Source organism: Sphingomonas sp. IC-56, assembly GCF_021043375.1.
Classification (GTDB): Bacteria; Pseudomonadota; Alphaproteobacteria; order Sphingomonadales; family Sphingomonadaceae; genus Sphingomonas.
The window spans coordinates 1-227,985 of record NZ_JAJNDV010000005.1 but is presented as its reverse complement, the minus strand read 5'-3'; the positions used below and the strand labels follow the sequence as shown (position 1 = coordinate 227,985).

210 protein-coding genes, 2 tRNA genes and 2 pseudogenes (1 of these 214 only partly in view) are annotated in these 227,985 nt (G+C 66.1%); 112 read left to right on the top strand and 102 right to left on the bottom strand.

Annotation, left to right across the window (positions count from 1 at the left end; genetic code table 11):
- On the top strand, positions 1-417 hold the 3' portion of the coding sequence (locus LQ953_RS09250; RefSeq protein WP_231030441.1) for an SDR family NAD(P)-dependent oxidoreductase. 375 nt of this gene lie to the left of the window's left edge; 417 of the gene's 792 nt are visible here — the last part of the coding sequence; the start codon falls outside the window, past its left edge; it ends in the stop codon at positions 415-417.
- Positions 417-1,307, top strand: coding sequence for an SMP-30/gluconolactonase/LRE family protein (locus tag LQ953_RS09245; protein ID WP_231030440.1), 891 nt, complete (start codon positions 417-419; stop codon positions 1,305-1,307). Before LQ953_RS09250 ends, LQ953_RS09245 begins: the two co-directional genes overlap by 1 nt.
- A gap of 335 nt (positions 1,308-1,642) precedes the next feature.
- Here the strand turns inward: LQ953_RS09245 and LQ953_RS09240 are convergent, their stop codons facing one another.
- The 3 genes from LQ953_RS09240 to LQ953_RS09230 all read right to left on the bottom strand — a co-directional run bounded on the left by LQ953_RS09240 (position 1,643) and on the right by LQ953_RS09230 (position 8,332).
- Positions 1,643-5,185: an autotransporter domain-containing protein gene (locus LQ953_RS09240; RefSeq protein ID WP_231030439.1), complete on the bottom strand. Its 3,543-nt coding sequence runs from the start codon at positions 5,183-5,185 to the stop codon at positions 1,643-1,645.
- Positions 5,186-5,765: 580 nt separating this feature from the next.
- Positions 5,766-7,172 (bottom strand): sugar porter family MFS transporter, encoded by a 1,407-nt coding sequence (locus LQ953_RS09235; RefSeq protein ID WP_231030438.1) that lies wholly within the window; start codon positions 7,170-7,172, stop codon positions 5,766-5,768.
- 89 nt (positions 7,173-7,261) lie between these two features.
- Entirely contained in the window at positions 7,262-8,332 is a 1,071-nt protein-coding gene (locus LQ953_RS09230) for a LacI family DNA-binding transcriptional regulator (protein WP_231030437.1), read from the bottom strand.
- A gap of 156 nt (positions 8,333-8,488) precedes the next feature.
- Between LQ953_RS09230 and LQ953_RS09225 the strand changes: the two genes are divergently transcribed.
- On the top strand, positions 8,489-9,499 hold the full coding sequence (locus tag LQ953_RS09225; protein WP_231030436.1) for an AAA family ATPase: 1,011 nt from the start codon (positions 8,489-8,491) through the stop codon (positions 9,497-9,499).
- A gap of 6 nt (positions 9,500-9,505) precedes the next feature.
- On the opposite strand, the gene LQ953_RS09220 is transcribed toward LQ953_RS09225, so the two are convergent.
- Complete coding sequence (locus LQ953_RS09220; RefSeq protein ID WP_231030435.1) at positions 9,506-9,820, bottom strand: ArsR/SmtB family transcription factor; 315 nt, start codon at positions 9,818-9,820, stop codon at positions 9,506-9,508.
- 160 nt (positions 9,821-9,980) lie between these two features.
- Here LQ953_RS09220 and LQ953_RS09215 point away from each other — a divergent pair, with 160 nt between their 5' ends.
- From LQ953_RS09215 to LQ953_RS09130, 18 genes are all read left to right on the top strand, one after another.
- Positions 9,981-10,568: an alpha-ketoglutarate-dependent dioxygenase AlkB gene (locus LQ953_RS09215; protein WP_231030434.1), complete on the top strand. Its 588-nt coding sequence runs from the start codon at positions 9,981-9,983 to the stop codon at positions 10,566-10,568.
- Positions 10,569-10,659: 91 nt separating this feature from the next.
- Entirely contained in the window at positions 10,660-14,427 is a 3,768-nt protein-coding gene (locus tag LQ953_RS09210; protein ID WP_231030433.1) for a GAF domain-containing protein, read from the top strand.
- Positions 14,428-14,501: 74 nt separating this feature from the next.
- The gene (locus LQ953_RS09205; protein WP_231030432.1) at positions 14,502-14,669 is read left to right on the top strand and encodes a hypothetical protein; all 168 of its coding nucleotides are present in this window, start codon (positions 14,502-14,504) and stop codon (positions 14,667-14,669) included.
- Positions 14,670-14,889: 220 nt separating this feature from the next.
- Positions 14,890-15,483, top strand: coding sequence for a Pvc16 family protein (locus tag LQ953_RS09200; protein ID WP_231030431.1), 594 nt, complete (start codon positions 14,890-14,892; stop codon positions 15,481-15,483).
- A gap of 2 nt (positions 15,484-15,485) precedes the next feature.
- Complete coding sequence (locus LQ953_RS09195) at positions 15,486-16,649, top strand: hypothetical protein (protein WP_231030430.1); 1,164 nt, start codon at positions 15,486-15,488, stop codon at positions 16,647-16,649.
- A gap of 23 nt (positions 16,650-16,672) precedes the next feature.
- Positions 16,673-18,454, top strand: coding sequence for a phage tail sheath family protein (locus tag LQ953_RS09190; RefSeq protein WP_231030429.1), 1,782 nt, complete (start codon positions 16,673-16,675; stop codon positions 18,452-18,454).
- Between the two features lie 46 nt (positions 18,455-18,500).
- A complete protein-coding gene (locus LQ953_RS09185) occupies positions 18,501-18,956 on the top strand; it encodes a phage tail protein (RefSeq protein WP_231030428.1) in 456 nt (151 codons plus the stop codon).
- Complete coding sequence (locus tag LQ953_RS09180; RefSeq protein ID WP_231030427.1) at positions 18,956-19,432, top strand: phage tail protein; 477 nt, start codon at positions 18,956-18,958, stop codon at positions 19,430-19,432. The genes LQ953_RS09185 and LQ953_RS09180 overlap by 1 nt, the downstream gene beginning before the upstream one ends.
- Positions 19,432-19,629 (top strand): DUF5908 family protein, encoded by a 198-nt coding sequence (locus tag LQ953_RS09175; protein ID WP_231030426.1) that lies wholly within the window; start codon positions 19,432-19,434, stop codon positions 19,627-19,629. The genes LQ953_RS09180 and LQ953_RS09175 overlap by 1 nt, the downstream gene beginning before the upstream one ends.
- Position 19,630: 1 nt before the next feature.
- A complete protein-coding gene (locus LQ953_RS09170; protein ID WP_231030425.1) occupies positions 19,631-20,332 on the top strand; it encodes a CIS tube protein in 702 nt (233 codons plus the stop codon).
- On the top strand, positions 20,329-22,134 hold the full coding sequence (locus tag LQ953_RS09165) for a phage baseplate assembly protein V (RefSeq protein WP_231030424.1): 1,806 nt from the start codon (positions 20,329-20,331) through the stop codon (positions 22,132-22,134). Before LQ953_RS09170 ends, LQ953_RS09165 begins: the two co-directional genes overlap by 4 nt.
- Positions 22,134-22,433 carry a PAAR domain-containing protein gene (locus LQ953_RS09160; protein ID WP_231030423.1) on the top strand — a complete coding sequence of 100 codons (300 nt, stop codon included), beginning with the start codon at positions 22,134-22,136 and terminating at the stop codon, positions 22,431-22,433. The genes LQ953_RS09165 and LQ953_RS09160 overlap by 1 nt, the downstream gene beginning before the upstream one ends.
- Positions 22,430-22,852 carry a GPW/gp25 family protein gene (locus tag LQ953_RS09155; RefSeq protein ID WP_231030422.1) on the top strand — a complete coding sequence of 141 codons (423 nt, stop codon included), beginning with the start codon at positions 22,430-22,432 and terminating at the stop codon, positions 22,850-22,852. Before LQ953_RS09160 ends, LQ953_RS09155 begins: the two co-directional genes overlap by 4 nt.
- Positions 22,849-24,771, top strand: coding sequence for a hypothetical protein (locus tag LQ953_RS09150; RefSeq protein WP_231030421.1), 1,923 nt, complete (start codon positions 22,849-22,851; stop codon positions 24,769-24,771). Before LQ953_RS09155 ends, LQ953_RS09150 begins: the two co-directional genes overlap by 4 nt.
- A 315-nt stretch (positions 24,772-25,086) precedes the next feature.
- Positions 25,087-26,016 (top strand): baseplate J/gp47 family protein, encoded by a 930-nt coding sequence (locus LQ953_RS09145; protein ID WP_231030420.1) that lies wholly within the window; start codon positions 25,087-25,089, stop codon positions 26,014-26,016.
- A gap of 11 nt (positions 26,017-26,027) precedes the next feature.
- On the top strand, positions 26,028-27,785 hold the full coding sequence (locus LQ953_RS09140) for a hypothetical protein (protein WP_231030419.1): 1,758 nt from the start codon (positions 26,028-26,030) through the stop codon (positions 27,783-27,785).
- Positions 27,782-29,101, top strand: coding sequence for an ATP-binding protein (locus LQ953_RS16340; RefSeq protein WP_231030418.1), 1,320 nt, complete (start codon positions 27,782-27,784; stop codon positions 29,099-29,101). Before LQ953_RS09140 ends, LQ953_RS16340 begins: the two co-directional genes overlap by 4 nt.
- Positions 29,091-32,072 carry a contractile injection system tape measure protein gene (locus LQ953_RS09130; protein WP_231030417.1) on the top strand — a complete coding sequence of 994 codons (2,982 nt, stop codon included), beginning with the start codon at positions 29,091-29,093 and terminating at the stop codon, positions 32,070-32,072. The genes LQ953_RS16340 and LQ953_RS09130 overlap by 11 nt, the downstream gene beginning before the upstream one ends.
- A gap of 3 nt (positions 32,073-32,075) precedes the next feature.
- Here the strand turns inward: LQ953_RS09130 and LQ953_RS09125 are convergent, their stop codons facing one another.
- The 5 genes from LQ953_RS09125 to LQ953_RS09105 all read right to left on the bottom strand — a co-directional run bounded on the left by LQ953_RS09125 (position 32,076) and on the right by LQ953_RS09105 (position 39,409).
- On the bottom strand, positions 32,076-33,908 hold the full coding sequence (locus LQ953_RS09125) for a response regulator (RefSeq protein ID WP_231030416.1): 1,833 nt from the start codon (positions 33,906-33,908) through the stop codon (positions 32,076-32,078).
- Positions 33,898-34,785, bottom strand: coding sequence for a CheR family methyltransferase (locus LQ953_RS09120; protein WP_231030415.1), 888 nt, complete (start codon positions 34,783-34,785; stop codon positions 33,898-33,900). The genes LQ953_RS09125 and LQ953_RS09120 overlap by 11 nt, the downstream gene beginning before the upstream one ends.
- Positions 34,770-37,886, bottom strand: coding sequence for a response regulator (locus LQ953_RS09115; RefSeq protein WP_231030414.1), 3,117 nt, complete (start codon positions 37,884-37,886; stop codon positions 34,770-34,772). Before LQ953_RS09115 ends, LQ953_RS09120 begins: the two co-directional genes overlap by 16 nt.
- Positions 37,887-38,040: 154 nt before the next feature.
- On the bottom strand, positions 38,041-38,340 hold the full coding sequence (locus LQ953_RS09110) for a DUF6496 domain-containing protein (RefSeq protein ID WP_231030413.1): 300 nt from the start codon (positions 38,338-38,340) through the stop codon (positions 38,041-38,043).
- Positions 38,341-38,350: 10 nt separating this feature from the next.
- Positions 38,351-39,409: an SMP-30/gluconolactonase/LRE family protein gene (locus tag LQ953_RS09105; RefSeq protein ID WP_231030412.1), complete on the bottom strand. Its 1,059-nt coding sequence runs from the start codon at positions 39,407-39,409 to the stop codon at positions 38,351-38,353.
- Positions 39,410-39,568: 159 nt separating this feature from the next.
- On the opposite strand from LQ953_RS09105, the gene LQ953_RS09100 reads away from it, so the two are divergent.
- Positions 39,569-41,404, top strand: a complete 1,836-nt coding sequence (locus LQ953_RS09100; RefSeq protein WP_231030411.1) for a glycoside hydrolase family 9 protein — start codon at positions 39,569-39,571, stop codon at positions 41,402-41,404.
- A 387-nt stretch (positions 41,405-41,791) separates the two neighbouring features.
- On the opposite strand, the gene LQ953_RS09095 is transcribed toward LQ953_RS09100, so the two are convergent.
- Positions 41,792-45,331 carry a TonB-dependent receptor gene (locus tag LQ953_RS09095; RefSeq protein ID WP_231030410.1) on the bottom strand — a complete coding sequence of 1,180 codons (3,540 nt, stop codon included), beginning with the start codon at positions 45,329-45,331 and terminating at the stop codon, positions 41,792-41,794.
- Between the two features lie 236 nt (positions 45,332-45,567).
- Here LQ953_RS09095 and LQ953_RS09090 point away from each other — a divergent pair, with 236 nt between their 5' ends.
- Genes LQ953_RS09090 through LQ953_RS09070 form a run of 5 tightly spaced genes read left to right on the top strand, consistent with a single transcriptional unit; the run spans position 45,568 to position 52,712 of the window.
- Positions 45,568-47,082: a tryptophan halogenase family protein gene (locus LQ953_RS09090; RefSeq protein WP_231030409.1), complete on the top strand. Its 1,515-nt coding sequence runs from the start codon at positions 45,568-45,570 to the stop codon at positions 47,080-47,082.
- Positions 47,058-48,575, top strand: a complete 1,518-nt coding sequence (locus tag LQ953_RS09085) for a tryptophan 7-halogenase (protein WP_231030408.1) — start codon at positions 47,058-47,060, stop codon at positions 48,573-48,575. The genes LQ953_RS09090 and LQ953_RS09085 overlap by 25 nt, the downstream gene beginning before the upstream one ends.
- On the top strand, positions 48,572-50,176 hold the full coding sequence (locus LQ953_RS09080; protein ID WP_231030407.1) for a tryptophan halogenase family protein: 1,605 nt from the start codon (positions 48,572-48,574) through the stop codon (positions 50,174-50,176). The genes LQ953_RS09085 and LQ953_RS09080 overlap by 4 nt, the downstream gene beginning before the upstream one ends.
- Positions 50,173-51,705, top strand: coding sequence for a tryptophan halogenase family protein (locus LQ953_RS09075; RefSeq protein ID WP_231030406.1), 1,533 nt, complete (start codon positions 50,173-50,175; stop codon positions 51,703-51,705). The genes LQ953_RS09080 and LQ953_RS09075 overlap by 4 nt, the downstream gene beginning before the upstream one ends.
- Positions 51,702-52,712, top strand: coding sequence for a cupin-like domain-containing protein (locus tag LQ953_RS09070; RefSeq protein ID WP_231030405.1), 1,011 nt, complete (start codon positions 51,702-51,704; stop codon positions 52,710-52,712). Before LQ953_RS09075 ends, LQ953_RS09070 begins: the two co-directional genes overlap by 4 nt.
- Before the next feature lie 15 nt (positions 52,713-52,727).
- Here the strand turns inward: LQ953_RS09070 and LQ953_RS09065 are convergent, their stop codons facing one another.
- Positions 52,728-53,759: a cupin-like domain-containing protein gene (locus LQ953_RS09065; RefSeq protein WP_231030404.1), complete on the bottom strand. Its 1,032-nt coding sequence runs from the start codon at positions 53,757-53,759 to the stop codon at positions 52,728-52,730.
- A 187-nt stretch (positions 53,760-53,946) separates the two neighbouring features.
- Entirely contained in the window at positions 53,947-54,672 is a 726-nt protein-coding gene (locus LQ953_RS09060; RefSeq protein ID WP_231030403.1) for an SDR family oxidoreductase, read from the bottom strand.
- Between the two features lie 150 nt (positions 54,673-54,822).
- Between LQ953_RS09060 and LQ953_RS09055 the strand changes: the two genes are divergently transcribed.
- Positions 54,823-55,719 (top strand): AraC family transcriptional regulator, encoded by an 897-nt coding sequence (locus tag LQ953_RS09055; protein ID WP_231030402.1) that lies wholly within the window; start codon positions 54,823-54,825, stop codon positions 55,717-55,719.
- 45 nt (positions 55,720-55,764) lie between these two features.
- On the opposite strand, the gene LQ953_RS09050 is transcribed toward LQ953_RS09055, so the two are convergent.
- The 13 genes and pseudogenes from LQ953_RS09050 to LQ953_RS08990 all read right to left on the bottom strand — a co-directional run bounded on the left by LQ953_RS09050 (position 55,765) and on the right by LQ953_RS08990 (position 69,087).
- A complete protein-coding gene (locus LQ953_RS09050; protein ID WP_231030401.1) occupies positions 55,765-57,153 on the bottom strand; it encodes an efflux transporter outer membrane subunit in 1,389 nt (462 codons plus the stop codon).
- An 11-nt stretch (positions 57,154-57,164) separates the two neighbouring features.
- Positions 57,165-60,356, bottom strand: coding sequence for an efflux RND transporter permease subunit (locus tag LQ953_RS09045; RefSeq protein ID WP_231030400.1), 3,192 nt, complete (start codon positions 60,354-60,356; stop codon positions 57,165-57,167).
- A 77-nt stretch (positions 60,357-60,433) separates the two neighbouring features.
- Positions 60,434-61,702: an efflux RND transporter periplasmic adaptor subunit gene (locus LQ953_RS09040; RefSeq protein ID WP_231030399.1), complete on the bottom strand. Its 1,269-nt coding sequence runs from the start codon at positions 61,700-61,702 to the stop codon at positions 60,434-60,436.
- Positions 61,699-62,091, bottom strand: a complete 393-nt coding sequence (locus tag LQ953_RS09035) for a hypothetical protein (protein ID WP_231030398.1) — start codon at positions 62,089-62,091, stop codon at positions 61,699-61,701. The genes LQ953_RS09040 and LQ953_RS09035 overlap by 4 nt, the downstream gene beginning before the upstream one ends.
- A 383-nt stretch (positions 62,092-62,474) precedes the next feature.
- Positions 62,475-62,852 carry a monovalent cation/H(+) antiporter subunit G gene (gene mnhG, locus LQ953_RS09030; RefSeq protein ID WP_231030397.1) on the bottom strand — a complete coding sequence of 126 codons (378 nt, stop codon included), beginning with the start codon at positions 62,850-62,852 and terminating at the stop codon, positions 62,475-62,477.
- Positions 62,849-63,130, bottom strand: coding sequence for a K+/H+ antiporter subunit F (locus LQ953_RS09025; RefSeq protein ID WP_231030396.1), 282 nt, complete (start codon positions 63,128-63,130; stop codon positions 62,849-62,851). The genes mnhG and LQ953_RS09025 overlap by 4 nt, the downstream gene beginning before the upstream one ends.
- On the bottom strand, positions 63,127-63,615 hold the full coding sequence (locus LQ953_RS09020) for a Na+/H+ antiporter subunit E (RefSeq protein WP_231030395.1): 489 nt from the start codon (positions 63,613-63,615) through the stop codon (positions 63,127-63,129). Before LQ953_RS09020 ends, LQ953_RS09025 begins: the two co-directional genes overlap by 4 nt.
- Positions 63,612-65,219, bottom strand: a complete 1,608-nt coding sequence (locus tag LQ953_RS09015; protein WP_231030394.1) for a monovalent cation/H+ antiporter subunit D — start codon at positions 65,217-65,219, stop codon at positions 63,612-63,614. Before LQ953_RS09015 ends, LQ953_RS09020 begins: the two co-directional genes overlap by 4 nt.
- On the bottom strand, positions 65,216-65,554 hold the full coding sequence (locus LQ953_RS09010; protein ID WP_231030393.1) for a Na+/H+ antiporter subunit C: 339 nt from the start codon (positions 65,552-65,554) through the stop codon (positions 65,216-65,218). Before LQ953_RS09010 ends, LQ953_RS09015 begins: the two co-directional genes overlap by 4 nt.
- Complete coding sequence (locus LQ953_RS16335) at positions 65,554-65,703, bottom strand: hypothetical protein (RefSeq protein ID WP_231030519.1); 150 nt, start codon at positions 65,701-65,703, stop codon at positions 65,554-65,556. Before LQ953_RS16335 ends, LQ953_RS09010 begins: the two co-directional genes overlap by 1 nt.
- Positions 65,704-68,405 (bottom strand): annotated as a pseudogene (locus LQ953_RS09000) (monovalent cation/H+ antiporter subunit A); the annotation flags it as partial.
- A 112-nt stretch (positions 68,406-68,517) separates the two neighbouring features.
- Positions 68,518-68,775 carry a universal stress protein gene (locus tag LQ953_RS08995; protein WP_231030515.1) on the bottom strand — a complete coding sequence of 86 codons (258 nt, stop codon included), beginning with the start codon at positions 68,773-68,775 and terminating at the stop codon, positions 68,518-68,520.
- A 78-nt stretch (positions 68,776-68,853) separates the two neighbouring features.
- Entirely contained in the window at positions 68,854-69,087 is a 234-nt protein-coding gene (locus LQ953_RS08990; protein ID WP_231030392.1) for a hypothetical protein, read from the bottom strand.
- A 200-nt stretch (positions 69,088-69,287) separates the two neighbouring features.
- Here LQ953_RS08990 and LQ953_RS08985 point away from each other — a divergent pair, with 200 nt between their 5' ends.
- Positions 69,288-70,733, top strand: coding sequence for a hypothetical protein (locus tag LQ953_RS08985; protein WP_231030391.1), 1,446 nt, complete (start codon positions 69,288-69,290; stop codon positions 70,731-70,733).
- A gap of 239 nt (positions 70,734-70,972) precedes the next feature.
- Here the strand turns inward: LQ953_RS08985 and LQ953_RS08980 are convergent, their stop codons facing one another.
- Entirely contained in the window at positions 70,973-71,950 is a 978-nt protein-coding gene (locus LQ953_RS08980; protein ID WP_231030390.1) for a hypothetical protein, read from the bottom strand.
- Complete coding sequence (locus LQ953_RS08975) at positions 71,947-74,124, bottom strand: DNA methyltransferase (protein WP_231030389.1); 2,178 nt, start codon at positions 74,122-74,124, stop codon at positions 71,947-71,949. Before LQ953_RS08975 ends, LQ953_RS08980 begins: the two co-directional genes overlap by 4 nt.
- Positions 74,125-74,724: 600 nt before the next feature.
- On the opposite strand from LQ953_RS08975, the gene LQ953_RS08970 reads away from it, so the two are divergent.
- Complete coding sequence (locus LQ953_RS08970) at positions 74,725-75,342, top strand: recombinase family protein (protein ID WP_231030388.1); 618 nt, start codon at positions 74,725-74,727, stop codon at positions 75,340-75,342.
- Between the two features lie 143 nt (positions 75,343-75,485).
- Here the strand turns inward: LQ953_RS08970 and LQ953_RS08965 are convergent, their stop codons facing one another.
- The 3 genes from LQ953_RS08965 to LQ953_RS08955 form a co-directional block, all read right to left on the bottom strand.
- Positions 75,486-77,546 carry an ATP-binding protein gene (locus LQ953_RS08965; RefSeq protein ID WP_231030387.1) on the bottom strand — a complete coding sequence of 687 codons (2,061 nt, stop codon included), beginning with the start codon at positions 77,544-77,546 and terminating at the stop codon, positions 75,486-75,488.
- 189 nt (positions 77,547-77,735) lie between these two features.
- Positions 77,736-77,810: transfer RNA gene (locus LQ953_RS08960), tRNA-Gln, on the bottom strand.
- Between the two features lie 23 nt (positions 77,811-77,833).
- Positions 77,834-78,931: a branched-chain amino acid aminotransferase gene (locus tag LQ953_RS08955; RefSeq protein WP_231030386.1), complete on the bottom strand. Its 1,098-nt coding sequence runs from the start codon at positions 78,929-78,931 to the stop codon at positions 77,834-77,836.
- A 65-nt stretch (positions 78,932-78,996) separates the two neighbouring features.
- Here LQ953_RS08955 and LQ953_RS08950 point away from each other — a divergent pair, with 65 nt between their 5' ends.
- Positions 78,997-79,482, top strand: coding sequence for a MarR family transcriptional regulator (locus tag LQ953_RS08950; protein ID WP_231030385.1), 486 nt, complete (start codon positions 78,997-78,999; stop codon positions 79,480-79,482).
- Positions 79,483-79,547: 65 nt separating this feature from the next.
- On the opposite strand, the gene LQ953_RS08945 is transcribed toward LQ953_RS08950, so the two are convergent.
- From LQ953_RS08945 to LQ953_RS08920, 6 genes are all read right to left on the bottom strand, one after another.
- On the bottom strand, positions 79,548-80,171 hold the full coding sequence (locus LQ953_RS08945) for a hemerythrin domain-containing protein (RefSeq protein ID WP_231030384.1): 624 nt from the start codon (positions 80,169-80,171) through the stop codon (positions 79,548-79,550).
- Positions 80,172-80,250: 79 nt separating this feature from the next.
- Positions 80,251-81,042 (bottom strand): pyrroline-5-carboxylate reductase family protein, encoded by a 792-nt coding sequence (locus tag LQ953_RS08940; protein WP_231030383.1) that lies wholly within the window; start codon positions 81,040-81,042, stop codon positions 80,251-80,253.
- The gene (locus LQ953_RS08935) at positions 81,039-81,545 is read right to left on the bottom strand and encodes a YbjN domain-containing protein (RefSeq protein WP_231030382.1); all 507 of its coding nucleotides are present in this window, start codon (positions 81,543-81,545) and stop codon (positions 81,039-81,041) included. The genes LQ953_RS08940 and LQ953_RS08935 overlap by 4 nt, the downstream gene beginning before the upstream one ends.
- A gap of 115 nt (positions 81,546-81,660) precedes the next feature.
- Positions 81,661-81,933, bottom strand: coding sequence for an accessory factor UbiK family protein (locus LQ953_RS08930; RefSeq protein ID WP_231030381.1), 273 nt, complete (start codon positions 81,931-81,933; stop codon positions 81,661-81,663).
- Between the two features lie 18 nt (positions 81,934-81,951).
- Positions 81,952-82,509, bottom strand: a complete 558-nt coding sequence (locus tag LQ953_RS08925) for a TspO/MBR family protein (RefSeq protein ID WP_231030380.1) — start codon at positions 82,507-82,509, stop codon at positions 81,952-81,954.
- A 74-nt stretch (positions 82,510-82,583) separates the two neighbouring features.
- The gene (locus LQ953_RS08920; RefSeq protein WP_231030379.1) at positions 82,584-83,321 is read right to left on the bottom strand and encodes a TlyA family RNA methyltransferase; all 738 of its coding nucleotides are present in this window, start codon (positions 83,319-83,321) and stop codon (positions 82,584-82,586) included.
- A 138-nt stretch (positions 83,322-83,459) separates the two neighbouring features.
- Here LQ953_RS08920 and LQ953_RS08915 point away from each other — a divergent pair, with 138 nt between their 5' ends.
- From LQ953_RS08915 to LQ953_RS08905, 3 genes are all read left to right on the top strand, one after another.
- Complete coding sequence (locus tag LQ953_RS08915; RefSeq protein WP_231030378.1) at positions 83,460-83,921, top strand: lysozyme; 462 nt, start codon at positions 83,460-83,462, stop codon at positions 83,919-83,921.
- 115 nt (positions 83,922-84,036) lie between these two features.
- Positions 84,037-84,714 (top strand): RBBP9/YdeN family alpha/beta hydrolase, encoded by a 678-nt coding sequence (locus LQ953_RS08910; RefSeq protein ID WP_231030377.1) that lies wholly within the window; start codon positions 84,037-84,039, stop codon positions 84,712-84,714.
- A gap of 251 nt (positions 84,715-84,965) precedes the next feature.
- Entirely contained in the window at positions 84,966-85,352 is a 387-nt protein-coding gene (locus LQ953_RS08905; protein ID WP_231030376.1) for a MerC domain-containing protein, read from the top strand.
- Positions 85,353-85,468: 116 nt separating this feature from the next.
- Here the strand turns inward: LQ953_RS08905 and LQ953_RS08900 are convergent, their stop codons facing one another.
- Positions 85,469-85,996, bottom strand: coding sequence for a hypothetical protein (locus LQ953_RS08900; RefSeq protein ID WP_231030375.1), 528 nt, complete (start codon positions 85,994-85,996; stop codon positions 85,469-85,471).
- Positions 85,997-86,174: 178 nt separating this feature from the next.
- Here LQ953_RS08900 and LQ953_RS08895 point away from each other — a divergent pair, with 178 nt between their 5' ends.
- Positions 86,175-87,233 carry a serine hydrolase domain-containing protein gene (locus LQ953_RS08895; protein WP_231030374.1) on the top strand — a complete coding sequence of 353 codons (1,059 nt, stop codon included), beginning with the start codon at positions 86,175-86,177 and terminating at the stop codon, positions 87,231-87,233.
- A 67-nt stretch (positions 87,234-87,300) separates the two neighbouring features.
- On the opposite strand, the gene LQ953_RS08890 is transcribed toward LQ953_RS08895, so the two are convergent.
- The 7 genes from LQ953_RS08890 to LQ953_RS08860 form a co-directional block, all read right to left on the bottom strand.
- On the bottom strand, positions 87,301-89,229 hold the full coding sequence (locus LQ953_RS08890) for a CocE/NonD family hydrolase (protein ID WP_231030373.1): 1,929 nt from the start codon (positions 89,227-89,229) through the stop codon (positions 87,301-87,303).
- Positions 89,230-89,332: 103 nt separating this feature from the next.
- Entirely contained in the window at positions 89,333-89,953 is a 621-nt protein-coding gene (locus tag LQ953_RS08885) for a glutathione S-transferase family protein (RefSeq protein WP_231030372.1), read from the bottom strand.
- A 68-nt stretch (positions 89,954-90,021) separates the two neighbouring features.
- Complete coding sequence (locus LQ953_RS08880) at positions 90,022-90,885, bottom strand: dienelactone hydrolase family protein (RefSeq protein ID WP_231030371.1); 864 nt, start codon at positions 90,883-90,885, stop codon at positions 90,022-90,024.
- Between the two features lie 126 nt (positions 90,886-91,011).
- A complete protein-coding gene (locus LQ953_RS08875; RefSeq protein WP_231030514.1) occupies positions 91,012-91,668 on the bottom strand; it encodes a DUF1013 domain-containing protein in 657 nt (218 codons plus the stop codon).
- A gap of 136 nt (positions 91,669-91,804) precedes the next feature.
- Complete coding sequence (locus tag LQ953_RS08870) at positions 91,805-92,827, bottom strand: glycosyltransferase family 4 protein (protein ID WP_231030513.1); 1,023 nt, start codon at positions 92,825-92,827, stop codon at positions 91,805-91,807.
- A 20-nt stretch (positions 92,828-92,847) separates the two neighbouring features.
- Positions 92,848-93,723, bottom strand: coding sequence for a UDP-2,3-diacylglucosamine diphosphatase (locus tag LQ953_RS08865; RefSeq protein ID WP_231030370.1), 876 nt, complete (start codon positions 93,721-93,723; stop codon positions 92,848-92,850).
- A gap of 149 nt (positions 93,724-93,872) precedes the next feature.
- Complete coding sequence (locus LQ953_RS08860; protein WP_231030369.1) at positions 93,873-94,868, bottom strand: NAD(P)H-quinone oxidoreductase; 996 nt, start codon at positions 94,866-94,868, stop codon at positions 93,873-93,875.
- Between the two features lie 76 nt (positions 94,869-94,944).
- Here LQ953_RS08860 and LQ953_RS08855 point away from each other — a divergent pair, with 76 nt between their 5' ends.
- Both LQ953_RS08855 and clpA read left to right on the top strand, forming a co-directional pair.
- Positions 94,945-95,142 (top strand): DUF1192 domain-containing protein, encoded by a 198-nt coding sequence (locus tag LQ953_RS08855; protein ID WP_231030368.1) that lies wholly within the window; start codon positions 94,945-94,947, stop codon positions 95,140-95,142.
- A gap of 138 nt (positions 95,143-95,280) precedes the next feature.
- Complete coding sequence (gene clpA, locus LQ953_RS08850) at positions 95,281-97,608, top strand: ATP-dependent Clp protease ATP-binding subunit ClpA (protein WP_231030367.1); 2,328 nt, start codon at positions 95,281-95,283, stop codon at positions 97,606-97,608.
- A gap of 60 nt (positions 97,609-97,668) precedes the next feature.
- Here clpA and LQ953_RS08845 read toward each other — a convergent pair whose 3' ends face one another.
- Complete coding sequence (locus LQ953_RS08845; RefSeq protein WP_231030366.1) at positions 97,669-98,097, bottom strand: UrcA family protein; 429 nt, start codon at positions 98,095-98,097, stop codon at positions 97,669-97,671.
- A gap of 58 nt (positions 98,098-98,155) precedes the next feature.
- Entirely contained in the window at positions 98,156-99,376 is a 1,221-nt protein-coding gene (locus LQ953_RS08840; protein WP_231030365.1) for a DUF418 domain-containing protein, read from the bottom strand.
- Positions 99,377-99,532: 156 nt separating this feature from the next.
- Here LQ953_RS08840 and LQ953_RS08835 point away from each other — a divergent pair, with 156 nt between their 5' ends.
- Both LQ953_RS08835 and LQ953_RS08830 read left to right on the top strand, forming a co-directional pair.
- Positions 99,533-99,739: a hypothetical protein gene (locus tag LQ953_RS08835; protein ID WP_231030364.1), complete on the top strand. Its 207-nt coding sequence runs from the start codon at positions 99,533-99,535 to the stop codon at positions 99,737-99,739.
- A gap of 33 nt (positions 99,740-99,772) precedes the next feature.
- On the top strand, positions 99,773-101,449 hold the full coding sequence (locus tag LQ953_RS08830; protein ID WP_231030363.1) for a long-chain-fatty-acid--CoA ligase: 1,677 nt from the start codon (positions 99,773-99,775) through the stop codon (positions 101,447-101,449).
- Positions 101,450-101,836: 387 nt separating this feature from the next.
- Here the strand turns inward: LQ953_RS08830 and LQ953_RS08825 are convergent, their stop codons facing one another.
- Positions 101,837-103,234 (bottom strand): NAD-dependent succinate-semialdehyde dehydrogenase, encoded by a 1,398-nt coding sequence (locus LQ953_RS08825; protein WP_231030362.1) that lies wholly within the window; start codon positions 103,232-103,234, stop codon positions 101,837-101,839.
- 84 nt (positions 103,235-103,318) lie between these two features.
- Between LQ953_RS08825 and LQ953_RS08820 the strand changes: the two genes are divergently transcribed.
- The 5 genes from LQ953_RS08820 to queA all read left to right on the top strand — a co-directional run bounded on the left by LQ953_RS08820 (position 103,319) and on the right by queA (position 106,779).
- Positions 103,319-103,564, top strand: a complete 246-nt coding sequence (locus LQ953_RS08820; RefSeq protein ID WP_231030361.1) for an exodeoxyribonuclease VII small subunit — start codon at positions 103,319-103,321, stop codon at positions 103,562-103,564.
- Position 103,565: 1 nt separating this feature from the next.
- Positions 103,566-104,471: a polyprenyl synthetase family protein gene (locus tag LQ953_RS08815; protein WP_231030360.1), complete on the top strand. Its 906-nt coding sequence runs from the start codon at positions 103,566-103,568 to the stop codon at positions 104,469-104,471.
- Positions 104,472-104,474: 3 nt separating this feature from the next.
- On the top strand, positions 104,475-104,981 hold the full coding sequence (gene coaD / locus LQ953_RS08810; RefSeq protein ID WP_231030359.1) for a pantetheine-phosphate adenylyltransferase: 507 nt from the start codon (positions 104,475-104,477) through the stop codon (positions 104,979-104,981).
- Positions 104,982-105,047: 66 nt separating this feature from the next.
- Positions 105,048-105,737, top strand: coding sequence for a peptidylprolyl isomerase (locus tag LQ953_RS08805; RefSeq protein ID WP_330999402.1), 690 nt, complete (start codon positions 105,048-105,050; stop codon positions 105,735-105,737).
- A gap of 16 nt (positions 105,738-105,753) precedes the next feature.
- Positions 105,754-106,779: a tRNA preQ1(34) S-adenosylmethionine ribosyltransferase-isomerase QueA gene (gene queA / locus LQ953_RS08800; protein WP_231030358.1), complete on the top strand. Its 1,026-nt coding sequence runs from the start codon at positions 105,754-105,756 to the stop codon at positions 106,777-106,779.
- Here the strand turns inward: queA and LQ953_RS08795 are convergent, their stop codons facing one another.
- Complete coding sequence (locus LQ953_RS08795) at positions 106,780-109,089, bottom strand: GGDEF domain-containing phosphodiesterase (RefSeq protein ID WP_231030357.1); 2,310 nt, start codon at positions 109,087-109,089, stop codon at positions 106,780-106,782. It abuts the gene before it with no gap.
- 67 nt (positions 109,090-109,156) lie between these two features.
- A complete protein-coding gene (locus tag LQ953_RS08790) occupies positions 109,157-111,007 on the bottom strand; it encodes a FecR family protein (protein WP_231030356.1) in 1,851 nt (616 codons plus the stop codon).
- A 125-nt stretch (positions 111,008-111,132) separates the two neighbouring features.
- On the opposite strand from LQ953_RS08790, the gene LQ953_RS08785 reads away from it, so the two are divergent.
- The gene (locus LQ953_RS08785; RefSeq protein ID WP_231030355.1) at positions 111,133-112,779 is read left to right on the top strand and encodes a ShlB/FhaC/HecB family hemolysin secretion/activation protein; all 1,647 of its coding nucleotides are present in this window, start codon (positions 111,133-111,135) and stop codon (positions 112,777-112,779) included.
- Between the two features lie 72 nt (positions 112,780-112,851).
- Positions 112,852-114,483 carry a methyl-accepting chemotaxis protein gene (locus LQ953_RS16330; RefSeq protein ID WP_231030354.1) on the top strand — a complete coding sequence of 544 codons (1,632 nt, stop codon included), beginning with the start codon at positions 112,852-112,854 and terminating at the stop codon, positions 114,481-114,483.
- Positions 114,484-114,499: 16 nt separating this feature from the next.
- Here LQ953_RS16330 and chrA read toward each other — a convergent pair whose 3' ends face one another.
- Positions 114,500-115,894, bottom strand: a complete 1,395-nt coding sequence (chrA, locus tag LQ953_RS08775; RefSeq protein WP_231030353.1) for a chromate efflux transporter — start codon at positions 115,892-115,894, stop codon at positions 114,500-114,502.
- Positions 115,891-116,715: a chromate resistance protein ChrB domain-containing protein gene (locus LQ953_RS08770; RefSeq protein ID WP_231030352.1), complete on the bottom strand. Its 825-nt coding sequence runs from the start codon at positions 116,713-116,715 to the stop codon at positions 115,891-115,893. Before LQ953_RS08770 ends, chrA begins: the two co-directional genes overlap by 4 nt.
- 192 nt (positions 116,716-116,907) lie before the next feature.
- Here LQ953_RS08770 and LQ953_RS08765 point away from each other — a divergent pair, with 192 nt between their 5' ends.
- From LQ953_RS08765 to LQ953_RS08755, 3 genes are all read left to right on the top strand, one after another.
- Complete coding sequence (locus LQ953_RS08765) at positions 116,908-117,426, top strand: EF-hand domain-containing protein (RefSeq protein WP_231030351.1); 519 nt, start codon at positions 116,908-116,910, stop codon at positions 117,424-117,426.
- Between the two features lie 97 nt (positions 117,427-117,523).
- On the top strand, positions 117,524-118,495 hold the full coding sequence (locus LQ953_RS08760; RefSeq protein WP_231030350.1) for a cation diffusion facilitator family transporter: 972 nt from the start codon (positions 117,524-117,526) through the stop codon (positions 118,493-118,495).
- On the top strand, positions 118,458-119,144 hold the full coding sequence (locus LQ953_RS08755) for an HAD-IA family hydrolase (protein WP_231030349.1): 687 nt from the start codon (positions 118,458-118,460) through the stop codon (positions 119,142-119,144). The genes LQ953_RS08760 and LQ953_RS08755 overlap by 38 nt, the downstream gene beginning before the upstream one ends.
- On the opposite strand, the gene LQ953_RS08750 is transcribed toward LQ953_RS08755, so the two are convergent.
- Entirely contained in the window at positions 119,119-119,274 is a 156-nt protein-coding gene (locus LQ953_RS08750; RefSeq protein ID WP_231030348.1) for a hypothetical protein, read from the bottom strand. The two genes, LQ953_RS08755 and LQ953_RS08750, sit on opposite strands and share 26 nt — an antisense overlap.
- A gap of 11 nt (positions 119,275-119,285) precedes the next feature.
- Positions 119,286-119,900: a cupin domain-containing protein gene (locus LQ953_RS08745; RefSeq protein WP_231030347.1), complete on the bottom strand. Its 615-nt coding sequence runs from the start codon at positions 119,898-119,900 to the stop codon at positions 119,286-119,288.
- Positions 119,901-119,943: 43 nt separating this feature from the next.
- On the opposite strand from LQ953_RS08745, the gene tgt reads away from it, so the two are divergent.
- Positions 119,944-121,083, top strand: coding sequence for a tRNA guanosine(34) transglycosylase Tgt (tgt, locus tag LQ953_RS08740; RefSeq protein ID WP_231030346.1), 1,140 nt, complete (start codon positions 119,944-119,946; stop codon positions 121,081-121,083).
- Between the two features lie 105 nt (positions 121,084-121,188).
- Here the strand turns inward: tgt and LQ953_RS08735 are convergent, their stop codons facing one another.
- The 5 genes from LQ953_RS08735 to LQ953_RS08715 all read right to left on the bottom strand — a co-directional run bounded on the left by LQ953_RS08735 (position 121,189) and on the right by LQ953_RS08715 (position 127,372).
- Positions 121,189-121,989 carry a class I SAM-dependent methyltransferase gene (locus LQ953_RS08735; protein WP_231030345.1) on the bottom strand — a complete coding sequence of 267 codons (801 nt, stop codon included), beginning with the start codon at positions 121,987-121,989 and terminating at the stop codon, positions 121,189-121,191.
- Positions 121,990-122,247: 258 nt separating this feature from the next.
- A complete protein-coding gene (locus LQ953_RS08730; protein ID WP_231030344.1) occupies positions 122,248-122,658 on the bottom strand; it encodes a hypothetical protein in 411 nt (136 codons plus the stop codon).
- A gap of 41 nt (positions 122,659-122,699) precedes the next feature.
- Positions 122,700-122,906: a ParD-like family protein gene (locus tag LQ953_RS08725; RefSeq protein WP_231030343.1), complete on the bottom strand. Its 207-nt coding sequence runs from the start codon at positions 122,904-122,906 to the stop codon at positions 122,700-122,702.
- A 546-nt stretch (positions 122,907-123,452) separates the two neighbouring features.
- Positions 123,453-124,913 (bottom strand): chemotaxis protein CheW, encoded by a 1,461-nt coding sequence (locus LQ953_RS08720; RefSeq protein WP_231030342.1) that lies wholly within the window; start codon positions 124,911-124,913, stop codon positions 123,453-123,455.
- Positions 124,910-127,372, bottom strand: a complete 2,463-nt coding sequence (locus LQ953_RS08715) for a methyl-accepting chemotaxis protein (RefSeq protein ID WP_231030341.1) — start codon at positions 127,370-127,372, stop codon at positions 124,910-124,912. Before LQ953_RS08715 ends, LQ953_RS08720 begins: the two co-directional genes overlap by 4 nt.
- A 472-nt stretch (positions 127,373-127,844) precedes the next feature.
- Here LQ953_RS08715 and LQ953_RS08710 point away from each other — a divergent pair, with 472 nt between their 5' ends.
- Positions 127,845-128,276 carry an NIPSNAP family protein gene (locus LQ953_RS08710; RefSeq protein ID WP_231030340.1) on the top strand — a complete coding sequence of 144 codons (432 nt, stop codon included), beginning with the start codon at positions 127,845-127,847 and terminating at the stop codon, positions 128,274-128,276.
- Positions 128,277-128,335: 59 nt separating this feature from the next.
- Here LQ953_RS08710 and LQ953_RS08705 read toward each other — a convergent pair whose 3' ends face one another.
- Positions 128,336-129,832 carry a methyl-accepting chemotaxis protein gene (locus LQ953_RS08705; protein WP_269141381.1) on the bottom strand — a complete coding sequence of 499 codons (1,497 nt, stop codon included), beginning with the start codon at positions 129,830-129,832 and terminating at the stop codon, positions 128,336-128,338.
- A gap of 264 nt (positions 129,833-130,096) precedes the next feature.
- Here LQ953_RS08705 and LQ953_RS08700 point away from each other — a divergent pair, with 264 nt between their 5' ends.
- Entirely contained in the window at positions 130,097-131,092 is a 996-nt protein-coding gene (locus LQ953_RS08700; protein WP_231030339.1) for a cell wall hydrolase, read from the top strand.
- 45 nt (positions 131,093-131,137) lie between these two features.
- Here the strand turns inward: LQ953_RS08700 and LQ953_RS08695 are convergent, their stop codons facing one another.
- A complete protein-coding gene (locus LQ953_RS08695) occupies positions 131,138-131,500 on the bottom strand; it encodes a hypothetical protein (protein ID WP_231030338.1) in 363 nt (120 codons plus the stop codon).
- A gap of 195 nt (positions 131,501-131,695) precedes the next feature.
- Between LQ953_RS08695 and LQ953_RS08690 the strand changes: the two genes are divergently transcribed.
- Positions 131,696-132,049, top strand: coding sequence for a hypothetical protein (locus tag LQ953_RS08690; RefSeq protein ID WP_231030337.1), 354 nt, complete (start codon positions 131,696-131,698; stop codon positions 132,047-132,049).
- Between the two features lie 3 nt (positions 132,050-132,052).
- Here LQ953_RS08690 and LQ953_RS08685 read toward each other — a convergent pair whose 3' ends face one another.
- On the bottom strand, positions 132,053-132,808 hold the full coding sequence (locus tag LQ953_RS08685) for a CPBP family intramembrane glutamic endopeptidase (protein ID WP_231030336.1): 756 nt from the start codon (positions 132,806-132,808) through the stop codon (positions 132,053-132,055).
- A gap of 113 nt (positions 132,809-132,921) precedes the next feature.
- Here LQ953_RS08685 and LQ953_RS08680 point away from each other — a divergent pair, with 113 nt between their 5' ends.
- Positions 132,922-133,368 carry a hypothetical protein gene (locus LQ953_RS08680; protein ID WP_231030335.1) on the top strand — a complete coding sequence of 149 codons (447 nt, stop codon included), beginning with the start codon at positions 132,922-132,924 and terminating at the stop codon, positions 133,366-133,368.
- Positions 133,368-133,664 carry a transcriptional regulator gene (locus LQ953_RS08675; RefSeq protein WP_231030334.1) on the top strand — a complete coding sequence of 99 codons (297 nt, stop codon included), beginning with the start codon at positions 133,368-133,370 and terminating at the stop codon, positions 133,662-133,664. Before LQ953_RS08680 ends, LQ953_RS08675 begins: the two co-directional genes overlap by 1 nt.
- Here LQ953_RS08675 and LQ953_RS08670 read toward each other — a convergent pair.
- On the bottom strand, positions 133,661-133,945 hold the full coding sequence (locus LQ953_RS08670) for a hypothetical protein (RefSeq protein WP_231030333.1): 285 nt from the start codon (positions 133,943-133,945) through the stop codon (positions 133,661-133,663). The two genes, LQ953_RS08675 and LQ953_RS08670, sit on opposite strands and share 4 nt — an antisense overlap.
- Positions 133,946-134,034: 89 nt before the next feature.
- Here LQ953_RS08670 and LQ953_RS08665 point away from each other — a divergent pair, with 89 nt between their 5' ends.
- Positions 134,035-134,484, top strand: a complete 450-nt coding sequence (locus LQ953_RS08665) for an NUDIX domain-containing protein (protein WP_231030332.1) — start codon at positions 134,035-134,037, stop codon at positions 134,482-134,484.
- A gap of 38 nt (positions 134,485-134,522) precedes the next feature.
- Here the strand turns inward: LQ953_RS08665 and recN are convergent, their stop codons facing one another.
- Positions 134,523-136,184 carry a DNA repair protein RecN gene (gene recN, locus LQ953_RS08660; protein WP_231030331.1) on the bottom strand — a complete coding sequence of 554 codons (1,662 nt, stop codon included), beginning with the start codon at positions 136,182-136,184 and terminating at the stop codon, positions 134,523-134,525.
- A 54-nt stretch (positions 136,185-136,238) separates the two neighbouring features.
- Positions 136,239-137,111 carry an outer membrane protein assembly factor BamD gene (locus tag LQ953_RS08655; protein ID WP_231030330.1) on the bottom strand — a complete coding sequence of 291 codons (873 nt, stop codon included), beginning with the start codon at positions 137,109-137,111 and terminating at the stop codon, positions 136,239-136,241.
- A gap of 201 nt (positions 137,112-137,312) precedes the next feature.
- On the opposite strand from LQ953_RS08655, the gene LQ953_RS08650 reads away from it, so the two are divergent.
- Together LQ953_RS08650 and LQ953_RS08645 are read left to right on the top strand one after the other, a co-directional pair.
- The gene (locus LQ953_RS08650; protein WP_231030329.1) at positions 137,313-138,137 is read left to right on the top strand and encodes a class I mannose-6-phosphate isomerase; all 825 of its coding nucleotides are present in this window, start codon (positions 137,313-137,315) and stop codon (positions 138,135-138,137) included.
- Between the two features lie 184 nt (positions 138,138-138,321).
- Positions 138,322-138,726, top strand: a complete 405-nt coding sequence (locus LQ953_RS08645) for a glycine zipper 2TM domain-containing protein (RefSeq protein WP_443026562.1) — start codon at positions 138,322-138,324, stop codon at positions 138,724-138,726.
- A gap of 64 nt (positions 138,727-138,790) precedes the next feature.
- Here the strand turns inward: LQ953_RS08645 and LQ953_RS08640 are convergent, their stop codons facing one another.
- The 4 genes from LQ953_RS08640 to LQ953_RS08625 all read right to left on the bottom strand — a co-directional run bounded on the left by LQ953_RS08640 (position 138,791) and on the right by LQ953_RS08625 (position 142,382).
- A complete protein-coding gene (locus tag LQ953_RS08640) occupies positions 138,791-139,018 on the bottom strand; it encodes a hypothetical protein (RefSeq protein ID WP_231030327.1) in 228 nt (75 codons plus the stop codon).
- A gap of 81 nt (positions 139,019-139,099) precedes the next feature.
- On the bottom strand, positions 139,100-139,915 hold the full coding sequence (locus tag LQ953_RS08635) for a hypothetical protein (RefSeq protein WP_231030326.1): 816 nt from the start codon (positions 139,913-139,915) through the stop codon (positions 139,100-139,102).
- A 141-nt stretch (positions 139,916-140,056) separates the two neighbouring features.
- Positions 140,057-140,620: an ankyrin repeat domain-containing protein gene (locus tag LQ953_RS08630; protein WP_231030325.1), complete on the bottom strand. Its 564-nt coding sequence runs from the start codon at positions 140,618-140,620 to the stop codon at positions 140,057-140,059.
- A 70-nt stretch (positions 140,621-140,690) separates the two neighbouring features.
- On the bottom strand, positions 140,691-142,382 hold the full coding sequence (locus LQ953_RS08625; protein ID WP_231030324.1) for a catalase: 1,692 nt from the start codon (positions 142,380-142,382) through the stop codon (positions 140,691-140,693).
- Positions 142,383-142,578: 196 nt separating this feature from the next.
- Here LQ953_RS08625 and LQ953_RS08620 point away from each other — a divergent pair, with 196 nt between their 5' ends.
- From LQ953_RS08620 to LQ953_RS08575, 10 genes are all read left to right on the top strand, one after another.
- The gene (locus LQ953_RS08620) at positions 142,579-143,994 is read left to right on the top strand and encodes a DUF4139 domain-containing protein (RefSeq protein WP_443026559.1); all 1,416 of its coding nucleotides are present in this window, start codon (positions 142,579-142,581) and stop codon (positions 143,992-143,994) included.
- 2 nt (positions 143,995-143,996) lie between these two features.
- Positions 143,997-145,505 (top strand): DUF4139 domain-containing protein, encoded by a 1,509-nt coding sequence (locus LQ953_RS08615; protein ID WP_231030323.1) that lies wholly within the window; start codon positions 143,997-143,999, stop codon positions 145,503-145,505.
- A 49-nt stretch (positions 145,506-145,554) separates the two neighbouring features.
- A complete protein-coding gene (locus LQ953_RS08610) occupies positions 145,555-147,420 on the top strand; it encodes an ABC-F family ATP-binding cassette domain-containing protein (RefSeq protein ID WP_231030322.1) in 1,866 nt (621 codons plus the stop codon).
- A gap of 66 nt (positions 147,421-147,486) precedes the next feature.
- A complete protein-coding gene (locus LQ953_RS08605) occupies positions 147,487-148,257 on the top strand; it encodes an EAL domain-containing protein (protein ID WP_231030321.1) in 771 nt (256 codons plus the stop codon).
- Between the two features lie 68 nt (positions 148,258-148,325).
- Complete coding sequence (locus LQ953_RS08600) at positions 148,326-149,054, top strand: hypothetical protein (protein WP_231030320.1); 729 nt, start codon at positions 148,326-148,328, stop codon at positions 149,052-149,054.
- Between the two features lie 340 nt (positions 149,055-149,394).
- The gene (gene crcB / locus LQ953_RS08595; protein WP_231030319.1) at positions 149,395-149,772 is read left to right on the top strand and encodes a fluoride efflux transporter CrcB; all 378 of its coding nucleotides are present in this window, start codon (positions 149,395-149,397) and stop codon (positions 149,770-149,772) included.
- Complete coding sequence (locus LQ953_RS08590) at positions 149,769-151,085, top strand: RluA family pseudouridine synthase (RefSeq protein ID WP_231030318.1); 1,317 nt, start codon at positions 149,769-149,771, stop codon at positions 151,083-151,085. Before crcB ends, LQ953_RS08590 begins: the two co-directional genes overlap by 4 nt.
- Positions 151,086-151,097: 12 nt before the next feature.
- A complete protein-coding gene (locus tag LQ953_RS08585; RefSeq protein ID WP_443026561.1) occupies positions 151,098-151,757 on the top strand; it encodes an HAD-IA family hydrolase in 660 nt (219 codons plus the stop codon).
- Positions 151,754-151,972, top strand: coding sequence for a hypothetical protein (locus LQ953_RS08580; protein WP_231030316.1), 219 nt, complete (start codon positions 151,754-151,756; stop codon positions 151,970-151,972). The genes LQ953_RS08585 and LQ953_RS08580 overlap by 4 nt, the downstream gene beginning before the upstream one ends.
- Entirely contained in the window at positions 151,969-152,646 is a 678-nt protein-coding gene (locus LQ953_RS08575; RefSeq protein ID WP_231030509.1) for an ATP12 family chaperone protein, read from the top strand. The genes LQ953_RS08580 and LQ953_RS08575 overlap by 4 nt, the downstream gene beginning before the upstream one ends.
- Before the next feature lie 26 nt (positions 152,647-152,672).
- Here the strand turns inward: LQ953_RS08575 and gmk are convergent, their stop codons facing one another.
- From gmk to fumC, 4 genes are all read right to left on the bottom strand, one after another.
- Positions 152,673-153,323 (bottom strand): guanylate kinase, encoded by a 651-nt coding sequence (gene gmk, locus LQ953_RS08570; protein ID WP_231030315.1) that lies wholly within the window; start codon positions 153,321-153,323, stop codon positions 152,673-152,675.
- A gap of 36 nt (positions 153,324-153,359) precedes the next feature.
- Complete coding sequence (locus tag LQ953_RS08565; protein WP_231030314.1) at positions 153,360-153,554, bottom strand: hypothetical protein; 195 nt, start codon at positions 153,552-153,554, stop codon at positions 153,360-153,362.
- On the bottom strand, positions 153,551-153,742 hold the full coding sequence (locus tag LQ953_RS08560) for a hypothetical protein (RefSeq protein ID WP_231030313.1): 192 nt from the start codon (positions 153,740-153,742) through the stop codon (positions 153,551-153,553). Before LQ953_RS08560 ends, LQ953_RS08565 begins: the two co-directional genes overlap by 4 nt.
- Before the next feature lie 189 nt (positions 153,743-153,931).
- Positions 153,932-155,320, bottom strand: a complete 1,389-nt coding sequence (fumC, locus tag LQ953_RS08555) for a class II fumarate hydratase (RefSeq protein ID WP_231030312.1) — start codon at positions 155,318-155,320, stop codon at positions 153,932-153,934.
- A 168-nt stretch (positions 155,321-155,488) separates the two neighbouring features.
- On the opposite strand from fumC, the gene LQ953_RS08550 reads away from it, so the two are divergent.
- Positions 155,489-156,175 (top strand): PilZ domain-containing protein, encoded by a 687-nt coding sequence (locus LQ953_RS08550; RefSeq protein WP_231030311.1) that lies wholly within the window; start codon positions 155,489-155,491, stop codon positions 156,173-156,175.
- A gap of 173 nt (positions 156,176-156,348) precedes the next feature.
- On the opposite strand, the gene LQ953_RS08545 is transcribed toward LQ953_RS08550, so the two are convergent.
- On the bottom strand, positions 156,349-156,840 hold the full coding sequence (locus LQ953_RS08545; RefSeq protein ID WP_231030310.1) for an SspB family protein: 492 nt from the start codon (positions 156,838-156,840) through the stop codon (positions 156,349-156,351).
- A 72-nt stretch (positions 156,841-156,912) separates the two neighbouring features.
- Between LQ953_RS08545 and hisB the strand changes: the two genes are divergently transcribed.
- The 8 genes from hisB (at position 156,913) to LQ953_RS08505 (ending at position 162,690) form a co-directional block, all read left to right on the top strand.
- A complete protein-coding gene (hisB, locus tag LQ953_RS08540; RefSeq protein WP_231030309.1) occupies positions 156,913-157,500 on the top strand; it encodes an imidazoleglycerol-phosphate dehydratase HisB in 588 nt (195 codons plus the stop codon).
- Complete coding sequence (locus LQ953_RS08535; protein WP_231030308.1) at positions 157,500-157,784, top strand: YciI family protein; 285 nt, start codon at positions 157,500-157,502, stop codon at positions 157,782-157,784. The genes hisB and LQ953_RS08535 overlap by 1 nt, the downstream gene beginning before the upstream one ends.
- On the top strand, positions 157,781-158,383 hold the full coding sequence (hisH, locus tag LQ953_RS08530) for an imidazole glycerol phosphate synthase subunit HisH (protein ID WP_231030307.1): 603 nt from the start codon (positions 157,781-157,783) through the stop codon (positions 158,381-158,383). Before LQ953_RS08535 ends, hisH begins: the two co-directional genes overlap by 4 nt.
- Positions 158,371-159,129, top strand: a complete 759-nt coding sequence (hisA, locus tag LQ953_RS08525) for a 1-(5-phosphoribosyl)-5-[(5-phosphoribosylamino)methylideneamino]imidazole-4-carboxamide isomerase (RefSeq protein WP_231030306.1) — start codon at positions 158,371-158,373, stop codon at positions 159,127-159,129. Before hisH ends, hisA begins: the two co-directional genes overlap by 13 nt.
- On the top strand, positions 159,126-159,887 hold the full coding sequence (hisF, locus tag LQ953_RS08520; RefSeq protein ID WP_231030305.1) for an imidazole glycerol phosphate synthase subunit HisF: 762 nt from the start codon (positions 159,126-159,128) through the stop codon (positions 159,885-159,887). Before hisA ends, hisF begins: the two co-directional genes overlap by 4 nt.
- Before the next feature lie 377 nt (positions 159,888-160,264).
- Positions 160,265-160,579, top strand: a complete 315-nt coding sequence (locus tag LQ953_RS08515) for a phosphoribosyl-ATP diphosphatase (protein ID WP_231030304.1) — start codon at positions 160,265-160,267, stop codon at positions 160,577-160,579.
- Positions 160,580-160,633: 54 nt separating this feature from the next.
- Complete coding sequence (locus LQ953_RS08510; protein WP_231030303.1) at positions 160,634-161,011, top strand: histidine triad nucleotide-binding protein; 378 nt, start codon at positions 160,634-160,636, stop codon at positions 161,009-161,011.
- A gap of 137 nt (positions 161,012-161,148) precedes the next feature.
- Entirely contained in the window at positions 161,149-162,690 is a 1,542-nt protein-coding gene (locus tag LQ953_RS08505; RefSeq protein ID WP_231030302.1) for an amino acid permease, read from the top strand.
- Between the two features lie 273 nt (positions 162,691-162,963).
- Here LQ953_RS08505 and LQ953_RS08500 read toward each other — a convergent pair whose 3' ends face one another.
- Positions 162,964-163,962, bottom strand: a complete 999-nt coding sequence (locus LQ953_RS08500; RefSeq protein ID WP_231030301.1) for an adenosine kinase — start codon at positions 163,960-163,962, stop codon at positions 162,964-162,966.
- A 56-nt stretch (positions 163,963-164,018) separates the two neighbouring features.
- Between LQ953_RS08500 and LQ953_RS08495 the strand changes: the two genes are divergently transcribed.
- Complete coding sequence (locus tag LQ953_RS08495) at positions 164,019-164,708, top strand: EI24 domain-containing protein (protein ID WP_231030300.1); 690 nt, start codon at positions 164,019-164,021, stop codon at positions 164,706-164,708.
- Positions 164,705-165,076 (top strand): hypothetical protein, encoded by a 372-nt coding sequence (locus tag LQ953_RS08490; protein WP_231030299.1) that lies wholly within the window; start codon positions 164,705-164,707, stop codon positions 165,074-165,076. The genes LQ953_RS08495 and LQ953_RS08490 overlap by 4 nt, the downstream gene beginning before the upstream one ends.
- 1 nt (position 165,077) lies before the next feature.
- Here LQ953_RS08490 and queG read toward each other — a convergent pair whose 3' ends face one another.
- A complete protein-coding gene (queG, locus tag LQ953_RS08485) occupies positions 165,078-166,226 on the bottom strand; it encodes a tRNA epoxyqueuosine(34) reductase QueG (protein WP_231030298.1) in 1,149 nt (382 codons plus the stop codon).
- A gap of 41 nt (positions 166,227-166,267) precedes the next feature.
- On the opposite strand from queG, the gene LQ953_RS08480 reads away from it, so the two are divergent.
- The 3 genes from LQ953_RS08480 (at position 166,268) to msrB (ending at position 169,251) form a co-directional block, all read left to right on the top strand.
- Complete coding sequence (locus LQ953_RS08480; protein WP_231030297.1) at positions 166,268-167,188, top strand: ABC transporter ATP-binding protein; 921 nt, start codon at positions 166,268-166,270, stop codon at positions 167,186-167,188.
- Positions 167,185-168,408 (top strand): ABC transporter permease, encoded by a 1,224-nt coding sequence (locus LQ953_RS08475; protein WP_231030296.1) that lies wholly within the window; start codon positions 167,185-167,187, stop codon positions 168,406-168,408. Before LQ953_RS08480 ends, LQ953_RS08475 begins: the two co-directional genes overlap by 4 nt.
- A gap of 363 nt (positions 168,409-168,771) precedes the next feature.
- Positions 168,772-169,251: a peptide-methionine (R)-S-oxide reductase MsrB gene (gene msrB / locus LQ953_RS08470; protein WP_231030295.1), complete on the top strand. Its 480-nt coding sequence runs from the start codon at positions 168,772-168,774 to the stop codon at positions 169,249-169,251.
- A gap of 6 nt (positions 169,252-169,257) precedes the next feature.
- Here the strand turns inward: msrB and LQ953_RS08465 are convergent, their stop codons facing one another.
- A complete protein-coding gene (locus LQ953_RS08465; RefSeq protein WP_231030294.1) occupies positions 169,258-169,830 on the bottom strand; it encodes a CHAP domain-containing protein in 573 nt (190 codons plus the stop codon).
- Positions 169,831-170,204: 374 nt separating this feature from the next.
- On the opposite strand from LQ953_RS08465, the gene LQ953_RS08460 reads away from it, so the two are divergent.
- The gene (locus LQ953_RS08460) at positions 170,205-170,756 is read left to right on the top strand and encodes a hypothetical protein (RefSeq protein ID WP_231030293.1); all 552 of its coding nucleotides are present in this window, start codon (positions 170,205-170,207) and stop codon (positions 170,754-170,756) included.
- Between the two features lie 9 nt (positions 170,757-170,765).
- Here LQ953_RS08460 and LQ953_RS08455 read toward each other — a convergent pair whose 3' ends face one another.
- From LQ953_RS08455 to LQ953_RS08430, 6 genes are all read right to left on the bottom strand, one after another.
- Positions 170,766-171,497, bottom strand: coding sequence for an extensin-like domain-containing protein (locus LQ953_RS08455; protein ID WP_231030292.1), 732 nt, complete (start codon positions 171,495-171,497; stop codon positions 170,766-170,768).
- Complete coding sequence (locus LQ953_RS08450; RefSeq protein ID WP_231030291.1) at positions 171,494-172,231, bottom strand: NUDIX hydrolase; 738 nt, start codon at positions 172,229-172,231, stop codon at positions 171,494-171,496. Before LQ953_RS08450 ends, LQ953_RS08455 begins: the two co-directional genes overlap by 4 nt.
- A gap of 62 nt (positions 172,232-172,293) precedes the next feature.
- Positions 172,294-173,304: an SMP-30/gluconolactonase/LRE family protein gene (locus LQ953_RS08445; RefSeq protein ID WP_231030290.1), complete on the bottom strand. Its 1,011-nt coding sequence runs from the start codon at positions 173,302-173,304 to the stop codon at positions 172,294-172,296.
- 45 nt (positions 173,305-173,349) lie between these two features.
- Positions 173,350-174,684 carry an ATP-binding protein gene (locus tag LQ953_RS08440; RefSeq protein WP_231030289.1) on the bottom strand — a complete coding sequence of 445 codons (1,335 nt, stop codon included), beginning with the start codon at positions 174,682-174,684 and terminating at the stop codon, positions 173,350-173,352.
- Positions 174,681-175,403, bottom strand: a complete 723-nt coding sequence (locus LQ953_RS08435) for a response regulator (RefSeq protein WP_231030288.1) — start codon at positions 175,401-175,403, stop codon at positions 174,681-174,683. The genes LQ953_RS08440 and LQ953_RS08435 overlap by 4 nt, the downstream gene beginning before the upstream one ends.
- Before the next feature lie 129 nt (positions 175,404-175,532).
- Positions 175,533-175,608, bottom strand: a tRNA-Ala gene (locus tag LQ953_RS08430).
- Between the two features lie 216 nt (positions 175,609-175,824).
- Here LQ953_RS08430 and LQ953_RS08425 point away from each other — a divergent pair.
- Positions 175,825-176,874, top strand: coding sequence for a DUF2171 domain-containing protein (locus LQ953_RS08425; RefSeq protein WP_231030287.1), 1,050 nt, complete (start codon positions 175,825-175,827; stop codon positions 176,872-176,874).
- A gap of 55 nt (positions 176,875-176,929) precedes the next feature.
- Here LQ953_RS08425 and LQ953_RS08420 read toward each other — a convergent pair whose 3' ends face one another.
- The 4 genes from LQ953_RS08420 to LQ953_RS08405 all read right to left on the bottom strand — a co-directional run bounded on the left by LQ953_RS08420 (position 176,930) and on the right by LQ953_RS08405 (position 179,991).
- Complete coding sequence (locus LQ953_RS08420; protein WP_231030286.1) at positions 176,930-177,877, bottom strand: alpha/beta fold hydrolase; 948 nt, start codon at positions 177,875-177,877, stop codon at positions 176,930-176,932.
- Positions 177,874-178,083: a helix-turn-helix transcriptional regulator gene (locus tag LQ953_RS08415; protein WP_231030285.1), complete on the bottom strand. Its 210-nt coding sequence runs from the start codon at positions 178,081-178,083 to the stop codon at positions 177,874-177,876. Before LQ953_RS08415 ends, LQ953_RS08420 begins: the two co-directional genes overlap by 4 nt.
- Positions 178,080-178,496, bottom strand: coding sequence for a hypothetical protein (locus LQ953_RS08410; protein WP_231030284.1), 417 nt, complete (start codon positions 178,494-178,496; stop codon positions 178,080-178,082). Before LQ953_RS08410 ends, LQ953_RS08415 begins: the two co-directional genes overlap by 4 nt.
- Before the next feature lie 91 nt (positions 178,497-178,587).
- A complete protein-coding gene (locus LQ953_RS08405) occupies positions 178,588-179,991 on the bottom strand; it encodes a UDP-N-acetylmuramate--L-alanine ligase (protein WP_231030283.1) in 1,404 nt (467 codons plus the stop codon).
- A 37-nt stretch (positions 179,992-180,028) separates the two neighbouring features.
- Between LQ953_RS08405 and LQ953_RS08400 the strand changes: the two genes are divergently transcribed.
- The 6 genes from LQ953_RS08400 (at position 180,029) to LQ953_RS08375 (ending at position 186,941) form a co-directional block, all read left to right on the top strand.
- Positions 180,029-180,847, top strand: coding sequence for an LD-carboxypeptidase (locus LQ953_RS08400; RefSeq protein ID WP_231030282.1), 819 nt, complete (start codon positions 180,029-180,031; stop codon positions 180,845-180,847).
- Between the two features lie 64 nt (positions 180,848-180,911).
- Positions 180,912-182,990, top strand: a complete 2,079-nt coding sequence (locus tag LQ953_RS08395) for a putative bifunctional diguanylate cyclase/phosphodiesterase (RefSeq protein WP_231030281.1) — start codon at positions 180,912-180,914, stop codon at positions 182,988-182,990.
- Positions 182,991-183,099: 109 nt separating this feature from the next.
- Positions 183,100-185,091, top strand: a complete 1,992-nt coding sequence (gene thrS / locus LQ953_RS08390) for a threonine--tRNA ligase (protein ID WP_231030508.1) — start codon at positions 183,100-183,102, stop codon at positions 185,089-185,091.
- Positions 185,091-185,414: a YnfA family protein gene (locus LQ953_RS08385; protein WP_231030280.1), complete on the top strand. Its 324-nt coding sequence runs from the start codon at positions 185,091-185,093 to the stop codon at positions 185,412-185,414. The genes thrS and LQ953_RS08385 overlap by 1 nt, the downstream gene beginning before the upstream one ends.
- Before the next feature lie 124 nt (positions 185,415-185,538).
- Entirely contained in the window at positions 185,539-186,075 is a 537-nt protein-coding gene (infC, locus tag LQ953_RS08380; protein WP_231030279.1) for a translation initiation factor IF-3, read from the top strand.
- The gene (locus tag LQ953_RS08375) at positions 186,072-186,941 is read left to right on the top strand and encodes a glycoside hydrolase family 16 protein (RefSeq protein ID WP_231030278.1); all 870 of its coding nucleotides are present in this window, start codon (positions 186,072-186,074) and stop codon (positions 186,939-186,941) included. Before infC ends, LQ953_RS08375 begins: the two co-directional genes overlap by 4 nt.
- Positions 186,942-186,979: 38 nt before the next feature.
- On the opposite strand, the gene LQ953_RS08370 is transcribed toward LQ953_RS08375, so the two are convergent.
- The 3 genes from LQ953_RS08370 to LQ953_RS08360 form a co-directional block, all read right to left on the bottom strand.
- Positions 186,980-187,504, bottom strand: a complete 525-nt coding sequence (locus LQ953_RS08370) for a DUF1697 domain-containing protein (protein ID WP_231030277.1) — start codon at positions 187,502-187,504, stop codon at positions 186,980-186,982.
- A 272-nt stretch (positions 187,505-187,776) separates the two neighbouring features.
- Positions 187,777-188,160 carry a VOC family protein gene (locus LQ953_RS08365; protein ID WP_231030276.1) on the bottom strand — a complete coding sequence of 128 codons (384 nt, stop codon included), beginning with the start codon at positions 188,158-188,160 and terminating at the stop codon, positions 187,777-187,779.
- 14 nt (positions 188,161-188,174) lie between these two features.
- Entirely contained in the window at positions 188,175-190,922 is a 2,748-nt protein-coding gene (locus tag LQ953_RS08360; protein ID WP_231030275.1) for a [protein-PII] uridylyltransferase, read from the bottom strand.
- Between the two features lie 187 nt (positions 190,923-191,109).
- Between LQ953_RS08360 and LQ953_RS08355 the strand changes: the two genes are divergently transcribed.
- The gene (locus LQ953_RS08355; protein ID WP_231030274.1) at positions 191,110-192,075 is read left to right on the top strand and encodes an asparaginase; all 966 of its coding nucleotides are present in this window, start codon (positions 191,110-191,112) and stop codon (positions 192,073-192,075) included.
- A 108-nt stretch (positions 192,076-192,183) separates the two neighbouring features.
- Positions 192,184-193,578, top strand: coding sequence for a M20/M25/M40 family metallo-hydrolase (locus LQ953_RS08350; protein WP_231030273.1), 1,395 nt, complete (start codon positions 192,184-192,186; stop codon positions 193,576-193,578).
- Positions 193,579-193,805: 227 nt separating this feature from the next.
- Here the strand turns inward: LQ953_RS08350 and LQ953_RS08345 are convergent, their stop codons facing one another.
- A complete protein-coding gene (locus tag LQ953_RS08345) occupies positions 193,806-194,561 on the bottom strand; it encodes a competence/damage-inducible protein A (protein ID WP_231030272.1) in 756 nt (251 codons plus the stop codon).
- 53 nt (positions 194,562-194,614) lie between these two features.
- Here LQ953_RS08345 and map point away from each other — a divergent pair, with 53 nt between their 5' ends.
- Positions 194,615-195,442 carry a type I methionyl aminopeptidase gene (gene map / locus LQ953_RS08340; RefSeq protein WP_231030271.1) on the top strand — a complete coding sequence of 276 codons (828 nt, stop codon included), beginning with the start codon at positions 194,615-194,617 and terminating at the stop codon, positions 195,440-195,442.
- Between the two features lie 140 nt (positions 195,443-195,582).
- Here map and LQ953_RS08335 read toward each other — a convergent pair whose 3' ends face one another.
- Complete coding sequence (locus LQ953_RS08335; protein WP_231030270.1) at positions 195,583-195,834, bottom strand: hypothetical protein; 252 nt, start codon at positions 195,832-195,834, stop codon at positions 195,583-195,585.
- Between the two features lie 207 nt (positions 195,835-196,041).
- Here LQ953_RS08335 and LQ953_RS08330 point away from each other — a divergent pair, with 207 nt between their 5' ends.
- Positions 196,042-196,380, top strand: a complete 339-nt coding sequence (locus LQ953_RS08330; RefSeq protein ID WP_184088388.1) for a P-II family nitrogen regulator — start codon at positions 196,042-196,044, stop codon at positions 196,378-196,380.
- A 92-nt stretch (positions 196,381-196,472) separates the two neighbouring features.
- A complete protein-coding gene (glnA, locus tag LQ953_RS08325) occupies positions 196,473-197,885 on the top strand; it encodes a type I glutamate--ammonia ligase (RefSeq protein WP_231030269.1) in 1,413 nt (470 codons plus the stop codon).
- Positions 197,886-197,975: 90 nt separating this feature from the next.
- Here the strand turns inward: glnA and LQ953_RS08320 are convergent, their stop codons facing one another.
- The gene (locus LQ953_RS08320) at positions 197,976-201,191 is read right to left on the bottom strand and encodes a PAS domain-containing protein (protein WP_231030268.1); all 3,216 of its coding nucleotides are present in this window, start codon (positions 201,189-201,191) and stop codon (positions 197,976-197,978) included.
- A gap of 195 nt (positions 201,192-201,386) precedes the next feature.
- Here LQ953_RS08320 and LQ953_RS08315 point away from each other — a divergent pair, with 195 nt between their 5' ends.
- A complete protein-coding gene (locus tag LQ953_RS08315) occupies positions 201,387-202,505 on the top strand; it encodes an NADH:flavin oxidoreductase (RefSeq protein WP_231030267.1) in 1,119 nt (372 codons plus the stop codon).
- A gap of 4 nt (positions 202,506-202,509) precedes the next feature.
- On the opposite strand, the gene LQ953_RS08310 is transcribed toward LQ953_RS08315, so the two are convergent.
- The 3 genes from LQ953_RS08310 to LQ953_RS08300 all read right to left on the bottom strand — a co-directional run bounded on the left by LQ953_RS08310 (position 202,510) and on the right by LQ953_RS08300 (position 205,577).
- The gene (locus tag LQ953_RS08310; RefSeq protein WP_231030266.1) at positions 202,510-203,481 is read right to left on the bottom strand and encodes a quinone oxidoreductase family protein; all 972 of its coding nucleotides are present in this window, start codon (positions 203,479-203,481) and stop codon (positions 202,510-202,512) included.
- A 16-nt stretch (positions 203,482-203,497) separates the two neighbouring features.
- Positions 203,498-205,267 (bottom strand): SLC13 family permease, encoded by a 1,770-nt coding sequence (locus LQ953_RS08305; protein WP_231030265.1) that lies wholly within the window; start codon positions 205,265-205,267, stop codon positions 203,498-203,500.
- A 97-nt stretch (positions 205,268-205,364) separates the two neighbouring features.
- A complete protein-coding gene (locus LQ953_RS08300; RefSeq protein WP_231030264.1) occupies positions 205,365-205,577 on the bottom strand; it encodes a hypothetical protein in 213 nt (70 codons plus the stop codon).
- 149 nt (positions 205,578-205,726) lie between these two features.
- On the opposite strand from LQ953_RS08300, the gene LQ953_RS08295 reads away from it, so the two are divergent.
- Positions 205,727-205,903 carry a hypothetical protein gene (locus LQ953_RS08295; RefSeq protein WP_231030263.1) on the top strand — a complete coding sequence of 59 codons (177 nt, stop codon included), beginning with the start codon at positions 205,727-205,729 and terminating at the stop codon, positions 205,901-205,903.
- Between the two features lie 166 nt (positions 205,904-206,069).
- On the opposite strand, the gene LQ953_RS08290 is transcribed toward LQ953_RS08295, so the two are convergent.
- Together LQ953_RS08290 and LQ953_RS08285 are read right to left on the bottom strand one after the other, a co-directional pair.
- A complete protein-coding gene (locus tag LQ953_RS08290; RefSeq protein ID WP_231030262.1) occupies positions 206,070-207,011 on the bottom strand; it encodes a hypothetical protein in 942 nt (313 codons plus the stop codon).
- A 98-nt stretch (positions 207,012-207,109) separates the two neighbouring features.
- Entirely contained in the window at positions 207,110-207,736 is a 627-nt protein-coding gene (locus LQ953_RS08285) for a S24 family peptidase (protein WP_231030261.1), read from the bottom strand.
- 92 nt (positions 207,737-207,828) lie between these two features.
- Between LQ953_RS08285 and LQ953_RS08280 the strand changes: the two genes are divergently transcribed.
- The 3 genes from LQ953_RS08280 to LQ953_RS08270 all read left to right on the top strand — a co-directional run bounded on the left by LQ953_RS08280 (position 207,829) and on the right by LQ953_RS08270 (position 208,701).
- Entirely contained in the window at positions 207,829-208,011 is a 183-nt protein-coding gene (locus tag LQ953_RS08280) for a hypothetical protein (protein ID WP_231030260.1), read from the top strand.
- A complete protein-coding gene (locus LQ953_RS08275) occupies positions 208,008-208,322 on the top strand; it encodes a hypothetical protein (RefSeq protein WP_231030259.1) in 315 nt (104 codons plus the stop codon). The genes LQ953_RS08280 and LQ953_RS08275 overlap by 4 nt, the downstream gene beginning before the upstream one ends.
- Positions 208,323-208,446: 124 nt before the next feature.
- On the top strand, positions 208,447-208,701 hold the full coding sequence (locus LQ953_RS08270) for a hypothetical protein (RefSeq protein WP_231030258.1): 255 nt from the start codon (positions 208,447-208,449) through the stop codon (positions 208,699-208,701).
- A 38-nt stretch (positions 208,702-208,739) separates the two neighbouring features.
- Here the strand turns inward: LQ953_RS08270 and LQ953_RS08265 are convergent, their stop codons facing one another.
- Both LQ953_RS08265 and LQ953_RS08260 read right to left on the bottom strand, forming a co-directional pair.
- Positions 208,740-209,693 (bottom strand): hypothetical protein, encoded by a 954-nt coding sequence (locus tag LQ953_RS08265; RefSeq protein WP_231030257.1) that lies wholly within the window; start codon positions 209,691-209,693, stop codon positions 208,740-208,742.
- Complete coding sequence (locus LQ953_RS08260) at positions 209,690-210,931, bottom strand: TIGR04063 family PEP-CTERM/XrtA system glycosyltransferase (RefSeq protein ID WP_231030256.1); 1,242 nt, start codon at positions 210,929-210,931, stop codon at positions 209,690-209,692. The genes LQ953_RS08265 and LQ953_RS08260 overlap by 4 nt, the downstream gene beginning before the upstream one ends.
- A gap of 84 nt (positions 210,932-211,015) precedes the next feature.
- Between LQ953_RS08260 and LQ953_RS08255 the strand changes: the two genes are divergently transcribed.
- Genes LQ953_RS08255 through LQ953_RS08235 form a run of 5 tightly spaced genes read left to right on the top strand, consistent with a single transcriptional unit; the run spans position 211,016 to position 215,853 of the window.
- Entirely contained in the window at positions 211,016-211,177 is a 162-nt protein-coding gene (locus tag LQ953_RS08255) for a hypothetical protein (RefSeq protein ID WP_231030255.1), read from the top strand.
- The gene (locus tag LQ953_RS08250; RefSeq protein WP_231030254.1) at positions 211,170-212,519 is read left to right on the top strand and encodes a putative O-glycosylation ligase, exosortase A system-associated; all 1,350 of its coding nucleotides are present in this window, start codon (positions 211,170-211,172) and stop codon (positions 212,517-212,519) included. The genes LQ953_RS08255 and LQ953_RS08250 overlap by 8 nt, the downstream gene beginning before the upstream one ends.
- Positions 212,516-213,589, top strand: coding sequence for an acyltransferase family protein (locus tag LQ953_RS08245; protein ID WP_330999401.1), 1,074 nt, complete (start codon positions 212,516-212,518; stop codon positions 213,587-213,589). The genes LQ953_RS08250 and LQ953_RS08245 overlap by 4 nt, the downstream gene beginning before the upstream one ends.
- Positions 213,590-213,649: 60 nt before the next feature.
- On the top strand, positions 213,650-214,672 hold the full coding sequence (locus LQ953_RS08240; protein ID WP_231030253.1) for a DNA topoisomerase IB: 1,023 nt from the start codon (positions 213,650-213,652) through the stop codon (positions 214,670-214,672).
- Positions 214,673-214,680: 8 nt separating this feature from the next.
- Positions 214,681-215,853 carry a mechanosensitive ion channel family protein gene (locus tag LQ953_RS08235; protein WP_231030252.1) on the top strand — a complete coding sequence of 391 codons (1,173 nt, stop codon included), beginning with the start codon at positions 214,681-214,683 and terminating at the stop codon, positions 215,851-215,853.
- A 31-nt stretch (positions 215,854-215,884) separates the two neighbouring features.
- On the opposite strand, the gene putA is transcribed toward LQ953_RS08235, so the two are convergent.
- Positions 215,885-218,887 (bottom strand): bifunctional proline dehydrogenase/L-glutamate gamma-semialdehyde dehydrogenase PutA, encoded by a 3,003-nt coding sequence (putA, locus tag LQ953_RS08230; protein ID WP_231030251.1) that lies wholly within the window; start codon positions 218,885-218,887, stop codon positions 215,885-215,887.
- A gap of 98 nt (positions 218,888-218,985) precedes the next feature.
- Here putA and LQ953_RS08225 point away from each other — a divergent pair, with 98 nt between their 5' ends.
- The 4 genes from LQ953_RS08225 (at position 218,986) to LQ953_RS08210 (ending at position 222,260) form a co-directional block, all read left to right on the top strand.
- Positions 218,986-219,441, top strand: a complete 456-nt coding sequence (locus LQ953_RS08225) for a MaoC family dehydratase (RefSeq protein WP_330999400.1) — start codon at positions 218,986-218,988, stop codon at positions 219,439-219,441.
- Positions 219,442-219,453: 12 nt separating this feature from the next.
- Positions 219,454-220,629 carry an acetyl-CoA C-acyltransferase gene (locus LQ953_RS08220; RefSeq protein WP_231030250.1) on the top strand — a complete coding sequence of 392 codons (1,176 nt, stop codon included), beginning with the start codon at positions 219,454-219,456 and terminating at the stop codon, positions 220,627-220,629.
- Positions 220,630-220,766: 137 nt separating this feature from the next.
- On the top strand, positions 220,767-221,717 hold the full coding sequence (locus LQ953_RS08215) for a glucokinase (protein ID WP_231030249.1): 951 nt from the start codon (positions 220,767-220,769) through the stop codon (positions 221,715-221,717).
- Positions 221,718-221,765: 48 nt separating this feature from the next.
- The gene (locus LQ953_RS08210; protein WP_231030248.1) at positions 221,766-222,260 is read left to right on the top strand and encodes a pyridoxamine 5'-phosphate oxidase family protein; all 495 of its coding nucleotides are present in this window, start codon (positions 221,766-221,768) and stop codon (positions 222,258-222,260) included.
- A gap of 124 nt (positions 222,261-222,384) precedes the next feature.
- On the opposite strand, the gene LQ953_RS08205 is transcribed toward LQ953_RS08210, so the two are convergent.
- Positions 222,385-223,614: a polyhydroxyalkanoate depolymerase gene (locus LQ953_RS08205; protein WP_231030247.1), complete on the bottom strand. Its 1,230-nt coding sequence runs from the start codon at positions 223,612-223,614 to the stop codon at positions 222,385-222,387.
- 231 nt (positions 223,615-223,845) lie between these two features.
- Between LQ953_RS08205 and LQ953_RS08200 the strand changes: the two genes are divergently transcribed.
- The 3 genes and pseudogenes from LQ953_RS08200 (at position 223,846) to LQ953_RS08190 (ending at position 227,367) form a co-directional block, all read left to right on the top strand.
- Positions 223,846-225,624, top strand: coding sequence for an ABC transporter transmembrane domain-containing protein (locus tag LQ953_RS08200; protein WP_231030246.1), 1,779 nt, complete (start codon positions 223,846-223,848; stop codon positions 225,622-225,624).
- A 157-nt stretch (positions 225,625-225,781) separates the two neighbouring features.
- Positions 225,782-226,024 (top strand): annotated as a pseudogene (locus LQ953_RS16200) (endonuclease domain-containing protein); the annotation flags it as partial.
- 173 nt (positions 226,025-226,197) lie between these two features.
- The gene (locus LQ953_RS08190; protein WP_231030245.1) at positions 226,198-227,367 is read left to right on the top strand and encodes a saccharopine dehydrogenase family protein; all 1,170 of its coding nucleotides are present in this window, start codon (positions 226,198-226,200) and stop codon (positions 227,365-227,367) included.
- A gap of 6 nt (positions 227,368-227,373) precedes the next feature.
- Here the strand turns inward: LQ953_RS08190 and LQ953_RS08185 are convergent, their stop codons facing one another.
- Positions 227,374-227,721, bottom strand: a complete 348-nt coding sequence (locus LQ953_RS08185; RefSeq protein ID WP_231030244.1) for a hypothetical protein — start codon at positions 227,719-227,721, stop codon at positions 227,374-227,376.
- Positions 227,722-227,985: the final 264 nt, after the last annotated feature.

Below are 227,985 nucleotides of genomic sequence, written 5' to 3'. Positions count from 1 at the left end.
CGCTTCGCGGTGAACCTGCGCCACCTGTTCTTCGCCGCCCAGTCGGTGATCCCGGGCATGAAGGCGCAGGGAGGCGGCGTGATCGTCAACCTCGGCTCGATCTCCTGGCACCTCGCCCTTGCCGAACTGCCGCTCTACCAGACCTGCAAGGCCGCGATCGAAGGCCTGACCCGCAGCCTCGCGCGCGATCTGGGTCCGGACAATATCCGTTCGGTCTGCATCGTCCCCGGCAACGTCAAGACGCCGCGCCAGGAGAAGTGGTACACGCCCGAAGGCGAGGCCGAGATCGTCGCCGCCCAGTGCCTCAAGGGTCGCCTGGTCCCCGACGACATTGCCGCCATGGCCTTGTTCCTTGCCTCGGACGATGCCCGGCTGGTAACCAACCACGAATATTTCGTGGATGCAGGTTGGCGCTAATGAACAAGGTGGTGTTGTCTGAACCGGCGAGCGTGTGGGATCTCCACGCGCCGCTTGGCGAGGGTCCGGTCTGGGTTGAGCGCGATCAGGCATTGTGGTTCGTCGACATCAAGAGCCACAAGATCCACCGCTATGATCCCGCGAGCGGGGACAAGAAGAGCTGGGACGCGCCTGCCCAGGTCAGCTTCGTGCTGCCGATCGAAAGCGGCGGCTTTGCCGTCGGCTTGAAGACTGGCGTCGCCCGTTTCGACGAGCGCGACGGCAGCTTCACGCCGCTCGCTACGCCCGAACCCGACAAGCCCAACAACCGCCTCAACGACGCCACCGTCGACTCTGAGGGCCGGCTCTGGTTCGGCAGCATGGACGATGGTGAGGAAGCGATCACCGGCGCCGTCTATCGCCTGGCAGAGGGAGGCGAATGCGTGCCTACCACGCCGCTGGTGGCGATCACCAACGGCCCGGCCGTCGCGCCGGACGGCAAGACGCTCTACCATGTCGACACGCTCGGCGGCGTGATCCACGCCTGCGACATCGACGCCGCCGGCATGCTCATCAACCCGCGCGAATTCATCCGCATCCCGTACGGCAAGGGTTTCCCGGACGGCTGCGTCGTCGACAGCGAAGGCTGTGTCTGGGTCGGCCTCTACACCGGCTGGGCCGTGCACCGCTATTCGCCGCAAGGCGAACTGCTCGAGGAAGTGAAATTCCCGGTCAGCGCGATCACCAAGATCGCCTTTGGCGGCCCGGACCTCAAGACCGTGTTCGCGACCACCGCCAACAAGCACGTCACCCCGGAAGACAAGGACAAGGAGCCGCTTGCCGGCAATCTGTTCCAGTTCCAGGTGAGCGTAGCCGGGCAAGCAGGTCACCTGATCCGCCAAGGCGTCTAGCCCAACAACTTCGCGGCGCCCGCAATCTTCCCCCCGCTTCAGCGGGGGAAGGTGGCATGGGAAGCATGACGCCGCGGGCACCCCCGCAAGCACGGCTACCAAATAGGCAAAACGAGTTCCCCGGCGAAGGCCGGGGCCCAGTCGCGGCGCAGTGCGGGGCGGCGGGATGCCCTTGCGCGAATGTATGGCGGCTGGGCCCCGGCCTTCGCCGGGGGACCACTAGTGACGCAAGCGACCGGCACCGCCTAGCCACTCTGGGCCAGACACCGCAGCACCCACACAAAAAGAAAAGGGCCGCCCCACCGGACGGCCCCTCCCTACCCGAGATCACTAGATCAGAACTTGATCCCAACCGATCCGCGGATGCTGCGGTTCTTCACTTCATCACGCCAGATGGTGGTTTCGCCAGCGATCGACAGGTTCACCCCTGCCGTCTGCACGGTGATCCCGCCGGCCACTTCGGCCCACTCGCGGTCGATACCGGCCAGCCCGAACAAGGCGCCGGGCGTCTGTGACCCGGCGAAGTTGGCCACGAACACCGCCGGCCGTTCGGCGAAGTCGTGGACATACGTGCCGGTCACGAACGGCTTCACCGTCATGTCGCCACGCCCCGCCAGCGTCAGGCTGCCGCGAAGCTGCTGGCTGCTGAGGTTCTGCCGTTCGTAACGCAGTGCCACCGCACCACCACGTTCCACCGTGTCGGAGAAGTCGATCACCGTGGCGCGGCCTGCGATACGCGGCGTCAGCGTGAACAGGCTGCTCAGATCCAGGCGATACCCCAGGCCCACTTCGCTGGTGAAGGCGAGCGCGCTGTCATCCGCAGTCAGGCGGAAGGTGCTTCCGGGAAACGCCACCGTGCGCCGCGTAGTCGTGTCGAACTTGCCCGCGCTCATCTGCACGTCGAGGGTCAGCCCGCTCGCCGGCTGGTATTTGCCGTAAAGCGTCCCCTGCACCAACTCGCCGTCCACGCTATGTGCTGCGGCGGCGCCGTCGCTGCTCAGGTCGCTGTACGAGATTGCGAAGCCGATCGCGCTCTGCTCGTCGACCATCTTCTCGATGCCCGCCGCGGCGTACCAGCCGTCGAACTCGTCGCGCCTGCCGCCGGTGAGTCCCACCGGCATTGCCTCGCTGTCGCCATCGACATAGCCGCCCGCGAAGAACGCGCTGACGTCCTCCGGCAACGCGCCCTCCTGCACCCGCATCTGCTGCCCGCCGTCGAACATCGGCTGCGGCGCCAGGTTCGCGCTCCGCGCCAGCCCCAGCGAAGCCACGCGCAGCGGCTGCCCGATATGGGCGATGGTGCCGCCACTGGTGATCGGGTCGAGCGCCTGCAAGCGGTCGCGGATCATGCCCGACATCGTGTCCACCGCCGCCAGACCGAGCGCACGCACGCTGGTCTCGGTGGTCGGCGCCAGCCCTTCCAGCGTCCCGCGGATCACGCTGGCGCTTTGCAGGTCGAGCGGGCCAAAGATGCCGTCGAATGCCGAAGCGTTGCCGCGGTTCTGGTCGAGCAGGCTGGCATAGCCCCGCTGCACTGCCGAGCCGCCGTCGATGACGCTGGCATATCTCGCCGCATCGATCGCCAGCTGCACGGCATTGGCGGTGTAGGTCAGCCGCGGCGTCAGGATCGCGCTGATCGCGCCCGGCGCATCGAACCGCCCGGTGACGCCCCCCTGCGCGGTTAGGATCGTCCAGCTCTGGTTGGCACGCAGCGCATTGGTGAAGCCCAGGCCCAGCCGCCCGCCGATATTGGCCTGGCCGTTGGTTGGCGTGGTGCCGTTGAACGTCGTCGCCTGCACGCGGATCAGGTCCGACGCGCCGCTGTTCGACAGGTCCACCAGATACGTCGAGGCCGAGGCCAGGATCACGTTGCCGCGGAAGGTCAGCGTGCCGATCGTGCCCGCCGTCCCCGGCGCGATGGTGCCCGCCATGTTGGAGAAGAACGGTACGTTCAGCGTACCCGTGCCGTTCAGTCCGCCCGACATCATCAGGTAATCGCTGGTGGTGTTCAGCACGCCGTTCACCTGCATCGTGCCGGTCGCCTGGACGATGTCCATCAGGCTGGTCAGCGATCCGCTGGCGGTGATGTCCAGCGCGGCGCCCCCGCCCGCCATGGTGAACCGGTCGACGACCGCGGCCGTGTTCAGCGTCGTGGTGCCCGCCGCCGACAGCGTCACATCGAAATAGCGTGGCGCCGTGTTGGTCAGGCGGTCCCCGTCGAAGTTGGTGGGCACGAAGTTGCTCGCCCCCGGCAGCCCGTTCGTCAGCGTAGCGGCCGGCAGCGCCTGTGCAACGGCCTGCGCAGTAGGCGAAACCCTGGTCACGCCCTGCCCGGCTCCGCCTTCCAGCGTTGCCGAAGAGGCAGTGGCCGCGTTGTTGGCCGCCGTACCGCTCAGGGTGCCGGTGCTCACCGTCGCCTTGTCATTGTCCGCCGAGCCGATCGGTCCGGCGCGAACCGTCTCCACGCCGGTCGCCACGTCATAGCAATCGCTGACGCCGCCCTGCTGGAAGCAGGCTTGGCCGAAACCGGGCTGATCGGTGTTCTGCGCGCCCGGCGTTGTCGGCGTACCGTTCACCAGCTGGCCGCTGGCGTTCAGCACGTAATAATTGGGATCCAGGTTCGTCACCCAATGCGCCGCGTCGTTCCAGTTGCCGTTCCCGGCCTTGGCCGACACATAGTGATACGGGTTGTTGGCCGCGATCCAGTCCCAATACAGGTACAGCGGCTGGTAGAAGCTGGCGGTGCCATAGCCGTTCGCGGGCGCGCCGTTGAAGAACTGCGTGTACCCGCCCGACAGCACGCCGATCACCAACTGGCGGGCAAACCCGCGATCCAGGATCAGCGGGCCGCCCGAGTCCCCCGCAGCAGTGATGCCTTCGTTGGGCGTCGGCTGGTCGCGCCAGGCGTTGAAGTCGCGCGGATCGGCGGCCGCGGTCCCGCGGCGCGGGTCATCGAAGTCGATCCAGTACAGGTTCTGCGGCAGCCCGCCGGACTGGCCGAACAAGAAACCCTCGAAATCGTCGATCGAGGCCAGCGCACCCAGCATGTTCTCGGCTAGGCGCCGGCGATAGTCGCTGCCGATCGAGCCGGTGGCGCCGGTGCCGTTGCGCCCATAGCCGTCCAGCACGACGTGATAGCCGGTGCCCGCGGCGCCAATTGCGCCGGGGTCCGGCAGCTGAGAGAACATCAACGCCCAGGTCGGTACATTCTCGGCAGGCGTGTCGAGCGAAGCGAGCGCGACGTCGCCATACAGGAAGCTCTGCGCCGCGGGCTCGGTCGACAACGGATTATAGGCCACATAGTTCGCGTCATACATGTTGCGCGACACCGTGGTCGCGTACCGAACGCCGCCGATGCCGTTCAACCAGCCCCCAAAGGCGCTGGCGCCCGGCGCATTGTTGTCGCGGCCAAAGCCAAACCCGATCGGCTGCCCACCGGAATTCTGGCCATAGGCATTTGCCGGGATGTCGTTCACGCAATGCGCGGCAAAGATCACGGTGCGCGGGTTGATCAGCGTGCCGGTGCAGGTGCCGATGAACCCATTCTGCTGGTCGACGATCATCTGGCCCACGCCGGTGACGTTGTTCGGGTCCTGTGCCGTGGTCGGGGTACCGGGCGCGCCAATCACGATCTGCGGCGTGGGTGCGGCAATGATGTCGGGCCCGCGCGGGGCATAGGCTTCGCGCAGGCTTTCGCTGCCGTCCAGCAGCGGCGACGCGTCGCCTTGTGCGACGCGCTGCGCTTCGTCGATCGCCGGACGGTCGATCGGGCCTGCCACATCCTGCGCCAGCGCAGCGGGGCTGAAGGCCAGACCGAAAGCCGCCGCCGACGTCAGCAGAGCAGCGCGAAAGGCGCGTGAATCCCGTACGCTCGTCATGTACTTCCCCTTTTGCCGCGGAGGTCCCCTGATGACCTTCCGCAAGATCAGCAGGCTATTACGAAAGCGTTCTACGTCAAGCCTCTAGTTTACAGGTCCGCGAGGGTGTGGCTGTGCGAGCACAGCTATTTGTAAAAACCTATTTCGTATTTGAGTAACGCACGCGTAACGACTTCGTCGAAGGCGAATACATGATGCTGATCCGAATGCGCCCACCCCTCTCGCAAGGGCGGAAGATCGACACCGCCTTTTTCACGGCTGCCGGGAGTGCATGCACGGCCGCCTGTAGAAGAATAGCGCCTGGTTCCTACAACGACTTGTTCGCTCCGAACATCACCCCCGGCAACGACATGCAGCCGCTCCCCCTTTTAAGGGCCAGAAGAACGCCCAGGACCTTCTGAGGCGGAGAATCGCGGCATGCCTCCCGCCGGATCGAATAGGGCGACGCAGACCGGATCTGCACAGCGACGAGCCAGCGGCATCCTCTGCCGGGCACCGCCCCCACAAACGCGAACGGGACGGCGCACCCCCGTGCACCGTCCCGTCAATATGAGCGCCAGGCGCCCGGATGATGGAAGGCTTAGCCCTCCATCGCCTCCAGTTCCTTGCCCTTGGTTTCCTTGATGAACTTCTGGACCAGGAAGAAGCTGATCGCCGCGCAGATCGCGTAGAAGCTGTAGCTGGTGGCCAGCCCAAGGCTGGCGAGCATCACCGGGAAGCTCTGCGCGACCAGATAGTTGGCGAACCACTGCGCGAAACCGCACACCGCCAGCGCCGAGCCGCGCATCTGGTTGGGGAACATCTCGCCCAGCATCACCCACATCACCGGGCCCCAGCTGATGTTGAAGAACGCGGAGTAAGCGAGTGCCGCGGCAACCGCGACCTGGCCCATGCTGCCCGGCAGCACCAGCGTCGCGCCTTCGATCGTGCCGGTGGAGAAGGCGTAGACCATGATGAACAGCGTCACCGTCATGCCAGCCGAACCGATCAGCAGCAGCGGCTTGCGCCCGATCTTGTCGACCAGGCCGATGGTGACGAAGCACGCCAGGATCGAGATGCCGCCCGAAATGATGTTGATGATCAGCGAGTCGTTTTCGGTGAAGCCGGCGGCCTGCCACAGCGTCGCGCCGTAATAGAAGATCACGTTGATGCCGACGAGCTGCTGGAACACCGCCAGCACCAGGCCCGCCCAAACGATCGGGCGAACGCCCAGGAAGCCCCCCGGTGTCAGCACATCGGCCAGGCGCGGCCGGTGATCGGACGAGAAGCTCGCCTGGATCTCGGCCAGCTTGAGGCCGCCCTCAGTCGCACCATACAGCCGCGTGAGGACGTGCAGCGCTTCTTCGTTGCGGCGCTTCGACACCAGATAGCGCGGGCTCTCCGGAATGAAGAACAGCGCGATCAGGAACACCGCTGCCGGGATCGCCTGCATCAGGTACATCCAGCGCCATGCCTCGATGTCCCCCCAGAAAATGCTGGTCGAGGAACCCGCAGCCGCGGCGAGATAGTAGTTCACGAAGAACGCGGCGGTCAGGCCGGTGATGATCATGATCTGCTGGACCGTGGTCATTCGCCCGCGAATGTTCGCCGGCGCCACTTCCGAGATATAGGCAGGCGACAGCACCGAGGCGGCACCTACCGCCATGCCGCCGATGATCCGGGCAATGACGAACAGGGTGTGGTCGTGTGCAAGACCCTGGACGATCGCCCCGCCCAGGAACAGGATCGCCGAGAGCCGCATCACGTTGCGACGGCCCAGGCGGTCCGCCAGCGTGCCGGCGAAAAACGCGCCGATGAAGCAGCCGATCAGCAGCGAGCCGACCGTAAAGCCGAGCCCGGCATCATCCAGCGCGAACGCGGCCTTCAGCCCAGGCTGCGTGCCGTTCACTGCGCCACTGTCATATCCGAACAACAATCCGCCGATCGTGGCCACCGCCACGATGGCGCCGATCAGGCCGAGATTGGCCCGCCCCGCTTGTGTATCCATCCCCTAATCCTCTGCCTTGACGCGCCTTTGCGCGCGATTGGTACCGCTAACGGTGCAGGGCTTCCCCAGCAAAAGCAAGCCGCTATGCATCAATGCGGCGGCCGCCCGGAAGACTGCCGCACTACCAGCGCATGCTCCAGCACCTGATCCTGCAAATCGGTGGCGCCGAACCCGCCGCCGTTGCCGGCTGCGCGGTCGGCCCGGATGCGGGCGAGCAGCAGGGCAAGCGCGGCCTCGGCCATGGGCGCGATCGGCTGGCGCACGGTGGTCAGCTCCGGCCAGACAGTGGTGGCCAGCGAGGTATCGTCGAAGCCGACGATGCTTACATCTTGCGGCACATGAAGCCCGCGGCGGTGCGCCACCCCCACGGCTGCCGCCGCCATGTCGTCGTTGCTGGCAAAGATCGCGGTCGGCACATGGTCGCTGTCCAACAGCCGCTCGGCCGCGTCGATGCCCGAGCGGAAGGTGAAGTCGCCTTGTTCCACCGGCATTGCGCTGGCTTCCATTCCCGCCTCTTCCAGTGCCGCCGCGAAGCCGCGGAAGCGTTCTTCACTGGAGGTCTGGTTGGGATTGCCGCGAATGAAGCCGATATGGCAGTGCCCCAGGTCCAGCAGGTGCCGCGTCATCGCCGCGGACGCCTCGAAGTCGTCGATCCGCACGTTGAGACAATCCTCAGGCGGCCGTCCCATCGCCACCGACACCCAGGGAATGCCCGCGGCTTCCAGCACGTCGCGCACCGGTCCGGATTCGGACAAGGGCGGCGGCAGGATCACGCCCCCGACACTGGTCGCCGCGAACTGCCGCGTCGCCTCCGCCTGTTCTTCAGGCGTCTCGCCTTCGCAAAGCTCCAGCACCAGATGGCAGCCCGCGCGCCGCGCCGCCGCCAACGCACCGATCAGGAATTGCGATAGATAGGCCGCCGACGGGTTGGAATAGAGCAGGCCGATCTGCAACTCGTCGCCCGCGGCCAAGCTGCGCGCGGCGCTGTTGGGTGAATAGTTCAGCTCGGCAATCGCCTGGAGAACCGCTTCGCGCGTGCTGTCGCGCACATTGGTACCGCCATTCACCACCCGCGACACGGTCATCGCCGAAACGCCGGCGGCGCGGGCGACGTCCTGAACCGTGGCGGTTCCCCGGTTTCTGCGATTGGCCCTGCTCATCCTGCTCCCTCGACCGGGCGGACGTACCCCGCCTGTCCGCCCTGCGCAACGGATCCGTAGTCGCACAAGATTACATCTGGACGCATCAGCCCTGGTTCAGAAATCGCGTGCCAGCTTCGCCCAAGCAGCGGTAGAACAAGGCCGAGGAGAAACACCATGGCGGCCAGAGCCGCAGCCGGTTCACCGCTTTTGGAGTCCTTGCTGGGCGAACCCGGCATCGACGTGCCGATCCTGCGGCGCATTGCCGACACCCTGGGCCGCCGGCATGCCGCCGTGCCGCCAGCGACTGCGCAACCCTTCCTTGGCCAGCTTCCCGCTCTCGCGCATCTGCCCGCCCAACGCAGCGAACTGCACCGTCAGTTCGACCATCTGGTGCGCCGCGGCCAGCAAGGCAGGGTCCGGCAACTGCCCGGCGGTGCAGCCGATGTCCTGTTCGACCTTGCCCGCCCCGGCGCGGAACTGCTCGGCCACGCGCTCGGATTGGAAGCCAGCGTGCTGGCGAACCGCTATCTGGATGTCACGCCGCAGGGCTCGACCGGGTGGGCGATGCTGCCGCTGTTCCTGTCGCTCCATGCCGCGGGATCGCTCGACACGCGGTTGGCCGAGACCATTCTCGAACCCGCGCCTGCCAGGCTGATCGCAGTGGGCGGGCTGTCGGGGACGGGCAAGTCCACCCTGGCGCAATGGCTCGCGCCCCGCGCGGGGCGGGCACCCGGCGCCCGCGTTCTGCGCTCCGACGTGTTCCGCAAGCGGCTGGCGGGCGTCGCCCCCGAAACGCGCCTGCCGCCTGGACACTATACCCCGCGCAGCGACCGCGACACTTATGAGGCGATGTTCCAGTCCGCTGACGATCATCTCGCCTGCGGGTCGTCGGTGATCCTGGACGCGGTCTTCATGAACCGCAGCGAGCGCGACGTCGCACTGGCGCTCGCGCTCAAGGCCCGGGTGCCGTTTACCGGCATCTGGCTGGAGGCGCCGGAGCGGGACCGCATCGCGCGCGTCACTGCGCGCGAGAACGACGCGTCCGACGCCACCGCAACCGTGGTGCGCGATCAGTCGCGCCGCTCGGTAGGCGAACTGGCAACCTGGCACCGCATCCGCGCGAACCGGCCGCTGGAACTGATCGTCGCCGCCGCCCGTGGCGCATTGGAGCGCCGCCCGGCGTAAAGGACCTTAGGCCGCGACCTCGATCGGCGGCTCGGCACAGAACAGCCCGTGCAGCGATTCCAGCATCTGGCGCGCCTCGGCGCTGGCCAGCGAATAGAAGATCATCTGGCCCGCACGGCGCGCGGTCACCATGCCTTCACGCCGCAACAGCGCGAGCTGCTGGGACACGGCGGTATCGCGCGCCCCGGTCAGCTTGGCGAGCTCGCCGACGGACTTCTCCCCCTCCCACAGGTGGCACAGAAGCAGCAGCCGGCTCCTGCCAGAAAGGGCCTTCAGAAACAGCGACGCGCGGTCGACTTGGGTGATCATTTCGTCCTTCACGGCGCCTCGCTATGCGCGGATCAAAAGGGGTGCAACCCCGTATAAATCCGAAATGCCGATTAACCCCAAGCAGAAGCGGCACAATTCGTCGCATCAATTCTGCCGGACATACTCCGGCAACATTGAACCCCCGTTCCACTCAACCTACGTTATGCCAAATATGTCTGATAATAATCTCGACCTGTTCGGACAGTCTGCAACGCCTCTGCTGCAATATCGCGAGAACTTCGTTACAGCGTCCGAAGCCACAAGCCTTATCGATGCCATGAACGGCCTCGAACTCGCACCCTTTCGCTTCCAGGGCTGGCTCGGCAAGCGCCTGACCGCAAGCTTTGGCTGGCACTATGATTTCGACACCGGGCGGATGGAGACGACCGCACCACTTCCCGAATGGCTCCTGCCGATCCGCGATCGCGCGGCGGCGTTCATCGGCCTGGACGCCGGCGAACTCGTCCAGGCGCTGCTCATCCGTTACGATCCCGGCGCCGGCATTGGCTGGCACAAGGATCGCCCCGCCTTCGAGCATGTCGTCGGCATCTCGCTCGGCAACGCCGCCACCATGCGCTTCCGGCGCCGCCGCGGCACAGGCTTCGAGCGCTTCTCCGCGCCCCTGGCACCGGGCTCGATCTACCATCTGTCCGGCCCGATCCGCCACGACTGGGAACACAGCATCGCGCCGATGGACGTGCCCCGCTGGTCGATCACCTTTCGCAGTCTAGCGGCGTCTTTCCGGGGCACCGCCCGCTAAGGCGTTCGCGCACGAATTCTACACTGGAAGCCGTCCGCAATGGCTGTATGGTCCCTGCCCGCCCGTGGGGCGTTGGTGGACACAGGGCGCGATGACCGGCTTGGGCGCGGATTTTCTGACTGGCGGCGGCGAGATGGGCGCCCATATGCGCGCGTTCGGCTGGGCCACGCACCCGTTCGGCCCGCCCGCTCAGTGGCCCGACGCGCTGCGCACAACCGTGCGGCTGATCCTGAACACCCAGCATCCTGCGCTGATCTTCTGGGGGCCCGAGCTCCGCTGCCTGTACAATGATGCGTTCGCCCAGTCGCTCGGCCCGGAAAAGCACCCCGCCCTGCTGGGGGCGCCGGGCCCCGCCGGGTTGGCCAATGCCTGGAAGGTCATCGGTGCCGACATCGAATCCGTGATGGCGGGCAACCGCTCGGTGTTCCGCGAGGATCAGCCGCTGCGCACCGCACGCCACGGCCGCGTCGAGGAAACGTTTTGGACCTATAGCTGCAGCCCGATCGACGGCGACGGCCCAATCGGCGGCGTGCTGGTGCTGTGCACCGAAACCACCGGCCGGATTCAGGAACATGCCCGCCGCGCCGCCGAGCGTGACCGCCAGCACCGCATGTTCGAACAAGCGCCCGGCTTCATCATGGTGACGCGCGGCCCCGAGCATCTGGTGGAGTTCGTCAACGACGCGCACTGCACCCTGTTCGGCAGCGAGGATTGGGTGGGCAAGACCCTGCGCCGCGCTTTCCCCAGTCTTGAGGCTCAGGAGTTTCTGGACCAGATCGACCTGGTCTACGAATCCGGCCAGGCCTTCGCCGCCGAAGGCGCCGCCGTGCATTACCGCCGCACCGAAGACGGTCCCGCGGAAACCCGCTACCTCACCTTCATCTTCGCGCCGCTGCACGATCATGCCGGCCGCGTCACCGGGGTGTTCTGCGAAGGCTTCGACGTCACCGAGACCCGTCAGGCCGAGCGCCGCCATGCCGTGCTCGCCGAACTGGGCGACCGGCTGCGCGAACTCGACGATCCGCAGGAGATCGCCTTCGCCGCCGCCGAAACCCTGGCGCGCGCGCTCGAGGTCAGCCGCGCCGGCTATGGCACCATCGACACGGTTGCCGAAACCATCACCATCGCACGCGATTGGAATGCCCCGGGCGTGCAGACGATCTCGGGCGTGCTGCACTTCCGCGACTATGGCAGCTATATCGAGGATCTGAAGGCCGGCCGCACCGTCGTGGTCCCCGACGCACGCCTGGATCCCCGCACCGCCGACACCGCAGCCAGCCTGGAAGCGATCACCGCCCGCGCCTTCGTCAACATGCCGGTCACCGAGCAGGGCGGCTTCGTCGCGCTGCTGTTCCTCAACCACGCCGATGTCCGGCCCTGGTCGCCCGAGGAGCTCCAGCTGATCCGCGACGTGGCCGAACGGACCCGCACCGCGGTCGAGCGGCGGCGCGCCGAACAGGCGCTGCGCCTGAACGAGGCGCGGCTGCGCTTCCTGGACAGGCTGGCCAGCGCCACCGCTGAGGCGCGCGATGCGGACAGCGTCATGGCGATCACCACACGGATGCTGGGCGAGCATCTGGCGATCTCCGATTGCGCCTATGCCGACATGGAAGCCGACGAGAACATGTTCAACATCCGCGGCGATTGGCATGCCGCGGACGTTCCGAGCATCGTCGGGCGCTACAGCCTGGAAAGCTTCGGCTCACTCACGGTTGCGAACCTCCACGCCGGCAAACCGCTGATCGTGAACGACAATGTCGCGGAACTGGGCGAGGATGGCGCACAAGCCTTTCTCGATATCGGCATCCGCGCGACGATCTGCATGCCCTTTCTCCGGGAAGGGCGCCTCACCGCGCTGATGGCGATCCACGATTCAAAGCCGCATGCATGGAGCGACGAGGAACTGAACTTGCTGCGCGAAGTGACCGACCGGTCCTGGGCGCATATCGAGCGGGTGCGGACCGAGGCGGCACTGCGCGAAAGCGAGACGCGGCTCCGCCTCGCGATGGAGGGCGCAAGGATCGGCACCTGGGACTGGAACCTCCAGACTCAGCAGGGCACCATGTCCGCCCGCGCGGCGGCAATGCTCGGCACGGATGTCGCAACGGAGGTCACGCCCGAGCTGCTGTTCCGCCTGCTTCACCCCGACGACCGCAACTGGGTGATCGCTGCCTATCGCCATTCGGTGGAAACGGGCGAGGCGTTCTTTGCCGAATACCGCGTCTGCCGCGACGATGGCTCGATCTGCTGGATCGCATCGCGCGGCGTGGTGCAGCGCGAAGGCGACGTGTCGCTTCGCTTCACCGGCACCGTACGCGACGTGACCGCCAGGCGTGAGGCACAGGAGTCGCTACGCGCGCTCAACGAGACGCTGGAACAGCAGGTTGCCGAGCGCACCGCGGAGCGGGACCGCATGTGGCGCCTCAGCAGCGACCTGTTCCTGGTGATCGGGCTGCGCTGGGACGTGCGCGCCGTGAACCCTGCCCTCACGCCCCTGCTCGGCTATCAGCCCGAAGAAGTGCTCGGCGACCGCTTCAGCCGCTATTTCCACCCGCACGACTTGCGCGCCGTGGCGCATGGCATCCGTGCCGCCGCGCGTGGCCCTGTGCGCGACGTGATCGGCCGCGTGCAGGCCAAGGACGGCAGTTGGCGCCATTTCGCCTGGAGCGCGGCGCCCAGCGAAGGCGAAGCCTATGTCATTGGCCGCGACGTGACGGAGGAACTGGAACAGCGTGCCGAGCTGGAGCGCGCACAGGACGCACTGCGCCAGTCGCAAAAGGTGGAGTCGCTTGGCCAGCTCACCGGCGGCGTCGCACACGACTTCAACAATCTTCTCACCCCTATCATCGGCGGGCTCGATCTGCTTCGCCGCAGCAGCACCGCCAGCCCGCGCGATCATCGGCTGATCGGCGGCGCGCTGGAGTCCGCGGAACGCGCCCGCGTTCTGGTTCAACGGCTGCTGGCCTTTGCCCGCCGCCAGCCGCTTCAACCCGGCCCCGTCGACATGGGCGCCCTGATCACCGGTCTCCAGGACCTGATCGCCAGCACCTGCGGCCCACAGGTCGAAGTGGCGGTAAGCGTGCAAGAAGGGCTGCCCCCTGCCCTTGCCGACCCCAACCAGCTTGAAATGGCGCTGCTCAATCTCAGCGTGAATTCGCGCGACGCCATGCCCGAGGGGGGGCGGCTGACGCTCGCGGCCCGGCATGCCAATGTCGGCCCCGGGCATGACAGTGGCCTGGCGCCCGGCGACTATGTCAGCCTGTCGGTTGCCGACACCGGATCGGGCATGGACGCAGAGACCATGGCGCGCGCGATCGAGCCTTTCTTCTCGACCAAGGGCATCGGCAAGGGGACGGGCCTGGGCCTCTCGATGGTCCATGGTCTGTCGCTTCAGCTGGGCGGATCGATGCAGCTGCGCAGCGCGCCGGGCAAAGGGACGGAGGTCGAACTGCTGCTGCCGATCGCCGATGGCTGCCCCGAAGCCCGCACCGACGCCACCGCCGAGCAATCCGGCGAAGCCAGCGGCCTGGTGCTGCTGGTCGACGACGAAGCGGGCGTACGCGAATCCACCGCCGCGCTGCTCGGCGACCTGGGCTACAGCGTGGTGGAAGTGGAAAGCGGCCACGAAGCCCTCGCCTTCCTCGCACGCGCGCATGCCGACTATGTTGTCACCGACCACCTCATGCCCGGCATGACCGGCAGCGAACTTGCCCAAATCGTGCGCGAGCGGCATCCCGGCACCCCGGTACTGATCGTGTCGGGCTATGCCGAACTGGACGGCATCGCCCCCGACCTGCCCCGCCTTCCCAAGCCGTTCCGCCAGGACGAACTCGCAGTCAGCATGGCCGCCCTGGGCTGATCCGGCACGCATTCGCTGCACGCGATTGATCCATGATGTCCGGTGCGGCGGCGCGCTTCGCTAAGCGAAGGCGGATGAAGGACGGCGCTCCACCACCCCTGTCGAAACGCTCTGCGATCTTTCGTGCCGCGTCCTTGACGCTGCTGGAGCGGTCCAACCTGGCCAGGGAACGCAGCCAAGAGTTGAGGCAGCGCAGCCGGATGCTGGCCGAACGGCGCAACGCGGCACGCGACTCCGGCTGATCTCCGGCTTGCTCCGGATCGGATCGAAGTTTCGGCATATCGGCATTCTGCACCGGCAAATAACCGCACCGAAATCGCTGCAACCTTGCCCGGTTCTGTCTTGCGCGTGGCAGTCAGCCCTATAGGCTCGCTTCAGTAACGCGTAGTCGAGTCTCCAAGAGCCGGCGTTCTTCGGTGCCTGATCGTCCTTACTCATGATTTTGAGGAATGGTCCTGACCCATGGTCATGGTCAATGAGATCCTTGCGTCCATTCGCGATAAGCTCGAATCCGCGCTTCAGGCCGGGCATGCGCGCGATGGCGATTGGCTGCGCCTGACCAACCTGGCCGGTGCCGATGGGCGCAGCGCCGGCGATCTGGACGGCAGCATCGTGATGTCGCTCGCCGCGTTCCAGGCCGATGCCAGCGTCGGCGCCTACCAGACGCCGCGCATCGGCGCGGGCGATGGCTTTGCGCTCGCCAGCGCGCCCTTGTTCCTCGACGCCTGTGTGCTGTTCGTGTCCTGCTTCGCCGACGCCGGCTATGCCACCGGCATCGCCGCACTCTCGCGCATCGTCCAGTATCTTCAGGAACATCCGGTGTTCGACGGCGCCAGCGCGCCCGACATTGGCTTGCGCATGGGCGCGCTGGCCGTCGAATATGTCAGCCTCGACTTTGCGCAGGCGAGCCACCTTTCCTCCATGGCCGGGTTAAAGGGCCAGCCTTTCCTGCTCTACCGGCTGCGCCGCCTGCCCTTTGCCGGCCCCGCGATCACCGATGTCGCGCCCGCCGTCCGCCAGGCCCCGCCTCCCGCGCTGCTGCCGGCGGCAAGCTGATCATGGCCGCGACACTCTTCGACGGCCTCGCCCAGCTTCGCCTTGGCGACCTGCTCCCCGACGAGCCTGCAGCCAGCGACGGCAGGCTGCGCGCTGTCGCGCCCTCTCCTCCTCCGCACGAACAGGCCGAACAGGGCAGCTACGTCCCCTTCGCCTCGGTCACCGTGCGCCACGGCTTCCACAACCATGCCGACGGCGGGTGCAACGACCTCGCCATAGAACCTACACCCGAGACGCGGCGCCGGTTGCGCCTGTTCGGCCTGCTCGCCCGCACGCGCATCGGCGGCATCGACTTGCTCTGGGACGCCGCCGTGCGCACGCAGGCGCAAACCCTCCTGGCAGAGGTCGCCACCCGCTACGGATCGGTACCCGCAGAGGTCCAGGCGCGCCTGTTCACGCCGCCGCTGCTGTTCACCTGCCGCCTGCTCGACCCGCGCTTCGCGAACTTCACCGACCTGCCCACGGGTCTGCGCATTGGCGACCCGCCGCTGCTGCTCTCCACCCGCCGCGCCGCCGGCAGCGCGCTTGCCCTCGACTGGCGTCGCACCGTCCGCCGCCAGAGCCTTTTGCTCCAAGGCGGCATGGAGCAGCGCGACTCGGTGGTCCACGAGCCCGATCCCGACGCGGAGGACGAGGCACTCCCCGCGCTCCACCCCGCCGACCGCGAGCGCCAGGCCCTTTATGCCCGCTCGCAGTGCTTCGCCCTGCTCGAGTTCCACCTGGTGCCCAAGCGCGCACTAGAGGGGTCCTCGGACCTGGTGTTCGACCCCGCCCCCGCCGACGGCCGCACCTTCTTCCGCGCCCTCTATTACACCCTCAACTTCGCACCCCGCCCCACGCGCTGGCGCTACCTGATCGCGGCCCGCAGCGGCACGCTCGCGCCCGAGACCCTGCGCATCGTCACCCGCGACGGCGAGGATGCCGGCTTCGTGCTGGACGACGCCCCCGCCACCCTGCCCGACGGCCGCCCCGCCGCCCGCCTGTGCGCCCGCGACCCGCGCCCCCTGCTCGCCCGCCCGCAAGCCGAGCTGCGCCTTGAGGGAAAGCCCCTCGCCGGCCGCGTCCGCACCCGCACCCTGGTCGAGCGCCTGCCCGGCCCGACCGCCGAGCGCATCCTGCCCGCCGGCCAGGCTCCGCCCTGGTCCGACATCTACGTGTTTCTGTGAACCGCTGAACAAGGGGAAGATCGATGGCCACCCAATACCGCACACCCGGCGTCTACATCCAGGAGCCCGACAGCTTCCCACCCTCCATCGTCGGCGTGGAGACCGCCGTCCCCTGCTTCATCGGCTATACCGAGTTTGCAGTGGACACCGACAAGCGCGACTTGCTGCTCACTCCCAAGCGCATCGAATCCATGGCCGAGTTCGTGCAATGCTTCGGCCGCGGCAGCTCGCAGCAATATTTCCTCGCCCCCACTGCCGACGCGGACAAGGACGGCCAGCCCGACGCCCCCGCCGACGACCCGCTTAACCGCAACTGGGGCTTCGTTTCGCTCGACGGCAGCACCAGCTACACGCTGGTCCAGAAGGGCCGCACCGCGCTCAATCTCTACAACAGCATGCGGCTGTTCTACGCCAATGGCGGCGGCCCCTGCTGGGTGATCTCGGTCGGCGGCTATGTCCGCGACGGCCAGCCGACCACCCCGGACCCGCAGGATTTCCTCAAGGGCCTGGCCGTCGGCGAGACCTTTGTCGGCCCCACCATGTTGGCGATCCCCGACGCGTTGCAACTGGCGACCCAGGCCGACTTCAACGCCGTCACTGCCCAGATGCTGCGCAGCTGCGCCAAGACCGGCGACCGCATGGCGCTGCTCGACGTGTGGGGCGCCAGCGCGCTCACCCCGCGCGACGACTGGACGTCTACGGTGGAGGCATTCCGCACCGGCGTGCGCCAGGTGCCGCAAGAGATGTGGCGCTTCGGCGCGGCCTACTTCCCTCCGCTCGCCACCTCGGTCGTCCCCACCAGTGAGATCGACATCTCCAATTTCGCAGTCGAAGGCGACAGCAACGCCGACAACCGCACCCTGCTGCAACAGGCGCTCTACGGCGTGCTGGCGCGCACCTACCCCGCGCCACCGCCCGGAGACGATGCGGGCAAGGGCAACGGTACCGAGACCAAGCCGACCGACACCGGCACCAGCAAACCTGCCGCTACCGGCGGCGCGGCAAACGACTCCACCCCGCTCAGCCCCACCCGGCTCAGCGCCAAGGGGGTCGCCGTGCTGGACAACTATGTGCAGGCGATCGGCACCTCGGTGGCCGTGCTCCCCGCCCCAGCGACGCAGGGTGCCGTCGCCCAAGGCATCACCCATAAACAGCTCACCGCCGCGCTGGTCGCCACCGTGCCGGGCTTCCAGAACCTGCTAACCGCCATCGCCGCCACCCAGGGCGTGCTGCCGACCAGCGGCGCGATGGCCGGCGTCTGGGCCAGCAACGATGCGACGCGCGGCGTGTGGAACGCCCCCGCCAATACCGGCATCGCCACCCTGGTCATGCCCAAGCTGCCCGTCGCGGGCGACCAGCAGGACGACCTCAACGTCCCCGTTCAGGGCCTGGCGGTGAACGCCATCCGCACGTTCCAGGGGCGCGGCAGCCTGATCTGGGGCGCCCGCACGCTCGACAGCCAGTCCAACGACTGGCGCTACATCCAGGTGCGCCGCACCATGATCTATGTCGAACAATCGGTGAAGCAGGCTTTGGACGCGACGGTGTTCCGCCCCAACACCGCCCAGACTTGGGTCACCGTCACCTCCATGATCGAAAGCTTCCTGCACGGCCTGTGGGCCGCGGGCGGCCTGATGGGGAACGCCCCGGCGCAGGCCTACAACGTCGCCTGCGGCCTGGGCAGCACCATGACCCCCGACGACGTGCTGAACGGCGTCATGCGGGTCCAGATCACGCTTCAGATGGTCCGCCCGGCCGAATTCATCCTGCTCACCTTCAAGCAGCAGATGCAGGGCGCCGGCTGAGACACGCTGAGCCCTCCCTTCTTCACGCATCGATTAGGAGCACATCATGGCAGACGGCAGCGCACAGGACGAAGTTTGGCCGCTTCCCAAATTCTACTTCAACATCGATCTGGGCGACGGAAAGCCCCAGGGCTTTCCGGAGATCAGCGGCCTCGAAAGCGAAGTGAAGTCGATCGAATACCGCCACGGCGACAGCGCGGTGTTCTCCCCGATCAAGATGCCGGGCCTGCGCAGCGTCGGCAACGTAACCCTCAAAAAGGGCGTGTTCAGCAAGGACTCGATCTTCTGGACCTGGTTCAACGAAACCCAGCTCAACATCATCAAGCGCCGCACGGTCATCATCAACCTGCTCAACGAGAAAGCGTCTCCGATGATGACCTGGACGCTGACCAACGCCTTCCCGGTCAAGATGCAGTCCACCGATCTCAAGTCAGACGCCAGCGAAGTCGCGATCGAGACGCTGGAGATCGCCTATGAAACGCTGGACGTGAAGGCTGCCTGATGCAGGTGCGGGACGACGGCATCTATGTGCCCCCGCCGGTGTTCGCCTTCCGCGTCGAGATCGACGGCGCGGAAGGCGAGACCGGCTTCCAGGAAGTCTCCGGCCTCCAGGTCGAGTTCCAGACCGAAGATGTGGCCGAGGGCGGACAGAACCGCTTCCTTCACAAACTGCCGACCAAGACCAAATATGCCAACCTAGTGCTGAAGCGCGGCGTCGTGACGCGCGACAGCGTCTTTGGCCGCTGGGTGTCGCGCGCGCTGTCCGGTGGGTTGGTCCGCCAGGGCGGCGCCAGAACGGTGCTGGTCAAGCTGCTCAACGAAAAGCGCCAGCCGCTGATGGTGTGGACGGTGTTCGGCGCCTACCCGCTGCGCTGGGAACACTCCACGCTCAATGCAATGGGCAATGACGTGCTGATCGAAACGGTGGAACTCACCTATCAGTTCTTCCATCGCAAGCTGGTGGCGCAGGCCGCCTGATGCCGCTCGAGATCCGCGAAATCGTGATCCAGATGCAGGTCGACGACGATCGCGTCGACGCGCCCGAGCTGCCGGGCTCGGCCATGGAGCTGCTGCAAGCCCGCGAGGACGCGGATGCAGGCGAGGGCCAGGAAGCGCTGGTCGAACAATGCGTCGCGGCGGTGCTCGCCGAACTCGACCGCCGGCGGGGGCACTGAGATGGGGGACACCAGGGGTGGCCTTGAAAAGCTGACGATCACGGCGTTTGCCGATCCCGGCTACGGCAAACGCGCCGATACGACGCCCAATCCGCTCAAGGTGATGATCAACCCCAGCCAATATTCGCAGGCGATGGGGATCAACTACACCCAGCAGCAGGGCGCAGGCGGCACCGGCAAGACCATCGCCTTCAACCGCGATCAGGGCGAGGCACTCGACCTCACCCTCGTGTTCGACGGCACCGGCACGGTGCCCGACGCGCCGACCAAGAGCGTGCCCGATCAGCTCGCCGACCTCAAACGCCTGATCTACGACGTGAACTGGGACATCCGCTCACCCAATTTCGTCCAGCTCAGCTGGGGCACCCTGCTGTTCAAGGGACGGCTCAAGACGCTCGGCATCGAATACACGCTGTTCGACGCGGACGGCACGCCGCTCCGTGCCAAGGTGAAGGCCGCGTTCCTTGGCTATCATGAGAATTCCGACGCCCGAAAAGGGCAGCACGGGGAATCCGCCGAACTGAGCCAGATCGTGGAAGTCGAGGCCGGCGACTCCCTGCCCAACCTTTGCAAGCAGGTGTATGGTGACGAGAAATACTATCTCGCGGTCGCCCGGCATAACGGCCTGGACGACTTCCGCGCCCTTACCCCGCCGCTGACGCTGCTCTTCCCGCCGCTCGCGCCGGTATCGGCAAAGTCATGAGCGCCCTCTCGCCCGCGCTGAAGACCGGGTTGCAGCTCAAGCTGGAATTGAGCGCGAACGGCAAGGTGATCCATACCGATCACATCGCCTCGGTGGAAACCTGGTGCGAGGCGAACCGCATTCCGCGCGCGCGCATCGTCCTGTACGACGGTGCGCCCGACAGCCTCAAATTCCCCTTCAGCGAAGGCGACAGCTTCGTTCCGGGGGCAAAGCTCACCGTCTCCGCCGGCTATGGCGAGGAGGCCGAGATTATCCATCAGGGCGTGGTGGTGCGCCAGGGCCTGCGCATTCAGCCGCACGCCTCTGCACAGCTGGTGGTGGAAACCGTCGATCCGCTGCTCAAGATGACGCTGGCGCGCCATAGCGCGGTCACCGAGCAGGCCACCGATAAGGCCGTGATCGAGGCGCTGGTCACGGCCAATGGCGGCACCATCGGCAAGAACGCGGCGGGCACGCTCGAAAGCGAGGCGATGGTCCAGGCCTATGCCTCGGACTGGGATCTGATGCTGATGCGCGCGGAGGCGAGTGGATGCATTGTGGTGCTCGACAATGGCAGCGTCGACATCCTCTCGCCCAACCAGGCCAGCGCGCCGGTTCTCGCCCTGGCCTATGGCGCTGGCAACGACATCATCAGCTTCGACGGACGGATCGACGCGGAAGCCCAGCTTGGCCAGTCGGTCGTAACCAGCCGCGCCTGGAGTTACGCCGATCAGGCGGTGAGCGAAGGCAGTGCGCAGGCCGCGAGCCTGCCGGTGCCCGGTAATCTTGACGCGGCGGAATTGGCCGCGGTGATGGACGTGCCCGCTTACGCGCAGCAGACGGCGGCGCTGCGCGCACGGGACGCATTGGCCGCCTGGTCGTCGGCGGCGATGATGCGGGCGCGGCTGGCGCACTTTACCGGCACGGTGAAGTTCCAGGGATCGGCCAAGGTGAAGCCGGGCAGCGTGGTCACGCTCGACGGGCTGGGCGAGCGGATGAGCGGCGACGCCTATGTCACCGGCGTGCGGCATGTGATCCGCGGCGGCGACTGGCACAGCATCGCCGATCTCGGCATGACCCCCGATCGCTTCTCGCGCCGGGGCGACGATGCGGCGGGAACGCGCGGTGCGGCCGGTCTGGCACCACCGCTCAAGGGGCTGCACATCGGCAAGGTCGTCCAGGTGGCCGAGGACCCGACCGGCGATTTCCGGGTGCAGGTCACGCTGCCGCTCACCGACGCGCTGAACCAGGTCTGGGCACGGCTCGGGCAACCTTATGCATCGCAGGGGTTCGGCTGGTCCTTCCTGCCCGAGGCCGATGATGAAGTCGTGCTCGCCTTCCTGAACGAGGATCCGGCTTCGGCCGTGATCCTGGGCAGCCTGTATTCGGGCGGACGGGCGCCGACCCACGCCCCCGAGAACCCCAACGACGTAAAGGCGCTGGTCACGCGCTCGAAGATGGAAGTGAACTTCAACGACAAGGACGTGGTGCTCAAGATCAGCACGCCGGGCGGCCGGTTCGTCGAGCTGGACGACAAGACCGGCACCCTGATCATCGCCGATCCCAACGACAACAAGCTGGTGATGAAGAGCGACACGGTCGACCTCCTCAGCGCGGCCAATCTGACGATCAAGTCGGGAGCCAACATGACTCTCGACTGCGGCGCGAACCTGGCGATCAAGGCCGCGGCCACGTGCGACATGGAGGCGGTGCAGCTGAACGCCACCGCCTCGGCCCAACTCGCATTGGCCAGCAACGGCCTGGCGTCGCTCAAGGCCGCTGCCGTGCTCGAAGTGAACGGCGCACTGGTGAAGATCAACTGATGCCCCCCGCCGCCCGCCTCACCGACATGCACGCCTGCCCGATGCAGACCCCGGGCCTGCCGCCGATCCCGCATGTCGGCGGGCCGATCAGCGGCCCCGGCGCGCCGACAGTGCTGATCGGCGGATTGCCCGCGGCCCGTGCAACCGATCTGGCCGTGTGCGTCGGCCCGCCCGACAGCATCGCGATGGGCTCGGCAACGGTGCTGATCGCCGGGCTTCCGGCGGCCCGGCTCGGCGACACCTGCGCGCATGGCGGCAGCATCGTGTTCGGCCTGCCCACCGTGATGATCGGCGGATGAAGACCGGCGGCGCTCCGTTTCTCGGTCGCGGCTGGAGCTTTCCGCCGCGCGTGACACCTCTCGGTGCCCGCACGGAGATGGTCGAGGGCCATGCCGATATCGAGCAGAGTTTGTTCATTCTGCTCTCAACCTGGCCTGGAGAGCGCGTAATGGTGCCTGGTTATGGCTGCGATTTGCAGCGTTTCGTGCTCGCCGATCTCACCCGCACCCTCCTGACGGAGCTCTGTGAGGCGGTGCGCGTAGCCATATTGCGCTGGGAACCCCGTATCGACTTGCTCGACGTGTCGGCCACGCCCGACCTGCTCGATTCAGCGCTGGTCCGTATCGGCATCGAATACCGGGTGCGGACTGCTAACACACGGAATAATCTGGTCTTTCCCTTCTACCGCAACGAAGGCACGCTGGTGCACCAGCCATGACCCAGGGCGGCCTCATCACCCGCTGGACCCGCCAGAGCGACCGGGATGTCCACCTGCAAACCGACGTTTTCCGCGTCGACAAGATGCTGGCCAACCTCGCCCACCACGCCGCCACCCTCTCCTTCGATGAGAGCGCGAATTGGGGTCAAATTCTCGGCGCAGAAAAAACCTTCGCCCTAGCGATCCTGGCAACTGCCGAAGCCGAAAACCGCGCCATCCCCCTCCAAAAAGCCATTGCGCAAGCTCGAGAGGCCGAGCCTGCCCAAGCCGGCGCGCGCATCACTGCACTGGTGGAAGCAATGCTCCACCTAGCCCGCGATCTCGACGAATGGCTCACCCCCGCGCAGATCGGTGGCGCGATGGAACACCGCTGGGCCCACGGTCTCGCCGAAGCAGCACTCGACCAAGTGCTCGCCCCGCAACTCCAGCGCCTGTTCGACCAGGTCGCCGAAGCCGAGGAAAGCCGTCTCACCGCCCAATGGGAAAGACACGGCTGGAGGAAGCCCGACGCGCAGCCGTGGCAGAACACCGTGCGTGAAGGCGAAATGCACGGCACCGCCCGCGCCGTGGAACGGGCCTGGGCCCAACGGCTGATCCGGCAACTCTGCGACGCGGCACAGCAGTTCTTTGAGTGTGTAATAGAGGCCAGCGAGCACGCGGCAGAGGCGCTGGAGGAGCGGCTGCAGACTGGCGCGCATGAAGGGCATGCCGCACTCATCATCGCGTTCGCACAGGTGTTCCGCCACGCACGCGTCGAGTTGGACGCGCTGCCGCAACGGGTGCTGGATTATTGGCTTACCAAGTTAGGTGCGGAACCGGCCCCCGCCCGAGGCGACCGAGTGCTGCTCGCCGTCCTGCCGCGCGCGGGTGCCAGGCCAGAAGTGCCGAAGGGGCTGCTGGTCCCTGCAGGCAAGGAAGCGACGTTCGTAGCCGATACCGGGCTGAGCGTTACCGCCGCCACATTGGCGGAAGTTCGTATGTGGGCACCGGATGGTCTGGCGGTGTGTCGAGCGGTGCCTGATACAGATGGTGTGATCGGTGAGGCGGTGGCCGAGGCCGCATTGCCGACGGCGCTGCTGACCTCACCCTTACTCGCGCTGCCTGGCGGTACACGGCGCGTGCGGGTGCGGCTGGTCTGCGAAACGCCGCCAGAGGTGCCGAGCCAGGTGATGGTGGAAGTCTCGACCTCGCCGGATTGGGCAGAGGTAGAGGCGCACTGGGCGGTCGAGGGGGACGCACTCCTGCTGTCGCTGCTGCTGCCGGACAGTTTTCCCGCGCTCGTCCCCTGCCCTGGGTTAGACGAACCCGCCCTGCGGCTCACCGCACTGGCGCCCATAAACCTCCAGCTGAAGGAAGCGGGGACTATAGAAGTCGCGGTTCGCGGCGCGCCCGGGCTGACAGTCAGCACACCCGGCGGACAGGCAAGCGCAACCGCGGCGGCGCCGTTTGGAACGCCGCCTTTCGTCGGTGGGTGGTTGCGCATCGATCATCCGGCACTGGCCGGACCGCCACTGGACCGAATGGTCCTGCGCTTCGACTGGGCAGGCGTTCCGGCAGGAGATGCAGGCTTTGCAGGACAGTATCGCGGCTATGTTGTCGACGAACAGGGAGCCCTTCTCGACCATAGCCCGTTCCACAATGGGGCGTTCACCGTCACGCTGAAAGCGCCGGTGCGAGGCGGAGACGCTAGGCAAGAAGTGCCACTGTTTGCGGCACTCGCGCCTTCCCCGGACGTGCTCAGTGACCGTTTCGAAGCAGCGCCTCCGCCTATGCCTGACGACGTGCCTTTGGCGCCGAGCAGCTGGCTTGCCGCCGGGGCCGCTTCGGAAGGTGCGGTAGACACCGACCATATCCTTGTCACCCTTGCTTCACCGCCGCAGGCGTTCGGTCACGCTCTGTACCCGGCCAATGTCCAGTAGGCGACAGAGGCCATAGCCCGCGCGGAGCTGCCGGCACGCCGTCCCGGGCTGATCCGGCGGGTGCTCAACGCATTGCTCCGGCTACCCGCGAAGATTGGGGCGACGCTGAGCGGGCGGCAATCCGTCAGGCCCGACCCCGTGGACATGGCACCTGTCGTCGTAATGCCGAACCCTCCCTTTCAACCGATGCTCTCCAACATCGCGCTGGATTATTCGGTGGCCCCCCTGCCTGTGTTCGCGTTCCGGCTTCCCCCTTTCGAACACGCAGAGCGGGTTGCGGTAGGACCTTTGTTCCCGGCACCGTCGGCAGGCCCTGTGATCGAGCTGGCGCTTGATAATGCCGACGCTGGATCGACGCTGACTCTCTTGTGGCAGCTGGAATCCAGCGGCGCGGCGCCGGACTGGTGGTATCGCAGCACCGAAGGATGGGCACGGCTGCCGGTGCTTGAGGACGGGACCGCAGGTCTGAGCGCATCCGGCATCCTGCGCGTGTTGGTGCCCGTGGACCGGGCGAAAGGCCAGTTCCGGATGCAGGCGCGGTTCACGGGTGCGATGCCCAAGGTCGCGGCGATACTGCCCCACGCCTTTTCAGCGACCCGGCGGGTCGAGCGCGACACTTTCGAGCCGATAGCGCCAGGCACGATCGCCAAGCTTGCCGGGCTTACCGGCGTCGCGGCAGTGAAGCAGCCGCTGCGCAGCACGGGCGGAACGGCACGGGAGACGCCTGAACGCGTCCGTGCGCGCACGATCGAGCGGGTTCGGCATGGCGGCCGGGTCCACACCCTGTGGGATTATGAGCGGCTGGTGCTGGGCAACTTCCCGCAAGTGGAGCGGGTTCGCGCGATCGCAGTGGGCGACGGATTGACGGTGCTGGTTGAAGGTCCGGCACCGCTTCGAGGGGCTGTGGCGGCGTGGCTTGAGGCGCGCGCTAGTCCTTTCGCTCGGATTGCAGTTGTTGCGCCGGAGCCGGTGACGGTCGACGTTTCTGCCGAGCTGATAAGCGATAGCGACATGGCCGCAATCGAGGCTGCAGTGCAGTGCCTCCTGAACGACGGACTCGCGCTTGAGGACGCGGCCGGCGCAGAAGCTATTCGAGCCCAGGTTTTGCGGGTGCTGATGGAGCGGCCCGAGGTGGCTTCGGTCGAGCGGCTGCGGGTCTCGATCAGCGAAGGCACGGCGGCATGGCGCGTGCCGGTGGCGGGCACGATCCACATCGCAGCGATCCAAGGCGCAACGCGGTGGTAGCGGGAAGTGCCGTGCTTCCTCGCAATCCGGTCCTGCCCCCGGCCCAGGATTACGACGCACTGAAGGCCGAGATGATCGCGGCGGTGCAACGGCTGTGCCCCGAATGGACCGACTTCAACGCCCATGATCCCGGCGTCACATTGATCGAATTGCTGTGCTTCGCGCTGACCGATCTGGGATATCGGGTGGGCCTCCCGATTGAGGCGCTGCTGGGCTCCAGCATGGAGGAACTCGCACGCCCTGCTCTTTTCTCGGCGCCGCCCGTGACGGTCGCGGATTTCCGCCGCTTGCTGCTCGATCGCGTGGAAGGCCTCGGCAATGTCTGGCTGCGTCCACGCGGCACGACCGGACTGCACGACATCCGATTGCAACCAGAGCTGCCACTGCCCGGCGTGCATCCGGAAACCCGGCCTTCTTATAAGCAGTTGATCGAGCGCACGCGGCGCGCATGGGAGCGGCACCGTCCGCTGTGCGAGGACATCGGCTCGATCCGGTTACTCGAACCCAAACGCACGGTGATCCAGGCGTGCGTGCGGATGGAGCGTGGCGCACATCCCGAAGCCGTGCTGGCGCAGGCGCTGTTCAGGATCGCCCTGACGCTTGCACCCGAACCCAGGCGGAGCGCCCTGGAAGGCGTGGCCCCAGCATCGGGGATTGAAGGACCGCTGATGCTAAACGGCATGATCGCGACCGGTCAGTTGGGCGAGAAGCCGGCGGAAATCGATACTGCCGCGCTGTGGGAGCGGATCGCGGACGTGCCGGGGGTGCTGGGTATCGACGATCTGCGGCTCTGGGTGGAGGGTGCCGGCCATTGCACCCGCTATGCGATCGGACCGGATGATTATTGCAGCCTGGACGGCGCGTTCGAAGCGACCGCACTGCCTATCGTGGTGGAGCGGGGTGGCCAGCGGTGCACCGTGGACCGTGGCGAAGTGCTTCGGCAGTTGATGCGGCTCTGGGCAGCGCATCGAAACCGTGGTCCGCTGAAAAGCGCGCATCAACAGCCATTCGGCAAGCCGAAGCCGGGTTCTCGCAATCTGCGCGCCTTTGCCCCGCTCGGGCCGCAATTGCCACGTGTCTATGGTCTGGCGAGCGGTAAGCCCGAAACTGCGGCAGCCCGACAATTGCACGGGCTGCTGAAGCTCTTTGAAGATGCGATGCTGTTATTCTGCGAGGAGCTTGGCCAGGTCCAGGGGGTTGGCACGGGTTCGGGGGAACAGATTGCCCCGCGCTGGCTCGACATGCTGCTTTCCATACATGGCATTGCGCCGCCGCCCGCCGCGTTGCCCGCTTCCCGCCGGACTGCTGCGAAGCGCGCGCTGCTGGCAGCGAGCGACGCCATGGGCCAGCGCCGCGGGCGCGGGTTCGATCCGGAGGCGCGAGCCGGTTCGCGGCGATTTGCGGGGCCCGAGCTGCGGATGCGGCTCATGCTCGGAACCGGCGTGCGGATAACACTTGTCGAGCACAATATGCTGCGCCCGCGCCGGGAGGAACATGGCACGCACGCGAGCACTGGGCAGCGCCATGGCATGACGGTGAGCGCAGTCGTTTCGGGCGGCGAAGCGGATCGGGCGCAGATCACCGCCATGCTGCGTGATGAAGTACCTGCGCACCTTAGGCTCCGCGTTCATTTTCTGGATGGGGCGCGCTGGCGGCACTTCCATCACGTCCACCGCTTGTGGCGCACCGCGCTGCGGCTCGACGAATTGCGGGCGACCGATGCGCTGGCAGCGCAATTGCGGGACATGCTGGAAAAGATGGACGCGTGAACAACGGCGCGTTCATCGAAGCGGAGATCGCCTGGTTTGGCCGTGTACTCCAGCGGCGGCTGGTTCTGCATGCGCGGGAAGTTTCAGGCAGCGTTCTGGACGGGCTTCCGCCACCCGACCTACCTCCGTCCCTGCCCTATGCCGATGGCGTCCGGGCAGCGGGTCTGTCGCCCGACGAACGGCTGGTGCTGATGCTGGCATTGGCGCCGCAGCTGCGGCCGCAGATGCTCGATATGCTGCTGAGCCAGAACGAGGCGACAGGGAGGCGGTTCACCGAGTTTGGCGGGACGCCAGCGAATGATCACGGCTTCCGCCCGACGCGCGAGACGGCGCTGTTCCTGCTTGCCGGCGAGGACATGAACCAGAGGCTGGAAGCGCTGCGCCTGTTCGCACCCAAGGCACGGTTGCAGGCGGCGCGGATGTTGGCGGTGCCGGAGGAGGATGGCGAGGTGGGCCTATCGACGGCGTTGACCATCGGTCGGAAATGGCTGGACCGCCTGACCGGTGCGGGCGCCGAGCTGCATTTCCCACCCGGCTTTCCCGCTCAGTTGATCGAGACACCCTATGGCGAAGCCGATCTGGTGCTGACCGGGACCGCCCGCGAGGAGGTGGATGGACTGCTCGCCTGGGCGCGGCACGAGCCGCTGGTGATGGAGGATTGGGGGCTGAAGCGGCACCTGAAGCCGGGATATCGCGCGCTGTTTCATGGGCCGCCGGGCACGGGCAAGACAATGACGGCGGCGGTTCTGGGCAAGATGCTGGACCTGCCGGTCTACCGCGTCGACCTGTCCCGCGTGGTGAGCAAATGGATCGGCGAAACCGAGAAGAATCTCGGCGCCCTGTTCGACAAGGCCGCCGAGCGCAGGATGCTGTTGTTCTTCGACGAGGCCGATGCGCTGTTCGGTAAGCGGGGCGACACACAGAGTGCCAATGACCGGCACGCCAATCAGCAGATCGCGTATCTGCTCCAGCGGATCGAAGACTGTCCGGGCTTGGTCATCCTGGCGAGCAATCTGAAGGGGAATATCGACGCGGCGTTCGCGCGGCGGTTTCAGGCGAGCGTGTATTTCGCCGTGCCGGAAGCGGCGGAACGGTTGATCCTTTGGCGCAAGTTGTTTGGCGCTTTGCCTGGCCTGACGTTGGGGGCGGACGCGATGCGGGCGCTTGCGCGCGATTATCCGCTGAGCGGGGGATCGCTGATCAACGTGCTGCGGGGGGTGGCGCTCAGGCTGGCCGAGGGTGAGCCGGTGGGGCTGGAGGCTGTTCGCGCCGAAGCGGAGCGCGAAGCGGTGAAGGCAGGGGTGCTTGCTGGCTGAGACAGACCTTCCCGCGGTGGCGCAGCTTGCGGAGAAGCTCACCTTGCAGGTGCGGACTTCCCGCGCTTTGATCGAAGCAGGGCTTGGGGACCGGATTGCCGAGCTCAACCGGCGTGAATGGGTGCCGGTGATTGGGCGCGCGCTCGACGCGTTCGGGGGGCCCGATGCCGTTCGGCTGGAGCGCCTGGTGATAAAGCTGGGGCGCCTTCGGCCTGGGGAACTGAACGATGTGCCTCAGAGGCTGGCGGCAGGTTTGCGAGATGCCCTGGCGGCGCGGCTGGCCCAGCCGCGGGGCGTGGTGCGGCGACCCGCCGGTGCCGCGATGCTCACGATGTTCGAGCATTATCTGGTGCATGGCGCCTGGCCCTATGGCAGCGGGATCGATGTTCGGACCACGCCCGGCGCGATGCTGCGCGTGCTGGTCGAGGCTGAGCCGCAGGCGCTTGTCGCCATGCTGCGGGCGCGTGGCGGGAGTGAGCCGTTGCTGCGCCGTTTGGTGCTGCAGATTCCCGAGCCGTTGTTGGGTGCGCTGCTGCACCGGCTCGAGCCTGTGCATGCCGCCTATGTGCTCGCCTATGTGGAGGAAGTACGCGCCAGTCACGCGGAGGAACCGGTGGTACCGGCGGGCGCCGACCAGCTTACCGAGATGCTGTGGACCATCGTGCTGCGCGATGCGCTCGGCCAGTCGGGGTTGCAGGCGAATCGGAAGGCCTTTTTGCGCCGCCTGCTTCGCGGGTTGGCGGAGGCCAGCGGGACGCCGCTTCCCGCCCTGCTGCGGCAGTTGCGGCGGGGCCTCCTCGCCCTGGGGAAGCAGCGCCGGGCTCCGGGATCGCTAGTGGAGATATTGGGCCAGTTGATGGCTGAGGAGCCCGCGATGTTGGTGGATGCCGCCGCGTGGAACCGGCTGTCTGAATATCTGTTCAAAGACCATGGGCGCTGGTCCGCTGGCGAAATAGCGGAGCTGAGGCGCGTCGCGCGTGCAGCGCGGAAAGTTCGGCCAATGGCCTTCGCATCGCTGGTCCGGCGATCGGTTCTTACCGGATCGGCGTCGGCGTTCATGCGGCTGGAAGCGCTGATGCCATCGCAACCAGTCGCTGCTGCTAATCATTATCAGCCCCCTTCAAGTGGAGCTTGGCTAGGCTTTTCCGACGCAGCCAAGCTTCCTTCGGCGGAATGGAGCCGCATCCTTGCCGCGTTCTTGCAGGCGGCGAAGTGCAGCGCGGAGGAGCGGGATGCGGTCCTGGCAGCTTTGACCTTCATGGATGAAGCGCAGCCGATCGGGACGGCGTTGCGAACCGCTCTCAATACCCTCGCGGCACGTCGTGGCATTTCGCGGACGGCGTTGCGTCGCTCGCTGCGGCGGTCACCAGATATGGTAGACGAGGTCATTCAGCTGAACTTGTCGTCCCGGCAGGTAGTGAGGCGGTTGGCCGAACGGCAGCAGGTGATTGGCCAGACTGCGACGCTGGGTGAGATGCGGTTGGGGTTGAGCGAGCCGAGCCGGTCTTTGGCGCTGGCCTCCCTCGGGGGCGAATCCCCGGCCACTCCTGGCGGGGGCTCAGTTACACGGTTCGAGGCAGGTGCGCGGCGCTACCGCGTGGCGGCGGGGCTGCGGGTCAGGCCTTTTGCGGTGCTGGAGCAACTTGGCAGGTCTCCCGCGATGATGGTGGGAGCTGCAATAGGGTTTGCCGGGCTGTCGGTGAATGCCCGCGAGCGGGTGTTGGCGCTGGGGAAGCGGCTTACGGGGCGCGCAGGGCGGCACGCGATCGACTCACACAAGGTTGCGCTGGCGCTGGAGCGGACGATTGCAGCGGCGGACTGGCGGGCGGGCAATGGGGATTTCGTCGGCGAATGGCTGCGGCAGTTGGCGAAGCTGGCGAGCCTTTCTGAGCAGGTGGCTGTGAAGCGCTTGGTCGAGGGTGCGATAGAGGCCGTCGATGTGCCGCAGGCCAAGGCGCAGAAGCTGCCGGCGGCGGCGGTGCGGACCCGGGCCGGCGGGTTGCTCGGAATTGTTGGACTTCCGCAACGATCTGCGGTTCGGCGCGCGTTTGGCAATTCGCGGCAGCGCATGCTGCTGGTCAAGGCGCTCACCGAAGGCGAACTGGCGGCATTGCTGGCGTGGGTGTGCCCGGGGCTGGCGTCCGGTCTGCTGCACGTAGCCGAGCGGATCGGATCGGTACGGCGATCGGCCGGGGCGCCGGTTGCGCGGACCGAGCAGTGGCTGGCGGTTCTGGCCGCCGCCACGTCTGACGGACATGCCGTGATGCGGCTGACGTCGATGATGCTGGATGGTGGTGCAGGCTGCCCTGCCCCGTCCCCTCTCGTCCGCCACAAAGTGGAGGCCGGGCTGGCGCGCTCGCTGGAGGGAATGCGCGATGCGCCGCTCCGCATTGCGCTGGATCTGCGCAAGCAAGCGCGCGCGAAGCAGAGTGAGCCGGTCAAGGGCACGGCTGAAGCGACGATCTGGGTCGGTAATGCGGGCCTGGTCCTGCTCTCCGCCTATCTGCCCAGGCTGTTCGAGGCGCTGGAGTGGATCGAGGCGGATGAAGTCGGGGGCTGGCGCTGGATGTCGCGGGAGGTACAGGATCGTGCGCCGCACCTGCTGCAATGGCTGGCGGACGAGCGCAGCGACGCGGCGGAACCGGAACTGGTGTTGCCCAAGCTGCTTTGCGGCCTCGCCCCCGCCGACGTTATCCCTCCGGCGATTCAGCTGGAAGCCGAAGAGCTTAGATTGGCCAAGATGCTGCTCGCCACCATGCGCGCCAATTGGTCGCCGCTGGCCGACAGCTCGGTGCAGGCGCTTCGCGAAACCTTTCTGCAGCGCGGCGGGCGGCTGACGAAGAAGCCGGAAGGCTGGGCGCTGGACGTGGAGACCAAGGTGCTCGACGTCCTGCTCGAGCAATTGCCATGGGGGTTCAGCACCATCGCACATGGCTGGATGCCCGAACCGCTCACCGTTCGCTGGCGGTGAAGGTCAGGCGACCAGCGCGGGTGCAGCCTCCAGCATCCCCACGACCCGCGCGACAAGCTGCTTCCCATCGAAAGGCTTGCCGATCACGGCGATGTGACGGAAGCCGTCGGGAAGATGGTCGCGGCCATAGCCGCTGACGAACAGGAACGGCAGTTCGAGGCTGGTCAGCGTCTCGGCAACCGCTTCGACGCTTGCGCCCTGGAGATTGCCATCGAGCAGCGCGGCGTCGGGACGCGTAGCGCGGATCGTCTCGATCGCGCCCTCGGCAGTGGCGGCGGGACCGATGATCTCTGCGCCAGCTTCCTCCAGGATCGAGACCAGTTCGAGAGCGACCAGCGGTTCGTCCTCGATCACCAGCACGCGGCGGCCGGCGAGTGCGCCCACGGAAGCGGCGATCTTGGGAAGCGGGGATGCGGGCGCGGCGGGCGCCGGCGCGGGCGATGGCGCCGCCGGGGGCAGGATCACACCGGGATTGGGGAGGGTGAAGCGCCATTGAAGGCCGTTGGGTAGATAGGCGGGCTCGGCCGTGCCGCCCTCGGCCTGGATGCTGCGCTGGATCAGAGCGGTGCCAAAGCCGCGGCGGCTGGGGGGCTCGACGGCGGGACCGCCCTGCTCCGCCCAAACGAGTGCCAAGCCGTCGGCGCTGGCCTGCCAGGTGAAGCTCAGCCGGCCCTCGGGCGTGGACAGCGCGCCGTACTTGTTCGCGTTGGTGGCGAGCTCGTGGATCACCAGCGCGAGGTGCAGCGCAGTTTCAGGCGGCAGATCGATGTCGGGGCCCTCAACGGTCAGCCGGCTTTCATCGATCGTCCCGAGTTGGAGTTGATCGTTCACGAGCTCGCGCAGGCTTGCCCCTTGCCACGTCGCGCTGCTGAGCAGCGAGTGTGCACGGGCGAGCGCGTGGATGCGGCCGATAAAGGTGGGCGCGAACGCCGCGGGCTCTGCGGCATGGCGCAGCGTCTGCGTGGCGATCGCCTGGACCGAGGCGAGCGTGTTCTTCACGCGGTGGTTGAGTTCGCCGATCAGCAGCTTCTGCGTCTCTTCGGCACGGCGGCGCTCCGACACATCGAGGATCTGGACGTTGATCGACACGAGCTTGCCCGCGGCGTCGCGCAGCGCCGAGCAGTACCATTCCGAATGCAGTGCCTCGCCATTCTGGCAGAAGACGCGCTGTGCCTGCATGTGCCGCGCCCGGTCGCCCGACACGAACTCTTCGAGCAACGCCGAGAGCGCGGTGGCATCCTCTTCGTTGATCCATTTGAGCGAAGGCAGGCAGACCCCCTCCACTTCCGCCGCGGTCCACCCGAACAGGCGCTCGGCCCCCTTGGACCAGGTGCGGATGCAGAAGTCGGCGTCGAATTCGACCACGGCGAGCGGCGAATTATCGCTATGCGCCTGAACACGCCCGAGCGCGGCGGAGAGCTGGTCGCGCTGCTCGGCGATCTCCTGACGCTGGCGGGCGAGTTCGACGAAGATATCGACCTTGTTGCGCAGCAGCTGGGTGTCGACCGGCTTGAGGAGGTAATCGACTGCGCCGGTTTCATAGCCGCGGAAGCGGCGGCGCTCGTCCCCCGCAGCCGCGGTGAGGAAGATGATCGGCACGCGCCGGGTGCGTTCGGTGCCGCGCATGAATTCGGCAAGTTCGAACCCGTTCATGCCGGGCATGTTGACGTCAAGCAGCGCGAGCGCGACGTCATGGACCAGCAGCAGCTCAAGTGCCTCGGGCCCCGAGCGCGCCTGGAGCAGTTCAAGCCCGTCGCTGCGCAGCAGTGCCTCGAGCGCGGTCAGGTTCTCCGGCACGTCGTCGACGGCGAGGATCTTCACCTTGTCAGCCGGCATGCTGGAGCTCCCGGACCGGGGTACGGGCGTCGGTGTTGCGGCGGTAGATCTTTTCACGCTCGTTGAAGTCCGCAAAGCAGTTCGCCTGCGTGGAGAAGCGCAGATTCTCCTTTGAGCCAAGGCCGAGGAAGCCGCCGCGGACCAGCGAATCCCCGAAAAGGCCGAGCGCCCGGTCCTGAAGCTCCCGGTCGAAATAGATCAGCACATTGCGGCTGGAGACGAGATGCGCTTCGGCAAACACCTGGTCGGTGGCGAGATTGTGCTCGGCGAAGACGGCGCGGGCGCGCAGGCTCTTGTCGAACACGGCGGCGCCATAGGCCGCGGTGTAATAGTCGGAGAGCTGGGTGGCCGCGCCCGAGCGGCGGTGGTTCTCGGTGAACAGCGGGATGCGATCTAGGTCGTAAATGCCGGCTCTCGCACGGTCGAGCGCGGCGGGGCTGATATCGGTGCAATAGAAGATCGTGCGATCCTCCAGCCCTTCCTCGCGGAACAGGATGGCGAGCGAATAGAACTCCTCGCCGTTCGCACAGCCGGCGATCCACACCTTGAGCGAGGGATAGGTGCGCAGATGCGGGATCACTTCCTCACGCAGCGCGCGGAAGTAATCGGGATCGCGGAACATCTCGCTCACCTGGATGGTGAGAAAGCCCATCAGCTGCGACAGCATCGCGGGATCGTGCAGCACCCTGTCCTGGATCTGCGAAAAGGTTTGGCAGCCCAGGCTTTGGCGCGCGCGGCACAGGCGGCGTTCGACCGAGCCACGCGCATAGCCGCGAAAGTCGTAATGGTAGCGCCGCCAGATCGCCTCCAGCAGCAAGTCGATCTCGATCTTCTCGACCGGGCTGAGCTGCGGGTCGGGGGTCATCGCGGCATCCATACGCGGGTGAGCGACAGGAGCTTGTCGACGTCCAGCGGCTTGGACAGATAATCATTGGCGCCAGCGTCGAGACAGTCCTGCTGGTCGCGTGCCATCGCCTTTGCAGTCAGCGCGATGATCGGCAGGTTCTTCCAGCGCGGATCGCGGCGGATTTCGCGGGTGGCGGTGAGGCCGTCCATTTCCGGCATCATCACGTCCATCAGGACCAAATCGACCGGATCGGCGCCGTCTGCCCCGCTATCGGCAAGCGCCTTCAGCCCCTCCAGCCCGTTGCGCGCAATGCGGACCTTGGCGCCATGCGGCTCGAAGATGCTGGTGAGCGCATAGACGTTGCGGATGTCGTCCTCGACCACCAGGATCTGGCGGCCCTCCAGCGCGGCGTCGCGGCCGAGCGACTTGGCGAGCAGCTTTTGCTGCGGTTCGGGCAGTTCGGATACGACCTGGTGGAGGAAGAGCGTAACCTCGTCGAGCAGGCGCTCGGGGGACTTGGCACCCTTTACGATGATCGACTTGGAATATTTGCGCAGGCGCAATTCCTCGTCCGACGACAAGTCGCGGCCGGTATAGACGATCACCGGCGGGAAGCCGAAGCTGTCATCGGCGCTGAGGCGGTCGAGCAGGTCGAGGCCCGATGCGTCGGGCAGGTTCAAGTCGAGCACCATGCAGTCAAAGGTCTGTTCGGCGAGCTTGGCGAGGCAGTCGGCGGCGGAGTGCGCCTCCACCGTTTCGACATCGCGAGAGGCGAGCAGCAGCTTGACGCTTTGTGCCTGCTGCGCGTCGTCCTCGACCACCAGCACGCGGCGCAGGCGCTGCGACAGCTTGGCCTCCAGCCCTTCGAGCATGTCGACCAGCTGGTCGCGCTTCACCGGCTTGAACAGATAGCCGACTGCGCCGCCCGCGAGCGCCGCCTGGGTGTCGTCGTCGACCGAGACGACATGGACCGGGATGTGGCGGGTGCGCACATCGCGCTTGATCCGGTCGAGCACCGACAGACCGGTGTGATCAGGCAGGTTCATGTCGAGGATGACGGCGTGGGGCAGATATTGGCGGGCCATCAGCGCGCCTTCGTCGGCAGTGCCGGCGACCAGGCACTGGAAGCCGAGTTCCTGCGCGAGATCGTAGAGGATACGGGCAAAGGCCGGATCGTCCTCCACCACCAGGATCACGCGGCTGTCGCCGGTCAGCCGCTCGCGGTCGTCCTCGACCGAAGGGCGCGCCGAACGGAAGCGCGCCGGCGTCGGCGCGGAGGTGGGGAGCCCGGCCGGCGCATCGGCGGCAAGCGGTGCGCGGTCGTCAAGAACCGCGGGCTGGACGCGCGCGACATCATAGCTTTCGGGCAGCAGAATCGAGAAGGCGCTCCCCTCTCCCGGCGTGCTTTCGACGCGCAGCTCGCCGCCCAGCAGCCGGGCGAGTTCGCGCGAGATCGAGAGGCCGAGGCCCGTGCCGCCGTACTTGCGGCTGATCGTGCCGTCGGCCTGACGGAACGCTTCGAAGATGATCTGCTGCTGGTCCTGGGGGATGCCGACGCCGGTGTCGCGAACGGTGAAGGCGACCCGGCCATCCCCGACCCGCGACACGGCCAGCGTGACGCTGCCGGTCTGGGTGAACTTGACTGCGTTGGACAGGAAGTTCTTGAGCACCTGTTCGAGGCGCTGGGGATCGGTTTCGATCTCTTCGCCGGCAGCCGGGTTGAGCTCGATCTGAAGGGCGAGGCCCTTGCCCGTCGCTGCCGGTTCGAACGCAGCCTTCATCTTGGAAAGCAGCGGCGCGATGCGGAAGCGGCGCGGCTGGATGTCGAGCTTGCCGGCCTCAATCTTGGAGATGTCGAGCACGTCGTTGATCAGCAGGAGCAAGTCGTTGCCCGAGGTTTCGATCGTCTCGGCGAACTTGACCTGTTCGGGCGTGAGCGTGCCGCCGCGATTATCGGCGAGGAGGCGGGCCATGATGAGCAGCGAGTTGAGCGGAGTGCGCAGCTCGTGGCTCATGTTGGCGAGGAACTCGGACTTGTAGCGGCTGGCCTGCTGGAGGTCGCTGGCCTGGCCGCGCAGCGAAGTCTCGGCGCGGGTGAGGTCGTCGCGCTGCGCCTCCAGCGTGTGGGCGAGTTCTTCCAGGCGGGCGTTGCTTTCTTCGAGTTCGGTCTGTTGCGCTTCGAGGCGGGCCTGCGACTCCTGGAGCGAGCGGCTCTGCGCCTCCAGTTCCTCGTTGGAGGAGCGCAGTTCCTCGCTTTGTGCCTGGAGTTCCTCAGCCTGTTGCTGGGTCTCCTCGAGCAGTTCGCGCAGACGCGCGCGATACTTGGCCGAGCGGGCGGCGACGCCGATCATCTCGGACACCGACTCCAGAAGCTCGGGCACTTCCTGGGAATAGTGGCGATTGAAGCCGAGTTCGGTGACGGCGATCACCGTGCCGTCGGCCTTTGCGGGCGTGATCAGCAGGCGCGTGGGACGCGCGCGGCCAAGGCTCGAGCCGAAGTAGAGGTAGTTTTCGGGAACGTCGTCGATGGCGATGCTGCGGCCCTCGGCCACCGCCTGGCCGAGCAGGCCGTCGCCCCGGTCGAACCGTTCGGGGATCGGTGCGTCGGCCGGGGCTCCATAGGTGGCGTGGCGGACAAAGCCCTGCCCGTTCTGGATGAACAGCGCGCCGGCCTGGGCCTGGGCATAGTCGACCAGGAAGCGCAGCGCGTTGGTGCCGAGCTGGTCCAGCGTCTGTTCGCCGGCCAGCGCCTTGGCAAGGCCGAGTTGCGCGCCCTGCAGCCATTCCTGCCGCTCCACGGCCTGGCGGTTGCGGATAAAGAAGACGCCGACCACCGCGACGATCCACATCGTCACGCCCCCGATCGTGCGATTGGTGCGCGACACGAACGGGTCGATGCCCGCCGGCGCCAGGTGGAAGCCGACGATCAGCAGGATCGTCACGCAGACCGCAACCACCACCGGCGCCTCCCGGCGCGGCGCGGCATAGGCCAGGATCACCGGCAGGATGTAGAGGACCCAGACCGCAGTGCCGAGCGGCAGCAGGAAGTCGGCGGCGAACGGGGCCACGGACAGAACCGCCAGCGCGGCATAGAGCGGCAGCGTGTAATTCCTACGGGCAGAAGACGTCATCAACCAGGGTTCTCGGCAGCGGCACGGGAGGTGGTTCTATTCCAGCGGCTGCGTGCGCATGCAACCTATGTGAAATCCGATCCTTTGCAGGATCACCGACGGATAGCCGCATCTTCCCATGCGGGTTTATCCGGAATGTTTCCGGCGGGCGGCGTCAGGAGACCGCTTTGGCAAGCTGCGCCTTGCTCATCTTCGAGCGGCCCGCGATGTCCTGCTTTTGCGCCCTTTCGTACAGTTCCGCCTTTGTTGGGGCATCGCCACTGCTCTGGCGGCGGCGCCTGGCGTTCTGCTGAGGCGTTTGCTGGTTGGAGGCACCCGACTCGCTAAGGCCGATCGCAACCGCCTGACGGCGGCTCTTCACCTTCTTGCCGGCGCCTGTCTCGAGTTCGCCTTCCTTGAACTCGTGCATGACGCGTTCCATCGTCGCCATTTGACCGCCCGTCTGTTTGGCCATGTCGTCCTCCTCAGGCCGGCTTGAACGAGAACAGCGCCGTGGGCAGCGCGGGCGGTGCGTCCGGCTTGAACCAGTAGGTGTCCTGAATATGGCTGGCGGTGACGTACAGCGTACCGTCCGGCCCTTCCGACATGGTGTCGGGCCAGCGCAGGCGGCCGTCGGTGACGACGTGCTCGGTGCCCGAGCCGGTCCAACGCGTGACCGAGTTGTCGGTCGGCGAGGTCACATAGAGCGTGTTGTTGCTGCTCATCCACAGCCCATCGGCGACGTGGGTGGTGCCAACCGTCTCCACCGCAGCCTCGACCACTTCCTTTGGCGTGTCGGCCGTCAGCCGCCCGGTATCGATCGCATAGAGCGTGCGGCCGGTCAGCGCCTGCCAGCAAAGCTTGCTGCCATCGTTCGCGATGGCGATGCCGTCTGCCGAAAAGGCCGGCTGGCGTCCATCGGGGCGGCGAAGCGGCGCGCCATCGACTTCGACTGTCACATCCTTCTCCATCTGCGTCGAGGGATGGCCGTCAAGCGCGCGAAACGCAGTGCCGGCTTCCAGATCCACGACGATGATGGCACCGCGGGTGCCGGAGTCTGTGATATAACCCGTCCGTCCGTCGGGGCTGAAACGGATGTCGTTGAGATAGGTGCCCTGAAGCGCCACGTCGCCCGAGAAGCCGATGACCTTGGTCACCTGGTTCGTGGCGAGATCGATCCGGACGAGCTTGGGACCACCTTCCAATATCTTCTCGTTGCCCGGGGCGGCGGGATCGAGGACCCACAGCGCGCCGTGACGATCGGCGACGACAGACTGAACGCAGACGAAATAGTCCTCGACCGGCATTTCGTTCTGTTTGGCGTTGCGCCAGCTGTTCCACTTCTCATCGGGATAGGGCCTGAGTTCGCCGCCGGGCAGCAATTCGGCAACCGAGATCGGCGAGTCTTCGGTCCAGCGCGGAAAGTTGACGAAGATGCGCCCGTCAGGACTGACGGTGACGCCAGTCACCTGGTGTTCAAACCTGGCAACCTCGGTAAGTGCGACCGGAACGCTGCCGCGTTGATCGAGCTGTTGTTCATCCATGATCCGCTCCCAAGTCCACGCGCATGCGAACGCAAACTTGCAGCGGGCCCTTCCGTTGCGTCCGATCACGCCTGCAGCGCAATTCGAACGGGTTGCGTTGCCAAGTTCGACGACAAGCTTATGGTACCGCTCACAAAATATAGAAGTGAGAGGGTGCCGATGTTGTTGCGCTGGAAGCTGTCCACTGCCCCCCTGCGCGCCGTGTTCCTGGCGGCCGCTGCTGCGCTTTCGATCGGCGCAGCCAGCCCCGCGCCTGCCATCCGGCTGAACCAAATCGGCTTCCTGCCTGATACCGCCAAGCGCGCAGTGGTTGCCGCCGCATCGACCAAGCCCCTCGCGTGGCGGGTAGTCAACGCGAGCGGCAGGATCGCCGCGCAAGGATCGACAACCGTGATCGGCGACGACGCGGCGTCGGGCGATCACGTCCATCTTGTCAGCTTTGACGGCGTGACGGCGCCTGGCACCTACCGCATCGAAGTCGCCGGGCAGACCAGTCGCGCCTTTGCGATACGCGCCGGGCTCTACGCCCCGCTGGCGTCGGCGGCGCTGAACTTCTTCTATCAGAACCGCGCCGGGATTCCGATCGAGGCGCGCTATGCCCGGGGCACGCAATGGGCACGGCCAGCCGGGCACCCCAAGGAAGTCGCGCCTTGCTTCGAGGGCGCGGACGAGCGCGGCACGGAGTGGCCAGGGTGCAGCTACACGCTCGACGTGACCGGCGGATGGTATGACGCCGGGGATCACGGCAAATATGTCGTGAATGGCGGCATTGCGCTGTGGACTCTGCAGAACCTGTACGAGCGCCAGGCCGCCGCTGGGCGGTTTGCCTTCGCCGATGGCCGCGCTCGCCTGCCCGAGGCGGGCAATGGTATCGATGACCTGCTCGACGAGGCGCGATACGAGATGCGGTTCCTGCTGGCGATGCAGGTGCCCGAGGGCACCCGTGCACAGGTGCCGGTGGGTCCGTTGCAGCCCGGCGCAAAGCTGACGTTCAGCACCATCAATGCAAGTGGCATGGCGCACCAGAAGGTCGCCGACCGCAACTGGACCTCGCTTCCCACCCGCCCGCACGAGGACAAGGAAGACCGGCTGCTCTATCCGCCGACGACCGGCGCGACGCTCAACCTGGCGGCGGTGGCCGCGCAGTGCGCTCGGATCTGGCGAAGCGTCGATCCAACGTTCGCGGCGACATGCCTGAGCGCAGCAAAGCGCGCCTATCAGGCGGCGCTGCGCAATCCGCAGGTTTATGCCACCAGCAGCTTCACTGGCAGCGGCGGCTATGGCGACAATGACCTGTCGGACGAACTATATTGGGCGACCGCCGAACTGTGGGCTGCCACTGGCGAGGCGACCTACGGGGACGCGTTGCGGGGCATGCCCGCGCATCGCGCGGCGGTGCGCGAGCCCAATTGGGGCAATGTCGCTGCGCTGGGCGCGATCACGCTGGCCAGTGCGCCGGGCGTTCCGCAAGCCGAGGCAAGCGGCGCCAAGGCAGCGCTGGTGGCGGCGGCCGACGGGTTCCTGGCCGAGGAAGCGCGTTCGGGGTATCGCATTTCCTATGCGACGCTTGCTTATCCCTGGGGCTCCAATTCCTCGATCCTGAACCGGGCGATGATCCTGGGTCTTGCGCACCGCTTCACCGGAGACGCGCGCTATCGTAACGGCGCGGTTGATGCGATGGACTATGTGCTGGGTCGCAACCCGCTCGACCAGAGCTATGTGTCGGGCTTTGGCGCGCGGCCGCTGATGAACCCGCACCACCGGTTCTGGGCGCACCAGCTTGATGCGTCGCTGCCAGGGCCGCCACCGGGCGTGCTTTCGGGCGGGCCGAATTCCACCTCGATGGGCGATCCCGTCGCAGCGCCGATGAAGGGCAAATGTGTGCCGCAGCGCTGCTGGAAGGACGACATCGCGGCGTACACGTTCAACGAAGTGGCGATCAACTGGAACGCGCCTCTGCTGTGGGTAGCGTCGTATCTGGACGGCAACGCATGATGATCTCACCAGCATAGGGCGGAGAATAGCGCCGCCTTATGCTGGTCGATCCGGTGCATCTCAATTTTTCCGGGCGCCAGGTCGTGCCCTCATGAGTAGGCGTGGTCAGGGACGGCTTTCCGCCCGCTTGTAAGTTCGTGTGAGACAGTTCGCGGGGGGTCGCTGAGCCGACACTACGGTCGCCCGTCCGCTTCTGCTTTGCTTGATCACCGGTTTGACCATTCGCAGGGATGGCGTCGCGCCTACTTCCGCGAGCCTGAAGGCCACTCAGCAATCCTGAAAGCCCTGACTGTTCGCGGGAGAGCGAATCCAGGCGACACGGATCACCTGGGCACAAAAAAGAGGCGGCGCTTTCGCACCGCCTCCCTTTTGTTGCCGTCACTGCGCTCAGTAGTTGGCGCGCAGGATGATCGAGTAACGCCGGTCGTTGGTGAAGTACGACCGCGGCGCCAGATCGTTCGATCCTGCCTTATAGGCCTGGAGCAGCTTGGTGGTCGTGTTCGTCAGGTTCACGCCCTGTACGCCCAGTTTGACGTACTTGTTGAGGTTGATGAACGCCGACGCGTCGAGCTGGCCGTTCGCGTCGTTGAAGATCGACGTGTACGGGAAGATCACGTCTGCTGCAGTGAGCAGGAAGCGCGACCGCCAGTTATACGCCGCACGCAGCGAGATCGGACCGCGCTCATAGAAGACCGTGGCGTTGACGTTGTGCTTGGACAGACCCTCCAGCGGCAGGTTGCCCTTGGCGACCGTCGACGTCGAGGACGGCGTGCCACCGTTCAGGAACGAGTTCGGAAGGCCAGAGCTGTCGATGTACGTGTAGTTGCCGTTGAAGCCCAACCCACCGAGCACGCCGGGCAGGAAGTCGAAGGTCTGCTGATAGGCAATCTCGAAGCCCTTGATCTTGCCCTTGCCCTCAAAGTTCTCCGGCCCGCGTGCCTGGATGCTCTGGGTAATACCATTGTTGGTGAGCGTCCGATTGACGAGCGACTGGTAGAAGAACCCATCTACCGTCTTGTAGAAAGCGTCGATCGACAGCTGGCCCACGCGGCCGAAATACCATTCAAGCGTGGCGTCGAACTGCCATGCCGTTGCAGGCTTCAGGTTCGGATTGCCGGCGTTGATGGTGACCGTGCCGGAGCCAGGCTCAAGCGCGTAGGTCACGTAAGGCCGAATGTTCGCGAAGTCCGGGCGCGTCAGCACCTTGGAGGCCGCGAGACGGAAGATCAGATCCCGCGAGAGGCCCAACTTCAGGTTCGCGCTGGGTAGCCAGTAGCTGTAGCTGTTCTTGAACGAAGCCGGCACGGCCGCATAGCCATCCACAGCGAAGTTCTGAAGCCGGGTATACTCCGCCTCACCCAGGTTGCAGACGCCGCTCGGCTGAACCGTCTGAGTCGTGCCATCCGGCAACTGCCGAACCGTCGCTACGCAGCGGGTCGAGAAAGGATCGACCACGCCGAGTTCGGTGCGGTTGGGGACCGCGGTCGAGGTACGCGAGTAAACGTCGGTATGGACGTAGCGGACACCGATATTGCCCGACACGCGAACGTTGCCAAAGACCGGATCGTTATTGCCGAACTGCACCATCGCATAAGCGGCGGAGTCTTCCTGGCGGACGTTCGAAACTTCGGACGGCAGGAAGGCAGTACCGGCAATGGCGCCTGCGCGCTGGCCTGCACCCAGGAAGCGGTTGCTTGCCGTCGCACCGTTGGTGCTGCGCCAGATGTCGTTCTGCGTCTGGAAGAAGCTGACCGCATCGTTGTAACCGTTGATCAGGTCGCCATTGTAGTAAAAGGCCTGCGGCGGAGCCGAGGTCTTGCCGCGGAAGAAGTTGTCGAAGCTGTACAGCGACGAACGGCTGGTATCGCCCTGGTTGAACGTGACCGGTGCGCCCGACCAGACTTCGCTGATCGCACCCCAGTTATAGGCGGTGTAGCGCACGTCCTGCTGACGCTCGGCATAGCGTGCGCCGAACTTCACGCGCTGAAAGAACTCGCCGTCGTCGAACTTGTACGCGAAGTCGCCCTTGATCTGGTATTCGTCGCCTTCGCTCTGCTCGATGTGATCCATCGCCGCGCGCCAGAACTGGAAGTCGCGGTTCTGGAAATATTCCGAGTCGCTGGCGGCCGCCATCGCAGGATTGGGCGATGCCCAGTTCGCGGCAAGCGTCAGCGGCTTGTGCGTGATGACGTTTGGCAGCTTGCCGGTCAGGTCGAGTTCCTGGTCGGCGAAGGTTGAGCCGAAGACGCTGAGGTCGACGACGTCGTGCCGTGCATAGGTATAGTCGACGTCCAGCGCGATCGACCAATGATCGTCCGGGTTCATCCGCAGGTTAAGGCCCGCGTCCTTGACAGTGTTTTCGTCGAGCACCTGACGGCGCGACAGCGACTGCTGCATGCCGCCGGTCGGAACCGTGGTGGTTGCAGAGCCGCTGGAAGCCGTGCGCCAGCCCGAGCCCGGCAGCGTGATGAAGCCGCTCTGGAACGTGCCATTGCTGTCATACACGAAGTTGGGGAAGGCGTTGCCCGTCGGGTTGTAGCCGTTGCCACGCTGATCCGTGCCGAACACGAACTGCCCGGAGCCGTTCAACTGGCACTCCGCACGCGTGGTGGCGTTGCCAGCACCGTTGACCGGGCCGTTGCCGTTCTGCTGACAGCCGGCAGGATAGGTGTTGTATTCCGAAAGATCCGGCGCAGTTTCGAACGTGTGCTCGCCCCAGGCGTTGCTGGAGTGCGTGCGCAGGAACTGCGCCGTGAGCGTCGTGCGCTCGTCGTTGCTCTGCCACTGCAGTGCCAGCGCCTGGCCGTCACGCTTACGGTTGTAGTCCTGGCTGCGGTACTGGCCGCCGATAGGCGCATAGGCAACGCTGAGCGGGTCGGCGAAGCCGTCAGCGCCCGCCGTGCCGGGCGCGCCGCAGACATTGAGCGGGTTCGGGAACGTCGCGCCGCCGACGCCGGTCACGTTACCTGGCTGCAGCGTGAAGCCGTCGGTGCCACCCGGAAGCTGGTTGCGGCAGGTCACGGTGGTGTTGGTGCCCGTGCCGGTAGCGGCCTGGACGCCGTCACGCGTCTGGAAATTGGTGACCTGGATACCGTCCGCGCGGCTCTTGAGCTGCGAATAGGATGCGTTGCCCAGGATACCGAAGGTACCGATGCCGGTTTCCCAGGTGTTGCTGATCAGCAGCGAGCCGGTCGGCGACCATTCCTTGGCGAAATCGCCGTAATTTGCCTCGATGCCGCCACCGATGTGGAAGCCCTTGTTGTCGAGCGGCTTGCGGGTATTAAGGTTGACCGTACCGGCCAGACCGCCTTCGATCAGGTCGGCAGTGGCATTCTTGTAGACCTCGACCGAGCCGAGCAGCTCGGACGGCACGTCGGCGAAGTTGATCGCCTGACCGCCGATGCCGGCAGAGAAGGTGTCACGCCCGTTGAATTCGGAGCGCACGAAGTTCAGGCCGCGCACATTGACGCCCGAGCCTTCGACCGAGAAGTGGTCGGGGTCGTTGTTGCCCGCAAAGCGGTTGATAGAGACGCCCGGAACGCGCTGCAGCGCTTCGGTGACCGAGCGGTCAGGCAGCGCGCCGATATCCTGGGCGGTGATCGCGTCGACAACGGTGTCGGAGTTACGCTTGATGTTCTGGGCGTTGGCCAGGCTCTGGCGAATACCGGTGATGACGACTTCGTCACCCGCCGCAGCCGCATCGGCCGGAGCATCCGTCGCATCCTGCGGCACCGTCTGTTCGGCACCGGGCGCATTGGTGGCAGTCGTCGCGCCGGCGGTGTTCTCTCCGCTGGCTGCGGCCGTCTGCGCATAGGCCGGCGTACCGAGTGCGAACACGCACATCGCCGTTGCCGACACACCCAAGCGCAATGTCTTCTTGCGGGACGCGTTTACGTCAGCCGCGTTCAAAATGGCATCGATGACCATTGAGGCCCCTCCCGTTGATGTCTCGGCATCTTAGTGCACGAATCTCGCGCAGTACCGTACCCGCTGCAAGTACGGCGCGCGTTTCCGGCTCGCAAGTCTTTATGTTCGCGCTAACAAAAAGTGCGGCGCTGTTGCTTATTAGCCACGCCGGGACGCTAGCCAAAGTCGGGACAGCTGATATGAACCGGCAAAAGCATCGCCGGCAATAAAGGCGGCAGTTTTTGGGGTGGGAACGCATGACGAGGCCGGACCGGCAGCGTGTCGTGGTAGTGGGGGGCGGCACATCGGGCTGGATGACCGCGGCCGCGCTCGTCAAGCTACTGCCAAATCGCTGCCACGTGCATCTCGTCGAATCGGAAGCAATCGGCATCATCGGCGTCGGCGAGGCGACTCTGCCGCACATCCGCGCCTTTAACGAACGCCTCGGCATCAACGAAGCCGAGTTCATGGCCACCACCCGCGCCACGTTCAAGTTGGGCATCGAGTTTCGCAACTGGGGCCGGATCGGCGACAGCTATATCCATCCGTTCGGCACCTTTGGGCGCGGCACGGGCGACGTTCAGTTCCACCATTATTATGCCCGGCTTCTGCATGCCGGGGTCCAGCTACCCCCGATCGAGGCGTTCTCGATGGCGTGCACGCTGGCCCGCGCCAACCGGTTCGCGCCGCCGTGGCCAGATCCCCGCCAGATCGCCTCTACCTTCGGCTATGCCTATCAATTCGATGCGGTGGCGTTCGCGCCCTATCTGCGGCGGTTTGCCGAGGCGCTGGGAGCGGAGCGCACCGAAGGCAGGATCGTCGACACTGAGCGCGAGGGCGAGAGCGGCAACATCAAGGCGATCGTGCTGGAAGACGGGCACCGGATCGAAGGCGACTTGTTCGTCGACTGTTCGGGCTTCGCGTCGCTGCTGATCGGCAAGACGCTGGGCGAGCCGTTCCAGGACTGGTCGCGCTGGCTTCCCGCGGATCGCGCCGTGGCCATGCCCTGCCGCACCGCGACCGACGTCACGCCGTATACCAGTGCCATCGCAATGCCGGCGGGCTGGCGCTGGCGCATTCCGCTTCAGCACCGCACGGGCAATGGTTACGTCTTCTCGAGCGACTTCGTGTCGGAAGAGCATGCCGCCGACGCACTCACCGCTGCCGTCGAAGGCGCACCGATGGCGAGCCCTCGCACATTGCGGTTCAAGGCCGGGCGCCGGGAGCGCAGCTGGGCGCATAATGTAGTCGCGATCGGCCTGTCGGGCGGGTTCCTGGAACCGCTGGAGTCGACCAGCATCTACCTGGTGCAGCAGGCGATTACCGCTCTCATCGAACTGTTCCCGGAGCAGCGGATCTCGCCGTTTGACCGCGACGAGTTCAACCGCATCGTCGACATGGAATATGACCGCGTCCGCGACTTCCTGATCCTCCATTATCACGCCACGCAGCGCGACGACTCCGAGTTTTGGAACTACGTCCGCACCATGCCGATCCCGGACAGCCTGGCCGAGAAGATGGAGCTGTTCCGCCGCCGCGGCCGCATCGTCAAATATCGCGAGGGCGCGTTCCTCGACGCGAGCTGGGTGTCGGTCTATCTTGGCCAGCGGGTGATTCCGGCCGGGTTCGATCCGCGCGCGACAGGTCCTTCGGTGGAAAGCTTGATCGCTGGCATGCACCAGATGCAGGCGGAGATCGGCGCCGCCGTCACGGCGATGCCAGAACACCTCGCCTATCTGGAACGCTATTGCCCGATGCCGGCCGCCGCATGACGATGCTGGACGATCCGGTGCGCAGCGTCGTGGTGGTCGGCGGCGGCATTGTCGGCTGGTCGGCGGCGGTCGCGCTCAAGCGGCGCGTGCCCGGGCTGCCGGTGACGATCGTCACCTCTCCGCCACCCGCGAACGCACTTGCCGACCGGATCGCGCAAACCCTGCCATCGACCGTGGGCTTCCACGACGATCTGGGCCTGCGCGAAGACGATGCGGTGCTGCGCGCGGGTGGCAGCTGGCGCCTGGGTACGCTGTTCGAGGGTTGGGCGCAGGACCATCCCGGCTATGTGCATGCCTATGGTCCATATGGGCAGCCATTTGGCACCGCATCGTTCCACCATCACTGGGTACGTGCCGCACATGCCGGGTCGGCAGCGCCCTTTGACGCGCACGCACCCGCCGCGATGCTCGCCCGCGCAGGGCGCATGGTGCCCTCCGAGCCTGAGCCAGGTCCACCATTTGCCGGCATCCAGGCGGGTCTGGTGCTCGACATCGACCGATATCGGGCGATGCTGGCCGCCTTCGCGCGCCACCTGGGCGTCATCATTCGCGAGGGCATTGTCGCGGACGTTCGGCTGCGCGGCGAGGATGGCTTTGTTGAGGATCTGGTGCTCGCCGACGCAAGCGTGGTTGAAGCTGACCTGTTCGTCGACGCCGCAGGACCTGCCGGCGTCGTGCGCGGAGCGATCGACGCGCAGTGGGAGGACTGGCAGGGTTGGCTCCGCGCGGACCGCTTGCTCCAGGCGCAGGCTGCGGCCTCCGCTCCATCTCCGCTCGATCACGTCGTCGCGTTTTCTGGCGGATGGCAGTGGAGGACTTCCGCGCCCGCTAAAACGCTACACGGCCTCTGCTATTCCAGCGCATTCCTGAGCGACGCAGACGCGCATCAGCGACTGGCCGAAGATGCGGGCGTTGAAGCCGGCGTCGCGCCGATAGCGTTTAAACAGGGTACTCGCCCCGAACCTTGGGCGCGCAACTGCGTGGCAGTGGGCGACGCGGCCACCGTCATCGAGCCGCTGGAATGGACCAACCTGCATCTGGCCCAGAGCGCAATCGATCGGATCGTTTCGATGATGCCGGGCCGCGCCTGCCACCCCCTGGAGACGGCCGACTACAACCGGCAGGCCAGCGCCGAGGTCATGCGCGTGCGCGACTTCGTGCTTTGCCATTATGCGACCGCCGGGCGTACCGAGCCGTTCTGGCGGCGCTCTGCCGACCTGCCCGCCAGCCTCGCGCACACGCTGAAGCTGTTCGGCGAGCGCGGCCGGCTCCCCTTCTTCGAGGAAGAGACCTTTGCACGCGACAGCTGGCTTGCCGTCCTGCTCGGCCAGGGGCTGATCCCCGGCCGTACGGACCCGCTGATCGAGGGCGCTCCGCCCGCTCAGTCGGACGCAGCAATGGCCGGCTACCGCGCGGCGATTTCGCGCGCCCTTCTCCAATTTCCCACCGCCGCGGAACATCATGCGGCGCAACTCAGACGGATCGCCCGATGAACGAACACACGATCCGCAACGTCGTCATCGTTGGCGGTGGCACCGCCGGGTGGATGGCGGCTGCGGCATTCTCACGCTTCCTCGACAATGGCGTGGCGCGCATCACGCTGGTGGAGTCGGAAGAGATCGGCACCGTCGGCGTGGGCGAAGCGACGATCCCGCCGCTGCTTACCTTCAATCGTATGCTCGGCATCAACGAGAACGACTTCATCCGCGAGACCGGCGGCACCTACAAGCTGGGCATCGAGTTCGACGGCTGGGGCGATATCGGCGAGCGCTATTTCCACCCCTTTGGCGCGCACGGCCATGATCTGGGCGGCGTCCATTTCCACCAGCTCTATCTGCGCGAACGCAAGCGCCGGGTGATGCAGGACATCTCCGCCTGGTCGATGAGCGCGGTCGCGGCGCAGGCCGGCAAGTTCGCCCGTCCGGCCGAAGGCGCGCAGTCCGCGGTGAAGGAACTGCTCTACGCCTTCCACTTCGACGCCGGGCTCTATGCCCGATTCCTGCGGCGCTATGCCGAGGCGGGCGGCGTCCAACGGATCGAGGGCAAGATCGTCGATGTCGCGCTGCGCCCCGATGACGGCCATGTCGCCGCGGTGAAGCTGGAGGACGGCCGCTCCGTCGAGGGCGAGCTGTTCATCGACTGCTCGGGTTTTCGTGGGCTGCTGATCGAGGAAGCGCTCGCCACCGGCTATGAGGACTGGCGGCATTGGCTTCCCTGCGACCGCGCGGTGGCGGTGCCCAGCCGCTATTCGGGCGATCCGGACCCCTTCACCCGCGCCACCGCGCGCGGCGCCGGCTGGCAGTGGCGCATTCCCTTGCAGCAGCGGATGGGCAACGGGCTGGTCTATTGCAGCGACTTCATGACTGCCGAAGCGGCCGAGCGCGAGCTTCTCGACAATCTGGAAGGCGAGCCGCTTGCCGAGCCGCGCCACCTCTCCTTCGTGACCGGTCGCCGCAAGCTGGGCTGGAACCGCAACGTCGTGGCGCTGGGGCTGTCCTCGGGTTTTGTCGAGCCGCTGGAATCGACCTCGATCCATCTGGTGCAGTCGGGCATCGCCAAGCTGATCGCGCTGTTCCCAGACCAGCGCTTCAACGCGATCGAGCGCGACGAATATAACCGCCAGATGCGCGACCTGTATGAGGATGTGCGCGACTTCGTCATCCTGCACTACAAGGCGACCCGCCGGTCCGACACGCCGTTCTGGGACCGATGCCGCAATATGGACGTGCCCGACACCCTGCAGCGCAAGATCGACTTGTTCCGCGCCAAGGGCCGGGTGTTCCGCGAAGCCGCGGAGCTGTTCGCCACCACCAGCTGGGTCGCGGTCTGCCTGGGCCAGCACATCGTGCCCGAAGAGCACGAGCCCGCCGCGGACGCCCTCGACGAGGAAAAGGTGGCCGGCGCGCTGGAGCAGATGCGGCAAGGCTATCTCCAGGTGGCGGCGCAGCTGCCGAGCCATGGCGACTTCCTGCGCCACACCGGCGCCTCGCTCGCGAACGCGCCCGCGGCTCTGGCGGCGGTGCCCGCGCAAGGGGAGCCCAGCTTCTCCTTCGCGTCCGAAACGCCCTTCAACTTCTCGGCCAATCCGCTGTGAGGGCAGACGCGATCCGCCGGGTGGTGATTGTCGGCGGCGGCACCGCCGGCTGGATGACGGCCGCCGCGATCACCCGCATCATGGGCGAAATGCCTGACTTCTGCGTCGAACTCGTCGAATCCGAAGAGATCGGCACGATCGGGGTGGGCGAAGCGACGATCCCGCAGATCGTCTTGTTCAACAAGATGCTCGGCATCGAGGAGGCCGACTTCGTCCGCGAAACCCGCGCGACCTACAAGCTGGGCATCGAGTTCGTTGATTGGGTGCGGCCCGGCCACCGCTACGTCCACCCGTTCGGCTTCTACGGCCTGGATATGAAGGGGATCGAGTTCCACCACTTCTGGCTGAAGGGCCGGGAATTGGGCGACCCTACCCCGCTCGACGCCTATTCGCTCAGCATCGTCGGGGGTCTTCAGGGCCGCTTCGCGCATCCCCGCCCCGACCAGCCTGCCTCGCCGCTGTCCAAGCTCGGCTATGCCTTCCAGTTCGACGCCGGGCTGTACGCCCGCTTCCTGCGCCGGCTGGCCGAGGGCAATGGCGCGGTCCGCACCGAGGGGCGCATCATCGACGTGGAGCGCGACGCGGAGACCGGCCATGTCGCCGCGGTGCTGCTCCAATCGGGCAAGCGCGTCGAAGGCGACCTGTTCCTCGATTGCTCGGGCTTTCGCGGGCTGCTGATCGAAGGCGCGATGGCGGCCGGGTTCGAGGACTGGACCCACTGGCTGCCGTGCGACCGCGCCGTGGCGGTGCCGTGCGAGAATGGCGGCGACCGCCAGCCGCTTACCCGCTCCACTGCGCGCGGCGCCGGCTGGCAGTGGCGCATCCCGCTCCAGCACCGCATCGGCAATGGCTATGTCTATTCCTCCGCCCATATCTCCGACGATGAAGCCGCGGCCACCCTGCTCGCCAATCTGGACGGCAAACCCCTCGCCGACCCTCGGCCGCTGCGCTTCACCGCCGGCCATCGCCGCCGTGCCTGGGTGGGCAACGTCGTCGCGCTCGGGCTCGCCGGCGGGTTTCTCGAGCCGTTGGAGTCGACCAGCATCCACCTCGTTCAGTCGGCGATCGCCCGGCTGCTCACCTATTGGCCGACCCGCAACTTCGACCAGCGGGAGATCGACCGCTTCAACGCCGCGCATGTCTCCGACTATCTCGAGATCCGCGACTTTCTTGTGCTGCACTATAAGGCCACGGAGCGCGCCGACACGCCCTTCTGGGACTATTGCCGCACCCTGGAGCCGCCGCCCGCCCTCGCCGACAAACTCGCCATCTTTGGTGCCAATGGCCGCATCTTCCGCGAAGGCAACGAACTGTTCACCGAAACCAGCTGGCTGTCGGTGATGGTCGGCCAGGGTGTCGAGGCCGGGGGCTATCACCCCGCCGCAGACCTGCTCTCGGACGCCGAAACCCTGTCGCGGCTTCAGCACATCCGCCAGGTCGTCGCCGACACTGCCTCGATCATGCCGCTCCAGGATGACTATCTCCGCCAGATCGGCTGCGATCCAGCCGCGCTTGCAGCCGCGTCATGACCTATCCGCCGCTACCCGAGATCGACGGCATCGACCGCCGCACCTTCGAGCAGGAAGTACGCCCGGCCGCGCGCCCGGTGGTGTTGCGCGGCTTGGGCCGCGACTGGCCTGCGGTGCAGGCGGCGCAAGAGTCCGCCGACAGCGGCATCGCCTATCTCACGCGATTCAGTCATCCCCAGCCGGTTCCCGCGATCCTCGGCGAACCCGAGATCGGCGGGCGCTTCTTCTACACGCCCGATCTGAAGGGGCTGAACTTCGTCCGGGGCCAGAGCCCGCTCGACCCGTTTCTCGACCGGCTGCTACGCGACCGCAATCATGCCCGGCCCTACGCGATGGCCGTCCAGTCGGTGCCGCTGCCGCAGCTCCTGCCCGGCTTCACGGACGAGAATGCGACCAGCCTGCTGCCGCCTTCGGTCGTGCCGCGGATGTGGCTGGGCAATGCGATCCGCGTTGCCACCCATTACGACCTGATGGAGAATATCGGCGTCGTGGTTATGGGCCGCCGGCGCTTCACGCTGTTCCCGCCCGACCAGATCGTCAACCTGTACATGGGGCCGCTGGAGCTGACGCCTGCGGGAACCCCGATCAGTCTGGTCGATCCCGACGCGCCCGACCTCGATCGCTTCCCGCGGTTCGCCGAAGCTGCGAAGTTGGGCCAATCCGCGACGCTGGAGCCGGGCGACGCGATCTACATCCCCTTTCACTGGTGGCACGCGGTTGAGTCCCTCGACCCCGTCAACGCGTTCGTCAATTACTGGTGGAACCCCGCGCCTGCCGGCATGGGCAACCCGTATGACGCGCTGCTCCACGCGCTGGTCACGATAGGATCGCTGCCCGACGATCAGCGGCAGGTCTATCGAACGCTGTTCGACCACCTCGTCTTTCGCCAGAACGGCGATCCCGCCGCGCATCTGCCGGACGATGTGAAGGGCATAATGGGTCCGCCGGACGCCATCACTGCCGCGCGGATGCGGGCGACGCTGCTGGAAAGCTTCTCGCGCGCTTAAATTGCGGGAGCATGCTCAGATTCGCCCGCCGAGCATTCTGATCAGGAAGCCGCGCAGCCGTTCGGTGCGCGCCGGGCTGCCCGCCGCCAGGATCCCGCGCGCCGGCTCGGGCAGATGGTCCGCGGCCTTGCCGGCTTCCGGCCCGAACACATAATGGTCGAACCAGGATCGCCACGCCGCCTTCTCGGGTGCCGGCAGATCGCGGATGCTCATCAGCGCATGGATCAGCGCACCGAAAGGCGAAGCGGTCGCCTCGGCATTCCACCAATAGTTCACCAACACGTTCAGCCGGTCGAGCGCGCGAACATGATGCCACCAGATCGCTGGGATAAAGATCGCATCCCCCGGCTCCAGCTCGGCGACTTGCGCATGCGCCATCGCCTGCTCGAAGCGGGGATAGCGCGCCAGGTCGGGCGCGTCGGGGTCGACCATGCTCGAGGGCGGTCCCGCTAGCGTCTGATCGAGCGGACCGATGTAGAGGTTGGCGATCTGCTCGGGCGGAAACAGGGTGAAGCGGCGCCGCCCATGTACGACGCAGGCGACGTTGTTCGACTGATCATAATGCGTCGCGACTTGTGTCGCATTGCCGATCCACAGGCGGGCCGGCGCGTCACCGGTCGGCAGGTTCAGCGCGTTGTCCGCGTCCCAGCCGGGCAGATGCTCGGGTGCAGTGGCGGCATTGGCATACAGCGCATGCGGCGCCGCCACCTCCTGTTCGGCAAAGCGCAGGAGTTCGCCCAGCAATTGGCCGAGCGGCACTTGCTGGCGGTTGAAATTGAACCCCGACAGATCGTCATTGTAGAAGAACCGACCAGCGATTTCCGGCGCGCCGATCATCACCTCCAGCGGCCGGCCGCCGCCGAAGCGGGCAAGATACTCGGCCATTGGCCGGTCGCCGCGCGCGCCGGCCTGGACCGCCGCCCAATGCCGCACCTGCCCGCGCAGGATCACCGGGCGGTACCCATGCACAACTTCGCGCGCGAACGTCTCGCCATCGACGGCGGGCCGCTCAGCGACGTTCAGGCAGACCTGTTGGGTAGGAGACATGGTGTGGCGCTATTGCATTTTCTTGTGCTTCGCCACTGGAAGCGCCGCCATGTCGATCATGCGGCGGTCCAGCGTGATCAGCCCGCCGCCATCGCCGTACCCTGACGCGTCGCCCTCCCCCTCAATGAAGCAGGAGCACCGTCCGAGCGGACGATACGTCTGCTCCGGACGGCGTTCTGTCGGGCGCCTACATGCCGGCTGCGGTCGGGCGGACGATGACTTCGTTGATGTCCACGTTCTCGGGCTGCTCCAGCGCGTACCGGATCGCCCGCGCAATCGCGTCGGGTGTAAGCGACTTCTGCCGCCAGCTGGTCAGCGCAGTGGCAATGTCCGGATCGGTGATGTCGTTGCCCAGCTCGGTTGCGACCACACCCGGGGAGATGATCGTGGTGCGGATATCATCATGCTCCTGGCGGAGCCCTTCGGTGATCGCCCAGACCGCATATTTGGTCGCGCAATAGACCGCCGCGCTTGGCATCACGAAATGCGCAGCGATCGACGCCACGTTGATCACGTGACCCGAGCGCTGCAAGACGAAGCGCGGCAGCACCGCAGCGATGCCGTTCAGCACGCCGTGTATGTTGACGTCGATCATCCGCGACCACTCGTCCTGCTTCAGAGCGGCAAGCGGCGAAAGTGGCATCACGCCGGCATTGTTGATGAGCACGTCGATGCGCCCGAACCGCGCTTCCGCCGCATCGGCGAAGGCCGCGAAGCTTGCTGCATCGGTCACGTCCAGCGCGTGCCACGCCACGCCTGCGCCGAGTTCCGCCGCCAGCGCTTCGAGGCGATCGGTTCGGCGCGCACCAATGAACAGGCGGGCGCCCCTGGCTGCGAGTTCCCGCACGGTCGCCTCGCCAATGCCGCTGGAGGCGCCGCTGATGAGCACGGTCTTGTCGATGATGTCGGTCATGATGGGATCCTTTCTGTCGCCATGTGGCTGAACACAGATGGCATCCGTTGCGCGCGGATCGTGAGAGCGATCGTCCGGAGATGTTGCACGATCCTCCGAAACGATGATGCCCAGCTTGCACGAGAGCCTGATTGGAGACACCAAAGATGCATGGATCAGATAAGGCAGCTCGCCACGTTGATTGCGCGCCATGTTCCCCGAACTGGGATGGTGAGCACACCGCTTCCCCGGCTGTCGCTCTTTCGTGCCGACAGACCGACCGTGCCACTGCCCGCGGTGTATGACGCCTCCCTTTGCCTGATCGCCCAAGGCACCAAGCAGGTCACACTGGGTGAGCAGAGCCTGATCTACGACGCCGCCCACTATCTGCTGGTCTCAGTCGACCTGCCGCTTGTCGGGCATGTCATACAGGCGGATCCAAACGCACCCTATCTCTGCTGCAAGATCGACATAGATCAGGCGGCGCTGGCAGACCTCATTATGGCGGAGGGCAGCCGCGCGCCAAAGGCCAACCTGCCGGCGCTGGCGGTGTACCGCAGCGACGACGATCTGATCGACGCCGCATGCCGGCTGATGCGGCTGTTGGATCGGCCCGACAGCATCCCTGCCCTCGCCCCGTTGATCGAGCGCGAGATTCTCTACCGCCTGCTCACCGGGCCGCATGGTCCGGCACTCCGCCATATGGCGGTTGCCGACAGCCACTTGAACCAGGTCAGCCGGGCGATCGCCACGATCCGCGCGGGCTTTGACCAGCCGCTCCGGATCGGCGACATTGCCGCGACTGCCGGCATGAGCCCGTCGTCGCTGCACGAACATTTCAAGGCGGTGACGAAGATGACGCCGTTGGAATATCAGAAGCAGCTTCGCCTGCAGGAAGCACGGCGCCTGATGCTCGCGGGCGGGAAAACCGCAGGCAGCGCAGGCTTCGCCGTCGGCTATGAAAGCCCTTCGCAGTTCAACCGTGAATATGCCCGGCTGTTCGGCGCTCCGCCCCGCCGTGACATCGAACGGCTACAGCTTAGCGGCAACCTGCTCACGCCAGTGTAGACCCACTCGCTATCCGGCTGGGGCCAGTAGCGCGGCAATGGACCTTCAAGCCTGCCACCCGCCGCCCAATGCGCGGAACAGGTCGATCTGCCGCTCGGCCACGAATGCGTCCACGGCTGCCAGGCTGGCCTGGGCGTCGGCAAAGGTGCGCTCGGCATCGAGCAGTGCGAGCGAGTCGATGTCGCCTTCGCGCTGCCGCGTGCGCGCGATGTTCACCGCGGCTTCCGCCTCGTTGCGCGCGGCCTGAAGCGCGGTGCGCCGTTCCAGCGCGTGTCCGTAGGCCGACAGCGCCGTCTCGGTTTCCTGAAGCGCCTGGAGCACCGCTCCATCGAAATTGGCCAGTGCTTCTTGGCTGTTTGCCTCGGCCGCCGCGACGCGGGCGCGGGCCGGGCCGGGATTGACCGCCCAGTTGATCAGCCCGCCGACCAGCCAGCGCAGCGGTCCCGCGCCGAAAACGTCACCCCAGTCGGTACCCGTCGACCCGCCGGACGCGCCCAGCGTGATGCGGGGATAGAGATCGGCGGTCGCCACGCCGATGCGTGCGGTGGCCGCGGCCAGCCGGCGCTCCGCCACTCGAATGTCGGGGCGACGCGCCAGCAGCGCCGCGCCGTCGCCCACCGGAATCGGCTGATCCAAGCGCAAGGTGCCCCGTGCTGCCGCCAGCGGCGGCAGTTCGGCGGGCGTGCGGCCCGTGAGCAGCGCCAGGCGGAACAGCGCGGCGTCGCGTACGGCGAGGAGCGCTGGCACCTGCGCCTGCCGTTCATTGCGGAGCGCGCCGATCCGCGCGGTGTCGAGCCGAGTCGCAGCCCCTACGGTGCGGCGGCGTTCGGTCAAATCTAGCGACTGGTCGAGCAATTGCACGATCCGCTGCGCAACGCTCAGCTGCTCGGCGGCAGAGGCGGCATCGGCATAGGCGCGCGTGGTCTCGGCGACGACGATCACGCGCACGGCGTCTGCGTCCGCGACGGCAGCCTCAAGGTCGCCGCGCGAAGCCTCGACCCCGCGCGAAAGGCGCCCGAACAGGTCGGTATCGTAGCTGACGTTCAGTCCGGCATCGATCTGCCAGTTTTCGCGGTCGGCGCCCGGAAAGCGCTGCACCTCCGGCAGGCGGCCGTAGTTCGCGCCGGCGGACAGGTTGGCCTGGGGCAACCGGTCGGCTCGCGATCCGCGCAGCAGCGCCCGCGCCCGCTCGATCCGAGCCGCCGCCGCCCGGACATCGGTGTTCGCCGCCAGCGCATCGGCCACCAGCTGGTCGAGTACCGGATCCTTATAGAGCCGCCACCAGTCGCCTTTCACCGGTTCCGCCGTGACCGCGGGATTGGCAGCGACGAAGTTCCCGCCCGCGCTCTGCGGCGGCGTGGGGGCGGCATAGTCCGGACCTGCGGCACAGGCGGCGAGCGCCATTGCCGAGGCGGTTGCAAACAGGATACGCATGCGTGCCCTCCTTATTCTGCGGGCTGGAGGTGAGCGCCGCCGCCACCCTTGCGGGCAGCGCGGGCGCGGCGGCTGCGGGCGATCCGCTCGCCAAGGCCACGGCAAACGACATAGAAGGTCGGGGTGAAGAGCAGGCCGAACGCGGTCACGCCCATCATCCCGAAGAACACCGCCGTACCCAGCGCCTGGCGAAGCTCCGCGCCCGCGCCGGTGGCGATTAACAGCGGCACCGCGCCCAGGATGAAGGCGAACGAGGTCATTAGGATCGGGCGAAGACGGTCGCGCGCGGCGCGTACCGCGGCCTCCACCGGCGACAGGCCGTCTTCTTCCTCGGCCTGCTTGGCGAACTCGACCACCAGGATCGCGTTCTTCGCCGCCAGCGCGATCAACACGACCAGACCGATCTGAGTCAGGACGTTGTTGTCCATGCCTCGCAGGATCACGCCGCCCATCGCCGCCAATAGGCACATTGGCACGATCAGGATGATCGCCAGCGGCATGGTCAGGCTTTCATACTGCGCCGCCAGCACCAGGAAGACGAACAGCACCGCCAGTGCGAAGACCAGCCCAGCCGTGCTTCCCGCCATCTTCTGCTGGAAGGCGATGCCGGTCCACTCTGCTTCGTAGCCGGGCGGCAGTTCGCTCGCGAGCTTCTCCATGGTGTCCAGCGAGCGTCCCGAACTGTATCCGGGCGCGGTGTCGCCATCGACCTCTACCGCAGGGAACAGGTTGTAGCGCGTGACGCGGTACGGCCCGGTCTTGTTCTCGAAGGTCGAGACCGATCCGATCGGCACCATCGCGCCCGAGTTCGACCGCGTCTTCAAATTGGCAATGTCCGCTTCGGTCGCCCGGAACGGCGCATCGGCCTGGGCGGTGACGCGATAAGTGCGCCCCAGCATGTTGAAGTCGTTCACGAAAGCCGAGCCGAGATAGACGTTCAGCGCCTCGAACACCCGCTCCGGCGGCACCCCGAGCAGGTCCGCCTTGCGCCGGTCGATATCGGCAAAGACGCGCGGCGTGGCCGTATTGAAGAACGTATAGATCTGCTGCAGCCCCTCGGTCTGGTTGGCCTTGCCAATCAGCCCGAACGCAGTCTTGCCCAGCGCCTCATAGCCGTGCTCGGCGCGGTCCTCGACCATCATCCGATACCCGCCGGCCGAGCCGATGCCCTGGATCAGCGGCGGCGGCACGACCAGCAGCATCGCTTCGTTGATGTCGGCGGTGCGCTTGCGCGCCTCGTCCATGATGCCGGCATAGGTGACGCCCAGCTTGCTGCGCTCCTCAAAGGATTGCAGCGGGACATAAGCCGCGGCGCTGTTCGGCGCGAGGGTCTGTGACGGACCGTCGAAGCCGGCCAGCATCACCGAACCCTTTACGCCCGGGATCGGCAGGATGCGGGCGACGACCTTGCGCATGACTTCGTCGGTGCGCTCCAGCGAAGAACCCGGCGGCAGCTGGATTACGGTCAGGAAATAGCCCTGGTCCTGCGCCGGGATGAAACCGACCGGCGTAACCCAGAACGTAGCAACCGTGGCTGCGATCAGGCCGACATAAGTCACCATCATCCGCTTGGGCCGAGTCACCAGCTTCTGCGTCAGCCGGGCATAGCCGTCGCTCATCCGCTCGAATCCGCGGTTGAATCGGTCGGCGGCGCCTTGGGTGAAGCGGCCGATCCGCCCCTTGGGCTCACCCTCATGGTGGCGCAGCAACAGCGCAGCCAACGCCGGCGACAGCGTCAGCGACACAAGCAGCGAGATCGCCGTCGCCGCCGAGATCGTGACGGCGAACTGCTTGTAGAAGGCGCCCGACAGACCGTTGAGGAACAAGGTCGGCAGGAAAACCGCAAGCAGCACCAGCACGATCGCGACGAGCGCGCCCGACACTTCGTCCATCGAGGTTTGCGCCGCCTGGAGCGGGGTCATGCCGCGCGCCAAGTTGCGCTCGACATTCTCCACCACCACGATCGCATCGTCGACGACAATGCCGATCGCCAGCACCAGACCGAACAGCGACAGGTTGTTGAGCGAGTAGCCGAGCGGCAGCAGCACCGCCATCGTGCCGATCAGCGACACGGGAATAGCCACGACCGGGATGATCGCTGCCCGCCATTTCTGAAGAAACACAATGACCACCAGCACGACCAGCAGGATCGCTTCGCCCAGCGTGTGATAGACCGCGTCGATCGACTGGGCGATGAATTCGGTCGGGTTGTAGATGACGCGATATTCCAAGCCCTTAGGGAAGTCCTTGGACATGGTCTGCAGCTCGTGCTCGATCGCCTGCGCGGCGGCAAGCGCGTTGGAGCCCGGGCGCTGGAACACGCCAAGGATCACCGTCGGCTGGTTCGACAGGTATGTGTTGGACGAATAATCCGCCGCGCCCAATTCTACGCGCGCCACGTCGCTCACCCGCACTTGCCGGCCATCGGGATCGGTGCGGACCACGACCTGGCCGAATTCGGCCGGATCCTTCAACCGCCCCTGCGTCTGGATGTTGAGCTGAAAGGCGTTGCCCGTCGGCGCGGAGCCCGGCTGGCCCAGCGTACCGGCAGCGACCTGGATGTTCTGCGCCCGGAGCGCCTGAACGATATCGCCCGCCGTCAGGTTGAGCGCAGCAGCGCGGCCCGGGTCGATCCACACGCGCATCGCATAATCGCGCGCGCCGAACATGCGCACGTCGCCCACGCCCTCGATACGGGCCAGACGGTCCTTCACCTGCGTCAGCGCGTAATTGGAAATGTAGCTGCGATCGATCGAATTGTCCGGGGAGATCAGGTTGACCACCATCAGGAAGTCCGGCGTAGTCTTGCGCGTCACCACGCCCAGCCGCTGCACTTCCTCGGGCAGGCGCGGCACGGCGACAGCAACGCGATTCTGCACCAGCACCTGCGCGGCATCCAGGTCGGTGCCCGACTTGAACGTGACGGTGATCGTGACTGCGCCGTCACCAGTCGATTGCGACGACTGGTAGAGCATGTCGTCGACGCCGTTGATCTCCTGCTCGATCGGCGCGGCCACCGTCTCGGCGACCGTTTCTGCCGATGCGCCGGGATAGGATGCGCTCACCGTAACCGTAGGCGGCACGATGTCGGGATATTGGGAAATCGGCAGCGCCAGATAGGCGATCGCGCCGATGATCGTGATGACGATCGAAATGACCGCCGCAAAGATCGGACGCGTGATGAAGAACCGCGAGAGGCGCATGGGGCCACTCCTCGTAAAGGGATCTGAAAAGGGGTGTCAGCCGCCGGGCACTTGGGGACCGCCCGGCGGCTGACGGGTCAACGGGCGAAGGTCGCCTCGCCTGTGACCGGTGCAGTAACGGCTTGGGTCTGCGCAGCCTGAACCGGCGCGATCCTGCCCGGCTTGGGGCTGACCTTCGCGCCTGGCATCGCCATCTGGGTGCCGGCGATCACCACGCGGTCCTGCGGCGTCAGCCCGCTGCGCACGATCCGGAGGCCGTCGATCACTGGGCCAAGTTCTACCGGCTTGGGCGCAACGCTGCCGTCGGCAGCGACGGTCAGCACCAGCTTGCGCGCCTGGTCGGTTTGGATCGCGGCGTCGGGCACCATCAGCGCGCGTTCGGTGCCACCGGAGGACAGGCGCATGTTGCCGAACATGCCGGGCGTCAGGAACATGCCAGGATTGCTCAGCACCGCCCGCCCGCGGATCGTGCCCGATCGTGCATCCAGGCGGTTGTCGGTGAAGTCCAGCCGCCCCTTCCAGCGATATTCCGTCTCGTCCTGCAACCGGATTTCGGCGGGCGAGGATTGCGCCCCAGCCTCGCGTGCGCGCTTGGTCTTGAGGAACAGCGCCTCGGAACCATCAAAGGTAAAGTAGATCGGGTCCAGCGCGTTGATGGTGGTCAGCAGCGATCCGCCCTGCCCCTCGCCGGCCGCCACCAGATTGCCGGCATCGACCCGACGGTCCGAGATGCGGCCCGCGATCGGCGCACGGACCTGCGTGAACTCGACCTCCAGCACGCGGCTGCGAACCCGCGCCTGTGCGGCGGCGACGGCGGCATTGCCGGCGCGAACCCGTGCCTGCAACCGTTCCAGATCGCTACGCGACACCGCATCCACCGCGACCAGCCGCTGCCCGCGGGCAAGGTCGGTGCGTGCCAGAGCCAAGTCGCTTTGCGCAGCGGCCAGTCCCGCACGCGCTTCGGCCAGCGCAGCAGTGAAGGGCCGCGGGTCAATGGTGAACAGCAACTGGCCTTTATGAACCACCGCACCGTCTGTGAAATGGACGCCGGTGACCGCGCCCGACACGCGCGGCCGCACTTCCACGGCACGGCTGGGCTCGAACCGGCCGACATATTCGTCCCATTCGTTGACTTCGCGCACCAGTGGCGTGGCGACGGTGACCACCGGGAGCGGTGGCGCTGCGGCAGCGGCCGGCGCATCCTTGTACGCGACGCCCACGCCCGCTGCGACCAGCGCCACCGGCAAAGCGATCAGGCCGGCGCGCTGCCACGCCTTCATCCGGCGCGGCTGGCCCGACGCCTCAGCACGACTTTCTGTATTCTCGATCGGGGAAATCATGTTCATCGAAATCGCTTTCCCTGGTTCAGGGCCGAGCGGCCGCGGCTGATGCTAGCCATCAGGGTTTCATATTGTTCGGCGGTGTAGCCCGTCGCGTGGAATGCATGGATTTCGTTGCGCGGGACGGCATAACCATGATGCCAGGCAAGCACGGCGATGCGGCGCAGCGCCTCCAAGCGCGGGTCTGCCAAGGTCGGATCGCCCTTGAAGCCGCCAAAGATGGCGCCAAGCGCCACGGACATGCGTCCCGGCTTGTTCAGGCTCCCCAGCCGATCCTTCTGCGCGATCGCCACCACCGACCATTCGAGCGCGGAGAACCCGCTCTTGGCGGTCGGCCTGGTAACCGCTGGCGCCGCAGTGCCGCCTTGCACTTCGCTGAAGTTGAGATACGCCATGATAACGCCTCCTCCTGGTTGATCGGCCGAGGGCGAGCGCCCCCGCGCTGTACGGAACCCTTCCGTCAGCGTCACCGATGCTTGTCTTCGAAAGACACGAAGCGACGCCGCACGAACCCATGCCCGCGCCACTCGCCTCGGCTCTCCATCCATTCTGCTGAAGTGTTGACCGCCCGGCCGTATCAATGCCGGCGCGGCTTCACCCTGATCGTTCTATACTGACCGGTATAGAAACGCTGCTGCTGCGGGTCAACTGCCTTTTTATACCGTGCAGTATTTTTGTCTATAGGCGGCCGCTCTCGCCCTGGTTTCGATCCAGGGTGCGTTCGTCGAGCAGCTGGGACAGGCGGTTGCCGACCCTGCCTGCTCGCAGGCGCGCCGCGCTACGCGTCTCGTGGAGGCTCGCCGGTGCCCTCGTTGGGCTCCTGGGCGATATGTGCCCGCTCTTCCGCACGGTCGCGGTAGAGCGCGGATCGGGCGAGGAGCATGAAGCCGACCGGGGCGGTCACGGTGAGGAAGAGCGGGATCAGCAGCTCGTGCAGCGAGGGGCGACCGCGCAGCACCGTCAAGCAGACGATCGAGGCGAGCACGATCAGCCACATGCCGAGCGTACTGCCCAGCGTGGGCGCGTGGACCCGCTCGTAAAAGGTCTTCAGCCGGAGCAGGCCCAGCGAGCCTATCAAGGTCGTCGCAGCGCCGGCGAGCACCAGCAGCGCGACGATCAGCGCCGCCCAGCCGGGGAGATCGGGTGCCTGGATCATTCGATCACCTCGCCGCGCATCAGGAACTTGGCGAGTGCCACCGTGCTGGTAAAGCCAAGCAGTGCAATGACCACCGCTGCTTCGAAATAGAGCGTTCGCCCCGTCTGGATCCCGAAGGTCAGCAGCAGCAGCATCGCATTGGTGTAGAAGGTGTCGAGCCCGAGCACGCGGTCCTGCGCGCGCGGCCCGCGCATCATGCGCCAGCTCGCGCAAAGCATCGCGATGCCGAGCATGACCTGCGCGGCGGTGATCGCCAGTGCGAGCATCAGCCCCGTCATCGCTCGAACGCCTCGATCAACAATGCCTCGTAGCGATCCTTGATCAGCGCCACCCACTGCGCTTCGTCAATCAAATCGAGGACATGAAGGAGCAGCAATCGCTTCCGCCGGTCATAATCGACCCACAGCGTTCCCGGCGTGGCACTGATGATCAGGGCGAGCAGCGCCAGCCCATTCCGGTCCGCAAGGTCGAGGGGGATGCGAACGAAGTCAGCCACGCGGTCGCGCCGGCGGAACAGGACGATCGCCGCCACGGCAAGATTGGAGCGTACCACGTCGATCATCACCAGCCCAGCGAGCCTGAGCATCGGCGCAATCCGGATGCGGCCCGGTGGTGGCGGCCGCAGAAGCGCCATTGCCCGGCCAGCGAACACCGCCACCGCTGCCCCGAGCAGGACCTGCCCAGCGGAGAAGGACTGAGTTAGCAGCAGCCACAGCAGGAGCAGCCCCGCGGTAACTGCCGGATAGGGAATCCAGCGCGTCATCGCTCCGCCCCTGCCTTAAGCACGGCCTCGATATAGCCGTGGCGGTCGCTGAGCGACTGGCCGGCGCGCTCCATGTAGCGCATGACCGGTGCCGCGAAGATCGTCAAAGCTAGGCAGATCCCGAGCAGCATGCCGACCGGCAGCAGCTCGGCGAGGCGCAGTGCCGGCTGAGGCTTGTCCGACGGCGCCCAGATCAGATCGATACCCGCGCGGGTGGTCGCGACCAATGTGGCCAGGCCCGACGCTACGATCAGCGCGATCAGCCACCACACCGGGGCACTGACGGTGTCGTCCAGGTTCAGCAGCCCGTCGACGATCGCGAACTTGGCGACGAAGCCCGAAAGCGGCGGGAGACCGGCAATCAGCAGCACGCAAAAGGCAAAGCCGCCGCCCAGGATCGCAACCGAGGCCGGGATCGTGACGCCGATCTCGGTCTCGCGCCCTGGCGCCGCCAGCCCAGTGTACTCGTCGTCGAAGACCGGCTCACCAGTCGCGGCAGGCCCCGCCTCCCGCCGCTCCACCAGCTCAATCAGCAGGTAGAAAGCGCTGACTCCAAGGGTCGAACTCGCCAGATAGAACAGCGCGCCGGCCAGCACCGCGCCTTCGCCGGCACCCACTGCCCCGAGCAGTGTTCCCGCCGAAACGATCAGCGAGTAACCGGCGATGCGCGTAAGCCGCCTCGCCGCGAGCACGCCGATCATGCCAAAGGCGATCGTCGCCATGCCGCCGAAGAACAGCCATTCCTCGCCAAAATTCACCGTCCAGCCCACCTCGCCGCTGAACAGCAGCAGATAGACGCGCAGCACTGCATAAACCCCCACCTTGCTCAGGATCGCGAACAAGGCAGCGACGGGCGGCGCCGCCGCTGCGTAGGTGCGCGGAAGCCAGAAGCCGAGAGGCCACATCCCCGCCTTGATGAGGAAGGCAATGCCAAGGATCGCCATGCCCGCCTGGAGCAGTGCTAGGTCGGCCTCGGCCACGGCGGGGATGCGTATCGCCAGATCCGCCATGTTCAGCGTGCCGGTCACACCGTAGATCAGCGCCGTCCCGATCAGGAAAAGCAGCGACGTCGCGACGTTGATCGCGACATAATGGAGCGCGGCCTTGACCCGTCCCTTGCCCGAGCCGTGGAGCAGCAGCCCGAACGAGGCAGCAAGCAGCACTTCGAAGAACACGAACAGGTTGAACAGGTCGCCGGTCAGGAATGCGCCATTGAGGCCCATCAACTGGAACAGGAACAGCCCATGGAATCGTGCTCCAGCCTGATCCCAGCGCGCGGTCGCGTAGAGCAAGGCGGCGAACCCAAGCACGCTGGTGAGCATCAGCATCAGTGCCGACAGCCAGTCGAGCACCAGCACGATCCCGAACGGCGCCGGCCAGCCTCCAATGGAATAGGCGGTTGACGCCAGTTTGCCGGCAAAGCCTAGCGTGGCGACATGCACGAGCAGCACGGCCGACAGCGCAACCAGCGCTCCAGCGGTCCCGAGCGCGATGACACGCTTTGCCGTCCGTCGGCGTTCGTTGAGTAGCAGCATCGCCGCGCCCGCTAGCAAGGGAAGCAGAACCGGCGCGACGATCAGCTGTTCGATCCAGCCGCCGCTCATTCGCCGTCATCCCCGTCGACATGGTCGGTGCCGGTGATGCCGCGGGAGGCGATCAGGACGACGAGCAGCAAGGCTGTCATCGCGAACGAGATCACGATCGCGGTGAGCACCAGCGCCTGCGGCACCGGATCGTCATAACCGCCCAGATTGCCGACGCCCGCGCCCACGATCGGCGGCGCGTCGATGTTGAGCCGCCCCATCGCATAGATGAACAGGTTCACTGCATAGGACAGAAGCGACAGGCCGAGGATCACCTGGAAGGTGCGCGGACGCAGGAGCAGCCACACCCCGGATGCGGTAAGCACGCCGATGCCGAGCGCAAGAACGATCTCCATCAGCCTTTCTCCGGCGCCGCGTCGTCTGGGGCGCGTGTTGACCGCACCGGCGTCCGGATCGACTGGTGAGCAATCGCGATCAGGATGAGGGCGGTCGCTCCCACCACCAACAGGAACACGCCAAGGTCGAACAGCAAGGCGGTTGCCACGGGAATTTTGCCGATAAGCGGCACCTCCAGATAGCGGAACCACGACGTCAGGAATGGGCGCCCGAAAAGGAGTGCCCCGACGCCGTGGCGGCGGCGATCAGCAAGCCCGTGCCCATCCAGCGGATCGGCCGGACACGCAGCCGCGATTCCACGCTTTGGGTACCCGACGCCATATATTGCAGGATGAGCGCGATCGACATGGTGACCCCCGCGGCGAACCCGCCGCCCGGCAGATCGTGCCCGCGAAGCAGCAGATACAGCGCCAGCACAATGACGACTGGGAACAGCCATTCGAGAATCACACGGGGCACGAACAGGTAATCGGTGATCGTGTCGCCCGGGCTACGGTCCTCGCGCGCCTCGTCGAACGCGTTCTGCCGGCGTTGCTGCACGGGGTCGAGGACGCTTTCGCGCGCAGGCCGGAAGCGACGAAGCAGCGAGAAGATCGTCAGTGCGACGATCGCCAGCACGGTGATTTCACCCAGCGTATCGAATGCGCGGAAATCGACCAGGATCACGTTCACGACGTTGCGTCCGCCGCCATCGGGATAGGAGCGATCAAGAAAGAAGCGCGAAATGGTATCTCGAACGGGCCGCGTCATCACGGCATAGGCCAGCAGCGCCATGCCGGTTCCGGCGATGACCGCGATCGCGAGATCGGTGGTGCGCCGCAGCCCGACGCTCGCCGGCGCACGATGCTCTGGCCAGACATCGGGAAGCCGCTGGGGCAACCAACGCAGCCCGAGCAGGAGCAGAACCGTGGTCACGGTCTCTACCAGCAGCTGTGTAAGCGCCAGGTCCGGCGCGGAGAGCCAGACGAAGCTGATGCAGCTGACCAGGCCCGCGCCCGATGCGAGCACGACCGCGGCAAGGCGGTGATATTTTGCCTGCCAGGCTGCGGCAATCGCACAGGCTCCGCCGATCAGCCAGATTATTGCAAAGCCGGGATCGACAAGCGTGCCGCCCGCATTGCCGAGGCCATAGCCATAGCGCAGGAACGGCAGCAGCCCAGCCACGCAGGCAATCACCACCAGCACGCGCAGCTGGGGCTGGAGCCGCCGGGTCCCGAAGCGCGCCTCAAGCCGGCGCGCCGCCAACACCAGCACCGAAAGCACGGCGTCGAACATCCGCCTTCCCTGCAGGCGACCGAGCAGCGGAACGGCTTCCATTGCATTCAGCCGCCGCGCGAACACGATATAGCCAGCCGTCCCGAGCACGAGAGCCAGCATGCTGAGCAGCAGCGGCTGGCTGAATCCATGCCAAATGGCCAGGCTGTATTCGGGCGCATCGCCGCCCAGTGCCGCGCGCGCGGCAACATCAAGGAAAGGCCCGATTGTGGCGGCGGGGAAGATGCCGATCACGACGCACGCGATCACAAGTATCTCGATCGGCACGCGCATCCAGCGCGGGGCCTCGTGCGGCTGTCGGTCCAGATCGCGCGGAGAAGGCCCGAAGAAGCTCTGGTGAATGAAGCGCACCGAATAGAGCACGCTGAAGATCAGCGCGACCGTGGCCAGCCAGGGCAATGCCTGATCGAGCCAGGTGTCGTTATAGTCTTCAAGCGCCTCGGCGAGCAGCATCTCTTTTGACAGGAAGCCGTTGAGCAGCGGCACCCCGGCCATGGCCGCCGCCGCCACCATCGCAAGCGTCGCCGTGATCGGCATGAACCGATACAGCCCGCTCAGCTTGCGCAGGTCGCGCGTGCCGGCCTCGTGGTCGATGATCCCCGCCGCCATGAACAGCGAGGCCTTGAAGGTAGCGTGGTTTAGCGTGTGGAAGATCGCCGCCACCGCCGCGAGCGGGCTGCCGATGCCGAGCAGCAGCGTGATGATGCCCAGATGGCTGATCGTCGAATACGCAAGCAGGCCCTTCAGATCCTGTTGGAAGATCGCCGCCCAGGCCCCGAGGATCAGGGTGATCAGGCCTGTGGTGGTGACGATGAAATACCAGGCATCCGTTCCCGCCAGCACCGGCCATAGCCGGATCAGCACGAACACCCCGGCCTTCACCATGGTCGCCGAATGGAGATAGGCCGAGACCGGGGTCGGCGCTGCCATCGCGTGCGGCAGCCAGAAGTGGAAAGGAAACTGCGCGCTTTTAGTGAAGGCGCCGATCAGGATCAGGATCAGTGCGGGGAGATAGTAGCTGCTGGCGCGGATCTGGTCGCCCGCGGCGAGCACGGCGTCGAGATCGTAGCTGCCGACGATCTTGCCGATCAGCAGCACACCGACCAGCAAGCACAGCCCACCCGCGGCCGTGACGATCAGCGCCATCCGCGCAGCGCTGCGCGCGCTTTCATTATGGTGCCAATAGCCGATCAGCAGGAAGGACGAGAGGCTGGTCAGCTCCCAGAAAAAGGCGAGCTGGACGAGGTTCCCCGACAGCACCAGCCCGAGCATGGAACCCATGAACGCGAGCAGGAACGAGAAGAAGCGCGGCACGGGATCTTCGGGCGCCATGTAATAGCGTGCATAGACTACCACGAGGAAGCCGATCGCGAGCACCAGCAGCGCGAATATCCACGAAAGACCATCGAGGCGCAGGACGAGATTCAGCCCCAGCGAGGGCAGCCATTCGATCCGGCTGCTCAGCGCCGCGCCCTGCGCGATAGCGGGATAAAGCGACGCCACCAGCACCGTGCCCGCGAGCGCCAGCCCGCCCGCCAGCAGCCCCGCAGCGTTTCGAGCGCGGGACGGCAGCATAGCGGACGCGATGCTGCCCACGAACGGGAGCGCCAGTACCAGCCACAAAATATTCACACTGGCCCCGATCCGATCTCTCCCTTTTGCCGCTTCCGCGTGGCCCGCCGGCTGCCTAGCCGGACTTGTCGAGCGGCACTACCAGCACATCCTGCGCTGCGTCGAGCAGGACTTCCTGGGCAACGCTCCCGATCGGGAAACGCTGCAGCCCGTGGCGCTGGTTCGTGCCCATGACGATAAGATCAGCCGAAACCTTCCCGGCACAAGCGCGGATCAAGGCCGCGGCGGGCGCTGGACTTGCGTGAGCATCTGTCGAGCGCCCTGCAGACCGATTTCCGCCAGATGCGAAGTCAGTGCGTTCGGGCGCGGCCATCTCACGCTTCATCATGCTCACCGTCGTGACGTCGAGTCGTCAACGAACTGCGATGATAAGTGCCCGCCTCGTTTGCCATCAGCACCGGTCGGGTCCCGCGGCGGATCGTCGCTCGGCTGTCGTGCCGACAAAAGTCTCGAGGAACTGACGGCGATGCAAGCGGACGACGATAATAGCAGGTTCAGCGGCATCCGAAGCGGCAAGTATCCCCGTGAACGGATCGCCGATGGTCACGACGATCTCGGCCGGGACGGTGTCAACCTCACCAATGGTCCGCGCGGCCTGCTCGAGCAACGCGGCATGGTCTCGCATGCGCCTTCCAGCAGGGTGCAGCGCCTACCGTTCGACCTCGCGCCTGCTCACCAGAAGGATTGATGGTTGGCTGGGGCGGCAGGAGGCGGAGCAGAGGGGTTCCCAACCCCCTGAACCTGCAAGAAATCCTTGTTTTCTTACCGGTTGCGGCCCACAGACCTGCCCCACAACCCTGCCCCACAGCTACATGAGGTTCCCCGTTGGCGTCCCTCCGTGCCCGTCACAATCGCTTCGAAGCGAAGGTCCGCATCCCGGCTACCCTCCGGTTCGCGTATGAAGGACGCGAATACCTCTACCGCACCCTTTCCTCGACCAGCCGCAAGGTGGCTCAGGTCGAGGCCGACGCTTGGGAGGCTGGGCTTCGGGTGGAATGGGCGGGACGTGAGGGTCTGACGCAGGATGCCCGCGCGAAGCTCCGCCGGGTTTATGAGGAGACCCTACAGGCGGCAGCGGCTGGGCGGTTCCAGGTCCACAGGCCGGGCGAGGACCCGGCGGAAGCTGGCATAGATTACGAAATTGAGCGGATCGCTGACGCCACGCCGCCGGATGAAGAACCCTCCCCAGAAGCGGAAGCGCGGCTGACGGCGCTTCACGATGCGCGCGGCGCCCTCTTGGGCCGGAAGCCCGCCGTGCGGCAAGAGTTCGAGCCGTCATTCACCGAGTTGGCCAACGACTACATGCGGCTGTGGAAGACGCAGACCGGATTGAAGGGCAGCAATACCGAGCAGCAGAAGCGCGCCACCTTTGCCCTGTTCGCCGGATATTGGCAGGACCGTCCCATTCGCGGGGTCGGTCGACCCAACGCCGCACGATTCATGGATGCCCTGCGGCACCTGGACGGCTCCTGGGCCCGATCCCCCGCAGCCCGCGCGATGACGTGGGATGACCTCCAACGGACCTATGGAGGTCGCGACAAGGGCCTGTCGGATGCTACCCGCAACCGCCACGCGGCGACCCTTCAAGCCCTCTGGGAATGGGCGAGCGAGCGCGGCTATGCGGAAGGACGCAACCCGTTCACCGGTCACCGCGCCCGCCTTCGCGCCGGGGTGAACGTCAAGGGCTATCGACCCTGGGAAGCCGACGAGCTGGTTCGCCTGTTTGCTCCTGGACCCAAGCGGGCTGACCTCCGCGAGGTCATGCTTGTGGCGTTGTTCAGCGGAATGCGTCTGGACGAGATTGCAGGGCTAACCTGGAGGCAATTGCGGGAGGTCGAGGGCATCCCTGTATTTGACATCCGGGATGCTAAGACTCCTGCCGGGGAACGCCTCGTTCCCGTTCACCCCTTTTTATTCTGGTTGCTCACCCGTGAGCGTGGCGGCGGGGACACGCGCATCTGGCCTGGGTTCAATCCGGAGGGCCCCGGGAAAAAGGCGGGGGCCGATGCGGGGCGGGAGTTCACGCGCTTCAAGCAGGCACTGGGTTTCACCGAGCGGGCCAAGGCGTTTCACTCGTTTCGCAAGAACGCTGTGGCGCAATGGGAGGCGGCGAGCGTACCAGAAACTGAGGTGGCGCAAATCGTCGGCCATGAGAAGAAGGGCATCACCTTCGGAGTCTATGGACGAGGTGTGTCGATCAAGCGGAAGGCGGAAATCGTGGCGCTTCTGGCCTACCCGAACCTAACCAAGGGACAGGCTCTCGGCGATTAAAGCTCACCCTCGGAGGTGGGATACATTGAAGGTGTTTTCACCTACTCGCCCATTATCACCCACCCTCGGAGGGTGAGACTACCTATAGGAGGTACCTAAGGGCGTCCCTAGCCATCCGACGCCCTTCCTCGACAGGTGGGTGCCGGGAACGTGGCGTGAGCAGGTGGCATGGTGTGCCGGGGTCAATTGCCCGCTGTACCCAACGCGCCCGCTCCCCCCAGCCTGCCGGCGGTTCCGACTTACTGCTGAAGAGCCTTAAGAAGAAGTTGAGCCCGATGCTCGTCGCTCACAGCTTCCCATGCAGTCGTTAGCATCGAGTATGCACGGGAGCTCACCACCACCCCAACTGCTAGATCCTCGCCTGTCGCCGCCGGCATATCCGGTGAAACCCCTTGCTCTATCAATGTCACGATTGCCGCACTGACACTTTCTTGCTCTAGGCTTCCGAGTTGCCGCCTCAGCGCGATAGCAGTACTGGCTGCCACCCACATTTGGACCAAGCCATCACCCACCGGTTCGCCCTGGACCCTGAAATAGTAAAGGTTGGGATCAGCCGGTGGGGGCACGTCGAAATATGGCTGGATCTTTATCCCCGCGCTTGTTGTGACTGAGTATCGCTTCTGATGAGTATCCCGGTCATAGACCCACAAACTTCGGCTAGGCTTTCGCGCCCCGCGTGCCGCAGTGACATTCCACTCGGCATAATACCGGGAAGGGTCGGGCGCGACCATTCGCTCTTCAAAATACAAGAACTCGGTGAGATTGTCCTCCCATAGAAGCCATCCTATCCGCATATCAGGCTCTCGCCCGCCGGCCTGTTGCCGCACTCGATCTGTCCGGAGCGCGATAAGCTCAGAGTACTGTTGAAAAACGTCCCTCATAACGTCATCGGCGTCCCCCTCCACATCGTCTATCCGAATAGAGCGCGTTGCGGACGGGTGCATCATCGTCGTACCGCAGGCGATTTTCAGCGAGCGAGCTCCTAGTTGGCTGCATCTAAGAGTCTTGTGCTCGACGCCTAAGCCTGCATAGTTGACGTCGATATGTAGGTTGCTCCAGCCAGCGTCCGGAATCCCCTTTGCTCGGCAGTAAACGGTGCTCCAATCCCCCTCCTCCAGCTTTCGGCCCATCATCGCTGCTACCTGAGTGGCGAGGTAGACCTTTGCACGAGCCTCCTCTTCCTTTGTGAAGGCAGGAAGAGCGTTGAATTTCGTCATTGCTGGTTCGTCCTGATCTTTTTGGCCGCGAGTTCTCGGAACGTAGCAAAATCCGCTGCCGATGCATCCGTTAGAAGCCCCTCCGAAAGAAACTGGCTGTATAGCATCCGGTAGTCGACTTCCTCGTCTCGTCGCACATGCAAGAACGGCATCTTTGGAAGAGTTCCGCCTCGGCGATCAATGAATTCATCGACCTGGCTTTCAAGGTCAAGGTGCGGAGCTGCAGTCGTAGAGCGTGCATCCGATTTACGGCAGTGAAGAATAAGATCACATCCTGCAGTATTATCGCTAACGTACTGCTTAAAGGTGCCATGCTGCTTATCGAAGATATCAATTTTTTCTATGTTGAACCCACCGTCATGTATAGCGCGTCGTAGGCAATCCCATATTGCCTGCGAGGAATTCATGAACACAAGCAGCATCCAATGTCCATCGCGCAAAACTCTATGGCATTCGGCGATGCTATCCCGCATCAACCTTTCATAGTCATCGATATTTTTATTCTGAGCTTTGTTCACAATTGCTTCTGAGCGATTGTCGGTGAATTCACCCAACCATGCTTCCCAGATGATATTCATTTCACTGTAGTTTATGTTGGCGCCAAACGGTGGATCAGTAAACACCAAGTCGATGCTCTCATCTGGCAGAAATGCCAAGTCGGTCGCACTGCCTGTTCGAATTACTGCTCTGCCCTGATAGCGGCACGCAGTGCTTTGAAGATGGTCTAGGATTGTACGCGACTTCCTTAGGAAGGACGTAAACACATTCGCTTCGTTGAATATGTAAGGCACATTGAAGTGAGCCGTATTACCGCTGCCGCCCCAAAATCGGAATTCGGACATACGGGTGACACGTCGATAAAGAGAAGTGAAAATGAACGCGAGAAACGCCGCAATTTCGTCGTCCTCTACCTTGTGGATCGCTTGCCATAACTGGCTCATAGCAGACAGATTTCTACTCGTGTAGAAACGGTCTATGGAGGTTAGGCCGTGCTTGCAGGGTTGAGAGAGATTGACGCCAGCTGGCAGCGGCGTTTCTGGGTAGAACCCTTCCACAAGGAATTCTCCCTGTTCGATAGACTTGATGCGCTTGAGATCTGCTTCGCTAAGGGGATGCTCAACCTGAACTCGCTTGCAGCATTTGTATCCGACTAGCACTGGGACAGCATCGGTGCGCGCCAAACGCGATTTCTTGATGACAGCTTGACACGAAGGGCAAGGAAATTCCTTCAGGATTTTATGATCCCGTACGGTACGACCGTAGCTGCGACAATGATCCCAGAGCACGAACTCGTCCGAACATGCAGGGCACGACACTCTGTAGGACCAAACCGTATATTCCAGTTCGGTCTCGCGTCCGCATTCTCGGCAATCAGTCACGTACAATTCGCGTCTGACATCAGACAATGTATCTATGACGGTGGCGACCGCGGTCGAGAATGCGGCGGGGTCCAGCTTACTCGTAAATCGATCAGCGATGAAGCTCGCAGCAGGCGACAATTCATTCAACACGACGTCGTATCCAACCGCGCGAGCGGCTACGCCGGTCATCCCGCTACCAGCGAAAGGATCCAAAACGAGCCCCCCGGCTGGCAGATACTGCCGCAAGACTTCCGCGATGCCCTGTGGTGGAACTTTAGTATGGTAAGTATGAGCGTCGTAGGTATAGGTATTCTTGCCTGCCGATATCCCACCGGCAGCAGCCTCCTTTAGGGTAGGAGATGCGGAGGCGTTATCAGCCAATACCTCGTCCAGGCTCGACGCGCCCCAAAAGGCGCCATGTTTGATCCTTGCTAGAATGGGGCTTCCCGGCTCGTCCGTCAGAGCAGTGCGGTGCTCAGGATCGAGTAGTGGCAAGGAGGTGCTCCGACGCACCCCCCGCGAGGCGAAGGCTGAGACCGGAGCCAAGCGACTGATTGGTTCGCCACGACGTAGGGACGCAGCTGCGGCTGTAAGAGTATTGGTGATTTCAGGCCCGGGAACGCTGTCGCCCCTCTCCCAGCGAACGAGAGAGAAGTGTGATGCTCCGAGAAGCGTGGCCAGTTCCAATGAGGAAAGACCAGTGTTCGCACGGATTTCTGAAATGATCGACGCACAGGACTGTTCTAGCGTGTCACGTTCACCATCGGTGGGCGCTTCTGCGGCGCTCTGGTCAGCTAGGGGGAGTGATGTCATCGGCCACGAATGCCGGCCTGGGCGTCGTATCACAACCCCATTGAGCAAATTCCGAACGGTCTCACATTTTCCGGATCGGGTGTTCTCTCGATCCGGGGTTCGGCGGAGTCCCCTCCGTCAGCTGGGTAGCTAAGGTTGTGAAAAAGTCCGTCTCGCCAATGACCTTACAGGGCACTACGTCATTCTTGCTTGGCTGTGTGGAGACAGGCCGGTCAGCGCGAGACCCAGCGGAGGTTCCGCGGCAGGAAGAGGCCGTGCGCACGGGGAGACGCGTGCCGAGACCTTGTCTGGCGGCGGCAACCGGGGCGCTTGTGGACCGGCTCCTTTGGCAGCAACGGCTCGTTAGTTTCGGCCAAAAAATCCGCGGCGGGATAACGCACATTTGAAAGTCCCACCTTCCCCCCCTGGTGGGGGCATAGGGTCATAGCAGCCTCAGGCACGGGAGGAGCTACCTAACTTCGTAGCTCTTGAGTTGCCTACAGGTGCATCGAAATCGAGCGGTTTCGGTACAAACCCGCGCACTGTAACGGAATGTAGCTTGACACCTGTTCCGATACACCTCAGTTACCGAGCCACGGTTTCGTTACAGGAGTTCAATCCATGGCTCGCACCTTCGCCTACTGCCGCGTCTCCACGGCTGACCAAACCACGGACAACCAAGTCCGGGAGATTGCCGCTGCTGGGTTCACCGTCGAGCCTAAGCGGGTGGTGGAGGAGACTGTCTCCGGCTCCGTTGCAGCCATGGAACGCCCGGGGTTTGCCCGCCTCGTTGATCGCGTGGAGGCTGGTGACGTCCTGATAGTCACTAAGCTGGACCGCCTAGGGCGCAACGCAATGGATGTGCGCGCCACGGTCGAGCGGCTGGCGGGTGACGGAGTGCGGGTTCACTGCCTCGCCCTGGGGGGCGTGGACCTGACCAGCGCAGCCGGGAAGATGACCATGGGCGTCCTGTCAGCCGTGGCAGAGTTTGAACGAGACTTGCTGATTGAGCGCACCCAAGCAGGCCTGACCCGCGCCAAGGCGGAGGGAAAGGCCCTAGGGCGTCCCTCGGCACTCTCCAGGGAGCAGCAGGAGACCGTGAGGGCACAAAGGGCCGCTGGAGCGTCTCTGGGGGTTCTGGCGAAGGAGTTCGGCGTCAGCCGCGCTGCGATTCAGCGGGCGGAGAAGCGCCTAGGCGGGCTCCGCGACAGCCCACGGTCAGAGGCGCTGGTCGATTAGGCCGCACTCTTGGGGGAGGGATACCTTTAGGTGTACCTCAAGGGATGGCAGGGCTGAAGGAGCTGTGAGGTTTACCCTCGGGCTCCTGAGGCCCTGCTTTTTTTTCAAAAGCGTTGGCGAAGCTCAGCTTAGCCGACCTTCGATCACTCTCGGTTCTCTTCAGCAGGCGCGCCTACGGCTAACCCGTAGGATTGTTGGGGGTGTCGCTCGCTCGAATATCGTTGAACAACTAAGCCTTTGGTCATCAGAGGGCGGATCGCGCGCTTTCGTATATCAGCCACGTCCCTGTGCAGAAGGTGAGACAGCTCCCCCAAGGTAAGCCAATGGACCTCCTTCAGGAGCCGCAGGACCGCGACTTCAAGCTGCTCGCCGGATAGTCTGCGGTTGCGATGAGGCCAAGCCGCCTCAATCAGGCTAGGTGCTGCCAGATGGTTCGCAGGTTGCAGCCACGCGCTTAGGTCTAATCCTAGGCGCGTCCGCCGCTCAGCGTCGGAGCTTGAACTTAGGTCGGAGCTTAGGTCCGGAGTTATGTCGGAGCTTAGGTCCGGAGTTATGTCGGAGCTTAGGTCGGAGCTTAGGTCGGAGCTTAGGTCGGAACTTAGGTCGGAACTTAGGTCTGGAGTTATGTCGGAGCTGAGGTTTGGGCTTAGGTCCGAAGTTTTGTCAGACCCTACGCGTAAGCCGTCACTCGTCGATCCGTCGTCCCCCGGCTCTAGCTCGTATCGGGTCCAACGACCTATTCCGGCGCGCTTCAAAAATCCGGTGCGCACCAACTGCTGCAACGTCTTCGTCAGGTCAGTGCGATGGATTGTCAAAACCTCCTGAAGGCGCGCGTTTGTCACTTCTCCCTCCTCAAGAGCCATGACCAAAATCTGCACGTCTTCGGGGCTTAGCTGCTCCACGCGAACCCCAAAGACCTCCTGCAAACGAGAGAGGGCTGACTCAGGTAAAACGCTGACCATCGGCAAGGTGAGCGACACCCGGTCCGGATGCTGCGCCTCCTTTAGCCGAGGAGCGCGGAAGCGGGCATCGTCCCAGCTTGCTCGTATCTTATCCAGCCCTGACCCGGCCTTGTCTCCAGCCCCCATCAGCTGAAACATCTGCTGCAACGACTTGTTACGGCACTCGCTTATGCCACCTTTGAGCATCTGCTCATGAGAGATTAGGAGCGTTCCCGGATTTGATAATTCGATACGATCACCAAACCGGTCGATGACGATGCCACCCTGACCGCCGTAATCCGCGTGAATGATGGCATTCACAACTGCTTCCCGCAACGCAACGGCCACTGACGTGTCGTCAAAGCGATATAGGCCTGCATCGATCTGGAATGGGTTTTTGAGGGTGGTCACCATTCTAGGAAGAACCCGGTTGTAAAACTGAAACAGGTTTCCTTCCCAAGTTCCATCAAGGGTCACTCGGTCCGACCAACGCTGGCCGGACTCCTCGGCTAGCCTCTCCCTATAATCCAGCTGGTACTGAGGCAGTGCCTCAGGAGCCCGGATGGCCGTCTCCAAACCGAACATGAGCAGCCCGGCGACCGTTAAACCTTCCCTTCCGGTTCCACGTTCCTTCCGCCACCCGCCTAGTTTTTGAAGTAGACCGCGATCATCCTCCAACAACCACGGGTGGTTCGGACTAGAGCTAGCAACCCGATTTCGATACTGTTGCACCGACGGTGGGTGGAGGTCCTCCATAGTGAAGTGCTCCAATATACGGCTATCCGCTGGATCAGACGACTGATCTGCGAACATCCTCCGGACTTCGTCAGGAGAGCATTTGTAATCGCCGGTGTGGTCGCGACGATAAGTAAATGACATCGGATCATTGTTGATGTAGACCGGGCGCTGGTTTCTGGATGCCCGAGGCACAGAAACCCTAATGACATCCTTGCCCTCTAATTGGATTACATCGACGTCGCCGCCGCGAAGTATATTCTGGCTTACCTTGCCCTTATTATTTAGACCGCTCCACAAGGCGTCGAGCATTTTTGATGGCGCATCAATTCCGTGCACATCTAAAAAGGCGCCTTTTTCTGCGATACCAAGGTAGATCGTGCCGCCGTTCGTATTAGCGAACGCACTGTAGGTTTCCCAAAGGGTGCTCGGTATACCGCCCTTTGCCGACTTTAGTTCAACGTCCGCACTCTCATAGAACGACGGGTCATCGAAAAGGGAAAGCTGGCGGGGGAAAAGATTGTCCATTGTGGCAGCACTCTAAAGCAGGTGCTCCGCTGATAGCTACATCCTGAACGGCTGCAAACTTACGAGTCGAACCCGCCAAGTCCCGCAGGCAATCCGGCGCGGCAGCCAAGCAAAGCTGCCCCACACACCTGCCCCACAATCGGGGAAAATTGAAGGCTAAGCTGTTGAGAATGCTAGCTTTCAGGAAGCTGGCTGGGGCGGCAGGATTCGAACCTGCGAATGCCGGTACCAAAAACCGGTGCCTTACCACTTGGCGACGCCCCAACGGGAAGCGGGCTTATACGGCCTTAGAACAAACGTTCAACCCAGCCGTGCGGGTCTGGGGCGGTACCGCGCTGGATGGCGGTGAGTTGCGCGCGCAGCTGCTCGGTCAGCATGCCCGGGCCGCCATTGCCGATGGTGAAGTCAAAGCCACGGCCGCGCACGCGGCCGATCGGCGTGACCACTGCCGCGGTGCCGCAGGCAAAGGCTTCGCGCAGGCGGCCGCTTTGCGCGTCCTTCTGCCAATCCTGCATGCTGTAGGGCGCCTCCCGCACGTTGATGCCGGCGTCGCGCGCCAGCGTCAGCAGTGAGTTGCGGGTGATGCCGGGCAGGATCGTGCCGCCAAGCGGGGGTGTCTGGATCGAACCGTCGTCAAACACGAAGAACACGTTCATGCCGCCCAGTTCCTCGACGAAGCGGTTCTCCACTGCATCGAGGAACACGACCTGGTCGCAGCCTTCGCGGATCGCCTCGGCCTGCGCCACCAGGCTGGCGGCATAGTTGCCGCCGCACTTGGCCGCACCCGTCCCGCCGCGGGCGGCACGAGTATAATGTTCTGAGGTCCACAGCGTAACCGACGGCGCACCGCCCTTGAAATAGGCGCCGGCGGGCGACGCGATTACCATGTACAAATATTCGCTGGCCGGCTTCACGCCCAGGAACGTCTCGCTCGCGAACATGAAAGGCCGCAGGTAGAGCGACGCGCCCTCGCCTTCCGGAATCCAGTCGCGGTCGACGCGGACCAGTTCGCGGATCGAGGACAGGAACAGCTCCTCCGGCAGCGGCGCCATCGCCATGCGCTCAGCGGATTCGCGGAAGCGCCGGGCGTTCTCGCCGGGCCGGAACAACGCGGCGCCGCCACCGGGCAGGCGATAGGCCTTCAATCCTTCAAAGATCTCCTGCGCGTAATGCAGCACGGCGCAGGCCGGATCGATCTGGATGGGACCGCGCGGTTGAACGCGCGCATCATGCCAGCCGCGATCGGCCGAGTAGCGGATCACCACCATGTGATCGGTAAAGATCTTGCCGAAGCCGGGGTTCTCCAGCAGCGTCGCGCGGTCGCTTTCAGCGACCGGCTGGGGATGGGCCTCGAACTCGTAATCCAGGATGGTCGTGTCTTGCATGGAGCGTCCATAGGCCGGTGGCATCGGGTTGCGAAGGCCTATAGGCGGTGGCAAAGATGGTCAACATGGCTGCCCCAATTCCCGCCTCCCCGCTCTTCCTTCGGGAACCCGAAATCCGGCGCGGGGTGGAGCTGCTGTACTTCGGCTATGCGCATCTGACGCGATCGATCGATACCGCGCTTGCCAAGCAGGGGCTGGGCCGTGCGCATCACCGGGCGCTCTACTTCATCGCGCGCAAGCCCGACGTGACCGTCAGCGAGTTGCTGGCGCTTCTCGCGATCACCAAGCAGTCGCTTGGCCGCGTGCTGGGGGAACTGACCGAGCGCGGGCTGGTGGAAACGCGCACCGGCGATCGCGACCGCCGCCAGCGGCTGCTGCGGCTGACGCCCGCGGGCGCCGAGCTGGAAGCGCAACTATTCGATTCACTGCGCAAGAAGCTGTCGGGCGCCTATACCAGCGCAGGCCCAGGTGCGGTTGGCGGCTTCTGGGCCGTGCTGGAGGGCTTGGTGCCGGAAAGCGAGCGCAGCCGCGTAGCGGCGCTGGGCCGCTAGGCGACGGATCGACTTCGCACAATGGCGTGCGGCACCTCCCCCGCTCTCGCGGAGGAGGCACGGTGTCAGGCGACCTTGAAGCCTTCCTTGTTCATCGTCGCGGTAAGCTGCTTGTTCTTTTCCTCGGACAGCTGCGCGCGGAGCATCGGGAAGAGATGGTCTTCCTCTTCCTTCATGTGATGCTCGATATCGGCGCGGAATTCGCGCACCTTGGCGATCCACTCGGGCGAGTTGTTCGGCATGTTCTCCAGCTCGTAGAGATACTGCTTCACATAGCCGTGCTCCTTGTTGAGCTCGTCCGCGCCTTCGCGCTGGCCGATCTCACGAAGAGCCGGATAGATCACATTTTCTTCCTCGACCGCATGCTTCATCAGCGCGTGCTTGAGGTGCGACAGGAGCATGCCGCGCTTCATGGTCGACTTTTCGTCGGTTGCCTCGATCGCGTCGAAGACCTTGAGCGTCGCTGCATGCTCGGCCTTCAGCGCATCGTCCCAGTTGCCCGCCAGCGCCGTCGGCGCCTGCACGGCCGCCTTGCGGCCCAGCATTGCAAGCAGGCCCAGTGCGGCGCCGCCAGCGACGGCGCCTGCCATCATGCCGAGATTGCCGCTGCCGCCCTTGTTGTCGTTCGACTTGGTGGACGCTGGCTTGAAGCGTCCGTTCTTGTCCCGCGTAGCCGTGGTCGTTGCCATGTCCGCCTCCGTTGAGAAAGGAATCGGAAGCAGAACAATCGGAGGGCAAGGGCGTTCCGTGCCCGTACGCGCCAGGCTCTCAGCGGCGCGCGTCAGCGGCCATTTGCGCATTGCGGCGGGTGGCGGCTGCCAAGGTTTCGCGCAACAGCGTCTTCAAGGCGCCACCATGGTCGAGGACGTTGAGCCCTTCCCGCGTCGAACCCCCGGGGCTGGCGACGCGGTCCGCCAGCAGCGTGGGCGGCTCGCTCGCCTGCGACGCCAGCAACCCCGCGCCTTCCACCGTAGCGACGGCGAGGCGCTGCGCCTGATCTGCGGGGAGGCCGAGTGCGGCGCCCGCGTCCGCAAGAGCGTCGATGAAGCGATAGACGAACCCAGGGCCGCTACCCGCCAAAGCGGTTACGGCGTCGAATAGCGCCTCGTCCTCAATCCATTCGGCGAGGCCGAGCGGCTGCATCAGCGCGTCGATCTCGGCCGATCGGACGCCGTGCAGCGCAATCACGCCCTTGCCCAGTGCCACGGGAAGGTTCGGCATCGCGCGGACGATTGCATAACTAGGGAAGCGGCGCTGCAAGGTGGCCGTGTCGACGCCGGCCAGGATGGAGATCAGCGTCGTCCCCGAAAATGCCGGGAGCACCGGAATGGCGTCCAACTGCTGGGGCTTCACGCCGATAAGCAGGTAAGGCGGAGGCGCCGCATCGGTGGGAAAGGCCCTGCCCTGCCGGACGCCGGGCGGCAAATCGCGATCCTGGCGATTGACGACGAGAATCGTTTCGAGCGCGAGCGCTTCAGTTTCGATCCACCGGCGGAGCATGGCCCCGGCCATGTTGCCGCACCCGACCAGCCACATGCCAGCCGGCTTGTCGCCGCTCATGCTTCGCCTTGCGTTTCAATCAGCGCGGACGCCAGCGCTTCGGCAGGCGTCTTGCCACCCCACAACACGAACTGGAACACGGGATAGAAGCGCTCGCACTCGTCGATCGCGCTTTCGATCAGCAGCTCAGCCTGATCGAGCGTCAGCGTGGGCTCCCCCGAACCGTCGATCATCGCGGCGTGGCGGAACAACAGGATGCCGCTGGCCGACCACAGTTCGAAATGGCCGATCCAGAGCTGTTCGTTAACCAGCCCGATTGCCTCATAGATCGCGGCGCGCCGTTCGTCGGCCACGCGGACATCCGGGAAGGCGAGGAACTGCAGGACGCCATCGTCCTCGCGCCAGATCGCGCGAAGCTCATATTCGGTCCAGCTGCCCTTGACCTTCGCGACGATCTCTTCGTCCTCGCGCTGGTGCGTCCAGCCATGCGCGGCAAAGTAATTCTCCAGCATGTCGATGGGCGCCGCATCGTCGCGGTCGAACTCCGCTTCGTCCAGCATCATGACCTCCACACGCCGGCATTGGCGAAACGGGGTCCTGCCAATGCCGTTTCCAGGGCACAAGCAGGCCGTTCACGCCCTTGTCGAAAAGCTGTGGAAAAGGCGTGGACGAATGCGATCAGGCGTCTCCCTGCGCAGCCCCGCCGGTGCCGACTTGCGCCTCGAGTGCGGCGATGCGGAGCTTGAGGGCGTCGGCTTCGTCGCGCGCGGCGACCGCCATTGCCTTGACCGCTTCGAACTCGTCGCGTGCGACGAAATCCAGACCGCCGACCCATTCGCGCGCACGCTCCCGTGCGGCGGACTCTGTCTCGCGCGCCATGCCCGCTACGGTGCCTGCCGCACCGTTCACGAACTTCACGAAATCGTCGAACAGGCGGTTGTCGGTCTGCATCGTCTCAAATCCCAAAAACTATCGGATCTCAATTTGGTCAATCGTGCGCGAAGGTACAAGGCTTTGCGCATCCGGATTGAGATCGTGGATCTGGTAGAGCAGCACGAAGGCAAAGCAAATCCACGCCAGATAGGGCAGCAGCAACAGGCCGGCGGTGCGGCGCACCTGCCAGAACAGCCAGATGGTGAGCGCGATCAAAACGACCAGTGCGGCGATGATGACGAGCGCGGGGACGACCTGGTGCATGCCGAAGAACACGGGCGTCCAGGCGAGGTTGAGCAGCAGCTGCGCAACGAACAGGATCAGCGCCGGGCGCCGCTTGCGCGAGCCCCGGGCGTTGAGCACCAGGGCGAGCGCCAGCCCCATGAGGATATAGAGGATGCTCCAGGCAACTGGAAAGGCCCAGCCAGGTGGCATGATGGGCGGCTTGTCGAGCGCCGCGAACCAGAGGTTCTCATCCCCGCTGGGTGCCATGCGGCCCGAGGCGAAGCCGAGCAGGAGAATAAGGGGGACCGTGACTATGGCCCACCGGAAATAAGCGAAACGCAACTGACCTTTGGACGCGAGTTCACGCAAAACCGTATCTCCCCTGTTCGGGTGCACCTTTGCGGGAGAGGGTTAGTATAGAGTTTCGCAGTTGTGAAAAGATGTCAGGCGGGGCGCACTGCGCCGATCAGGAACTCGACATTGCCTTCCGGGCCGGTAATCGGGCTTTGCGTGATGCCGAGCACGTCCCAGCCGATCGAAACGAGCCAGTCGGATACTTGCGCGCAGACGCGTTCGTGGACGGCGGGATCGCGGACCACGCCGCCCTTCCCCACTTCCTCGCGGCCAGCCTCGAACTGCGGTTTGATGAGTGCGGCGAGGCGCGCGCCGGGGCGGGTGAAGCCCAGGGGGACGGCGAGTACCTTGGCAAGGCCGATGAAGCTGGCGTCGCAGACCACCAGGTCGATGGGTTCGGGGATGTGGGCGTCGGTGAGGATGCGCGCGCTGGTCTGTTCGTGGACGACCACGCGCGGGTCCTGGCGCAGCTTCCAGGCGAGCTGGTTGGTGCCGCTGTCGACCGCGTAGACCCGTGCGGCGCCGCGGGTGAGCAGCACGTCGGTGAAGCCGCCGGTGGAGGAGCCCACGTCGATCGCGACGCAGTTTTCCACGTCCCACGCGAAATGGTCGAGGGCGTGGGCGAGCTTGATGCCGCCGCGCGAAACCCAGGGGTGATCGCGGCCGCGGACGTCCAATTCCACTATCTCGTCGACGCTGACACCGGGTTTTTCGACTTTGCGGTCACCGATATAAACGAGGCCGGCCATGACCAGCGCCTGGGCGCGGGTGCGGCTCTCCGCGAGGCCGCGGTCCACGAGCAATTGATCGACGCGCTGCTTGGCCATGGGGGCGTTTAGGCGTGGCCAAGCGACCCTTGCAACCACAACGGACACGATAGGCGGCGCGTGTCCGCAAAAGCGGTTGCAATGTAGGATTTCGGCCGCTCAATAGCTTGGTCGAGAACGCAGGGGGGAGTGTTTTCGATGTCTCCAAGTGCCGCATGCATCAAGCTGGTCCAGCGATTCGAGGGCTGTGCCAGGATTCTGCCCGACAAGCGGGTCAAGGCGTACCCGGACCCAGCGACGGGAGGCGATCCATGGACGATCGGCTGGGGCACCACCGGCGCCGACGTGAAGCCCGGCGTGATCTGGACGCAGCAGCAATGCGATGCGCGGCTGGCCGGCGACGTGGCGCGCTTTGCCGCCCAGATTTCCGCGGCGATCGGCAAGGCGCCGACCACGCAGGACCAGTTCGATGCGCTGGTGTGCTTCGCCTACAATGTCGGCATCGGCAATCTGAAGGCCAGCACGCTGCTGAAGCTGCACCAGGCGGGCGACCATGACGCCGCGCAGGCGCAGTTCGCGCGATGGAACAAGGCGGCGGGCAAGGTCATGGCAGGGCTCACCAAAAGGCGAGCGGCGGAGGCGGCGCTGTACGGCAGCTGAGGCGCCGGCAGACCGTCGCGCGGCGGCGGCGATCCGTCGCAAGGAGCATTGTCTACCTAGCTCGTAGGAATTAGAAAGAGGGTCCGGCCAAACTCCTCCCGCAGGAGCGGAAAACATGACCATCTTTAGTCCGTTTGACGAACAATCGCCGATCATCCTCACCGTTCCCGGGCTCGGTGGCTCGGGTCCATCCCACTGGCAGACGCTGTGGGAACAGTCCCGCCCGGACACGCACCGCGTAGAACTGGGCATGTGGGACACGCCCCACCGCAACAGCTGGGTGACCAAGCTGGACCAGGCGATCCGCAGCGCGCAGGCGCCGGTGGTACTCGCCGCGCACAGCCTGGGCTGCCTGGCGGTCGCGTGGTGGGCCGAGCTGTCGCCCCAGCCCTTTGGCTGGCCAGTAGCCGGCGCGCTGCTGGTGGCGCCTGCCGATGTGGACAGGCCCGACGTGCGACCCGAACTGGCGGATTTCCGCCCCGCCCCCGCAACGCCGCTCCCCTTCCCCTCGATCGTGGTGGCGAGCAGCGACGATCCCTGGATCGCGATCGATAAAGCGCAGTCACTGGCCAAGGGCTGGGGCAGCGTGTTTGTCGACGCGGGCCCGCAGGGGCATCTGAACGCCGCGAGCGGCATCGGCTGGTGGGAAGAAGGCCAGGCGCTGCTCGACCGGGTGCTGGACGCGGGATCTGGCGGTTCGAGCCGGCCGCGCTCCGTCGCCGACGCGCGTTCGCTGCTGGCGGTGAACGCCACCGACGCCGCACAGGCGCACTATCATGGCGCCGGGCGATGAGCCCAGTTCGGCCTGCCGTCCATGGCGCGCATATCGGCGCAGGCGCCTTGGAAAGATCGGCCGCAGAACCTAAATAGGTTAAGCGGGCGTGGCCGAGTGGCGTCCCCTAGAGCGTCACTCGGTCTACGGCCGCACGGATCCGCCGCGGCCGCTTCCCCCTCTCTTCGATCAGCGACTTTTTCACGGTGCGTCGGAACCGCGGGGCTGATGTTATATTGTACCGTGACCAGAAACGCTCTATATCGGTCGCCATGTCGCTAAGTCTCCCGCTTGCCCGTGTATGGGGCAGCATCGATGCACGCTTCGATCGCATTGCGATGGGGCTGAGCGGGCTGTGCCTGGTGCATTGCGTGGCGACGACGGTGTTGCTGACCGTGCTTTCTTCCGCCGGCGCGCTGCTGCACCCGGCCATTCACGAAATCGGCCTGATGCTGGCGATCGGCATGGGCGTGCTGACGCTGGGGCGCGGCATCGTCAGCCATGGCTATTTCATGCCCGCAGTGGTCGGCGCGTTCGGCCTGGGCATCATGGCAGGCGCGCTGGCGATCCCGCATGGAGGGTTCGAGACCTTTTGGACGCTGATGGGCGTCAGCCTTGTGGCTTTGGGCCACGACTTGAACCGGCGCGCGACCTACTAAGCGATATGCGGTCGCACGTTCCGGCAAGCGCACTGGCGGCCTTTAGCGGGGCGTGCCCGCAAGCGGCGGGGGACGCTAAATGGCCCCACCTGCAATCCAGCACCCGGTGATGCGGATCATGATGCTCTCAGGTCCGACATCACGACTGCGGTGCTCACCAGCGACAGCACCAGATAACTCAGCCCAAGCTCCCACCGGTCGGACCCACGCCGCCGCATCGCCAGGACGGCAAGGGCCACAAGCGCGATGCTCACCAGCGCGTGCAGCGCCCAGGGACCGACGCCCAGCGCAATGCCTACCCGCGCCTCGTCATTCGGGGCCGACAATCCGCTGATCCCCCAGGCGACCAGCCGCATGAACGCGGCCCAGAGCAGCAGCGCAAAGGCGAGGACGCTGCCATTTCGGCGGAATACCGCAAACGCGACTACCCCCTGGATCAGTGTGAAGATCGGTCCGGCGGCCGAGATCAGGGTGGCGTCGCGCAATGGTACCGGTCCAACCGGCCGCACGACATTCAGCCCGAAAAGCATTTCGTGCCCCAGCGCGACGCCGGTCAGCCAATGTGCCCCTTCGTGCATGAGGTAGGTCGCGAGCCCCGCCACGACCAACCATCCGCAATATTTCGCGCGATCCCGCACCGTCATGATGTACCCCCCAGGCGCGCAGATGCGGCTGCGACAAGATTACAGCCGGGGTGGACCTTGGCAATCGCCTCAAGAAAGGCCTTTTCCGCTACGATAAGAGCATCCGCCGAAACTCGCCTGTACGCACCAGGGCGTTCGGGTTAGCCTGATGTTTCTTGCTGTGCGTGGGGGACATCGGGTGATCGACAGGCGGACATTGATTGCGAGCGGCATTGCACTTGGTACGGCGCGTGCAGCGTGGGCGAGCCCGCGCGCAGACAGCAAGCGCCGTGCGATCGATGCGATCCAGTTGCCGCCTGGCTTCAACGGCGCCCTGGCATATGGCCGCGGCGGCAAGATCGAACATGTCCGCTATGTCGGCAAGGCCGATATCGAAGCGGGCACGATGGTGTCGCCAGCGACTCAGTTCAAATTGGGTTCGGCGTCCAAATGGCTCACCAGTGTCGCGGTCCTGCGGCTGGTCGACCAGAAGCGGATGGCGCTGGACGCGCCGATCACCACCTATCTGCCAGACTTCCGCCGCGACACCGGCGAACGCGTGCTCGTGAAGCACCTGTTGTCGAACACCAGCGGCATTCCCGATCTGCTGACCCGCCAGATCGCGACCGAACCCGAGTTGCGCACATCGACCGCGAGCGCGGCGGCGATCGTGCGCCGCTTTGCAGGCGGCGACCTGACCTTCGAGCCTGGGCAAGGATGGGACTATGCCGCGCTCAACTGGGCCATTCTGGCTGCGATCGTGGAGCGCGTGACGGGAGAGCCGCTGGCGCAATTGGTGGGCACACTGGTGCTGCGCCCGCTGCGCATGTCCGGCACTGGCTTTGCGCAATCGGACCAGCCGGCGATGCCGAGCCTGGCCGCCGCCTATGCCAGCGTAACGCCGCCGGTGCGCAAGATGGCGCCGGTGCCACCCTTCCTGGCTGCGAGCGGCAACGGCGCCAGCACGGTCCAGGATGCGATGCGTGCTGCACATGGCGTGTTTCACGGCCCCATCCTGAGCGCCGCTTCCCGGCAGGAACTTACCACCGTCCGCTGGGCCGATCAGGAATACGCCCTGGGCGGGCGCGTCCACCCGATCGATGGAGCGCTGTGGGCGTGGGAAACCGGCAAGGTGCAGGCATATCGCACCCACATCGCCCACCGGCTGGCGAACAGTGAAACGGTCGTGATCTTCAACACCACGGACATGCCGCAGTCGGAGATCACCAACTGGGTGGAAGCCATTGCCCTTGCCTGAGAGCGGCGGCTCCCAGGCAAGCGGGCGTGTGGGCTGATCCGGCAGGTTTTGGCCGGACCCGAGGCGATCAGCGGACGGTCTGCTGCACCGCGCCGGATGCGTCGGCGACGGGCAGCCAGACCGCGCTGGCAGCGCTGCCGCCGCGCTCGATGGTGACCGTTGCCTTCTGATAATCGGACTTCTTCGCCAGGAAGATGTTCGGCACGTATTTCTGCGGGTTGCGGTCGTAGAGCGGGAACAGCGACGACTGGATCTGGACCATGATCCGGTGCCCGGGCTGGAACACATGGTTCACCGTGGGCAGGCGGAAGCGGTAGCGCTGCGTCTTGCCGGCCGGGATGGGACTGGGCTTCTCGAAGCTGTCGCGGTAGCGGCCGCGGAAGATGTCGAGCGCGATCGCCAGCTGGTATCCGCCCATCTTGGGATCGGATGCGACTTCGTCCGCATAGACGTCGATCAGCTTGACCACGAAATCGCCATCGGTGCCCGTGGTCTTGCTGAACAGCTCGGCGATGGGCGCACCGGACAGGCGCACCGGCTGAGTCAGCACATCGGTCTGATAGGTCATGACGTCGGTGCGACCGTCCGCGTGACGCTGGTCGCTGACCAGCCAGTCGGCCCAGCGCCCGTCGCCGAAATTCACCGGCCGCGGCAGGTGCGGGACCGGCTTGGCGGGATCGGAGACATAGCTGTCGCCGCCGCTGGCCCCCTTGGCGAACGCCAGCGCGCCATTTGCCTGAAGGTAGAGCGGCTTCAGCCCGGTGGCGCATCCTTGCTCGCAGGCGAGCGGCCAATTGGCGAAGCGCTCCCAGCGATTTTCGCCGGTGTTGTAGATGGTGGCCGCGGGCAGATTCGCCGGGGCGCCGTCCTTCAGATACTGGTTGAACAGCGGCAGCACCATCTGCTCGCGGAACTGCGCGGCGGTGTCGCCGTCCCATTGCAGGGGGCCGAGCGAGCGCCCCTCGCGGTTGATCTGGCTATGGCGCCACGGCCCCATCACCAGGAAGTTGTTGCCGATCTTGCCCTTGGCCTTCAGCGCCTCCCAGGCGGTGATGGCGCCGTACATGTCCTCCTGGTCCCACAGCCCCTGTTCCCAGATGGTCGGCACGTTGGAGGGATTGGCGGCGAGCAGCTTGTCGAGCGCCTGGCCCTGCCAGAACGGGTCATAGGCCGGGTGCGCCACCATCTTTCGCCACGCGGGCAGTTGGTCGAAGCCGGACTGCTTGGCCCATTCATTGGCGCCGCCCAGCCTGCGGAACTCCTCGTAATTGTCGTAGATGCCGGTGGCGGGGTCCTTGCCCGACCCCTTGTAGCCGGTCTGCGATCCAATCCAGCCGATATTGGCGAGGCGGAAGGCGCCGTAATGGAACCAGTCATCGCCCATCCAGCCGTCGATCATCGGGCTTTCGGGCGCCGCGACCTTGAGCGCCGGGTGCGGATCGAGCAGCGCCATGACGACGGTGAAGCCTTCATAGGACGAGCCGATCATGCCGACGCGCCCGTTGGATTCAGGCAGGTTCGCCTTGTTCACCAGCCAGTCGATCGTATCATAGGCGTCGGTGACATGATCGACATCGGTGGGGTTCAGCGGGCCCTTGACCGGGCGGGTGATGACGTAATCGCCCTCCGAGCCATATTTGCCGCGAATGTCCTGATACACGCGGATATAACCGGCCTTCACGAACGCCTCGTCCGCCAGCGGCAGGGTGGACAGGATGTGCGGGCTGTCGGCGCGGTTGGCCCGGCCCGCCGCGTTATAGGGCGTGCGGGTGAGCACGATCGGGGCGTTCTGGATACCCTTGGGGTAGACGATCACCGTGTACAGGCGTTTGCCGTCGCGCATGGGGATCATCACCTCGCGCTTCACATAGTCGCGGGCGTCGATGGGCGGCGTGAAGTTGGCGGGGATGTCGCCGCCGGGCTGCGGCGCCTGTTGGGCGACACCCGGGCTGACGGCCAGTGCGAGGGACGCCAGCAAGGCCAACTTCATCTTCATCCCAGAGATCCTTGTTCAAGCGCGACAATGCGGTTGCCTGGGCAGGATAATGCCCATCCGCCGGCTTATGGCAAGGACGCGCAGGGCGTGCGGGCCGCGACCCTCAGGCCGGGGCGGGCACCAGCTTGTCGTCCGCTTCGCTGGCGCGCTGATAGGCGGGGCGCGATTGGAGGCGGGCGAAATAAGCGGCGAAGGCGTCGCGCTTGGGCAGCGTGCCGAACATGATGCCCCAGCCCACTTGCGAGCCGACATACACGTCCGCCGCGGTGAAGCGTTCGCCCGCGATATAGGGGTGCTTCGACACGGCCTGTTCGAGCACGTCGACCGCCAGGTCATAGCTGCCATAGCCGAACATCATGCGCTGCTCAGCGGACGGTTCGAACTTGGCCCAGTTGTTGGTGATCGCCTGCTCCATCGGCCCCGCCGCGAAGAACAGCCAGCGGTAATAGTCGGCCCGCTCCTCCGGCAAGGGCGAGAGCCCGGCATCGGGGAATGCTTCGGCGAGATAGGCACAGATCGCCGCGCATTCGGTGACCACCTTGCCGCCGTGCACGATCGCCGGGACCTTGCCCATCGGGTTGACCGACCGGTACGCGCCTTCCTTCATGGTCGGGCCATAGTTCACGACCTCGGCGCGGTAGGGCGCGCCCACTTCCTCCAGCATCCAGCGCGCGATGCGGCCGCGCGACTGGGGGTTGGTGTAGAGAACCAGTTCGTCCGTCATGCCGTTTGCTCCCTCTAGCTAACGGAACATATCATGAACGACGTTCCGGCCAAGTCAAGAAGCAGGCGCTATAGGGTGGCAAGGGTGACGAGCAGGCGCGACCATGCCCGTTCAGCCTGTTGCGGGTTGTAGGCGCGGCTGTCGGGCGGGCACCAGCCGTGCAGCGTGCCGGGATAGACTTCGATTTCGGCAGGGACGCTTGCCGCGGCGAAGGCGGCGCGCAGCTTGTCCTTGTCGGTGGGCGCGCGGGCGTCGTCATTCTCGGCGATGGCGAAGAGGTAGCGGCCCTTCATGTTCGGCACGAGCAGCAACGGACTGTCGGGGCCTTCCGCCGCGAGGCCACCGCCATGGAAGCTGGCCCCAGCGCGCACGCGCGCGGGATTGGCGGCGGCGGTGCGCATCATCATCGGGCCGCCCATGCAATAGCCGGTGACGCCGATCCCGCGCTTGCGGTCCACCCGTGGCTGGGTGTCGAGGAACTGCACGAACGCCGTCGCGTCGCTCGTGGTACCCTGGGTCGTCAGCGCCTTGCGGAAGGGTTCGATGCGCTGGCGGATTTCGGGCTGGTCGAACGATTCGCCGGGGTTGAGGAACGGTGCCTTGGTGGAGCGGTAGAACTGGTTCACGGTCAGCACCGCATAGCCAGATTGGGCGAGCCGGTCGGCCATCTGGCGGAAGGCGGGGCGCAGCCCCATGATGTCGGGCCATACCAGCACGGCAGGATGCCTGCCGGTGGCGGGCGCGACGAAATAGGCGTCGCATGTGCCGTCAGGCGTGCGGATCGCGACGTCCCTGCCCTTTACCGCCAGCGCGTCGGCCGGGCTGGGCAGCAGCACTGCGACGCTCGCCCCCGCGGCTGCTGCGGTGAAGCCGCGCCGGGTCAGGGTGCCCGCGTGGCGGTCGTTATCGGCTGCGGTCCATTCGTCGCACATGGCTGCTCTCCCTGGTGTTTCGCATCAGGCTAGAGCGGTTCGGGGCATCTGCGAAGCCGTGTTGAACGAAACGGGCCCCGGCATGGTGCCGGAGCCCGTTTCTTCCCCTCCGCCAGGCGGCAGGTATCAGTGCTTGAAGAGAGTCTCGGCGGTGTGTTCCACGCGGACCTCTTCGGTGCCCTCTTCGCCGACATGGCTGGCGGCTTCACGCTCGGCGCGGAGCTGCTCGAGCAGGGCTTCGCGGTCACCCTCGAGGCGGGTGTCGGTCGGCGCTTCGATGCCGGCGGCCTTGGCGGCCTTGACCACCAGCGCATCCAGCTCACGCTGCGAGCACAGGCCGAGCGTCACCGGATCCTTGGGAACGATGTTGGCGATGTTCCAATGGCTGCGGTCGCGGATCGCGGCGATGGTGGTGCGCGTGGTGCCGATCAGCTTGCCGATCGCGCCATCCGACACTTCCGGGTGGTTGCGCAGGATCCAGGCGATGCCGTCGGGCTTGTCCTGACGCTTCGAGACCGGGGTGTAGCGCGGCCCCTTGGTACGGCGGACCTGCTCGGGCCCCTTGAGCATCTTGAGCACGTAATTGGGGTCCGCCTGCCCCTTGTCGATCTCATCCTGCGTCAGCTCGTGCGCACGCACCGGATCGCGGCCGGTCAGCTTGGTCGCGGCGGTATCGTCGGCGATCGCCTGCACTTCCAGGATGTGGAGCCCGCAGAACTCGGCAATCTGCTCAAAGGAGAGCGAAGTGTTGTCGACCAGCCAGGAAGCGGTCGCATGCGGCATCAGCGGCTGGGCCACGATAGTCTCCAGAAACAATAAGGGCCGCCCTTCACGGGCGGCCGACATAGCGCAGACTTAGTGCGCGAAGGGAAGGAGGGCAAGGCATTACCGGACGGCGCGATCAACTCGCGCGCTGGACTTAGGCCGCTTCAGTCTCGCTGCGCATCGGATAGAGCGCCTGGAGGAACTGGCGGGCGCTCGCTTCCCAGGTGAAGGTGCGTCCATATTCGGCGCAGGCGGTCCGATCCCGCGTCAACGCCTCGGCAATCGCGCGACCGAGATCCTCGTCCATCGCACCGGTCTGCGGCGTCAGCACGTCGATCGGGCCAGTCACCGGATAGGCCGCCACCGGAACCCCGCAGGCCAGCGCCTCGATCATCACCAGCCCGAAGGTGTCGGTCTTACTTGGGAAGACGAACACGTCCGCAGCGACATAGGCAGAGGCAAGCTCCTGACCGAACATCGGCCCGAGGAAATGCACGTCCGGAAACTGCGCGGCCAGCCCGGCGCGCGCGGGGCCGTCGCCCACCACCACCTTGGTGCCGGGATGGTCGGTGCGCAGGAACGCTTCCAGGTTCTTCTCGACCGCGACCCGGCCGACATAAAGCTGCACCGGGCCGGGCAATCCCGCCATCGCCGCGTGCGGCTCCAGGTCTGGGCGGAAGTTCGACAGGTCCACCCCCCGCCCCCAATGCTTCACCTGGGCAAGCCCGTGATCGACCAGCGACTGGCGGATCGACGGAGTCGAGGCCAGGATCGCCTGGCTGGGCGCGTGGAACCAGCGGATGTAGCGCCAGATCCACTCCGCCGGCACGCCCGAACGCGCGGAGACATAGTCGGGGAACTGAGTGTGATAGGCGGTGGTGAAGGGCATTCCCTCACGCAGACACCAGCGCCGCGCGGCGATGCAGAGCGGCCCTTCGGTGGCGAGGTGGATGGCGGTCGGGTCGAACCTCTCCAGCAACGCGCCCACGCTGGCCGTTCGCGCCAGCGCCAAACGGATCTCAGGATAAGTCGGGCATGGCAGCGAGTGGAACAGGTCGGGCGAGATCACTTCGATCGGGTGCCCTTGTTCCTCCAGCACCTGCCGAACCGACTTAAGCGTGCGGACGACGCCGTTGACCTGGGGCTCCCAGGCATCGGTCACGATCGCGATGCGCACCGGTTCGGCCTCCGCCGCCGTCACGCCGCCGCCAGTCTGGCCTCGGGCTCGGGCGCTTCCCGCGCGGCGATTTCCTCGGCCCAGTGGAGAATTTCCATGGACCCGTCGTAATGCTCCACCAGCGCGGTGCAACCCTCCACCCAGTCGCCGTCGTTGTAATAGGTCACACCGGCGATCTCGCGCATTTCCGCCTTGTGGATATGCCCGGCGATCACGCCATCGACACGGCGCACGCTTGCCTCATGCGCGACGACCTCTTCGAACTTGGAGATGAAGGAGACCGCGTTCTTCACCTTCTGCTTGGCGTATTTGCTCAGCGACCAATAAGGGAGGTTCATCGCGCGCCGCGCCACGTTCACCCAGCGGTTCAGCGTCATCATCGATTCGTATGCGGCGTCGCCCAGATAGGCGAGCCAGCGGTGCGACATGGTGATCGCATCGAATTCATCGCCGTGCAGCACCAGCAGGCGGCGGCCATCGGCGGTCTCGTGCACGGCCTGGCGGCGGATCTGGACGCCGCCGAAGTTCAGTCCGGTGAACTGGCGGAACATCTCGTCGTGATTGCCCGGGATATAGACGATCTCGGTGCCGCGCTTGGCGCGTTTGAGGATGCGCCAGACGATGTCGTTGTGCGCGGCGGGCCAGTAGAAGCGCTTCTTGAGCGCCCAACCGTCGAAGATGTCGCCGACTAGGTACATCTTCTGGCTGTCCACATGGTCGAGGAAGTCGATCAGCATCGCCGCGTTGCAGCCGCGCGTGCCCAGATGCACGTCGGAGATCCACACGGTGCGGTATTGCCGGCGCCCGGCGATGGTCCGTTCAGGGATTGCCGGCCGGCTGGCCTGGAACTCGGAAAACTGTGCCGCGTCGAAAGGAAGCCTGGTGATCGTCGCCATGGCCGGTGTCCCCGCAGAGCCTCTGCCCGGGCGGAGTCATGGCGCAGCATTGTTACAGGATGAATTTGCGCCAGCGGGCGTCGCTTCCGGGCATCGCGAGCTTTGTCGGCGAGGCCGGAACTAAGCGGGCTCTGGTGCGCAGCCGGGACTTACATCGTCAGCACGATCTTTCCGACATGGTCGCCCGCTTCCATCCGCCGATGGGCGTCGGCGGCCTGGGCCAGCGGGAAGACCGTGTCGACCACCGGCTTCAGCCTGCCTTCCTCGACATGCGGCCAGACGGTGCGGGCGAGTTCGTCGGCGACCATCCCTTTGAAGGTCTTGTCGCGCGGGCGCAGCGTCGATCCGGTGAGGGTCAGCCGCTTGCGCATGACCGGCCATAGCGGGATCGCCGCCTCGGGACCGCGCTGCGCGGCGATCGAGACGTGCCGCCCCTCCTCGGCCAGGCACTGGATGTTGCGCGCGACATAATCGCCGCCGACCATGTCGAGCACGATGTCGACTCCGCGCCCCCCAGTGATCGCCTTCACCCGGGCGACGAAATCCTCATCGCGATAGTTGATCGCGTGATCCGCGCCGATGGCCAGCGCCGCGTTGCACTTGGCGTCCGAGCCGGCGGTGACGATGACGTGGAGTTCGAACAGCTTGGCCAAGGCGATTGCCATGGTGCCGATGCCGCTGGTGCCGCCATGCACCAGTATCCAGTCGCCCGCCGTCGCATAGGCGCGCTCGAACACGTTGGTCCACACGGTGAACAGTGTTTCGGGCATGGCTGCGGCTTCCACCATGCTCAGCGCCTCGGGCACGTGCAGGCACTGGGCATAGGGAGCGACGGCATATTGGGCATAGGCGCCGGCGGTGACCAGCGCGCAGACGGGCTGGCCGATCATCTCGGGCGGCACATCGTCGCCGACCGCGACGATCTCGCCCGACAATTCCATGCCCAGGATCGAGGAGGCGCCGGGGGGGGGCGGATACAGGCCCATGCGCTGCATCACCTCTGGCCGGTTGACCCCGGCGGCGGCGACGCGGATCAGCACTTCGTCGGCCTGGGGGACCGGCACGGGCCGTTCCACCGGCACCAGCACTTCGGGGCCGCCCGGCGCGTCGGGGTCGATCGCGAGCATCGTTTCAGGCACGATCATCCGTTCGTCGCTTTCGGCTTCCGTAGAATTCCCGGGCCTTATTGACATCGACCCTGCCCCGGTCAACGCTGGCCCGATGGAAGCCGACGAAAATCTTCCGCGCCGTAAAGACGATCTGCTCGACGCTCTGGTGAAACAGGATCTCGATCCGCTCTCTGTGGACGAGCTCCAGGCCCGGATCGCGACGCTGGAGGCGGAAATCGAGCGCAGCCGGAGCAAGATGCACCGCGCCGTTCACCACCGCGCAAGCGCCGACGCGCTATTCAGAAAATGAGCATGGCGGCACCGACGCCCGGGCAAAGCGCCCGATGCCAAAGGTGCCGGCCGGCCATGCTTGATGCGGGGCCCAACGATCCCGACATAGTGGCAAACGGGTCGCGTATCCCTTTCGGCCCACAGGAGTTTACCCTGAATGCCTAGTTTCGCCTCCGCCCTGGAATCGACCCTGCACAAGGCTCTGGAGGCCGCGTCCTCCCGCCGCCACGAATATGCGACGCTGGAGCATCTGCTGCTCGCGCTTGTCGATGACGAGCATGCGTCCAAGGTGATGAGCGCGTGCGGCGTCGATCTGGGCGAGATCAAGAACACGGTTGCGCATTATCTCGACACCGAGCTCGAAGCATTGAAGGTCGATACCGCTACCGACCCCTCGCCGACCAGCGGCTTCCAGCGCGTCGTCCAGCGCGCGATCCTGCACGTCCAGTCCTCGGGCCGCGACGAAGTGACCGGCGCGAACGTGCTCGTCGCCTTGTTCAGCGAGCGCGAGAGCTATGCGGTCTATTTCCTGCAACAGCAGGACATGAGCCGCCTCGACGCGGTCAGCTTCATCAGCCACGGCGTGGGCAAGGGCGCGGCGCCGGCCGAAGCCTCGACGCCCAAGGGTGCCGACGAGGAAAAGGCAAAGGCCGATGCCAAGGGCAACGGCAAGGCGGAATCCGCGCTCAAGCAGTTCACCGTCGACCTCAACGAGAAGGCGAAGAACGGCAAGGTCGATCCGCTGATCGGGCGCTCGGCCGAAGTCGACCGCACGGTGCAGATCCTGTGCCGGCGTTCCAAGAACAACCCGCTTTATGTGGGCGATCCGGGCGTCGGCAAGACTGCCATCGCCGAGGGTCTCGCGCGCAAGATCGTCGAGGGCCAGGTGCCCGAGGTGCTGCGTGAAGCCGTGATCTACTCGCTCGACATGGGCGCGCTGCTTGCCGGCACCCGCTATCGCGGCGACTTCGAAGAGCGGCTGAAGCAGGTCGTCAACGAACTTGAGAAGCTGCCCCACGCGGTGCTGTTCATCGACGAGATCCACACGGTGATCGGCGCGGGTGCAACCAGCGGCGGGGCGATGGATGCGTCCAACCTGCTTAAGCCGGCGCTGTCGGGCGGCTCGATACGCTGCATCGGCTCGACCACCTACAAGGAGTTCCGCAACCACTTCGAGAAGGACCGGGCGCTGCTCCGGCGCTTCCAGAAGATCGACGTGAACGAGCCTTCGGTCGAGGACACGATCAAGATCATCACCGGGCTGCGCACCGCGTTCGAGGGACACCACCACGTCAAATACACGCCGGACGCGATCAAGTCGGCGGTGGAGCTGTCCGCGCGCTACATCAACGACCGCAAGCTGCCCGATAAGGCGATCGACGTGATCGACGAAGTCGGCGCGATGCAGATGCTGGTGGCGCCCAACAAGCGCAAGAAGACGATCACCCCCAAGGAGATCGAGCAGGTCATCGCGACGATGGCGCGCATCCCGGCCAAGACCGTGTCGAGCGACGACACCCGCGTGCTCGCCAATATCGAAGGCGATCTGAAGCGCGTGGTGTTCGGGCAGGATGCCGCGATCGAAGTGCTGTCCTCGGCGATCAAGCTCAGCCGTGCGGGCCTGCGCGATCCCGACAAGCCGATCGGCAACTATCTGTTCTCCGGCCCCACGGGCGTCGGCAAGACCGAGGTTGCCAAGCAGCTTGCCGAATTGCTCGGCATTCCGCTTCAGCGCTTCGACATGTCCGAATATATGGAGCGCCACAGCGTCTCGCGGCTGATCGGTGCGCCTCCCGGCTATGTCGGCTATGATCAGGGCGGCCTGCTGACCGACGCGGTGGATCAGAACCCGCATTCCGTGCTGCTGCTCGACGAGATCGAGAAGGCGCATCCGGACCTGTTCAACATCCTTCTCCAGGTGATGGACAACGGAAAGCTGACCGATCACCACGGCAAGACGGTGGATTTCAGGAACACCATCCTGATCATGACCACCAATGCCGGCGCGAGCGACATGGCGAAGGAAAGCCTGGGCTTCGGCAATCTGGGCGGCCGCGAGGACGTGCAGGAAGAGGCGGTCAAGAACCTCTTCACGCCTGAGTTCCGCAACCGCCTGGATGCCATCGTGCCGTTCGGCTACCTGCCTCCGGAAGTGGTCGCGCGGGTGGTGGACAAGTTCATCCTTCAGCTGGAGCTTCAGCTGGCAGATCGCGGCGTTCACATCCAGCTGGACGACGAGTCCAAGAGCTGGCTGACCGAGCGCGGCTATGACAAGCTGTATGGCGCGCGTCCGATGGGTCGCCTGATCCAGGAGAAGATCAAGCAGCCGCTGGCCGAGGAGCTGTTGTTCGGCAAGCTGGTCCATGGCGGCGAAGTGCATGTGAAGATGAAGGACGGCGTGCTCGCCTTCGAGACGACGCCCGCGGCGCCGAAGAAGCCCAAAAAGGGCGGCGGCAAGAAGACCGAACCGGTCGAGGCCGAGTAAGCTTTCAGTCCAACAGCAAAGGGCCGGAACGCAAGTTCCGGCCCTTTTTGGTTGTTCGCCCTACCAGCGTGCCGCGTAGAAGGCTGGCGCCGGACAGACGATGGTGACCGTTACCCGGCCGGCGGGCGGCGGTGGCGGCGCGGGATAGGCGTACACCGGCTCGGGCCCACAGCCACTCCAGCCGCAGGCTGACAACTGCGCCGCACGCTCGCGCGCCAGCAGGCGCATCCAGCGGTCGCGGTCGATCGCCCAGGCGACCTGGCCCTCGGTGCTCGCCCAAGCCTCATCGCGGCAATAGCGGTCCGATCCGCAGATCCGATTCACCGCGCGGTTTATGCGCTGTGAGAGCAGGCTGATGCCCGCGTTGGTGGACAAGTCTAGCGCCGACGCGTCGACCCGGATCGACTGCACTTCATAGTCGGTCGCCGCTGCCGGGCATGCCAATGCGAGCATGCCTGCCACCAGACCCAATCCCAAGCCCCTGTTCATGCCGTGCCTCCTGTTCAGATGACGAGGGCATAACGCACATGCGCGATTTGGGTCCGTGTCAGGCGGCGCAGAGCTTGGCAGGCACCTCTTCTGTCCGGCGGAACGGCACGTCGCTGCGCCAATAGGTCAGCGCCCGCCAGACCCATTCGATCGGCCCATAGTGGAAGCGTGCGAACCAGAATTGCGCGCCCCAGACCTGCAAGGCGATGGCCCCGAGCGCCACGGCGAGCCGCGTCTCCTGGCTCCAATCGTCCCACAGCCCCAGCCCGAAATTGTAGAACAACGGCACGAAGACCGCAGACTGGAGGATGTAGAGCGTCAGCGTAGCGCGCCCGACCGGCGCCAGCTTGTCCAGGAGGCGCAGCGCGGGCGTGCGGCACAATTCCAGGATCACCAGCCCCCAGGCGAAGGTGCCGGCAAGCTCGAACCAGCTGGAAAGGATCGCGTCGAACATCCGGTTGGCGCCATCGCCATGGCCGAACCCGACGAACCAGCCGAACACGTTCCCGCGCCAGAGATGCGACGCCAGCATGATCCCGATGGCGCATGCCAGCGCGACCCGCCGAACCTTCGTGAACCGATCCAGCCGCTCGAAAAAGCCCACCCGGCCCAGCACCATGCCCAGCACGAACAGGCCCAGGATCTGCACGATGCGGCCATATTCGAACATGAACCACCATTTGGGCACCTGGCCCTGCCACAAATTGGCGTGCAGCGTTTCGGTAAAGGTGCCGCCGAGATACGCCGCCATCGCCGGATCGTGCGACGAACGCGAAGGCTGGTTCGCCCAATCAGCGCCAAGCGCCGCGGCGATCAGCTGGATCCAGAGGCTGGGCGCCAGCAGCAGGAAGCCGGCGATCGCGCCGAGCAGGCGATTGTCCTGCACCCGGTGCAGCACCAGCAGCGCCATGCCGATCACCGCCAGCACCTGGATGATGTCGCCGCGATAAATCACCCCGTGCAGCACGCCGATCGCACCCAGGATCAGCAGCCGCCAGGCGAAGCGGAGCGAGAAATCCTGCCCCCGCTGCGCCGCGCGGTCCATCAGGATGAAGAAGCTGAAGCCGAAGCACAGCGCCAGCAGCGAAAAGCTCTTCCCCATGAACAGCAGGAACACCGTGTCCGCGGGCCCCGGCTGCGGATTCGACCAATAGAGCTCGTAGCTTTCCATCATGTGGACCAGGAACAGCGCCATCAGCGCGAAGCCCCGGACGATATCCACCGCGGCAATGCGCTTGCCCGCCAGGCTGCTCCCGTTGCCGGGCAGCGGTACGACCATAGATTATCCTTTCGCCGCCGCTCTCTAGCGGCGATTGCCCGCAAGCAAAACCGGGCATTGCGCATCACCCGCCCTGCCGATCCACCACGGAGCGCGCTTCAACGTCATTGCGGCACGCCGCGCGGAAGGATAACATCTGCGCGAGGGAGAAGGTGGATGACCAAGCGTTTTCGTACGCTGATGCTCGCGGGACTTGCCGGCGTGGCGCTGATCGCCGTCGCCGCGCCGTCGCATCATGCCAATATCACGATCCTGACGCATCAGGAGAATGATCGGACGCCGCAGCGCGTGCGCGCAGCCGTCGACCTGGGACTGGTCGGTTTTTCCTTCCTGCTCACCTGGAGCAAGCAGCTGGCCCATTGACCGGTTTTCCCTCGGCTGCTTACATTGGTGTCAATGATAAACGCAGAGGAAGCCTGGCGCACCGCCTATCGTCATCCGGGAGTATGGGACGATCCCTTCCCCCCGGTTTCCATGATCGAACTGTTCGAGCAAAGCGCCAGGGAACATCCCCAGGCACCGTTGCTCGACTTCATGGGTCGAAAATACAGCTACAAGGAGGTGTCGAGCGCGGTTGATCGCGTCGCCTGCGGTCTTCGCGAGCTGGGATACGGACCGGGTGACCGGATCGGCCTCTTCCTCCCCAACGTGCCCCATTATGTCGCCGCCTATTACGGCATCCTGAAACTGGGCGGCACGGTGGTGAACTTCTCACCCCTCTACACCGTCGATGAACTGGCCGAACAGGTCGCCGACTCCGGCACCAAGCTTCTCTTCACCATCTCCGCCACGGCGTTGCTGCCCACCGCACTCAAAGTGCTGGAAAAGAGCGGCCTCGAACGCCTGGTCGTCGGATCAGTCGCCGGCGGCCTCCCCGCCGCCAAATCGCTGCTCTACCGCCTGTTCAAGGGCAAGGAAGTCACGCCGCGGCCAAGCGACCCGCGGGTTCTCGCCTTTTCCAAGCTGATCGCCAATGAAGGCGGCTGCGGGATGCCGGTGCTCGATCCTGAGCAGGACGTCGCGCTGATCCAATATACCGGCGGCACCACCGGCACGCCCAAGGGCGCGGTGCTGACGCACCAGAACCTGTCGGCCAATGCCCGCCAGGTGGCCCGGCTCGATCCGGAGATGGGCCGGACCACCGACCGCATCCTGGGCGTGCTGCCCTTCTTCCACGTCTTCGCCAACACCTGCGTGCTCAACCGTACGGTGGTGACCGGTGGCGAGATCGTGATGCTGCCGCGCTTCAACGCCAAACAGGCGCTGGCCGAGCTGCGCCGCACCCGCCCGCGCTCGCTGCCCGGCGTGCCGACCATGTACCAGGCGCTGCTCGACGCGCCCGGCATGAAGCCCAGCGACTTCAGCTCGCTCAAATTCTGCATTTCCGGCGGTGCGCCGCTGCCCCAGCAGCTGAAGGAGCATTTCGAGGAACTGACCGGCGCGCGCATCATCGAGGGCTATGGCCTGTCGGAAAGCTCGGGCGTGGTGTCGGCCAACCCCTATGTCGGCCTGAATAAGCCCGGCACGATCGGTCAGCCGATCGCCGGTACCCGCGTGCGGCTCGTCGACAAGGAAGACCCTACCCGTCCGCCCCCCGAGGGTGAGCCGGGCGAGATCGTCGTACAGGGCCCGCAGATCATGAAGGGCTATTGGAACCGCCCCGATGCCGATGCGAGCGTGTTCGTGGACGACCATTGGCTGCGCACCGGCGACGTCGGCCTGATCGACGAAGACGGCTATATCCGCATCGTCGACCGGCTGAAGGATATGATCGCCGTCGGTGGGTTCAAGGTGTTCCCGAGCCAGATCGAGGCGGTGCTGTACCGCAATCCGGCGGTGAAGGAGTGCCTGGTGATCGGATTGCCCGATCCGTACCATGGCGAGCTGCCCCACGCCTATGTCACCCTGAACGAGGATGCGACCGCCAGCGGCCCCGAGCTTTGCCTGTGGCTCAACGGGCACCTGGGCAAGCATGAGCGGGTGTCGCAGGTCGTGGTGCGCGAGAGCCTGCCCAAGACGATGATCGGCAAGCTTAGCCGCAAGGACCTCTACGCGGAGGTTGCGGCGGGTTGAGGCTGATACTCTGGTGGAGGAAGTTGCTCCACCAGCGCTCGCGCTAAGGCGGCTTGGCCTGCGCGCGCCATAGCTGTTCCCCGGCGAAGGCCGGGGCCCAGCTGCAACGAGGCTAGAGGTGCATACCGCCGTCGCCGATCCATCCGACTGTTCCCCGGCCTTCGCCGGGGAACAGTCGGATGACGCTTGCACGTGCGTCCGCCGCACTCGTCGAGCCCGGAAGGCGAAATCGCCAATACCCGTCATCCCGGCCTTGAGCCGGGATCCCGCTTCTTCTACGGACCAAAGAAGCGGGACCCCGGCTCAAGGCCGGGGTGACGGAGGGGACACAAAGGCCGATGGTCGCGGCCCCTCCGCGGACCTTCTGAAATCAGGCCGTCCCCAGCCTCAATCCCCTGCCTTCGGTCCCGTCCGTTCGCCCTTGCCGGCATACATCACCGCCTTCAGGTTCATGAACTCGTGCAATCCCCAAGGCCCGAGCTCACGGCCATGGCCTGAGAGCTTGACGCCGCCGAACGGCGCCTCGGGCGTGGACGCCAGCAGGGAGTTCACCGCCGTCATCCCCGACTCGATGTCGCGCGCGAACCGCTCGATCTCTTCGGGGTCCTGCGTCCACACGGCAGAACCGAGCCCGTAGGGCACGTCGTTCGCCAGCGCGATGGCATGGTCGATGTCGCGCGCCTTATAGACCGCGGCCACTGGGCCGAAGATCTCCTCCTTGGCCACGTCGCTTTCCGGATCGATGTCGACCAGTACGCCCGGCGTCATCCAGGCGCCGTCGCGCTCGATCTTTTCCGCACCGGCCAGCAGCCGCGCGCCCGATTGCTGCGCACGTTCGACCTGCTCCAGCACCGTGTCGCGCTGCTCGACGCTCGACAGCGGCCCCATTTCGATGCCCTCCTCCATCGGGTCGCCGATCTTCACGGCCTGCATGCCAAGCGTGAACCGTTCCAGGAACGCGTCATAGACGTCCTGGTGCACGACCATCCGCTTGGCGCAGATGCAGCTCTGCCCGGCATTCTGGACACGCGCGGTCACCGCGGTCTTAGCGGCGGTGTCGAGGTCGGCCGAAGGCATCACGATCAGCGGATCGGAGCCGCCCAGTTCGAGCACCACCTTCTTCAGCGCCTTGCCCGCGGCCTGCGCGACCTTCGCACCCGCCCCTTCGCTGCCGGTCAGCGTCACCGCGACCACGCGCTTGTCGGCGATCAGGTCCGACACCTTGTCCGACTTCACGGCCAAATTCTGGAACAGCCCGTCCGGCGCGCCCGCGGCGCTCACCAGCTGCTGCATCAACTGGCCGCAGCCCTGAACGCTAGAGGCATGCTTCAACAGGGCGACATTGCCCGCCATGATGGTGGGCGCCAGGAAGCGCACCGCCTGCCAATAGGGGAAATTCCACGGCATGATCGCCAGCACTGGCCCCAAGGGCAGCCAGCGCGCGGTGGCGTGGCCGGTGGCGGTCTCCACCTCCACCGGCTCCAGATAGCTGGGCCCATGCTCGGCATAGTGGCGGAAGCCGGCGATGCACTTTTCTACCTCGGCTACCGCCGACTTCAGCGTCTTGCCCATTTCGCGCACCGCGACTTCGGCGAGGTGCTGCTTGTCGGCTTCCCATTTGTCGGCAATCGCGGAGAGCAATTGCGTGCGCTGCTCCAGCGGCGTCGTACGCCAGGATCGATAGGCATTCTGCGCCCGCTGCAGTGCAAGCTCGATCTCCTCGGCGCCAAGCTCCTGAAAGCTCTCGCCTTTGGCACCGGTCGCCGGATTGATGCTGGTGAACATGGTGTTTCCTTTGCTGGTCGCCCCCTGAACTCATGGCCGTTCAGCCCGGTTGCAAGGCCAACGCCCCTGCCGCATAGCGTGCGCATGGCAGAAGAAGCGGATATCGCCGCCCTCTCGTTCGAGGACGCGTTGAAGGAACTTGAGCGGATCGTCGCGCGGCTGGAGAGCGGCGAGGCCCAGCTCCAGGAAGCGATCGACCTGTACGAACGCGGCGACCAGCTTCGCCGCCAATGTGCCGCCCGGCTGGATGCGGCACAGGCGCGGATCGAGGCGATCCGCACCGATGCCGAAGGCCGGCCAACCGGCGCCACTGCCTTCAACGCCGGCTGACATGGCGCTTCCCCACGCCAGCCTCGCCCTGGAATCGGCGCTCCGCCAGGTCGCGGCCGAGATCGACCGCCAGTTCGACCTCGCGCTTGCCGTGCCTGACGATCCGCGCCGCAGCCTGTACGAGGCCATGCGCTATGCCGCGATCGGCGGGGGCAAGCGGCTGCGCCCGCTGCTGGTTTCCGCGACCGCGCAGCTGTTCGGCGTCGACCGGACGTGCATGACGCGCGTTGGCACCGCAATCGAGTGCATCCATGTCTATTCGCTGGTGCATGACGACTTGCCGGCGATGGACGATGACGACCTGCGCCGCGGCAAGCCCACCGTGCACAAGGCGTTCGACGAAGCCACCGCGATCCTGGCGGGCGATTGCCTTCATGCCCTCGCCTTCGAGATCCTGGCGGACGAGGCGACGCACGCCGATCCGTTCGTCCGGGTCGAACTGCTCCAGACGCTTGCCCATGCCGCGGGGCCTTCGGGCATGGCCGGCGGGCAGATGATGGACCTGCAGGCCGAAAAGGCGAGCTTCGACTTACCTACGGTCACCCGGCTCCAGGCGATGAAGACGGGCGCGCTGATCAGCTGCTCGGTGGAATGCGGCGCGATTCTGGGCCGCGTGCCGGTGGAAGGGCGCAAGGGCCTGCGCGGCTATGCCCGCGACATGGGTCTCGCCTTCCAGATCGCCGACGACATCCTCGACGCGGAAGGCGACGAGGAACTGGCCGGCAAGAAGCTGCGCAAGGATGGCGACGCCGGCAAGGAGACCTTCCTCACCCTGCTCGGGCTCGACCGCGCGCGGGAACAGGCGCGCATCCTGGTTGATCAGGCGGTGGAGCATCTCAAGAGCTTCGGCCCCGAGGCCGACCTGCTGCGCGACATCGCCCGCTACACCCTCGAACGGGACCGCTAAGCCATGACCACCCGCACCGGCGTCTATCCCGGCACCTTCGACCCGATCACCCGCGGTCACATGGACATCATCCGCCGCGGGGCGAAGCTGGTCGATTGCCTGGTCATCGGCGTCACCACCAATCCATCCAAATCGCCGATGTTCTCGATCGAGGAACGCTTGGCGATGGTGAAGCGCGAAGTGGCGGATATCGAGGGGGACATCCAGGTCGTCAGCTTCGATTCGCTGCTGATGGACTTTGCCGAGCGCCAGGGCGCCAGCATGATCGTGCGCGGGCTGCGCGCTGTGGCCGATTTCGAATACGAATATCAGATGGCCGGCATGAACCAGCAGCTGAACCATCGCATCGAAACCGTCTTCCTGATGGCCGACGTTTCGCTCCAGCCGATCGCCAGCCGCTTGGTCAAGGAAATCGCCCTCTACGGCGGCGATGTACGCAAGTTCGTATCGCCCGCCGTCGAGGTCGAAGTGGTCGAGCGTGTCCAGAAGATCGGCCGCAAGGGCAGCTGAACTCGCCCTTTGTTCGCCACACAATGATGGTCTAGAACCGGCCGGTTCATACCCGTGGGGATGTTGATGCGTTTCGTTGCCACTTCGGCTGCTCTGGCAGCCCTGTTCTTCGCTCTGCCCGCCGCTGCGCAAAAGGGGCCGCCGCCCAAGCCCGACCCGCTCAAGGGCGTGCAGACCGACGCGGCGACTCACGTCCCCGTCAGCGTCGCAGCCGACCCTGAGAACACCTGGGTGCTCGACCTCTCCACCGGCGGCCGCGTCGCCATCCGCCTGCGCCCCGATGCCGCGCCTAAGATGGTCGAGCAGGTCAAGGCACTCACGCGCCAGCACTTCTACGACAACACGGTGTTCCACCGCGTGATCGACGGCGGCGAGAACATGGCACAGGGCGGCGATCCCACCGGAACCGGCCGTGGCGGCTCCGAGCGGCCGAACGTCCCGGCCGAATTCAGCAACCTGCCGCACGTTCGCGGCGCCGTTTCGGCCGCCCGCGCGCAGGACATCAACAGCGCGAACAGCCAGTTCTTCATCATGTTCGGCCCGCGCCTTGGCTTTGACCATGACTACACCGTGTTCGGCCGCGTGACCGAGGGCATGCAGTGGGTCGACAAGATCGAGCGCGGCGAACCGCCCGCACGCCCCACGCGCATCATCCGCGCCTATATCGCGTCGGACAATCCTCCGCCCTATCAGCCTGCCCCGGTGAACGCCCCCGCGCTTCCGGCCGGCGAGCAAAAGGCCACGCTGCCGCAATAAGCGCAGCCGCACGCCCGTGAACGTAGACCTGTTCGACTTCGACCTGCCGGCCGAGCGCATCGCGCTGCGTCCGGCCGAGCCGCGCGACACCGCCCGACTGCTCTTCCAGCATGGCGACACGCGCCAGGACCGTACGGTCCGCGACTTGCCCGCGCTGCTTCAGCCGGGCGACCTGCTGGTGTTCAACGACACCCGCGTCATTCCCGCGCAGCTGAACGGCACGCGCGGCGAGGCGCGGATCGGCGCCACGCTGCACAAGCGCGAAGGCCTGCGCGACTGGCGCGCGTTCATCCGCAACGCCAAACGGCTGCGCGAGGGCGATGTGATTGATTTCGGCCAGGGCGTTGCCGCCACCGCCACCGACCGCGGCGAGGATGGCAGCTTCCTGCTCCGCTTCGCCGGCGACGAACCGGTCGAGCTGCTGCTGGAGCGCTGCGGCGAGATGCCGCTGCCGCCCTATATCGCCTCCAAGCGCGCGCCCGACGAACGCGACGCGCAGGACTATCAGACGATGTTCGCCAACGAGGCCGGCGCCGTCGCCGCCCCCACCGCGGCGCTGCACTTCACCCCCGACCTGCTCGCGCGCCTGGGCGAAGCCGGCATCGGCCACGCCACGCTGACGCTCCATGTCGGCGCCGGCACCTTCCTGCCGGTCAAGGCGCAGGACACCGCCGAGCACAAGATGCACGCCGAGTGGGGCCGCATCGACCAGGCGACGGCGGACCGCCTCAACGCCGTGCGCGCCGCCGGCGGCCGCGTGATCGCCGTCGGCACCACCAGCCTGCGCCTGATCGAAAGCGCCGCGGGCGAAGACAACATCATCCGCCCGTTTGAAGGCGACACGGCGATCTTCATCACCCCCGGCTACCGCTTCCGCGGCATCGACGGGCTGATGACCAACTTCCACCTGCCGCGCTCGACCCTGTTCATGCTGGTATCGGCGCTGATGGGGCTGGAGCGGATGCAGGCGGCGTACGCGCATGCGATCGCGAACGAGTACCGGTTCTACTCCTACGGCGACGTATCGCTGCTGCTGCCGTAGCTACGCGGCGATCGCGTAGGTCCTGCTTAGCAACGGTTGCAGGTCCGCCGCCGGGATCGGCTTGCTGATCAGATAACCCTGCGCCAGGTCGCATCCGATCGAGCGTAGGAAGTCCAGACAGCCCTGATCCTCAACGCCCTCAGCCACGACCTTGAGGCCCAGTTCGTGCGCCAGATCGATCGTGGAGCGCACCAGCGCGCCATCGCCGCGGTTCTGGTGGGCGAATTGCACGAAGCTGCGATCGATCTTGAGTTCGTTGAGCGGCAGCTGCTTCAGGTAGCTCAAGGTGGACTGGCCGGTGCCGTAATCGTCCATCGAAATGCTGATGCCCAGATCGCGGAACGATTGCAGCGCGGCGGCCGCGGCCGCCGGGTCGCGCATCGTCGCGGACTCAGTCACTTCGAAGGTGAGCAAGGCGGGTGCGATGCCGCTATTCTGCACCAGCTCGCGCAGATCAGCGATGAAGAGCGCGGAATTGAGCAGCTTGGCCGAGATGTTCACCGCGCCGGTCAGTTGGTGGCCGCCCGATTGCCACGCCAGCAGGTCACGGATCGTCTGCGCCACGACATGCAGCGTCAGCCCGGCAATGCGGTCGTTGCGCTCGGCCAGTGGGATGAACAGGTCGGGCCGCAGGAAGCCGCGGGTGCCATGGTTCCAGCGCACCAGCGCCTCCACGCTGGCGATGCGCTGCGTCTTCAGGTCGAGCTTGGGCTGGTACAGCACCTGGATCTCGCCCTCGCCCAGCGCGTCGTCCAACTCGCCCAGCAGCGACAGTTCGCGGTCGACCGTGTCCTCTTCCTCCAGCTGGTGCACATGCCAGGCGCGGCCTTCCGCCAGCGCAGTGTCGGCGGCCAGCGCCGCCTGCGCCACTGCGCGCTCCGCGCCTTCGCCGGCCCGCTCGGCGGCGTAGCCGAATGCGAGCGACACATCGACGCGGCGCCCTGCCACTTCGATCGGGCTCAGCATCAGCGCGCGCAGGCCGTTGAGATGCGACTCAAGGTCATGGTCGTCGACGATCCGCCAGGCAAGCACACGGTCCTCGATGCGAAAGACGGCGCCCGCCTGCGAGGTCATGGCGATCCGGTCTCGCACGCGCTGGATCAGCTGGGCGGTGGCGGCCTCGCCAAGGCCCGCCGCCAGCTTGTCGAACTCGGCAATGCGCGCGGCCACGACGCCGGCCGCATGCTCCTGGTGCATCGCCTGGCGGAGCGCCACGCGATTGGGGAGGCCGGTCTGGCCGTCCAGCGCGCGCTTGCGCTGCACCGCGCCCAGCCACCGCATCGCGACGCTGGTGACGGTGACGAGCGTAAGGCAGCCAAGCGCCGGGCTCAATTCCAACAGCCACCGGGCGAGACTATCCGCTGCCACCGCCGCGGCGAACAGGCCGAGCAGCGCTGCCACGCTCGCGGCGACCAGACCGGCACGGCTGCGGGCGTGGAGGATCGGCCAGGCGAGCAGAAGCGCGAGCAGAAGCGGCACCACCCAGCCTCCATCCACCGGCATGCCTTGCGCGAGCGTCTCCGCGGCGATGGCTTGGATCACGACCCCAGGCACGACGCCATGGTTGGGGATGGCATAGCGGTCGCCCAGTTCGACGGCAGTGGCGCCGATCAGGACAGTCTTGCCGGCAAAAGTCGCCGGGTCGAATCTGCCCTCGCGGATGTCGAGGAAGCTGTGGCGTGGGATGGTTGCCGGATCGATCGCATAATCGATCTCGAAATCGCTGTCGGCGCTGCCTTGCACGCCGGCGAGCATGGCCGCCACGGACGGGCGCGGCACGCCGTCGGTCACGACGCCGACGGGCGAGCGCCGCACCTGTCCGTCCAGATCGGCGCGGATATTGACGGCCGCGAGATGCGCATGAGGACGCAACAGCGGGATGGGCAAGGACTCGGTCCGCCCTTCCTGGCCGCCCCCTGATGCCTGGCCGAAGGTTGGCAGGATGACCTTGCCCCCTGTCGCTTCCAGCGCGCGGGCGAACGCCGCATCCTCTCCGAGCGCGGAACGTGCGGAGAAATCCACGTCGAACGCGATGGATGCCGCGCCCGCCTTGTGCAGCCGCTCGACCACCTGCACATAGTTGCTGCGCGGCCAGGGCCAGCGATCGATCGCGGCGATGCTGCGCCCATCGATCTCGACAATGTGCAACTGGCCGCTTGCGGGATGCATCCGCAGCGCAAAGTCCAGCGCACGCAGGCTGCGGTCGACCCCCGCTCCGGCGCCCGAAAAGCCGATCGCCATCGCCAGAAGCGCGCCGATCAACAGGACGGCCAGCCGCCAATGTGCGCGATATGCGCGAAGAAGAGTCATCCAGCGCCTCCGAAGTGCGCCCGATCCTTAGCCGCGAGAGCCTAACAGGAGGTCACCGGCGGGCACGTCAGTCCTTGTCAGGCTTGCCGGGGCCCGGTCGGCCGTTGCCTGGCGCATCCTTGCCCGGATCATCCTTGCCAGGACCACCTCCCTTACCGGGATCGTCCTTACCAGGGCCGCCGTCGCCCTTGCCCGGATCATCCTTGCCGGGGCCACCTCCCTTGCCGGGATCGTCCTTGCCAGGGCCGCCGTCGCCCTTGCCCGGATCATCCTTGCCGGGACCACCTCCCTTGCCGGGATCGTCCTTGCCAGGGCCACCATCGCCCTTGCCCGGATCGTCCTTGCCAGGGCCACCATCGCCCTTGCCCGGATCATCCTTGCCGGGACCGCCTCCCTTGCCGGGATCGTCCTTACCAGGGCCCCCGTCGCCCTTGCCCGGATCGTCCTTGCCAGGGCCCCCGTCGCCCTTGCCAGGATCGTCCTTGCCGGGCCCGCCTCCCTTGCCGGGATCGTCCTTACCAGGGCCCCCGTCGCCCTTGCCAGGATCGTCCTTGCCGGGACCGCCTCCCTTGCCGGGATCGTCCTTACCAGGGCCCCCGTCGCCCTTGCCCGGATCATCCTTGCCGGGACCGCCTCCCTTGCCAGGATCGTCCTTGCCGCCCCCGTTGCCGTTCCCGTTGCCAGGTTCGTCCTTGCCGCCGCCATTGCCGTTCCCGTTGCCCGGATCGTCCTTGCCGCCGCCATTGCCGTTCCCGTTGCTAGGATCGTCCTTGCCGCCGCTGTTGCCATTGCCCGCGCCGTTGTCATTCCCTTTGCCAGGAGCGTCGTTGCCCGAGCTTCCGCCACTGCCATTGCCAGGAGTGGTGGTGCCTGCCCCGTTCCCATCGCCGGGGGTGCCTTTGTCAGCCCCGCCATTTCCGCTCCCGGGCGTGCCATTGCCGTTGCCACCTGCGGGCGTGCCGGGCGTGGCCGGCGTACCAGCCCCGGCTCCAGGCTTCACGTCGCTGCCCGACTTGGCCGGGTTCACGCCGACGGCTTCTTCCGTGGCGCCACTTCCGCGGCCAAGATCGGAGCGAACAACGGCGGCATTGGCGCTTGCGACCTGCACTGCACTGACGCCGCTCACCAGCCCGCCAGTCATCTTACCCAGGTCGACCGGCTTGGCCATGATCGGCTCGAAGATCATCTGGGCGGTGAACAGCTCCAGATTGGCAACGTTTTCCGCACCCGCATCCTGCGCCGCGGGGGGGTCGGCCGCGGGCGCAACAGGCGCCTCAGCCTCGTTGCCCGTGCCGGTCGATGCCGCAGGAACCTCGGGCGCTGCCGGCGGCGCACTCCGCTGGGGCGAGTCGATGGTGCGGGTATCCTGTCCCTGCACCGTCAGCCGGTAGCGATCGGCCGCGGTGATCGTCGCCAGAATGCCGGGGCGGATCAACTCGCGCGCGCCGCCATCGATGGTGGAGGTTTCCACCGCGCCTTCGAGCACCTGCAGCGACGCGCCTTCGTTGGATACCGTGATGGAGAAGGTCGTGCCCTTCACCACGGCGGCCAGGTACGGCGTCTGCACCCCGAAATGCGGGTTCGGCTTCTTTTCGATCTGGAAGATCGCGTTGCCCCATTCCTGGAGCACTTCGAACATGCCGCGCTTCTGCGCCGGCAGGGGAATGCGGATCCGGCTGTTCGCCGAGACGGTGACGAAGTCCTTGCCGCGCACCACTACCGCGCGGGCGCCTGGGCCCGTGGACAGCGTCGCACCTGCCGCAACGGACGCGCCCCGGCTCACCGCGTGATCGCCCGTGGCGTCGCGGACCGTGACCTTGCCCGCGACTTCGCTGACGGTCCAGTTCGCCTGCGCATGCGCAAGCGGCGAGAACACAAACAGCAAGGCGGCGGTGAGCAGCTTCAGAAGCCGTGACACTGGCAGAACCCCCAATTTTGGAGGCTGCACCCTAGTCGCGATGCATTTAAGCCCTGTTTGTACGCGTAGTTAACGTGCCGGCTATTTGACGAATTCGTAAGAGCTTAGCCTTAGGTCCATGCCGGATGCGGACCAGCAGCACAGTTGCGGCACTCTTTTTGGGCGGAGCCCTACTCCCCGGCGCGGCATTTGCGCAGACCGCGCTTGACCGCGTCGCGCCCGCGACGCAACGCCCCTCGGAGCAACCTGAGCCGACCGCCCCTCAACCCCGCGTCGCGATCGACGTGGACGCGCCAAGCGGCACCGCCGCCGGGGGCGCCACGATCCTTGCCGGCGCGATCGGCATCGCCGGCCTTCAGGCGCTCTCGCCCGCCGACTTCGCGGACATCATCGCGAACCATGTCGGCAAGACACTGGCGCCCGATCAGCTCGCCTCCCTGGCCACCGCCATCGCCGAACGCGCGCGGTCGCGCGGCTATGTGTTTGCCTCGGCATGGATCGAGCCGCAGCGGCTTTCCAACGGCGTCCTCACCGTGTGCATCGACGAGGGGCGCGTCGACGAGATCCGCTTCGGCGGCCCCGAACAGCCGGCGGTACGCCGCGCGCTTGCACCCCTGATCAACGGCAAGCCTGCCCGGCTGGAAGAGGTCGAGCGCAGGCTGCTGATCGCCGGCGACGTTGACGGCGTGCGCATGGGCAAGACGCGGTTCCTGCGCGAGAGCGGCAAGGGCGTGCTGCTGGTCAACGCCACGCAAGACAGGCTCGCCGCGCGCGTCGCCCTGTCGAATGAGGGCAGCAAGCCGATCGGCCCCGAGCAGCTGCGCATCGACGTCGACGTCAACGCGCTGTTCTCGTCCGACGATGCCTTCACCGTGACCTATTCGACCACCCCAGGTGAGCCGAGTGAACTCCAATATGGCCGCCTGCGCTACGCTAACCGCGTGAGCGCCAGCGGCACGGAAGTCGCGCTGGTAGCTTCGGGCTCGACCGCCAAACCCGGCGCGTATCTTGAGCCCTTCGACCTGGAGAGCCGCAGCTGGTTCCTCGGCGCCGAGCTGCTCCACCCGCTATGGCGCCGCCGCGACGCCAGCCTCTGGCTCCAGGCCGAGCTGGGCGTCCGCGACCTGCAGCAATGGCGCAGGTCCGTGCGCGTCCGCCACGACCGCATCGCCACCGCACGCGTGTCGCTCTACGGCTATAGCGACGTCGCGGGCGGCCGCCTCCGGATCAGCACGACGCTGTCCCAGGGACTCGGTGTCCTCGGCGCGACCGGCCGCAACGATCCGCTCGCCTCGCGCTACGACGCCGATGCGACCTTCACCGCGCTCAGCGCCTGGAGCGAATGGACCACCGATCTTGGCGGCCAGTTCAGCCTGCGCCTGGCGATGCAGAGCCAGCTCGCCTCCCAGCCGCTGCTGATCAGCGAGGAAACGGGCTTGGGCGGCACGGGCTTCCTGCGCGGCTATGACTGGAGCGAGCGCAGCGGCGATCAGGGTGTGATGGGCATGGCCGAACTGCGCTACCTCTGGAATCGCCCCTTCGGGCTGGTCCGCCGGGCCCAGCTCTATGCGTTCGTCGATGGCGGCCATGTCAGCAACCTGGACAATGGCTTTGGCAGCGGTTCGCTGGCGTCGACCGGCGGTGGCCTGCGCACCGACATCACTGCCGACACCGGCGCCAACTTGGAATTCGCAGTGCCGCTTTCGGGCGCGCGCTACGATACCGACGACCAAACGCCAAAGATCAATTTCCGGCTGATCCGCTCGTTCTAAGGCCTTGCAGACAATAGCGTTAACCATTGCCGCTTAAGCCTGCGAACCACAGGCAAGCAGGCGAACGTTCAAGTGGCGCAATCCAACCCTTCCCTTCCCGCGCTGCGGGCCCAGATCGCCCGCTACGCCAGCGCGCTGCGGCGCACACCGGACGAAGACTCGATCGCCCGGTTCGTCTTCGCCCGCCAGCTCGACGCCACCACCAGCGCCTGGCGCGCGCTCGTGCCGCTCGCGATCGTCATTGTCGCGGCGGCGATCGCTGCACTCTGGGGATCGATCAACCGGCCTGGGGCGCTGGCGAGCGCGCTGCTCATCGTTGGCGCGGCGATCTGGGGATGGCGCGTCATCCCCACCCGCACAGGCGAGCATGACCTGCACGAAGTCGCGCGCTGCCACCGCATCGTCGCCGCGCTGATCGGCACCGGCTGGGCAGTGCTGTGCCTGGCCATGAGTGCCCATGCCGGGCGCGACCTCATCTTTCTGGTGGCGCTGCTCCAGATGGCGTTGATGGCGGTCGGCCTGATCATGTACGTCAATCATCCCGCCGGTTTCGTCGGCTTCACCACGCCGGTCGCGCTGTCGCTGGCGGTGACGTCGATGCCCGTGACGATCGGCGGCCCGGCCGTCAGCCTGCCCCTGCTCCTTGTCTATTACGGCATCCTCGCCAAGGCCGCGGTGGATCAGTCCACCGTGTTTGCAGAGGCGCAGACCTCCGCCAGCCGCCTCGCCGAAAGCGAAGCCGCCAGGCTCCAGCTCGCCCGCGAGTCCGCCGAAGCTCAGGCCCGCCAGGCCGCCGAGACTCGCGCCAACGAAGCCGAACAAAGCATCGCCGCCGCGCGCAAGGCCGAGCAGCTCAAGCGCGACTCGCTCCTGCAATTGGGCGAGCAGTTCGAGCAGGACGTAGCCGCCGCCGTCAATCTACTGTCCGAGGCGGTAGCCGAGCTGGACCGCTCCGCTGCGCAGCTCGTTGCGATCGGCGAAGGCAGCGCCGGCGCCGCCGCCGATGTGGCGCAGCGTGCTACCGCCGCCTCATCCTCGGCCCTGTTCGTGGCGACCGCCGCGGAGGAACTGGCCCAGAGCGTCGGCGAGATCGCCACCCATGTCGACGGCCACGCCGCGCTGAGCGATGCCGCGCGCATGCTCGCCAGCACCAGTTCGCAGCGGATCGATGCCATCCGCGAGGACGCTGCCAAGATCGACAGCGTCATTGAACTGGTCGATGGCGTCGCCAGGCAAACCAAGCTGCTGGCACTCAACGCCACCATCGAAGCGGCGCGCGCCGGCGATGTCGGCCGGGGCTTCGCGGTGGTCGCGGGCGAGGTAAAGGCGCTGGCCAGCCGCACCTCCACTGCCACCGCCGATGTGCGCGAACAGACCGGCTCCATTGTCGGCCAGATCGCCACGGCCTCCGCGCGCATGACCGAAACCGCCGGCAAGATCGACGAAGTAGCCGCCATCGCCTCGTTCATTGCCGCCTCGGTCACGCAGCAACGCCGCGCCACGCTGGAGATCGGCGAGGAAACCAATCAGGTCGCCACCCATATCGACGACGTCCGCGAACGCGCCGAGGAACTGGCCAGCGGCGCCCGCATCACCGGCAGCCTGGCGCGCGCCATGAACGAAACCGTCGCCGGCATCTCACGCCAGGCCGACACGCTCCGGGCGGAAACCGCAGGCTTCCTGCAGCGCATCCGCGCGGCGTAGCCTCAGCCTTCAGGGATCAGCGGAGCACGCCCAGAAGGTGGAGAGCCATGCCGGCGGCCGCCGCTCCGAGAAGCGTCAGCAAAACACCCGCCCGCAAATAGAATACCGCGACGACAGCTGCCAGGGCCAGCAGCGTCGCCCAGGGATCGATGCTGGCGAGCACCGGCGCATCGAAGCGAACTGGGCCCGCGCTGAACACCGCCGTCTGCCGAAACAGGGTGTGAAGGGCGAACCACACGGCCAGGTTCAGCACCACGCCCACCACTGCAGCGGTGATCGCCGCGAGCGCCCCTGCGACGGCAGCGTTTCCCCGCAAGCGCTCGATGAACGGCGCTCCCAGGAAGATCCACAGAAAGCACGGGACGAAGGTCACCCAGGTCGCGAGCAACCCACCAAGCGTTCCTGCGAGCAGCGGCGGCAAGGCGCCAGAAGCGCGAAAGGCGCCCAGGAAACCGACGAACTGAAGCACCATGATCAGCGGCCCCGGCGTCGTCTCGGCCATCCCCAGCCCATCCAGCATCTCGGCCGGGCTCAGCCAGCCATAGTTCTCGACCGCCTGCTGCGCGACATAGGCGAGCACGGCATAAGCGCCGCCGAAGGTCACCATCGCCATGGTCGAGAAGAAGGTCGCGATGCGGCTGAACACATCGTCTGGCCCCTGCACGATCAGCAACGCCGCGACGGGAATCAGCCACAAGGCCAGCCAGATCAGTGCCGTCCGAACGGTCTCACGCCAGGTCGGGCGAGCATGCGTGGGCAAATCCTCGCCTAGCAGCGTATCGGCGTCGGCCACCGTTGGGCCCTTTGCGGAGCCATGACCGCCACCGCTGAACACCCCCAACCCCCGCTTGCCGGACCACCAGCCGATCAGCCCCGCGCCGAGCACGATCAGCGGAAATGGCGCGCCGAAGAAAAAGATCAGCACGAACACAGCAGCCGCGAGCAGCCGCGCCGGGGTGGTCGTCAATGCGCGCCCACCGATACGCACTACCGCCTGGAGCACGACCGCCAGCACTGCTGCCTTCAGCCCGAAGAACAGGGCTGAGACGATGCCGACGCGCCCATAAAGCACGTACACCCAGCTTAGCGCCATGATCGCGCCAGCACCCGGCAGGATGAACAGCACGCCGGCGACGATGCCGCCTTTCGTCCGGTGCATCAGCCACCCGATATAGGTGGCTAGCTGCTGCGCCTCCGGACCTGGCAACAGCATGCAATAGTTCAGCGCGTGCAGGAAGCGCTGCTCGCCGATCCACTTTTTCTCGTCGACCAGAATGCGGTGCATCACCGCGATCTGCCCGGCGGGCCCGCCAAACGAGAGCAGCGCGATGCGCAGCCACACCCAAAAGGCTTGCCCGAGTGAGACGGATTGCGGCCGAGCAGGCGCGACAATGTCAGGGACCGCGTTCATGCCTGCACCTTGCCCCGCGCGGGCTGATGAGAGGACCAGTCGTGCTTCTCGTTTTGCGCGTCGCGGCACCAGCGGTAGAGCGCGTCATACACCGCCATGCCCGCCTCAAGCTGCGCGTGGTCGTCGCTGTGGATGCGCGACAGGCCAAGGGAAATGGCCAGCAGCCCCGCCGCTTCTGGCACCAAGTCCAGCCGGTCGGTGTCGGCGCCGCGGACGATCGCCGCCAGTCGCACCAGCGGCGCATGCCCGCCAAGCCCGAACGCCTCGACCATCAGGTCGAACGTGCAAAGATCGCCACGATGGCTCCAGAACACACGCTCGTCGGCCAGATCGAAGGGCTCTGCGCGTTGCTGCGCGGCGACAGTCAGCACCTCGGCGGGCGCCACGAAAAGGAAGCGGGCGGCGGGATCCACGAACCGGCGGATCAGCCAAGGACATGCGATGCGATCCACCTTGGGACGCGCGCGCGTCACCCACCAGGTTCGCCCATCATCATGTCGCTCGGGCAAGTGCGCAAAGGAGACAACAGGCAGTTCCGCGGCAGTCCAGGCGGCGAAACCGCCTTCCAGCACCTCGGCCGGGATGCCTTCGCTACGCAGGATCGCCGCCGCTGACACTGCTCCGCCTCGGCCATCGGCATCAAAGACGACGACGCCGGTGCTGCCATCGCCTTCCCACATGCTGGGGTCCTCACCCGACGGAGGCCGCGATCCGGGAATCGCTTCCGTTGGTGCTTCTCGCACGTCGATGATCCGCGGCGATCCGGGCAGCGCGACCAGTCGCGCGAGCTTGTCAGGAGTGATGGCGTTGTGTGCGGGCATGGCGCGTCCTTTGCATGTTGAGCTGGACGCGATTCTTCGGCTGACGCCTCATGGGGAGATCGCAGCCCCCATGCGCATAATCAGCCATGCCGCGGAGTCCTTGTCAATTGGCGTCTCGCCGCCTTACGCATTCACGCATGGCAAGCTAGAGCGGTGGGACCATACCTGCTTTCCCCTTTCGAAAGAGCGTCGATGCGCATTCTCCTTCTTCTCGGCGTCGGCCTCGCCTCCCCTGCCCTCGCCCAGGATCGGCCCGCGCCGCCCTGCACTAGCGCCACGCTGGAATGCGCTCGGATGGCTGGGGGCAATGCCACCATCGTTGCCGAGCCCGTGGCGATGATGATCGCTGCGTTCGATGCGGACCGTGACGCGCGTGTCACGCGTGCCGAGTTCGATGCCGGGGTGCGCCAGTCGTTCGAGGCCGTCGCGCCAGGCGGAGCCACCATGGGCTATATCAAGTTTGCCGACTGGGCCGAGCGCTGGCTGGGCAACCGCAACGCGCTGCCCAGCCCCTTTGAAGTGGATGCCGATGGCAGCAACGGCATCACCGCCGACGAACTGCTCGCCCGCTTCGCGCGCTATTTCGCGCAATATGATGCAAACAAGGACGGCGTCATCGTCCGTTCCGAGTTGCTGACGATCCGCGCGGCCCGTGTGCGCGATGGCGAAGGCCGTGGCAGTGGTGGAAAGGATCGGCGCCGCCGCAACTAGGCCGCACCGCCTCGCGCCGCATTCTTCCACAGCTACAGCTGAACAGGACGGCTGCGGGGATGGCCTTGCGCGGCGGTTTGTCGCTACACCTCGCGCCATGAGCAATGCCGCGCCGCACCATCCGCATGGGCACAACCACGGCCATGGGCACAGCCATGGACAACACGCGCATGGACACGGCCATGCCCACGGCCCGGTCGATTATGGCCGCGCCTTCGCGCTGGGCACGGCGCTCAACCTTGCCTTTGTCGCGGTGGAGGGCACCGCCGGCCTGCTGACGGACTCGATGGCGCTGCTCGCCGATGCCGGGCACAATTTGTCCGACGTGCTGGGGCTGCTGCTCGCCTGGGGAGGCGCAAAGCTGGCGACGCGGCCCGCGTCCAAGCGCTTCACTTATGGCCTGCGCGGCAGTTCGATCCTCGCGGCCCTGGGCAATGCTTTGCTGCTGCTGGTCGCGGTGGGCGCGATCGCCTGGGAGGCGGTGGGCCGCTTCTCTGCGCCCCCGCCGGTTGCGGGCGGCACGGTGATGGCGGTGGCGGCGGTGGGAATCGCCGTCAATTTGGCGACGGCGCTGCTGTTCGTGCGCGGGAGCAAGGACGACATCAACATTCGTGGCGCCTATCTCCACATGGCCGCGGACGCCGTGGTCTCGGCCGGGGTGGTGATCGGCGGCGGGCTGATCCTGTGGACTGGCGCGGGATGGATCGATCCGGCGATCAGCCTGGTTGTGGTCGCCGTGATCCTGTGGAGCACCTGGGGCCTGTTGCGGGAATCGCTCACCATGGCGCTCGCCGCGGTGCCCGCGCGGATCGATCCCGACGCGGTGCGCCAGGCGCTGGTCGAACTGCCGGGCGTGGCGCGGGTACACGACCTTCACATCTGGCCGATGAGCACGACCGAGGCGGCGTTGACCGCGCATCTGGTGATGCCGGGCGGGCATCCCGGCGACGGTTTCCTGGCGGATCTGGCGCACCGGCTCGCGCACGATTTCCGGATCGACCACACCACCGTCCAGATCGAATTGGGCGAAGGTGCCGAGTGCCGCCTGCACGGGCCCGCCCATGTCTGAAAGCCGGCCGCTGCGGCTGGTGATCTTCGATTTCGACGGGACGCTGTCCGACAGCGGTCACTTTTTCATGTCCGTGGCCGACCAATTGGCGGAGCGCTTCAACTTCCGCCGCGTCTGTCCCGCCGAAGCGGAGCTGCTCCGCCACAAAAGCTCTCGCGAGGTCATAGCCTATCTAGGCATCCCCCGCTGGAAAATGCCCCTTATTGCGCGGCACCTTCGCAACCTTGTCCTGCGCGATGCGCACCGCATCGAACTCTTCCCCGGCACCCCCGATCTTCTCGAGAAATTGGACGAAACCGGCGTGAAGATCGCCCTCGTCACTTCCAACTCCGAACGCAATGCGCGCCTGATTCTGGGCGATCAGCACATCGCCAGGATCGATCTTTTCGCGTGCGGATCGTCGCTGTTCGGCAAGGCGCGCAAGTTCCGCCACGTGCTCAAGAAGCTCGGCATCGCGCCCGATCAGGCATTGGCGGTTGGCGACGAAACGCGCGACATCGACGCCGCGCACGAAGTGGGCGCGCGCGCCGGCGCGGTGCTGTGGGGATATGCGAGCGAGGCGGTGCTATCCGCACATCGGCCGGACGTCTTGTTCGCCGAGCCCGAGGATATCCTCGACTATGTCAGGCGCCACCGATCCCCTCGATAACCTTGCCGCTGCCGGCGCAGTTCGGGCAGGTGTTACCATCGATTTTGCCTGAGCCGCTGCACTCAGGGCAGATATTCTCGCCGGTGCCTGGCGTGCCGGGGGCGGCGTCGTCGCCGGGGTTGGTGGCCATGGGTGTTCCTTTCAGTCGAAGTGGATCGCGAGCCAAACACTTGGGCGGTCGGTTGCGGTCCATGCGACCCAATGCGGCTGGCCCTTTGCGATCAGGAGATGGTCACCGGGGGAGAGGCTGACCACCTTGGAGTCCTCGATGCGGATGCCTGCTGCGCCTTCGAGGAGGAGGACCCATTCGTCGCGATCCTGGACCATTGGCTCGTCTTCGGGAGTGCACTGGCCATGGGAGACGATGCGTTCGACCTTGAAGCTGGCGGTGGCGAGGAGGTCGGTGAAGACCTCTGCGGACTTGGCCGAAGGCAGGGATTTGAGGAGGTTCACTATGTCTGGCTTGAAGCGGGGTTTGGGCGGTTGGACACTATCTTGTCGACGCGGAAAACGCCTGGTCGGGGTGCCGGCGGATTGGGCCCAATCGGCGTGGAGGCGGTTGCGGAGATAGGATTCCACTTCGTCGTAAGTCGCTGACACTCCATTATTTTCTACGCCGAGAACGCCATTTCCCTCAGCGTCTTTCAAGCCGAACAGACCGTAGTCCCCGCCGGGCTTGCGTCGGCGCGAGCGGACGAGCTTCAAGCCACGGTGCGCCGCCATTTCGCGCAGTTTTTCATCGACTTCGCTGACCATGTTCCCTCGACTTCCCCGCCACAGCGGCGCTAGGGCAACGCCCATGCCTCGTTTCCAGTTCACCATCCACCAGACCGACGGAAAAGCGCGTCTGGGCACTATCGCCATGCAGCGTGGCGAAATCCGCACCCCCGCCTTCATGCCGGTCGGCACCGCCGCGACGGTCAAGGCGATGAAGCCGCAGGACGTCCGCGCGTCGGGCGCCGACATCATCCTGGGCAACACCTATCACCTGATGCTGCGCCCCACCGCCGAACGCATGGACAGATTGGGCGGTTTGCACGGGTTTATGGGCTGGAATCGCCCGATCTTGACTGATTCCGGCGGTTATCAGGTGATGAGCCTGTCCGAACTGACCAAGCGGTCCGAGGAAGGCGTGGCGTTCAAGTCGCACCTGGACGGCACCAAGCACATGCTGAGCCCTGAGCGGTCGATGGAGATCCAGCGCCTGCTCGGCTCCGACATCGTGATGGCGTTCGACGAGCTGGTCCCCACCACCTCCACCCGCGACGTACAGGCCGCCGCCATGGAGCGGTCGATGCGCTGGGCCAAGCGCAGCCGCGACGGCTTCGACGCGGGCGGCGCGCACGCCGAGCGCGCGGCGCTGTTCGGCATTCAGCAGGGTGCGCTGGACGAAGGACTGCGCAAGGCGAGCGCCGATGCGCTCAAGGACATCGGCTTCGACGGCTATGCGGTCGGCGGCCTTGCGGTCGGCGAAGGCCAGGAGGCGATGTTCGGGGTGCTCGATTACGCGCCGGGGCAGCTGGACGAAGCCAAGCCGCGCTACCTGATGGGCGTGGGCAAGCCCGACGATATCGTCGGTGCGGTGGAGCGCGGGATCGACATGTTCGACTGCGTGCTGCCGACCCGGTCAGGCCGCACGGGCCAGGCGTTCACGCGCACCGGGCCGATCAACATCCGCAACGCCAAGTTCGCCGAGGATCAGGGACCGCTGGATCCCGCGTGCGGATGCCCGGTGTGCGGGACGTGGAGCCGGGCCTATCTGCATCACCTGGTGCGCGCGGGCGAGATCCTGGGCGCGATGCTGATGACCGAGCATAATCTGTGGTTCTACCAGGCGCTGATGAGCGACCTGCGCGGCGCGATTCAGGCAGGGCAGCTGAGCGTCTTCGCCAACAGCTTCCGCGCGGCGTATCGCGGCGGGGCGGCGGAGAAGGGCTGAGGCGCGCTTTCCAAGCGGTACCGGCCCGATCCCCCGCCCGGCCACCCACAAACTACCCGCGATGGGTGGCCGGGCGGAGGAACGGGCAAAGCGGGCCGGCGCGGCTCAGCGCGTCTTGATGAACTTCAGCGTGAAGCGGTCGCTTTCGCCGATCGCGGCGTACTTCGCGCGATCCTGATCCTTCAGCCGATAGGTCGGCGGGAGCGTCCACACACCCTCGGGATGGTCGTGGGTGTCCTTGGGGTTGGCATTGACGCTGCTTTCCTCGGCGAGGCGGAAGCCGGCCTGCTGCGCCAGGCGCACGACCGTGGACCGCTTGATATAGCCGCTGGTCTTTTCGCGCGCGGTGTCCATGTCCTCGGGCAGGCGGTGGTCGACCACGCCGAGCACGCCGCCGGGCTTGAGCGCGGCATGGAACGCCTTGAAGACACGCGCGGCGACGGCGGGATCGTCCTGCATCAGCAAATTGTGGACGTTGCGGAAGGTCAGCACGACGTCGGCGCTGCCGGCCGGAATGCTCGAAACGCCGGTGGCGAAGTCGACGGTCTGTACCTGGGTGTCGCCATAGAGCGCCGCCTTGCCAGCCATTGACGCGCGGACCCGATCGGCCTGTGGCGCGGGCACCAGGGCGACGTAGCGGCCCTTACCCTTCACCAGCGGCGCAAGGATTTCCGTGTACCAGCCGCCGCCCGGCAGGAACTCGACCACCGTCTGGTTCGGCTTCACACCGAAGAAGGTCAGCGTTTCCACCGGATGGCGATACTGGTCACGCTCGCGATTGGCCGGGGTGCGGGTTTCGGCGGCAACGGCAGCGGCGACATCGCCGGACGAACGCGCCGACTGAGCGGCAACACCGCCGGCTCCCAAAGTGGCGACGCAGGCGAACGCGAGTAGCAGGCGGGACATGGGACGGCTCCTGTTCGGATGATGCCGGATCATGGCGCGGCTTTGGCAGGTGGGCAAGGTTTCGGGATGCGGGGTAGCCGCAACTCGGTGCGTCTCAGCAGTGCTTGGCGTGCCCGTGCGACGATGGCGGTGAAATGGGTGGGAAGCGGCAAAGCGACTTTTGGGGAGGCAGATGGCGTTAGCCGGACATTGCGGGGTGCTGCCGCCATTCCCGAAAGCGATGATGTTTCGGGAATGGTCGAGTGGCAGCGGACTCGGTCAGAGTTGAACCCCTTTGGCCGTCCAAGCGGCCATCTCGGCATCGGCGATGGTCAGCGATACGCGCCAAGTGTCGGTGCGCCGCAGGACGTAGACATGCTCCCACTCGGCCACCGGAGCGTCGTCGGCACCCATCATGCGATATGCCATGCGCGCCTGAGCCACGCCAGGAAACAGCTCGTCGGCTGCCAGCAGGGCGCCTTCCGGCCGCACGACGCCCTGAGCTCGATAGAAACTGAACAGCGTGGCGCAATGGTCGCGGAACGCGGACCGTGGCATCGCGAAGTTGCCGGTGGGGGTGGGGAATAGCCCAACCTCGTCCCATAGCTCGCTTACCGTGTCGGCGTCCTCGCGCGCAAAGGCATCGACGTAGCGGGCGAAGAAATCGGTGATTTCGTCGTGAAAAGGCATGGCAGTCCTAGCAGGTAGTTGGGATTGTTGGGCGCGCTCGATCAAGCCGCGAGCGGCTGGATCAAGCGGACATTCGCCTCTGCGAGTTGCGTCTTCACGATGTCGTTGAAGGCCATGGTGGGATTGGCCTCGGCGAGCATTCCGATCTTCATCCAAAACTCGGCCTGGGCGTTGATTGACCGGCACATGACGGCGCTGGCGCGGCGGGCTTCCTCGTGTAGCTCGTCATCGATCTTCACCAAACCCATCGTCCTATCTCCATACAATCCATATACGTTCTGTATATAGAACATATGTTCGGGGAGCAATAGCTGTTGTGCCTATCGCCTCCCGGATGCCGCGCTTTGCGGATCACGAAGACAAAATTGGGTGGGAAGCAGTCAGTCTGCTTTCGAGCGGCGAGGGAACGTTAGCCGCCGTTCGTGCAGAGCGGCCCCGGCTCTTGGTTGAGGGCAAACGGCACAACCGAAGTGTTGATCGAAGACGTGTCCTCAGCGTCCACAGCGTAGCCCTCGAGGAGAGGGACACGCCCGTCTTTGCATTGAAGGACCACCCCGAGACCAAATTCGACCCCTGCGGCGCGGAGCAAAACCTCTGCCCGAGCGGCGCAGGTGCGCGTGTCAAACCGTTCGACTTCAGCGGGCGCTTCTATGGCCACGAAGAACCCGCCACCCGTGTTCTCGCGCGAAACAATCTTCGCAGGGAGCAACTGCGCCTCAGCGTTGAATCATCAGCGCGCTACAGTAGACGGCGGACTTCGCCATCGCAGGATGATCTTATCAAGGTCGTTCGGATCAGGCGAGATGCGCAGCCTCGTTGGCTAAGTCGCACAAGGTGACGGCTTCCTGCTTGCCTCCGATCTTCGCGTCGATGAAAAAGGTCGGCGAGCCATCCGCCGTGTTGCTGGGGCTGCGATGCAGTTTCGAGCGCGCGACCGTTTCCAGCCTGTCGACCACCAGCCCGTTGAAGCGTCCATCCTTTTCCACCACCAGCACCACCGCGTCGGCGCGCGCTTCGGGGTCCGCGATCGTGCCGCTCAAATCGAACAACGGCAGGGGCGCGCCGTTATAGCTGGTAATGCCCTGCAATGCCGAGCCCGAGCGGTTAAGCCCGGTGCGCGCCTGCGGGAACGGGATGATCTGCTTGACCGAAGACAGCGCGGCGGCGCGGCGCCGCTCGCCTGCGACGAACACCAGGAACGGCTGACGTTCCTCGGTCGCCCCCGTCGGATCGGCAAGCGCGCTGTGCACGGGCGCCGCCTGAGCGCGGCTGAGCGCGCCGATCATGCGCAGCGCGTCGCTGCGCACCAGGGCGTCGCCGTCCAGCAACAGGTTCTGCCGCCCTTCATGGTCGACGATCGCGCCACGGAACAAGGTAAGCTGCTTGGCGAGCGCTTCGGGCAAGGGCCGGATCGAGCGTTCGCAGATCGGCAGGATGCGTTCCACCCGGTCGATCTTGAAACCCAGCAACTGCTTGTCGTCCAGGCGCAGAATGATGACGGCCCCGCTAGACGTGGGTTCCGCGCGTCCGGACAGACCGAACAGCGCGAGATCGTCGACCACGGGCACTTCCTGGCCGAGATAGGAGACCACGCCGACCCATTTGCTCGACGGCGCCGGGCTCGGCCGGATCAGCGCGTTGGGTACCGTGGCGACCACCCGCTTCGCGTCGAGTGCGAGATTGGCGCCCGCCACCGTGACGAGCACGACCGCGCTGCGCGCCCCCGCTCCGCCCGCGTCGGACCCGGCGGTATGTTCGCGTGCATGCGGAACGCCGGGCAGCGCCAGCACTGCGGCGGGATCTAGCAGCCCGACCAGCGCCCCGTCGTGCGGGAAACTGCTGGAGACGATGCGGTGATCCTCGACTCCGGAAACCGTAAACGGCTGGATCGAATCATGCGCGACGCGGGCAAGACCCGAGACCGAGTCCATGATGATGCCGATCAGCGCGGCATCGTGCCGCAGGATCAGCACCACGCCGTCCTCCCCGCTGCGCGCTTCGAAGCCAAGCCGCGCGGCGACATCGAGCACCGGTATCACCCGGCCACGGATCACGATGGATCCGGCCGAAGCGTTGCTGCCCGAGAAGCTGGGCTGCAACTTTTCGGGCAGTGGCACCACTTCGCGGACGTTCACCGCCGGCACCGCCAAGTCGCGCCCGCATAGCCGCATCAGCCCGACGTCGAGCAGCCTCGGCTCGGGATCGTCGAGCAGGACAGCAGCATCTGCCGCGGAAAGCGCGACCAGAGCGTTCATCCGTGCGCCTTCGTCGAGGAGGCGAGTTCGCCGATCATGCCGACGACCTTGAGCGTTAGATCCTCCTGCGTGTTCGCGGAATCGGCGATCTGCGTGATCGATCGCGCGGTCTTCTCGACGCTCTTCACGATCCCCTCGAATGCAGCCCGTGCGCTCTGCGAGCGTTCGGTGCCGTGCGCGACGCGCTCGCCCGATTCCTCGATCAAGCGGGAAATGTCGGTCGCGGCCTCGGCGCTGCGCTCGGCCAGCTTGCGCACTTCCTCCGCGACGACCGAGAAGCCTACGCCGTGCTCGCCGGCACGCGCCGCCTCGATCGCGGCGTTGAAGGCCAGGAGATTGGTCTGGCTGGCGAGTTCGCCGATCACGCCGACGATCTTGGCGATCTGTCCCGACGACTTGCTGATCAGCTCGATCGACTCGATCGCATTGTTGATCGCGGCGCTTCCCTCGGTGGCGGCACCATCGGTTTCGCGGGCCAGTGCCGAGGCACCCTGCGCACCTTCGGAAATGCTCGCGATCGACTTGGTCAGCTGCGCGACCATGCTCTGCATGTCCTGGCTCTTGGTGGCGATATTGTGCTCAAGCTCCACCTGGGCCGAGATGTCATAGGCGTGCTTGATCACGCGCACCGGCTTGCCGGACAGATCGTAGACCGGGCTGTAGCTCGCCTGGATGTGCACGTCGCGGCCATATTTGCCCACCCGGTGGAAGCGCCCGGAGTGGGTTTCGCCGGCGTTCAGCCGGCGCCAGAATTCGCCATAGTCCTTCGACTTGAGATAGTCCGGCATGCAGAACATGCTGTGGTGCTGCCCGACGATCTCGCGCAGCGAATAGCCCATGACCGCAAGGAAGTTGCCGTTGGCGGTGAGCACATTGCCGTCCATGTCGAACTCGATCGAGGCCTGGCTGCGTTCGATCGCGTCGAGGCGGTTCTGGACCTCGATCGACTTCATCTTGGCTTCGGTGATGTCGAGAGCATAAGTGACGAGCTTGTAGGGCTTTCCGCAGGTGTCGAGGATCGGGTTGACCGTGGCGCGTGTCCATACCTCCCGACCGCCCTTGGCGATGCGCTTGAACTCGCCCGACAGGAACTCGCCCTGGGACAGGCCTTCGGCACGCTGCCGATAGGCTTCGCTCTGCGCGATCGACGGCTCGACCATCATGCGCTGGTCCTTGCCGCGGATCTCCTCGATCGAATAGCCGATCATCTGGAGGTAATTTTCGTTGGCATAGAGCACGGTGCCGTCGAGCGAAGTCTCGATCACGCAAGATGCGCGGCTGATCGCGTCGACCTTGCCCTGGAACTCCAAGTTGCGGCGCTTCGCTTCGGTCATGTCGGTGGCGTATTCCACGACTTTCCACGGCTTGCCGTCGAGGTCGAGGATCGGGTTGAAGCTGGCATAGACCCAGACTTCGCGGCCATCCTTGGTCTGGCGGCGGAATTCGCTGGCCTCATGCTCGCCGCGCGCCATCTTGTACCAGAACTGGCGATAGTCGTTGTGGATGTGGCAGCCGGCATGAGTCGTCGCCTCGTGCGGCAGGCCGACCAGTTCCTCGCGGCGATAGCCCAGCATCGCGCAGAACATGTCGTTGGCGGTCAGCAGCGTGCCCGACAGGTCGTACTCCGCAACCGCGTGCTGGCGCGACACTGCCTCGACCTTACCCTCGGCCTCCGCAGCGGCAAGCCGCTGGGCGGTCACGTCCATCGCGTATTTGACGATCTTGATCGGGCGGCCGCGCAGGTCGAAGATCGGGTTGTAGGTGGCCTGGATCCAGATTTCCTTGCCGCCCTTGGCCAAGCGCTTGAACGCGCCCGATTCATATTCGCCGCGGCCCAGCTTCTCCCAGAAGCGGGCATATTCGGTCGAGCGCGCATGATCGGGCGGGCAGAACATGCGGTGGTGCTGGCCTTGGATCTCGCTCAGCGCGTAGCCGGTGACTGCCAGGAAATTCTCGTTCGCAGTAAGCACCTTGCCGGAAAGGTCGAACTCGATCACCGCCTGGGCGCGGTTGATCGCGGACAGCAGCCCTTCGTGGAGGATGCTTTCCTGGCGGGTGTCGGTCACGTCCATGGCGATCTTGACGATCCGGACCACGGTCTCGCCTTCGAGCATCGGATAATACTTAGCGCGGATCCAAACCTCGCGGCCGTCGCGGGCTACGCGCTTGAACTCGCCGTCCTTGGCATTGCCGCCGCGCAGGCCGAGCCAGAACAGTTCATATTCGGAGCTGTTGGCGAAGCTGGTGTCGCAGAAGATGCGGTGGTGCTGGCCGATCACTTCCTCGGGCGCATAGCCCATCAGGTTGAGGAACAGGTCGTTGGCGCGCAGCACGGTACCGTCCGGCGCGAACTCGATCACCGCCTGAGACTGGTCGAGCATCAGCCCGAGCTGCCGCAGCATGGCATCGGCGTCGTGTGCAGCGGGCTTGTCGAGGGTCTGGCGTGTGTGAGCGGTCATACGGCTTCCATGTTCTATTCTAACCGAACGGCATCAATGGTTTGCGCTGATCGTCGGTCGACTTGAGCATTATAGGAAGCAACGTTGCGAGACCTAGTTCTGGTCGGATCGAAAAAATGGTTATCGTATGCATCTTGTGATGGAAGTCGTGCTCGCGGTGCGCATGCCGGAAGGTTAAGGCGGTGAAACGGCGAGAAACCAAAACGCCGGGTGCTAGGCGACTGGTGCGACCTGCTATTGAAGGCCGTCTCAGGCGGCATGAATAACGGTCAACGAGTGATCGTCGGACGGCAACTGCGCCGGCTTTGCAGCCTTGATGATCGGCGGCTTCCAGGATCGTGCAAGCGGCGCGCGAACGGCCGCTACTGGGCGTTAGCTGTAGACGCCGAGGCCCTGCGGCGGCAGCCGATGCGTTTCGACTTGAAGCTGCCGGAGGCGTATGATCGTCTTCGCATCCGCTCGGGAGATCCTAATGCACCCTGTATTCGCCGCCTGTTCTGTCGTGATGGCGACAGCGAGCCCTGTAGCCGTCCAGTCGGCGGCGCTCGACGCGCAATCGGCGGTCTACGAATTGCGCATCTACTATCCCGCGCCGGGCAAGCTTTCGGCGCTGAATGCAAGGTTCCGCGAGTATACGCTCAAGCTCTTTGCCAAGCATGGCATGCGCAACGTTGCCTACTGGAATGAGCAGCCGACCCGTGAAGCGCCGGAGGGCCGGCTGGTCTATGTGCTGGCTTACCCCAGCCGGGAGGCGCGGGACGCGAGTTGGAAGGCCTTTGGCGAGGATCCCGAATGGCGTGCGGTGGTGGCCGCGTCGGAGGCTGGCGGCAAGCTGGTGACGAAGGTCGACAGTGTGTTCATGAACCTTGCCGATTACTCGCCGCGCCTCCCGCTACCGCGTTGAAGCTTTGGGGATGGTCTTCTTCACTGCCTAGCTAGGCACAAGACACCCGGGAGTGCGTGTCATGCGTGCGGGTGCCTTAGCGCGGCCACTGCAGCGGCGGAGAGCTGCTTTGGCTGACCCAGGTGAGACGGTGCTGGCGCCTTGCGCTGTCCCCCCTGGGTGCGGAAGCTCGCGGTCAGTTCGGCGAGGGTGTCGACTTCGCTGGTGAGCGAGCGGGCGGCGGCGGAGGTTTCCTCCACCATCGCCGCGTTCTGCTGCGTGCCGCGGTCCATGGTGCCGACGGCGGTGGAAATCTGGGTGATCGCGGTCGCCTGTGCGCTGTTGTCGTTGGCCATGGCGCCGAGCAGGGCGTGGACCTGCGCCACATCGTCCGAGATGGTGCCGAGCGCTTCGTCGACCTTGCGCACGGCGCCCACGGCGCTTTCGATCTCCGCCTGTGTGCTGGAAAGCTGCTCGCGGGCGCGGCCGGCTTCTTCTTCGGCACGCATGGCGAGCGCCGAGACGAGGTCGGCGACGACTGCGAAGCCGCGCCCGGCCTCGCCTGCACGGCCAGCCTCGACCGCGGCGTTCATGGCGAGCACGCGCGTCTGGAAAGCGATCTTGTCCACGCCTTCGATCACATTGTCGATGCCGCGGGCGCTCTCCGACACGCGGCCCATCGCCTGCACGGCGAAGTCGGCGACGGTGCGGCCATCGCCCACCGTTGCGATCGCCTGGTCCGCGCGGACGACGGTGGACTGCGCGGCGGTGGCGGTGTTGCGCAGGCGTCCGTCCATCTGCGACAGAGCGGCGGTGGTCTCCTCCAGCGAGGCGGCGTTGCTCTGCGTGCGGCGGGCGAGGTCTTCGGAGGCCTGGGCGATTTCCGACACGCCGGAATTGATGCGCGAGGCGCCGTCGTTGATGGCGCCGATCGCACCGCGCATCTTGGCGAGCGTGGCGTTGTAGCTGCGCTCCACCGCGGCGAAGCCTTCGGGCATGCCGGTGAGTTCGCCGGTCAGGTCGCCCTGCGCGAGCGAGGCCAGCGCTTCGTCGATGCGGGCGACGGCCAGTTCTCGGGTGGACTGCGCCTCCTCGAAATAGATGGAGAGCGAGATCTCCATGTCGAGCAACGCTGCCTTGACGATGGCGATGTTCGCTTCCGCAACGGCAGCGGGGCGGAAGATGCCGACGATCCGCTTCCACAGCGGGGTGAGCGACTGAACCCCGCGCAGGAGATGCTCCAGCACGATGGCATAGCTGCCGACATACCAGCGGGGCTCCAGCCCGATGCGGGCATGAGTCGTGCCGATGCGGCGGACGCTCTGGTAATAGTTCTGGTCGAACTCGGCGCTGGCGAGGTGGACCCAATGCTTTTCCTGCGCCGCCTTGGCGCGGGCCATGTGCGCGCTGTCGGCAAAGAAGCCGGCGGTGTCAGGCGTGGCGGCGGCGCGGGTATAAAAACGGTCGAGCGCCTTGCCGATGACGCTGGACACGAGAGGCTTGGTGCTGCGCAGCGTCTCGCGTTGCTCGGCGCCGAATTCCATGAAGGCGAGGCGCGAGGCGATCGGGTCGGACAAGAATACGCTCCTGGTAAGCAACGGAAGGGAGGATCCCCTTGGTCCTAATATTAGAGGGTAAACGGGGCCGAGGCGCTTTCGGGCCGGATAAACCTGTGGGCATCTGGCGCGCCCAAGCCTTAGCTTAACCATAAGCTGTGTCGCGGCGGGACGTGGAGAAATCGGGGGGCGAAGGGGTAAGGAAAGCAGGATATATGGGCTGCCGTCCGCACCAGTCGGGGTGCGTGGGAGACCTTTGGCGTGGCCTGGCGGCGGTTTAGCGGAATGCAGATGCGGGGGCTGGCGGCGGGGCTGCTGGTGTCGGCGGTCGGCGCCGGCTTTTCCGCGCAGGCGCTGCAATCACCCGAGGTTGGCGCGATTGCCGCCCAGACGCCCGTGAGCGGCTATGAGGCCGAGGACCATTTCCCGGGCGCGGCTTTGTACCATGCTGTCGATGACGATGCGGCAGTGGCGGCGGGTACTACGGGCACGATCGCGCTGCCCGCGGTGCCGGTAGCGGCTTCGCTCGATGCGGCGAGTGACGGATCGGTGCGCCCTGCCCAGCCCTTTCGCCTGGCCGGTACTGCGCAGGATCGGGCGCGGGCGCTGCAATGCCTGACCAGCGCAATCTATTACGAAGCGGCGAGCGAGCCGGATAACGGCCAGCGCGCAGTGGCGCAGGTGGTGCTGAACCGCGTGCGGCACTCCGCCTTCCCGGCGAGCGTGTGCGGCGTGGTGTTCCAGGGGTCCGAGCGGCGCGGCTGCCAGTTCAGCTTTGCCTGCGATGGGGCAATGGCGCGGGTGCCCTCGCGCGCAGCATGGATGCGGGCACAGGGCGTGGCGGCGGCGGCGCTGGCCGGAAGCGTCTTCGCGCCGGTGGGGCTGGCGACGCATTACCATACCTATGCCGTGACGCCGTCGTGGAACCGCAGCCTGGTGATGACGGGGGTCTTCGGGGCGCATTTCTTCCATCGCTGGAAGGGCTGGTGGGGCACGGCGGCCGCATTCGGGCAGGCTTATCGGGGGGGTGAGCCGGTGCCGGGGCCGCACGCGCCGGTGGCAGTGCCGGAACCGGTGGCGGCTTTGCCGCAGGTGGTTGCTGCCCCGGTGGCAGCAAATGTCACGCCGACGGCGGCGGTTCTGACGAAACCCGTTGCTGCGACGCCGATCGAGCAGGTGCAGCCTGCCTATGCACAAAGCGGGGCGGTGTCGGGCGCCTATGACAACAGCGAGTCGCAGATCCTGGACAAGTGGAAGGACAGCGGAAAACCGCTGCGATGAAGGGGTGCTCCCACCCTCTGCACGAGAGGATGGGAGCTAACCGGCTTACCAGCGGCGGCCGCGGTGATCGCGATCGTTCTTCTGGACGCGGATGCGGGCCGAGAGCGCATCGAAGCGGCGGTCGAGGTCGCGGCGCTCGTTGAGCGTCAGACCCGGGCGCGAGCGGCGATACTGGGCCTCAAGGCGCGACAGGGCGCGGAACTCGTTGCGCAGGCGCGTGGCTTCGTTGCGGTTGAGCGCGCCCGAGCGGATGCCCTGGTTGATGCGCGATTCAAGCCGCGCCTGGCGTGCGTTGATGTTCTGCCAGCCAGCCTGTGCGTAGCCCGGAGCGGGCGCTGCCATGGCAGTGGCGGGAACGGTGGCGGCGGCGATGCCGAGGCCTGCGAGCATGAGTGCGAACTTGTTCACTTGAAAACGCTCCTCTTTGAAAACCGGACCGTTGCTGCGGTCTGAGGGTGATATGGAACGCAGCTGTGTCGGATGTGTCCCGCCATTCGCCGTTTTGTGTCGCAGTTTGTCGCATCGGCGGCGGGACCGTTCATCCGCCGTTTGGCTGAGCGCGCGCAGCATGCGATGCGATGATCCGTTGAAGGGAGATGGTCGATGCGCCTTGTTGCCCTTGGCTTGCTGGTGTGCGGATGCTGGAGCGCACCCGCCGCCGCCCAGACCTGGGGCGGCTATGATCCCAGCCCCTTCCCTGCCGCGCCACGCACTGTGCCGTCGCGCGTCGCCCGCGACCTGGGCAAGCTCCGCGAGGAACGCCGCGAGGGCCGCGCCGCCGGGCAGCTTAGCCGGCATGACGTGAAGGCGCTGCGCCGCGACGAACGGATGCTTGGGCGGCTGGAGGCGCGGTTCGCGCGCGGCGGGCTGTCGGATTCCGAGGCGGCGGAGCTGCAGGTGCGTACCGAAATCCTGCGCGCCCAAGTGGCGGCGCGCAGGACGCGGGGCCTCAACTAAGCCTCAGACCGTGGCGGCGCGCAGCTGGCGGGCGGCGAACCAGCGGGCGATCGATGGGCGTACGATCAAGGCAATCACGTCGATGATCGCGTGCATTGCCATCGGGCGGAGCAGCGAGCCGCTTTTGAAATATACCAGAGCAAGCCAGGCGCCGACGAACGCGGTGCCGAGAATGCCCTTCCACCCCTGATAGGCATGGGCCAGGCCGAAGATCACGAGCGAGGCGACCAAGGCGAAGGGCACCGAGCCAGTGACGTCGGCGATCAGCAGCGGCAAAGCGAGGCGGAAGAACAGTTCCTCGCTGAAGCCCGCATTGATGCTGAGCACCAGCGCCGCGCGGGCTTCGGCGGCGTTGCGGGTCATCAGCGGTTCGATATCGCCGACGGTGGGGGTGAACAGCTTTCGCATGCGGCGGAGTTTCAGTGCCACCGCGATGGCGATGCCGACGCCGAGGCCGATCGCGATGCCGAGCATGTAATCGTCCGATGCTTGGCGCGCCGCTTCACCCGGCTGGAACCAGGCAGCCACCGCCTGGAACTCGGCGGGTATCCCCAGCACGGCGTCCCAGCGGCCCAGCAGGGCGAGCGTGACGGCGGCGCCGCCTGCCAGGATCACGAAGCTTTGCGCGGTCCAGCGCCAGAACCAGCGGGCACGCTCGGGCCCGTCTTCAAGCTGCTTGAACCGGGCATATTGAAGCTGGTCGCGGCGAACCCACACGAACAGCCCCACCAGCACCACCACCAACCAGATCGTCGTCATCGGCTTCCTCCAATCACTTTCCGATGTGGAAACTGACCGTGACTTTCCGAGTCGTCAAGTCGTAACTTGACGTTGTGGAAAGTGACGCTAGCGTGATCGGTGGAAGGATGATCATGGACAGCGAGTTCGATCCCAAGGAAGCATTGGCGATGGCCGCGCAGACGCGAGCCCGACTGGCGGCGCGCGCGGGAACGCCGGCCTGGTATGCGCCCGGCTATGGGCTGGGGTGCGGGGCGACGGTAGCGAGCCTGGCGCTGCCCGACTCGTGGATTCCAGCAGGCATGGTGCTGGCGCTGATCTGGACGGTGGGGCTGTACCTGTTGTGGCAGCGGATTTCGGGCCTGTCGGTGAGCGGCTATCGCGCAGGCTCGACGCGGCGAGTTACGGCATGGCTGCTGGTGGCGTATATGCTTGCCTTTGCCGTGGCAGCGGGCCTGCGCAGTGGCCCGGCGCCCGTTTGGGGACCGATCCTTTGTGGGGTGGCGCTGGGGCTGTTTGCCGCCTGGGCCAGCGCGGCATGGGACCGGGCGTGGCGGCGCGACATGGTGCGGGAGCTCTGATGCCTGCGCTGGAGCTCGATCCGGTGATCCACGCGCCGCTCAGGCTGCAGGTCTGCGCGCTGCTGTCCGCCACCGACGAGGCCGAATTCGCATTGGTACGCGAGGAGACCGGCGTTAGCGACTCGGTGCTTTCGAAGCATATCCGGCAGCTGGAGGAGGCCGGCTATGTCCGCGTCCGCAAGGCCACCCTCGCCTCGCGCCAGCGGACCTGGCTGTCGCTTACCAAGGAAGGCGCGCGCGCCTTTGCCGCGCATGTGCGGGCGCTTACCGCGCTTGCCGGGGTGGCGAAGGCCTAGTCGATGATGTCGGGCAGCGGCGTGGTGCCGTCCGAGCGGGCGACATAGAGCTGCTCGACACAGTGATCGGCCGCCCAGGCAAGGCCGGCGGATTCGGCGTCCGCGGGCGAGGTATAGGGTTCGCTGCCGACCATCGCGACGGATTCGGCCGCGTCGGAATCGCCGCAGCGTAGCAGCACCGAGCCATTCAATTCGAATTTGCCGCCTGCCAATTCCTGGATGCGGATGCAGTCGCTGTCCTGTGGGGCGGTTTTGCCGACCGGCAATTGGATGACTTCCATGAGCAACTCCCTGCGCTTTCGTGCAGTAACGCTTTGGCGGCGCGAAGGGTGCCTCGCGCTTTCTGGGTACGTCGCCTATCCTGGCGGCCATGCCGCGCTGGTTCATCCGTTTCGCTGTGTCCGCCTATCATCGGCTGTGCCGGATGCTGTGGTTCGTGACGCGGCCGCATAGCCAAGGCGTGCAGGCGGTGGTGCGGACCGAGGCCGGCGAAGTGGTGCTGGTGCGGCTGTCCTATCGGGCGGGGTGGCACTTGCCGGGCGGCGGGCTGAAGCGTGGGGAGGATGCGCAGGCGGCGATGCTGCGGGAGTTGCGCGAGGAGATCGGGCTGACGGCGTGCCGGTCGATCGCCGAGGTCGCGCGGTTCGAGCATGTGATTGATTACAAGCGGGATACGGTGCGCGTGTTTCTGGTCGAGGGCGCGGTGTATCGGGGGCGGCGGTCGCTGGAGGTGGAGGCCGTGGCGGCGTTTGCGGTTGGGGCGCTGCCGGAGGGGCTGGGCTCGCGAGCGCGGGGGTTTGTTGCGCGGTTTGCGGGGTAGTTCCGTCGGCCCGCTTGGAGAGAGGCCGGCCTACCTGCTTATGCCGCGAGGAGGCGCTGCGCCTGGGCGCGGGCTTCGTCGGTGATTTCGGCGCCGGAGAGCATGCGGGCGATTTCCTCGCGGCGCTGGGCGTCGGTGAGCGGGGTGACGCCGGTGCGGGTGACGGTGCCGTCATGGCTCTTGGCGATCAGCAGGTGCTGGGTGCCGCGCGCGGCGACCTGGGGGCTGTGGGTGACCACAAGGACCTGGGCGGTCCCGGCGAGACGCGCGAGGCGGTCGCCGATCGCGCTGGCGACGGCGCCGCCGACGCCGCGATCGATCTCGTCGAAGATCAGCGTGGCGGCACCGGCCTGTTCGGCGAGCGCGACCTTTAGCGCGAGGATGAAGCGCGACAATTCGCCGCCCGAGGCGATCTTGATGAGCGGGGCGAAGGGCGCGCCGGGATTGGTCGAGACGGCGAACTCGACGCGGTCCATGCCAGTCGCGGTCCATTGCGCTTCGTCGAGCGGCTCGACCACCGTGCGGAAACGGGCGGCGTCGAGCTTCAGCGGCTTGAGCTCGGTTTCGACGGCCGCGTCGAGGCGGGCGGCGGCCTGTTGCCGGGCCTGCGACAGGGTGCGGGCGGCGGCGGCATAGGCGGCGTGGGTTTCGCTCACCGCGCGTTCCAGTTTGGCAATGCCGGCGCCGCCGCTTTCGAGGCGGTCGAGCCGGGCGGCGAGTTCGTCGAGCAGCGCGGGCAGGTCGTCGGGCTGGACGCGGTGTTTGCGCGCTAGGCCGCGCAGGTCGAACAGGCGGGTCTCGTCGGCTTCGAGCGCGGCGGGGTCGAAGGCGAGGGCTTCGGCGGCAGCGTCGATCGAGTCCTGCGCCGTGCCGGCTTCGGTGAGGGCGCGATCGATTGCGGCGAGCGCCTCGGCGAGCGCGTCATGCCCCTCGGCGATGCGTTCCAGGATGCGCGCGGCCTGGCGCAGCTGGCTGAGGCCGCCTTCGGAACCGTCGAGCAGTTCGGCGATCGACTGGAGTTCGGTGGCGATCTTTTCGCCGCGCTGCATGGTGGCGCGGCGTTCGGCCAGGCGCTCTTCCTCGCCCGGCTCGGGCGCGAGGCTGCGCAGCTCGGCAACGGCATGGTCGAGCCATTCGCGGTCGCGCTCGGCGAGATCCTGCTCGGCGCGGGCGGCGGCGAGCGCGTCCTCGGCCTGGCGCCAGGCGCGGTGCGCGACCGCGATGGTGCCGGTGTCGAGCCGGGCAAAGGCGTCGAGCAGCGCGCGGTGGCCGCGGGCGTTCAACAGGCCGCGGTCGTCATGCTGGCCGTGGATCTCGACCAGATGGGGACCGAGTTCGCGCAAGAGCCCCGCTGAGGCGGGCTGGTCGTTCACGAAGGCGCGGCTGCCGCCGTCGGCCTTGACGATGCGGCGGATGATCAGGGGTTCGCCTGGTTCGAGGTCGAGGCCGTTCTGGGCGAGCAGATTGGCGATGCCGCCATCCTGCGCGGGCGTGTCGAAGCTGGCGGTGACCACTGCCTGCGCCGCGCCCTGGCGGACCAGGCCGCTATCGCCGCGCGCGCCCAGCGCCAGACCCAGCGCGTCGAGCAGGATCGACTTGCCCGCGCCGGTTTCCCCGGTGAGCACGCCCAGGCCATGGCCGAATTCGAGGTCCAGCGCCTCGATCAGGACCACGTCGCGAATGGAGAGCGCCGTCAGCATCGCCGCGGCTTATCGCAGGAACACAGCGCGAACGGAAGCCGTCACGCCCGCTTTTCAGCCGGCCGGCGTCGCCTGGGGCTGTGCCGGGGCCGGCGCCGGCGCGGGAGCGGGTGCCGGGGCCTGTGCCTGGACCTGCGCTTCGGCGAGCTTTTCGCGATTGTCCTGCATCACCTCGTAAGCGCGCTTGTACCAGTCCGTGCCAGGGTAATTGGCGCCGAGCACCGCCGCAGCCTTGTTCGCTTCGCCGGGCAGGCCAAGGTTCAGATAGCTCTCGGTCAGGCGCAGCAGCGCTTCGGGCACGTGAGTGGTCATCTGGTAATTGTCGACCACCGAACGGAAGCGGCTGGTGGAGGCGAGCCACTGCCCACGGCTCTGATAGAAGCGGCCAATCTCCATTTCCTTGCCCGCCAGGTGGTCGCGGACCAGGTCCATCTTGAGCCGCGCGTCGGCGGCGTAGCGGGTGTTGGGGTAGCGGCGGGTGAGCTCGCCGAGCGAATCGAGCGCCTGCTGCGTGATCTTCTGATCGCGCGTCACGTCGGCGATCTGCTCGTAATAGCTCAAGCCGATCAGGTAATAAGCGTAGGGCGCGTCGCGGTTGCCCGGGTGGACGGCCAGGAAGCGCTGTGCCGAGGCGATCGATTGGGGGTAATCGCCGTTCAGATAATAGCTGAACGCACCCATTAGCTGCGCGCGGCGGGCCCAGATCGAATAGGGATGCTGGCGCTCGACCTCATCGAACAGCGCGGCGGCCAGCTTGTACTGGCGCCGGTCGAGCCGGTCCTTGGCCGCCGTGTAGAGCGTGCCGACGTCGCGGGCGACATAAGGCAGGTCGGCATTGCCGCCCCCGCTGCGGGCACAGCCGGCGGCGGAGAAAGCGAGGACCGGGAGAAGCACGAGCGCGGCGGCGCGCGACAGGGAGTTACGCATGGGTTGGCGTCTTAGCCCAGCGGCGTGGCGGCAAACAATCCTTTTCGGGGCGGGATTGCGGCGGAGGGTTGGTGGGCGGTGTCGGGCGGGCAATTTCAGTCCTCCAATGGAGAGGGAGGATCGAAGAAGGGCACCATTGCCGTTCTTCCGGGCCGCTCCTAGGTGGTGCGCGAACTCCCCTCCCCGTTTCGGAGAAGAACCGTGACCGCCACTCTGCTTGCCACTCACCGCGTCGAGAAGCCCTGGGGCCGCCACAGCCTGTATCCAGGCTTTGCCGATCCGGCGGCGGACGGCGAGCCGGTGGGCGAGGTCTGGTTCCAGACGCCGGGCGACAGCACGCCCGACCTGCTGATCAAATATCTGTTCACGTCCGAAAAGCTGTCGGTCCAGGTCCATCCCGACGACGAACAGGCACATGCGCGCGGGCTGCCGCGAGGCAAGGATGAGTGCTGGGTAATCCTGGCGGCCGAGCCGGACTCCACCATCGCGCTGGGTACCAAGGCACCGGTGGACGGCGAGACGCTGCGCGCCGCGGCGCTGGACGGGTCGATCGAGGATCTGCTCGACTGGAAGCCCGTCAAGGCCGGAGACTTCTTCTATGCGCCCTCGGGGACGGTGCATGCGATCGGTGCGGGCATTACCCTGATCGAGATCCAGCAGAACAGCGACACGACCTATCGCCTGTACGATTATGGCCGTCCGCGCGAGCTGCACCTGGACGAAGGCGTGGCGGTGTCGGACGCACGGCCGTTCGTGCCGCACCCGATGCCGGGCAAGGTGGCCGAGGACCGCACCATCCTGGTCGAAGGCCCCAAGTTCGTGCTGGAGCGCTGGGCGGGTGGGCACCGCACGCTCACGGTGCCAGAAGGCACGACCGGCTGGCTGATCCCGGTTGCCGGCGAAGGCGTGGTGGACGGCGTGCCGTTCCGCGCGGGCGAGTGCGTGACGCTGCATGGTGGATGCGAACTGCATGCCGAAATGGGCAGCGACCTGCTGTTCGCCTATCCCGGTGCCACGCGCATCTGATGCTGGACGGCAGGTGAACGGGAGGTAGTTTTTCGTTCACGCAACCGCGCAAACGGGCGGCACGTTCAAACCGCATCGACAACGACATGGAGTCGCAACGATGCGTTTTCTTCTTGCCGCCACGCTGGCTGCCGTGACTGTCCCCGCCGCGATCCCCGCGGCCACTGCCGCCCCGGCAACCACGATGGTGAGTGCCGCCGCCGTTACTGCCGCGATGGACCAGGACTGGCGGGACCGGCGTGACCGCCGCGACACGCGCAACGATTGGCGCCGTTACCGGAACTACGATTATAATCGCCCCGGTCCCGGCCAGCGCACCTATTACGCGGATCAGTATTATCGCGACGGCCGCTATTACCGCGAGCGGCGCCTGACCCGGAATGACCGCATTTATCGCGGCCGCAACGGACAATATTATTGCCGCCGCAATGACGGCACGACCGGCCTGATCGTCGGTGGCGTGGCTGGCGGCCTGTTCGGCAACGCGCTGTCCAACGGCCGTTCGTCGACGCTGGGCACGCTGTTGGGTGCGGCAGCCGGCGCGGCGCTCGGCTCTTCGGTCGACCGTGGCAACGTGCGCTGCCGCTAACCATCTCTGCCACGCAGGCGAGAGGGAGCCCGGCGGGAAACCGCCGGGCTCTTTTCGTATCCGGTTAGATGATGCCGCCGGTCAGCATGACGCGCAGGCCGGAGATCAGCACAATCACCAGGTTGAAGTTGCGCCCGCCATTGCTGCGCGAGGCCATGCCGACGACCGTACCGACGATCGCGATGGGCAAGGCAATCCAGTTGATCAGCGGGAGCAGCGGGATCGGGATGATGCCGACCACCGCGAAGGGCAGCGCCACCAGGCCGATGAGGATGGAGAGGATGTTCAGCATGGCCCGGATATGGGACGTTCCAGGTGTGTTGGCAAGATAAGGCGGGCACTCACAGGGGCTCAGTAACTGCCAGGCGAGGGCTCAGCTGTGTTGATCGGGCGGCAGCGGAAGCAGTGAGGGGACATTCCTCGCCGCCACCAGCCAGCTGTAAAACGCGTCGACTACATAGTTCCGGAACTCGACCCGGTCGATCTTAAGCTCTTTCGCATCGCCCGTGCATTCCGACGTTTCTTCAATCAGCCGATCGGCTGCGGACTTTTGCAGTTTCGACGAACGATTATTATGAACCAGGTCGGCGGCGGCTTCGGGAGCATTGCCGACCATGCACAATGTCACGGCGACATATTGACGCTCCGTCAGCGGACGCAGCCTGTTGCGCTGCTTTTCGCGCGCGCCCAGACGCGCCTGGACCTGCACGTTCATGGTCTGCGTCTTGGTAAGCCGCACGTCGGGCGCGTAGCGCGCGATGGCCTCTGCAACCAGTGCCGCCCGGTCGTACGGCGCCCTGCACACGGGCAGGCGGAAACGATAGGCGTGGTTATCGATCGCGTTGCACACGCCGTAATAGGGTTCGGGAGAGCCCGGCGTGTGATAACCCATATAACAGCCCATGTTCGTCCGTATGGCACGATCAAGGGCATATTGACTGGGTGAGCTGTAAGGCTCGCCGTCGATGATCTTGTGAAGAAGCCTTATATCGACCTTCTTGGCACACCTAGCGAAGCGCACGGAGTACTCATCCAGCGCGGTAACCGCACCAGCGGTTCGTTCTTCCCGCTGTTTCTTTCCCGTTACAACCACGTCGGCCGAACTCTTCGCATCTGACTGTTGCGCAGATACTGGCGTAGCGACTGTCACCGGCAGAAAACCAGCTGCTAATGCGATCAGGAATAGCATTGCCGAAGCATCACAGAACATGGCTCGACTTACAAGATCAATGTTGAGGCGCGTTGCGGTTCATGAGAGCACGGTTGATCTCCGGCGGATCCGCGCAGCAAACATGGCTCAACTTCACCGCCATTTACCTGGCGCCTACGATCAGCGGTTCTCGCGCCCGTTTTCAAGGCGGCGAGCTACGGCTTCGCTGCCCTGCCCTGCTGCTACCGTGGCAGCGGAGCGGCCTTCGGCGTCGGTTAGGGTGGGGTCGGCGCCGGCGGCGAGGAGCAGTTCGATCTGCTTTTCACGGCGGAACAGGGCGGCCATCATCAGTGCGGTCTGGCCTGCCTTGTTGCGGGCGTTGACGTCGCACTTTTCCTTGAGGAGCCGTGCGGCCAGGGTGTCGTCGCCTTTGAACGCTACGCCCATCTGGGCGGTGTTGCCCTGGGCGGCGTCGGGCTTGCACGGGTCGGCGCCGCGCTGGATCAGGGCGTCCACGGCAGCGGCCTGGCCATTGTAGGCAGCGAGGATCAGGGGCGTGAAGCCGCGCTTGTCATAGCCGTTCAGGTCTGCGCCGGTCTTCACCAGAGGGTCGATCAGATCGACACGGCCGGCGCGCGCGGCCTCGAACAGCAGTTCCTGGCGCCGTTCGCGCGATGGCAGCGACGCGGCGGGCGCATCCTGGGGAGCCGCGGCGAGCAGCGCCGCGACAAGGCTGACGATCATTGGAATAGTCCTTTGGAAGAATATGGGCCTCGGCACACTAGAGGGGGCATGCGCCGAGGCCCCGGGGCGATTAGTTCGCCCCGAACTGGTCAGGATAAGCGGCGCGGTATTCGGCGGCCGCCTTGGTGACTTCGGTCATGGGCACGTTCACTGCCTTGGCGAGGCGCGTGCCATAGTCCTTGTCTGCCTGGTAGAAGTAGGAGACCATGATCGTCTTCACTCGCGGCGACGTGACCTGGCCCAGGTCGCCGGACAGGTTCTTGATCAGGTCCGCCTTGTCCTGTGGCTTGAGCGAGCGGTAGAAGATGCCCGCCTGCTCGAAGTTGTTGGTCTTTGCGATCGGTTTGGAGTCCACCACGCCCGAGACCTGATAGGTCGAGTTGCGGAACTGCGCGGCCGTCGCCTTGGGCGCGGTGTCCGCGGGGAAGTAGTTCACGTCCGCCAAGCGGCCCGACACGTTGAGCTGCCCGTCCTGGTTGTTGTTCACCACCGCCACGCGCGGGCGGTTGACCGGCAGGCTCATGGCGTTCGCGCCGATGCGATAGCGCTGGGTGTCGGCATAGGAGAAGAGCCGACCCTGGAGCATGCGGTCGGGCGACGGCTCGATGCCGCGCACCATGTTCGACGGTGCGAAGGCCGACTGCTCGGTCCATTCGAAGAAGTTGTCGGGGACCTTGTTCAAGGTCATCTCGCCGATCTTCTTGAACGGCACGTTCAGCCATTCCTTGGTATCGTCGAACGGATTGTAGTTCAGCGCAGCGAACTGATCGGCCGACATGGTCTGCACCATCAGGTCCCACTTGGGGTGATTGCCGGCGCCGATCTGGCCGTACAAATCGTCGGTCAGGAAGTTGAAGTTCGCCTTTGCGACCTGATCGCCGTTCAGGTTCTTGACACCCTGGTGGCTGATCCAGCGGAACTTGGCGAAGATGGTCTTGCCTTGCGCATTCACCAGCTTGAACGCGTGGACGCCGTTGCCGTCCATCGTGCGATAGGAGGCGGGCGTGCCCAGGTTGGTCCAGACCTGCGTGATCATGTTGGTCGCCTCGGGCGTCTTCGAAAAGAAGTCGAAGATCCGGTTCGGGTCCTGCTTGTTGGTGACCGGCGAGGGCTTGAGCGCGTGGATCATGTCCGGGAACTGGATCGCGTCTCGGATGAAGAAGACCGGCAGGTTGTTGCCGACCAGATCCCAATTGCCCTGATCGGTGTAGAACTTGGTCGCGAAGCCGTGCGGGTCGCGCATCGTTTCCGGGCTGTGCAGCCCGTGGATCACGGTGGAGAAGCGCACGAAGACCGGGGTTTCCTTGCCCGGCACGAACAGCGATGCCTGGGTGATATCCGAGATGTCGGCAGTGGCGCGGAACACGCCATGTGCGCCGGTGCCGCGGGCATGGACGACACGCTCGGGCACGCGCTCACGGTCGAAGCGGGCGAGCTTTTCGATCAAATGCGCGTCCTCGAGCAGGACGGGACCCATGTCGCCGACAGCCTTGGAATGGCGGTTCTCGCCGATCGGGGCGCCGTTGTCGCGGGTGAACTGGGGAGCGGTGGCCGGGGTGCCGTTGCCACTGGTCGCGACCGTACCGGGAACGCCGGGCTGCGACAGGACGGGCTGTTCGGGGACAGTCGGTGCCGCGGCGGTCTGCATGCGGCTGGCGGCGTGGGTGTCGCGCGCATCGCTTTGCGCGAGCGCCGGCGTGGCCAACAGGGCGAGGCCCGCGCTCGCCAGAAGGCGCGCTCGCCGATCGGTGGTGAACTTCATGTACTGAACCCTTTATTCTGCTGGAGCCGGCGCGAGTGGCGCCGTGGCTCGGGGCGGCCGTGTGGCGCAGGGCGTCGTCGAAGCGAAACGGGCAATCGCGATCAGACTGATCGGATTCGCGTGGGTAACGAAGTGCGAGAGCGTTGCGGGCGGCCGCGTGGCCGTGCATGATCGGCGCAATAATAGGGGAAGATCGATGCGAGCGGCCTTTCAGATGGGTGCCTGTGCGGCGCTGTTGCTGCCGCTGGGCGCAATGGCGCAGGAAGCGCCCGCCACCCCGGGGGCAGGCTCTGCCCAGGGCGATGTGTCGGTCACCATCTACAACAACGATGTCGCGCTGGTGCAGGATGTGCGCACGCTGACCCTGGCCAATGGACGGGTGCGGCAGAGCTTTCCCGATGTGAGCGCGGCGATCCGCCCCGAGACGGTGTCGCTGGCCGTTCCCGATGCCGCCATTGTCGAGCAGAATTTCGACTATGACCTGCTGAGCCCGACCAGCCTGATGCAGAATGCCGTGGGCGAGACGATCACGCTGGTGCGCACCAACCCGGCGACGGGCGCGGAAACCCGCGAGCGGGCGCGGGTCCTGGCGGTGAATGGCGGCGTAGTGCTGGACATTGACGGGCGCATCGAAGTGCTGCGTGACGACGGGCTGCCGGTGCGCGCGGTGTTCGACAAGGTGCCGGAGTCGCTGCGCGCGCGGCCGACGCTCTCGGTGACGCTGGCGAGCAACCGTGCGGGCGCGCGGCCGGCGGCGCTGTCGTATCTGAGCCGCGGGTTGGGATGGAGCGCGGACTATGTCGCGCTGTTCGACGACAAGAACGGCAGGATCGACGTGCAGGGATGGGTGACGCTGCGTAATACCAGCGGCACGACCTTCAACAACGCCAAGACGCTGCTGGTCGCGGGCGAGGTCGGCAGTGCCGATGGCATGAACAACGGATATCCGCGACGCGTCCGAGTGATCACCCGCATGGCACCGGGCACCGAGACGGCGGCGCGCGAACAGCTGGGCGACTTCTATTTGTATCCGCTGGCCGAGCGCACGACGATCGCGGACAAGCAGACCAAGCAGGTGAGCTTCCTGGACGCCAAGGGCGTTTCGGCGAACGCGGGCTATCGTTTCGAGAACAACTGGCTGGGGAGCTCGAACGAGCCGCGCAGTGCCCAGTCGGTCCTGCGCTTCGCCAATTCGGGTGCGGCAGGTCTCGGCGATGCGCTGCCGGCGGGCGTGGTGCGCGTCTATGTCCGCGATGCGCGCGGACAGCCGCAATTCACCGGCGAGAACCGGATCGAGCACACGCCGCAGGGCTCCACCATTGCGCTGCCGACCGGCGATGCCTTTGACGTGAAGGTCCAGTCGACCACCGTATCGCGCACGCGGCTTGGCGGTGATCGCTGGCGCACGCAGATGCGCTATCGCCTTACCAATGCGCGGTCGCGGCCAGTGAGCGTCGATCTGGTGCAGAGCGGGCTGCAATGGGCCGACACGCGCGTGCTGGAGGAAAGCCGCAAGGGCGAGCGCACCGACGCCGGCACGATGACGTGGCAGGTGCCGGTGCCGGCCAATGGGGAGGCGGTGGTCACCGCGACGTTCGACACGCGCTTCTGATCATGTGGCGGCTGGTTCTTAAGGCGCTGACTGCCGCCGGCGTGGCGGGAAGCGCCCAGGCGCAGACCGTCACGTCGCCAGCGCCTGAGCGCGTCTCGCTGACCGTGTACCGCGCGCCAAATGGCGGCGGCACCATCGATCTGCACAACCTGCGCGGTTTCGCGATGGTGACCGAGACGCGGCGGGTGAAGCTGCCGCGCGGGACCTCCGTGGTGCGCTTCGAGGGCGTGGCGGAGGGGATCGTACCGGTGAGCGCGGTCGTCGAGGGGCTGCCCGGCGGCACGATCGAGAAGAACCGCGACGCGCGGCTGCTGTCCCCCGCTTCGCTGGTGGATGGCACGCTGGGGCGCCAAGTTACCCTCACCCGTACCGAAAAGGCGACCGGGCGGCAGGTGAGCGAGGAAGCAACGATCGTCGCCGGCCCCTCCCCCGGCGTGATCCTGCAAACCGGGAGCGGGATCGAGGCGCTGCGGTGCTCGGGATTGCCCGAGAAGCTGAGCTTCGGCGAATTGCCGGCGGGTCTTTCCGCGAAGCCGGTGCTCAGCGTCACCACCACCAGCGCGCGGGCGCAGACGGTGACGGTGACGCTCACCTATCTGTCCTCGGGCTTTGATTGGCGGGCGAGCTATGTCGCGACGATGGCGCCGGATGGGGGGAGCTTCGACCTGTTCGCCTGGCTGACGCTGGCCAACGCCAACCCCGAGACCTTTGCCGGGGCGCAAGTGCAGGCGGTGGCCGGTAGGTTGAACCGGATCTGGACGCAGCCGGTTGAGCGCGCGGTGGCGGCGCTGCGGCTGGTGTGCTTTCCACAGGGCACCACCACCTCCGACCTGCGCGAGCAACGCTTCGAAGAAGCCGACGAGATCGTGGTGACGGGATCAAGGATGGCCCCGCCAATGATGACGGCAGCGTTCTCGCCGCCGGCGCCGCCCGCGCCACCGGCACCGCCGCCACCGCCCGAGGATCTGGGGGACCTGAAGCTGTACCGCGTGCCGGAGCGCGTCACGGTATCCTCGCGCGCGCAGAAGCAGTTGGCCTTGCTGTCGCAAGCGCGAGTGCCGTTCGAACGGCGCTATCGGAAGATCATCTATCCGGGCCAGAAAATCGAGGCGGCGCCGACCGACATCGTGCTGGCGCTCCGGAACGAGAAGGATGCCGGGCTTGGCGTGCCGCTGCCTGCCGGAGATACGGCGCTGTATGCACCTCGCGGCAACCAGCGGCTATTGCTCGGACTGGGCAACATGACCGACCGCGCGGTGGGCGAGACGCTGCGGCTGGGCGCGGGCGTGAGCAGCCAGGTGATGGTGGAGCAGGCGGTGCTGCCGGACAGGCTGGTGGTGCTGAGCGTCACCAACGCCAACCCCTTTCCTGTCGCCGCGGAGTTCCCGATCGCGCAAGCAGGGGGCACAATCGTCAGCGAGGGCGAGCCGCTGGCGGTGGTCGATGGCGTCCCCACCTGGTCGCCGGTGATCCCGGCGAACGGCACGGCGGAGCTACGCTATCGGTATTGAAAGCATGCCGCGCTTGGGCTGAGGCGCTGGGCCTGCTAGGGGCGCGGCCATGCTCAACCTGACCGACATCACGGTGCGCCTTGGCGGGCGCACGATCATCGACAATGCCACCGCTAAGCTGCCGCCCAAGGGCCGCATCGGGCTGATCGGCCGCAACGGGGCCGGCAAGTCGACTCTGGTCAAGGTGATCGCCAGCCAGCTGGAGCCTGATACTGGCAGCGTCGACATGCCGCGCGGCGCGAAGCTGGGCTATATCGCGCAGGAGGCGCCGCATGGCGACGCGACTCCGTTCGAAACGGTGCTGGAGGCCGATACCGAGCGCGCGACGCTGATGGCCGAGAGCGAGACCTGCCAGGACCCCGACCGGCTGGGCGAGGTCTATGAGCGGTTGATGGCGATCGACGCGTACACCGCGCCGAGCCGCGCGTCGCAGATCCTGGTGGGCCTGGGCTTCGACGAAGACATGCAGCACCGGCCGCTCGACAGCTTTTCAGGCGGGTGGAAGATGCGCGTGGCGCTGGCCGCCTTGCTGTTCTCGCAGCCCGACATGCTGCTGCTCGACGAGCCTTCCAACCACTTGGACCTGGAAGCGGTGCTGTGGCTGGAGGACTTCCTGAAGTCCTATCCCGCGACGATCCTGCTGGTCAGCCACGAGCGCGACTTCCTCAACAACGTCGTCGACCACATCCTCCATCTCGATCGCGGCAAGCTGACGCTTTACCCCGGCGGCTATGACGCGTTCGAGCGCCAGCGCGCCGAGCGGCAGGCGCAGATTGCCTCGGCGCGCGCCAAGCAGCAGGCGCAGCGCGAGCATCTTCAGGCGTATATCGCGAAGAATTCGGCGCGTGCCTCGACGGCGAAGCAGGCCCAGAGCCGACAAAAGGCTCTGGCCAAGATGCAGCCGATCGCCGAGCTGCTCGACGATCCGACACTCAGCTTCGACTTCCCCAATCCCGACGAGTTGCGCCCGCCGCTGATCACGCTGGACCTGGCGAGCGTCGGCTACGATTCCACGCCGATCCTCAAGCGGCTCAACCTGCGCATCGATCCGGATGACCGCGTTGCGCTGCTGGGGCGCAACGGTAACGGCAAGACGACGCTGGCCCGGCTGCTGGCGGCACAGTTGACGCCGATGGAAGGGGAGATGAACGCCAGCGGCAAGATGCGGGTGGGCTATTTCACCCAGTACCAGGTCGAGGAACTCGACCGGGACGAGACCCCGTTGGAGCACATGACCGCCCTGATGAAGGGCGCGACGCAGGGCGCGGTGCGCGGGCAATTGGGGCGGTTCGGCTTTTCCGGGCAGAAGGCGACCACCCAAGTCGGAAAACTGTCGGGCGGCGAGCGCGCGCGGCTCGCGCTGGCGCTGATCACCCGCGACGCGCCGCACATGCTGATCCTCGACGAACCGACCAACCACTTGGACGTCGACGCGCGCGAGGCGCTGATCCAGGCGCTCAACGAATATACCGGCACCGTCGTGCTGGTCAGCCACGACCGGCATATGCTGGAAATGACCGCCGACCGGCTGGTGCTGGTCGACCAGGGCACGGCCAAGGAGTTCGACGGCTCGCTGGACGATTATATCGCCTTTGTGCTGAGCAAGGACGGCGCGGGTCCCAAGCTGTCCAAGGCGGACAAGAAAGAAGCGCGCCGGCTCGCGACCGAGGCGCGCGAGAAGGAAGCCGAGCTGCGCAAGGCGGCAAAGGCGGCGGAGGCGGAACTGGGCAAGCTCACCGAGCAGCGCAGCGCAGTGGAGCGGGCAATGTTCGATCCTTCCACGGCGGAAGGCGCGCTTGCCAAGCTGAGCATGACCGACCTGATGAAGCGGCGCGCCGAGCTGAGCGATAGAATCGATGCTGCGGAAGCCGCGTGGATGGCGGCGAGCGAGGCGCTGGAGGGGATTGCCGCCTGACAAGCGGCGCATACTCAACACTTTGTTATCGGCTCGTACGTATCGTGGAACCTGAAAGGGTTCTGCATGACACAGCTAGGTTGCCAGGGCTGCCGCGAGGGCGCCGAGGATTTCGGCCTGGCCATGGCCTTTCAGCCGATCGTCGACGTGGAGACCGGACGCGCCTTTGCCTATGAGGCGCTGGTGCGTGGCGCGAACGGGGAAAGCGCCGGCGAGGTGCTGGGCCGCGTGACGAAGGCCAACCGCTATGCGTTCGACCAGCAGTGCCGCGTGGCCGCGATCGAACAGGCCGTGGCGGCGGGCCTGTTGGACAACGACGCGCGGCTGTCGATCAACTTCCTGCCCAACGCAGTATATTCCCCCGTTGCGTGCATCCAGCTGACGCTGAAGACCGCGCGCAAGACCGGGCTGCCCATCGACCGGCTGATTTTTGAATTCACCGAAGGTGAGGAGATGGTCGATACCGGCCATGTCGCATCGATCATCGAAGCCTATCAGCGGCTCGGCTTCGCCACCGCGCTGGACGATTTCGGCGCCGGTCATGCCGGACTGGGGCTGCTCGCGCGGCTGCAAACTGACCTGGTCAAGCTGGACATGGAGTTGATCCGCGGCATCGACACCAGCCTGCCGCGGCGCATGATCGTCGAAGGCGTGATGCGGATGATGCAGGGCCTCGATATCACCGTGATCGCGGAAGGCGTGGAAACGCAAGCCGAGTTCGCGACGTTGGTCAGGCTGGGCGTGCGCTACCAGCAGGGCTATCTGTTCGCGCGGCCCGAACTGCGGACGCTGCCGCAGATCTACATGCCGGCCGGATCCTCGGCGATGGCCGCCTGAACAACACACCCAACGCTTCCTTAACCGTGGCTGTGGCAGCATGGCCCCATCCTAAAGGAACGTTTGCGATGCTTCGCCCTGCCCTTCTGCTTGCCCTGCCCCTGATGCTCGCCGCGTGCGGGAAGAAGGACGAGCCTGCGCCGGTCAACGACAGCGAACTGGGCAACATCGCCGATCCGGCGATCACCAGCGCGCTCCAGGAGCAGATCATGGTCGATCCGCAGCTGACGCAGATGTCGAACAAGGACGCACTGCGCCCCGCACCACAGCCCTATTCGGGCATGGTGCCGAGCGACGCGATCGCCACCAACCGCGACAAGATCGACACGAGCGGACTGATGAAGGCACCGCCGGCGACTGCCGCGGGCAAGGACTGCCCGCAATGCGCCGCCGCCCGCGACAGCATCACGCTGGACGGCCTGGCTTCGCGCCAGAAGAATGCGCGCACCAGCCAGTGCGCGTCGGCGCTGAACTATTCGGCACGGTGGGCCACACGCCTGCCCGCCGACCTGCCGCTGTTCCCGCAGGCCCGCGTGATTGAGGCGGCGGGCAATCAGGGCGGCAAATGCGCGCTGCGCGTCGTCACCTTCTCCACCGCGCAGCCCATGGAGCTGCTGCTCGACTGGTATTACACCAAGGCCAAGCGCGGCGGGTACAGCGCCGAGCATCAGGTGGACGGCAAGCAGCACATCCTGGGCGGTACCCGCGCACGCGATGACGCGGCCTATGTGCTGTTCATGACCAGCCGCAACGATGGCGGCACCGACATCGACATGGTCGCGAGTAACGGCATCTGACCTGCGGGCGCCCGCAGGGGATAAGCGGGTTTCACGCGAAGGCGCGAAGACGCGAAGCTTTTAGAAGAGAGAGGTTCGCGCAGAGGCGCGGAGGCGCAGAGAAGGTGGTGCGGGGCTCCTGCACGTGCCGCGTCAGCGGCTATCATGTTTGGCAGCGCTGGTTGTTGAGGGCCGCTGACGCGGCAGGCTTGCACTCCTCCGCGCCTCCGCGCCTCTGCGCGAACCTCTTACCTTCTTCGCGCCTTCGCGTGGACCAACACTTCTTCCTCCGGCCCTGATCGCCAAGCGGTCGGGAGACGCGAGGATAGGCAAAGCGACGATTTCAGGCTACCGGCCCGGAATGCCAAATCTTTTTCTCGTGATGCTGGGCGGTGCCGTCGGCGCCGGTGGCCGGCACCTGCTCGGGCGGGCGACGCTTGCCTGGTGGGGGCCGGGCTATCCCTGGGGCACGCTGGCAGTGAACGTGCTCGGTGGATTCGCCATGGGCGTTCTGGTCGGCAACCTGTCGCGGCTGGACGGCAGCGGCGAGACCTGGCGGCTGTTGCTCGGCACCGGCGTGCTCGGCGGGTTTACGACGTTCTCCGCGTTCTCGCTCGACGTGGTCCTGATGATGGAACGCGGCGACTGGATGATGGCATTTGGGTATATTCTGATTTCCGTGCTGGGCGCGCTTGCCGCGCTGATGGCCGGACTTGCGTTGATGAGGGCTGCGGCATGAGTAACGACGTACGCCAGTTTACGGTTAGCCCGGACGACGATGGCATCCGCCTCGACCGCTGGTTCAAACGGCATATGGAGGATGTGAGCTTCAACATCGTTTCGCGATGGGCACGCACGGGACAGCTGCGCGTCGATGGTGCGCGCGCGACGCCCGCCGACCGGCTGGCCGCGGGTCAGGTGCTGCGCCTGCCATCGCCCGAGGCGCCCAAGCCCGCCAGCACGCCGCGCCCGAAGCGCGCCCGTCCGGAGCTGAGCGCCGAGCAGACGGAACTGGCCGAAAGCATGGTGATCCACAAGGACGCCGCCGCGATCGTGCTCAACAAGCCGCCGGGCCTTGCCACGCAGGGTGGCACCAAAACGTTCGAGCATGTCGACGGGCTGCTCGATGCGTTGCAGTATGACGCCGAAGGCCGGCCAAAGCTGGTCCACCGGCTGGACAAGGATACGTCGGGCGCGCTGCTGGTCGCGCGTTCGGCCAAGGCGGCGGCGTTTTTCTCCAAGTCGTTCTCGGGCCGGACCGCCAAGAAGATCTATTGGGCTTTGGTGGTCGGCGTGCCCGACATCGCCGATGGCTTTATCGACCTGCCGATCGGCAAGCAGCCGGGCACCGGCGGCGAGAAGATGCAGGTCGACGAGAAGGAAGGCCAGCCTGCTCGCACCCGCTATCGCATGATCGAGCGCGCGGGGAACACCGGCGCCTGGGTCGAGCTGCAGCCGTTCACCGGTCGCACCCACCAGCTGCGCGTGCACATGGCAGCCATCGGTCATCCGATCGTTGGCGACGGCAAATATGGCGGGCCCGAAGCCTTCCTGACCGGCGGCGTGTCGCGGAAAATGCACCTGCACTCGCGGCGGTTGCGCATCGACCATCCCGATGGCGGCAAGATCGACATTACCGCCGAACTGCCGAGCCATTTCGCCGAGTCGATGAAGACCATGGGCTTCGATCTCGCGCTGGGCGAGACGACGGCGTTTGAGGACCGCCCTCCCCTCACCCGCGACGAACTGAAGTCGCAGGCGCGCGCGCATGCCAAGTCGGTGCGCAAGGAACGCCGCGGCGAACGGCGCGGGCGTGCCGAGAGCAATAGCGATCGCGCCGAAGCGTCCCGCAGCAGCAAGCCGATTGGGAAGCCGCGTGCACCGGCCGGACGTGGCGCCGAGGGACCGCGTGGCGGCATCGGCCCACGCACGGGCGGCCCAGCAGGGCGCAGTGGCGCCGGGCCACGCAGTGGCGGACCCGGAGGACGCAGTGGAAGCTCCGGTCCGCGCACGGGCGGTCCGGCCGGGCGCGGCGGTGGCCGCAGCCGCTGATCGATGGCGCAGGTGAACCGCCTCGCCCTGTTCGACTGTGACGGGACGCTGGTCGACAGTCAGGCGAGCATCTGCCTGGCGATGGAGCATTGCTTCGAGGGGCAGAAGCTCGCGCCGCCAAGCCGCGAGGCGATCCGGCGGATCGTCGGCCTGAGCCTGGTGGAAGCGATCGCACGCCTGCACCCGGAAGCGGAGCGCGACCTGCACGAAGCGATGGCCGAGGCGTACAAGCAGGCCTATTTCGAGCTGCGCACCGCCGGGCGGATCGAGGACGAGCCGCTGTATGAGGGCGTGCTGGAGGCCATCGAGACGCTGGAGGCCAGTGGGTGGGTGCTGGGCGTCGCCACCGGCAAGTCCGACCGCGGACTGATTCGGGTGCTGGAGCATCACGGTCTGCGGCACCGCTTCGTAACCTTGCAGACCGCCGACCGGCATCCTTCCAAGCCGCACCCCTCGATGGTGGAGGCCGCCGTTGCCGAAGCAGGCGCCGCGCCGGAGACCACGGCGATGATTGGCGACACCAGCTTCGACATGGCGATGGCGCGCGCCGCCGGGGCGCATGCCATAGGTGTTGCATGGGGCTACCACAGCCGGCAAGAACTGGCCGACGCTGGCGCGCGGCATGTGCTGGAACATGCCCGCGAACTGCCCGCGCACCTGGAGGCCCTATGACCGACGCGGACCGGCTGGCGCAGAAACGCTATTATCTGATGGCCGGAGTCAATCTGGCCGGGGCCGCCGGAGCGGTACTGGGGCTGCTGATCGCAGGACGGTCGCATACCACCGAGCATACGCTGCTGGGCGGCGCGCTGATCCTCGCCTCGCTCTACATCATGGCCGTGGTGCCCCGCGCCATGGCGCGCAAATGGAAGACGCCGACACAGTGAAGCGATTCTGGAAGGATGTTACCGTCCAAGCCGGCGAGGTTTCGCTCGACGGAAAGCCGGTGCGGACACCTGGTCGGGTGCCGCTGAAGCTGCCGACCCCGCAGCTCGCCGAAGCTGTGGCGGCGGAGTGGCGCGCGGTGGGTGAGAATATCGATCCACGGGCGATGCCGCTGACCGGCCTTGCCAATGCGGCGATCGACCGGATCTCGACGGCGCGCGAAAGCTTTGCCGAGGGGCTTGCTGCCTATGGCGAGAGCGACTTGCTCTACTATCGCGCGGGCGAGCCTGCGCCGCTGGTTGAAAGGCAGGCTGCTGCCTGGGACCCGCTGCTCGATTGGGCGCGGGGGCGGTATGACGTGCATTTCGAGACGGCGACCGGGGTGATGCATCGTGCGCAGCCGGAAGCGACGGTGGCGCGGCTGCGCGAGGCGGTGCTGGCGCTCGACCCGTTCCGACTAGCGGGACTCGCGCCGCTGGTGACGATCAGCGGATCGCTGGTGGCGGCGTTGGCGCTGCTGGAGGGTGCAATAGAGGCTGACGCAATGTGGCGCGCCGCGCGGGTCGACGAGGACTGGCAGGCCGAGCAATGGGGTGAGGATGCGCTCGCGGTCGAGGCCGAGGAAGCGCGGCGGCGGGACTTTGATGCCGGGGTTAAGTTCCTGACATTGCTTTAATCCCCCGCCGGGCAGGAGGCCGGAGATTACTTGTTCAGGCCGCGGATGAAGCCGATCAGGCCGGTCTGGCGCGAGCGGCGGAGGCGCTCGGCCTTCAGGATTGTGTGGACGCTTTCATAGCATTCCTCGACATCGTCGTTGACCAGCACATAGTCGTAGCCATCCCAGTGGCTGACTTCATTGTTGGCGCGCGACATGCGGCCGTCGATCACTTCGGTTGAATCGGTGCCGCGGTTGATCAGCCGCTCGTGCAGCACCTTGAGGCTGGGCGGCAGGATGAACACGCGCACCACATCGCCACCGGCAAGCTGGAACAGCTGCTGCGCGCCCTGCCAGTCGATGTCGAATAGCACGTCGCGGCCCGAGGCGAGGATGGCATTCACGGTCTCGCGCGGGGTGCCGTAGCGATGATCGAACACATGCGCCCATTCCAGGAACTCGTTGTTCGTCACCATCTCGCGGAAGCGTTCGAGGTCGACGAAGTTATAGTCGACGCCGTCCTGTTCGCCCGGGCGCATCGGCCGGGTGGTGTAGGACACCGACATTTCGAGAAACGGATCCGCCGCCAGCAGCTTCCGCGCGATGGTCGACTTGCCGGCGCCAGATGGCGATGACAGGACGAAGAGGACTCCGCGGCGACGGAATTTGTGCGGATCGTTTTCGGTGCGGTGCGGCATGGGGGCTAGTGGCGCGGGGACTCGGTCCCCGTCAAGTCACACGCGCCGGTTCCGCCGCTCCTTGAGCATGCGATACACGCCATAGCCGCCGGCAAGCACGAGGCCTGGTGCGCCCATGCGGGTGATCGCGCGCTGTGCGGCATAGCCGAGCACTGCGCCCTTCATGCCACCGCGCCCGTCGCGCCGGTCGATCTGGCTGCCGATCACGGCGCCCAGGATGTTGCGGATCATGCGTCGTCTCCCTGACTGGCGAGATACTGGATGCCCCAGGCGATCGCGCCGAAGAACAGAACCGCCGGGATCACGGTCTTGGCGGCCTTCCATGCGGCCACGCCGGCAACGGCGCCGACCGCGCCGCCCTCACCATCGCTGGCGTCGATCTTGTGGCCGATAAAAGCGGCGATTGCGTTGCCGAGCATGTGTGTCTCCTTTGCGGGGTAGAGCGCGGGAGATGGTCTTGGGTTCCCTGAAAATCCTCCCCCGGAGGGGGAGGGGGACCGCCGAGCGAAGCTCGGTGGTGGAGGGATATTACCGTCTCATGCGCCGGGATACCTCTCCACCAGCCTTCGGCTGGTCCCCCTCTCCTTCCAGGAGAGGATTGAGAGAGTTTAACGGCCGACCATCGTCTCGGGGCGGACGTACTGGTCGAAGGTGGCTTCATCGACCAGGCCGAGCGCCAGGCCCGATTCCTTGAGCGTCAGGCCCTTCTCATGCGCGTTCTTGGCGATCTTGGCGGCGTTGTCATAGCCGATCGCCGGGGCGAGCGCGGTCACCAGCATCAGCGAGCGGCCGACCAGGTCGGCGATCTGCTTCTCGTTGGCCTTGGCACCATCGACCGCGCGCTCGGCGAAGCTGACCATGCCGACCGACATCAGGTGGATCGAGCGCAGCACGTTGGAGCCGATCAGCGGCTTGAACACGTTGAGCTCGAAGTGGCCCTGCATACCGCCGACGGTGACGGCCATGTGGTTGCCGATCACCTGCGCAGCGACCATCGTCAGCGACTCGCTCTGCGTTGGGTTGACCTTGCCCGGCATGATCGAGCTGCCCGGCTCGTTGGCCGGCAGGTCGAGTTCGCCGAGACCCGAACGCGGGCCCGAGCCCAGCAGACGGATGTCGTTGGCGATCTTGTTTAGCGACACGGCCAGCGTGTTGCAGACGCCCGACAGGTTCACGAGCTGGTCCTTGGTCGCCAGCGCCTCGAACTTGTTGGGCGCGGTGACGAAGGGCAGGCCGGTGATGTTGGCGATTTCCGCCGCGACATCCTCTGCATAGCCGGCCGGAGCATTCAGGCCGGTGCCGACGGCGGTGCCGCCCAGCGCCAGCTTGAAGATGTCGAGATCGAGCACGCTGGCGAAGCGGTCACGCGCCGAGGCGAGCATGGCGGCATAGCCCGAGAACTCCTGGCCGAGCGTCAGCGGCGTCGCGTCCTGAAGATGGGTGCGGCCGATCTTGACGATGTGATCCCATGCGTCGACCTTCGCCTGGAGCGAGGCGTGCAGCCGGTCGAGCGCCGGGTACAGCTGAAGCGTCACCGCGCGGGCCGCGGCGATGTGCAGCGCGGTCGGGAACGAATCGTTCGAGGACTGCGCCATGTTGACGTGGTCGTTGGGGTGGATCGGCGACTTGCCACCCTTGTTACCGGTCAGGATCTCGTTCGCGCGGCCGGCAATGACCTCATTCACGTTCATGTTGGTCTGGGTACCGCTGCCGGTCTGCCAGATCACCAGCGGGAACTGATCATCCAGCTTGCCGTCGACGATTTCCTGCGCCGCATGGTCGATGACCTTGGCGATTTCGGGGTCGAGGCCATGCTTGACGTTCACCCGCGCGGCGGCCTGCTTCACGATCGCCTGTGCATGGACGATGCCCAGCGGCATGCGCTCGGTCGAACCGAACGGGAAATTCTCGATCGAACGCTGGGTCTGCGCGCCCCAATAAGCGTCGGCGGGAACTTCAATGGCGCCGATCGAGTCGGTTTCGGTACGGGTGGTCAAGCTGTCCTCCTTGGGGCCTAACAGGATGCCGCGGCTCTAGCCCCCCTGCCCCGCGGACGCCAGCACGCAGCGGCGGCGCCGATCTCTGCGCGAACGCGCCGGGCATTTACCAAGCGTTGTCACAAACGCGTTAGATAGATGGCGGGCAGACAATTCCGCAGGGGTGGAGTGATCGAGACGGTGACTACCGCAACGCCGACACATTCGGGTGCCGAGAGCCAGGTTGCGCGTGCCCCGCGCAAGAACCTGCTGCTGGCCGCCACAATCGAAGCCGGCACGTTGCAGGCCACCGTGCGGATTCGCAACCTGTCCGAAAGCGGCGCGATGCTCGACGGGGCGGCGCTGCCCAATATCGGCACCAAGCTGGTGCTGCGCCGCGCAGTGATCGAAATGCCCGCCAAGGTGGTGTGGCAGGCCGGCGGACGATGCGGCGTGCAATTTGAAGCCACCACCGTTTCCGTCGACGAATGGGTCGCCGGGCTGCTCTCCCCCAGCTTCAACGGGCACAAGGGCCAGCAGCGCGTCGATGCGATCCAGCAGGCGCTGCGTGCCGGCGCCGCGCTGCCCGCCGAAGCGGAGGCCGCGCCGGCCGGGCCGGACGAGCACGCGCTGGAAACGCGAGTCGCCGAAGAGATCCTGTACGTGCAGCGGCTGCTCGACAGTTTGGGGGAGGATCTGGTCGAGGACCCGATCCTGCTCCAGCGCCATGCCCGCGCGCTTCAGAACCTGGACCGGGCGAGCCAGATGCTCGAGCATCTGGGCGCGATCCTGAACGCGTCCGACCGAGTCGCGGCGGCGCGGCATATCAAGATGGAAGATCTGCGCACGCGTTTGCTGCGGCCTGTCCAGGCCTAAGCGAATCGACATTCAGGTCCGTCCCAGCCCTCCCCTGCAAGGGGAGGTGGCGCGCGCAGCGCGTCGGAGGGGTGTCACCGCTTCGATCTGAAACCCGATCAATCCGCCGGGATACCCCTCCGTCAGCCCTTCAGGCTGCCACCTCCCCTTCCAGGGGAGGATTGGGGTGGAGCTTATTTCTTGCGCTTGAAATCCACCGAGACGACGTTGGAGCCGTCCTCGGCCGGCTTTACGATGGCGGCGGTGGCGCCGTCATTCTCCGCCTCGTCATGCTGGGCGGGTTCTTCGGCCAGGTCGGTGACATGGAAGCGCAGCTCGAAGTTGACCGCCGGATCGTGGAAGCCGGTGATCGCGGAGAAGGGCACCGTCAGGATCGACGGGACGCCGCTGAAGCTCAGGCCTACCGAGAATTTCTCGTCATCGACCTTCAGGTCCCAGAAGCGGTGCTGGAGGACGATGGTCATCTCGTCGGGGAACCGCTCGATCAGCCGCTGGGGGATGTCCACGCCCGGCGCATGCGTCTTGAACGTGATGTAGAAATGATGCGTGCCCGGCAGCGCCTGGGTATCGGCAACCGAATTGAGGACGCGGCCGACAACGGCGCGCAGGGCTTCCTGCACGATCTCGTCATAGGGAATCAGGCTGTCGGGCACGTTGGCGTTCATGCCCTCTGGGTAGCGGATGGAGCCTTGCGGTCAAGATTGCATGCGCGGCCCGTGTCGCTATGTGAGGCGGACATGCGCACCGCCACGATCAGCCGCAAGACGAGCGAAACCTCCGTCGATGTCACCGTCAACCTGGACGGTACGGGAACGTACGAGATCTCCACAGGGGTCGGCTTCTTCGACCATATGCTCGAGCAGCTCTCCCGCCATTCGCTGATCGACATGACCATCAAGACGGTTGGCGACCTGCATATCGACCAGCACCACACGGTCGAGGACACCGGGTTGGCGATTGGCGAGGCGATCGCCAGGGCGCTGGGCGACAAGAAGGGCATCCGCCGCTACGCCGACGCGCTGTCGCCGATGGACGAGACGTTGGCACGCGTCGCGATCGACATTTCGGGCCGCCCCTATCTCGTGTGGAAGACGGCGTTCAGCCAGAGGAAGCTGGGCGAGATGGACACCGAGATGTTCGAGCACTGGTTCCACAGCTTCGCTCAGACCGCCGGCGTGACGCTGCATGTCGAGACGCTGTACGGCACTAACAACCACCATATTGCCGAGGCCGCGTTCAAGGGGCTGGCCCGCGCGTTGCGCGAAGCCGTCGAGATCGATCCTCGCAAGGCGGGTGCGATCCCGTCGACCAAGGGAGTGCTGTGATGATCGTCGTGCTGCTGTCCTACAAGGTCGACATTGCCGAGATCGACCGGCTGCGTCCGGCGCATGTCGAGTGGCTGAAGCAGAGCGTGGCCGATGGCCGGCTGATGCTGGCGGGGCGGCAGGTGCCTGTGACCGGCGGCATGTTCCTGGCGCGCGGGAGCATGGACGAGGTTAAGGCCTGGGCCGCGCAGGACCCCTTCGCGCTTGAGGGCGCGGCGGACTATCAGTTCATCGAAGTCGCGCCGAGCATCCTGGCACCCGGGCTGGAAGCACTCGGCCAGTGACGCTGGCGCTGATCGATTACGGCGCGGGCAATCTCCATTCGGTCCACAATGCGCTGAGAGCGGCGGGTGCGCAGGATCTGGTGATCACCGCCGACCCGGATGTGGTCGCCAAGGCCGACCGCATCGTCCTGCCGGGCGTCGGCGCGTTCGGCGCCTGCGCGAGCGGATTGCGCGAGATCGACGGCATGGTCGGCGCGATGGAGCAGCGCGTGCTCAACGAAGGCGCGCCGTTCCTGGGCGTGTGCGTCGGCATGCAGCTGATGGCCACGCGTGGCGAGGAGCTGGGCGTGCATGGCGGACTGGGCTGGATCCCCGGCGTGGTGCGCCATCTTCCCCCCTCCCCTGACGTGCGCGTGCCGCACATGGGGTGGAACGACGTCGTGCCTTGTTCAGACCATCCGCTGATCGAGCCGGGCGAGGCCTATTTCCTGCACAGCTTCGCGTTCGAAGGCGAGCATGTGCTGGCGACCACCGAGCATGGCGCCCAGGTCACCGCGGCGATCGGCCGCGACAATCTGGCCGGCGTGCAGTTTCACCCCGAAAAGAGCCAGCGCTACGGCATCGCGCTGCTGCAAAGGTTTTTGGCATGGCGTCCCTGATCATCTTCCCCGCAATCGACCTGAAGGGCGGCCAGGTCGTCCGCTTGGCCGAGGGCGATATGGACCGCGCCACGGTGTATGGCGACGATCCCGCCGCGCAGGCGCAAGCCTTCGCGCAGGCAGGTGCCGAGTGGCTGCACATGGTCGACCTGGACGGCGCCTTTGCCGGTGAGTCAGTGAATGGCGCGGCGGTCGCGTCGGTGCTGGAGCGCTTTGGCGGCAAGGTGCAGCTGGGCGGCGGCATCCGCAATCGCGAGTCGATCGAGCGCTGGCTGGACCTGGGCGTGGCGCGGGTGGTGATCGGCACTGCGGCGTTGGAGGACCCCGAGCTGGTGCGCGAGGCGGCGCGCGATAATCCCGGGCGGATCGTGGTGGCCGTGGACGCGCGCGACGGCATGGTCGCGACGCGCGGCTGGGCGGACGTGTCCACCGTTGCGGTGGCCGAGCTTGCCAAGCGCTTCGAGGATGTCGGCGTGGCCGCATTGCTGTTCACCGATGTCGGGCGCGACGGGCTGCTCAAAGGCTGCAATGTCGAGGCGACCGTGGCGCTGGCGCGCGAGGTTGCGATTCCCGTGATCGCCAGCGGTGGCGTGGCCAGCATCACCGATGTGCAGGACCTTGCCGGCCATGTCCTCGATGGCGTCGAAGGCGTGATCACCGGCCGCGCGCTCTATGATGGGCGCCTGGACTTGGCCGAGGCGATCGAGACGGCGCGGCTGCGCGCGTCGCCGGCCGACTTCGCATGAGCGTCCGCGCGCGCGTGATCCCCTGCCTCGACGTGGCGCAGGGCCGCGTGGTCAAGGGCGTGAACTTCGTGGAATTGCGCGACGCGGGCGATCCGGTCGAGCAGGCCCGGGCCTATGACGCGGCGGGCGCGGACGAGCTGTGCTTCCTCGACATCACCGCCAGCCATGAGGCGCGCGGGACGATGATCGACGTGGTGCGGCGCACGGCGGAAGTGTGCTTCATGCCGCTGACCGTCGGTGGCGGCGTGCGGACGGTGGAGGATGCGCGCGCGCTGCTGCTGGCGGGCGCCGACAAGGTGGCGGTGAATTCCGCGGCGGTGGCGCGGCCCGAAGTCGTGGCGGAGATCGCCGAGCGCATGGGCAGCCAGTGCGTGGTCGCCTCCATCGACGCGCGCCGGGTGTCCGAAGGGCGCTGGGAAGTGTTCACCCATGGCGGACGGCGTGCGACCGGAATCGACGCGGTGGAGCATGCGCTGCGGCTGGCGGAGCTGGGCGCGGGCGAGCTGCTGGTGACGTCGATGGACCGCGACGGCACGCGCGACGGTTACGATCTGGCGCTGATCCGCGAGATCGCCGACCGCGTGACGGTGCCGGTGGTGGCGAGCGGGGGCGTGGGCAAGCTGGGCCATCTGGTCGAAGGTATCCGCGACGGGCATGCCTCGGCGGTGCTGGCGGCGTCGATCTTCCACTTTGGCGAAGCGACGGTGGCGCAGGCGCATGCCGCGATGCGCGAGGCGGGGATACCGGTTCGGGGTTGATTTTCTTGTTCGTCACCCCGGCCTTGAGCCGGGGTCCCGCTGCCTTTGATTGGCATTGAAGAAGAAGCGGGATCCCGGCTCAAGGCCGGGATGACGAAGGATTGGGTACCCACGCACAGCCCGTGTTAACCGTTTCAGAACCGGCACCCCCTACCCTGCGCGGATGCCCCGCATCGCCGCAGCTCTGCTCCTCATTGCCGCGCCTGTCATGGCCCAGCCGCATAGCGGTGTGGCGAGCAGCCGCTCGATGCCCGAGCTTTCCGATCTGGCGCTGGCCGCTTGCGCCGCGGCGGGTGTCTGGTTTGCGCGCGCCAAGCTGCGCGCCCGGTTCCGCCGCAAGGATTGACAGCGCCGCTCCGCTCCCGCAGCGGCAGGCGATGGACACGCTCGACGCGCTTGAACAGACGATCCGCCAGCGCCGCGCGGCCGATCCCGACACCTCCTATGTCGCAAAGCTGATGGCCAAGGGCCGTGCCAAAATTGCGCAGAAGGTCGGCGAAGAGGCCGTCGAGACGGTGATCGCGGCGATTGCTGACGATCACGCAGGCATGGTGAGCGAGGCCGCCGACCTGATGTTCCACCTGCTCGTGCTGCTCGCCGACGCCGGACTGAGCCTGGACGATGTGCGTGCGGAGCTTGCGCGGCGCGAAGGGCTGTCGGGACTGGAGGAAAAGGCGGGGCGGACGGCCTAAGGTCCTCCCCGGCACGAGGAGGATTGGGTATGCCGCTCTGAAAGGAGACCTCCCATGCCGATCGACGCCACCCAGCCCTATGACCCGAACAACATCTTCGCGAAGATCCTGCGCGGCGAGATCCCGGCGAAGACGGTATACGAGGACGACTACGCGCTCGCCTTCCACGACATCGCGCCCCAGGCGGCGCATCACGTGCTGGTGATCCCCAAGGGCGCTTATGTCAGCTGGGACGATTTCTCGGCGCGCGGCAGCGACGCGGAAATCGGTGGGTTCGTCCGCGCTGTCGGCAATGTCGCGCGCGAAGCGGGGCTGGTGGGCGACGGCTATCGCCTGCTCGCCAATGTCGGCGCACATGCCGGGCAGGAGGTGCCGCACCTGCACGTCCACATCTTTGGCAAGCAGCCGCTGGGGCCGATGCTTGCGCGCTGAGGCGTCAAAGCGCCAATTCCGTGCGCCTGGGCGGGGCTCAAGCGCACTAAAGGATTGCACGTCCGGCGTTTGCGGCTAGGCTCGCGCCTTTCATCAAGGGCGCGGTGCCAGAGAGCGCCGTCTAGGGGATCAACTCAATGATATTCGGGCGCGTAAAGCCACTCGATGCCATTCTAGCGACAGCCGAAAAGAAATCACTGCACCGCACGCTTGGTGCCTTTCAGCTGACCATGCTCGGAATCGGCGCCGTGATCGGCACCGGCATCTTCGTTCTCACCGCCGAGGCCGCACAAAAGGCCGGCCCCGGCATGATGATCTCGTTCATCATCGCCGGCCTGGTCTGCGCCGTAGCCGCACTCTGTTACGCCGAAATGGCGTCCATGGTCCCGGTTTCGGGCTCCGCCTATACCTATAGCTATGCGGTGATGGGTGAGTTGATCGCCTGGATGGTCGGCTGGGCGCTGATCCTCGAATATGCCGTCGCCGCAGGCGCGGTCTCGGTCGGCTGGTCGGGCTACATGGTCGGTTATATCGAGCATGCCTTCGCCATCGACATTCCGAACACGCTGGTGCTCGGGCCGCTCGACGGCGGTGTCATCAACCTGCCCGCGATGGTGATCGCTGGGCTGGTGACCTGGCTGCTCGTTATCGGCACCAAGGAGTCGGCGACGATCAACGCCGTGCTGGTGGCGATCAAGGTGATCGCGCTGACGCTGTTCATCATCCTCGCCCTTCCGGTCATGCGGATGGAGCAGTTCGAGCCCTTCTCGCCGCTCGGCTTTGGCGGCATCTCGGCAGCCGCGGCGTCGATCTTCTTCGCCTATGTCGGCTTCGACGCGGTCTCCACCGCGGCAGAGGAGACCAAGAACCCGCAGCGCAACATGCCCATCGGCCTGATCGGCAGCCTGGGTTTCTGCACGGTCTTCTACATCCTGGTCTCGGCAGGCGTGATCGGCGCGCCGGGCATAAGCGCACAGCCGGTGCTCAATGCACTCGGCAGCATGCTCGAACCCGGCAGCCCCGAGCTGGCGCAGCAGTGCGCCGCCCGCGCTGCCGAAGGCGCCAAGGACGTGGTCTGCTCCAAGGAAGCACTCGCCTTTGTGCTGCGTGAAATCGGCTGGCCGCAGATCGGCAACCTGATCGGGCTTGCCGCGATCCTCGCGCTGCCTTCGGTCATCCTGATGATGATGTTCGGCCAGACCCGCATCTTCTTCACCATGAGCCGCGACGGCCTGCTGCCGGCGATGTTCAGCCGCATCCACCCCAAGTTCAACACGCCGCACGTCATCACGATCATGACCGGCATCGCGGTGTCGCTGTTCGCGGCATTCTTCCCGGTGGGCGCGCTGGCCAACATCTCGAACTCGGGCACGCTGTTCGCCTTTGCCGCGGTGTCGATCGCGGTGCTGGTGCTGCGCCGCACCGACCCCAGCCGCAAGCGGCCGTTCCGCACCCCGGCGATCATGGTGGTGGCGCCGCTGTCTATCCTGGGCTGCATCTACCTGTTCTTCAGCCTGGACGTGCACAGCATCCTGCTGTTCGGCATCTGGGCGGCGATCGGGCTGGTCGTGTATCTCGCCTATAGCCGCTCGCGCAGCCATGTCGGCCGCGGCATCGTCGATGTGCCGGAGCACGAGGCGTATGAAGAGCTCGACCCGCCGGTGCCGGGGACGCGCTGAGCCTGCCTCCTCCCTGCGGAGGGAGGGGCATCCCAAGCGGATACAGAAAAGGCCGGGGCGCAAGCCCCGGCCTTTTTCATTCAGATCCTCCCCTGGAGGGGGAGGGGGACCAGCCGCAGGCCGGTGGAGGGGTATTCTCCTCATCGGACATCGCTTGGGGAGAATACCCCTCCACCAAGCTTCGCTTGGTTCCCGCCCCCTCCGGGGGAGGATCTGAATACAAAAAGGGCCGGGAGTTATCCCGGCCCTTCTGGTTCAGCGAGGTGCCGAAGCTCAGCCGAGCCGCTCAGCGGCAAGCTTCTTCAGGTCCACCTCTGCGCGCGCGCCGTAGTGCTGGATGATCTCCGCCGCACAGATCGCCCCAAGGCGCAGCGACTCTTCGATCCCCCGGCCCTGCGCCTGCCCGTGCAGGAAGCCCGCCGCGAACATGTCGCCGGCGCCGGTGGTGTCGACCAGCTTGGCAATCGGCTCGGCAGCCACCTGGACGCGCTCGGCACCCGATACCGCCAGCGCGCCCTGCTCGCTGCGGGTCATCACTGCCAGCGGCACCTGCGCGGCGATCGTCGCAACCGCTTCCTCGAAATCGTCCTTCTGGGTCAGTGCCAGAAGCTCATTCTCGTTGGCGAACAGGATGTCGATCAGCCCATCGGCGATCAGCTTGCGGAAATCGTCGCCGTGGCGCGAGATGCAGAACACGTCGGACAGGGTGAAGGCGACCTTGCGGCCGTTCGAGCGCGCGATCTCGATCGCCTTGCGCATCGCGGCGCGCGGCTCTTCGGGATCCCACAGATAGCCTTCGAGATACAGGATCGCGCCATTGGCGATCACCGACTCGTCCAGCGCCGCCTCGGGCAGGAACTGCGAGGCACCAAGGAACGTGTTCATCGTGCGCTGGCCATCCGGCGTCACGAAGATCAGGCAGCGCGCGGTGGTCGGCTGACCGGGGCGAACGGCCGTGTTGTAATCGACTCCGGCCGCACGCAGATCGTGCGCGAAGACCGCGCCGAGCTGGTCGTCGGCGACCTGGCCGATGAACGCGGTTTTGCCGCCCAGCGCGGCGATGCCGGCAACGGTGTTGCTCGCCGATCCGCCCGAAACTTCACGGCCCGGGCCCATCTTGGCATAGAGCGCGTCGGCTTCCTCGGGTGAGAACATCAGTTGCATCGAGCCCTTGGCGACGCCGATCTCCTCGATGAAGCTGTCTTCGGCCTGGGCGAGAATATCGACGATGGCATTGCCGATCGCGACCACGTCATAGGTGGGGCTGGTCAAGTGTGGGCTCCAATTGGGTTGCGTCCACGCCCTAGGGGCGGGCAAGGAAGAGCGCAATGATCCAGGCTTTCTTCCTGTCGCTGGGCCAGTTGTCCGACCGGCCGGTGCTTGCCGTGTTCGCCAAGTCCTTTGCGCTCACGCTGCTGCTGTTCGCCGCCGGCGGCGTCGGGCTGTGGTATGGCTTGCATGGGCTGGAGGCGGTGGTCGCCTCCTGGATGGGAGCGGGCGAGAGCGGCTGGCTGGCCGATGTCGCGACGGTCCTGGTGCTGGCGCTCGCCTGGTGGCTGTTGTTCCGAATAGTCGCGGTGGCCGCAGTGGGTGTGTTCGCCGACGAAGTCGTCGCGGCGGTCGAAGCACGCCATTATCCCGACGCGCATGACGCCGCCCATGACGTACCGCTCGCGCGCTCGGCGGCGATGGGCTTGGGCTCGGCGGCACGTGCGATCGGGGTCAATCTGTTGCTGTCGCCGCTCTACCTGTTGCTGCTGGTGACCGGCGTCGGCACCGCGCTCGCCTTCTTCATCGTCAACGCCTGGCTGCTCGGCCGGGATCTGGGCGACATGGTGGCGGTGCGGCACATGCCCTATTCGGCACTGCCGGCGTGGCGCGGGCGCACCCGTGGCCGCCGCTTCGTGCTGGGTGCGATCGGAACGGGGCTGCTGCTGATACCGTTCGTCAATCTGGCCGCGCCCGTACTGGGCGCCGCGATGGCCACGCATGTTTATCACCGCGGGAGACGCGCATGAGGTTCTGGTTCTTGGGTTCGGCGCTGGCGCTGGGGGCATGCAGTGGCGGCGGCGCGATTCCCGCGGCGCGGCCCGCTGGGCATGTCCCGGTGCCGGGCGGGCCTGTGCCGGCCAGCGTCAGCGCGATCCGGGGCCAGACCGCTAACGCGCTGCTGGCGCAGTTCGGCAAGCCCCTGCTCGACGTGAGCGAAGGCACGGCGCGCAAGCTCCAATTCGCCGGGCCGATCTGCGTGCTCGACGCGTATCTGTACCCGCCGCACAAGGGACGCGGCGAGCCGGCAGTGACCTATATCGACACGCGGCAACGCGATGGCAGCCCGATCGACCAGGCGAGTTGTCTGGCGGCGTTGGGTGCTCAGCGGAAGTGAGTCAGATCCTCCCCCTCGGGGGAGGACCTTGGACGGCCCACTCTGCCAAAACTTCTGGATCGGCTTCGACCGCTAACCGCGCCTTCCGCTCAGCCATCCACCGCCCTGCATCCAGCTGCCGCAGCGCCCAGATGGCCGCGCCGCGCACCTCAGCCGTTGGATCCTCCAGCAAGCTCGCTACCACCGGCACCAACCCGGCATCCCCGCTATTCCCCGCCGCGATCAGGCAATTGCGCACCATCCGGTCGCGCCCGATGCGCTTGATCGGCGACCCGGCGAACACTTCGCGAAACGCGGCATCGTCCAGCTGCAACAAGTCGCGCAGTTCCGGTGCAACCAGTTCCGCGCGCGGCAGGAACGCCTGGTTGGCCTGCGCCGCCGCCGCGAACTTGTTCCACGGGCACACCGCCAGGCAATCGTCACAGCCATAGATGCGGTTGCCGATCGCCTCACGAAATTCGGTCGGGATCGGCCCCTTATGCTCGATCGTCAGGTACGAGATGCAGCGCCGGGCATCGAGGCGGAAGGGCGCCGGAAACGCATTGGTCGGGCAGGCCGACAGGCACGCGTCGCAACTGCCGCAAGTGGTGCGCCCGGCATTATCGGGCGTGAGATCCAGCGTGGTGTAGATCGCACCAAGGAACAGCCAGCTGCCATGCTCGCGGCTGACCAGATTGGTGTGCTTGCCCTGCCAGCCCAGCCCCGCCGCCTCCGACAGTGGCTTCTCCATCACCGGCGCGGTGTCCACGAACACCTTCACGTCCGCCCCCGGCGCCGCCCCGACCAGCCAGCGGGCAAGTTCCTTCAGCCGCCGCTTGATCACGTCGTGATAATCGCCACCCTGCGCATAGACCGAGATGCGGCCGATCCCGCCCTCCCCGGCCAGCGCAAGCGGATCGGTGGCCGGCGCGTAGCTCATGCCCAGCGCGATGATCGAGCGCACCTCAGGCCATAACCCCGCCGGGCTTTCGCGGTGGTGCGCGCGCTCCTCCATCCAGATCATCGATCCGTGTGACCCGTCCGCCAGCCACGCGCGCAGCCGCACCCCTGCCTTGGGCGCAGCGTCCGCGCGTGCGATTCCACACGCCGCGAAACCGATTTCCGCCGCCTTTGCCTTGATTTGCGCTTCGAGTGACTTGCCGTGCTGCACATCGGCCCGCTACCACACAGCCAGCAAACGGGGGACCCACATTGAGCAGCGGACTGGCGGTAAGCGCCGCCAACCTCGTGAAGCGCTTCGGCGACCGGCCTGCCGTTGACGGCGTCGGGATCGCCGTGCCCCAGGGGCTGATCTACGGCGTGCTTGGGCCGAACGGCGCGGGCAAGACCACGACGCTGCGCATGCTGCTGGGCATCATCGAGCCGGACGAAGGCGAGCGCATGCTGCTCGGCAATGATCGTCCGCGCGACGCGAGCGACCGGGTCGGCTACCTGCCTGAGGAACGCGGGCTTTATCCCAACATGAAGTGCCGCGAGGCGATCGCCTTTATGGGCGCACTGCGCGGGCTGCCCTGGAAAATCGGCCGCAAGCGCGCAGTCGAACTGCTCGACGCAGCCGGCCTCGGCCATGCCGCCGACGATAAGATCCGCAAGCTGTCCAAGGGCATGGCGCAGCTCGTCCAGCTCCTGGGTTCCGTGGTGCACGAGCCCGATCTGCTCGTGCTCGACGAGCCCTTTTCCGGGCTCGACCCCGTCAACCAGGAGCGGCTGGAAAAGCTGATCCGCGCCCAGCAGCAGCGCGGCGCCACCATCCTCTTCTCCACCCATGTCATGGCGCATGCCGAGCGGCTGTGTGACCGCCTGTCGATCATCGCCGGCGGCAAGGTGCAGTTCGAAGGTACCGTAAACGAAGCCCGCGCCACCCTGCCCTTCAAGGTCTATTACACGCCGCACCACCATGCCGAGGCGGCCCGCGCGCTGCTGCCCGAGGACGCCGAGCGCGACGGCGATGGCTGGCGCTTCACCATGCCGAACGACGGAGTCGAAGCACTGCTGATCCGCCTGATCGAGGCGGGGCACGGCATCTCCGGGCTGTCGATCGAGCGGCCCAGCCTGCACGACGCGTTCGTGCGCATCGTCGGGCGCGACGCATTGAAGGAGCATGCGGCATGACCAAGTTCCGCCGCGCCGCCCGACAGGCGCTGACTGTCGCCCGACGCGACTTCACCGCCACGGTGCTGACCCCCACCTTTCTGTTGTTCCTGCTGAGCCCGCTGCTGATGATCGGTTTTGGCGTGATCGGCAGCCTCAGCGCCACCACCGCCGCGACCGGGGGCGAGGCCAAGCGGCGCATCGTGGTGATCGCGCCGCAGCGCGAGGCGCAGATCGTCCAGGCAGTCGACAAGCAGCTGCGCACCGTCTTCACCGATCCTTCCGCCCGCCCCGAACTGCGCATCGACATGCCCGCGGGCGACCCCGCAGCACAGGCGCGCGCGCTGCTCGCCAGCGACCGCATCGACGTTGCCGCGGTGCTCTATGGCGCGTTCGAACGCCCCCACATCCTGCGCGCCGCCTCCGCCAACGTCGAAGCGGGCTATCTCCAGCAACTCGCCGAACAGGTGGTGCGCGCGCAGCGCGCGGGCACCACGGTGCTGAGCCGGCCACAGGTGGAAGTGGTCCAGCGCGGCCAGACGACCACCAGCGGGCGCAGCCAGGCGGCCTATTTCGCAGCGTTCGGCATCTTCTTCCTGACGCTGATGCTCTCGGGCCAGGTGGTCGGCGCGATGGCCGAGGAACGCTCGAACAAGGTGATCGAAGTGCTCGCCGCCGCGGTGCCGCTCGAAAGCGTGTTCTTTGGCAAGCTGATCGGCGCGTTCGGATCGGCTTTGCTGTTCGTGTGCTTCTGGGGGGCGCTGGTCGCCAACATTCCCCGATTCCTGCCCGGCGACATCGCCGCGGAAGTGGGGGAGATCGGCACGGCCGTAGGCCCGGTGTTCGCACTGCTGTTCGTCGCCTATTTCACCATGGCATACATGCTGCAAAGCGCAGTGTTCCTGGGCATGGGCGCGCTTGCCGGCACCCAGCGCGAGATCCAGATGCTGTCGCTGCCGATCACGGTGTTCCAGTTCGGCATGCTCGGCCTTGCTTCCTACGCCGCAGGTCATCCTGACGGCTGGGTCACCACCTTTGCGGAGGTGTTCCCGTTCAGCTCCCCCCTCGCCATGGCCGCCCGCGCCGCCAATGCGCCCGAGCTGTGGCCGCATCTGCTGGCGCTCGCCTGGCAGGCGCTGTGGGTGGGGATCACGGTGACGGTGGCGGCCCGCCTGTTCCGGCGCGGGGTGCTGAAGTCGGGTGGGCCGAAGCGGCGCAAGGCGGCGGCGGCTTCGGCCTAGCTCCTTCTACGCGCGCATACACGCACCACCAGTTCCCCGGCGAAGGCCGGGGCCCAGCCGCAATGACGCCGCGATGGCGTGCCACCGCTTCAAACCGCGCCGAAGCTGGGCCCCGGCCTTCGCCGGGGAACTTGGAAGACGAGGCGACGACTGCACCCAGATCCTCCCCCGGAGGGGGAGGGGGACCGCCAGCGAAGCTGGTGGTGGAGGGGTATTCTCCTCATTGTACAAAGCTCGCGGCGCCTACCCCTCCACCAGCTTCGCTGGTCCCCCTCCCCCTCCGGGGGAGGATCTAAGACGGGAGCGGCTTACTAGCCTCCGAGGGAGGATTTAAACAAACCCTCCCCTTCCTACATACATCTCATGCAAACCACCCGCCGCACCTTCCTCGCCGCTACCACCCTCGGCGCGCTGACCGCAGCCTGTGGCGGCGCCGAAGCGGCGCAGCGGTTTCCCTTCACCCTCACCGATGCCGAATGGCGCAAGCGGCTGTCGCCCGCCGCCTACAACGTGCTGCGCAGGGAAGGTACCGAGCGGCCTTATTCCAGCCCGCTCAACAAGGAGCATCGCGCCGGCACCTTTGCCTGCGCGGGTTGCAGCTTGCCGCTCTTCTCGTCGCGGACGAAGTTCGAAAGCAACACCGGCTGGCCCAGCTTCTACCAGCCGCTCGGCAACGCCGTGGCGACCAAAAGCGATCGAACCCTGGGGATGTTGCGCACCGAAGTGCTGTGCCGCCGCTGCGGCGGGCATCTGGGCCATGTCTTTGACGATGGCCCGCGCCCCACGGGCAAGCGCTATTGCATGAATGGCGTGGCGATGACGTTCAGGCCAGGCGCCGCCTGACGCCGCTTAGTTGGCGACGCCGGTTGCCTTCAGGTCGCTCAGGTCGAGGTTGAGCGACGCCATCTGGATCTTGTCGGACTTCTTGGCGATCTGGGTAGCGGGCAGTTCGGCTTCCGGCGCGCCATCGGCATAGATGAAGCCGTTGACCGGGTAGCTCGAGGTGCCGAGACCGCCGACGGACGCGTACCACACGCGCACCTGGCTCCAGTCGCCTGCCGCCGACACGTCGATCGCGCGCACGTTGCGCTCGATCCCGCCGCGGGTCGACCAGTTGGCGTGGGTCAGCAGCACTTCGCGGTCGCTCACCACCTTCGACACCATGGCGACATGGCCATAGGGCATCTTGCCGGTCTTCTGGAACGACATCACCGAACCAGCCTTGGGCGTGTTGCCGCGGGCATAGCGGCCGGCAGCCTGGCTCCACCAGGTCCATGCGTTGCCGCGGATATCCACGCCGGAAACTTGGCGGGCGAACGGCACGCACTGAAGGACACCGCCCTTTGCCTGGGCCGGGATCACAGTCATCAGGGCGAAAGCCGCCGTCAGCGCGAAACGCGCTGCAAAAACTCGGAAATTCATGTGACCCCCCGGTCAGGAAGCGTTGTTGGAGTGTTGCTACACAAATCATAGGACGGCGGTACACCCCTGCAGCTCGCCGATCCGATGAGCCGTTGGGTCGAACCGATGAACTGACGGAACCCTGTAGAAGCCCGGAGGCAGCGCGGAATTCCGCCTCAGCGCTTTTCCGGAATAGCGCGGCGCAGCAATGTTGCGCAGAAGCGGGGGTGTAGGGACATTTTGCCCCTGTGTGCGTCACGCGTCGCGAATCATGTTGCAGCGCAGCAGCTTCTAGGCTCCAAATGAACAGGGGCCAACGCAAGCTTAAGCGTCGCGTTAACCAAAGCGGCGCAGGATGCTCGTGAAGGGGAATCGACCGGGGTGGGAGTGAGACGATGGCATCAAGGATGAAGCCGGCCCAAGGCGCGATGACGCTGGCCGAGATGAAGGAATTCGCAGGGTTCAGCGCAGCGACGCAGCGCTATATCCGCCGCTCGCTGGATATCGGGCTGGAGCGGCAGGATGCGCTGGAACGCTGGTCGCGCGACGTAGTCGAGGCTGCCAGCATCCGCGCCCAGGCCCGCATGTACGATCGGCTGGACGACATCCGCGCGCTGCTGCCCGAAGAAGCGGACCTTGACGCGCTGGAGCCATTCCTGGCGCCGCTCTCTACGCTGACTGCGTTCGACCTCGGCCAGGGCCGGATCACCAGCTTCTCGGCCTATCGCTTCCTGTACGAGCGGCTGGTGGGTGCGGAGGTGCGGCCGTTCCTTCCCTCCGCCTTTTGCGCGGCAGCGGCGCTGCCCAGCCTGCACCCGGAATTGCGGCGCAAGCTGCTGCAGTCGATCAGCGAAGCCGCGGCCACTGCGTCGGGCTGGTCGAACCGCCAGCCCGCCTTCTTCCCGCAATGGGTGGAAAAGGTCGACGCGGCCGCCCTGCCCAACTGATCGGCCGTCTCAGCGGCAGACCCGCCACCCCATCTCGCCCCGGCTTGCCTGGTCGAGATGCAGGTGGTCGTGGTGCGCCGCGTTGTAATCGGGCGACAGCACGGTGGCGAACAGCTTGCACCCGCCGGTGCGCACGTCGCGCAGGAACGCGGCCTTGTCGCCCCCGCCCTTCCAGTCCTTCACCACGCTAATCCGCGTACCGTCCGACAGGCGGAAAGCGGCGATGTCGACGGCGTTGGCGCTGGCATGCTCGCTCCAGTCGCCCGAGGTGCGGCCATAGATGCGCCGGCACGAATAGCTGCCGAAATGCTCGATCGTTTCCACCCGCGCGCCGAACAGGCGCTGGGCGGCGGGCTGGACGATGTCCCATTCCCATTTCGCGAGTCCTGCCGCGACCGGGCAGCTGGTCCCCAACCGCGCCGGGCTGTATTCGATCGCCTGCGCCCCGCCGGGCTGGAAGCGCACCGCGTCGGTATAGCCGCAACGCTCACCCCCGCGCACCGCCGGCAGCCGGATATAGCGCACCCCGGCGGCATGGAGCAGCGCCCGGCATTCGCCCGATTTTCCGGCAAGTGCCGCCAGCTTGCGTCCGGTAAACGCGCCGATCGGCTCGCCCAGGTCCAGCCGCGTCCACGGCACATCCTGCGGCCGATTGCGCAGCAGGGCGTAGAGCGAAAAGGCAATGCCCAGCAGCACGCCCAGCACGACCAGCGTCCGCAGCAGCCGCCGCACCACGCTCATGCGCGCACTGCCTGGTCGAGCCGTTCCGAGGTCACCGGGTAGCCCGCGTCCGCCGGGATGCAGAGATGCTCCCCATCGTCGCGCGCCTCGATCCAGGGCGTGATCGTGCGGACGGGGTGCGCGCGCGCGTCGGCGACCGCCTCCTCGAACGAAGCGAACCGCGCCAGCCGCTCCAGGTTACGGCGGGTGGGAAAGATCAGCGTCGCCTCTCCCGCGTCCGCCGCGGCAAGCACCTGCGCCGCGCTCGCCCAGAACGCCCGCACCGTCTCAGTCCCATCGACCACCGGCGCGGCATGCTCGGGCGCGCGCGCCAGATAGAAGCGCGTGTCGAAGATGCGGTGCGGCACGTTTCGAGGCAGCCAGCGGGCAAAGGGCACCAGCGCGTCGAGCCGCAACGCCGCCCTATGCTCTTCGCCAAGCGGCACCCCGGCATGCAGCCGTGTGCGCACCTGCACGACATCCCGCGCTGGCAGGTCGAGCCCCACCGCGATCCCTGCCTCCTCCAGCGTCTCGCGAACGGCGGCGATGCGCGCGGCCAGTTCCTCGCCCTCTCCCTCCATCGCGGCAGCCAGAGCGCGGTCACCCGGATCAATGCGCCCGCCAGGAAACACCAGCGCGCCGCCAGCGAACACCAGTCCCCGCGCCCGCTCCACCATCAACAACTCGGGCGCGCCATCCGCCACGTCGCGCATCACGATCAGCGTCGCGGCAGGGATCGGTGTCTCGTCGGCCATCCACCCCATCTAGGGTCGCAGCGGCGCGGAGGGAACACGCCCCGGCACCGTGGCCGTGCGGATCACCAGCCCGACAGCTTCAGCCGCACGCGCACCACGCTGTCGCTGGAGGTGATGAACAGCGTGCGCCCATCCTCGCCGAAGTTGCAATTGGCCGCTGCCTTGCCCGTGGAGATCAGCCCCAGCCGCCGCCCATCGGGCGCGAGCACATGGATGCCACCAGGACCGCTGGCGAACAGGTGCCCGCTCGCCGCCACTTCCATGCCATCGGGCAGCCCCGGCAGCCCGGCGACCACGTCCTGTCGGAAATCCACCAGCACCCGCGGCGGGCTCGCCCTGCCCTGCGCGTCGAGCGGATAGGCCAGCAGCACCGGGCGCTGCTCGTCGGATTGCGCGACATACAGCGTGCGCTCGTCGGGCGAGAGGCCAATGCCGTTCGGCCGCGTCAGGCTCCCGTCGAGCTGGGTCACCCGCCCATCGGTCGCCAGCCGGTACACGCCGTTCGCCTTCATCTCCTTGAGCGGCGAAGTGTCGCCCTCGGCCAGACCATAGGGCGGATCGGTGAAGTAGATCGCGCCCGAACGCGCGATCACCACATCGTTACAGCTGTTGAAGCGCTTGCCTGCATAGCGGTCGGCCAGGATCGTCTTGCGCTTGGTCTTCAGGTCGACGCGCGCGATCGCGCGGGTGCCGCTATCGGCCATCACCAGCCGCCCCTGCGCGTCGATCGCCAGCCCGTTGGCCCCCGCTTCCCGGATCGCCGCCGGGATCGGCCCAACCAACCCCGAGGGCTGAAGGAACGGCGCCGCGCCCCTCCCCGGCTGCCAGCGATGCACGATATTGGCCGGCACGTCGGAAAACAACAGATAGCCGCCGTCGCGCACCCAGACCGGCCCTTCGGTCCAGCGGTAGCCGCTGGCGATTACCTCGACCTTGGCGTCGGTCGCCAGGATGCGGTCAAGCTCGGGATCGAAGCGCTGCACCGCGGGCGCTTGCGGCGCGTATGCGTGCGCCCGTGCCGCGAGCGGAAGGGCGGCAGCCGCTGCAAGGCAGGCGCGGCGAGAAAGGTGCATGGTCTCTCCTTGGGTTCTCGTTTGCCGCATCTTCGCGGCAGTTGCTCAAACCGGCAAGGTCACCCGTGCGCAAAGCCCGCCATCGGCCAGATTTTCCACGCTGATGTCGCCGCCATGGGCTCGCGCGACAGCGCGGGCGCTGGCCAGCCCCAGTCCGATCCCGCCGGTGTCGCGGTTGCGCGAGCGCTCCCCGCGAAAGAACGGCTCGAACACATGGTCGATATCAGCGTCGGGAATGCCCGGGCCATGATCCCGCACCGTGACGGACACTTCGTCGCCGCTGCATTCCAGCGACACCTGCGCGCTGCCGGCATATTTCAGCGCGTTGGACACCAAATTGACGATCATCGCCTTCAGCGTGGCAGGATCGCCTTCGATCACCACCGGCTCGCCGGGCTGCAGCACCACGGGCTCGCCACGATCGCTCAGATCGTCGATCACCGTTTCGGCCAGCGAGCGAAGATCGAGCCGCCGGCGCGTAGCGGGCTGACCGGTTTCGCGGACATAAGCGACGGTGGACGTGATCAACGCCTGCATGTCGCGGATGTCGCTTTCGCAGGCACGTCGCACCGGGTCCGGCGCCGCTTCGAGCCGCAGTGCCATGCGCATCAGCGGCGTGCGCAGGTCATGCGCCAGCGCGCCGATCACGGTCGTGCGATCGTCGACATAGCGGTTGAGCCGCGCCTGCATCTGGTTGAACGCGGCGGCCGCTTCCACGATCTCGCTCGGGCCGCTCAGCGCCAGCGGGAGGGCCTGAGGATTGCGCCCCAGCCGCTCGGCCGCGGCTGCAAACGCGCCGAACGGCTTGGCGATGCGGTGCGCCAGTGCCCAGGCGAACGGCGCCACCGCCAGCACCGATGCGATCAGCCACAGCACGCCGTACCACCGCCATGGCTCGACAATGCCGGCGGGCTCGATGCGGGTCCAGCGGCCATCCTCGCCCTGCACCCACAGGCGAAAGCTGCCGAATACGAACACCGACCGTGCAGCCTCCGGGCTGGAAAAGGGCAATGCGCGCGGCACGTTGCGCCGTTCATACACCGGTTGACGGCCCAGAACGCCGGTCGGGAAATCGAAGCGAATGCGCGCGGCGTTCGTGCCCAACGCCATGGCCAGCGCCAGGCCCAGCCGCTCGCCGCGCAAATTGGGGGGCACCGATGGCACCTTGGTTGCCGGCGAAACGCTGAGTTCCTCCGGCGCGCTGCCCTGCCCCGTCACCGCATCGGCGATCTGGCCGATGGTATAAAGCTTCTGGTCGGGGGTCTCCGCGGCGACCACCAGCACCAGGTTCATCAGCTGCACCACGCCGACGCACAGCAGCATGAACAGGAAGATGCGCAGGAACAGCGGCGAGCGGGGCCCGTCGCCGCCCGAACTCACAGGCGCGACACGCGCGGGACGAACAGATAGCCTTCGTTGCGCACAGTGCGGATGATGTCGTCACCACCCGCGCGCAGCTTGCGCCGCAGGCGGCTGACCTGAACGTCGATCGCCCGGTCATAGGCGTCGGTGTCGGGGCCGCGCGCGGCCTGCAACAGCACTTCGCGCGACAGCACGCGGCGCGGGCGCTCGATAAACACGCGCAACACCGCGAACTCGCCATCGGTCAGCCCGACCAGCACGCCATGCGGATCGAACAATTCGTGGCTGCCCAGGTCGATGCGCCAGCCTTCGAACACATAGACTTCGTTGCTGGCCGGCGCCGCGGTGCCCCGCCGCCGCAACGCCGCGCGCACGGTCGCCAGGATCTCGCGCGGGCTGCACGGCTTGGACAGGTAATGCCCCGCACCACCCTCCAGCCCCAGGATGCGGTCGGTCTCCTCGCCCAGCGCGCTCAGCATGATGATCTCAGGGCCATCGGCGCGGGCGATGCGGCGGCACGCGGACAGCCCGTCCTCGCCCGGCATCATCACGTCCAGGATCACCAGGTCGACGGGCGTGCTCGCCAGGATCTCGTCCATGTCGCGCGTGTTCGACGCCGTTTCGACGCGATAGCCGCGCCCGCCCAGGCTGTTGGCCAGCAGCATCCGGATGTCGCGGTCGTCGTCCACCACCAGCAGCGTGGCGGAACTGTCGGGGTTCTGGGTAACGGTAACCATGAGGTACTGATACTCGAATTAGGTACGCATTACTTCCCTAATTTCCCTTGCCTGCCGAAAACCGCAGCAATCAGCGCGCCCTGCTATCGCGGAGACTGCCAGCGACATTTGGCAAGGAAATCAGGCGACTGGTGGAGCTGAGGGGAATCGAACCCCTGACCTCTGCAGTGCGATTGCAGCGCTCTCCCATCTGAGCTACAGCCCCGCCGCCGGTCCCCGAAAAATCCGGGAGGCGCTTTCATTAGCTTTGCTCGAAAACCAATGCAACATCGCATGGTTCGACGGATGGAAGCGTGCGCGCGGCGGACTTGAGCCGTCTGCGGAACCCCGTTCCTTCCCAATCGCTGAACCTTTTGGAAGGCGCGCCGGGCTGCGTTCTGCGCGGTCTGCGCCCCTGCCCCCAAAAGCAGGAGAGACGGAAATGGACGATCGCAACAATCGTTATGGCCGCAGCGGCTCTGACCAGGGCCGGGATTACGGCTCGGGCCGCGACTACACCTATTCCAGCGCGCGCGACTATGCAGCGGCCGGCATGCGCGGCGACCAGGGGCGCGAGCGCGGCGGCTATGGCCGTGGCGAGAACCGCGACAGCTACCGCGATGACAGCCGCTGGAACGAACGCTCCGGCTATGGCGGCCAGACCCGCGACTGGGGTGGCGGCGAACATTCCAGCCATGGTGATGACCATTATGCCGGCGGCTACAGCAGCGGCTATGGCGAGGGGCGCGGTTATGACCGCTCCAGCTATGGCGCAGGCGCCGTGCACCGGGGCGGCGGCGAGTTCCGCGGCCATCCGCGCGACTATGATCGCCAGCAGGGATACCGCCAGCAGAGCCAGCATCAAGGGCGCGATGAGCGCGACCGCGGCTTCTTCGAACGCGCCGGCGACGAGGTCCGCTCCTGGTTCGGCGACGAGGAGGCCGAGCGCCGCCGCGAGCGCGATCAGCGCTATGACGAGCACCAGGGCAACCATGAGCGCTGGGCCGATCGCAGCAAGGGCGATGACCATTACCACCAGTGGCGCCGCCAGCGCATCGCCGAGCTCGACCGCGATTATGACGAGTACCGCCAGGAGAACGCCCAGCGTTTCCACAACGAATTCTCCAACTGGCGCAGCGAGCGCCAGGGCCAGCGCGACTCGCTGTCCCGCGTGACCGAACATATGGACGTGGTCGGGTCCGACGGCGTGCATGTCGGCACCGTGGACAAGGTGCGCGGCGACCGCATCATCCTGACCAAGAGCGACGCGGCAGCCGGTGGCCATCACCACTCGATCCCCTCGCGCTGGGTCCAGACCGTTGATGACAAGGTCACGCTGCGCAAGACCGCGGACGAGGCCAAGGCCCACTGGAAGGACGAGGAACAATCGGGCGCGATGTTCGGCGACGGTTCCGACGACAAGGGCGGCAACGACACGCAGAACTGGCGCTCGGGCGGCAATCTGAACCGCAGCTTCTCCGGCACTTATTAAGCGCCGGACCCAAGGGTGAGCAAACTGGCCCGGGATCACTCCCGGGCCTTTTTTTTCATCCGTTCAGGAACAGGCTCAGCGCCTTGGCGAACGCGTCGGGCTGGTCGAGCATGACGAAGTGGCCGCTGTCGCCAATGCCAACGAAGCGCGCGTGCGACGCACCGGCATATTCCTTCCTGTAAACGTCCAGCACGGCTTCCCCGCCGCCCTGTTGGCTCCATGGCACCAGCACGGTGATCGGGGTGGCGATCCGCGGCAGGTCGGGGCCCAGGTTGGTAAGCAGGTCCTCATAGATTGCCTGTCCCGACACGCGCATGTCCGCCGCTAGGGACCACGCCCCCACCTGGGCGCGCGACGCGGGCTTCAGCGCGTTGCGCATGCCCACTGCCTCGGCCATGGAGGCTGGGATCACGCCATGGAGCGACACCATCTGCTCGCGCATACGCGCGGCCATGGGTTCTGCATTGGCGAAGTCAAAGCCGGGCGCGAACACCGTCCCGAACCATGGCAGCGCGTCGACAACCAGCAGCCGCCGGACATCCCCGGGGTGATCGCGGGCAAGCAACATGCCGAGCAGCCCGCCCAGCGAATGGCCCACCACCGCGGCGTTCTTCAGCTTATGGGTGGCGACCAGCCGGTGAAGATCGGCAACCGCGCCTGGCAGGATGCCGGGCTTCAGATTGGCCCGGGGATCCTCGCCGCCAAAGCCATTCAGCTGGACAAGATACACCGCGTGCTTGCGCGCAAGCTCCGGAGTCACGCCCTCCCACACTGCGCGCGGTGTGGACAGGCCAGGGATCAGGATCACCGGACTGCCCTTGCCCACGATCTGGACGGAGATGTGGTCCATCTGGACCAACCCGGCCGGCGCGGTGACGCCCTGCGACACGGCAGGCGCCGCAAAGCCGGGCGAACCGCTCGCCGCCCAGAGCGCGACCAGAATGGCGAAGAGCGGCAGCCGGCTGCGGTTGCAGCACGCGATGGCACGAAGGCGGCGGATCATTGGTCCTGCTCCTTGGCGGGATTGGTGAAGATGTCCTCGATCGTCATTTCGAACAGGTCGGCGATCTTGAAGGCGAGTGGCAGCGAGGGATCGTACCGCCCGGTCTCGATGGCGTTCACGCTCTGGCGCGAGACCTCCAGCGCGGTTGCCAGGTCCTGCTGGCTCCAGGCGCGCTCGGCGCGCAGCACGCGCAGGCGGTTCTTCATGCCTCCCCACCTGCGATCCGGTCGCGCCAGCTCATCACGCACTGGGCGGCACCCCATGCCGCGCACCACAGCGGAAAGCCCATCATCAGCACGTCGGCGTCGGCCTCGATCGCCCCGCCATTGGTCAGAAAGGCATAGATGGTCACCGCCGCCAGCAGCACGCCGGTACCCACCAGCATGGAAGTCGCGATGCGCTGGCGCAGGAACTCGTCGGTTTCCTCGAGGAGGTACAGGCCCATCACGCCGATCATGGCGATGATCGGCAGGGCAGGCAGGACCGACAGCACCACCAGCGCCGCGCCGGTCGGGTGCCAATGCCGCAACGCCCAGATGCAGCCGAACAGCACGACCACATAGGAGATGATCGTCGGCCAGAACCGGCGAAGATAGCGACGGCCCGCAGCAGTGTTCATCCGCATAGAAAGCTCCCTTGTTCTTCAGTCAAGGGAGCTTTACGTCAAGCACGCTTTCCATGTCAACTGTGCTTTACACGATTTTCGGCAGCTACTCCGCCCCGCGCAGCTGCGCCACCATGTCCGCCGCGAGCTGGCTGAGCGTATCGTCGCGCGCGCCCATCACCACGATGCGGTCGCCCGGCCGCGCCTGCGCCACCAGATGCGCCGCCGCCGCCTCCCGCGCGGGCACGTGCATCGCCTGCCGCCCGGTGGCAGCCACATCCGCGACGATGTCGGCGCTGGTTACTTCGCGCGACACCGTGCCGCCCTGATAGACCGGGTCGGGCAGCACCAGCAGGTCGTCCGCCCCCAGCTTGTCCGCGAACATCGCCACCAGTTCGCTGCGCATCACCTTCAATGGCCCATAGCCATGCGGCTGGAACAGCAGCAGCAAGCGTCCCGGAAAGGCGTGCAGCGTATCCAGCGTCGCGGCGATCTTGTCGGGATTGTGCCCGAAATCGTCGATCACCGCGACGCCGCCGCCCTCGCCCACCAGCTCGAAGCGGCGCTTCAAACCCGCGAACCCCTCGATAGCCCGCGCCGCCTCAACCAGCGAAACCCCCGCCGCCAGCGCCGCGCCGATCGCCGCCAGCGCATTGGCGACATTGTGCCGCCCGGGCACCTGCAACGTCACGCGCAGCACCGCCCCGCCGCGTTCGGCCAGGTCGAAGGCAATCCCGAACGGCGTCGGCGCCAAATTGCGCGCCACCAGGTCCGCCTCGCCCTCGATCGCAAAGCTCGTCACCCGCCCGGCCGGCAGCGTCATCGCCAGCGCCGCGCCCTCGGCATTGTCCAGGTTGACCACCGCCGTGCCCGCCTTGGCGATGAAGCCGCCGAACAGTTCGATCAGCTTGTCCATCGGCATATGGTCGAGGCTGACATTGTTGAGCACTGCGATGCGCGGCGAATACAGCGCGATCGAGCCGTCGCTTTCGTCCACTTCGCTGACGAACACGTCGCCCTGCCCCACCAGTGCGCTGGCGAACGGCGCGTCGGGGCTGGCGAAGTTCTTCATCACCGCGCCGTTCATCACCGTGGGATCGCGCCCGCATGCGTGCAGGATCCAGCCGATCATCCCGGTCACCGTCGACTTGCCGCTGGTCCCCGCCACCCCGATCGACAAGGGCGCGGCGTTGAACAGCGCCGACAACAACTGCGGCCGCGTCATCCGCTGCGCGCCCAGACGCTGCGCCGCCACCATGTCGGGCACGCTCGCCTCGATCGCGGCCGAGGCCACCACCACCTGCTCGGCCGAGCTGATGCCGCTGCCATCCTGCGGGAACAGCGCCACGCCCTTGGCGCGCAGATCGTCGAACTTGGCCGGCAGCCGCCCGGAATCCAGGCTGCGGTCCGATCCCGCGACGCTCGCGCCCTGGCCGGCCAGGATCATCGCCAGCGGCATCATGCCCGAACCGCCGATGCCGACGAAGAAGTAAGGTTTGCCGTGCTGCATGGCTCCGCGCTATCGGCTCGGGCAGAAAGGGGCAAGCATGCGCATCGGAGTGGTGGCACCGGCACGATCGATCCGGCACGAGGGATCGGCCCGCATGGCCGCGCTGATGGCGCTCACCTACCCCGCGCATGAAATCGTCTTCCACCCGCAATGTTATCTGGAGGAGGGCCATTTCGCCGGCTCCGACGACGTGCGGGCCGACGCTTTCCTCGAATTCGCCAATGACGCGAGCTTCGACGCGATCTGGTTCGCGCGCGGCGGCTATGGCTCGAACCGCATCCTCACCCGCGTCATGCCCCGGCTCGGGCCCGCGGCCAACCACAAGACGTACATGGGCTTTTCCGACATGGGCTTCCTGCTGGGCGCCCTCTACGCCCGGCGCATCGGCAAGGTGTGCCACGGCCCGATGGCGAGCAGCCTGGGGATGAACGACCCGGGCGAATCCACCGGCTGGGCGCTGGGCTGGATGATCGAGCGCGATCGCCGCGCGCTCGAACCCAGCCTTGCCGACGGCCGGCCGGCGGTTGCCTTCAATCTCGCCATCCTCTGCGCGATGATCGGCACGCCCTGGCTGCCCGATCTAACCGATCATGTGCTGATGATCGAGGAAGTCGGCGAGCCGCTCTACCGCATCGATCGCATGCTGTCGCAAATGGCACACGCCACCCAGTTGAAGGGCATTGCCGGGGTCCGCCTGGGCGTGGTCAGCGACGTCATTCCCAACACGCCCGAATTCGCCGAAAGCCCCGAACAGATGATCGTGCGCTGGTGCGCGGAAATGCGCGTCCCCTACCTCGGCCGCGCGGAAATCGGCCATGTGGAGCGGAATCGCGTCGTACCGTTCGGCGTCGCCTGATCGCGGATGTGACACTAACATTGCAGTAACGGTTTGGGTCGTAAACCGCGCACGGGAGGTGCCGGTGCGACTGTCGATTGCCAATCGTGTCTCGCTTGCGTGCGCGGCGCTGGTTGGCGTTTCCTTTCTGTTGCTTTTGGCGGGGCTGAATGTCGGACACGGCATTCACGTCGCGAATACGCGCGTCGAGGCACTGAGCCAGGCGCTGCTGCGCGACGATGGCCGCGAGCTTCTCCAGCAGGACCTGCGCATTGACCTGGTTGCCCTCGCCCGCCGCCGCGAACAGGGCGTGGTGGTACCCCACGCCAAATGGGCGGACCTGTCCCGCCGGCTCGACACCTTCGCAACGCTCACCGCGCGCGATCACGCACCCCACGTCACCGCGCGGGAGTCCGTGGCAACGCGCCAGGCGGCACAAGCCTGGGTGCGCGCGTCGCGGCAGCTGGCTGCCGTGGCGCAAAGCGATCCGCCGCGCATTCAGCAGGCGGTGCCGAACTATGTCGCGGCGCTAAGGCGGCTCGAAACCACGCAGTTCGCCGAACGCGAAGCGCTTGCCCGCGCGATCGGCGTGGCGGTGCATGCGAATTCGGAACAAAGCAATCGCAACATCCTGCGCATGCTGGTTGGCGGGCTACTGATCGTTCTGATCGTGACGGCAATGGCCACCTGGCTGCGCACCCAGCTTTTGTCGCCGATCGCCGCCATCGCCACCCGCCTGCGCAACTTCGACGCGGACGCGCCAAGCGCCCATTTGCCGGGTCTGACGCGCGACGATGAACTAGGCGATCTGTCGCGCGGCCTTGCCGAATATCATGGTGCGGTGGTGGAACGCCGCGTTGCCGAACGCCGGGCCGATTATCTCGCCCGCCATGATGTCCTGACCGGCCTCGCAAACCGGCTGCAGTTCGAGGACCGGCTGGCCAGGGAACTCGCGCATAGCCGCGCCACCGGCGTCACGCTTGGCCTGCTCGCCATCGACATGGACGATTTCAAGGCGATCAACGACCGCCACGGGCATGCCGGTGGCGATCGGGCGCTGCGCCGCGCCGCCGAAATCCTACAAGCCTGTGCCGGGCCGGATGATCTGGTCGCCCGGCTGGGCGGCGACGAATTTGCCATTCTCCAGATCGGTGCCGTGCAGCCTGCCGCCGCCGAGGCGCTGGCAAAGCAAGTGCTGGAGTGCGCCGCCGCCACGGCGCGCGAGCCGATCGAAATCCGGATGAGCATCGGCATGGCCATTGCCGCCGGCGATCTTGGCCGCGAGGAACTGCACAACGCCGCCGATCTCGCTTTGTATGGGGCAAAGGCCGATGGCCGCAACCGCGCGCGCCTGTTCGACGCCACCCTGCGCGAGCGCGAAAGGCTGCGCGCCCGCCTTGCTCGCGACCTTCAGCACGCCGTCGCGCAGCATCAGCTGCACCTGGTGTTCCAGCCGATTGCCGATGCCGCCACGCTGGCGATCATCGGCTATGAGGCGTTCGCACGCTGGAACCATCCAGAGCTTGGCGACGTGGCGCCCGACCTGTTCATCCCCGTGGCCGAACGCTCTGGACTGATCGAAGAGATCGGGCTCTGGCTCGCCGACCAGGCCTTTGCCGCCGCGGCAGGGTGGGACGAATCGTTGTCGCTCTCGCTCAACCTGTCGCCGATCCAGTTCCGTACCCCGGGCTTTGCACAGTCAGTGCTCAGCCGCGCGCGGCGACACGGTGTCGCCACCAGCCGCCTGGAATTCGAAGTTACCGAGAACGCCATGGCCGTCGGGGTCCAGCGTGGCGAAGTGCTGCAAGCATTCCGGATCTTGCAGGCCGAGGGCGCGCGGATCGTCATGGACGATTTCGGCACCGGCCATTCGACGCTCAGCAACCTGAAGGACTTCAACTTCGACAAGCTGAAGATCGACCGCAGCTTCATCGCCGAACTGCACGATCACGAATCCTCCGCGATGATCGTCAAGACCACCATCGCGCTGGGCAAGAGCCTGGGCCTGAAGGTCGTGGCCGAAGGCGTGGAAACGCCAGTTCAGTTGGCCGAACTCAAGCTGTGGGGCTGCGACCAGATCCAGGGCTATCTTATCGGCCGCCCCGAACCAAAGCCGCGCCGCGCCACGGCCGCACCCGCCGCCGGGCTCTACATCGCCCGCTGATCGGCAACTCCGCGCTACGCAATACTGACGTGCTTGCCTATATCGCACCCGCGCGGGCATAAGCCCGTGCTCTACAGCCTTTCATAGAAGCGAGTTTCCCGTGTCCGAGATGTTCCGCATTACGCTGCCCGACGGTTCCGTCCGTGAGGTAGCCCCGGGGACTACCCCGGCGGACATCGCCGCGGCGATCGGTCCGGGCCTGGCCAAGGCGGCGATCGCCGCACGCGTTGATGGCGAGTTGCGCGACATCATGCGCCCGCTCGAAGGCGATGCGCAGCTGGCGCTGGTCACGTCCAAGGACGAGAAGGACGCGCTCGAACTCGCCCGTCACGATTACGCGCACATCCTGGCCGAGGCGGTACAGCACCTGTTCCCGGGCACCCAGATCACCTTCGGGCCTTCCACCGACGACGGCTTCTATTACGACTTCGCGCCCAAGGATCGCCCCTTCACCGAAGAGGACCTGCCCGCGATCGAGGAGGAGATGCGCCGCATCATCGCCCGCGACGAGCCGCTGATCCGCGAAGTGTGGAGCCGCGCCGACCTGATCGCGCGCTGGGAAAAGGAAGGCGAGACCTTCAAGGCGCAATGGGCCGCCGAGCTTCCCGAGGGCGAGGAGCTGACCGTGTATCGCGCGGGCAAGGGCGAGGACGCCTGGCTCGACATGTGCCGCGGCCCGCACCTGGCCTCCACCGGCAAGGTCGCGCCCGACGCCTTCAAGCTGACCCGCGTGTCGGGCGCCTATTGGCGCGGCGACCAGAAGAACGCGATGCTCTCGCGCATCTACGGCACCGGCTGGCTCAACAAGAAGCAACTGGCCGAGCATCTGACGCGCCTGGAGGAAGCCGCCAAGCGCGACCACCGCAAGCTGGGCCAGGAAATGGACCTTTTCCATCTCCAGCAGGAAGCGCATGGCAGCGTGTTCTGGCACCCGCATGGCTTCACCATCTGGCGCGCGCTGGAGGCCTATATGCGCCGGGCGATCGACGCGGCGGGCTATCAGGAAGTGAAGACCCCGCAGGTGATGGACGCCCGCCAATGGGAACAGTCCGGCCACTGGGGCAAGTATCGCGAAAACATGTTCGTCATCCCCGACGAAGTACCCAATGTCGAGGATGAGGGCCCGATCGTCTCGGACGACGCGCAGTGGATGGCCTTGAAGCCGATGAACTGCCCGGCGCACGTGCTGATCTTCCGCCAGGGCATCAAGTCGTACCGCGACCTGCCGTTGCGCCTCTACGAGAATGGCTGCTGCCACCGCAACGAACCCCACGGCGCGCTGCACGGCCTCATGCGCGTGCGTCAGTTCACGCAGGACGACGCGCACATCTTCTGCCGCGAGGACCAGATCGTCGATGAGGTGCAGGCCTTCTGTAAGCTCGCCGACCGCATTTATCGTGATTTCGGCTTCACATACTCGATCAAGCTCGCATTGCGGCCGGAAAAGCGCTTCGGAAGCGATGAAATGTGGGACAAGGCCGAGGCCGAACTGCGCGACGCGGTCGTCCGCGCAGGGCTGGCTACCGAGGAATATGGCTGGGAAGAACTCCCCGGCGAAGGCGCCTTCTACGCGCCCAAGCTCGAATGGCACCTCACCGACGCAATCGGCCGTACCTGGCAGGTCGGCACGATCCAGTCCGACCGTGTATTGCCCGAACGCCTTGATGCATCGTACGTCGGCGAGGATGGCGAGCGCCACCGTCCGGTCATGCTCCATCGCGCGATTTTCGGTTCTTATGAACGGTTTATCGGCATTTTGATTGAGCATTTCGCCGGCAAGCTGCCCGCCTGGCTGGCCCCCACCCAGGCCGTCGTAGCCACCATCGTGTCCGACGCCGACGACTATGCTTTCCGCGTCTACCAGATGCTCTCCAACGCCGGCATCCGCGTCCAGACCGACCTGCGCAACGAAAAGATCAACTACAAGGTACGCGAACACTCCGTCGCAAAGGTCCCCAACCTCCTGGTCGTCGGCAAGCGCGAAGCCGAGGAAGGCACCGTCGCCCTTAGAGTCCTCGGCAGCCAGGGTCAGCAAATGCTCACCCTCGAGGAAGCTGTCGCCAAGCTGAAGACCGAAGCGACTCCGCCCGACCTTCACTGATGCCAAACACGCTCGCGATCTACGCCGCCGCCGCGTGCGCGGAGATCGCAGGCTGCTTCGCCTTGTGGTCGGTGCTGCGGCTCGGCAAGTCGCACTGGTGGCTACTCCCCGGCGGCATATCGCTTGCCCTGTTCGCCTGGTTGCTCACGCTCAGCAGCGCCGACGCCGCAGGCCGCGCCTATGCCGCCTATGGCGGCATCTACATCCTAGCCTCACTCGGCTGGATGGTATTGGTGGAGCGAGTCCAGCCCACCCGCTGGGATGCCCTCGGCGCCGCGCTGGCAGTGGTGGGCTGCATCGTCATCTTGGCCGGACGGCGGTAATCAAGTCACACAAGCCGGATTTCGCAAAGGCGGGAACCTCTGGCGCTTCCAAATCTTCCCGCTGAAGCCTATATTGAACGCTGCAAGCTTAAACGATCCAGGAGCAAGTCTTATACGTCCTCCCATGACGCGGCGCCCGAACGCGCCACCGATGCCGATGAATGGGCCTCGGTTCAACGAATTCATTCAGTCCCCGAAGGTGCGGGTGATTGATCAGGACGGCGAGAATCTCGGCGTGATGTACACGCGCGAGGCGATGGAGCAGGCGCGCGAGGTCGGTCTCGACCTGGTCGAAGTGTCGCCCAACGCCGATCCGCCCGTCGCCAAGTTCCTCGACGTCGGCAAGTTCAAGTACGAGGCCCAGAAAAAGGCCAACGTAGCCCGCAAGTCGCAGAAGACGCAGGAGATCAAGGAGATCAAAATGCGTCCCAACATCGACGATCATGATTATGATACGAAGATGAAGGCGATCCACAAGTTCATCGGCGAAGGCGACAAGGTGAAGGTCACCCTGCGCTTCCGCGGCCGCGAGCTGTCGCACGGCCAGCTGGGCATGGTGCTGCTGAAGCGCGTCCAGGAGGATACGGCCGAGATCGCGAAGATCGAAAGCTACCCGCGCATGGAAGGCCGTCAGATGCTGATGGTCATCTCGCCCAAGTGACGATCTGGCGAGGGCTGCTGCTGGCGGCCCTCGCCGCGCTTTGCCCCTCCGGCGCGGGGGCACAGACGGTGCACAGTCCGCCGATCACCGCAGGCACCGACGAACCGCTTGTCCGGCCAGCAGCGTACCGCCAGGTCTGGTCCGACGAGTTCGACCGGCCCGGACTGCCGGATCCCGCCAAGTGGCGCTATGACACCGCCTACAACAAGCAGGGCTGGTTCAACGAAGAACTCCAATATTATGCCGATGCCCGACGCGAGAACACGCGCGTCGAGGGTGGCAAGCTGATCATCGAGGCCCGGCGCGAGCGGCTTTCCGACAGGCCGGATTTCGGTGGCCAGGACTATGCCTCGGGCAAGCTTGTCACGCGCGGCATTGCCGATTGGAAATACGGCTTCATCGAAGTGCGCGCCAAGCTCCCCTGCGGCCGCGGCCTGTGGCCGGCGATCTGGATGCTCGCCTCGGACGGGAACGCCGGCTGGCCTGCCATGGGCGAGATCGATATCATGGAGCATGTCGGCTGGGATCAAGGACGCGTCCACGGCACGATCCATACCAAGGCGTACAATCACAGCATCGGCACGCAAAAAGGCTCCAACACGACCGTGCCTGACGCGTGCACGGCATTCCACGACTACCAGCTCGACTGGACGCCCGAACGCATTCTGATCGGCATCGACGGCCACGCGCATATGCGCTTCGACAATGACGGCAAGGGTGATCCGAAGACCTGGCCGTTCGCCTCGCCGCAGTACCTGATCCTCAACGTCGCGGTCGGCGGCTGGGGCGGCCAGAAGGGCATCGACCCCGCCGCGCTCCCTGCGCGCATGGAAGTCGACTATGTGCGAGTATGGCAGAAGCCTTAATCTGGCGTTCTCTCGGTCGGCGGCAGCTGACGACCTTCCTAGCGCAGCATATCGTGAATAGTGCGCACCGTGCGCAGGTTCCGTGTGGTCCAGGTCCCCGCACCAGGCCCAAGGCCCATCTTCGATCGACCCGATCCATCGCCGAAGTAGAGCCATAGGGCGTCGCCCCGCAGTTCGACGCGTTCGTTGTCGCCTGCGCGCTCGCGCAGCGAAGCCGCATGGCCCTCCATCGCCGGCTGCTTGCCGATACACAGCATGACGAGGTTCGGCTCGCGCGCTCCTTCGGCGACGAACGGGTTGCTGTTCAGATACCCCGTCCATTGCGCCGCGGATCGGGCGACCACGTCGACGGCAAATCCGAAGCGCTGTTCGATGACCTGCTCAAGCGTGCTCTCGATGACATCGCATGTATGTTCGCTCGCCAGCACGACATTGCCGCTCGCCACATAAGTCCGAACGTCACCGAACCCGACCTCCTCGGTCAGCACGCGGAGTTCCGACATGGGCACACGCCGATGCCCTCCGACATTGATGCCCCGCAGCAGAGCGATGTGCTTGGTCATGCGCCCCTCCCCAACTCGTCCGTCTGTCCAGCTTTGACAGACGCTATAGCTTCACCCGTTCCCTTGCTGCCCGCTCAATCGCATCCGCCGTCGCCACCACAATCGCCAACGCTTCCACTGTCGGCGTGCATCCAAGCCGAAGAGCCTTCGCTGCCGCCCCCGCCGCCCTTCGCCGCCCTTCGCCGCGGCGAATCGCGAATGGAGATGGCCGAGCCCCGCTGCCGCCAACGCGACCACGCTGATGAGGAGCAGCGCGATCAACAAAGGCGTCATCATGCGAGCGGCGGTTCCCACAATTCGATCGGATTGCCCTCGGGATCATGGATGCGCGCGAAGCGCCCCGTCTCAGGCGAGTCCCATTCCGCCTTGGTGATGATCTCGATCCCCGACGCGTTCAGTTGCTCCAGCAGCCCGTCCAAATCGAGCACGCGGAAGTTGAGCATGCACTGCTTGTCCGCGGCAAAATAGTCGCTGTCCGCCTTGAACGGCGCGAACACCACTGGCCCGGGTTCAGGGTGCCAGAACCAATCGCTAGACTGGCCCTGCGCGTCCCTGCCGCAGCCAGCGCCTACGCCCAGCATATCGCGGTACCATGCGCTCAGCCCTTCAGGGTCCTGCGCACGGAAAAAGAAACCGCCCCATCCGAGTACCGGCATGCCGTCCTCCTTGCTCAGGCGGCCTGGGCGATCTCCTGGCCGGCCGCGGCTTCCAGCAGGCGCCGCTCGATCGTTTTGAGCCGGCCCGCGCTCTCGATCTTATCACCGATAAGGTCGGTCAGGTAGAAGGTATCCACCGCGCGTTCGCCATAGGTCGCGACATGCGCCGAGTGGATCGTCACCTTCGACTGGAACAGGGCATGGGCGAGGTGGAACAGCAATGCCGGGCGGTCGCGCGCATTGACTTCGATCACGGTGAAGCGATTGGACGCGCGATTGTCGATCAGGACATTGGGCTCGATCGGGAATGCGTCGGCGCGCAGCCGGGGCAGCGGACGCGCCTTCAATCGCTCCTGCAGCTTGGCGCGGTTCGCCAGCGCATCGGTGATGCCCTGCTTGATCCTTTCGAGCCGCGTCGCTTCGTCAAAGGGCTGGCCGAGTGGGTCCTGGATCAGGAAATTATCGAGTGCCATGCCATCGCGCGTCGTGTGGATCCGGGCGTCGATGATGTTGCCCCCCGCGAGGTGGATCGCTCCTGCAATGCGGTAGAACAAGCCAGGATGATCGGCGGCATAGACAGTGACCAGCGTGGCGCCGCGCTCAGGGTAAACCTGGGCTTCGATCGACAGCGGGGCGGTGCCGGCGGCATCGACCTGACGCGCATTGCGTTCCAGCACGTCGATCGGCTCCGCGATCCAATAAGCCTCCGTCTGGCGGCTGGCGAACGCCGCAAACCGCGGCGCGTCCCATCCGAGCAGTTCGGCCAGCGCCTGTTGCTTGACGAGTATGCGCTCGCTGCGCCCCTTCTGCTTATGGCCGAGCTGAAGCACTTCCTCGGCCGCTTCGAACAGGTTGGCGAGCAACTGGCGCTTCCAGCTGTTCCACACACTGGGTCCCACCGCGCGGATATCGACCACCGTCAACGCCAGCAGCAGCCGGAGCCGCTCGGGACTCTGCACGCGCTCGGCGAAGTCGAGGATGGTCTTGAAATCGCTGAGGTCGCGCTTGAAGGCGGTGTCGGACATCAACAGGTGCCAGCGCACCAGCCACGCAACCGTCTCCGTCTCCGCAGGCGTAAGGCCGAGGCGCGGGCACAGCCGCTCGGCCACCGCAGCCCCCAGGATCGAGTGATCGCCATGGCGCCCCTTGGCGATGTCGTGCAGCAGGACCGCGACGTACAGCACACGCCGCGACACGATGCGGGGGAGCAGCGCCGTCGCAAGCGGATGGTCATCGGCGAGAAGCCCGCGCTCGATCCGGTTCAACAGGCCGATCGCGCGGATGGTGTGCTCGTCCACCGTGTAATGGTGGTACATATCGAACTGCATCTGCGCCACCACGCGCCCGAAATCGGGCACGAAGCGACCGAATACGCCTGCTTCGTTCATCCAGCGCAACACGGTTTCCGGATCGCGCGGGCTGGTCAGGACGTCGAGGAACAGCCGGTTGGCACGCGGATCGCCACGCACTTCATCGACCAGCTTGGCGTCGCGCGCCGCCGCCCGCATCGCTAGCGGATGGACCTCCACTTCGTGCAGGTCGGCCAGTTGGAAGAGTTCGATCAGCCGCACGGGATCGTCGCGGAAGAAGCCGTCATCGGGCAAGGCCAGGCGGCCACGGTCGAGCACGAAGCCGTGCAGCTTGCGCGGGCGCCGACGCATGGTGGGCAGGCCGAAGCGGCTGCCGCGCGCGGCAAATTTCTCGTCCAGATGCGCTAGGAACACGCCGGTCAGGTCGCCGACCATCTTCGCCTGAAGGAAGTAGAACTGCATGAACCGCTCAACCGCGGCCTTGCCCGGCCGGTCGGCAAAGCGCATCCGCTCGGCAATTTCGCGCTGCACGTCGAACGTAAGCCGGTCCTCAGCACGCCGTGTTAGTTCATGCAGGTGACAGCGCACCGCCCAAAGGAAGTTTTCGGCGCGGCGAAACTGGCGGAACTCAAGCTTGGTCAGCAGCCCCTTCTCGACCAGCTCAGCGGGCTCGCCGACATTATAGGCGTACTTGCCGATCCAGAAGAGCGTGTGGAGATCGCGAAGGCCGCCCTTCCCTTCCTTCACGTTCGGCTCGACGACATAGCGGCTGTCGCCCATGCGGCGGTGGCGTGCGTTCCGCTCGTCGAGCTTCTGGGCGACAAAGGCGCGGGCAGTATCGTGCTGCACCTCCGCCTTGAAGCGCCGCGCCGCCTCATCATACAGCCCGGTGTCTCCCCAGACATAGCGCGCCTCTAGCAGCGCGGTGCGGACTGTCACATCGCCCCTGGCCTGGCGCACCATCTCGTCCAGCGAGCGCGACGAATGCCCAACCTTGAGCTGCAAATCCCAGAGCGAATAAAGCATCGATTCGATCACCTGCTCGCTCCAGCCGGTGACCTTCCAGGGGGTGAGAAAGCCGAGGTCGATGTCCGAATGCGGCGCCATCTCGCCGCGGCCGTAGCCGCCCACTGCGATCAGCGTCATCCGCTGCGCCGCGGTCGGATTGGGGTTCGGGTGCAGCCGCTCGACCGTGAAGTCCCACAACAGGCGTAAGAGCTGGTCGATCAGAAACGCCCCCGCCGCCGCGGCCTCCAGCCCGCGCGAAGGATGCTCCTGAAGCCGCCGCGCGATCTCCGCACGCCCTGCAACCAGCGCGATCTTCAGCTCGGCGGTGGCGGCTCGGCGCATCGCCGCCGCGTCGCCAGACCCGATGGCAGCAAGCCGCTCGGCGACTGCTCGCCGGTCGATAAGGGCGCGGCGATTGGGGACGGAGTCAAAGCGGCCGGACATGCGCGCTGAGATAAAGATGCGCAGTGCCGCACGCCAGCTTTCCTTCGGGGCATTCTGAGCATCCGGCGGAGTACTGGCCGGCGGCGCTGATTGCGCGTTTGGCGTAGCGGCTTGGCAAGGGCCGGTTCTTGCCGCCAAGGAGGTTCTTGGCAGATGCCGCTACAGAGCGGCCAGGAGAAAAGCTGAAATGTCCGGGCTGGTTCTAATCGATGCGGGCGGCACGATTGCGTCGCTGCCCGACGCTCAGGGCGTGCTGATCGGGCGGCAGGGGACCGCGGGGCTGCGCGATGTCCTTGCGCGCGAGTTGCGAGACGGCGTGGTCGAGCGCCAGGCCTATGCCGGGCTGAGTGAAGACATGGGGTTCGGCGACGCAATGCACGTGGCCAGCATGGTGGCCGAAGCGGCTGCCGATGGAGCGGCTGGCGTCGTGGTGGCGCACGGTACCGACACGATGGAGGACGTCGCCTTCCTAGTCGAACTCTTCCACGGCGGCTCGATGCCGGTGGTGTTCACGGGCGCCCAGCGCGCGGCGTCGCTGCCCGGCTGCGACGGCCCTGCGAACCTGCATGACGCGGTGGCGGTGGCGCGCCACTCGGCCGCGCGCGGCGTCGGAACAGTGATCGTGTTCGGCGGACGCATCCTGCCGGCGCGCAGTGCGCGCAAGCTCGATAGCAGCGGCCCCGAAGCATTCGGGCCCCATGGCACCGCAATCGGTCGGGTGGACGGCCATGGCGTTCGCCTAACGGCCATGCCGAAGCGGGCGCCCGTGTTCGCGCTGGCCGACCCCGATCCGCGAGTGGAGATCGCAGCGCTTGGGCTTGGCAGCAGCCCGGCGTTGATCGATGCACTGGTGGCCGGCGGCGTTGGCGGGCTGGTGATCGAAGGTTTCGGCCGTGGCAATGTGCCGACGCAGCTTGTGCCGGCGGTGGAGCGGGCCAAGGCTGCGGGCGTGCTGGTGGGCATCGCGACGCACTGTCTGGAAGGCGGAACCGCACCGGCCTATGAGTCGGGCGCCAGGCTGGCGGCGCTGGGTGCAGTGGGGGCCGAGGACCTCAGCGCCCGCAAGCTCAGGCTGTTGTTCGCGGTGGCGCTGAGCGGCGGGCGCTCGGCCAGCGAAGCCGAGGCGCGTGCGCGGGAGTGGCTGGCGCGTTGAGCTTCATTGCCGCTGTCCCAAATCGCGTGCTCGTGCACGTTGGGAACGTGTGCGATTGACCTGGCCTGCGCGGCGACTAGCGTTGCGGCTTTATCGAGAGGCGAGAAGATGCGGGTTGCGGGGTTGGCGTTCATTGGTTTGGTGGCAGCGGCGAGTACGGCACAGGCGCAAGCCAACCCGCAGGCCGAGGCTCAGGCGCTGGAGCTTTTGAAGCGCGGCATCGCGTTTCGCACAGTGGCGGGGTCCGGCAACCAGACCTTCGACTATGCGACCTATCTGAAGGGCGCGCTGGTCGCCGGGGGTTTTGCGGCGGAGGACGTGCGCGTCGAGAAGCTGGGCGATACGGCGTATCTGGTCGCGCGGTATCGCGGCACGGGCAAGGCAAGGAACGGGGCGAAGCCGATCCTGGTATCGGGTCACATGGATGTGGTGGAGGCCAAGCCGGCCGACTGGGAGCGGGATCCGTTCACGCCGGTCGTTGAGAACGGGTATATCTTTGGACGGGGAGCTACCGACAACAAGTTCGATTTGTCCACGTTCTTGTCGACGCTGATTCAGCTCAAGCGCGAAGGGTTCAAGCCGGGGCGGGACATTGTCGTGCTGCTGTCGGGGGATGAGGAGACGGCGATGAAAACCACCGCCGCTCTTGCAAATCAATATCATGACGCCGAGCTGTTGTTGAACATCGATGGCGGTGGCGGCGAGCTGGACGAGGGCGGCAGGCCGGTGATCTTCGGCGTGCAAGGCGCCGAGAAGACCTATGGCGATTACGAGTTGAGCGTCACCAATCCGGGCGGACATTCCAGTGCGCCGCGCAAGGCGAACGCCATTTATCAGCTTGCCCGCGCGCTGGAGCGGTTGGGCGCGCACGAGTTTCCGGGGCAGGTCAACGACGTAACCAAGGCAAGCTGGCTCGCCTCCGCAGCGCAGGCCAAGGACCCGAAGATCGCCGATGCGATGCGGCGCTTTGCCGCCAATCCAAACGATCTGGAAGCACGCGCGGTGCTGCGCGCCGACCCCGGGCTGATCGGGCAGACGGGCACGACGTGCGTGGCCACCATGGTGAATGCCGGGCACGCGCCCAACGCCCTGCCCCAGCGCGCAGCCGCCACGGTCAATTGCCGTATCTTCCCCGGCACGTCGGTGGAGCAAATCCAAGCAACGCTTGCGCAGGTGGTTGGCGACCCGGAAGTGAGCGTGCGCTATGTCGACAGCGGCACGGTAGCGAGCGATGCTTCGCCGGTGCGTGCCGACCTGATGCAGCTGGTCACGCGCGCAGTGCATGCCCGGTTCAAGGATGTGCCGGTGGTGCCGACGATGTCGGCAGGCGCGAGCGATAGCATGTGGTTCCGGGCCAAGGGCGTGCCGAGCTATGGCATCAGCCCGATCTTCATGAAGTCGTCCGACAGCTTCGCGCATGGGCTGAACGAGCGCACGCCGCTGAGCGAGATTGCTCCGTCTATTGTGTATTACAGGACGGTGGTGATGGGGTTGGCAAAGTAGGCAGCGGTGATCCTCTCTCGGAGGAGAAGAACCGGTGGGCTGGTGGAGGGTGTCGCCTTCGGGTGAAGTGACTTGGGGCGACTACCCCTCCACCACTTGCTTTCGCGAGCGGCCCCCTCCCCCTCCGGGGGAGGATCTTTGAGGGCCGAACCTGCTGCTTTGGAGCGCTTGCAGCTGGGCCCCGGCCTTCGCCGGGGAACTGCTTGTGGTTTGCCGGCGGGTGTAGGCTAGATGCCGCCGTTGACCGGCGCTCTGCCCTGTTCGTCCAGCGCGGCGGTAAGGGCGTTGGCGCAGGTATCTAGCAGCGCCTGGTCAGTGGCGCGGACGACGAAGTTGGCGCCGACGCGGCCTTCGCGGAAGAAGGGGTAGCTGCCGATCGACACGCCGGCATGGGCACGTTCGGTGTCCCGCAGCAGATCGGCGACTTCGCTTTCGGCCACCCACGCGCCGACCGTACGCGAGAGGACCGGCAGGCCGCCTTCGAGCGTGCCGGTCAGCGCGTCGAGCATGCCCGCGGCGATGTGCGGCACGCCGGCCAGGATGAAGATGTTGCCGTGGCGGATGCCGGGCGCCCCCGACATCGCGTTCGGGATAAGCTCGGCGCCCTGCGGCACGCGGGCCATGCGCAGCCGTGCTTCGGTCAAGCCGCCACGGGTCGCGTAATAGGCATCCAGCGTCGCCTGTGCTTCGGGATGCACAACGACGGGAACGCCGAGCGCCGCCGCGATCGCGTCGACGGTGATGTCGTCATGGGTGGGGCCGATGCCGCCAGTGGTGAAGAGATAATCGTTGCGCGCGCGCAGGGTGTTCACGGCTTCGACAATCGCGCTTTCCACGTCGGGGACGATGCGCACTTCGGCAAGACGGATGCCCTGCACGTTGAGCCAGCTGGCCAGCTGCGCCACGTTCTTGTCCACGGTGCGGCCCGACAGGATTTCATCCCCGATCACCACCAATGCGGCCGTCCAGATGCGCTCGATCATGCCGTAAACCTACGATCTCGCAAAGGCGGGCGCAAACGCCTATATGGCCGCGCATGACCGAATATGTGACCGTCACCGCCGATACGCCGCACGCCCGTACCAACGCCATCAAGCTGCATGGTCCCGAGGGATTTGCCGGCATGCGCAAGGCGGGAAAGCTGGCCGCCGAGATCCTGGACGCACTGGTGCCGCATGTGGTGCCCGGCGTGTCGACCCAGGCGCTGGACGACATTATCCGGCAAATGACGCTGGATGCGGGCGCTGTGCCGGCGACGCTTGGCTATCGCGGCTACACCCATTCGAGCTGTATCTCGATCAACCACGTCGTGTGCCACGGCATCCCGTCGGAAGACCGCAAGCTGAAGGATGGCGACATCCTGAACGTCGATGTGACGCCGCTGCTCGACGGCTGGCATGGCGATTCCAGCCGCATGTATCTGGCCGGCGATGTGCCGATCAAGGCGCGCCGGCTGGTGGACGTGACCTATGAGTGCCTGATGCTGGGGCTGGAACAGGCCAAGCCCGGCAATCATCTGGGCGATATCAGCCACGCGATCCAGCGCCATGCGGAGAAGCACCGCTATGGCGTGGTGCGCGATTTCTGCGGTCATGGCGTGGGTCAGGTGTTCCACGACGTGCCAGAGGTGGTCCATGTCGGCCGTCCAGGCACCGGGCCTGAGCTGAAGCCGGGGATGATCTTCACGGTCGAGCCGATGATCAACATCGGGCGCGCCGATGTGAAGGTGCTCGACGATGGCTGGACGGCGGTGACCCGCGACCGTTCACTGTCGGCACAGTTCGAGCATTCGATCGGCATTACCGAGGATGGGTGCGAGATCTTTACGCAGAGCCCTGCAGGGTTGGATCGTCCGCCGTATTGAGGATCGGCCTGCCGGCGTGGTGGTTTAGGCTGGCCGGGTAGCTTCCTGTAGTGGCGGCGATTTCCTGCCGTCTTTAGTGGCATTGCAGCTGGGCCCCGGCCTTCGCCGGGGAACGGGTGGGAGTGGCGAGCTTCTGCGCGTCAGATGGCGCGTGGGGTCAGCCAGCGGTGCAGGAGCTGGGCGGTGTCGTCTGCGCTGAATTCGCCGACGGGGCTGGTGATCCTGAACTCGCTGCGCATGGCAGCGTCCATCGCCATCAGGCCATGGGCCATGATGATCAGCGGCCCCTTTGCGACCACTGCCGCCTCTCTGTCGGATGATTCCGGAGCGGTGCAGCGGCGAAGCACTGCGGGGGCCGTCATCGGCAGGAAGGTATTTGCGGCCGGGCTCATCACAACCTTCACAAACGTGAATACCCCAGCGTTGTTCCGAGCCAAAGCTGCCTCTTCAACAGGCAGCCAGCCTCCGCCTGCCGGTTTGACGGGCACTTGTTTCACGTCCTGCGGCATGCGACCCGAGGGGAATGGCCGACTCCGGCTCTGGCACGGTTGTTGCGACACGCGCGCCGGGGGTAGTGCCTCGGATCCTGGGGGTTTGACGTGAAGAAGATCGAAGCCATCATCAAGCCGTTCAAGCTGGATGAAGTTAAGGAGGCGCTGCACGAGGTTGGCGTGAGCGGCATCACCGTGACCGAAGCCAAGGGTTTCGGCCGGCAGAAAGGCCACACCGAACTCTATCGCGGCGCCGAATATGTGGTCGACTTCCTGCCCAAGGTGAAACTCGAAGTGGTCGTCGAAGACTCGCTGGCCGAGCGCGTGGTCGAAGCGGTGGCGAACGCCGCCCAGACTGGGCGCATCGGCGATGGCAAGATCTTCGTCATCCCCGTCGAGACGGCACTGCGTATCCGCACCGGCGAGCGCAACGAAAACGCGATTTGACGCGCGCTCCCGCAGGGGCGATTGCCGCACCTGCACAAGCAACAATATTGCCCGATTCGATGGGCGCACGAAAGAGAGCGAAAGGGCTTACCATGGCGAATTCGGCCAGCGACATCCTCAAGATGATCAAGGAGCAGGAGATCGAATGGATCGACCTGCGCTTCACCGACCCCAAGGGCAAGTGGCAGCACCTGACCATGGTCGCGGGTCTGATCGGCGAGGATGAACTCACCGACGGCCTGATGTTCGACGGATCGTCGATCGAAGGCTGGAAGGCGATCAACGAGTCCGACATGGTGCTCAAGCCCGATCTGGACGCAGTGTGGACCGATCCGTTCTCGGCCACGCCGATGCTGATCCTGGTGTGCGACATCGTCGAGCCTTCGACCGGCGAGCTGTACACCCGCGATCCGCGTTCGACCGCAAAGCGTTCCGAGGCCTATCTCCAGTCGCTGGGCATTGGCGACACCGTCTATGTCGGCCCGGAGGCCGAGTTCTTCATGTTCGACGATGTGCGCTTCGAGAACAGCTACTCGACCAGCTATTATGCGATCGACGACATCGAGCTGCCCGGCAATTCGGGCCGCGAATATGAAGCCGGCAATATGGGCCACCGCCCGCGCGCCAAGGGCGGCTATTTCCCCGTCGCGCCGGTCGACAGCGCCGTCGACATTCGCGGCGAGATGGTGTCGACCATGATCGAAATGGGCCTGCCGTGCGACAAGCACCACCACGAAGTTGCGGCCGCGCAGCACGAGCTGGGCCTGACCTATGGCACGCTGGTCCAGACCGCCGACCGCATGCAGATCTACAAGTATGTCGTGCACCAGGTGGCGCACGCATATGGCAAGACCGCGACCTTCATGCCCAAGCCGATCAAGGAAGATAACGGCAGCGGCATGCACACCCACTTTTCGATCTGGGACAAGGGCAACCCGCTGTTCGCCGGCAACGGCTATGCGGGCCTTTCGGACATGTGCCTGTATTTCATCGGCGGCGTGATCAAGCACGCCAAGGCGCTGAACGCGTTCACCAATCCGTCGACCAACAGCTACAAGCGGCTGGTTCCGGGTTATGAAGCGCCGGTGCTGCTGGCCTATTCGTCGCGCAACCGTTCGGCATCGTGCCGCATCCCGTATGGTGCGGGCAGCAAGGCCAAGCGCGTCGAGTTCCGCTTCCCCGACGCGCTCGCCAATCCGTATCTCTGCTATGCGGCGATCCTGATGGCCGGCCTGGACGGCATCCAGAACAAGATCCATCCGGGCGACCCGATGGACAAGAACCTGTACGACCTGCCGCCGGCCGAGCTGGAGCAGGTGCCGACGGTGTGCGGCTCGCTGCGTGAAGCGCTGGACAGCCTGGAAGCCGATATGGACTTCCTGCTGAAGGGCGATGTGTTCACCCGCGACCAGATCGAGGCCTATGTCGAGATCAAGCGCGCCGACGTCGCCCGTTGGGAGATGACGCCGAGCCCGGTCGAATACGACATGTACTACAGCGCGTAAGCGCTTCGGCTTCGTGCGATTGGAGGGGCGTCCCGGCTTTGGCTGGGGCGCCCTTTCTTCTGTCGAGGCCGCCTTGCCGAGTAAGTGGGCTCAGGCCGGGCCGGCTTTGCCCGGCGCCCGCTCGCTTACCGCGCGCAGCATGCGGGCGAGCTCCTCGATCGAATAGGGTTTGCGCAGCAGGTCGAAGCCGCGGGTGCCGCTTTCGGCCAGGATATGGCTGTAGCCGCTGGTCAGCACGATCGGCAGCCAAGCATAGGCGGCCCGAATGTCCTGCGCCAGTTCCATGCCGGAGCGGCCCGGCATCACGACGTCAGTGAAGACCGCGTCATAGGACTTCGCCGAGCGCGCCAGTTCCGCCATCGCGGCATCGGCCGAGGCGACCCAGTGGGAGCCATAGCCAAGCTCGGCGAGCGCGCTGGTGGCGAATTCGCCAACTTCCTTGTTGTCCTCGACCACCAGGATACAGGCGCCGGCCTCCAGCGCGCGGCCTATCGGCGCGGGTTCGGGGCTCGCGCCCTCGCCCGTCATGGCGCGGGGCAGATAGAGCGTGAAGGTCGCGCCCTTGCCCGGCTCGCTGTCCACCACGACTTCGCCGCCCGACTGCTTGGCAAAGCCGAACACCTGGCTGAGGCCGAGTCCGGTGCCCTGCCCAACGCTCTTAGTCGTGAAGAACGGCTCAAAGATGTGCTCGATCTTGTCGGGGGCGATACCGTTGCCGGTGTCCTGGAGCGAGATCGCCACGGCTTCCATCGTGCGGGACGGGTGGCGGCGCATCTCCGGCAGGGTATCCACCTGCTCGACGCGGATGGTCAGCGTGCCGCTGCCGTCCATCGCGTCGCGCGCGTTCACCGCCATGTTGACGATCGCGGTGTCGAACTGGCTGGGATCGGCGTTGACCCAGCAGGGCGCGCTCGGAAGGCCGTAGACGGTCTCAATCCGCGAGCCGGTGAGCGTGCGGATCATGTCCTTCAGCCGGTGGATGCTGGCGGCCGCGTCGAACACCTCGGGCTCGAGCGCCTGGCGGCGGGCGAAGGCGAGCAGCTGGCTGGTGAGGCGGGTGGCACGCTCCGCGGTGTCGGCGATCGCATCGACATAGCGCGCCCGCTTTTCCTCGGTCAGGTTGGAGCGGCGTAGCAGGTCCACCGATCCGCGGATTACGGTGAGCAGGTTGTTGAAGTCATGGGCCACGCCGCCGGTCAGCTGGCCCACCGCCTCGACCTTCTGCGCCTGGCGCAGGGCGTCCTCGGTCTGACGCAACGTTTCCTGCTGCGCGCGTTCGGCGGTCATGTCGCGGCCGGTGAGGAACACCAGCGTGCCGCTTGCCGCGGCGACCCAGGCGATGTGATGCACGGCCCCGTTGCGGTGCAGGTGGCGTACTTCGAAGGCAAAGCCGGGCGCCGCGTCTGCGTCGGCGAGCACGGTTTCGATCCGGGCGCGGTCTTCGGGGTGGACCAGGTCGATGAACGGGCAGCCTTCCACGTCCTCGCTTGCGAAGCCCAAGGTGCGATCCCAGGCTGCGTTCGCCTCGCGGATGACCCAGTCGGAGGAAATCGCCGCCTGAAGGTCGGGCGAGTAACGCCAGAGCCGGTCGAGTTCGGCGGCGCTTTCCTCCAGGCTCGCCTGCATGCGCCGTTCGGCCGCGACGCGGTCGGACTGGTCGAGCATGGCGCCGACCATGCGGATCGCCTGTCCCTGCTCGTCGCGGATCACATAGCCGCGATCGCGCACATCGGCATAGCTGCCATCGGCGCGCTCAAAGCGATATTCGCCGATCCAGTCGGTCCCCTCACCTTCGATAACCGCGTGAATCTCGCGGTCGATCCGGTCACGATCCTCGGCATGGATGTGCGCGATCCACCAAGCCCCGCTTTCGCTCGCCGCTTCGCGCTCGTGCCCATAGGCCGTGTACAGTGCCTCGTTCCACGCGATGGCATCGGAAACGAGGTCCCAGTCCCAGATTGCGTCGTTCGTCGCCCGCCCGGCGAGCCGAAGCCGCTCCTCGGTCTCCTGCACGCGGATCTGTGCCAGCCGCTCCTTGGTGACGTCCTGTGCGGTGCCGACGAGGCGCACCGGGCGTCCGTCTTCGAAATAGGCCTGTCCCCTGGCGGAGACGTAACGCAGCTTGCCATCCTCGATGCCGATGGTGCGATATTCGATTTCAAAGGTGCCGGGCCCCGCAGCGTCCAGCGACGCTGCGACGGCGGCATCGGCGCGCACGCGGTCGTCGGGATGGACGCCGCGCAGGAACGCTTCCTCATAGCTGACCGGCGCGCCGGGGCTGAGCCCGAAGAGTTCGCGGCAGCGGTCATCCCATTCGAGCACGCCTTCCATGATGCGATAATCGAACGTGCCCAGACGCGCCGAGCGGGTGGCGATGGCGGCGCGTTCGCGGCTGAGCTCCAGCGCGCTGCGCATCGCATGCTCAGGCGTGATGTCGCGCAGGGCCTTGACGAACCCGGGACCGGAAGCGCCGGCGAGCGGCGTCATCGCGCCATGCGCGTAGAACCGGCTGCCGTCCTTGCGGACATGCCAACGCTCGTCGGAAGCGCGGCCATCGCGCAGCGCGGTTTCGAACTCCTGAGCCGGCACGCCGTTCGCGACATCTTCAGGCGTGAACATCCGCTCAGCCGTTCGGCCGAGCATCTCGACCTCGCTCCAACCGAGGATCGTCTGCGCGCCCTGGTTCCAGCTGGTGACACGGCCATCGGCGTCGAAGGCGATGATCGCACTGTCGATCGCGGAGTCGACGATGGAATGGTAGCGGTCGCGCGACGCCTGTGCCTGCCGCGCCGTTTCCGATCGCGTCAGTGCGTCCTCGCGCTTGTCCACCGCGAGCCGCAGTTCGAGAAGCGCCACCACCTGCTGACCAAGTAGCCGCAGCGCATCCTGCTGCATCGGGTTCAACCCACCGGGGCGCGGCGCGGTGTCGATCGCGCACAGGCTTCCGACTGCCATCCCATCCTGCGTCACCAGGGGCATGCCGGCATAGAAGCGGATGTACGGATCGGCGGTCACCAGCGACATTGCCGCCGTTCGCGGATCCGCGCTCAGGTCCTCGATCTGGAACAGCCCTTCCTGCCGGATCGCCAGGGCACATACCGAGGTGTTGATGGAGGTTTGCTCAGCGTCGGTCCCCGCGCGTGCCTTGAACCATTGGCGGTGCTGGTCGACCAGGCTGATCAGCGCGATAGGCACCTGGCAGACGCCTTGCACCAGCGCCACGATCTGGTCGAAGTGCGGTTCGGGCGCCGTGTCCAGCACGTTGAATCGCCGCAGGGCGCTCAGGCGTTCGTCTTCGTTCGGCATATTTGCTGGCGAGGGCCCCACGAACACGTTCCAACGCGTTCAATCTGAACGATCTTAGAGCAGAGGCGACATGCGCTCAAGCAGCCATGCGCGCTCTTGCGAGCGCATCTCTCACGGACCCGGATGCTTGGCCGCCCATTGATCCCGGGTTCAGCAGGCATACCTAAGCCCCTTGGTTGCCACGGAGCTTTCTGAATGTCCTCTGCCGACGCCGGCGCGCTGTTTCGCCCTTTTCGTATCAAATCGCTCGAACTCAAGAACCGTATCGTCATGGCGCCGATGACCCGCGCGATGGCGCCGGGCGGCATTCCTGGCGAGGAACAGGCTGCCTATTACCGGCGCCGCGCAGAAGCCGAGGTCGGCCTGATCCTGTCCGAAGGCACGGTGATCGACCGTCCGGCATCGCGCAACATGGCGGGCATCCCGTTCTTCCACGGTGAGTCCGCGCTGGGCGGATGGAAGCAGGTGGTGGACGAAGTCCATGCCGCAGGCGGCAAGATGGGCCCGCAGATCTGGCACACCGGATCGACCAAGGGTTCGGATGGCTGGACGCCCGACGCGCCGGTCGAGAGCCCGTCCGGCCTGCTCGCGCCGGGCAAGCCGCGGGGCGAGGCGATGAGCGAGGAAGCGATCGCCGACACCGTCGCCGCCTTCGCCCGCGCCGCCGCCGACGCCAAGCGCCTGGGCTTCGACACGGTAGAGATCCATGGCGCGCACGGCTACCTGATCGACCAGTTCTTCTGGGCCGGTACCAATGAGCGCAGCGACCGCTATGGCGGCGCCACCATTCGCGAGCGCTCGCGCTTTGCGGGCGAGATCGTTTCTGCGATCCGCGAGGCGGTTGGCCCCGATTACCCGATCATCCTGCGCGTGAGCCAATGGAAGCAGCAGGATTATGCCGCCCGTCTGGCCGAGACGCCTGACCTGATGGCCGACTGGCTGCAGCCGCTTGTGGATGCGGGTGTGGACGTGCTGCACTGTTCGCAGCGGCGGTTCTGGGAGCCCGAGTTCCCTGAGCTGGACGGTGAGAAGGGTCTGAACTTCGCCGGCTGGGCAAAGAAGCTGACCGGGGCGGCGACGATCAGCGTCGGATCGGTCGGGCTGTCGGGCGAGTTCCTGGCGGCGTTTGGTGGCGAAGGGTCGACGACGGTCGGACTAGAGCGTCTCGTAGAGCGTATGGAGCGGGACGAATTCGACCTGATCGCGGTTGGCCGCGCGCTGATCAGCGATGCGAACTGGGTGACCAAGGTGAAGGCGAACGACCGCGAGAACCTGAAGGGGTTCGACGCGGCCGCGCTGGGTGAACTCGTCTAAGTCCTCATGGAATAAGCAAAGTCGAGCCCGTCGTGTCGCCCGCCTCTAGCGCGCGATGGGCTTGCGCTGCGTCTTCCAGAGCGAAGCGCCGGCCGATTTCGGGCCGTAGCTTGCCCGAGGCGAGCAGATCGAACAGGCGGGCGGCGCCCGCGGCGCGCTCCTGGGGCGTGACGTAATAGTCGAAGAGCTTGGGGCGGGTGACGAACAGCGAGCCATGATCGTTGAGGGTGGCGAGCTTGACCCCCTCTACCGGGCCGCTGGCGTTGCCATAGCTGACCACCAGCCCGCGGCGGGCGCACGATTTGAGCGAGGCTTCCCAGGTTGCGGCGCCGACGCCGTCGAACACCACGGGCACGCCTTCACCGCCGGTGATCTCGCGGACGCGGGCGGCGATGTCGTCCTCGCCCGAAAGAAGGATATGATCGGCGCCCGCGGCTTGCGCCACCGCCACCTTTTCAGCGCGGCCAACAGTGCCGATCACGGTAACACCAATTGCCTTGAGCCATTGGATCAGAAGCTGCCCCACCCCGCCCGCTGCCGCGTGAACCAGGACAGTGGCACCGGGCTGTACCCTGGCTACGCGCTCCACCATGAACTCAGCGGTGCAGCCCTTGAGCAGCGTGGCGGCGGCGGTGCTTTCTTCCACGCCATCGGGCAGCTTGAACAGGCTGGCGGCGGGGACGTTGCGGGCAGTGGCATAGGCGCCGATCGGGCCGAAGAGCGCCACGCGGTCGCCTGCGGCGAACCGGTCGACCCCCTCGCCTACTGCCTCGACAACGCCCGCGGCCTCGACGCCCAGGCCGCTGGGCAGCGCGACCTTGTAAAGGCCGGAGCGGTGATAGGTGTCGATGAAGTTGAGGCCGATTGCGGTGTTGCGCATCCGGACCTCACCGGGGCCAGGATCGGGCAAGTCGACATCGGCCCAACCAATGACTTCCGGGCCGCCGGTCCGTTCGATCCGAGCCATTCGTGCCATGCCGCGTCTCCCTGCCTTACACCGGCCAGACCCATAGGATGAGCGGGGTGGCGATCACCAGCACCAACAGTGACAAGGGCGCGCCGAGCCGGGCATAATCGCCAAAGCGATAGCCGCCCGGCCCCATTACCAGCGTGTTGCACTGATGCCCGATGGGGGTGAGGAAGTCGCACCCTGCCCCCACTGCGGTGGCCATCAGGAACGCTTCGGGCCGATAGCCGAGGGCACCGGCAAAGGTGGCGGCGATCGGCGCCATCACCAGCACGGTCGCGGCATTGTTGAGGAACGGGGTGACCGCCATCGCGGCCGCCAGGATCAGCGCCACCGCGCCCCAGGGCGGCAGCGTGGCGGCGAGATGCGACAGCCCGTCGCCGATCAGATCGGTGGCGCCGGTGGTGCGCAGCGTGTCGCTGACGGGGATCAGCGCGCCGAGCATCACCAGGATCGGCCATTCGATATGGTCATAGGCCTCGCGCAGCGGTAGCGCGCCCAGCAGGATGGTGAGCGCCGCCGCCGCGAAGAAGGCCACTGCAACGGGGACATAGCCGGTCGCGGTCGCCAGCATCGCGACGCCAAGGATGGCGAGCGGCAACAGGCCCTTGCGCGCGCTGCCCAGGCGCAGGCTGCGTTCGGCAAGCGGCAGGCAACCAAGGTCACGCAGCCGCTCCATCAGCAGTTCGAGCGGGCCCTGAAGCACGATCACGTCGCCGGGGCACAGTTCAATCTCGCCCAGGCGCTTGGCCAGCCGCTTGCCGCGCCGCGACACCGCGATCAGATTGACCCCGAAACGCTCGTGCAGCCCTAGGCGTCCAGCGGTGAAGCCGACCAGCGCCGAGTCCGAGCCGATCACTGCCTCGATCACGCCGACATCGTCGTTCGACTTCTCGGAGGTCTGGCGATCATGCCCCTCCAGTTCCAGGCCATCGGCGGCGATCACGCGCTCCAGGCTTTCGGGCGGGCCGGCGAGGATCAGCAGATCCTCGGGCTGTAGCGTCGCGTCGGGGAATGGCGCCGAGCGGAGGCCCGCGCGCATAATGCTGCGGATGGTGACTTCATGGTCGTGGCGTTCGCGGAACTGGGCGACGGTTTCGTCCACCGCGGGGGAGCCTGCAGGGATCTCGGCTTCGGTGACGTAATCCTTGATGTCGATCGCTTCGCCCAGCGTCACGGCGCCGCGGCGGTCGCGCGGCATCAGGCGATAGGCGAAGCGCAGGAAGATGAGTCCCACGACCGTCAGCACCAAGCCGACGGGCGCATAATCGAACATGCCGAAGGGCTGGCCGGTCATTTCCTCGCGCACGCGGCTGACGATGATGTTGGGCGAGGTGCCGATCAGCGTGATGAGCCCGCCGAGCAGCGACGCGAACGACATCGGCATCAGGAACACGGCCGGCGTCGCCTTGGAGCGCTTGGCCATCTGGAACGCGACCGGCATCATCATCGCCAGCGCACCGATATTCTTGACGAGCGCCGACGCGAAGCCGACGCTGGCGGTCAGCAGCAGCAATTGCGAGCGGACACGCTTCACGCGCTTTTGCAGGAGCAGCATCGCGCTTTCGATCACGCCCGAGCGCTGCACCGCGCCCGAAAGCACCAGCGCGGAGCCGACGATGATGACAATGTCGTCAGAAAAGCCGGTGAACGCGTCCTTTGGCTTGACGATGCCGACCGCGAGCGCGGCGAGCAGCGCCATCACCGCGACCAGATCGTAGCGGAACCGTCCCCAGATGAAGAGCAGCATCATGCCCGCGAGCACGCAGGCCGAAAGTATCTGGGGTGTGGTCATTCCGCCTCGGCAAGGATTCAGGTAACCACCTGAACTCGCGGAAGGTTTGCGGGGTCCGCCCCGCCCTTGCCCAGAAAAAAGATTTAGCGGGTGCGGCTCAGTGCACGGTGCCGATAGCGCGCGGGATCGACATCAACACCACCAGCCGCTCGATCTGGCGCCAGCGGCAGAAATGGATGTGGTTGCCGACATCCCGGCTGCGGTCGGCGCGGGCGGCGGCTTCCGAGCCGGCATGCTCGCCAAAGGCGCGGATCAGTTCGCTCGCGTCCGCGACTTCGCGCGCGTCACCGAGATAAGGCAGATATTCCATGATCACTCCGGCACGGGCCGGTCGCGCAAGGACCGGCGGCAGCGGCTTTGCCACACAGAACTGAAGCTTCCGCCGACAGGTGCGGTGAACGGCCGCTAACCATGTCGAGGGGAGTGGCGCGCGCGGTGCGGCTTCGATACAGCCGGTGCATGGCTGATCCTCAATCGAAAACGCCGGTGGCCGGCGGCTGCTTCCTGTCGCTGGCGATCCTGGTCGGTGTGGCAATCGGCGCTATGCAGGGCCAGGCATCGCTGGGGTTCGTGATCGGGCTGGGCGTGGGACTGGCGATTGCGATCGCGGTGTGGCTGCGGGACCGGATGCGTTAAGCTGACGGTGGGCGCTTCGACCGGCTAGTTCCCCGCGGAGGCCCGGGAACTGAGAAGCTCAGACTTAGAATTTTCGATTTCGTCGCCGGCGTTGAGTCGGGGTCCCGCTCCCTCTCGCGAATAGAAGAAGCGGGATCCCGGCTCGAGGCCGGGATGACGGAGGAGGCTAGCGGCTCGCGTAGGGGCGGCCGGACTGGAGGAGGCGCTGGCGCGCGGTGTTGCCCGGGACTGCGATGTGGGTTGCCGGGTCGAACTCGACGCCTGCGCCGTCGCCGTCCTGCGGCACCCAGATTTCCACTGTAGTGTTGGTGTAGCCGTGGGGGAGATAGCGGACGTAATAGCCGTCGGGATGGTGGCTCCAGCGGCCGTTCGGCACGCCCATGCTGCCGGGGCCTTGCGGTGCCAAGCCCGCCAGCACCGCGACGCGCTCCAGCTCGGCGAAGCTGGTGCCCGGCGTCGTCAGCATGCGGCGAAGATCGGCCTCGGCCTCCATGACCTGGCGGACTTCGCGCGGCAGGTTGTTGGCGATCATCGGATCGCCGAGCAGGTCAAGCGCGCTGCGGTTGAGGCCGGCGAGCTGGCGTGGGGTGAGCAGCTGGGCGGCGACCATCTTGAGCTCGTTCGACAGGTTCTCGAACCTGGCGCGCGCCAGGATCGCCCATAGCAGTGCCTGGATATCGTGCTGGTCGATGTCGGGATGCGCGACCGAATTGCGCACGATCGCCATCACCACTTCCCGCGCTGCCCCGAGCGGCGGCGCGTAGAGATAGCCGTCGCCACCGCCAGGACCATAGGTGCCGGCCTGGAGACAATAGCTCTGCGCGTGAAAGGCGAAATAGCCCGGCTGGAGGATGAAGGCGCCGGTGGGCGTGCGCTGGAGTGTCGAGAGCGAACGCTTGGGCTCGCGCGGCACGAAGCCGTCGCGAGTGGGATCCCCCCACTGCGCATCAGGCAGGCTGGTGGTGATCGGGTCCTTTTGCAGCTTGGGCAGGCTGATGCCGGCCTTGCGGGCGAGCTTACCCAGTCCGCCGAACTGCGCCTGCGCCGGAGTGGCACCCAGCAACAACCCCGCCGATAGGGCGGTACACAGCATCACACGCAATTTCATGTCGTCCCCTCTTGTACCCGCATGTCGGTCCCAACCGCATGCATGGCGCGGCTTGCCTACATAGATCATGCGGGGTGTGCCAGCCCGCAGGTGGAGAGCTACACCAGCGAGCGGCTCATCCAAGCGACGCGGCCGATGACTTCCACTTCGTGTCCTTTGCAGTGGCGTGGCGGATAGGCCGGATTTTCGCTGACCACGTCCAGGCCGCCGCCCAGAACAGGGCGCAGCCGCTTCACCATCAACGCCCCCTCGATGCGGATCACGAAGATGCCGCCGCGGCCGCGTAGCTGCGCTCGGTCTCGGTCGACCAGGATCTCGTCACCGTCAAACAGCAGCGGTTCCATCGAATCGCCTTCGACGCGGATCATCGATGCAGCCTCCGGGCGCACCCCCAACTGGCGCAGCAGCGCGGGGGAGAGTTCGCCCGGACGGCGTGCCGCCTCGGCATCAGTGAGCCGGCCAGGCCCTGCCGACGCGCCGACATCGAGCCGCGCAATCTCGACCAGCCCGGATGCCGGCGGCCCGCCGAGTTGCGCATCGGGGACGCCGAAGAACGCGGCGAGGCGCTGGCGGTCGCCCTCTGCCAGCGTGCGCGGGGAGCCGCGGCGGACATATTGCTGAAGATAGGCCGGGTTGCGCCCGATCACGCGCGACAGCTCGGCAAAGCCGATGCCCTGCTCCGCCATCAGCGCTTCGAGCGCGGCACGCTGATCGGCTTCATCCATGATGGACTCTGTACAATAGGAAATTTCCTAGACAAGTAGGATTTGAAGAACAAAACGGGATCATATTCAGCGACTCGGGAGGGAGCAAGTGGATGCCGATACAGCGCGAGATCGAGAAGTTTCTGAAGCGCACCGCCATGCCCCCGAGCGTTTTCGGCAGGCGGGCGGTGGGCGATCCACGGCTGGTGCACGACCTGCGCAATGGTCGCGAACCGCGCCCGGCGACTGTGGCGCGGATCGAGGCGTTCATCGCCGCCCAGGGGTTGGGGCGATGAGCCGCGGACCCGATGCGGCGACGCTGCTGGGCCGGGCGCTGCTGGCCTCCGCGCAGGCTGCGGGATGTCCGGTGGTGCTGGTGAGTGCCGACTGGACGCGCTGGGCGAGCGCGACCTTTGTGGGAGCGCGGCATAGCATCGCGTTGCGGGCTAGCCCCTCCCCGCTTCTCGACGCCTGGCTGGCAGGATTGGGCGAGGCGGAGTTCGCCTTGCGCGGGCACATCGTGGCGGACCTGGCGGTGACCGGCGTGGCGCGCGAGGGCGCGTGGCTCGAGGTGATGCTGGAGGCGCTGAGCGTCGAGGAACGCTGAGTGCCCGGCGACAGGGGCCGATGGCGCGGCGAAACGTGGCGGCGGCGGCAACCCGCCACGGGTGCGCACGTTACGCAGTCGAGCCAGCGCGATGCCCGCGTCGGCCCCCCGTTTGGAGTAGTCTATGCGCAAGCTCTTGATGACGTTCGGCCTGCTGGCCGTTGCGGTGCCGATGACCAGCGCCACTGCCAATGTGGACGACCAGCGCTACCGCAACCGTGAAGTGCGCCAGGAACAGCGCGAGTGCCGCCGTGAACTGCGCCGCGCCGACAGCCGCCGCGAATATAATCGCGAGCTGCGCGAATGCCGCCGCGAACTGCAGCGGGCGCGCCAGTCGGGTCGGTATCAGAACTGGGATCGCCGCTGGCGGAACTGGTAAGCTTTGAGCGCGCGCGGGAGCTTAGGCTTTCGCGCCTCTCAGGCGCGACGAGCCATGCTGCGCAGGCTGGCGAGCGTGTCTTCCAGGCCGCGGTCCTCGCCGCGGGAGAGACGCGGTTCGGGCTTGGGAATGGCAGCGGGAGCGCCACGACGAATGACGCCGCGCTCGAGCCGCTCGAGCAGGGCGTGGACGGAGGCTTCGGTTTCCGGGCGAGCGAGTGCTTCGTCGCTGCGCGGCCTGGTGGCAAAGGGATAAGCTGGCGCGGATGCCCGTGGGGGTAGCGCGAAGGTTTCGAAGCGCTCCACTGGTGCGGGCTTCGGCTCGGCGGGCGCGGGTGCAGCCTCGGCTTTGGGCTTGAGCGGCGGAAGGATTGGCGGGGGCAGCGGCACATCGGGCACGGCCTGCGGATCGAAGGCGGCGAGTGGCTGATCGAGATCGGCCGGAAGCGGCTGTTCGATGGGCTCGGGCTTGGTCTCGACCACGACCGGCTTGAGCGGCAGCGGTGCGGCTTCGATAGGTGCTTCGGCCTTGAGCGGGCGCTCTACGGCGGCCTCGACGGGTCTCAGCGGCGTGAGCGGAAGCGGCTTCGCGGCCGGGGGCGCGCCGACTTCGAGGAAGGGCGTGCCCAGGTCGCGCGCGGCCATCAGCGGCGGGCGTGGCGGCGCGTCGGGATGCGCGTCGGCACGGCGCAGCACCGGCGCGCGACCGGCATCGGGCTGCGGCCGGGGCTTGGCGGTCTGGAGATCGACGGTCTTGGTGCCGACCAGCACGAACAGGGTGAGCCCGGCCATGATGCCGAAGAAACCGCCGGCACCGAGTGCCAGGCAGAAGCGGGCGGTGAAGCCGAGCGGTGGCTCCGCGGCGGCGATGATCGCCGGCAGGCCGCTGCCCATCACCAGCGACTCAAGCGTGGCTGTGGGCAGCACCAGCGCGCTCAGCGCGGCGAGCGCGCCGACGATTCCAGCGCCCAGCAAGGCGATGGGTGCCTTCATGCGTTCACCGGAGCCGTGCGCGACCGCGAGTCTCTCATGAGTCGTGGTTGTGCCAGACTATGGTAAACAGAATCATACCGCTCGACATTGTCGGCCCAGTTGCGCTCCGCCTCCACAAAGGCGCGAGCCCGGGCGCGGCGGGCGTCCCACCCCTCGCGCTGGGCGAACAGGGTTGCCACCGAGGCAGCCAGCGCCTGCGGATCGTCGGGCGCGAACAAGGTGCCGGTGTCGCCGTCGCGGATAAGCTCACGGTGGCCGCCGACGTTCGACGCGGCAACCAGCCGCTTCTGCGCCATGGCCTCAAGGGGCTTCAAGGGAGTGACCAGTTCGGTCAAGCGCATCTGCTTCCGCGGGTACACCAGGACATCAATGAGGCTGTAGTAACGCTCAACCTGGTCATGGGGTACCCGGCCCACGAACTGGATGCGGTCGGCCGCGGGCGACGCGGTGGCGCGGGCGCGCAGCGCGGCCTCGGCAGGGCCGCCGCCGACCAGCACCAGCTGCATCGCCGGGCGCGCCGCGACCAAAGCGGGCATGGCGTCGATCAATATGTCGAGCCCTTCATAGTCGTAGAAGCTGCCGATGAAGCCGATCGTCTCGCTACCGGCGGTGCCGAGTTGTGCGGCGAGCGCCTGATCCAGGAGAAGCGGATCGCCGAACAGGTCGAGATCGACGCCGTTGGGCGACACGAAGATCTTCTCCGACTCGATGCCGCGGTCGACCAGATCCTGGCGGAGCCCCTCGCAGATCACCGCGACGGCATCGGCCTGCTTTACCGCGCGGGTTTCGAGCGCGCGGGTCACGCGGTAGCGCCAACTGCCCTCACGCCCTGTGCCGTTGCCGACAGCAGCGTCCTCCCAGAAGGCGCGGATTTCATAGACGAACGGGAGGCCAAGGCGGCGCGCGGCGCGCTGGCCGGCGATGGCGTCGAGCACGGGGGAATGGGCGTGGAGCACGTCCGGGCGGAACGCCTTCGCCACAGCCCGGATGCGGCGAGCGAAGGCGCCGACCTCGCGCCACTCGCCGAGCGGCGCGGGTGCGGGCTTGGGTGGTTCGGTGCGGAAGAAGCGCAGGCCGTCGACCAGCTCCTCAGCAGCAGGACTTTGGCCGTGGCGCGGGCCAGTCACCGCCGCCACGTCCCAGCCGCGGGCGATCTGCGCCTTCAGAATCGCGCGGGTGCGGAAGGTATAGCCGCTGTGCAGCGGCAGGCCGTGGTCCAGGATGTGCAGGATCCGCATGGCCTTTCCCTGACATGAGAGCCCTTAACGGCGCGTCAACTGCATTGGGTTAGCAAGGCGGCGTAGAGGAGCGGTGACCGGCGCATGATCGACAATTTCTCGCTGGCCGTGACTCATGGGCTGATGCTGATCGCCGCGTTCCTGCTGTTGCGCCGCCCCGACCTGGACCAGGAAACGGGCGCGCAGGACGCGCAGGACGCGCAGGTGTCCTCTCGCAAGCGGCGATGGGGCAAGCGCGGTGCATGACATCCCCTTTGTGGTGTTCCTGGTGGCGCTGCTCGCCACCGGGTTTCGCCGGCCGTTCCTGTTCGTGCTTGCCTATGCCTATATCGACATCGTCTCGCCGCAGCGGCTGACCTATATCTTGCTGAACTCGGTGCCGGTTTCGATGATCGCAGTCGGGCTGGCGGTGCTCGGCTGGGCAATCACCGACGACAAGCGCGACATGCGCGTCGCGCCGCGCCAGCTGCTGATCGTCGCGCTGCTGGGCTATTGTTACTACACCACCCTCAACGCCGACTTCAAATTGGAGGCGCTGGAGAAATGGGCCTGGGTGTGGAAGGCGCTGGCGTTCGCCGCCTTCCTGCCGCTGACGCTGCGCACCAAGCTGCGCATCGAGAGCCTGTTGCTGTTCATGGTGCTATCGGCTGCATCGATCATCATCGTGGGCGGGATCAAGACACTCGCCTCGGGCGGCGGCTATGGCGAATTGAACCTGATGGTGACCAACAATTCGGGGCTGTACGAAGGGTCGACCATTTCCACCGTGGCGATCGCAATCATTCCGCTGATCCTGTGGTTCTCGCGCTTTGGCACGATCTTTCCGCCGGACTGGAAAGTGAGGGGGTTCTGCTACGCGCTGATCTTTGCCTGCCTGCTGATCCCGGTGGGCACCTCGACGCGTACAGGCCTGCTGTGCATCGTGCTGCTGGCGCTGCTGCTGATCCGCGACGCCAAGCGCAAGGTCGTTTATCTGACCGCACTCGGCTGCCTGGGGCTCCTTGCCATCCCGTTCTTGCCCGCTTCGTTCACCGAGCGGATGGGCACGATCAAGACCTATCAGGGCGATGCGTCCGCCTCCACGCGGCTGGCGGTTTGGCAGTGGACGATGGACTATGCCAAGACCCGCCCCATGGGCGGGGGGTTCGAGGCGTATCGCCAGAACCGCATCCGATATGAAAAGGTCAGCGTGACCGAGGCCGGCGGCCAGGCTGAAGTGGCGCGCAGCCTGGAAGTCGACCAGGCGCGCGCCTATCACAGCGCCTATTTCGAGATGCTGGGCGAGCAGGGCTATCCCGGGCTGGTGTTGTGGCTGGTGATCAATCTGGCCGGCATCTTCCGCATGGAAGTGCTGCGGCGGCGCTACCGCAAACCCGAGCCAGGCGAGGAATGGATCAGTCCGCTGGCCTCTGCGCTGCAAAGCGCGCACATCATCTACATGCTGGGGGCGACGTTCATCGCCATCGCGTTCCAGCCGTTCGTGTACATGTTGATCGGCGCGCAGATCGGGCTGGATACCTATGTGACGCGCAAGCGGGCCGAGGGTGCCTGGCGGCCGCTGCGCAAGCAGAAGCTGGCCGCGGCGTGACGCGCGAACTCAAGGCGCTGACCAGCATGCGCGGGCTCGCCGCCTGGGCGGTGGTGCTGTTCCATGTGCGCCTGTCGATTGCCGGCCTGCCGCCCGCCGCGGAGGCGGTGCTGGCCAAAGGCTATCTGGCGGTCGACTTCTTCTTCCTGCTGTCCGGCTTCGTGATCTGGCTAAGCGCGTCGGAGGTGCTACGCGACGAGGGGGTGCGCGCGGTGCCGCGCTTCCTTCAGCGCCGGGTGGCGCGGATCTGGCCGCTGCACCTGTTCATGCTGGGGTGTGCGGTGCTGCTGGCGCTTGTGCTGCTGGCGACCGGGCGCGCGGCGGCGCAGTTCCCCTGGGACGAGTTGCCGCTGCATCTGCTGCTGCTCCAGAATTGGGGGTTCACCGATGCGCTCAGCTGGAACGATCCGGCCTGGTCGATCTCGTGCGAACTGGCGGCTTACCTGATGTTTCCCCTGCTGGTGGTGAGCGTAGACTGGCGGCGGGTTCCTTCGGTTGTGGTTGTGAGTGCCGTTGTGGGGCTGCTGGTGGCGCTTCATTTGCTGTACCGCCTATACGGTGCTGCCAGCTTGGGGGACGCGATCCCGCGGCTTGGCGTGGTCCGGTGCACGCTGGAGTTCGCCGCGGGTACTGGCATCGGCGCGCTGTGGCTTCGCTGGCGGGCGCACGGGCGCGGCATCGCCTTGGCCGCTGCGCTCCTCGGGCTGGCATTGCTGATGGCAGCTGCCTTGGGTGCGCTTCCTGAGACCCTTGCGGTTCCGGCGGGCTTTGCTGCGTTGCTGCTTGCGTTGGCGCTCAGCGCTGGACGCGCGGGCAATGTGCTCGAAGTCGCGCCGCTGCATTATCTGGGCGAGATCAGCTACGCGACCTATCTCGGCCATTTCCTGCTGTGGTTTGTCTTCAAGCTGGTGCTCGTGGGGCCGAGCGGCATGATTGGCTGGCCGCTACTGGCACTGTACCTGTTGCTGGTGCTGGCGAGCTCGGTGGTGCTGTATCATCTGGTCGAGCGGCCGGCGCAGCGCTGGGTGAACCGGCTCGCCCTGCCCCGCCCCCGCGCCGCCGCCATCTAGGCTGGTCCCGGAACGAACGCGGGTCCCCAGGCATTCATTGGCACCACTCGCGAGGACGTCATGGCAGCCACCGACATCGTCTATGTCGATGATCAGGAAACGGGAATCACCCGGCGCAAAGTGCGCAATGGCTGGGGCTATTGGGATGCCGATGGTCAGCGCATCACCGACCGCGACGAAATCGACCGGCTGAACAAGATCGGCCTGCCGCCGGCCTATGTGAACGCGTGGTTCTGCCCCGATCCCAACGGGCACATCCAGGCGATCGGCTACGACGAAAAAGGGCGGAAGCAGTATCGCTATCACGCCGGGTTTCGCGAGGCGCAGGAGGCGGCGAAGTATGACCGTTGTTCCGGGTTCGGCCATAGCCTGCCGCGACTGCGCGAGCGGGTCGAGGCCGATCTGAAGCTGCGTGGGCTGTGCAAGCAAAAGGCAGTGGCGGCGGTGGTGCGGTTGCTCGATCTGGGCACGATCCGCGTCGGCAACGAAGCCTATGCGCAGGAGAATAAGAGTTTTGGTGCGACCACGCTGCGCAAGCGTCACGCCAAGGTGAAGGGCCAGACACTCAAGCTTCAGTTCCGCGCCAAATCGGGCAAGATGCGGATCATGACGGTAACCGACCGGACGCTGAGCGCGTTCGTGAAGCGGTGCCAGGACCTGCCGGGGCAGAACCTGTTCCGCTGGGTCGACGACGCTGGCGAGGCGCATCCGGTCACCTCCACCGACGTGAACTGCTATATCCAGGACGCGATGGGCGGCGAGTTCTCCGCCAAGCATTTCCGCACCTGGGGGGCGAGCGTGATCGCATTTCGGACGCTGGCGAGCGCGAGCGACTATGTCGGCATCAAGTCGGTGCTCGAGCCAGTGACCGAGGCGCTGGGCAACACGCCGTCGATTGCGCGCAAGTCCTATGTCCATCCCCGCTTGATCGAACTGGCCAAGGACAAGGTGGCGCAGGCGGAGTTCCGCGCGGGGCTGCGGCTACCGCGCTCCACTCGCTTCCTCACCCGCTATGAGCGCGGGTTGATCCAGTTCCTGGAAGAAGAAATCATCGACGATCTGCAACAGCAAGAGGCTGCCTGACCGCCCGCATGACCAACAAAAGTTCGAGCGCGCCCATCCTGCCGTCTGGCCAGTCGCTGCAAAGTCAGGCGCGCAGCCTGTTCCACGACTCCTTCGTGTGGTTCCAGCATCACTGGCTGGAGATCCTGATCTCCGGCGGCATTGCGGCGGCGATCGTGCTGCTGCTCCACGGCATCCGCGCCTGGGCGATCCGGCTGTGCAGCCATGGATCAGGCACGGCCAACTGGACGTCGATCATCGGGCGCGCGCTGGCGAAGACCGGCAATTTCTTCATCATCATGGCCGCGCTCCAATTGGTGTCGGGCTATGCCGATCCGCCGCAGACGGTCGCCACCACGATCCGCGTGCTGTTCACGGTGGCCGCGGTGTTCCAGGGCGCGATCTGGGTGCGCGAGCTGATCTTTGGCGCGATCGAGCATCGCACCACGTCGGAAACTTATCACAACGAAGGGCTGGCCAGCGCACTGGGGATCATCCGCCTGCTGGTGTCGATCGCGCTGTTCGCTATCGCGACGGTGATGGTGCTGAGCAATGTCGGGGTGAACGTGACCGGGCTGGTCGCTGGCCTGGGCATCGGCGGCATCGCCATTGGTCTGGCCGCGCAGGGCATCTTCGGCGACCTGATCGCGGCGCTGTCGATCATTTTCGACCGGCCGTTCCGTGTGGGCCAGAACATCAAGTATGACACCACGTCGGGCACGATCGAGCAGATTGGGCTGAAGTCCACGCGTATTCGCTCGTTCGACGGCGAGCTGCGGATCATCTCCAACCGGCAGCTGCTGGACAAGGAGATCCAGAACCTCAGCGACCGAAACCATATCCGCTTCAGCTGGATGCTGGGGGTGGCGTATGAGACGCCGCCCGAAGTGCTCGACCGGATCCCTGGCATCCTCAACGAGATCGTCGAGGCCGAGGGCGCCAAGGCGCCGCGCGCGGGCTTCTCGACCTTCAACGCCAGCTCGCTGGATTATGAGCTGATCGTCGAAGTGCCGTCGAGCGACTGGAGCGTGGCGCACCCGATCCGCGACCGGATTGCCACTGCAATCCTGCGGCGGTTCGCGGCCGAGAAGATCAGCATTCCCTATCCGACACAGACCACCTTCACGGCTGCGCCGGATGGGACGTTGGTGATGCCCTACCCCGATCCGCAGACGGTTCGGGTGGACGGGGGCGCAAGCTGATCCTCCCCGCGAGGGTGAGGATCAGGCCGGCCTAGATCCCGCCTTCGTCCAGGCTGAGCAGCGTCGCGTTGCCGCCGGCACTGGTGGTGTCGACCGAGATCGAGCGTTCGGCGCAGAAGCGGTGGAGATAGTGCGGGCCGCCGGCCTTGGGGCCGGTGCCCGACAGGCCCTCGCCGCCGAAGGGTTGTGAGCCGACCACCGCGCCGATCATCGAGCGATTGACGTAAAGGTTGCCGACGCGCGCGCGTGCCTCCGTCAGTTCGGCCGAGCGGGCGATGCGGCTGTGCAGCCCCATGGTGAGGCCGAAGCCCTTGTTGTTCACCCGAGCGATGGTTTCCTCCAGCGCGCCAGCTTTCCAGGTGGCTACGTGGAGGATCGGGCCGAACCATTCACGCGACAGATCGTCGATCGAGTCGAGCCGCACCATGGTCGGCGGTACGAACAGGCCGCTTGCCGGCACCGGCAGCGTCTTGATCCAGCGGCCCTTCACGCTCTCACGATAGCCCATCAGATGGTTATAAGCGGCCTGGTCGATGACCGGGCCGACATCGGTGGCGGGATCGCCGGGGTCGCCGATCACCAGTTGCTCCATGGCGCCGCGCAGCATCTCGATCACGCCCTCGGCGATTTCTTCCTGGAGCAACAGCAGGCGCAGGGCCGAACAGCGCTGGCCGGCCGAGCGGAAGGACGAGGTGAGCACGTCGGCTACCACCTGTTCGGGCAGCGCGGTCGAGTCGACGATCATCGCGTTGATGCCGCCGGTTTCGGCGATCAGCGGCACGATAGGGCGGTCATCGCCTTCGAGCAGCGATCGGGCGATCTTCTTGGCGGTCGGCGTGGAGCCGGTGAAGGCGACGCCGGCGATGCGCGGATCGGCGGTGATCGCTGCGCCGATCTCCGGGCCACCGGGAATCAGGATCAGCGCGTCTTCCGGCACGCCAGCCTGGTGGGCGAGCTTCACCGCCGCGCGCGCGATCTCCGGCGTTTGCGGGGCGGGTTTGGCGATGACCGTGTTTCCCGTCACCAGCGCTGCGGCGGTCTGGCCGAGGAAGATCGCCAGCGGGAAGTTCCAGGGGGCGATGGTCGCCCATACGCCACGACCTTCCATGCGCAGCTCGTTGCGCTCGCCCGTGGGTCCGGGAAGCACCAGCGGCGCGAGGTCGCTACGGGCGCGCACGGCATAGTAGCGGCAGAAGTCGGCGGCTTCCCGCACTTCACCGATCGCGTCGGGCAGCGTCTTGAACGCTTCTTTGACCGCGAGCGCCATCAGCGGGATGCGGTTTTCTTCGAGCAGGTCGGCCAGCCGCTCGAGAATTGCCGCGCGTTCCTCCCGAGTGCACGACGACCAAGCGGGGAAGGCTGCCGCGGCGCGGTCGATCGCCGCGCCGACATGGCCGGTCGCTTCGCGGGTCTCGGCTGCGGCGCCCGAGTCCGTACCTTTGGGGGCGGGGTTGAACGGGAAGGCAGCAACCGCCGCCGCCGTTTCGGCGAGGATCTTGCGCTCCTGCAGGTCGATGCCGCCCGAGTTCTTCCATTCGCCGAAAAGCTCGATCGGCAGCGGGATGCTGGGATGGCGCGCGCCGCCGACGGCAATGATCTTCTCGACCGGATCTGCCAGCAGTTCGGCCTCGCTCAGCTGCTCATCGGCAAGCTGGTGGACGAAGGAGGAATTGGCGCCGTTTTCAAGCAGGCGGCGGACCAGATAGGCGAGCAGATCGCGATGGCCGCCGACAGGGGCGTAGATGCGGCAATGATAGCCTTCTTCGCGCACCAGGCGCTCATACAGCCCCTCGCCCATGCCGTGCAGGCGCTGGAACTCGAAATCGCGGCTGTCACCGGCCCATTCGAGGATAGTCGCAACGGTGAGCGCATTGTGGCTGGCGAAAGCAGGAATGATGTTCTTCGCGTCGAGCATGTCGCGGGCGCAGGCAAGGTATGACACGTCCGTCGCCGACTTGCGCGTGAACAGCGGATAATCGCTCAGCCCCTCGACCTGGGTGCGCTTGATCTCGCTGTCCCAATAGGCACCCTTGACCAGGCGGACGTGCATCGGCCGGCCGAGCTGGTCGGCCCAGGCGATCACTGCGCGCGCGCGCTTGCCATAGGCCTGCACCGCCATGCCAAAGCCGTCCCAGCCCTTCAACTCCGGGCGCCGTGCGACACTGCCGATGATGTCGAGGCTCATGTCCAGCCGCTCGCTCTCCTCTGCATCGACCGTCAGCGGGATGCGCTGGCTGCACGCTTCCGATGCCAGCTGGGCGAGCATGTCGGTGAGTTCGGGAACACACTTGTCGTACTGGCCAACTTCGTAGCGTGGGTGCAGCGCAGACAGCTTGACCGAGATCGAGTGCCCGGCCTTGGGATCGCGGCCGACTGCGCGGATCGCCTCGAAATAGGCCTGGAAGTAGCGCTCGGCATCGGCCTTGGTCCGCGCGGCTTCTCCCAGCATGTCGAAGCTGGCGGTGAACCCCTGGTTCTCAGGGCGCTTCATCCGCTTCATGGCTTCGTCGATGGTGCGGCCCATCACGAAGACCTCGCCCATGCGCTTCATCGCGGCGCCTACTGCCTGGCGCACGAACGGCTCGCCCGCGCGGCTGATCAGGCGGCGCAGCGTTCCGGTCTGCTCGTCGCCTACCAGCGCACGGCCGAGCATCAGACCCCAAGTGGCACTGTTGACCAGCACAGAGCTCGATTTGCCCGAATGCGACTTCCAGTTCGCGTCACCGATCTTGTCAGCGATCAGCAGGTCGGCGGTGTCTGGATCGGGAACGCGCAGGAACGCCTCGGCAAGGCTGAGCAGCGCGACGCCCTCGGACGAGTTCAGGCGATATTCCTGAAGGAACTGGTTCACCCAGCCCCGTGTCTGCGCCGCGCGTAGATCGGCGAGCAGTCCGAGCGCATGTCCCATCACCCGTCCGCGCGACTCAGGGAACAGCCGCGCACGGTCGACAAGCGGTTTTAGAACATCGGGTTCGGCGGCACGATGCAGCTTTGCCATGGATGCACGCGGGTTGGACGCTACGTCAGTCTGCATTTTCAAAATCTCGGTCGGGCAAGGCTTGCGAGAAGCCCAGCGAGGTCACTAGATATGTCCCGCGCTATGATAGAAAATTGCGCAGGAGGACAGCCCCAGTGAACGCAGTCACGGTGCAGGAACTGGCCGAACAGGTCGGCACCGAACGCGTGTCCGACTGGGTCGAGGTCACGCAAACGATGATCGATCAGTTCGCCGAAGCCACCGGCGACCACCAGTTCATCCATGTCGATCCGGTGCGTGCGGCGCAGACTCCGTTCGGGGGCACCATCGCGCATGGATTTCTCCTGCTATCGCTGATGCCGATGCTCAGCCAGCGCACCGGGACACCGCCCATTGCCGGCGCTCGGATGGGCGTCAATTATGGCGGCAACAAAGTGCGCTTCATACAGCCGGTGCGATCAGGCGTCCGCGTGCGGGGCCGCTTCAAGCTCCTCAAGCGGACCGAACGCCAGCCAGGCGTCTGGGAGCATGTCCAGGAATACACCCTCGAGATCGAGGGCGCAGCAAAACCCGCGCTGATCGCCGAATGGATCGCGCTCATCTACGTCTGAAAAGGAAACACCATGCGCTCCGCAGTTATCGTCTCCACTGCCCGTACTCCCATCGGCCGCGCCTATCGTGGCGCGTTCAACGCCACCGGCGCCCCCACCCTCGCCAGCCACTCGATCAAGGCCGCAATCGAGCGCGCCGGTATCGAGGGCGCACAGGTCGACGACCTGGTGTTCGGCGCGGCGCTCCAGCAGGGCAGCCAGGCGGGCAACATCGCCCGTAACGCTCTGCTCCGCGCCGGCCTTCCCACCACCGTCCCCGGCATGTCGATCGACCGCCAGTGCGCGTCGGGCCTGATGGCGATCGCCACCGCGGCCAAGCAGATCACGCAAGACAACATGGACATCACTGTTGGCGGCGGCGTGGAGTCGATCAGCCTGGTGCAGACTCCGCAGATGCGCATCGAGCCGGACCGCGAACTGCTGGCGATCCAGGGCGACATCTACATGCCGATGCTTCAGACCGCCGAAGTGGTGGCGAACCGCTATGGCATCGGCCGCGACCGCACCGACGCTTATTCGCTCCAGTCGCAGCAGCGCACCGCCGCCGCACAGGCAGCGGGCAAGTTCGACGACGAGATCGTCTCGGTCACCGCGACGATGAACCTGGTCAACAAAGAGACCAAGGAAGTGTCGCAGAAGGAAGTGACCCTGGCCAAGGACGAGGGCAATCGTCCGGAGACCACGCTGGAAGGGCTTCAGGGTCTACAGCCGGTGCTGCCGAACGGCACCATCACTGCTGGTAACGCGTCGCAGCTTTCGGACGGCAGCGCGGCCGTGGTGCTGATGGAGGAAAAGCTTGCCTCCAGCCGCGGCCTCCAGCCGCTCGGCCGCTATGTCGGCATGGCGGTTGCCGGTACCAAGCCGGACGAAATGGGCATTGGCCCGGTGTTTGCGATCCCGAAGCTGCTCGAACGCTTCAACCTGAAGATGGACGATATCGGCCTGTGGGAGCTGAACGAAGCCTTCGCCGTGCAGGTGCTGTACTGCGCCGACAAGCTGGGCATTCCCAATGAGCTGCTCAACGTGAATGGCGGCGCGATTTCGATCGGTCATCCCTATGGCATGTCGGGCGCACGGATGACCGGGCACGCGCTGATCGAAGGAAAGCGCCGCGGCGCGAAGTACGTCGTCGTCACCATGTGCGTCGGCGGCGGCATGGGTGCTGCGGGGCTGTTCGAGGTCCTTTAAGGTTCCAGGCTAGGCAAGTGGGCGGCGGGAACGTCGCCTACTTGCACAAGCCGCAACATACGGTACCTTCCCGGACAACGCTGCCAACAGGCTGCGCAACGAGCTTCCACAAACGGGAGCCGGGGGTGGAGGGTTGCATGGCGGAAACTCTGGCGCTGGTGGCCGATATCGGCCGCCAGTCGGTGCGGTTCGGATTGACCGGGGGCGAGCAAGGTGCAGCGCCGCGCGAGATCCGCAAGTTTCTCACGGCTGAGCATCCCACCTTCACCAGTGCGCTCGTCTCGTACCTTGCCAGCGTGGGGCTGAAGGATACGAGACTGCCCAGCGCGCTGGCCGTGGCGGGTGCGGCACGGGGCGACCTGATCAACCTGACCGGCAGCCGCTGGTACATTTCGCTTTCTGGCGTGGAGGCCGTGCTGCGGGCGCCGCCCATGGCACTTAACGAATGCGCCGCGAACGCGCTGGCATTGACGCGCTTGCCGCCTTCCGCCTTCACCCCAATGCAAGGTCCCGCGTTGAAGCCGGTTCGCTCTGGTGGCAACTATGTCGTGATCGGCACGGGCACCGGCCTGGGCGTCGCGGCGCTGGTGACGGGCGGTGGCCAGTTGGCGCCGATTCAGAGCGAGGCCGGGCATATCGGTCTGGCTCCGATGACCGCCGATGGCCGCGCTTTCGTCCAATATTGCCTGTCCAAGGGATTGGCGATGGAAGTGGAGACACTGCTGAGCGCGCCAGGGTTGCTGCTCGCCTATGAGGCATTGTCCGGCGGCAAGCGGCTGGCCCGGCCCGAGGACGTCACGCGCGACGCGAGCCGCGACCCGCTCTGTGGCGCGGTGGTACGGTTGTTCGTGGAGCAGCTTGGCGCGTTTGCCGGCGACCTGGCGCTCACTTTCGGAGCGTGGGACGGCGTATTCCTGACCGGGGCGATCGCCCGCGCGCTACAGCCGCAGCTGCGCGATCCCCGGTTCCGCCAGCATATGGAAGCCAAGGCGAGCTTTCGCCGCCAGTTAGCCGAAGTGCCTGTCGGGCTGGTCAATCAAGGGGATCTGGAGCTGATCGGCGCTGCCGCTGCGATCGGGAACGCCTGAGCAAGACCGCTCGTTACTCGCCCGAACGACACCCTCGGGAGATTACGAATGCCGGACAAGAGCCCCGCCGAACTGAAGCAGGACCTATGGCAGAAGATGGCAGACAGCCCCTTCGTCATGATCGGGCTGATGGATGGCGAGCACAGCATCCCGCTTACCGCGCAGCTCGACAAGGATCAGGTCGACACGCTGTTCTTCTTCATCGGCAAGGACAACCGGCTCGCCAAGGGCGGCCATGGCATGGCCCAGTTCGTGTCCAAGGGGCACGACTATTTCGCGTGCCTGTCGGGAACCGCCAAGATCGACAATGATCGCGCGCTGATCGACAAGCTGTGGGACAAGCAGGCCGAGGCCTGGTTCCCGGAAGGCAAGGAGGATCCGAACCTCGCGCTGCTGCGCTTCGACATCGACAGCGCCGAGCTATGGGAAACCGACATCACGGTCAGCGGCCGCGTGAAGATGCTGTTCGGCGGCACGATCAAGCCCAGCGAAAGCAGCAGCCACGCCAAGGTTCAGACGACTGCCGAATCCTCGCAGGCCTGACCCTGAGCCCAACTTTCGTCACCCCGGCCTTGAGCCGGGGTCCCGCTGCCTTGACCGGCAGAAGAAGAAGCGGGATCCCGGCTCAAGGCCGGGATGACGGAGCTGCGCTGGTCCAGGCCAATCCTCAGTCGTTGGCGGCCATCCATTGCTCCAGCACTGGCGCGATCCGGGTGCGCCACTTGGAGCCGTTGAAGATGCCGTAATGGCCGACGCCTTCGGCCATATGGTACAGCTTTTTCGCGTCGGGCAGCTTCGTGGCGAGCGTCAGCGCTGCCTTGGTCTGGCCCAGGCCGGAGATATCGTCGCGCTCGCCCTCGATCGCCAGAAGACCAACGTCGGTGATCGCCGCTGGGTCGACCGGACGACCGCGGTGGGTCATCTCGCCCTTGGGCAGGGCGTGAGTCTGGAACACCAGGTCGATGGTCTGGAGGTAGAATTCGGCGGTCATGTCGCAGACCGAGCGATATTCCTCATAGAAGCGCATCGTCGCGTCAGCGCTCTCGTCGTCGCCCTGGACCAGATGCTTGAACATCTCCCAATGGCTAATCATGTGGCTGCCGAGATTCATGGTCATGAACCCTGCGAGTTGCAGGAACCCTGGATAGACGCGTCGTCCTGCCCCGGCATAGGTCGCCGGCACGGTTGCGATGACATTCTGCTCGAACCAGCTGAACGGCCGCTCGGTCGCCAGCGTGTTGACCGCGGTCGGCGCCTCGCGCGTGTCGACGGGGCCGCCCATCATCGTAAGGGTCTTGGGACGGTTCGGGTGCGCGTCGGCGCTCATCACCGCGACTGCGGCATAGCTCGGCACCGACGGCTGGCACACGGCGAGCATGTGCGCGCGTGGATCGCCCTCAGCGCCGATGTGCGCGAGGAAATCGATGATATAATCGACATAGTCGTCGAGGTCGAAGCGGCCGTCGCTGAGCGGTACCTGCTTCGCGTCGCGCCAGTCGGTGATGTAGACGTCGGCGGCCGGCAGCATGCGTTCCACGGTGCCGCGCAGCAGCGTGGCATAGTGGCCGGACATCGGCGCGACGATCAGAAGCTTGGGGCCACCCTCGACTCCCTTGCGCACGAAGCGCTTGAGCTGGCCGAACGGTTTGCGCAGCACGATCTCTTCGACGACATCGACTTCGCGGCCATCGACGGTGGCGCGGTCGAGACCGAAGTCGGGCTTGCCGCGGGGCGCTGAGGCGTGGGCGAAGACTTCAAGCGCGGAGGCCATTACCGGGCCACCGCCGAAATAGGCGAAGGGGTTTGCGGGATTGTTGAGCAAGCCTGCGGAGAAGTTGGCGAAAGCGCTGGCACCCGCGAGAAGCGAGCGCTGGATCTCATAGGCGTCGTACAGCATCCAATTCCTTCCACCGCCACGCGCGGAGACGGCGGCGGCTTTAAGCTAATATAGCGCAGCGCTGTTGCACCGCAACGAAGGAACGCTTCCGGGAAAATGCGGTGGCCAGCATCTTGTCGACGCGGAAAACGTGGGTGCGATCAGACCACATTTACAGCACTATCAAAGCCTTAAGTACATAATCCCGCTCCATGGTTCCCCTGCCCCGGCATTCGCGCTAGTCCGCCCGGCATGGCCGATCCCGCCCTTGCTTCCCAGCCCAAGCGCAAGCTCAGTAACCTGTTGATCGTGTGGGGTTTTACCCGCCGCTATCCGCTGCAACTGGGAATCGCGACGCTGGCGCTGATCAGCTCGTCGATCGCGACATTGTGGATCCCGCGCACCTTCCAGAAGATCGTCGACAATGGCTTTGCCGCCGGTGCCGACACCAGCCGGATCGGCGTGTATTTCGAAGGGCTGCTGCTGGTCGTGCTGGCGCTGTCGATCGCCACCGCCGTGCGCTTCTACTTCGTCAGCTGGGTCGGCGAGCGCACCGTGGCCGACATGCGCATGGCGGTGCACCGCAATTTGCTGCGCCTGCCGCCCAAATGGTTCGAGGAAAACCGCCCGTCGGAGATCGCGTCGCGCCTCACCTCCGACACCGCGATCATCGAGATGGTGGTGGGCACGACCGTGTCGACGGCGCTGCGCAACCTGCTGACTGGGACCGGCGGCCTCATCTACCTGTTCGCGCTGTCGCCGCGGATCGCGGGCTATTTGCTGGTCGGCATTCCGCTGATCGTGCTGCCGATCGTGTGGCTGGGCGGGCGCGTGCGCACGCTGTCGCGCACCAGCCAGGACAGCATCGCCGAGATCGGCGCCACGTCGTCCGAGACGCTGGGCGCGATGCGCATTGTCCAGGCGTTCGGCCAGGAACGCCGCGAAAGCGCGCGCTTCGAAGGGGCGGTCGAGCGCAGCTTCGCGGCGGCCAAGCGCCGTTTCGGACTGCGTGCGGTGATGACCGCGTTGGTCATCGGACTGCTGTTCACCGCGATCACGCTGATCATGTGGGACGCCGTGTCCGGCGTGGCCGAAGGGCGTATTTCGGGCGGCGCGATCACGGCGTTCGTGATCACCGCGGGACTGGTGACGGGATCGTTCGGGGCGCTGACCGAGGTGTATGGCGAGCTGCTGCGCGGATCGGGCGCGGCGAGCCGGTTGGCCGAGTTGCTGACGGAGCAGCCTGACATCGCCGCGCCCGCCAATCCGGTGGCGCTGCCGCAGCCGGCGCGCGGCGCCGTGGCGTTCGAGGGGGTGACCTTCCGCTATCCCAGCCGGCCGGAAGTGTCGGCGCTGAACGACTTCTCGCTGAACGTGCAGCCGGGCGAAACGGTGGCGGTGGTGGGGCCCTCAGGCGCGGGCAAGTCGACGTTGTTTCAGCTGGTGCAGCGCTTCTATGACCCCGAGGCCGGCGCGGTTCGCATCGACGGCGTGAACGTGCGCGACGCCGATCCCGCGGAGGTGCGGGCGCGAATGGCGATCGTGCCGCAGGAGACGGTGATCTTCGCCGCCTCGGCACGCGACAATCTGCGCTATGGCGCGTGGGACGCCAGCGACGACGCGATCTGGGCGGCGGCGGCGGCGGCCAATGCGGCGGACTTCCTGCAGGCGCTGCCGCAAGGGCTCGACACGTTCCTGGGCGAAGGCGGCGCGCGACTGTCGGGCGGACAGCGACAGCGGATCGCGATCGCGCGCGCGCTGCTGCGCGATGCGCCGATCCTGTTGCTGGACGAGGCGACCTCGGCCTTGGACGCCGAGAGCGAGCGGCTGGTGCAGGATGCGCTGGAGCGGCTGATGGCGAACCGCACGACGTTGGTGATTGCGCATCGGCTGGCGACGGTACGCGCGGCGGGGCGGATCATCGTGATGGATGAAGGGCGGATCGTGGAGAGCGGGACGCATGCGGCGCTGGTGGCGCAGGGCGGACTGTATGCGCGGCTGGCGGCGTTGCAGTTTAGCGAGGTGGGGTGAGGTTGTTCAGAGGTGTGTGTTCATACACACCCTCACCCAACCCTCTCCCGCAGGCGGGAGGGGGCTTTGAGTCAGCGCAGCGTCTTCCCTTCTTCTAGCCCTCTCCCGCTTGCGGGAGAGGGTTGGGTGAGGGTGACTCTTGCGGTACCAAATACGGGTGCCGAGGATCCGTCCCACGAACCCGCATGCGCGCCAGCTTCGCCGCGACGCGACGGACGTTGAGCGGAAGCTCTGGGCCGCAGTGCGCAATCGTCAGCTCGGCGGATACAAGTTCCGGTTTCAGGCGACGGTGGGCCCCTTCGTCACGGACTTTCTGTGTGCCGAAAGGCGACTGATCGTCGAACTGGACGGCGGCCAGCACAAGGATGCGGTGGATGCGCGCCGGACCGCCTTGCTGATGCAAAATGGCTATCACCTGCTGCGTTTCTGGAACACTCAGGTGATCGAGAACCTGGACGGGTGCTGGAGACGATCAGTGCCGAACTGGCGGGGTTGCCTGCGGTGCGCGACACACCCTCACCCAACCCTCTCCCGCAGGCGGGAGAGGGCTAAGAAAAACATAAGGAGAGGATCATGGCTGAGTTCGACATCGTTCTGTACGGCGCGACCGGGTTCACTGGGCGGTTGGTGGCCGAGTATCTGGCGCAGCGCTATGGCGACGGGTCGCTGCGCTGGGCGATGGCGGGGCGGTCGCTTTCCAAGCTGGAGGCGGTGCGCGACGAGATCGGCGCGCCGGATGGGACGCCCTTGCTGGCTGCCGCTGCCGATGATCCCTCGGCACTGAAGGCGATGGTGGCGCGGGCCGGCGTCGTCGTCACCACCGTGGGTCCGTACCAGTTGCATGGCGAGGCGTTGCTGGCCGCTTGTGCGGAGACGGGCACTGACTATGTCGATCTATGCGGCGAGCCGGCATGGATGCGGCTGATGATCGACAAATATGATGCGGCGGCCAAGGCGAGCGGCGCGCGGATCGTGTTTTCGTGCGGGTTCGATTCGATCCCGTTCGACCTGGGGGTGTGGTTCGCGCAGGCCGAGGCCCGGCGGCGGTTCGGGCGGCCTGCGCCGCGGGTCAAGGGCCGCATTCGGGCGATGAAGGGTACGTTTTCAGGCGGCACCTTTGCGAGCGCCAAGGCTTCGATGGCGGCGGCGGCACAGGATCCGGCGATCCTCAAGCTGATGGTCGATCCCTTTGCACTGGCCCCGGGCTTTGCCGGGCCGCACCAGCCGAACGGGATGGTGCCGCACTATGACGACGCGGTCGCCGCATGGGTCGCGCCGTTCATGATGGCGGTGATCAACACCAAGAATGTGCACCGCACCAACTTCCTGGCCGGTCACTCCTATGGCGCCGACTTCCAATATGACGAGATGAGCGTGGTGCCGGGGCTGGGCGAAGTCGGCCGGGCTGCAGCCGAGGCGCTGGCCAAGCTGAACCCGATGAGCGGAAACAAAGGGCCGGCGCCGGGCGAAGGGCCGAGCAAGGAAGCGCGCGAGAGCGGGTTCTACGACATCGCATTTGTCGCCGAGATGCCGAGCGAGGAACACGTCACGGTGTCAGTAAAGGGCGACCGCGATCCGGGTTATGGATCGACGAGCAAGATGATTGCCGAGTCCGCCTTATGCCTGCTGCGCGATGTGCCGGCTGGGGGCAAGGGCGGGATCTGGACGCCGGGTGCGCTGATGCCCGAGGCGCTGAAGGCGCGGCTGGAGGCGCATGCCGGGCTGACCTTTATGGTGGAGTGAGGCGGGTTAGCGGCTTGCTTCCGTGATCGAGATCGAAGGCACGTCCTTGTAGAAGAACAGCGGGATCGTGGCTGCGACCAGCAGCAGGATGATGGTGAGCGGGATCAGCACGCGGCGGCGCGCTTCGTTGTCGGCGTGGAGCGCGGTGCGGTTCAGCCAGTAGCGGTCAGCGCCAGCGTCCTGGATGGCGCCTTGTTGCCGGAGCCGGGCGAACTCGCGTTCCTCGTGCGGGGAACGGGGGATGAAGGCGACGGCGTCTTTGCGGGTGACCGCGTGCTGCGCCAGAAGCACGGCCGTGATGCCGCGGCGGGTGCGCTCGGCTAGGCCGCTGGCGATTGCGGTTTGCAGGTTCATGGCTTTCCCCTCTTTGGCGGAGGGTGGCATGATGTGGGGTTTGGAGCAAACGGGTGCCTTGGATCCTCCCCTGTAAGGGGAGGTGGCGCGCGTAGCGCGACCGTGGCGGGCGGAGTACGGACTCAGCAGCGGGGATACCCCTCCGTCAGCCCTGCGGGCTGCCACCTCCCCTTTCAGGGGAGGATTTGTTTGTTGGCTCGAGCTGTTCTCCCCTCCCTGAAAGGGAGGGGTTGGGGGTGGGTTTAGCGCCGGGCGGGGCTTGAT

Coding starts and splice junctions, on each gene's coding strand:
- LQ953_RS09245 (WP_231030440.1), top strand. CDS start 417: ATGAACAAGGTGGTGTTGTCTGAACCGGCGAGCGTGTGGGATCTCCAC.
- LQ953_RS09240 (WP_231030439.1), bottom strand. CDS start 5,185: ATGACGAGCGTACGGGATTCACGCGCCTTTCGCGCTGCTCTGCTGACG.
- LQ953_RS09235 (WP_231030438.1), bottom strand. CDS start 7,172: ATGGATACACAAGCGGGGCGGGCCAATCTCGGCCTGATCGGCGCCATC.
- LQ953_RS09230 (WP_231030437.1), bottom strand. CDS start 8,332: ATGAGCAGGGCCAATCGCAGAAACCGGGGAACCGCCACGGTTCAGGAC.
- LQ953_RS09225 (WP_231030436.1), top strand. CDS start 8,489: ATGGCGGCCAGAGCCGCAGCCGGTTCACCGCTTTTGGAGTCCTTGCTG.
- LQ953_RS09215 (WP_231030434.1), top strand. CDS start 9,981: ATGTCTGATAATAATCTCGACCTGTTCGGACAGTCTGCAACGCCTCTG.
- LQ953_RS09210 (WP_231030433.1), top strand. CDS start 10,660: ATGACCGGCTTGGGCGCGGATTTTCTGACTGGCGGCGGCGAGATGGGC.
- LQ953_RS09205 (WP_231030432.1), top strand. CDS start 14,502: ATGAAGGACGGCGCTCCACCACCCCTGTCGAAACGCTCTGCGATCTTT.
- LQ953_RS09200 (WP_231030431.1), top strand. CDS start 14,890: ATGGTCATGGTCAATGAGATCCTTGCGTCCATTCGCGATAAGCTCGAA.
- LQ953_RS09195 (WP_231030430.1), top strand. CDS start 15,486: ATGGCCGCGACACTCTTCGACGGCCTCGCCCAGCTTCGCCTTGGCGAC.
- LQ953_RS09190 (WP_231030429.1), top strand. CDS start 16,673: ATGGCCACCCAATACCGCACACCCGGCGTCTACATCCAGGAGCCCGAC.
- LQ953_RS09185 (WP_231030428.1), top strand. CDS start 18,501: ATGGCAGACGGCAGCGCACAGGACGAAGTTTGGCCGCTTCCCAAATTC.
- LQ953_RS09180 (WP_231030427.1), top strand. CDS start 18,956: ATGCAGGTGCGGGACGACGGCATCTATGTGCCCCCGCCGGTGTTCGCC.
- LQ953_RS09175 (WP_231030426.1), top strand. CDS start 19,432: ATGCCGCTCGAGATCCGCGAAATCGTGATCCAGATGCAGGTCGACGAC.
- LQ953_RS09170 (WP_231030425.1), top strand. CDS start 19,631: ATGGGGGACACCAGGGGTGGCCTTGAAAAGCTGACGATCACGGCGTTT.
- LQ953_RS09165 (WP_231030424.1), top strand. CDS start 20,329: ATGAGCGCCCTCTCGCCCGCGCTGAAGACCGGGTTGCAGCTCAAGCTG.
- LQ953_RS09160 (WP_231030423.1), top strand. CDS start 22,134: ATGCCCCCCGCCGCCCGCCTCACCGACATGCACGCCTGCCCGATGCAG.
- LQ953_RS09155 (WP_231030422.1), top strand. CDS start 22,430: ATGAAGACCGGCGGCGCTCCGTTTCTCGGTCGCGGCTGGAGCTTTCCG.
- LQ953_RS09150 (WP_231030421.1), top strand. CDS start 22,849: ATGACCCAGGGCGGCCTCATCACCCGCTGGACCCGCCAGAGCGACCGG.
- LQ953_RS09125 (WP_231030416.1), bottom strand. CDS start 33,908: ATGCCGGCTGACAAGGTGAAGATCCTCGCCGTCGACGACGTGCCGGAG.
- LQ953_RS09120 (WP_231030415.1), bottom strand. CDS start 34,785: ATGGATGCCGCGATGACCCCCGACCCGCAGCTCAGCCCGGTCGAGAAG.
- LQ953_RS09115 (WP_231030414.1), bottom strand. CDS start 37,886: ATGACGTCTTCTGCCCGTAGGAATTACACGCTGCCGCTCTATGCCGCG.
- LQ953_RS09110 (WP_231030413.1), bottom strand. CDS start 38,340: ATGGCCAAACAGACGGGCGGTCAAATGGCGACGATGGAACGCGTCATG.
- LQ953_RS09105 (WP_231030412.1), bottom strand. CDS start 39,409: ATGGATGAACAACAGCTCGATCAACGCGGCAGCGTTCCGGTCGCACTT.
- LQ953_RS09100 (WP_231030411.1), top strand. CDS start 39,569: ATGTTGTTGCGCTGGAAGCTGTCCACTGCCCCCCTGCGCGCCGTGTTC.
- LQ953_RS09095 (WP_231030410.1), bottom strand. CDS start 45,331: ATGGTCATCGATGCCATTTTGAACGCGGCTGACGTAAACGCGTCCCGC.
- LQ953_RS09090 (WP_231030409.1), top strand. CDS start 45,568: ATGACGAGGCCGGACCGGCAGCGTGTCGTGGTAGTGGGGGGCGGCACA.
- LQ953_RS09080 (WP_231030407.1), top strand. CDS start 48,572: ATGAACGAACACACGATCCGCAACGTCGTCATCGTTGGCGGTGGCACC.
- LQ953_RS09070 (WP_231030405.1), top strand. CDS start 51,702: ATGACCTATCCGCCGCTACCCGAGATCGACGGCATCGACCGCCGCACC.
- LQ953_RS09065 (WP_231030404.1), bottom strand. CDS start 53,759: ATGTCTCCTACCCAACAGGTCTGCCTGAACGTCGCTGAGCGGCCCGCC.
- LQ953_RS09060 (WP_231030403.1), bottom strand. CDS start 54,672: ATGACCGACATCATCGACAAGACCGTGCTCATCAGCGGCGCCTCCAGC.
- LQ953_RS09055 (WP_231030402.1), top strand. CDS start 54,823: ATGGATCAGATAAGGCAGCTCGCCACGTTGATTGCGCGCCATGTTCCC.
- LQ953_RS09050 (WP_231030401.1), bottom strand. CDS start 57,153: ATGCGTATCCTGTTTGCAACCGCCTCGGCAATGGCGCTCGCCGCCTGT.
- LQ953_RS09045 (WP_231030400.1), bottom strand. CDS start 60,356: ATGCGCCTCTCGCGGTTCTTCATCACGCGTCCGATCTTTGCGGCGGTC.
- LQ953_RS09040 (WP_231030399.1), bottom strand. CDS start 61,702: ATGAACATGATTTCCCCGATCGAGAATACAGAAAGTCGTGCTGAGGCG.
- LQ953_RS09035 (WP_231030398.1), bottom strand. CDS start 62,091: ATGGCGTATCTCAACTTCAGCGAAGTGCAAGGCGGCACTGCGGCGCCA.
- mnhG (WP_231030397.1), bottom strand. CDS start 62,852: ATGATCCAGGCACCCGATCTCCCCGGCTGGGCGGCGCTGATCGTCGCG.
- LQ953_RS09025 (WP_231030396.1), bottom strand. CDS start 63,130: ATGACGGGGCTGATGCTCGCACTGGCGATCACCGCCGCGCAGGTCATG.
- LQ953_RS09020 (WP_231030395.1), bottom strand. CDS start 63,615: ATGACGCGCTGGATTCCCTATCCGGCAGTTACCGCGGGGCTGCTCCTG.
- LQ953_RS09015 (WP_231030394.1), bottom strand. CDS start 65,219: ATGAGCGGCGGCTGGATCGAACAGCTGATCGTCGCGCCGGTTCTGCTT.
- LQ953_RS09010 (WP_231030393.1), bottom strand. CDS start 65,554: ATGGAGATCGTTCTTGCGCTCGGCATCGGCGTGCTTACCGCATCCGGG.
- LQ953_RS08995 (WP_231030515.1), bottom strand. CDS start 68,775: ATGGCCGCGCCCGAACGCACTGACTTCGCATCTGGCGGAAATCGGTCT.
- LQ953_RS08990 (WP_231030392.1), bottom strand. CDS start 69,087: ATGCGAGACCATGCCGCGTTGCTCGAGCAGGCCGCGCGGACCATTGGT.
- LQ953_RS08980 (WP_231030390.1), bottom strand. CDS start 71,950: ATGACGAAATTCAACGCTCTTCCTGCCTTCACAAAGGAAGAGGAGGCT.
- LQ953_RS08975 (WP_231030389.1), bottom strand. CDS start 74,124: ATGACATCACTCCCCCTAGCTGACCAGAGCGCCGCAGAAGCGCCCACC.
- LQ953_RS08970 (WP_231030388.1), top strand. CDS start 74,725: ATGGCTCGCACCTTCGCCTACTGCCGCGTCTCCACGGCTGACCAAACC.
- LQ953_RS08965 (WP_231030387.1), bottom strand. CDS start 77,546: ATGGACAATCTTTTCCCCCGCCAGCTTTCCCTTTTCGATGACCCGTCG.
- LQ953_RS08955 (WP_231030386.1), bottom strand. CDS start 78,931: ATGCAAGACACGACCATCCTGGATTACGAGTTCGAGGCCCATCCCCAG.
- LQ953_RS08950 (WP_231030385.1), top strand. CDS start 78,997: ATGGCTGCCCCAATTCCCGCCTCCCCGCTCTTCCTTCGGGAACCCGAA.
- LQ953_RS08945 (WP_231030384.1), bottom strand. CDS start 80,171: ATGGCAACGACCACGGCTACGCGGGACAAGAACGGACGCTTCAAGCCA.
- LQ953_RS08940 (WP_231030383.1), bottom strand. CDS start 81,042: ATGAGCGGCGACAAGCCGGCTGGCATGTGGCTGGTCGGGTGCGGCAAC.
- LQ953_RS08935 (WP_231030382.1), bottom strand. CDS start 81,545: ATGATGCTGGACGAAGCGGAGTTCGACCGCGACGATGCGGCGCCCATC.
- LQ953_RS08930 (WP_231030381.1), bottom strand. CDS start 81,933: ATGCAGACCGACAACCGCCTGTTCGACGATTTCGTGAAGTTCGTGAAC.
- LQ953_RS08920 (WP_231030379.1), bottom strand. CDS start 83,321: ATGGCCAAGCAGCGCGTCGATCAATTGCTCGTGGACCGCGGCCTCGCG.
- LQ953_RS08915 (WP_231030378.1), top strand. CDS start 83,460: ATGTCTCCAAGTGCCGCATGCATCAAGCTGGTCCAGCGATTCGAGGGC.
- LQ953_RS08910 (WP_231030377.1), top strand. CDS start 84,037: ATGACCATCTTTAGTCCGTTTGACGAACAATCGCCGATCATCCTCACC.
- LQ953_RS08905 (WP_231030376.1), top strand. CDS start 84,966: ATGTCGCTAAGTCTCCCGCTTGCCCGTGTATGGGGCAGCATCGATGCA.
- LQ953_RS08900 (WP_231030375.1), bottom strand. CDS start 85,996: ATGACGGTGCGGGATCGCGCGAAATATTGCGGATGGTTGGTCGTGGCG.
- LQ953_RS08890 (WP_231030373.1), bottom strand. CDS start 89,229: ATGAAGATGAAGTTGGCCTTGCTGGCGTCCCTCGCACTGGCCGTCAGC.
- LQ953_RS08885 (WP_231030372.1), bottom strand. CDS start 89,953: ATGACGGACGAACTGGTTCTCTACACCAACCCCCAGTCGCGCGGCCGC.
- LQ953_RS08880 (WP_231030371.1), bottom strand. CDS start 90,885: ATGTGCGACGAATGGACCGCAGCCGATAACGACCGCCACGCGGGCACC.
- LQ953_RS08875 (WP_231030514.1), bottom strand. CDS start 91,668: ATGCCGCATGCGACCGCTTCCTGGCTGGTCGACAACACTTCGCTCTCC.
- LQ953_RS08865 (WP_231030370.1), bottom strand. CDS start 93,723: ATGGCGACGATCACCAGGCTTCCTTTCGACGCGGCACAGTTTTCCGAG.
- LQ953_RS08860 (WP_231030369.1), bottom strand. CDS start 94,868: ATGATCGTGCCTGAAACGATGCTCGCGATCGACCCCGACGCGCCGGGC.
- LQ953_RS08855 (WP_231030368.1), top strand. CDS start 94,945: ATGGAAGCCGACGAAAATCTTCCGCGCCGTAAAGACGATCTGCTCGAC.
- clpA (WP_231030367.1), top strand. CDS start 95,281: ATGCCTAGTTTCGCCTCCGCCCTGGAATCGACCCTGCACAAGGCTCTG.
- LQ953_RS08845 (WP_231030366.1), bottom strand. CDS start 98,097: ATGAACAGGGGCTTGGGATTGGGTCTGGTGGCAGGCATGCTCGCATTG.
- LQ953_RS08840 (WP_231030365.1), bottom strand. CDS start 99,376: ATGGTCGTACCGCTGCCCGGCAACGGGAGCAGCCTGGCGGGCAAGCGC.
- LQ953_RS08835 (WP_231030364.1), top strand. CDS start 99,533: ATGACCAAGCGTTTTCGTACGCTGATGCTCGCGGGACTTGCCGGCGTG.
- LQ953_RS08830 (WP_231030363.1), top strand. CDS start 99,773: ATGATAAACGCAGAGGAAGCCTGGCGCACCGCCTATCGTCATCCGGGA.
- LQ953_RS08825 (WP_231030362.1), bottom strand. CDS start 103,234: ATGTTCACCAGCATCAATCCGGCGACCGGTGCCAAAGGCGAGAGCTTT.
- LQ953_RS08820 (WP_231030361.1), top strand. CDS start 103,319: ATGGCAGAAGAAGCGGATATCGCCGCCCTCTCGTTCGAGGACGCGTTG.
- LQ953_RS08815 (WP_231030360.1), top strand. CDS start 103,566: ATGGCGCTTCCCCACGCCAGCCTCGCCCTGGAATCGGCGCTCCGCCAG.
- coaD (WP_231030359.1), top strand. CDS start 104,475: ATGACCACCCGCACCGGCGTCTATCCCGGCACCTTCGACCCGATCACC.
- LQ953_RS08805 (WP_330999402.1), top strand. CDS start 105,048: ATGCGTTTCGTTGCCACTTCGGCTGCTCTGGCAGCCCTGTTCTTCGCT.
- LQ953_RS08795 (WP_231030357.1), bottom strand. CDS start 109,089: ATGACTCTTCTTCGCGCATATCGCGCACATTGGCGGCTGGCCGTCCTG.
- LQ953_RS08785 (WP_231030355.1), top strand. CDS start 111,133: ATGCGGACCAGCAGCACAGTTGCGGCACTCTTTTTGGGCGGAGCCCTA.
- chrA (WP_231030353.1), bottom strand. CDS start 115,894: ATGAACGCGGTCCCTGACATTGTCGCGCCTGCTCGGCCGCAATCCGTC.
- LQ953_RS08770 (WP_231030352.1), bottom strand. CDS start 116,715: ATGCCCGCACACAACGCCATCACTCCTGACAAGCTCGCGCGACTGGTC.
- LQ953_RS08765 (WP_231030351.1), top strand. CDS start 116,908: ATGCGCATTCTCCTTCTTCTCGGCGTCGGCCTCGCCTCCCCTGCCCTC.
- LQ953_RS08760 (WP_231030350.1), top strand. CDS start 117,524: ATGAGCAATGCCGCGCCGCACCATCCGCATGGGCACAACCACGGCCAT.
- LQ953_RS08750 (WP_231030348.1), bottom strand. CDS start 119,274: ATGGCCACCAACCCCGGCGACGACGCCGCCCCCGGCACGCCAGGCACC.
- LQ953_RS08745 (WP_231030347.1), bottom strand. CDS start 119,900: ATGGTCAGCGAAGTCGATGAAAAACTGCGCGAAATGGCGGCGCACCGT.
- tgt (WP_231030346.1), top strand. CDS start 119,944: ATGCCTCGTTTCCAGTTCACCATCCACCAGACCGACGGAAAAGCGCGT.
- LQ953_RS08735 (WP_231030345.1), bottom strand. CDS start 121,989: ATGTCCCGCCTGCTACTCGCGTTCGCCTGCGTCGCCACTTTGGGAGCC.
- LQ953_RS08730 (WP_231030344.1), bottom strand. CDS start 122,658: ATGCCTTTTCACGACGAAATCACCGATTTCTTCGCCCGCTACGTCGAT.
- LQ953_RS08725 (WP_231030343.1), bottom strand. CDS start 122,906: ATGGGTTTGGTGAAGATCGATGACGAGCTACACGAGGAAGCCCGCCGC.
- LQ953_RS08720 (WP_231030342.1), bottom strand. CDS start 124,913: ATGAACGCTCTGGTCGCGCTTTCCGCGGCAGATGCTGCTGTCCTGCTC.
- LQ953_RS08715 (WP_231030341.1), bottom strand. CDS start 127,372: ATGACCGCTCACACACGCCAGACCCTCGACAAGCCCGCTGCACACGAC.
- LQ953_RS08710 (WP_231030340.1), top strand. CDS start 127,845: ATGCACCCTGTATTCGCCGCCTGTTCTGTCGTGATGGCGACAGCGAGC.
- LQ953_RS08700 (WP_231030339.1), top strand. CDS start 130,097: ATGCAGATGCGGGGGCTGGCGGCGGGGCTGCTGGTGTCGGCGGTCGGC.
- LQ953_RS08690 (WP_231030337.1), top strand. CDS start 131,696: ATGCGCCTTGTTGCCCTTGGCTTGCTGGTGTGCGGATGCTGGAGCGCA.
- LQ953_RS08685 (WP_231030336.1), bottom strand. CDS start 132,808: ATGACGACGATCTGGTTGGTGGTGGTGCTGGTGGGGCTGTTCGTGTGG.
- LQ953_RS08680 (WP_231030335.1), top strand. CDS start 132,922: ATGGACAGCGAGTTCGATCCCAAGGAAGCATTGGCGATGGCCGCGCAG.
- LQ953_RS08675 (WP_231030334.1), top strand. CDS start 133,368: ATGCCTGCGCTGGAGCTCGATCCGGTGATCCACGCGCCGCTCAGGCTG.
- LQ953_RS08670 (WP_231030333.1), bottom strand. CDS start 133,945: ATGGAAGTCATCCAATTGCCGGTCGGCAAAACCGCCCCACAGGACAGC.
- LQ953_RS08665 (WP_231030332.1), top strand. CDS start 134,035: ATGCCGCGCTGGTTCATCCGTTTCGCTGTGTCCGCCTATCATCGGCTG.
- recN (WP_231030331.1), bottom strand. CDS start 136,184: ATGCTGACGGCGCTCTCCATTCGCGACGTGGTCCTGATCGAGGCGCTG.
- LQ953_RS08655 (WP_231030330.1), bottom strand. CDS start 137,111: ATGCGTAACTCCCTGTCGCGCGCCGCCGCGCTCGTGCTTCTCCCGGTC.
- LQ953_RS08645 (WP_443026562.1), top strand. CDS start 138,322: ATGGTGAGTGCCGCCGCCGTTACTGCCGCGATGGACCAGGACTGGCGG.
- LQ953_RS08640 (WP_231030327.1), bottom strand. CDS start 139,018: ATGCTGAACATCCTCTCCATCCTCATCGGCCTGGTGGCGCTGCCCTTC.
- LQ953_RS08635 (WP_231030326.1), bottom strand. CDS start 139,915: ATGCTATTCCTGATCGCATTAGCAGCTGGTTTTCTGCCGGTGACAGTC.
- LQ953_RS08630 (WP_231030325.1), bottom strand. CDS start 140,620: ATGATCGTCAGCCTTGTCGCGGCGCTGCTCGCCGCGGCTCCCCAGGAT.
- LQ953_RS08625 (WP_231030324.1), bottom strand. CDS start 142,382: ATGAAGTTCACCACCGATCGGCGAGCGCGCCTTCTGGCGAGCGCGGGC.
- LQ953_RS08620 (WP_443026559.1), top strand. CDS start 142,579: ATGCGAGCGGCCTTTCAGATGGGTGCCTGTGCGGCGCTGTTGCTGCCG.
- LQ953_RS08615 (WP_231030323.1), top strand. CDS start 143,997: ATGTGGCGGCTGGTTCTTAAGGCGCTGACTGCCGCCGGCGTGGCGGGA.
- LQ953_RS08610 (WP_231030322.1), top strand. CDS start 145,555: ATGCTCAACCTGACCGACATCACGGTGCGCCTTGGCGGGCGCACGATC.
- LQ953_RS08605 (WP_231030321.1), top strand. CDS start 147,487: ATGACACAGCTAGGTTGCCAGGGCTGCCGCGAGGGCGCCGAGGATTTC.
- LQ953_RS08600 (WP_231030320.1), top strand. CDS start 148,326: ATGCTTCGCCCTGCCCTTCTGCTTGCCCTGCCCCTGATGCTCGCCGCG.
- crcB (WP_231030319.1), top strand. CDS start 149,395: ATGCCAAATCTTTTTCTCGTGATGCTGGGCGGTGCCGTCGGCGCCGGT.
- LQ953_RS08590 (WP_231030318.1), top strand. CDS start 149,769: ATGAGTAACGACGTACGCCAGTTTACGGTTAGCCCGGACGACGATGGC.
- LQ953_RS08580 (WP_231030316.1), top strand. CDS start 151,754: ATGACCGACGCGGACCGGCTGGCGCAGAAACGCTATTATCTGATGGCC.
- gmk (WP_231030315.1), bottom strand. CDS start 153,323: ATGCCGCACCGCACCGAAAACGATCCGCACAAATTCCGTCGCCGCGGA.
- LQ953_RS08565 (WP_231030314.1), bottom strand. CDS start 153,554: ATGATCCGCAACATCCTGGGCGCCGTGATCGGCAGCCAGATCGACCGG.
- LQ953_RS08560 (WP_231030313.1), bottom strand. CDS start 153,742: ATGCTCGGCAACGCAATCGCCGCTTTTATCGGCCACAAGATCGACGCC.
- LQ953_RS08545 (WP_231030310.1), bottom strand. CDS start 156,840: ATGAACGCCAACGTGCCCGACAGCCTGATTCCCTATGACGAGATCGTG.
- hisB (WP_231030309.1), top strand. CDS start 156,913: ATGCGCACCGCCACGATCAGCCGCAAGACGAGCGAAACCTCCGTCGAT.
- LQ953_RS08535 (WP_231030308.1), top strand. CDS start 157,500: ATGATCGTCGTGCTGCTGTCCTACAAGGTCGACATTGCCGAGATCGAC.
- hisA (WP_231030306.1), top strand. CDS start 158,371: ATGGCGTCCCTGATCATCTTCCCCGCAATCGACCTGAAGGGCGGCCAG.
- hisF (WP_231030305.1), top strand. CDS start 159,126: ATGAGCGTCCGCGCGCGCGTGATCCCCTGCCTCGACGTGGCGCAGGGC.
- LQ953_RS08515 (WP_231030304.1), top strand. CDS start 160,265: ATGGACACGCTCGACGCGCTTGAACAGACGATCCGCCAGCGCCGCGCG.
- LQ953_RS08510 (WP_231030303.1), top strand. CDS start 160,634: ATGCCGATCGACGCCACCCAGCCCTATGACCCGAACAACATCTTCGCG.
- LQ953_RS08505 (WP_231030302.1), top strand. CDS start 161,149: ATGATATTCGGGCGCGTAAAGCCACTCGATGCCATTCTAGCGACAGCC.
- LQ953_RS08495 (WP_231030300.1), top strand. CDS start 164,019: ATGATCCAGGCTTTCTTCCTGTCGCTGGGCCAGTTGTCCGACCGGCCG.
- LQ953_RS08490 (WP_231030299.1), top strand. CDS start 164,705: ATGAGGTTCTGGTTCTTGGGTTCGGCGCTGGCGCTGGGGGCATGCAGT.
- LQ953_RS08475 (WP_231030296.1), top strand. CDS start 167,185: ATGACCAAGTTCCGCCGCGCCGCCCGACAGGCGCTGACTGTCGCCCGA.
- msrB (WP_231030295.1), top strand. CDS start 168,772: ATGCAAACCACCCGCCGCACCTTCCTCGCCGCTACCACCCTCGGCGCG.
- LQ953_RS08465 (WP_231030294.1), bottom strand. CDS start 169,830: ATGAATTTCCGAGTTTTTGCAGCGCGTTTCGCGCTGACGGCGGCTTTC.
- LQ953_RS08460 (WP_231030293.1), top strand. CDS start 170,205: ATGGCATCAAGGATGAAGCCGGCCCAAGGCGCGATGACGCTGGCCGAG.
- LQ953_RS08455 (WP_231030292.1), bottom strand. CDS start 171,497: ATGAGCGTGGTGCGGCGGCTGCTGCGGACGCTGGTCGTGCTGGGCGTG.
- LQ953_RS08450 (WP_231030291.1), bottom strand. CDS start 172,231: ATGGCCGACGAGACACCGATCCCTGCCGCGACGCTGATCGTGATGCGC.
- LQ953_RS08445 (WP_231030290.1), bottom strand. CDS start 173,304: ATGCACCTTTCTCGCCGCGCCTGCCTTGCAGCGGCTGCCGCCCTTCCG.
- LQ953_RS08435 (WP_231030288.1), bottom strand. CDS start 175,403: ATGGTTACCGTTACCCAGAACCCCGACAGTTCCGCCACGCTGCTGGTG.
- LQ953_RS08425 (WP_231030287.1), top strand. CDS start 175,825: ATGGACGATCGCAACAATCGTTATGGCCGCAGCGGCTCTGACCAGGGC.
- LQ953_RS08420 (WP_231030286.1), bottom strand. CDS start 177,877: ATGATCCGCCGCCTTCGTGCCATCGCGTGCTGCAACCGCAGCCGGCTG.
- LQ953_RS08415 (WP_231030285.1), bottom strand. CDS start 178,083: ATGAAGAACCGCCTGCGCGTGCTGCGCGCCGAGCGCGCCTGGAGCCAG.
- LQ953_RS08410 (WP_231030284.1), bottom strand. CDS start 178,496: ATGAACACTGCTGCGGGCCGTCGCTATCTTCGCCGGTTCTGGCCGACG.
- LQ953_RS08405 (WP_231030283.1), bottom strand. CDS start 179,991: ATGCAGCACGGCAAACCTTACTTCTTCGTCGGCATCGGCGGTTCGGGC.
- LQ953_RS08400 (WP_231030282.1), top strand. CDS start 180,029: ATGCGCATCGGAGTGGTGGCACCGGCACGATCGATCCGGCACGAGGGA.
- thrS (WP_231030508.1), top strand. CDS start 183,100: ATGTTCCGCATTACGCTGCCCGACGGTTCCGTCCGTGAGGTAGCCCCG.
- LQ953_RS08385 (WP_231030280.1), top strand. CDS start 185,091: ATGCCAAACACGCTCGCGATCTACGCCGCCGCCGCGTGCGCGGAGATC.
- infC (WP_231030279.1), top strand. CDS start 185,539: ATGACGCGGCGCCCGAACGCGCCACCGATGCCGATGAATGGGCCTCGG.
- LQ953_RS08370 (WP_231030277.1), bottom strand. CDS start 187,504: ATGACCAAGCACATCGCTCTGCTGCGGGGCATCAATGTCGGAGGGCAT.
- LQ953_RS08365 (WP_231030276.1), bottom strand. CDS start 188,160: ATGCCGGTACTCGGATGGGGCGGTTTCTTTTTCCGTGCGCAGGACCCT.
- LQ953_RS08360 (WP_231030275.1), bottom strand. CDS start 190,922: ATGTCCGGCCGCTTTGACTCCGTCCCCAATCGCCGCGCCCTTATCGAC.
- LQ953_RS08355 (WP_231030274.1), top strand. CDS start 191,110: ATGTCCGGGCTGGTTCTAATCGATGCGGGCGGCACGATTGCGTCGCTG.
- LQ953_RS08350 (WP_231030273.1), top strand. CDS start 192,184: ATGCGGGTTGCGGGGTTGGCGTTCATTGGTTTGGTGGCAGCGGCGAGT.
- LQ953_RS08345 (WP_231030272.1), bottom strand. CDS start 194,561: ATGATCGAGCGCATCTGGACGGCCGCATTGGTGGTGATCGGGGATGAA.
- map (WP_231030271.1), top strand. CDS start 194,615: ATGACCGAATATGTGACCGTCACCGCCGATACGCCGCACGCCCGTACC.
- LQ953_RS08335 (WP_231030270.1), bottom strand. CDS start 195,834: ATGAGCCCGGCCGCAAATACCTTCCTGCCGATGACGGCCCCCGCAGTG.
- glnA (WP_231030269.1), top strand. CDS start 196,473: ATGGCGAATTCGGCCAGCGACATCCTCAAGATGATCAAGGAGCAGGAG.
- LQ953_RS08320 (WP_231030268.1), bottom strand. CDS start 201,191: ATGCCGAACGAAGACGAACGCCTGAGCGCCCTGCGGCGATTCAACGTG.
- LQ953_RS08315 (WP_231030267.1), top strand. CDS start 201,387: ATGTCCTCTGCCGACGCCGGCGCGCTGTTTCGCCCTTTTCGTATCAAA.
- LQ953_RS08310 (WP_231030266.1), bottom strand. CDS start 203,481: ATGGCACGAATGGCTCGGATCGAACGGACCGGCGGCCCGGAAGTCATT.
- LQ953_RS08305 (WP_231030265.1), bottom strand. CDS start 205,267: ATGACCACACCCCAGATACTTTCGGCCTGCGTGCTCGCGGGCATGATG.
- LQ953_RS08300 (WP_231030264.1), bottom strand. CDS start 205,577: ATGGAATATCTGCCTTATCTCGGTGACGCGCGCGAAGTCGCGGACGCG.
- LQ953_RS08295 (WP_231030263.1), top strand. CDS start 205,727: ATGGCTGATCCTCAATCGAAAACGCCGGTGGCCGGCGGCTGCTTCCTG.
- LQ953_RS08290 (WP_231030262.1), bottom strand. CDS start 207,011: ATGAAATTGCGTGTGATGCTGTGTACCGCCCTATCGGCGGGGTTGTTG.
- LQ953_RS08285 (WP_231030261.1), bottom strand. CDS start 207,736: ATGGATGAAGCCGATCAGCGTGCCGCGCTCGAAGCGCTGATGGCGGAG.
- LQ953_RS08280 (WP_231030260.1), top strand. CDS start 207,829: ATGCCGATACAGCGCGAGATCGAGAAGTTTCTGAAGCGCACCGCCATG.
- LQ953_RS08275 (WP_231030259.1), top strand. CDS start 208,008: ATGAGCCGCGGACCCGATGCGGCGACGCTGCTGGGCCGGGCGCTGCTG.
- LQ953_RS08270 (WP_231030258.1), top strand. CDS start 208,447: ATGCGCAAGCTCTTGATGACGTTCGGCCTGCTGGCCGTTGCGGTGCCG.
- LQ953_RS08265 (WP_231030257.1), bottom strand. CDS start 209,693: ATGAAGGCACCCATCGCCTTGCTGGGCGCTGGAATCGTCGGCGCGCTC.
- LQ953_RS08260 (WP_231030256.1), bottom strand. CDS start 210,931: ATGCGGATCCTGCACATCCTGGACCACGGCCTGCCGCTGCACAGCGGC.
- LQ953_RS08255 (WP_231030255.1), top strand. CDS start 211,016: ATGATCGACAATTTCTCGCTGGCCGTGACTCATGGGCTGATGCTGATC.
- LQ953_RS08240 (WP_231030253.1), top strand. CDS start 213,650: ATGGCAGCCACCGACATCGTCTATGTCGATGATCAGGAAACGGGAATC.
- LQ953_RS08235 (WP_231030252.1), top strand. CDS start 214,681: ATGACCAACAAAAGTTCGAGCGCGCCCATCCTGCCGTCTGGCCAGTCG.
- putA (WP_231030251.1), bottom strand. CDS start 218,887: ATGCAGACTGACGTAGCGTCCAACCCGCGTGCATCCATGGCAAAGCTG.
- LQ953_RS08220 (WP_231030250.1), top strand. CDS start 219,454: ATGCGCTCCGCAGTTATCGTCTCCACTGCCCGTACTCCCATCGGCCGC.
- LQ953_RS08215 (WP_231030249.1), top strand. CDS start 220,767: ATGGCGGAAACTCTGGCGCTGGTGGCCGATATCGGCCGCCAGTCGGTG.
- LQ953_RS08210 (WP_231030248.1), top strand. CDS start 221,766: ATGCCGGACAAGAGCCCCGCCGAACTGAAGCAGGACCTATGGCAGAAG.
- LQ953_RS08205 (WP_231030247.1), bottom strand. CDS start 223,614: ATGCTGTACGACGCCTATGAGATCCAGCGCTCGCTTCTCGCGGGTGCC.
- LQ953_RS08200 (WP_231030246.1), top strand. CDS start 223,846: ATGGCCGATCCCGCCCTTGCTTCCCAGCCCAAGCGCAAGCTCAGTAAC.
- LQ953_RS08190 (WP_231030245.1), top strand. CDS start 226,198: ATGGCTGAGTTCGACATCGTTCTGTACGGCGCGACCGGGTTCACTGGG.
- LQ953_RS08185 (WP_231030244.1), bottom strand. CDS start 227,721: ATGAACCTGCAAACCGCAATCGCCAGCGGCCTAGCCGAGCGCACCCGC.